The following is a 230,686-nucleotide window of genomic DNA, read 5'->3' as shown; positions in this document are numbered from 1 at the left end:
TGTTGGATTGCAGCCAGGTCTGCACCGCCAGCCCGTCGCTGCCGAGCCCCCATGTTGAGGGATCGCTGCCATCGCCTGGGTTATTGAGGAAGGACCCTGTCAGGCCCAGAGCCGGCACCGGATACATGCCCTCGCCATGAATACAGGTGGCTGCCGGCGGAGCGCCATAACTGCCGACCACGCCGAAGCCCAGCGCCCCCAGGTGCCACGCAACGCCCTGGGCAAGCAGATGCCACGCGCCATCGATCAGGCCGTTGCCGCAGTTGGATTGGCCGGTGACCAGCACCTGAATGCCTTTACGTGGCCCCCGGGTCCACCGCGATTGATAGGATAGAACATCAGCGATCTCGGCACTGCTGAGCGCGCGATCCCAGATTGCGGCTTCATGGAACCAGCACTCCGCCCCGCCCGCCACTGCCCCGTTGTGCAGGAAAAGCAAGGGCGCGCTCAGCGACGGCGCCATTGGATTAGGCGCGGCGGTAACGACCTGATTGTCGTCAAGCCAGACATCGACCCCGCTGCCTGGCGTATTGCGCAACACTACGGCGTGGCTGTGCCGGCGCGTCAAAACGCTGCTCAGCACGCTTTGCTGGGCGCCTGGGAACAGCACCAGTCTCTGTCCGCCGTCGTTGTCCGCGGCCACCACCTCGATGCCGGCGGTGCTCAGCAAGGTGCTAGCGGCGGCGGAACTCTGCCGCCAGTTTGGCCGCGACCAGACCAGGAAAACCGTCCAGGCTGCGGCAGACCCAAGGTTCATCGACGCGCTGATCAGGCCCTGGTCCGGGTCCATCAGCGGAAGCTGCTGGCCGGCGCTGGGAACATTCGGCGGCACGATCGTATTCAGGCCGAGCCCGCCCAGAAGGCCATTCAGCCGCGGCGTCGCAATTGGCAAGCTGGACCCGCTGGCCGCCGCGTGCCAGACCGCCAGCGGTGCGCCGGCGCCGGATTTGTCGGCGACCGCGGCGGACGAGGCACCGAATGCACTCAGCGGCTTTGCCGCGCCGTCGAGCATGCCCGCCGGAACCCCGGCATCCCACCAGCCGGTCAACCCGGCCCATGGCATCGTAACGGGCAGCGGTGCTTGCAGCATGGGCCTTCCAGGTGCGGCCATCAGAATCTGCTGCCCCGAGCCAGTTAGAACGACGCTCATGGCGCGGCCTCGGCAGCGGAGTGGGTGTCTGCAACGATGATAAAGCAGCGGTCGAGCATCCGGTGGCTCTCCTTCGAATTTGGCGCGATCAACCCTATCGCCAGTTATGTTCTGTGAATGTTCTAACAATACCTAACGTGAAATGCAAGCAAATCTAACGTGTGTCTGACATCCAGCGTCGAGAACCATCCGGCGGCTGCCCCTGGCTTCCGCCCTTGCGGTGCCCCATTACTGCGTGGGTCGAACCGAGATTCGTCTCAGTCTGACTCCGACAAACCCCGCCCGGGACACCCGACGCGCCGCACGCAGACCGGCCTTGACCGTCGACAAATCCAGCCTGAAAACCAACGCAATGAAGCAGGGAGCAACGCACGATGACAACCGCCCCGTCCTATGCGGAAGCCCGCGGCGACTGGATGCGCGACCCCGAGGTGTATTGGGCGACTGAAGCTCAGGGCATCGCCTGGACCAAGCCCTGGGATAAGGTCTTCGATCCCCACCAAGGTGCATTTGGCCAGTGGTTTGCCGGCGGCATGCTCAATACCTGCTACAACTGCCTTGATCGCCACGTCGAATCCGGCCGCGGCGACCAGCCCGCACTGATCCACGACAGCCCCATGGCCGGCACGATCAATACCTTCACTTACAGCGATCTGCTCGGCCGCACCGAGAAGCTCGCCGGCGCCCTGGCAAACCTGGGCGTCGGCAAGGGCGACCGCGTCGTCATCTACATGCCAATGGTCCCCGAGGCCGCGGTTGCCATGCTCGCCACTGCTCGCCTCGGCGCGATCCACTCCGTCGTATTCGGCGGCTTCGCCGCGGCGGAACTGGCGACACGCATCGCCGACGCCAAACCTAAGGTTATCATCTCGGCCTCCTGCGGGCTGGAGCCGGGCAGGGTGGTCGAGTACAAACCGCTGCTCGACGCCGCCATCGCGCTCTCGCCGCATAAGCCGGCCGCCAGCCTCATCCTGCAGCGCCCGCAGGCCGAAGCGACTTTGACGCCAGGCCGCGACCACGACTTCGCAACCACGGTCGAAGCCGCTCCACCGCATGCCTGCGTCCCGGTTCTGGCCACTGATCCGCTCTACGTGCTGTACACCTCTGGCACCACCGGCCGCCCGAAGGGCGTGGTCCGCGACAACGGCGGCCATGCGGTGGTGCTGTGGAACTCCATGCGCATGATCTACGGGCTGGACGCCGGCGATGTGTTCTGGACCGCGTCGGACGTCGGCTGGGTCGTCGGTCACAGCTACATTGTCTATGCCCCGCTGCTGCGCGGCTGCACCTCGGTGATGTACGAAGGCAAGCCTGTCGGCACGCCCGACGCCGGCGCGTTCTGGCGGGTGATCGCCCAGCACCAGGTCAAGGTTCTGTTCACCGCCCCCACGGCCTTGCGCGCCATCAAGCAACGCGACCCCGAGGGCAAACTGTCGCGCGACCACGACATCTCCTGCCTCGATGCGCTCTATCTCGCCGGCGAGCGATGCGACCCCCCGACCGGCGTTTGGGCGTACGAACTACTCGGCAAGCCGGTCGTCGACCACTGGTGGCAGACCGAGACCGGCTGGCCGATCACCGCGGGCTTCCGCCAGTTCGGGCTGTTCCCGTTCAAACCCGGCTCCGGCGGCCGTCCGTGCCCCGGCTACGACCTGCATGCGCTGGACGATGATGGACGTGCGCTGCCGCAAGGCTCGACCGGCAACCTGTCGCTGCGCCTGCCTCTGCCACCCGGCTGCGGCCCGACACTCTGGCAGAACGACGGCGGCTATCGCGCATCCTACCTCACCGACTTCCCTGGCTGGTATCGCACCGGCGATGCTGGCGTGATCGATACCGATGGCGACGTCTGGGTCATGGGTCGCACCGACGACATCATCAACATCGCCGGCCATCGTCTATCCACCGGAGCTCTGGAGGAGGTCCTGGCCTCGCACAGGGACGTCGCCGAATGCGCCGTCATTGGCGCCAAGGACGAGCTCAAGGGCCAGACCCCGATCGGATTCGTGGTGTTGAAATCCGGCGTCGACCGATCCGAGGCCGATGTCGCCGCCGAACTGGTCGCCCTGGTGCGTGACCGCATCGGTCCCGTCGCCGCGTTCAAGGATGCCCGGGTCGTCGCCAGACTGCCGAAGACGCGATCCGGCAAAATCCTGCGCGCCAGTATCCGCAAGATCGTCGATGGTGAGGACGCACCGGCGCCGCCGACGATCGAGGACCCGGCGGCATTGGACGAGTTACGCGCGCTTTTAGCGAACTAGGAAAACCCCTGTCAGCTGGCACAAAACTTGCCCCGCAACAGGACGCGGTTCCGATGCTGATCGATCTGAAGCATCCGTGCCGAACCATCGTGCAGGAGTTGGCGAATGTCCGGTCTCTCTGACCGTGTGTTGACCAATCAGGAGCTTCGTGCGCTGCAAGGCCGATCAAACCTGCGCGGCGGCGTTCGGCTGGCGATCCATATCTCGCTACTGGCTGCGGCGGGCTGGATAGTGACCATCGCGTCCGGCTGGCTCGTCTTGCCCGCGGTGTTCGCCCTCGGCTGTGTACAGGTCGCACTGTTCGCGCCGGCGCACGAGACAATGCACCAGACCGCCTTTGCGTCGCGCCGCACCAATGCGATCGTCGGGTGGCTGACGTCCTGTCCGTCGCTGCTGAACTGGCACTTCTATACCGCCTATCACCTGGCACACCATCGACACACCCAGGTGCCTGGGCTCGATCCGGAGCTCGCGGCGGTTTCTCCAGACTCGATCGGTGGTTACGTTTCGCGCATCCTGGGTGTGCCATTCTGGACGTTGCGGCTTCGCGTTCTGGTCGATTGCTGGCGTGGAGATCTCGGCGCATATCCGTACGTTTCGGCCGCCGCGGCCAGGAAGATCATCCGTAGTGGACGGGCAATGACCTTGCTGATGGTCGGCGCGTCTTTAGGTGCGATGCTGGTGTTCGGCTGGCTCACGCCATTTCTGTACTGGATCGGCCCGCAATTGCTTGGGCAGCCGCCGCTGAGAGCCTATCTGCTGGCCGAACATACCGGCTGCACCCAGGATCGCAATGGGCTGACCAACACCCGGACCACGCTCACCAGCGCGCCGGTTCGGCTGCTGATGTGGGACATGCCGTATCACGCGGAACATCACCTGTTTCCGTCGATACCGTTTCATCGGCTGGCGGATGCCCATGGTTTGATCCGCGGTAAGCTGGGGCATGTCCAGCCAGGCTATCTGCGTTGGAATTTCGCTTTCGCGCGGTCGCTGGTGCGGCGCTAACCGATGGCAGTCCCCTAACCGAAGAACCGGTCAAACCAGACCAACGTCTCGTCAGGCGCCTCCTCGGCGATGTAATGACCGGACGGGATCGGACCGCCGGTTACCGTCGCGGCGCAGTATTCCCGCCAGATCGTCAGCGCATCGTACCACGTGGCGATCTTTCCCTTCTCTCCCCACAGCGCCAACATCGGGCAACGAACCTTGATCCCCGCCGCTCGCGTGGCACGGTCGTGCTTCAGGTCGATGCTGACCGCGGCGCGATAATCCTCGCACATGCCGCGTACCATTTCCGGCTGATCGACGGCAGCGAAATAATCCTTCAACGCATCGGGATGGAACAGCTCCGGCAACGACGGATCACGACTGGTGTGCTGACGCCACCACTTTTGCGGTGCTTGGTTGATCAGCCATTCCGGGAATGGGTGCGGCTGGGCGAACCAGAACCAATGGTAGTAGCCAAGCGCGAACGCCATGTCCGCCCGCTCGAAGTGCTCGATCGTCGGAATGACATCCAGGACGGCCAGTTTCAGCACCCGGTCCGGATTGTCCAGGGCGATGCGGTGCGACAGCCGGGCGCCCCGGTCATGGCCGGCGAGAAAGAACTGCGCGAAGCCGAAATGATCCATCACGGCGGTCATGTCCTTCGCCATCTCGATCTTGGCATAGGGCGCATGATCCGAAGTAGCAGGCGGTTTCAGCGAGAAGCCGTAGCCGCGCAGGTCCGGACAGATCACCGTGAAGCGCCGCGCCAGGGCCGGCGCCACCAGGTGCCACATCGCATGTGTCTGCGGGTTGCCGTGCAGCAACAGCAGCGGCGGCCCGGATCCGCCATGGCGTAGCCGGATCGTGCCCCCAGGCACGGCCACATGCGCCAGGGTAAAACCCTCGAAAAACATCGCCTACTCCCCCACGTCGGCTCTTTCGTACACCTCCAGATTGGACCGGTCCGCGACAAGACGCCAACCTGCCCGGGCGAGTGCGACACGCGCACCCGCAATTGCGGCTATGCTGTCGCTGTCCTGCGCAAGCGCGGCGAGGGCGACGCGATGGTATGGCGCGATGCGAGCGGTGATCGGATCGCCGGGTCGAATCAGCAGCAGCGGAAGGGCAGGGGGCGCCTCGATGCCGAAGCCACCGACGATGCCGACGCCATCGTTCCCACGCGGCAACAACACGACCTCGACGTGGCCTGCTTCGGCTGCTTCCGCCGCGGCGCGGGCGGGCTGCATCGTGCGTGGCGAAAACAACAGCCCTATGATCGCCGCAAGTTCGGTCACCAGGACAAGTGCAAGTAAAACTCTGTTCCGTGTCCGGCGGCCAGGCCAAGCGGAAGCCCAGGTGATCATAAGCGCGATGAACGGCAAGCCAAACGATAGATATCGCAACTCGATCGGCGTGTTGTCGAACACCGCGCCCAGCAGCAACAGCCCGATCGGCGGTGCCACCGCAGCCGCGAGCACCATTCGCACGCCCCGTTCGGCGCGTAGCGGCCTCGCTCCGGCCACATGGAGAACAATGCTGCCCGCCAGCAGGCCCAGGATCGTCGTGACCGCGGCCCGGCCCGGCCCGCTGGCATATAGCGGCAATCCGCCGAACAACGCGGCGGTCTGGTATTCGGCCAACCGCACGATACTTGGCCAGATCGCGAACGGCGGGAACTGGCCTTGCCGCGACGCGTGCTGGGCGGCAAAAAACCAGCCGTCCAGGGCAAGAAACGGGGCAGCGGTCAGCACCGCCGGCCAGGCGCCGGCGGCCATGATCACCGCCGCCGCGACGAATACCGCCAGGTAGTTGCAGCAGCACGCTGCACCCAGGCTGAGACCCGCCAACAGCGGTCGTCGCCCCAGCAGCAGCGCCAGCCCACCAAGCGTCAGCATCTGCGCCGGCGCAAAACCCCTTGCCACAACATTCGTATAGACGAATCCGTAGCTTCCCAGCGTCATCAGCATCGGCAGGACCAGCGCGATCGAGCAGCGCCGAGCGATCAGCCCCACCAGGCCCAGGGAAACCACGCCGCACACCACCGACAGCATGCGGGCGGCGAACAGGCCCGAACCGAATACCTCCCTCCACCACGATACCGCCCAGAAGTAGAGCGGCGGATGCACGTCGGTCGCGCGCAGATCGCGCGCGATTCCCGCCATCGTGGCGTGGCCGGATTGCACCGCCGCGACGACGCCGGCCGAGAACACCGTATCGGGCCAAATCGGCCGCGGGACACCGGCGGTCAGCAACAATGTGTATTGCTCATCGTATTCCGCACCGCGCAGCCAGGCGCCCGCGGTCAGCACAGCCGCGCCCAGCAGCAGCACCGCATACCGAGTACGAAGCTGCGCAGCGTTAACCAATTCTCAGTACTTTCGCGCCATTTTGGCCTCGCTTGTACCAGCCAATGGTTAACGGAGTGCTTATGCAGGAAGTGTTTCCGCGCGCGGTGCAGCGATCGTGGCAGCCGACGATTTCGGTGGTGGTTCCCGTGTACAACGAGGCGGCCGGCCTGGATCATTTTCACCGCCGCCTGGTGACCGCTTTGGCCAGCCTGGAAAGCTGGGAGGTGGTGTACGTCAATGACGGCAGCACCGATCAGACGCTGACGGTCATGGAGGCTGTGCATCGCGGCGACGACCGCGTCGCGGTCGTCAGTCTGTCGCGTAACTTCGGTAAGGAGACGGCGATCACGGCGGGTCTCGACCACGCCGCCGGCGACGCCGTGGTGGTGATCGACGCCGACCTGCAGGACCCGCCCGAACTCATCCCGGAACTGGTCGCGAACTGGCGGGCCGGATTCGACATGGTCTACGCCAGGCGCCGCAGCCGAGCCGGCGACAGTTGGCTGAAACGCGGCACCGCGCGGGGGTTCTATCGGCTGATGCAGCGAATGGGCGATCTCAAGTTGCCCGAGGACACCGGCGACTTCCGCCTCATGAGCCGCCGGGTTGTCGACGCCGTGCGACAGTTGCGCGAGCAGCACAGGTTCATGAAGGGGCTGTTCGCCTGGGTCGGTTATCCGACGACCTACGTGCTCTACGACCGTCAGGCCAGGAGCAACGGGGTCAGCAAATGGTCGTATTGGCGGCTTTGGAACCTGGCCCTGGAGGGGATCACCAGTTTTACCGTCATGCCGCTGAAGTGCGCGACCTATGTCGGTTTGGTGGTGGCGCTGCTGTCGGTGATCTACGCCCTACAGGTCATCGTGAAGACGTTGATCATCGGCAACCCGGTCGCCGGCTATCCAAGCCTGATGACCGTGGTGCTGTTCCTCGGCGGCGTGCAACTGATGTTTCTAGGGGTGATCGGGGAATATCTCGGCCGCGTCTTCAACGAGACCAAGCAGCGGCCACTTTATCTGGTCGAGCGTTTCGTGCCGAGCGCGGTGAAGGTTTCGGTGTGAGGCGTTTATGGGTCGGTTTGCTGCTGCTAGCCTGGCTCTGTCCGGCACCTGGTCGGGCCGGCCCGCCCGCGCCGGCATCTCCTCCCACCCTCACCCGGGGCATCAACATCACCGCCTGGTTCCGCTTTCCGGCCAGTCGTGACCCGGCGGCGCTGGGCGCCTACCTCAGCGACCAGGCGCTGGCCGACCTCCGCGCCACCGGTTTTGATTTTGTCCGGCTGGCGGTCGATCCCGAGGTCATCGATGGCGTGGCGCAGCGCCAGGTACTCATCGCGGCGATCCGGCGCATCCAGCGGCGCGGGTTGGCCGTGGTGGTATCGCCCCATCCGCACAACTGGCGGCTGGAAACCGATCCGGCCGATCGTGAACGGCTGTTGGCGTTTTGGAACACCCTGGCGGCGGCGCTGCGTCCGTTGGACCCGGCCCGGACGGTTCCCGAGGTGCTCAACGAGCCGGTATTCGCAAACGATCCCGCCGGCTGGGCGACGTTGCAGCATCTTCTCCTGGCCGAAATCCGCCACCTGTTGCCCCACGCAACCGTGGTTCTGACCGGCCAGGATTGGGGCAGCATTGGTGGACTGCTGGCGCTGCCACCAGAGGACGACCCCAACGTCATCTACAGCTTCCACTTCTATGATCCTACCGAACTGACGTCGCTGGCCGCCTACCGACCCGGCCTCGATCGAAATGCTGTGGCCAGACTGCCATTCCCGGTGGACGATCGCGTGCGCTGCGACCTGACGGCTGAGCGGTCGGCCGACGCCGCGACGCGAGACCTGATGCGCTACTATTGCGACTTTGGCTGGGATGCATCCCGCATTGCCGCCCCAATAGATCGTGCCGCCGCTTGGGCCAGGGCTCACCACGCGCGCCTGCTGGCCGGCGAATTCGGTGCAAGCGCCGCACTCAACCCCGCCGCGCGGCTGGCCTGGCTGAACGCCGTCAGTGAAACGTTGGCGAAACGTGATATCGGCTGGGCACTTTGGGGTTACGACGACGTCATGGGCCTCGGTGTTAGCCGCCCGCCCGCCCGGCGGCCGAGGTTGGATTCGGCGGTACTGACCGCACTTGGTATGACGCCACCGATGTGACTGCGCGCCAGGAGGGCGTGATTCGATATGCGCGACAACGAAAGCCTGGATCCCGCGGACTGGTCCGACCTGCGTGCCCTTGGGCACCGCATGATGGATGACATGTTCGACCACCTCGCCAACCTGCGCGAGGGTCCGGTCTGGCGCCCGATGCCCGACGCATCGCGTCAGCAACTGCGCCGTGCCCTGCCGCGAGAACCCACCCCGGCGGGCTCGGTTTACCAGCAGTTCCAACGTCTGGTGCAGCCGTATGCCACCGGCAACCTGCATCCCCGCTTCATGGGCTGGGTGCATGGCGGCGGCAATCCGGTGGGAATGCTGGCCGAACTCCTGGCCGGCGGACTGAATGCCAACCTCGGTGGCCGCGACCACGCACCGATCGAGATCGAGCGTCAGGTTATCGCCTGGTCCGCCGAGATGCTCGGTTTTCCCGCCAGCGCCTCCGGCGTCCTGGTCACCGGAACGTCGATCGCCAACCTGATCGGTGTCTTGGTGGCACGATCCGCCAGCCTGGGGCCGTCCGTGCGGCACCGGGGCGTCGCAGACGCTGGGCTGGTGGCCTACACCTCCGCCGCGGCACATGGCTGCCTGCCACGGGCGATGGAGATGGCCGGACTCGGGCGCGAGGCGCTACGAATGATCCCCTGCGACGACCAAGGCCGGATGCGCCGTGATGCGCTGGCACGTCGCGTCGCGGAGGATCGCGCCAAGGGCATGTCGCCGTTCCTGCTGGTCGGCACCGCCGGCACCGTCGATATCGGTGCCATCGATGACCTGGACGCGCTTGCCGATTTCGCAGCTGAACAGAGCTTGTGGTTTCACGTCGATGGCGCATTCGGTGCGATCGCCGCGTTGGCGCCGAAGCTGCGTCCGTTGCTGGCTGGCATCGAACGGGCGGATTCCGTAGCGTTCGACTTTCATAAGTGGGCGCAGGTGCCCTACGACGCTGGCTGCATCCTGGTGCGTGATGGGTCGCGTCAATTGGAAACCTTCGGCGCCGAGGCTGCCTACCTTCGCCGCGAACAACGTGGATTGGCGGGCGGTGGCGTCTGGCCGTGCGACCTCGGCCCCGACCTCTCGCGCGGATTCCGAGCGCTCAAGGTCTGGATGACGCTGTCGGTCTACGGCGCCGACCGGATCGGGTCGATCGCGCAGCAAACCTGCGACCTCGCCGCCGCGATGGCCGCCATGATCGACCGCGAACCCGCCCTGCGGCGCCTGGCGCCGGTGGCGCTGAATATCGTCTGCTTCCGCTATATCGCCGCCGAGGGTGATCTCGACCGGTTGAACGCCGATATCGTGGCCGATTTGCAGGAATCCGGAATTGCCGCCCCGTCCACCACCATCGTCGATGGCGCGCTGGCGATACGCGCGGCGATCGTCAATCACCGGACCAACCATGCCGACCTGACGATCACCATCGATGCGATCCTGCGGGCAGGGCATGCGCGCGCCACGGCGGCAAAGAAAATGCCCCCGGCTATTCACCGGGGGCAAGGATACAGGGAGGCTTCACGTCTGGGAGACGCAGGGACCAAAGGCCCCTTTCCAGCGACTAGCGCTGAAACTCTGGCAGCAGTGCTGCCGTAACTGACAACACATGCTTATACCGCACCCGCGAACACAACCACTGCCGAGAACCGGCAGCCGCCATGCGGAATAGACATAGCCTTTAGCCTGATCTCGCGCTGCCGGAATGGCCGCTTCTCAGCCTCGGGGGCCAAATGTCGCCCACCCAGTGCAGACATGTAATCGGACGGTCAGTGCATTTCCGCAAGCCGGGCTAGCAGAAAGTCGCGAAACACCGCGACCCGCTTCGAGTTCCGCAACTCCTCCGGATACACGAAGAACACGTCCACCTTTGGCCCGTTCAGCGACGACAGCACGTGAACCAGGTCTGGATTCTCGCTCACCACGTAGTCGGGCAGCGCACCGATCCCCATGCCGGAACGGATCGCCAGCAGCACCGCAAGTACTGAGTTGACCTCCAGCAGTGCCCGTCGCGGATTGCCCGGTCGCCGCCCGGCATCGGCCAGCCAGTTGACCTCCTGCACCGGAGGATGGTGCTGGCCGAACAGGATCAGACGATGCGCATCCAGGTCCTCGGCGCGCTGCGGCACTCCGTGCCGCTTAAGATATTCCGGTGACGCAACGACGTGCCATTGCATCGTCATCAGATGACGCTGCACCAGGTCGGGCTGCTTGGGCGGGTGCATGCGGATCGCCACATCGGCCTCCCGCATCGCTAGGTCGAGTTCGGCGTCGTCCAGCAGCAGCGAGACCGACACGTCAGGATATGCCTCAAGGAAGCCGTGCAGCCGAGGCGCCAGCCAGGATGACCCGAACCCCATGGTGGTGGTCACTTTCAGCCGGCCCGCAGGCTTTTCCTTGCTCTCCGTCAGCAGCGCCTCGGTGATCGCCAGCTTGGCAAAGACCTCCCGGACCGTGCGGTTTAGCGACTCGCCCTGCTCAGTCAGGATCAGCCCGCGTGCGTGACGATGGAACAGCGGAACCTGCAGCGCCTCTTCCAGCGCCGAAATTTGCCGTGACACCGCCGACTGGCTCAGGCTCAACGTGTCTCCGGCGTGCGTGAAGCTGCCGGCTTCCGCCACGGCGTGAAAGACGCGCAGCTTATCCCAATCCATTTCGAAGCCTCTCCCGGCGGCCGGTCGGATCGGAGCCGCACTGATTCAGCCACCCACAGCGCTTGCGTGCGGTGCATCAAGCCTAAACATAGTTACACGAGTCATGTGACGATATTTGGCGACGCCGGGCAAATTTTGCCTATTCCGCCGCGACCGAGGGCTCGATTTCGTGTTCGGCGATGAATTTCTCCGCCTCCAACGCAGCCATGCACCCGGTTCCGGCCGCGGTAACCGCCTGACGGAAGATTTTGTCCTGCACATCACCCGCTCCGAATACCCCAGGAACCGACGTGCGGGTGAATCCCGGCGTGGTGCGGATATACCCGTCCGCGTCCATGTCGAGATGGCCGGCGAAAATCGCCGTCGTCGGAGTATGGCCGATGGCGATGAAGACTCCATCGGCGGCCACAACCGCCTCCGTGCCGGTGGCTTGATTGTGCAGCCGGATGCCGGTGACCACCTCAGGCATGCCGCCTCCCAGTATCTCCTGGACGGTGCTGTTCCAGACGACGTCGATCTTGGGATGGGCAAACAGCCGCGTCTGCAGGATCTTCTCGGCACGCAGGCTACCACGGCGATGGATCAAGGTAACTTTGTCGGCGTGGTGCGTCAGATACAGCGCCTCCTCGACCGCGGTGTTTCCGCCACCGACGACTGCCACGTTCTTGCCGCGATAGAAGAAGCCGTCACAGGTGGCGCAGGCCGAAACCCCGCGGCCTTGCAGGGTCTGTTCGGATTCCAGACCCAGCCACCGGGCCTGCGCGCCGGTTGCGATGATGACGGCATCGGCGATGTAGTCATCGCCCGAGTCGCCATGGCAGCGGAACGGCCTCGACGAGAAATCCACGCCGGTGATCAGGTCGTGAACGATCCGGGTCCCGACATGGGCGGCCTGACCCTCCATTTGCTCCATCAGCCAGGGCCCCTGGATGACGTCAGCGAAGCCCGGATAGTTCTCGACGTCGGTGGTGATCATGAGCTGACCGCCGGGTTGCATGCCGGCCACCAGAATGGGCGACAGGTTGGCGCGCGCGGCATAGATCGCCGCGGTATAGCCGGCCGGCCCGGCGCCGATGATCAGGACCTTGGTGCGATGCATGGTGCTCATGTCCAAACATATCGGTGCCTCGGCGCCCGGAGCAAGCAAGCGCCACGGCCCACGCCTGTCGGGCCAGAGCGCCGTCCCTCGCTCACTATTCATGCGTGCGCCCGCCAGCAAGCGGTTCGCCATGATCGCGGGTGCTTGCGCCCCGCCCGGCGCTTGCGCATTGTCGGATCATACGACGCAAGGGTCCGCCATCGCGGTCCACCTCTGCAACTGGGGGACACATCCACACATGGCGGAAGATCCGGCGCCGCTGCTTTCGGTCCGAGGCATTACCCTTCGCTTCGGCGGCGTCGTTGCGCTCGACGATGTCAGCTTCGACGTCATGGCGGGACAGATCGCTGGATTGATCGGCCCCAATGGAGCCGGCAAGACCACGCTGTTCAACTGCCTCAGCCGGCTGTACCGGCCCAGTGCCGGCGAGATCACGTTCGAGGGCCAATCGGTCCTTGCGGTTCCCCGGCACAAGATCCCGATGATCGGCATCGGCCGAACTTTCCAGAACGTTGCGCTATTCGACAGGCTGACCGTGCTGGAGAACGTGATGGTCGGGCGCCACAGCCGGACCAGCGCCGGTTTCGTCGAAAGCGCCCTCCGCCTGCCCTCGGTCGGGCGCGAGGAGCCAGCCGTTCGTGGAAAGGCGATGGACCTGATCGAGTTCATGAACCTCGGCGCTTTTACCCACCGTGTCGCCGCCGGCCTGCCGTTCCCGATCCGAAAGCGAGTCGAACTCGCCCGCGCTTTGGCCGCGGAACCCAAATTGCTGTTGCTGGACGAACCTGCCGCGGGCCTGAACCACGATGAGGTGCATACGCTGGAAAGTCAGATCCGTCGTGTGCGCGACGTGCAAGGTGTCACCGTGCTTCTGGTCGAACATCACATGAGCTTGGTGATGTCGGTCTCCGACAAGGTCGTGGTGGTGAATTTCGGTCGCAAGATCGCCGATGGCAGGCCCGACGAGGTGCGGCAAAATCCAGACGTCATTAGCGCCTATTTAGGCACTCCCGCCTCGGCCTGATTTTCTCCCTGCCACCGGTCGTCCCTGGGACCGAGGTTCGTCCGAGTTCAGGACAAACCCCGGGCTTACGAAATCAGACCGGCTGGTCGCCGCAAACCGTGATGCGGTGCATGATCCGGGTCTCGGCTGGATAGTCGTTGACGGCGAAGTGCTGGGTGCAGCGATTATCCCAGAATGTCAGCGTTCCGGTCTGCCAGCGGACGCGGCAGGTATGTTCCGGGCGAATCGATTGCTGCATGAAGAAGTCGATCAGCGGCTGGCTCTCCTCGTCCGTCATGCCGTCGAAGTGCTGAACGTGGCCGCCGATATAGATCAATTTGCGACCGGTTTCGGGATGTGTGCGCACCAGCGGGTGGACGCTGGTGGTCTGCACGTTGCCCGGATCCTTGACCTTCATCTCGCCCATTTGCCTGCTGTAGCGTTCCTTGCGCGACAGTCCGTTGGCCGACTTGAAGTTGTCTCCGACGCACACAGTGTGGAGTTGTCCGGCGATCACCTTCATCGCGTCCGACAGGCTGTCATAGGCCAAATATTGATTGGTGAATAATGTGTCGCCGCCAGCCGACGGCACCTCCTTGGCGTAGAGCATCGTGCCCATGGCCGGGCTAGGCGAGAACATCTGGTCGGTATGCCAGGACCCGCCGAAATTCTTCTTGTCGGTCGGGCGCTTGATGATCGCCAGGATTTCCGGGTAGTCGGCCATGCCCTCCATGAACGGGTGCAGGTGAATCTCCCCCCAGCGCCGCGCGAACGCCAGTTGCTGAGCCGGCGTGATGTCCTGATCGCGGATCGCGATTACCAGATTATCCAGCAGTGCGGCGCGGATTTCCGCCAGCACCTCATCCGATACGTCGCGCGATAGATCGACGCCATGGACCTCGGCCCCCAGCGATCCGGCGATCTTTTGCACCTCCAGATGACGATATTGGGTGTTGCGTGGTGCGTTCATGCTCGGAGTTCTCCTTCGTTGTGGGAATGATGCCTCCTGCGCCGCGCGGCTGGCAAGTTCGCCATACTGCCCAACATCCGCCAGCAGGCTTAGTACATGTGCATGCCGCCGTTGATCGAGATCGTCGACCCAGTAACGAAATCCGCGTCATCGGCGGTCAGGAAGGCCACGCCGCGGGCAATATCCTCGGCATGGCCAAGGCGTCCGACCGGGATCTTGGCAACGATCTTGCGCAGCACTTCCCCTGGAACCGCGCGCACCATTTCCGTATCGACGTAGCCCGGCGCAATCGCATTCACGGTGATGCCATACCGAGCACCTTCCTGCGCCAGCGCCTTGGTAAAGCCGTGAATCCCCGATTTGGCAGCGGCGTAGTTGACTTGTCCGTACTGGCCCGCCTGCCCATTGACGCTACCCACATTGACCACTCGACCGAACTTGCGCTCGCGCATGGCATCGAACGTCAACTTGCACAGGTTGAAACAGGACCCGAGGTTGGTGTGGAGCACCGCGTCCCACATGTCCCGGCGCATCCGCGGCAACGTGCCGTCACGGGTGATGCCGGCGTTGTTTACCAGAACCTCGACCGGTCCATGTTCGGCGGCGATCTTGGCCACGCCGGCTTCGCAGGCCTCGAAGCTGCAGACGTCGAACTTTATGACCGCGATGCCGGTTTCCGCCTGAAACGACTCAGCCGCCGCATCGTTCGTTGCGTAGTTGGCGACCACGGTGCGGCCCTGGGATTTGAGCGCCAGGCTGATCGCCGCACCGATCCCCCTGGTGCCGCCCGTGACCAATGCGATTCGTGCCATAGCTGCCTCCCTTTATTGTTTTGCTCCGGATTTACGCATTCTGACTTAGGCGATACCCAAACAAGCCGGATCAGCGCTCCAGCGCCATCGCAACGCCCATGCCGCCTCCGATGCACAGCGTCGCGAGGCCCTTCTTGGCGTCGCGCTTCTGCATCTCGTGCAGCAGCGTCGTCAGAATGCGGGCGCCCGACGCACCGATCGGGTGGCCGATCGCTATCGCGCCGCCATTGACGTTCACCTTGCCGGTGTCCCAGCCAAGATCCTTGTTCACGGCCAGCGCTTGCGCCGCGAACGCCTCGTTGGCTTCGATCAGGTCCAGATCGTCCGGCTTCCAGCCCACACGGGTCAGCACCTTGCGGGTGGACGGGATCGGCCCGGTCCCCATGATCGCGGGATCGACCCCGGCAGTAGCGAACCCGGCGATGCGAGCCAGCGGCTGCAGACCGCGCTTGCTGGCTTCGCTCGCGGTCATCACGATCAGCGCCGCGGCGCCGTCGTTGATCCCCGAGGCATTGCCGGCGGTGACCGAACCGTCCTTGCTGAACGCCGGACGCAACCGCGCCATTCCCTCGGCGGTGGAGTCATGACGGATATATTCGTCGTCCGTCACCTCGACGTCGCCCTTGCGGCCTTTCACCATGACCGGCGCGATCTCGTCCTTGAATCGACCGGATTTCTGCGCGGCCGACGCCTTCTGCTGCGAGGCCAGCGCGAACGCATCCTGCTGCTCCCGCGAGATCTGATACTTGCTGGCGACGTTCTCGGCGGTGTTGCCCATATGGTAGCCGTGGAACGCGTCCCACAAGCCATCCTTCAGCATGGTGTCGACAAATTCCAACCCGCCCATCTTGGTGCCGTTGCGCAGATGCGCGGCATGCGCGGACAAGCTCATGCTTTCCATCCCGCCGGCGGCGACGATGCTGCTTTCGCCAGTACGGATCTGTTGAGCCGCCAGTGCGACAGCGCGCAGGCCAGAGCCGCATACCTGGTTGATGCCAAAAGCGGTCGCCGAGTCGGGGATGCCGGAATAGCGCGCCGCTTGCCGGGTTGGATTCTGTCCTTCACCGGCGGCAAGCACCTGGCCAAAGATCACCTCATCCACGTCCACCGCTTCGAGACCGGCGCGGGACATCGCGGCCTTGAGCGCGGTTGCCCCAAGGTTCTGAGCGTGCACCGCGCTTAGCGAACCATTGAAGCTGCCCACCGGTGTCCGCGCCGCCGAGACGATGACGATGTCATCCATGTCCTGCTCCTCCTGTCCGCGGTTCATCCCGCGAGTTGCCGCATAAAATCGACATCAACCAAGTGCGTGCCGTCACGGCGAAATGCAAGTTGCGGATTCACACCCCAAGACGCCCGGCCATGTCTTCGATGTCGGTCGCGACGATGTCCCAATCCTGATCCGCAGCATAGTCTCTTTGCTGGTGTGGCCCATATTCGGCGGGGCGCGGGAAGAACGCGGTCAGCAATCCGCAGGCCCGAGCTTTGGCCAGGTCACCGTTGTGCGCCGCCGCCATCATCACCTGGTCCGGCCGCAAATCCAGCATCCTGGCGACGCCGAGATAGGTCTCCGGATCAGGCTTGAAATGCCTGAACAAATCCGACCCGAAGATCATGTCCCAGGGGATGCCGGCGAATTTCGCCATGTTGAGCAACAGCGAAACATTCCCGTTCGACAGCGGTCCGATGATGAAGCGTGATTTCAGCCGCGTCAGGCCAGGTACAGCATCAGGCCAGGGATGCAGACGGTGCCAGCCCAAGTTTAGGTGTGCCAGGTCGTCCTCGGACAAGTTCTTGATTCCGAACTCGGCTACAAGTCGGTCGAGCGAGGCGCGATGCAGCTTATCCAGCGTCATCCATGGCAACTCGCCGCTGCGCACTCGCTGCATCGAGGGGTGATAGGCGGCGCGCCAGGCATCGATCAGAGCCGGCCAATCGGCGGTCACGCCGCGTCTGGAGCCATAGGCGGCGAGGTCGGCGATCAGGCTGGATCGCCAATCGACAACCGAACCGAATGTATCGAACACGATGGCCACGGGTTGCTTAACGGCCATGTTGGGACCTCCCTGGTGACGAACCAGGAAAAACCCGGGACCGTCTCGGGTCAAGCGAGCCCGGGCAGATCACGCAGCCAGTCGCGCAACGGACGCCACAATGAGATTTCCGCCCGGGCACCAGCAGTCATGCCGATGTGGCCGGCCGTCGGCTGATGCAGGACGGCACCCCGGATCAGTTCGGCCAGTGGACGAGCCGATTCTGGCGGCACGATACGATCACGTCCGGGAATCGCGACGAAAGTCGGCTTTCTGATCGCGCTCGGATCGACCGCCAGTCCGGCGATCCGCCACTTGTTCCGAGCGGGCGCGTTCTCGCCGTACCACTCGCCGAGGCAGGCGCGGGCGACCTCGGCCACTAGCGGCACGCCGTCGTTCAGCCAGTCCTCCAGCGCCACGAAAAGCATCGCGCGCGCACTGCTTTGCGGCAGCCGGGCAAAACCTCGGTATTTCTCGGCAACCGCCCAAGGGTCCAACAGCGCGAACAGCGATTGCAGCAAGTCGACAGGAAGCGCGTCGCCGAACGCCAAGGCCGGTTCCAGCAGAGGCAGCGTCCGCGCCGCCTGGATCGCTCGTTCGGGGTCTGGCGCATGGAAATCCCATGGCGCCGCCAGCAGCGCCAGCCCGCTGATCAGGTCCGGCCGCCGTTGCGCCGCCGCTACCGCCAAGGTGCCCCCCATGCAGTAGCCGGCCAGCACCGGCGGTTGACCGGCGGCCTCCGCGGCGGCCGTCATCGCCCGTTCCATCCGGCCAGCCACATAGTCCGTCAGAGTGAATCGCCGCTCGGTTGCGTCCGGCCAGCCCCAATCCAGCAGCAAGGGCCGCACACCCTGGCTCGCCAGCCAGCGCAGCATCGAGTGGTTCTCGTCCAGATCGAGCACGTAGGATCGATTGATCAGGCTCGGTACGAACAGAACCGGCGCGTTCGCGGTCGAGCCGTAGTCCAGCAGCCGCGTGCCACCCTCCGACCAGATCGCCGGCGGGTCGATCAGCGTCCGCCGCCAGTCGTGCCGTCGATAAGCCGCGATGCCCTCGATCAGTGCGGCGTCCTGTCGCAGGGTCTCAGCCACCAAAGCGGCAGGGAAATCAACGCCTTGGCTTGCGTCCTGCACCGCGTTTTGGATGGATCGCAGGATCGCCGCCACGTTCGAGTTCCCCCAGTCTGCGCTCCAGAGCGGCAACGTGACGCGCGAGACGTTCGATCTCAGCATCGCGAGCGTCAGGTGCAGCAGCAGAGGGCGTGGTCCGCGCCGCATCAGCGGCCCCGGAGCGTCGATGCGCTGGGTCATGCCGAGAGGCAACTGGGTCGCGCGGCAGCCCGCGCATCACTCGAGACATGCTGCCCGCCCAGAGCCCCATGATCGTCTGCCAGGCTTCGCGGATTTCGGGATCGGCTGCGATGGCCGAGAGTTCGCTCTGCCATAAAGTGATCCAATCCTGCGCCAGCTTGCGGGCGTCCGGTGCGTCGCCACCGCGGGGATCGGTGTCGTTCAACCCGGCTTCGTCCCGCCCAGAATCGCGGCTCCCAGAATCGCGGCTCCCAGAATCGCGGCTCCCAGAATCGCGGCTCCCAGGATCGCGGCCTTTGATCCCCCGTCCTTCGTAAGCGTGTCCGGTATCGTCCCAACCGGCGTCCCTTGCCATGCCGCATCCGTCCTCCTCGCGAGCCGGACCCTGGGCGAGGCAGGTCGGCCGCGAAACGTCATAACCGCCCACCATGCAGGGATCAGGAACGGATTCACTCTATCGCAACTGCGAAATACGCGGTAGGGAAAGGTATAGGCGCGAGGTATGCATGGCTGTGCCCGTTGAGACCCTGCCGGAGACGGATGCCGGCGAAAAGCCTCCGGTCGTGGTGAAGAAGTATGCGAACCGGCGACTCTACAACACCGAAAGCTCCAGCTACATCACGCTGGACAACTTGGCCGACATGGTTCGGCAAGGGCGAAACTTTGTCGTCTATGACGCCAAAAGCGGCGACGACATTACCCGCGGCGTGCTGACGCAGATCATCGTCGAGGAAGAGGGCAAGGGTCAAAACCTGTTGCCGATTAACTTCCTGCGCCAACTCATCGGCTTATATGGCGGGTCCATGCAGGGGTTGGTGCCCAAATATCTCGAGCATGCCATGACATCGTTCGCCCAACAGCAAGAGCAGATGCGCGCGGCGATGCAGAAGACCATGGGCACACTGTTTCCGTTCGGCAATATCGAGGAGGTCGGGCGGCAGAATATGGCCATGATGGAGCGGGCATTCAGCCTGTTCACGCCATTCTATCGCGGCACCGAAACCGCTAACCCGTCCGGCTCCAATGACACCGAGATCGAGTCGCTTCGCTCGGAGATCGAGCGGCTGCGGCGTGAGCTGGAAGCAGCCAGGAAGCAGTAAGTAGGCCTCTACGCCGCCCTGGCAGCGGCGATAAACGCCCTGATCAGAGCCGCATCCTTCACGCCTTTGCTGCTTTCAACCCCTGACGAGACATCGACCGCTTCGGCGCCGGTCTGGTCGATGGCGGCTGCGACGTTGCCCACCCTCAGGCCCCCCGCCAGTACCCAGCGCACCGGCGCCGGCCAACCCCGCAAAACCGACCAATCGAACGTAGTCGCGTTGCCGCCCGGCCGGTTCGCGCCCGCCGGTGTCCTGGCCTCAAGCACAAGACGCTCGGCGCCCATCGAATCGGCCGGAAGATCGGCCTTGCCGCCAACGCCAATCGCGCGCCAGACCGGCAGGCCAAACCCCTCCTTGATCGCGGCCGGTGCCTCCGGGGCGCCGTAGACCTGCAGCACGTCGAGCGTCACCACATCCAGCGCGCGAGCGATGATCTCCAGTGTCGGATCCACGAACAGGCCAACGCGAAGCGGCCCGGCGGCGCTCCGGCGTGACAGTGCGCGGGCGGTCTCCGGAGTGACATATCGAGGGGAGGAGGGGAAGAACACAAATCCGACCCAATCGGCCCCGGCCTCGACCGCCGCGTCGAATGCGATCGGATCGTTGACACCGCAGATCTTGACCTTGGTCATCGAATGCCGGCGGCGATGTTGGCCGCGGCTAGGCCCGGATCGCTCGCACCCGTGATTGGGCGTCCGACCACGATCCAGTCCGCGCCGGCCGAAATCGCGCCGGCCGGGGTCATGGTGCGCCCCTGATCGTCGGCGCTCGATCCAGCAGGGCGGATGCCCGGCACGATCAACTTGACCGAGGGACCAAGCGCCTGGCGTAATGGGGCAACCTCCAGCGGACTGCAGACGAGCCCGTCGGCACCGCAGTCAACGGCAAGGCGACCGAGGCGGAGCACCTGTTCGACCACGGGGCCGGCAACACCCACGGCGACGAGATCGTCCTGGTCCAGGCTGGTCAGCACCGTGACCGCCAGGATCATCGGGCGGTCGTCACCCGCACTTGCCGCGGCCTGATGTGCGGCCCGGATCATCGCCGGTCCGCCGCCGGCATGAATGGTCAGCATCCGGGGCTTCAGCGGCAGCACCGCGAGCACCGCGCCAGCCACCGTGTTCGGTATGTCGTGCAGCTTCAGGTCCAGGAAGACCGGAGCGCCGCTGATAGTCCCGAAGCCTGGGGCGCCGTTTGCCAGGAAAAACTCCAGACCGATCTTCAGCAACCCGGCATGCGGACTGATGACGTCGGCCCATGCCCGCGCCCGGCCGACATCGACCGTGTCCAGCGCAACGATCAGCCTGCTCGCGGCTTCCATTACCTGACGGCCGAGACCACCAGGCTACCATGCGGTCCTGGCTGTTTCATGCGAACCAAACCGACTGGCACAAGTAGTACTTTGAGCCCCGGGGTCGACATCCGGGTGGTGTTCTGCCCGGCGTCCATCAAGCCGTGGGGGGCAATGACATCCGCGGAGCACTCGCTGGGCGCATCGCCTCGATCTGCGCCTCCAGCAGTCGTACTTTTTGCTCCGCCCGGCGTGCCCGCCGCCGCTGCGACAGTGCGGAAAACCAGACCACCAAAGCCCCAAGCAGGAAGGCGATCGCCATGGCCACCAGGATGGCGATCGACAGGTGCACCTCGAGGCCGTAATCGGTCGGCCACACGCCCAGCCTGACCATCTCGGTGTTTGACAGCAAGAACAACACCAGCGGCAGGCACAGCAGGAAGGTGACAATCAAGAAAACCATGGCCAACCCGGACCCCTCAGGCCTTTTTGCGTTCCGCCGCACTGGCGCGGGGTATCTTGCCGGCATTCACCCGCAACCTCAGTTCCTTGCCGGCCTTGAAGAATGGCACGGATTTCTCATCCACCGAAACAGAGGCACCGGTTCTCGGGTTGCGTCCGGTCCGGGCGTCTCGGTGCTTGACGGTGAAAGCACCGAACCCGCGCAGTTCCACACGCTCGCCGCGAGCGAGGGCAAAGGTTATCTCCTCGAATATTGTCGCGACTATTGTTTCCACGTCCTGGCCGCGCAAATGCGGATTGGCGGTCGCCAACTCCGCGATCAGTTCGGATTTGGTCAAGGTATCCCCCGGGGCCGTCAGTTCCCGGAACGTTGCCAGACGGCCAAAGCCCCGTCAAGACTAACGCTTTGTGAAATCAGACTTTTCCAAACGTCCAGCACGACCATCCCAAGCTCACCCGACAGCGCATGGCTGGCGATGCCGCCATCGGAAAGATCTTGCACCGGCAGCCCAGCCGGCACCCCCTTGGCCGAGGTTAGCCAATCCTTGGCTTCCCGCTCGCCGCCGATCGCGTCCACCAACCCCAGACCCAGCGCCTGATGGCCGGTGTAAGCCCTGCCATCCGCCAGCGATCGAACCTTAGCCGGGTCGAGGTGACGGCCAGCGGCGACCATATTGACAAACTGATCATACATGTCGGTCACCAGCCCTTGCAGCACCACTTTGCCCTCAGGCGAAAGCGGGCGCACAAGGCTCGGCTCGTCCTTCAGCGGGCCGGACCGAATAACCTCGGCGTTGATTCCCAGCTTACCGAGCAGACCAGAGATGTCCCCGGTTTGCAGCAGAACGCCGATCGAACCGGTCAGCGTCGACTCGCGGGCGAAAATCCGACTTGCCGGAACCGCGATCATGTAGCCGGCAGACGCCGCCAGCCCACCCATGGTCACCACCACCGGTTTTTTCGCGGCAACGCGAGCGATCGCATCGTGCAAGGTTTCGCCGCCGGCCACGCTGCCACCGGGACTGTCGATCGACACAATCACCGCCTTGACGTGGTCGTCATCGGCCAGCCCACTGACCGCCTGGGTCAGTTTTCTATCGTCGGTTATCAGGCCGTTGACCGTGACCCGTTCAATATGGGCGCCTTCGGGTATCAGCCCGGCGCCGCGCAGACCAGCCAGCGCGGCAACAACCAATGCCACGACGGCGAACACCCGCCAAAACACCAGGCGGCGCTTGAGGCGCCGCCTGTCCAGTAACAGATCAGTCTCCAGCGACACCGGCTAACCCGCCGCCGTCAACTGTCCTGAGACAGTTGGTTGCGGCGACGGATCGCCGCCCCGAGGATGTCGCCCAGCGAGGCGCCGGAGTCGGAGGACCCGAACTCGGCCATCGCCTGTTTCTCTTCCTCGACTTCCTTGCCCTTGATGGTCAACGTCAGCTTGCGCGACTGACGATCGACGGCGGTAATCTTGGCATCGACTTTTTCGCCGACGGCGAAACGGTCGGGCCGCTGATCACCCTTGTCCCGGGCCAGTTCGGCACGCCGGATGAAGCCGGTCAGGACGTCGTTGACCTTGACCTCGATGCCGTTGGCCTGAACCGCGCTGACGATGCAAGTCACCACGTCGCCCTTGTGCACAGTGTCGAGAATGGTCGCCGCCGGGTCGTCGCGCAATTGCTTGATCCCCAAGCTGATGCGCTCTTTCTCGACATCGACGTCCAGCACCTTGGCCTTGACCGTCTGGCCTTTCTCGTACCCAGCCATGGCGGCCTCTCCGGCCTCGTCCCATGACAGGTCCGACATGTGGATCATGCCATCGATATCGGCCGACAGCCCGATGAAAAGGCCGAACTCGGTGATGTTACGGATTTCGCCCTCGACCTCCGACCCTATCGTATGCTGCTCGACGAACTCTTCCCACGGGTTGCGCTGCACTTGCTTGAGGCCAAGCGAAATACGCCGCTTCGAGCTGTCCACGTCCAGCACCATGACGTCGACTTCCTGGCTGGTGGACACGATCTTGCCGGGATGGACGTTTTTCTTGGTCCAGGACATTTCCGACACGTGCACCAAGCCCTCGACCCCCGGCTCCAGCTCCACGAAGGCGCCGTAGTCGGTGATGTTGGTAACGCGGCCGGAGTATTTCGCGCCCGGCGGATACTTCGCCGCGACCCCCTCCCAGGGGTCCGCCTCCAGCTGCTTCATACCCAGGCTGATCCGCTGGGTGTCCGAGTTGAAGCGAATCACCTGCACCTTGACCTGCTGGCCGATGGTCAGCGCCTCGGACGGGTGGTTGATCCGCCGCCAGGCGATGTCGGTGACATGCAAAAGGCCATCGACGCCGCCCAGATCGACGAACGCTCCGTAGTCGGTGATGTTTTTCACCACGCCGTCCAGGATCATGCCCTCTTTCAGGCCCTGGATCAGCTCGCTGCGCTGTTCGGCTCGGGTTTCTTCCAGCACCGCCCGGCGGGATACCACGATGTTGCCGCGCGCCCGGTCCATCTTCAGGATCTGGAATGGCTGCGGAGACCCCATCAGTGGGCCGACGTCGCGCACCGGTCGGATGTCGACCTGACTGCCGGGAAGGAACGCGACCGCGCCCCCGAGATCGACAGTGAAGCCGCCCTTGACCCGACCGTAGATCGTGCCGTCGACACGCTTTTGCGCCTCGAACGCCTTTTCAAGGTTGGTCCAGGCTTCCTCGCGGCGGGCCTTTTCCCGCGACAGGATGATCGCGCCGTCGCGGTCTTCATAGCGCTCGACGTAGAGTTCGATCATGTCGCCGGGCTTGACCTCCGGCTTGGCGCCCGGCGGGCCGAACTCTTTGAGCGCAACCCGACCCTCGGATTTCAGGCCGACGTCGACGACGGCGAATTCGTCGGTCAAGCGAATGACCCGCCCGGTGACGACGGAGCCGTCGAAGCCGGTGTCACTGCCCAGGGTCTCGTCAAGCAGGGAGGCGAAATCCTCGCCTTTGAAATGGTCTTGCGCAGGCTCGTGTGCGCGCACGGAGGCGGATGCTGCCATGAGGTCGGTTGATTCCGTTACGGATGTCCGGGCCGCGCCCGGTGAATGCCGTGGTTTGCGCGTTTCGTGGAAACACGGCTTGCCCGCGTCCAAGGCGCGGGCCAGTTGAAACGATCAAGTGGCTGTAGAGCCTTGTTGCCACGACGGTGAAATAGAGATTTCGTGATAGGAGTCAAGGGTTGTGACGTTACGGCGGTCGCCGCCAATCCCCTGCCTCAGGGTATCCGGATGTCGAGCAGCGGCGCATGTTGTTGCGCCCCAAAGGTATCCCGCTCCCCGACACTGCCCTGCGCCCATCGGCGCCGCAGCGTCAGCTTAAAGGCGCGCGCGGGGTCGAAAAACATGCAGGCGACCACATCCTCGGGTGACACATCATACAGCCGCACCAGCTTCATCTCGTCCAGAGCGCCGCTGTCTTTTACTCGGCGATAGACATCGTCGTCGTCGAACACCACGTCGAAGGTGATCTCGAACGGGCCGGCATTTTTACTGCGGACCACTTTGGCCAAATCCTTCAGGGTCGCGTTGGACATGTCAGATCTCCTGATACGCGATACGGAACAACTCGTCGGGCGAGTCCAGCTCCATCAAATGATAGATGCTGAATTTGCAGACCGGCCCGATCGGGTTCTCGGGCGGATTGAGCGGAATGGCGAAATTGCCGGCGGTGGCCAACTGGCCCGGGTAAGGCATGTGCAGCACGGTGATGCGCGCGGCGCTGCTGATGGCGTTGGCAAGATCCTGCGTGGCGGCTGTGATTTCCCCCATCAGTCCCACTTCGTGTGGGACCACGTGCCGCATCGGTTCCTGCGGCCCCATGACAGCGTCGCGGCCGTACACATGGAACACCATGGTCGCCTCGCCGGCTGCCAGTTCCGGGAACAACCCGCCGGTGCGCCTGCGCACCTCGTCCAGAAAGCTGTCCAACTGGCCGATCAGGATCGGGTCGCGGATGCCGCCGATGAAAATCGTGCGATAGCCGATCACCGAAGCGCCTTCCAGCTTGATGCTGTAACGTTCGGACGGCCGAAACACACTGCCCCGGACCCGCACGCGCCGTGAATCCAGCGCCTCGTAACGAGACTCCCGAAGGTCGAGCAGACCGCCCGGGCCGGCCAGCAGGTCGGGACGGCTTTTCTCATAAAGCGTATGAGCGGCGACCGACGCCGGTGTGCATCGTTCATCGGGGTTCATCGGCTCCAGGTCGAAGCTGCCGGGACGGACAGTCGCCAGGATGACGCGTCCTTTCGGTTCAGCGCATACCGCGCCGCACTCGACGATCTTGCCCATGTGCCAATAGACGCCGGGATCAATGCCGTGCTGCATGCCCAGCGCCGCATACGGGGCCGGATCGTAGCAACGCCCGGCGATGATGATATCAATGTCCGGCCGATCCTGAAGCACGCGGGCAATGGGTTCGGCTCCCATTTGCGCCACGATCTCCGTCGCGCTCCGCACATCAGGCTCCGTCAGTCCCCCCGATGATGCACACTCCGTGATCCGGCCCTCCGCAAGGCGACCGCACACCAGGCTGGGATCGACGGAGGCATAGATCGCCGCGATTTTGAGGTGATAGTTTTTGCCGGCGGCGATCTCGCGGACCATTTCGACCATGTCATCGACATGCCGGTCGATGCCGGGGCCGCCCGCCGAAGTGATGATCGACAGGATCTTCCGCTCCGCGCAGGCCTGCACGATCAGCGCCAGATCACGCATGTAGGCCCGGCGAGTAACCAGCATGGAACCCAAACCGAGCTGATAGGGACCCGGATCGGTCGATCCTGAATCAACAACGATCGCGTCGGGGCCGCGATCCACACCGCGCCAAAAATGTGCCTCTGGAATGCCATAACCCAGTATGCCCGCGGGGGTGAGTATCTTCAGCTCATCTTTCGTTGCGTTCATGGCGTCCGCGATCCATCCCTTGTTGACCTGTCGCATGCAATGTTGCCCCGCAACGAGGGGAGATGAAATGGATACACGCTAGGGCGCCATAGCCTTCGCCGATAAGTCAGACCGCGCGGCCATTCGCGACGCCAACAGGTCGATAGTTGGAATCGAATTGCCACCGCCCGGGCGCTGGGGTGTCCCTATCACTTGCGCCGCCGGATTTTCTGGCCGCGCAGCACTACCAGCGGATCGCCCGCACGCTGGAAGAAAGCAAGTTTCATCTGGCATTTTTCGACGACCGCCTGGCGATGCCGGACAGTCTCGGTGACAGCTACGACGAAACCGTCCGTCACGGCATCAGGGCGGTAAAGATGGACCTGATACCGATCCTGACGGCCATGGGAATGGCGACCAGCCGGCTCGGTTTGGGCGGCACGTGTTCAACGACCTATTTCGAGCCGTTTCATGTCGCCCGCGCGTTCGCGACCCTGGATCTTATGATCGGCGGCCGGGCCGCTTGGAATGTCGTTACTTCCCTAAACGATTCCGAGGCGGCGAATTTCGGCCACAGCCAGCACCTGGAGCACGATCTGCGCTACGAGCGCGCCGACGAGTTCATCGAGGTTGTGCTGGGTCACTGGTCGAGTTGGGCGGATGACGCCCTGATCGTGGATCAGGCAAATCGCATGTTTGCCGATCCCGCCAAGGTCCGGCGATTGAACCATGAAGGGAAGTGGTTCCGGTCCCGAGGGCCATTTACCGTCCCCCGCTCGCCACAAGGCCACCCGGTCATCATGCAGGCCGGTCAAAGCGGCCGCGGGATGGCATTCGCGGCACGTTGGGGGGAGTTGATTTTCGGGTCCGTGAAGTCGCCCGATGCGGGCCGGGCGACATACCGCGCGCTCAAGGACGCTGTCTCGGACGCCGGCCGCGACCCAGGGCAGGTCAAGCTGGCGCCGCCGATCTATGCGATCGTCGGCGAGACCCGATCCATCGCCCAGGAAAAGCGGGCCTTCATCGAGTCGCTGGCGGAGCCAGAGGACAGCCTGACGCTGATCGCCGAGGTGACGAACTTCGACTTCAGCAAGGTGAGGCTGGACGAACCATTGCACGACGAGCAGATGGCCCAGGTCGGCATCAACCTCGGACTGAAGGCCCGGGTGGTCGAACGCAGCGGCAAGTCAAACCCGACGCCTCGGGATTTCATCGAATTCAGCAAGCGGGGCACGATCAACGAGGCGCCAGTGTTCTGTGGCGCGGCGTCCGATATCGCCGATCAGCTGGAGGATTGGTTCACCTCGGAGGTGTGCGACGGATTCGTGCTATCCGCGACGCACCGGCCTGGCGCCTATGAGGATTTCGGCCGGCTGGTGGTGCCCGAACTGCAGCGCCGGGGCTTGTTCCACACCGACTATGCGGGCACGACGTTGCGGGAGAATTTAGGTCTGGACCGGCCGGTCGTTCGCTGATCCGCCAGTTGGTTGCCTGCCGCCGCGGGCGGCGCGATAGTGCGCCGGTCCGGGGGGGCAGGGAGAAAAATGATGAACGACGGGATCCGGACCCGGCCGGTGGCGATGCCGAAGGCTCGGATCAGTATCGGCACGGCGGAACTTGAAACATTCGTGGCAATCGCTGAACTGGGTAGTTTCAGCAAGGCTGCGGAACGTCTCTCCCTAGCGCAGCCATCGGTCAGCAACCGAGTTCAGCGGCTGGAACGGGCAGTAAAGGCAAGGCTGTTCGAACGGACCACGCGGGCCGTTATCCTGACGCAAGCCGGCGAGAAGCTGCGCGCCCGGGTTCAGCCAATCATCCGCGATCTTCATGCGGTGCTAGATGAATTCACCAATGAGGCGGACATTCGCGGGCAGCTAGTCGTTGTCGCGACCACACCCACGCTGGCGGCCGTGTTGCTGCCCCCGATCCTGAAGCGGTTCTCAAAATCTCATCCGTCCTTACAGGTCGAGGTCCTTGACCAGCTTCCGTCCAAGCTGGCCTCCGAAATCAGCGCGGCGCAGCTCGATTTCGCGGTGTTTTCGCACCAGATGCCGATCGAGGGCGTGGCGTTCGACCGAATCGCGGCGAGCAGCTTCATGGCGGTCGGCCCGGTTGGGCTTGCGGCAATGGCCGGCCCAGCCACGCGGGTGGAGGATTTGGCTGGTCACCCATTCCTGCTGCTCGATTCCTACCGATTGGCGATTGCCGGGATCTTCGCTGATATGAAAACCGCATTCGCGCCGTTGCGCACAGCCAAGAACGTTTCCACCCTGCTTGGATACGTCGCGGCGGGGCTCGGTTTCACCGTGTTGCCCAGCCTGGTGATACGCCTGTCGGGAGCCGCATCGGACCCTCGCTACCGAGTGCTACCGATAAGCGGGGTCGGCTTGGTGCGCGACTATGGCATCGGACATTTGCCAGGTCAGACCTTCAGTCCCGCTGCAAAGGCACTCGCCGCGGCGGTTCGCGCGGAACTGATCGCGGCCTGCGCCCCAATCGAATGATACCAGGCGGCGCTCGCGCTGACTGGTAGGCGCGCCGGGTTGGCGGGCGGCGGCGCGCGAAACCAAGACTCATACCAGGCGGCGTTTGCGCTAACTTATGCGACGCACAGACGCATCAGTTCGTCCAGCGACGGGGCGGTTTGCAGATTCAATACGATGTCGGCGATCCGTTCGGCTGCTTTGGTCGGTATCGCTCGGGTGGCGTTCGCCATGAACTTGTTCACGATCACCTTGCGTGACAGGGGAAGATCAGGCGTACCGAGACTCGCGGGTTGGCGATGTCGCTCGGTTCGGCCGTCACGCAGATGGACGATGACCTCGCCAGGGAAATGAGCCGGGTAATCGCTTTCCGGGTCGTCGATGCAAACCGTCCGCTCCGTCAACTCCATCAATTCGGGCGCGTCAAGCGGTTCGTCGTAGAAGGCGGTAAGGTCCACGCGGCCACGCGCCAGGGCGGTGGCGACGACAAAGGGAACGCTGAACAGTGCCTGGTAGGGCGTGGCCGGCCGAATGCGAATGGATCTTGGCAGAGCGACAATCTTGTGCAGCGGGGCGGTCAGCTTGCATTCGATTTTTTCGATCTCCGCCACGTCGAAGCGATCACGCAACTCCAAAGCCGCGTCTGCGAATGCGTGGATAAAATGGCAGCAAGGATAGGGTTTGATCGCGAGGCCCAGCGTCTGCCAAGTCTCGCCAAGGCCGCGACTGGGCAGGTCGTCGGCCTCAGGAATGCGTTGCAAATGGCTTGAATAAAAGCCACGGCGGCCTTCCAATACTGTGGCTGGCCCCGAGAATCCACCTTGGCCAAGGGCCACGGCGGACAGGCCGCAATGCGCGGCCCAACCCGGGTGAAGTCGCTTCAGCCAGGAGTTGTCCTGTTCAAGAATGCCGCCCGCCATGCTGCCGCATAGGCCGAGCGCCCAGACCATCGCCTGGCGGTCCGCCCCTGCCAGACGGGCCGCCGCGACGGCGGAAGCGAACGTGCCGCACATCGAAGTGGGATGCAGGCCGCGGTCATGAAAAACGCCGGCGCCGACCAAGGCGAGCCGGCAGCCGACTTCGAGTGAGGCGATAAACGCAGTCAGGACCGAGCGTCCATCGGAGCGGTTGGCGTTTCCCGCGGCCAGGCACGACGCCATAGCCTGCGCGCTTGCGTGATAGATCGCACCGATGTGCGTATCGTCGAAATCGAGCCCGTGCGCGAGGACGCCGTTGACCAGGGCAGTCGAGGCCGGGGGCAACATCGCGCCGCTGCCGATCGCCACCGCTTCTCCGCTACCTCCCATCGACCGGGCAGCCTTTAGAACAGCGCGACCGAAGTCGAACGTCGAGGAAGCGAGCGCTATCCCGACCACGTCAAGAAAGTGCTCCTGGGCCAGCGACACGACCGCGGCCGGGATGGCGTCGAGGTCGAGGCCAAGTGTGAAGTCTGCGATGATCTCGGCTTCCGTTTTCGGCCTCGATAGGGCTTGCGCTGGTGCTGGCATCACAATTCGTTCCCTACGCCATCAAAGCTTCAGGTTGAAGCGATCATGGTCTGATTTGTTGCAGAGGGCGATTGCCGGCGGAGGTTGATCCAGCCTCAGACCATCGCGCTCTACGGTGTTGCCACGATAAGCGCGGCACTGCGGTGACGGAAACGATTTGTCTCTATCGCGGCATAGGCGACCGCTATGGGTGGGTGGACTCTCAGACCGTCGCGAGCATCGCGGTGCAGATCCGGTCCACGTCGTGGTCGGTCAGGTCGGGATGGATCGGCAGCGCCAGGATGCGCGTGGCAAGATCCTCGGATACCGGCAGCGCCGAACCGTCGTGCTGGGCGCTATATGCCGGCTGGCGATGCAACGGGCGAGGATAGTAGATCGCCGTTGGCACGCCTCCGGCGCGTAACACCATCTGCGCCCGGTCGCGGGCGGCCTCGTCGTGCAGCAGGATAGCGTAGATCGCCCAGGCGCTGGTGCTGTCGGCCACCCGCTTCGGCGTGGTCACAGCGTTGCCCAGCCGCTGGTCATAGATCTGGGCGATCCGCTCCCGCGCCCGCAGTTCCTCGGGAAACACCGCCAGTTTGGCCAGCAGCACCGCGGCCTGGATCGAGTCCAGCCGGCCGTTCATCCCGGTGCGCAGAACCTCATACCGCGTCTTGCCCTCACCGTGGGTTCGCAGGCTGCGATACAACTCGGCCCGCTGCTCGCTTTCGGTGAATAGCGCGCCGCCATCGCCGTAGGCACCCAGCGGCTTGGACGGAAAGAAGCTGGTCGCCGTCGCGTCGGCCTGCGAGCCGAGCATTTTGCCGTGCAGGCTGGCGCCGAAGCTCTGCGCCAGATCGTCAAGCAGGAACAACTCGTTCTGCCGGGCTATGTCGCGCAATGCCGGCCATTCGGCCGACTGACCGAACAGGTCCACGCCGATGATCGCCCGCGGCTTCAGTTTGCCGTCGGCGCGCACCTGCTCGATGCGTTGCGCGAGGTGAACCGGGTCGATCTGAAAGGTCCGTGGATCGACGTCCACGAACACCGGCGTCGCGCCCAGCAGCAGCGGCACCTCCGCCGTCGCGGTGTAGGTGAAAGCGGGCAGGAACACGGCGTCGCCGCGCCCGATGCCCTCGGCCATCAACGCGATCTGCAACGCATCGGTGCCGGAACTGACGCTGACGCAGTGCGCCGCACCGCAGAACTTCGCCAGCGCGGTCTCGAGCTCGCGAACCTCGGGGCCGAGCACGAACTGGCAGTGCTCCAGCACCGCATCCAGTCGGTGCCGCAGATCGATGGCGATGCGGCGCTGCTGGGCTTTCAGGTCAAGAAATGGGATCGGCTGTTTATCGGTCATGGAACCCTTGAGTGCGAAAATGGATGAAGCAACACGGCCGGCGCACGGTCAGGCACGAATTTCCCCGGCGGACCCGTCGATGTTGTGCTCGAATTCCGGAACCAGCCTTCCCAGCAGGGTCAACGCCAGCTTCACCTGCCCGCCCCGGCAGGCGCTGCCGATCTCCTCCATCGCGCGCCCGACGATAGCGGGGTCGGCGGTGCGGGGCGTCGCCATCAACAGGCCCGCATAACCGGTCGGCACCGGCGGCTCCTTGCCGTGAAACAGTTCCTCATACAGCTTCTCGCCAGGGCGCAGGCCGGTGAAACGGATTTCGATGTCCTGCTCCGGCTGCAATCCCGCAAGCCGGATCATCTGGCGTGCAAGATCGACGATCTTCACCGGCTCCCCCATGTCCAACACGAAGATGCCGCCGTTCTCGCCCGCCGGCAGCGACGCCCCGCTGACACTCAGTACGCTGGCCTGCAGCACCAGCCCCACCGCCTCGCGCACCGTCATGAAATAACGCTGCATGTCGGGATGGGTGACGGTCAGCGGGCCGCCGCGGCCAAGCTGGCGCTGAAACAGCGGCACCACCGACCCGGTGGACCCCAGCACGTTGCCGAACCGAACGGTAACGCAGCGCATGCCCTGATGCGAAGACCGCGCCGAGATATCCAGCGCCTGGCAATACATCTCGGCCAGCCGCTTGGACGCGCCCATCACGCTCGTCGGGTTGACCGCCTTGTCGGTCGAAATCAGCACCATCGCAGACGCCCCGCTGGCCCGCGCCGCATCGGCGACATGACGCGTGCCGGCCGCATTTGTCGCCATGCCCTCCAGCGGATTGGCCTCCACCATCGGCACGTGTTTCAGCGCCGCCGCATGGAACACAAGGTCCGGTCGATGTTCCTCGAACACGGTGCGGATCCGGGCCTCGTCGCGGATGTCGGCAATCAGCGTGCGGCGGTTCACCTGAGCATGGGTTTCCGCCAACTCCAAATCGATCTGCCACAGCGCGTATTCGCCATTGTCCAACAGGATCAACGTTGCGGGACCGAACGCGGCGACTTGGCGCGCCAGTTCGCTGCCGATCGTCCCCCCCGCGCCGGTCACAATGACCCGCCGCCCCTGGATCAGTCGCGCCATGCCATCGCGATCCAGTGGTACCTGCGGCCGATTGAGCAGGTCCTCGATCGCGACCGGGCGGAGCTCGACCGGGCGCGGCTGGTCAGGATCGGCCAGCGCGGTGGGCCGGGGTGCCTGGCGCACTTGCAACCCGAACCGGTCGGCTTGCGCCACGACCTGAGCCAGACGGGCGCCGGACAATTCCGGGGTGACGAACACCAGAGTGCCGGGCAGCCGGTCCTCGGCCTGCAATTGCGCCAGCACCGTAGCGGCATCGTTGAGCGAACCCAGGATACGGTGACCCTGGATGCGCCGCCCGGTCTGACGATCCGACGACGCGAGCAGCCCCTCGACCCGGAACGCCTGACGGCGATCCTGCGACAGTGCCCGGATGAACAGGTCGGCGTCCTCGATGCTACCGACCAGCAGGATCGAGGCAGCGTCGAGTTGCGGCGGCTTGGTCGCCGGGCGGCCGCGGCGCCAACGGTAGCCGACTCGCGGAGCGCCCAGAAAAAGCAGTAAGGTCAGTCCGTAAATGAACGGAAACCCGACGCTGCTCGGTGCCGCTGATGTCGCCAGCGTCGCCGCCGTGAACAGTGCCGCGCCGGTGGCGGCGCTGGCGGCAACCGTCAGCAGATCGCCGATCGCGGCGAACCGCCAGTATTGCAGCGAAAGCCGGAACGGGATCCCGGCAAGCAACAGGCACAGCGCGCCCAGCGGGATGGTCCAAAGCGGATAAAGCGCGGGCGCCCCCGGTTCGGCGAGCCAACGCGCCACCGGCACCGATAAGGCCGCAAAGCCGCCATCGATGGCAACATTGACGGCAATGCGAATCAGGGAGCGCGCCGCAGCCATGGCCGGGATATAGCGCGGGCAGGGCAGGGAGGATAGCGCGGCCACGAGTCGGAGGTTTCCGGGCTCGCTCCGCCGTCCCTTGATGCCCGCCAAACGGCTAAGCGCCGCCCGCTCTGGCCGGGCGGACGCCCCCAGTCGGTCGCTTCGTTTACGGCCCGTAAATCGGCGCCGGCGCCAGGATTCGGTCCCCCTGATTGCGCACGCAATCGAAGCTTGCCGCATCGCTCGGATCGCCAGAGCCACGATAGGCCGCGTGCCGAGGGTATTGGCAAATCGGCCGCTGCAACGCGATGCCCTGCGCCGGCACATCATTGACATACTTGGTAGCGATGATCTGGGTCGGCGCCACGCCTTTCTCCACCCAGTCGGTCAGCGCCGCCAAGGCGTCGTCGGTCGGATCGCCCGGCTTCGGCGAAGCCACCTGATCTTGCCCACCAAACGCATTCGGTCCAGGACCGCCACTGCAGTGCCACATCCCGGGAGCCATGAACAAGCGTGCATAGTCGGCGAGCCTCGACGCTTCGCCGCGGCGCAACGCCCGCCAGTAATCCACTGCCGCATAGCCCGGAATCAGCGGATCGGCCCAACCCTGGTAGAGGATAAGCTTGCTGCCGTTATCGCGAAACGCGCCAAGGTCGGTGCTGGTCGCGTTCAGTGCCTGGGCAAAGCTCATGTCGCCCACCCGAGAGTTGTCGATGGCGCTGATTTCCGACGACAGCATCGCGACCGGATCGGTGGGGTCGGCGAAAAAATCTTGCCACTTCCAATCCGGCCCAAGGGCCCAGAAGATTAGTCCATCAAATGGCGGCTCATTTTCTGATTCAGCCCAGACCAGGCCTAGATTCCCGACCGGATTTGCCGCCGTCAACGGCACCGGAGTCTCACTGCTGCGGAGGAAACCGGGCTGCAGCCGGCGATCACGATCGTCCACCGGGCCATGCCAGATCGCCTCCATCGCCGAGGCCTGCTCAGGCGCCAGGCAAGTGCAAGAGCTCGCGTTCGCATCGGTACAAGGCACGTCGGTTTCGGCCCCAGTGCATTGCAAGGTGCGGGCATCGAAGCGGCAGGCCGCCGGCTGTGTCAGGAACCCATCCCCAGCAAGCCCGCCGTCGTGACCGCCGCATTTCGCCAGCACGGCGTTGTTGATCAGCGACAATGCCGGCACGGTCAACAGGCTGGACGTCGAGGCATGCGTCCAGGCATAGGGCCATGATCCGGACATATGCAGATGCGTCCGATCAAACGCCGGCGCCCCGGCCAGGATGCCGTTATAGTCCTCGGGGAAGCGCTGCGCCTCCATCAGCGATTGCTGCCCTCCCGTGGAGCAGCCAGCAAAATAGCTGTGCTGCGCGGCATTGCCATAAAACGCGCTCACTACCTGCTTGGCCACCACGGTCATCAGATGGGTGGCGCGGTAGCCGAAGTCCTTTATCGAGTCGGGATGCCCATTTAGGCCCGCCGGCGGGCCGCCGAGTCCGGTGCGTCCACCGCAATACAGCGAGTTGCAGTGGTAAAGCACGCCGGTGCCCAGGTCCGTGTTGGCGACCGCGTAACCTTCCAGCAATCCACCGGCGAGCGCCGCCGTGCTGATCACACCGGCAAAGCCACCATTCCCAGTACCCAGGTACCGGCCGTTCCAACCCAAGTCGGGCATCCAGACCTCCACCAGGATCTGCGACTGGCTGGAATTCCCGGTCGAGGAGATGTCCAGCGCCACACGGCAGAACGGTGGCAGGCCGGTTATCGGCGTGGTGCTTCCCGTCGGCGTATAGCTGCCCGAAGTGATGTCTTGAACCGTGACCGGACCAACGACCGTGGCGCCGCCTTCCAGTTGCAGTGACAAGCCGCTGGCGAGCTGCGAACATTGGCTGGCGAGCGCCGACACACTGGCGCCAAGTGATGCAACGACGACAAGTGCCACTGTTATCAATACAGAACGGGTCCGCGCTCGGATCAGCATAGTCAAGTCAATCCCGTGAGCTTTTTTGCTCATTCTTCCGCCCTCCCCAACCTTACGCGGAAGTTACGCACGATCAATTTCCCACTGTCGAGGTTGCGTGTGATCACACCACCGTGCAACCGCTTAGGAGATCCGATATCGAAACAACATTGACGGGCAATCCAGCAAGCGCGGCGCCCGGCCTGAGGTCCGGTCAACCGTTCCTCCGACTACTGCGCGGCGAGCCCCGTCGCCTCTTCCGCGATCAACCGATCCACCGTGCGGCGCATGTGCAGCCGAGCCGCATCGGTCGCGATATCAACCAGCGCGGCTTCGCCCAGCTCGGTCAAACGGGCCTGCTGGGCTTCCACCACTGTACGATCCTCATTGAACGCGGCGGCGATCTCGTTGAACAAGCTCTCGGTCGCGGCTGCCTCGTTAGGCCGGAAACCGTTTGCTGTCGACCAGAAGTAGAAGCAAGTCGTGTCGGTCTCCGGCGTCAGTCCGTGGAACAGCCGGAACCGCAACTTGCTGTCTTCGATCTTCCCGTCGCCGTAGGCCCCGGCCTCGTCGGCGCCGCTGAACTGCAGGATCGCCCCCGGAGCAATGAATTCGAACATCTGCACCCGATCGATGCGGCCCTGAAATCCCACCGCCCGCATATAGGTCGGCGGGGGCACCGAGTTCAGCATCCAACGGCTGAACTTCAGTCCAAACGCCGTGCGAACCGTGTCCATCTTTGCCTCGACATGGATCAGCGGATTGCCGCCGATGGTTGAGGTATGAACGTAGCCGAGATGCGTCAGGTCCATCAGGTTGTCCACCATCAGCATGGCGGCGCTCTTGATCGAATACATCGTGTGCTTGTGCGGCCAGCGTGCGGTGTCGTTATGCCACGGATACGACACGATCGTTGCCGGATCGGCCTTCGCCGGATCGCCCATCCAGATCCACAGCAAGGCGTCCTGCTCCACCACCGGGAAGGCGCGCACCCGAGCCCGTTCAGGGATGCGGTCCTGGCCGGGGATATGAACGCAGCGGCCGGACCGGTCGAACGTCAGACCGTGGTAACCGCAGGCCAGCCCGCGCTCTGTTACCTGTCCAAGGTGCAGCGGAGCGCCGCGGTGACAGCACATATCCAGCAACCCGGCGGCGTTGCCTGCAACGTCGCGAAACAACACCACCGGCTCGTTGCAGATCCGCCGAGGCAACGGCGTTTCACCGACCTCATCGGCCCATGCGGCGACATACCAGGCGTTGCGGATGAACATAACGTGCTCCCTATTGCGGTCCGGCTTGTCGCCGGTTGAAGCCGCATAATCCGCTGTCGGGAGGCTGTCCTGTCAAGCTTGCCGAAGCCAACAACTCCGTCGACCCAACCTCCGAGCAGCGTGGCTATTCGACGCCGTAATCGCGTTTCGCCGCCTCTGCCGAAAGATACCCCAGCCGCACGTCCCGCCGCACCGCCGCGGGATCTCGCTCCGCTGCTGGACCCATTCCGCCACCGCCCGGCATTTCGATGATCAGCCTTTCTCCCGATGGCACGACCTGCAGACCTTTCGGCTGCAACCCGACCCCCGACTTCAGCGACACCGCCCCGCGCTGACCGGGACCGCCGCCGTTGCGCCCGCGCGCTGGAAATTTGACCCGTTCAAACCCAGCAAACAGGCCAAACGCGGCATCCTCGCGGGAGCTGATTTCCATCACCTGACCCAAACCACCGCGATACCGCCCGGCCCCACCAGAATCCTGCCGCAACTCCTTACGCCAGATCACCAGCGGCGTGATCGCCTCGGTCGCCTCGACCGGAACGTTGCGAACGCCGGACGGGAACGGTGTCGCCGACAGCCCGTCCTGCCGGGGCCGCGCGCCAGCGCCGCCGGAATGGAAACTCATGACCATGAACGGCGTGCCGGACCCCGCGCCGACCCCGGTCAGGCCATGGCCAGCAACCATCTTCAGACTCCACAGGTTGGACGTGCCCTCAGCCGGCACCCGCCCCGGGATCGCCTGCTCCAGCGCGCCATAAACGACATCGGGCATCATGTGGCCGATCGAGGATCGCGCATACACCGCCGCCGGATACGTCGCACTGACGATGGTTCCTGCCGGCGCCGTCACCTTCACCGCATCCAGCGTCCCGGCATTGTTCGGGACGCTCGGCGCCACCACGCAGTTGATCCCGAACGTTGTATAGGCTTCCGTATAGCATAGCGGGCAGTTGATGGCGTATGTCGACATCCCGGACGTGCCGGTATAATCGACATGGATGGTGTCCTCGGCAATGGTTACCGAGGCAACCAGATCGAGCGGCGCCTCGTAGCCATCGATCCGCATGCTGTTCATCCATGTCCCTTTCGGTAGCTTCCCGATGGCTTCGGTCATCGCCCGCCGGCTGCGGCTGATGATCTCCTGGCCCAGTACATCAAGGTCGTCCAGCCGGAATTCACGCATCATCGAGACCAGTCTGCGGCTGCCGATCTCGTTGCAGGCGATCAGCGCGTAGACGTCGCCGATCACCTGCACCGGCTCGCGCACGTTGGCGCGGATCATGGCCAGCAGGTCCTCGTTCATTTCGCCGCCGCGAACCAGCCGCAGCAGTGGGATGAACAGCCCTTCGTGCCAGATTTGCCGGCCCTCCGGCGTCTGCCCGACGCCGCCCATGTCAACCAGGTGCGACGTGCAGGCGAACAGCGCGACGATCCGACCGTCAATAAAGGTCGGCGAGACCACGACCAGGTCGTACAGGTGCCCGGTTCCCTTCCACGGGTCGTTGGTAATGTAGACATCACCTTCCTTCATCGAGGCCACCGGGAAGACTTGCAGAAAATGCCCCACCGAGGCCGCCATCGTGTTGATGTGCCCCGGCGTCCCGGTCACCGCCTGTGCCAGCATCCGCCCGCTGAGGTCGAACACGCCGGCCGAGATATCGCCGGCCTCCCGCGCGGACGTGCTGAACGCGGTGCGCACCAACGTCTGCCCCTGCTCCTCGACGACCGACAGCAGCCGGTTCCACATGACCTGCACATCGAGTTCCCGGATGGTCCGGTGGTCGTTCATGCGGTAACTCCTTCGATGATGATTTCACCGCTATAGCCGATACGCGCCTCGAACCCGGTAGGAACGATAGTCGTGGTGCCATCCTCGACAATCGCCGCAGGCCCGCGAAGCCTTGCTCCCGGCAAAAGCGAAGCACGCCCGTACACCGGCGCATCGATCGCGCGGCCACTTGCGGCCTCGACCATCCTGCGCGTCCCTTGCGCCACCGCTGGTGCGCCTTCGTCAACCCGCGGATCAGCCGGCGGCAACGCGTAACGCTGCGATAACGCCAGGGTCCAGGTCACCGCCTCGACTTCCAAACCAGGAATGATCCGGCCAAACAACAGTGTGTATGCCTTCTCGAACGCCCCCCGCAGCGCGGCCTGATCGAGCTCGGAATCATCCAACGGCACCGCGATCTCATGCCCCTGGCCGCGATATCGCATGGACCCCGTCCGCTGCTCGGAAAGCAATCCGGCCGGAACCCCAAGTCGAACCACTGCCTCGGCCTCCGCCCGCATATCGGAAAACAGCTGTCCAACCCGCTCAGGATCGAGCCCATCCAGCGGCAGCAGAAACGTCCGCGCGACCTCATAGGCGATCGGCGCGTCCAGGAACCCGTGCGCGGACCCAACGCCGGCGTCCACCGGGATAACAACCCGCTCGATGCCCAACTTCTGTGCCATCCGAGCGGCATGGAGCGGAGCCGCACCGCCGAACGCGATCAGCGTGCGGCCGACGGTGTCCTTGCCGTTTTCCACCGCATGCACCCGGGCCGCGCTGGCCATCGTCTCATCGACAATCTCGACAATCCCGCGCGCCGCCTCCTCTGCCGCCATTTCCAATCGCAATCCGATGTCGGTCAGCACCGCCCGGTGCGCCAGCGAAGGGTCGAGGCCGATCTTGCCGCCGGCAAAGCGCGCCGGGTCGATCCGCCCCAGCACCACGTCCGCGTCGGTAACCGTCGGCGCCGAACCGCCCCGCCCGTAGCAGGCCGGCCCCGGATCGGACCCCGAACTGTCCGGCCCCACGACGATCCGTCGCAAGTCATCCACCCGCCCGATCGACCCGCCGCCGGCGCCGATTTCCACCATGTCGATCACCGGGATCCGCACCGGGATTCCGCTGCCCTTGGCAAACCGATAAGCCCGAGCAACCTCGAAATGGCGCGACTGTTGCGGCGCATAATCATCGATCAGGGTGATCTTCGCGGTCGTCCCACCCATATCGAATGACAGCGCTCGGTTGTAGCCTCCCAGTGCTGCGATCCGCCGCGCCAGGATCACTCCCCCGGCCGGACCGCTCTCCACCAGCCGCACCGGGAACCGTGTCGCGGTCTCCACCGTGCAAACCCCGCCCGAGGACATCATCAGCAGCAACGGACACGCAACACCGATGCCGGCGAACCCGTCCCGCATGCGCCCCAGGTAGCTGGCCATCAGCGGCAGCACGTAGGCATTCGCGACCGTGGTCGATGTCCGTTCATATTCGCGGATTTCCCGGCACACCTCCGAAGACAGCGTGATCGCCAGACCCGGCATCGCGGCGGCCAAGATATCCCGCGCGCGCTCCTCATGCGCCGGATTGATGTAGGAGTGTAGGAAGCTGATCGCCAAAGCCTGGATCTGTTGCGCCCTCAGCACGTCAACCAGCCGAGGTAGCGCGGCTTCATCCAAATCCAGCAGCACCGACCCATCGGCCGCCAACCGCTCGGCAACCTCCAGCCGCAGGTCGCGCTCCACCAGCGGCCGCGGACGCTCCATGTAAAGATCGTACTGTTCGAAACGATGTTCATAGGCGATTTCCAGCGAATCCCGGAACCCCGCCGTCGTGATCAGCGCGGTGCGCGCGCCCTTGCGCTCGATCAGCGCGTTGGTGGCCAGCGTCGTGCCGTGTACCACCAGATCGACCGCCGATCCGCCGATCCCGACCTCCGCCAATATGTCCCGCGTCCCGGCGATCACGGCGTCGTCGGGAGCATCATGCGTGGTCAGCAATTTGCGCGAAACAGTCCGATCGGGCAGCGACAGCACAAGGTCGGTGAAGGTGCCCCCGATATCGACGGCAAGACGGGTCCGGGCGGTCATGAAGCAGTGTGCCTTGTCTGTTTGCGGGCACGGTAGAGCATGACCGCGCTGGGCGGAACCATGCAACGCCGTCGATACGCCCGTCTACCGGCTGACTGCCGACAGCGGCGGCGCCACGTCCTCCAGCGAACGGCGCTCGGCATTGGCTGCCAGAAAGCCGGCGACCACAGCCGCCACCACCATCAGCACGCCGCCCAGCAAATACCCCCAGAAGATCGACAGCCTCGACCCGGTATCGATCAGCTCGCCGAACAGCGCCGGTCCCGCGACGCCGCCGACCCCGGTGCCGAACGCGTAGAACAGCGCGATCGCAATCGCCCGCACCTCCAGCGGGAAGCTCTCGCCGACTGTCAGATAGGCGGAACTCGCCGCCGCCGAGGCAACGAAGAAGATCCCGGTCCAAGCCAGCGTCTGCTGCATCGCATCGAGCCAGCCCATGACGAACATCCAGCCGGTCATCACCATCAGCACGCCGGACAGGCCATAGGTCGCGGTGATCATGATCCGTCGCCCGATCGTGTCGAACAGCCGCCCCAGCACCAGTGGCCCGAGAAAATTGCCGATCGCGAACGGCAGCAGGAACAGCCCGACGCTGCCGGAGGCGACATTATAGAACCGCGTCAAAATCAGCGCATAGGTGAAGAACACCGCGTTGTAACAGAACGCCTGAGCCGCCATCAGCGTCACCCCGAGCCAAGTCTGTCGCCGATAGGTCGTGACCAACGCCTTCGCCCCGACCTTGAACCAGGACCGCACGTCTGTGCGCAATGTCAGCGTCCCGGGTGGTACCGGCGGCAGTGGCTTCCCAGTCTCCCGCTCGATGCGCGCCTCGATCTCGCCGACGATCTTTTCAGCCTCCTCCGGCTGGCCATGGGTCATCAGCCAGCGCGGACTCTCCGGCAGGAAGCGGCGCAACAGCACCACGATAAAGCCCAGCACGCCCCCGATAATGAACGCCGCCCGCCAGCCGATCTCGGGCGGCATGATCGCCGGATCCAGTACCACGGTTGCGCCCAGCGCACCGATCGCCGCACCAAGCCAGAAGCTGCCGTTGATCACCAGATCTGTGAATCCGCGACGCCGGGCGGGGATCAACTCCTGGATCGTGGCATTGACCGCGGCATACTCGCCGCCGATGCCGGCACCGGTCAGCATCCGGAACAAGGCGAACGACCAGAAGTTCCAGGACAGTCCGCAGGCGATGGTGGCGACCAGATAGACCAGCACAGTCACGGTGAACAGCTTCTTCCGCCCCAACCGATCGGTCAGCCAGCCGAAGAACAGCGCCCCACCGACCGCGCCAATCAAGTAGGCGCTGGCCGCGGCGCCGATCTGGCTGCCGGTCAGATGCAGCGTCGGACTGTCCGACAGCGCCCCGGACAACGACCCGACAACGGTGACCTCCAACCCATCCAGGATCCACGCGATCCCCAGCGCGAAGACCACCAGCCAGTGGAAGCCACTCCACGGCAGCCGGTCGAGCCGGTTTGGCACGTTGGTTTCGTATAGTTTCGACCGATCCAGCATGCCCCGCCCTCTTTGCCCACGTCGGATTGCTCAGTCTGGCGTTTTATTGCCTACTCACGGGCGACGAACCCGGAGACGCCGACAGATGGATGCTTTCGAGACCTCAGTTGAAGCAACGATCGCGCGATGGCACGGCGTCGCGCCGCCCAACGATCCGGCGAAACGCCTGGCGGCGGAACTGGCCGATACCATCCGCGCTTTCGAAGCGCTTCGCGGCACGCTGGTCTTCGAAGACGAGCCATCCAGCTTCGAGGCCGCCCTGCAGGCGACCAAGGAGCGTCTGTAATGGCCGGCCTCGCCGACCTCAGCCTGACCGAGGCCGCCGACATGGTCGGCTCCGGCAAGGCCACGTCGCTTGACCTGCTGCACGCCTGCTGGGCCAATCTCGACGCGGTCAATCCGCGCATCAACGCGATGATCTGGCAAGACCGCGACCAAGCCGAGGCCGCCGCGCGCTCGGCCGACGCCGCCTTCGGCCAGGGCCAGGCGCGCGGTCTGCTGCACGGCGTGCCAATGGCCCACAAGGACATGTACTATCAGGCCGGCAAACTCAGCACCTGCGGATCGGCACTCCGCCGCGACTTCCGTCCCAGCGTCACCGCCACGGTGATCCAGCGCCTCGCCGCGGCCGGGGCCTACACCTTCGGCGGCCTGAACATGGCCGAGTTCGCGCAGAACCCGACCGGTCACAACAAGACCTTCGGAGACTGCCACAATCCCTGGAATCTGCCCTACATTACCGGTGGCTCCTCGTCGGGGTCGGGTGCCTCGGTGGCGGCCCGCTGCAACTATATGGCGCTGGGCTCGGATACCGGCGGCTCCGTCCGTTTGCCGGCCTCGGCCTGCGGCGTAACCGGGCTGAAGCCCACGCAGACCCGCGTCTCGCGCTACGGCGTAATGCCGCTGTCGTTCTCGCTCGACAACGTGGGCCCGTTGGCGCGAACCGCCCGCGACTGCGCCCGGATCCTGACGGTGATCGCCGGGCATGATCCGCTCGACCCGACCAGCTCGCATGAACCGGTCCCGCGCTACGAGGATTTCATTGACGGCAACCTGCGCGGCCTGCGCATCGGTGTGCCGACCAACGTCTTTCTCGACGACGCCGACGCCCCGGTCGTCGCCGCCATGGAAGTCGCGCTGAAAGTTCTGACCGCTCGCGGCGCCAGCGTCAGTCGCATCGAACTGCCATTAATGGAAGCGGTCGCGGCCTACGGCGGCATCATTTCCCGCGTCGAGGCCGCGCCGATCCACGCCGAATGGATGCGATCCGACCCACAGGCCTACGGTGCCCATATCAGCGCCCGGATGTATCCCGGATACGCCATCCCGGCCGCCTATTATGTCGAGGCGCTCAGCCGCCGCGGCCCGGTGTTGCAGGCCTTCGCCGCCGAGGTCTTCTCCAAGTTTGACGTGCTGGCGACGCCGACCATCCGCACCTGCCTGCCGACGCTGAGCGAAACCGACATCGACCACGGGCCGCCGGGCACCGAGCACAAATTTATGGCGGTGTCGGCCAACACAAGGCCGTTCAACTATCTCGGCCTGCCGGCAATCAGCGTGCCGTGCGGGCTGGATCCGAACGGCTGTCCAATCGGGCTGCAGATTGCCGGCCGCCCGTTCGCCGAGGCACGCATCCTCAACGTCGCCGACGCCTACCAGCGGGACACCGACTGGCATCGAACCCGGCCGCCGATCCTGGCCGAGGCGGCATGACCAAACCCAAAGTCGCCTTTATCGGCACCGGTGGCACGATCGCCTCGTTGGGCCGAGGACCGTTGGACGTGCAGGACTACAGCGCCGTCGGCCATGTCATGCACGCCGAGGAAATCCTTGACCGCTGGCCCGAGACCGCCCTGGTAGCTGACGTCATCGCAGTGCGCTATCGCAACATCGTCAGCCCCGCCATCGGCTTTCCCGAATGGAAGGATCTCACCGCACTCTGCCGCCAGGTGGTGATCGATCATCCCGATCTTGCCGGGATCGTTATAGGTCATGGCACCGCCACCCTGGAAGAGACCGCATACTTCCTCAACCTGACGGTCAAGGTCGCGATACCCGTGGTGCTAGTGGGCGCGCAACGCCCTTCCAGCGCGCTGTCGAGCGACGCTGGCATGAACCTGGTCAGTGCCATTCGCGTCGCCGCCAGCCCGGACGCCCGCGGCATGGGCGTGCTTGCAGTCCTGAACGACGAGATCCACGCCGCGCGCGAGGTCACAAAGACCTCGACGCTGCGACTGCAGACATTTCGCACGCCGGATTTCGGCGTGCTCGGCCACGTCGACGGCGACGCGGTGGCCTTCTATCGCCGCCCGATCCGACGCCACGCACCGGATGCAGAATTCGATATCGGCGAAATCCAGGCGCTGCCTCGGGTCGATATTTCATACTCCTACGCTGGCGGCGATGGTGCCGCGGTGCGCGCGTTCGTCGCCGCCGGTGCTCGCGGCATCATCGCCGCCGGGTTCGCTCCAGGATTCTGCCCACCGGGCGAAATTGATGCGCTGACCGAGGCCGCGCGCCAGGGCATCGTCGTCGTGCAGTCGACCCGCGCCGGATCTGGGCGCACGTTTCGCGGCACCAGGCTGCGGCAGGCAGGATTTCTGATCGCCGATAATCTCAATCCACAAAAGGCACGCATTCTGCTGTCCCTCGCCCTGACCGCCAGCAGCGACCCTGATGTCATCATGCGCATGTTTCGGACCTATTGAACCAACTGCGGCTGCCTGCAAACCCGGTCGCGCGTGTTCTCACAGGCACGGCAGCAGCGCGAATTGAGGCAGCCCGGCCAGCATCGCCCCGCTCATGGACACCCGACTTTATTCTTTGATGTCGGAATTATCTTGACTTCCGACATAATTTGTGATTATATTCTTAACGCCGTGTTACCGCAGCTTCACGGCCTGCAAAGCCTGAAAACTGTTCGAGCCAGCTTCATTTCAGCGCCTGTTTGGAACCCGCTATGTTCGCAGCTTGGGCCGCATTCGCGGCGCTTTGGCCGAAGTTGTCGGCCAATCACACCGTCGCCGCGGCGACAACCGAGCTTGGCCTGTCGATCGGCGCCGGTAAGCGGACGCACATCCAGCTTGATAAGGACTACGACCGCTGGGATGTGATGTATCGGCTCGCCGATCAGGTTCACGACCATCTCGATACACTGCGTATTTCCACCGCGACAGACGGGTCTGATGCGTCGCCGATTTCGTGCAGAGAAACAATCGAACTATATTCAAAATACAAAGGCGGGATCGATGCTGCTTACGCGGATGTGTGCAAGCAGACCTCCGTCCCGCTGAAAGCGGGTATTCCAGCATCCACCTCGATCGCGCACGAGCATGGCGTTGCCGTTCAAAGTGGCATTGATCCTTTTGATCATTCGATGCGGCATCCGGCTGACCGCCCGCCGATGGACGCCGTCTGCGGTCTGATCTTCGGCATGATAGCTGGCTGGAATCGTTCCTTTGGCGTCGTACACAAGATCGAAATGTTCCAAGCGGCAGCCAAGCCTACCATCTATACGGAACTTGCGGTGGTTCCTGCGGAGTTTGCGGCGTGACCGATACCGCACTCCCCATTGCCGTTGACTTCATCGCTGAGCGCGAGGGTTTTCGGTCGGCGCCCTACCTCGACTCCGCGGGCAATGCTTCGATCGGATACGGCTTCACCTATCTCGCTGACGGCTCCAGAGTCACGATACACACGCCGCACATGTCGCAGCCGGTTGCCGAGATGCAGCTCGCAACGATGGTTGCTGGCGCTCTGAAGCATGTTCGTCTTCTGGTGACTGCCCCAATAACGGATCATGCCGCTGCCGCGTTGTGCAGCTTCTGTTACAATATCGGCGCGAACGCCCTGAAAACATCAACGCTGCTGCGTCTTCTGAACGCGGCGACATGAATGCAGCCTCCGCGCAATTCGCCGATTGGTGCTTTGCGGGCGGCCATAAAGACGCGGGCCTGGTCAACCGACGCGCCCTCGAGCGCGAACTCTTTCTCACCCCAGACGCGGCGCCCGTTGGGGACAACAGTCCAGCGGACCACGCCGTTTCCGTGCCGGTTGGCCGCTCAACCATTCACCCAGCGCCACGCGTCGAGGACGAAGCTGACCTGCTTGATGACCAGTTTAATACGGAAACAACACCATGAACTCGTCTTCGCCTGTCGCCACCGGCGCGGCTGCCGTAACCGGAGCCATGCTGGGCGGTGTCATTTCTTGGCTGTGCGCCGCGCTGCACGTCGCTCCGCCGCCACCGGACGTGGCCGCCACCATTGGCGCGGTGGTCCTGGTCAGCGGTCACAGCCTCATCAACTGGGCAAACCGGCGCTGGCCGGCTGCGCCCGTGCAAACCGTTTCTGTGCCAGTTGTTGCCGCACCGGCAACCGTTACCACCGGAGTCTCACGATGAACCGCCGCACTCTGCTTGCCACTGCCGTCGCGCTGATCCCTCTCGCCGCCTGCGCCACGAAGCTGACCATTTCGCAGGTCGCAGCCGACATTAACCTTGAGGCGCAGGGTCTGGCGCCGTTCGTCGCCGCGTTGGCCGCTGTGCCGAACATTCCGGCTGCCACGGTTGCCAAGGCGCAATCCCTGTTCGCCGTGATCCAGGCTGACGCCAAGGCGTTTGCTGCGAGCGTCGCCAACCCGCCCGCTGGGACCGTCCAAGAGGTGCAGCAGGCCGTTCAGGGTCTGGCGGCTATTGCTGCCACCATCCCGGCCCTGGCGCCTTATGCGCTGGTCATTCAGGCCGCCGTTGCTCTGTTGCCGGTCATGCTCACCGCAGTTGGCGTGCCGGTTGTGGGCGGCGCTCCGAAGATGAGCGCGGCGCAGGCGCGCGCGGTCCTGGCGGCGCAGTGATCCGCTGCGGCGCAATCCTGGCTGCCGTGCTTGTCGCGGGTTGCGCTGCGCAGGTCTACCGGTCGCGCGAGGCGCTGATCGGCATGTCGGCAACGGATCTGATCGCCTGTGCCGGCGTGCCGAACCAGTCCATGCGCAACGGGCCGAATGAGGTGCTGTTGCAGTGGGATGAAAAACCGACGGCAGGGAGCGCCTGGTTGGTGCTGCCGACACCGTTTGGGACCGCCAGGATAGGCGCTCCGAGTGAGTGCCATTTCCATGCTCGTGTGCTGCGTGACGGCACGGTTGCCGGGGTGTCGTTCTCCGGGCCTTCGATCGCGGACGATGCCGGTTCGTGCTCCGGTCTGATCGCTGAATGCTACGTGCATCCGGACAGGACGCAGATTCCGGCAGGGTATGACGCTTTCGAGATGTTGAAGAAATGAGACTTGGACGACTCCCCCACGATCCCGCCCGTGTCGGCGCCGTAACGCAGCACCGAATGGCACTCGCCCCCGCGCCCGCATCGTTGCCGCGGTCTGATATTGCCTGGACGCCTTCGCTGGTCCGCAACGATGTTCTGCCGACATGCAGTATCGCCGGGCTGATGAACTCGGCGCGGATATGGGCGCTTGTGCATGGATTCGATCTGGTGAACGTGGAGGGCGCGCTGCTGGCCTTCTATGCGTCGCTGGCGGGCTGCGCGGCAACCGAGGCAGCGATGGAGGCGACGGACGGCTTGGTGCTCCTGGACGTGCTGGAGCGCGCGCGCAACGCAGGTTTCGGCTGCGGAGAACAAACCCCGCTGGTTCCGCGGTTTGCCTCGATCCAGCTTTCGGACGCGGCGTTGAAAGACGCAATCTGGGCGCATGGCGCAGCCTACATTGGCGTCATGCTGTATGAGGCGGACGTGGAGCCTGACGCCAAGTGGGTTGGCGGAACAGAGAAGGCGGGAGCCAAAGTCGGCGGCCATTGCGTAGCACCGTGGCGTTATACGTCAGACGGTTACGGAATCGCGACATGGGGCGGCACGACAGAGGCCGACCCGGAGTGGTTGGCGTCACGGATCGAGGAAGCTTACAGCCTTCTTTGGACGTTCGCGTGATCCCGTCCGACGCCGAACTCTGCGCCGCTGCCGCCGCTGCCTACGTGTCTCCCGCAACGTTCGTGGTGAGCGACATCCACGCGGTCGTTACTTCGATCGGCGGGCTGATCGTGGTCGCATTCCGCGGCACGGTTCCGACCAGTTGGCGAGACTGGTTCCGTGACATTGATGCGGTTCCAACGCCCGTCATGGACCATCCGCGTTTGGGCTACTGCCATCGCGGCTTCATGTCGGGAGCGGAGGCGATCGTGCCGATGTTGTTGCCGATCTTGACGGGATCGTTCTACCTGACAGGTCATTCCCTCGGTGGTGCGCTGGCGGTGTCAGCGGCGGCCTTGATGACCGATCTGGGGCGGCCTCCTGTGGTGCTGACAACGTTCGGGGCGTCGCGCGTCGGCGTCGGCGCGCGGTTGGCCGAGGTGCTGGCTGGCGTGCCTGGGCGGTCTTATCGTTACGGCAACGATCCCGTCGTGGAAGTGCCGATCTGGCCGTTCCGTCACCACCGGGCACTGACGGATATCGGCGTCGCGGAGATCGACGCAATCGCGGATCATGCGATCTCGGCATATGCAGCGGCCCTGACGCCGGTTCTGGACATTGTCAAAGCTTAGCGCCGTATCGCCTTTACATCGACACGGCTTATGGCCCCAGATCGCTGACTTGACCGAAATGGCTATGCTTCAAGCAAGCCTGATTATCGGGCGGTGTCGCATCCCTCCGTGGAACTGCATGACCCGCATTCAGAGCTCGGGTGGGCGCGGCATCGGCAACTCGGGTCGCCAATTAATGGCTCGGTTCCAGCCAACGCAGCAGCGCCAAGAATGTTCTGCGGGCGAACGTGCAGAACAGCCTTGCGACCAGCATACCCGGCCATCTGATGAAAGCCCCTCGGAAAGAACTGACAAGCCGACCCCGCGGTCGTCCCGCACTGGTTGAACCCGCCGCCCACCGATGCGAAGCTGCCGCCGCCAACAGCAGGACCGCACCGATGGACCCGACCTTCCTCTCCGCGACCCAACTCGCGGATCTTGTCCACACCCGCAAAATCGGCGCCCTGGAACTGCTGGACCACTTCATCACCCGCACCGAAAACCACGATCCGCGCATCAACGCCGTCGTGGTCCGCGATTTCGACCGGGCTCGCACCTGCGCGCGCCAGCTCGACTCCCAATCCGACAAGTCGGCGCCCTTCTTCGGCGTGCCGATGACCGCGAAAGAGAGTTTCGACATCGAGGGACTGCCCACCACTCGCGGCCATGTGACGGCCAAGGAAACCCCGGTGCGAAAGTCCTCGATCGCGATACGCCGGCTGCAGGCCGCCGGCGCGGTGGTGTTCGGCAAGACCAATGTGCCGGTCGACTTGGCCGACTGGCAGAGCTACAACCCGGTCTACGGCGCCACCGCCAACCCGTGGAACACCGACCACACCCCCGGCGGGTCATCCGGCGGATCAGCGGCGGCGGTGGCCGCGGGACTGACCGGGATGGACATCGGCAGCGACATCGGCGGTTCGATCCGCGTGCCGGCGCACTACTGCGGCATATACGGCCACAAACCGACCCACGCGCTGCTGCCCAACTACGGCGACCCGGCCACCAGCTCAGCAGCCGGAACCGACATTTCGGTCATCGGCCCGATCGCCCGGTCTTCTTCGGACCTCGCCGTCGCCCTCGACATCCTGGCCGGCCCCGACCCTGACGAGACTGCAATGACAATGCTGTTGCCGGCGCCCCGCTTCACCAGCCTGAAGGAACTCAGGGTCGCGGTATGGGCCGAACAGTCCGGCCAGGCAACGGACCAGGAAACCACCGCCAGGCTGCTCGAACTCGCCGACGCGCTGCGGCGCGAGGGGGCTATCGTCAGCTCCACCGCGCGCCCGGCTTTCGACGCCACCGAGGCCTATCACCTCTACCTGCGTCTGCTTGACGCAGGCTGGAGCGGACGCAACTCCGAGCAGGCCACCGCCAACAAGCGCAAGCGCGCCGCCGCCCTCCCGGCTGACGACAACAGCGCCGACGCCATCATGGTTCGCATGGTCGACGTTACCCACCGCGCATGGCTGGGCCTGAACGAAAAGCGCCTCCAGTGGCGGCGCGCTTGGTCCGCCTTCTTCCGTGAATGGGACGTGCTGCTGTGTCCGGTGATCGCCACCGCCGCGCTGCCGCACCGCCAGGATGGCAACACCTGGGACCGCAAGATCACCATCGACGGCAAGCAGATCGCCTACAACGACATGTTGTTCTGGCCCGGCCTGACCGGCGGCTACCACCTGCCCGCAACGGCGGCGCCAATGGGATCCACCAAGGCCGGCCTGCCGCTTGGCGTGCAGATCGTCGGCCCAATCTACGGCGATCGCTCGACGATCGAGGCGGCGGCATTGCTGGAACGGGCTTGGATGGGATTCAAGCCACCACCGGGCTGGTGAGCCGCTCACGCAGCGACCCGCGCGGCGATCCGACCCATGCCTGCTAGCGGAATCGCGCTCGCCAGCACAGCGGCAACGGACCCGGCAAGCAGGCCGAAAACGCGCGCCGATCGCCGAATCGACTATATTCCGTCCACAACTCCATGGACCGGCGACCTCAACCGACCGACAGCATGATCTTGCCGATATGCTGGCTCGATTCCATCAGCCGGTGCGCCTCGGCCGCCTTGGCCAGTGGAAATGTTGCGTGGATCACCGGAGGGCAGCGCCCGGAATCCAGCGCCGGCCACACAAGCGACCGCAGTTCGGCGGCGATCGCTCCCTTCTGCGCCGTGCTGCGCGGCCGCATGGTCGACCCGGTGATGGTCAGCCGCCGCACCATGACCTGCACGAAGTCGAAATCCTGCACCTTCGATCCCTGCAGGAAGGCGATCAGCACCAGTCGCCCGTCCATCCCAAGGCTGCGCACATTGCGCGCAATATACGGGCCGCCGACCATGTCGAGAATCACGTCAACCCCGCGTCCCTCGGTCAGGGCTTTCACTTCGGCGGCGAAATCCTGGCTGCGGTAGTTGATCGCCGCATCGGCGCCCACCTTTAGGCAAGCGGCGCATTTTTCGTCCGAACCCGCGGTGACGAAGATACGAGCGCCGAATTCCTGCGCGAACCGGATCGCGGTGATACCGATGCCACTGCTGCCACCATGCACCAAGGCAGTTTCGCCCTTCGACAGGTGGCCCAACTGAAACAGGTTAGCCCAAACCGTGAATGACGTCTCCGGCAGTGCCGCCGCTCGAATCGCATCGAATCCGCTCGGCCAGGGCAGACACTGCGCTTCCGGCGCAACGCAGTATTCGGCATAGCCGCCGCCATTGGTCAGCGCGCAGACCCGGTCGCCAACGGATAAGCCCGAAACCTGATCGCCGATCGCCGCCACCTCGCCGGCGACCTCCAGACCCAGGATCGGGCTGGCCCCCGGTGGCGGCGGATACGACCCCTGCCGTTGTGCAACATCTGGTCGATTGACCCCGGCCGCCTGCACCCGGATCAGCACTTCGTCCGGCTTCGGCGCGGGCACCGACGTAGTCGCCAGCTTCAGCACCTCCGGCTCCCCCGCACTGTCGGCTTGGACATAGGTCATGCTTTGCGGAACCGTCACGAGCAATACTCCGGTCAGAATTGATGGGCGAACCTGAAGCTGCCCCTGCCACATGCAAAGCCGGCCATCAGGTGTTTCGATGATCACCGTACTAGGCGTAGGATCGACACGCCAGCAAGGCAGAAAAAAACGGAGGAAACACCATGCACCCGCATGTTGGCGGCGCCTCGCGCCGCGCCATCATCGCAGGCGCCGCCGCCACCGGCGCAGCCAGCCTCGCCGCTGTCAGGGCCCACGCCGAAACCAAGTCCGACAACGTCGCCACCCCACCCAGCGTAATCACCAACCCGCCCCGCCAGTGGGGCCGCTTCGCTCAACCCGACATCTTCCCCGATCCCGACATCATCGTCGTCGACCCCGCGTTCAAGCAATCCCTGCTGGGCATCACCGCGATCCGCCGTGTCTGGACCGGCTTCAAATGGGCCGAGGGTCCAGCCTGGTCCAGCGAAGGCCAATATCTGGTTTTCAGCGATGTCCAGGCCAACACGCAATACCGCTACATCTGGGAAACCGGACGGGTCAGCAAGTACCGCGATCCATCGTACAACAGCAATGGCAACTCGTTCGACTTCCAGGGCCGCCAACTCTCCACCCAGGACTTCAACCGCCGTGTCATCCGCTGGGAAAACAACGGCATGATGACCGTCATCGCCGACCAGTTCGAAGGCAAGGGCTTGAATTCGCCCAACGACGTAGTGCCGCATCCCGACGGCAGCATCTGGTTCACCGATCCGCCCTATGGTGACAGTCTCTCCGAGGGACACCCCGATGACTCCGGCGGTTCGGCCAACGCCGCCGGCTTGCTCAATCCCGGCGTCGGCGCCCCCGACGCTGGCGTCATCGGCGGCCGCAAGCGTCAACTGCCCAACAGCGTCTATCGCTGGGACCCTAGCGGCCACCTCGACGTCGTTGTCACCGAGGACCAGCTTCCCGATCCTAACGGCATCTGCTTCTCGCCCGACTACAAGACGCTCTACATCATCAGCACCGGCAAGGGACCCGGAGATAAGGGCCCGGGCGGCGGCGGCAACGTCTTCGCGTTCGACGTGCAGGGCTCAAAGCTCGGCGGCATGCGCCGCTTCACCGACATGATGGTCGACGGCGTCAAATGTGGCCCCGACGGCATGCGGGCAGACGTTTCCGGCAATCTCTGGATCAGTTCCAACACCGTCCTCGGCTATGCCGGCGTCGTCGTGTTCACGCCGCAGGGGAAGCTCCTGGGCCGCATCCGTCTGCCCGAGGTATGCGCCAACCTGGCCTTCGGCGGGCCCAAGCGGAACATGCTGTTCATGTGCGCCAGCCAATCGCTGTATCTGCTGCAGGTGCAAACGCAAGGCGCTGCACCGGGATAGTATTTTGTAAACGCAACGGTCTGAGTTGACGCTCCGTCAACCTTTCGATGGTTGATTGTCAACGGCGGAGCTAGGCGGACCGTGACACTTCATCGTCATGGTCCGCCGACCATCCAGCGCAGTCCGTTGGTGCGAGGCGTGTAGCGGCGGGTGCGCTGGTGCTTGATGCCGCGTTCCGCCAGCAGGTGGCGAAATGCCAAGCTGTTATCGGCCGAACATCGTCGCTAGCTAGTTCCCCTCCTTGGCGATGTCCGGCTCGCGAGTTTCTGAGCGGCGCACCAGGATCGACAGGCCCACGGCGATGATCAATGCGCCGCCGTAGAACAGGTTTTGAACAAAAACCTGAATGCCCATCAGCGACAGACCGTAGATTCCGGTCACCAGGAAGTAGACCGCCGCGAAGGAGCCCCAGGCATTGAAGCGGCCCGGGACGATCGAGGTGGACCCCAGGAACGCGGCCGCGAATGCCGGCAGCATGAAGCTGTCGCCGGAGTTCGGGTCGGCGGAGGCGCTGGTTCCGGCGTAGAGTACGCCAGCGACCGCCGCGAGGAAGGAGCCCCCGACCATGGCGCCGAAGCGAAGCCGCCCGACCGGAAGTCCGGAAAGCCGAGCCACGCGGCGGCCACGTCCGACAAACAGCAGTTGTCGTCCGAACGGGGTGTAGGTCAGGAAGTACCACAGCGCGGCCGCGATCGCCACGGCATAGACGAAGCCCAGGGAAATGCCGAACAGCCGCGGCACGATCACCAGGGTCACAAGGGTGTTCGAAATGCCGGAGATCATATTGCTGCCGCTGATCCACAGGGTGATTCCGCTGATCAGCGACCCCATCCCCAGCGTCGCGATAATCGATTCGATTCCGATCACGACGATCAGAACGCTGTTGACCGTTCCGACCAGGAGACCCGCGGCGAGCGCGACCAGGATCGCCCAGCCAACCGGCACTTGATGTTGCGCGTTCAGCACCGCGACCACCATCGCCGACAACGACAGCACCGATGCGGCGGAGAGGTCATATTCGCTGGACGTGAGCGTCAGGACGAGCGAGCAGGTCAAAACCACCAACACGGCCTGCGAATTGAACATCGAGGTGAAGTTCTGAAGCTGCAGGAAGCTGCCAGGCTCCAAGAAGCCGAACAGGACAATGGTCGCCGCCCAGGCAAAGATCAGGGCGTAGCGATGGCAAAACCGCCCCAGCGCGCCTTCGCGCGCCGACTTCGCCGCCGCCTCGTTCGGGCGCGTCGAGAGCGTCGGATCAGGCGGTGGCTTGGACGTCAGATCCGAGACACTCATGTGCGATTTGCTCCTTGGTAACCTCGGGCCCAACAAGTTCCCGCGCGATCCGGCCGCGGCGAAAGATCAGCACTCGGCTGCACAGCATCGCCAACTGCTCATGATCGCCGCTCAGGCAGAGCACACTGCCGCCGCGCGCGGCGAAGGCGCGGATGATGGTGAAGATTTGCTCCCGCGCACCGACATCGACGCCCTGTGTCGGCTCCTGCAGGATCAGCAGGCGCGGTTCGAGCTGCAACCATTTGGCCAGAAGCACCTTTTGCTGGTTGCCGCCGCTGAGGGCCTCGAGATTCAGCGTTGGATCCGCCGGCCGCACGTCCAGGCGGGTGAGTTGGGTGCGCGCATGCGCCGCGAGCGGCCGCCGGCGTAGCCATCCGCCGCGAAAGAACCGACCGAGCACCGGCAGACCGACGTTTTCGGCGACCGAGAGTTCCCCGACACAGCCGTCTCTCAGGCGCTCGCCCGGCACGTAGCTGACGCCGGCGGCGATCGCGCTGGCTGGCGTGACGGCGGCGAGGTCGATGCTGTGGGCGCCAACCCGCAGCCGTCCCGCCCGGGCCGGAGCCGCGCCGATCAGCATTGGTCCGATCTCGGCGAATCCCGAACCGATCAAGCCGGAAGCACCGACGATCTCGCCAGGCAACAGGGAAAAATCGACCGCCCGGAGGCTCGGACCAGACAGGCCATGAACGTCCGCCAGACGATCAGACCGTCGCGTCCGCACCAGCGGCGCTCCGGATGGCGGCGGGAGATCATGTCCGACGATGAGCCGTACAAGATCGTCGCGGCTAAAGCTCGACGTCGCACCGCTGCCGACCACGCGGCCATCGCGCAGCACGGTCAGGTGGCCAGTGACGGCGAGGATTTCATCCAGATCGTGCGACACGAACAGCACGCCGAAGCCGGCCGCCTGGACCCGGCGGACCGCTTCGAACAACTGTCCGACGTTGGAATCGGCCAGCGTGGCCGTCGGTTCATCCAGCACCAGAAGTCCGCGGCGCTGCCCGGTCTGACGCAGCAAGGCGCGGGTCTCGTCAACGGCGCGGATGATTGCCAGCATCGGCCGCTGCCATGGCCGCAGTGTCTCGACCGCCGCTCTCGGGTCGCAGGAAAGTCCGAATTCCGCTAGTAGCGCTTCGCAGTGCCGCACTTCATCGCGCCACGCTATGGGCGACAGCCGCCGTTGCGCGATGCTGCCGATACGCAGATTTTCAATCACCGAAAGCGAGGCGACCAGACCGGGATCCTGATGCACGAACGCCATGCCCAGCGCGCGGAATCGGCCGGGCGCCAGCGGCAGCCGAACCGCACCGCCATCGATGGTGAGTTCGGCCCCCGCCTCCGGTGCGTGGTAGCCGGCAAGAATCTTGATCAGCGTGGACTTACCGGAACCATTATGGCCGACCAGACCATGTATTGTGCCGCCCTCGATCGTCAGCCCGACATCATCGAGCGCCAACGTGCCGCCGAAGCGTTTGCTGAAGTGCCGCGCCTCGAGAACCGATTGGGCGGCATGGCCCTGGGACATCAGACCGATCGCCGGCGCGGCTTCAGTGCAGGCCCCATAGTGCCTCATAGCCTTTTTGCGCGCTGTCGCCGTAACCCACGCCAAGCTTGGCGGGAACGCCTGCCGCCGCGACATCGGCCTTGGTGAAGGCGCGGATGCCGACGGCGTAATCCTTGATCGTCGGCTGCTTCAGCAGGACGCGCATGTCCTGATCGAGGATCGCGCCGGCAAGCCATGTCGTGTCCTCCCCGGAGTTGAAGGTGACGACATCGCCGGAGCGGATCATGTCGAGCACCGCCGGCGTGGCGTTGAACGAGGCGATCTTCACCCGTCCGGAGGCGCCTGTCGTGATGATCGCGGGCATGATGAATTGCACCATGCCGTCATAGATCGGGATCACGTAGTCCAGTTGCCGGTCCGACAGGATGGCGCTCTGCACCGTCGGTCCGATCTTGCTGGCCCAGTCAGCGGCGTTGACGCCGGAGACGCGCACTTTGCAGCGCGGGCAATACTTGGCGAACATGTCGGTGATCGCCTTCTCGATCAGCGGGCTGTTGGCGGTGCTGGGCGCGGTGATGACGAGGACGTTTCCCTTGCCCTCGGTCTTGAGGATGACCCAGGCGGTCTCGAGCTCGGCTGCGTGAATGTAGGCGCCGTAAACGATGCTCGAGAGGCCGGCCAGAGCGGGCTGTCCCAGGGCATAGGTGTGAGCGGCGACAACCGGAATACCCGCGCTGAGTGCCTCGCGTATCTGCGGCGCCACGGTAGCGGGATCGAGGCCACACGCGACGTTGATCAGATCGGCCTTGTGCGAGATTGCGGTGGTGAAGCCTTGCACCCATTGGCCAAGCTGGGCGTTGTTTTGCCAGACCTCGTGGCGGAGGCCTAGACGTTTCGCGAAATCATCCATTTGCCGGTCAACGACGTCGCAGAACGGGATGGCGGTGGAACTTGGAATGGTGAAGATCAGCTTGCCCTTGAGCGAACTTGGGTCGATCGCCGGACCGGGTGGCGCGAAGCGCGTCTCGCCGGTTCCGGTCGCGAGTACAGCTTGCAGCTCGGTGCGTGCGGCCACGGTAAGGGCGGTGTCGTCCGCCCAGGTGGCTCGGCTTGAACCGAGCACGCCCGCCAGCAGCGCCCCAGAGAGAACGGCAACCGCAACCACGGCACTGGCCCATCGCCGATTGAGCATCCGAACTCTCCCGATGCGGGTGGAATGACGCCCCGGCCCGCAGTGTCCCAAACAACATCCTCGGGTTTTCTCAGCCACCCTAGGCGCGATCGTTGAACATCGGAAGGCCGTTACTTTGATTACGGCCGCATCATTGCCGCCAGCCTCCGCCTTGGCAACATCGCCGCGCCGGCCTGTGTTCGTCATCGCGGGGCGCGTCAGTGATCTGTTCGGGCTCTCACGCCACTTCCTTCTGCACCACCCCCAGCAGCCGAGCCTGCAACGCGGGATCATCCTCCAGAGCCTTCGCCGTTCCCTCGAACGCCACCCGCCCGTTGACCAGCACGTAGGCTCGGTCCACCAGCGGCAGCACGGTTTCGGCATGGTGCTCCACGATCACCATCGCGACCCGGCCGCGCAACTGCGCCAACGCGTCCATCACTTCCTTGACGATCGTCGGCGCTAGGCCCTCGAACGGTTCGTCCAGCAGAATAAGCTTGGCTGGAACCGTCAGGGCACGGCCAATCGCCAGCATCTGGCGTTCCCCACCCGACAGGCTTTCGGCTTTCGACCGCTGCAGCAGCTTCAGTTTCGGGAACAGCGAATAGACATCGTCCAGCGAGGCCCCGCCCGGCCGCATCGCCAGCCGCAAATTGTCCAGCACCGTCAGGTTCGGGAACAGCCGCCGTCCCTCGGGCACCAGCGAGACGCCTTGCTGGTTGATCTGGTACGGCCGGATGTTGGTGATCTCACCGCCGTCCAGCGTGATCCGCCCAGCCGCCGAGCGCACTGTCCCGGTGATGGCACGCAACGTGGTGGTCTTGCCGACGCCGTTGCGACCAAGCAGGGCAACGGCCTCGCCTTCGTGGATCACCAGCGAAAGATCCTCCAGCACCACGCTGCCGCCATAACCGGCCCGCAACCCGTCAACCACCAGGACCGGCTTGCCAGCGGTATGCACGCCACGCTCCGCCTCGGTCGACGGCAGCGGCGGAACGATCCGATCGGCACCCAGATAGGCGCTGACGACATCGGCATTGGCGGCGACCGATGCCGGGTCGCCATCGGCGATCAGCCGGCCCTGGTGCAGCACCGTGATGCGATCGGACAGTGCCAGCACGCGGTCGATATCGTGCTCGATCAGCAGCACCGCGTGGCTGTCCGCCAGACCGCGGATCAGCCTGCTCACCACCTGCCGGTCGGCCTCCGCCAGCCCTGCCAACGGCTCGTCCAGCAGCAGCAGTTTCGCCTCGGTGGCCAGCGAGATGGCAATCTCCAGAAGTCGCCGCTCGCCATGTCCAATATTGCCGCATGGTTCGGCAGCGCGATCTTCCAACCCCACCGCGGCCAGCAACGACCAGGTGCGGGCATTGAGGTCGTCATAGCCGTAGGCGTCCCGCCAAAGTCCCCAGCTCCGCCTGTCCTGCGCCTGCACCGCAACCCGAACGTTCTCGAACGTCGTCAGGTTGGCGAACACGCTAAGAATCTGGAACGAGCGCGACAGCCCCAGGCGAATGCGTCTGTGTAGCGCCAGGTCGGTGATATCGTGCCCGTCGAACATTATGCGACCGGCGTTCGGCTTCAGGATGCCGGTCAGCATGTTGAAGAAGGTGGTTTTTCCCGCCCCGTTCGGGCCAATGAAGCTGTGCAGCCGATACGGATAAACCTGCAGATTCAGATCGCTCGCCACCACCAGCGACCCGAACCGCTTGTTCAATCCCGTTACCGTCAGGATCGGCTTGGCGGGATCCAGCTTGGCCCCGTCGGCTCGGTAAGGCTCGATCGACGTCGGCCGAGGCGGAATAGCGTTCCGTGTCAGCGTCCAGTCGTTGCGCCGCATCAGGCGAAACACCAGTCCCTGCATGCCCTCGGGCGAGGCCAACGCGAACAGGATGACGATCGGCGCAAAGATCAGCCACCAGCTCTCCGTCAGCGCCGACAGCCGGTCTTCCAGCAGGATGAACGCAATGGCCCCCCACAACGGGCCTAGGAAGTGGTGCACGCCGCCCAGCACCGCCATCAGCAGGGCATCCCCGGCATGCTGCCAACTCAGGTTATCGGCGTAGGCGCCATTCAGCATGAACGCCAGCAGCCCGCCGGCATAACCAACCACGCCACCCATGATTACAAACGCAACGAACTTCAGGAGGAACGTATTATAGCCCAGGCTCTGCGCCCGCTGTTCGTTGTCGCGCAGCGCCTGCAGCGATCGCCCGAACGGGGAATGCGCGATCCGCCACAACAATCCGATGCCCAGACAGACCGTGACGACGGCGAACGCATGAAACGACCACGCGCTGGTGAACAGCGGACGCGGCACGTCCTGCAGACCGTTCTCGCCCCCGGTCACCGCGGTCCATTTATACGCGATCTCGAACGCGATCTGAGAGAACGCCAAGGTCAGCAGGGAAAAATACAACCCTCGGCGGCGCAGGATGATCAGCGCGATCACCGCCGCCAGAATCAGCGAGAATCCGACGCAGAATATCAACCCGACGATCTCGTTCGGCGCGCCCCGCAGCATGACGAACGCCACCGCGTAACTGGCGCAACCGAAGAACACCGACGCGCCGAACGGCACCAGCCCGGTGTAGCTGACCAGCATGCAGACACCGGCGCCATACAGCGTGTAGATCGCGATCTGCGTGATCAACCCGATTGGTGCGCCGATCAACTGCCACAGCCCGGTCAGCGCAAGCAGCACCACGAACACCAGCACAACCGGGTGGCGCAGCGTGGCGTTCATTCGAACCGCTCCCACCGTTCGCCCAGCAGCCCGCGCGGCCGCAGCAGCAGCATCAACGCCATGAACAGATACATCACCGCGCCCGACGCCGCCGGATAGAACTGGATGGTCAAGGCAATCACCACACCGACCAGCAGGCCAGCGATCACCGCGCCGGCGAACGACCCCAGCCCGCCGATCGCCACGACAACGAACGCCGGCATGATGGCGTTGGTCGCCATCGATGGCGTGATCGTCCACAACGGCGCCGCCAGCACCCCCGCGATGCCCGAGATCGCGCAGCCCAGACCGAACACCCAGGTCAGCACGCGTGGCAGATTGATCCCTAAAAGGCCGACCATCTCCGGATCACGCGATCCGGCGCGAAGGATCCGCCCGAACCGCGTCTTCTCCAGGAACAGCCACAGCAAGAGCAACACCGCGGCGGTCGCAAGCAGCACGCTGAACCGGTATTTGGTGATCAGGATCGGCCCCCAGATCAGGAAACCGCTCAGCGCTGCAGGCGGGTTGAACGGCTGCCCGATGCCGCCCCAGATCAACCGCACCGAGGCCTCAATCAGCAGCGCCAGGGCAAACGTGACGATCAGGCTGATCAGCGGTTCCTTGTCATACAACCGCTGGATCAACAGCCGTTCCGCGACCATGCCAATCGTGCCGACGGCGACCGGTGCCAAGATCACCGCCGGCCAGCCGAAATACTGATAAAGCGTCAGCGCCAGATAGGCCCCCAGTGTAAAGAACGCGCCATGGGCGAAGTTGACGATGCCAAGCAGCCCGAAAATGATCGACAGGCCAATGGCGATAAGCACATAGAGGCCGCCAAGTACCAGTCCGCTCACCACCTGAGACAGGACTATTTCCAGCATGACGCTATGGCCTCGCCCGATGTCGAAAAACCAGGGCCGGCCCGCCGATCCAGCGCTTCGTCGGGCTCAAGAACAGCCCGCCGCGACCCCCCGTCGCGGACTCATAATGGTACACCGACCGCACCCCCCTTCCGGCGGCTCTCACCCCATTTTACAGCCGATTTCCGCCTCGGTGCCGAACACCTTTTCCAGGTCGGCGGGATTTGCCGGCAGCGTCGCCTTGACGTCGAAATAATCCCATTTGTCGGTGATCTTGTCCTTCACAGTCACCGCCAGATTCTGCATCAGCATCTGATGGTCGAACTTGCGATAGCTGTAGGACGACTTGCCGACCTGCACCTTCCAGCTTTCCAGCGCCTCGATGATCGCCATCGGCTCGGTCGATTTCGCCGCGTCGATCGAATCGAACACGGAACGCGCGGTGATCCAGCCCATCCACGCCTTGTCGGCCGCCGGCTTGCGGTATTTTTTCTCGTAGGCTTCGGCAAAGGCCTTTTCTTCGGGCGGATTGGCCGGGTTCTTGTAGTACCACAGCGAGGTGTATGTCCCCGTCGCCGCTTCCGGCCCCACCGCCCAGATGTCGGTGTCGCCGATCGCGATCTCCACGAACGGGATCTTGCCCTTCATGCCAAGCTCGTTCCATTGCTTCAGGAAGGTGGACAGATCGCCCCCCGACAGGCCGCCCACCACCACATCGGGCTTGGCCTGCCGGATCTTCAGGATGAACGAACTGAAGTCGGCGGTGTTCAGCGGCGCCTCATCCGATCCCACCTCGGTGCCTCCGGCCGCCTTCAGCAACGCCCGCGACTGGCGCAGGATGTCCTGGCCGAACGCATAGGATGCGGTGATGTGATACCAGCGCTTGCCGTACGACAGCGCATAGGGGGTGATCATCCGCTGTTGCACCGCCACCGGCGTGTTCAGCCGAAACGTATAGCGGTTGCAGTTCTTGCCGCTGATCTCGGTCGCCGCCGCGTTGTCGCACACGAACGGAACCTTCAACTGCGCCGCGGTCGCTTCCTCGGCCAGCGCGTTGGATGACAGCGACCCGCCAAGGATCGCCACAACCTTGTTCTCCTGCACCAGCTTCTGCATGTTCTGAGTCGCCGCCTGTGGCGTCGGTTCATCCAGCCAGATCAGTTCGGCGGGCTGTCCCATCAGGCTGTTGTTGCGCTCGTGCATCGCCAGGAACGTGCCGTTGGCCAGATATTCGGTCTGCGCCGCGATCTGCCCGGTCTTCGCCAACAGCACCCCGATCCGGATCGGCTCCGCCGCGCGAGCCACGAACGGCGCCCCCAACGGCGCCCCCAACGGCGCAACGACCAAAGGCGTGGCAGCCAGACCGGCCGCGCCAAGCAGGGCCCTCCGACGCGGCAGCATCAGGCCAGTCTTTGCAGGCGTCATCCTTCGTTCCCCCTGTGCTTTTTTCTGTTCAGCAGGCTGCCGGAATCGAATAGCCCGCCTCCGTTACCCAGGCAACTCGGTGCCTGGCGCTCCATTCCGCCGCTGCGCCTGCGCCGCCATGCGCACCGCCGCGTTCGCCGCCCCATATTGCCGATAGCCACCGATCCGCTGCACGATCTCGAAGAAGAACCGGTCGTCGAACGCGTGGGTGTAGGCGTGCAGAAATTCCCCTCCATCGTCGCGGTCATACAGCACATTGTTTTCTCGGAACAATTCCAACCGCTCTTCGTCCAATCCCCAGCGCGCCGCGATATCCTCGTAGTAATTGTTGGGAATCGGCAGAAAACGAACCCCCCGCGCGCTCAACCCCCGCATCGTTCGCACGATGTCGGTGCTGGCAATCGCAATGTGCTGCACGCCGGCTCCCGAGAACGTCGTCAGAAACCGTCCCGTCGTGGTGTCCCGGCTTTCCGAGACATTCAACGGCAGCCTGATATCTCCCCCAGGACTCGCCATCGCTCGGCTTCGGATCAATCCCATCGCGTCGGGGATTTCCCACAATTGCTCCGGCGCCAATCCAAGCAGCGCGCGATAGAACAACACGAAATGGTCCATCCGTCCCATCGGCAGCGCCTGGGCGATGTGATCGACCGAGGTCAGCAGAGGCTCCGCGGCGGCATCGTAGAACAGCTCGAAGTCGGTATCATAAATCGTCGACCCGTCCGCCACCGGCTCCACCAGATACAGCAGCGTGCCGTCCGGCGCGCGAAGCGCCGGAATCCGGCGTTCGCCCGGCCCGATTGGCTCTTGCCAGGGCGGACACAGCAACGCCTCGGCGCGCCGCGCCGCGCGCGGGGCATCATCCACACGGAACGCCATGGCGCAGACCGATGGCCCGTGGAACTGGAAATGTTCCGCCGCCGCGCTGTCTTGCTCGGTGTTGAGGATCATGTTGATCCGCCCCTGGCGAAACAGATCGACCGATTTCGAGCGGTGCCGGCCGGCATAGTGAAAGCCCAGGCCGCGCAGCACCTCCGCCAGCCGCCGACCGGATTGCTCATCCACCGCGAACTCCAGGAACTCGACCCCATCGAGCGCGGCAACCGGGGGCAGGGCGGTCGCACCCGCCTCGGCCTCGACCAGCAGCAAGGACCGCAATCCGTCGCGCGCCATCAGCCTTGCCGGAGCGGACCGGAACTCATCGTTGAAGATTTCCAGCGACAGCGCGCCGCGATAGCCGGCACCGATCAGATCGCGCACGAAGGCGGCGACCGGCAACTGTCCCTGACCGGGGAAATTGCGGAAATGCCGGCTCCACGACAGCACATCCATCGACAGCTTCGGTGCGTCGGCCAGTTGCGCCAGAAAGATCTTGTCCGCCGGAACCGCCGCCAATCCGGCAAGGTCGTCGCCTACCGCCAGGATGTGGAAGCTGTCGAGGATCAGCCCAAGCGCGGGATGCCCGGCGGCCTCGACGATGCGCCAGGCGTGGCGCCATGCGTTCACGTTCCGACCCCACGCCAACGCCTCGTAGCCCACGCGCAGACCGCGCCTGCGCGCGCGTTCCGCCAACTCGGCGAGGTCCGCGCTAGCTCCCTCGTCATCGTCAACCGACGCCGCCGAAACGTTGCTGCACACCAGCAGCAACTCGGCGCCAAGCTGGGCCATCACGTCGAACTTGCGTTCCGCGCGGTCCATGTTGCGCTCGCGCTGCGGTTGCGGCATCGCCTCGAAATCGCGGAACGGCTGGAAGCAGGTGATCGTCAGCCCCAGACTCTCCGCAAGGTAACGCACATCGGCTGGTGACCCCTCAAACGTCAGCAGGTCATTTTCAAAGATCTCGACACCATCGAAGCCGATCGCCGCGGCCGCTTCCATCTTCTCGGCCAGCGTGCCGCTGAGCGAGACCGTGGCGATGGATTTCGGCAGCGACATGGGATCAACCATCAGATTTCCATGAACACCGTCTCGCCGTCGCCCTGCAGCCTGATGTCCAAACGCCAGGTATCGGGCGATATCTTCCGAGCGATCAGACTGCGCCGGCCCGCCTCGTCCTCGATCAGCGACAACACCGGGTCGGTCTCGTTCAACCGCTCATCCTGAAAATACAGCCGCGTCGTCAGCGCCTTCAGCAACCCACGGGCAAAGATCGAGATCGCCACGTGCGGCGCCTGCAAGGCATTCCCGAAGCCGGCGACCGGGCCCGGCTTCAATGTCGTGAATCGAAATGACCCGCTGCCGTCAGTGCGGCAGCGGCCAAACCCGGGGAACCGGTCCGATACCTCCGGGCTGGTCTGCCAGATCTCGATCGCCGCGTCGGTGACTATGGCGCCCGTCCCATCGAACAGCGTCCCGGTCAGCACGATCCTCTCACCCTCGGCGCCGAACCGTGTCAGGTCGGCCCACGTGGCATCCTCAATCAGGTGCCAGAACGGACCGATCGTCTGATTGGCGGTCGCCGCCGCCATCTCAACCCCGCTCGATCGGAGTCGCCTCGCGCCCACGCAGCACGAAATCGAAGCGATAGCCCAGCGCCCATTCCGGCGCCGTGATGTCGATGTCGAACGCCGCCACCAGCCGTTCTCGCGCCGCGGGGTCGGGCACCGACAGATACACCGGGTCCAGCGCCAGCAGCGGATCACCCGGAAAATACATCTGAGTGATCAGGCGCTGCGCGAACCCGCTGCCAAACAGCGAGTAATGGATATGGTTCGGTCGCCAGGCGTTGTGGTGGTTGCGCCAGGGATACGCCCCCGGCTTGATCGAGGTGAACTGATACCATCCGTCCGCATCCGAAAACACCCGGCCCCCGCCCCGGAAGTTCGGATCCAACGGCGCATCGTGCTGATCGCCGGGATGGTCGTAACGACCCCCGGCATTCGCCTGCCAGATTTCGATCATGGTATGCGGCACCGGCCGGTCATTTTCGTCCACCACCCGCCCGCGGACGATGATCCGCTCGCCTTGCGCCGGCTTGCCGTTCACCACCGACAGATCGGACATCGATCCAAACCGGGCCGGATCGAACCGCGGGCCGGTGGTCTCGGTCACGGTCTGCGGAATCCTCAGCGCGGGCCGCTCCGGATGGCGTAGATGCGTGCTGGCGTAAGACCGGGTGTCGTTCGCCGGCTGGGTGTCCGCCGCGATCGAGCGAAATGGCGCTGTCTCCGTCGTCACGCTTGCCTCCTGCTTCGGTGTCATCCCGAGGATGGGCCAACAGCTGACTTCGGCCCGGCTCCAAGGGCCGAATGACCACCGTCGCCCACCTGGGCCCCGCGGCGGCAATGGCCTTTTATCTGCTCCTGAACCTGGGCACTATCGACCCCTTTCCGGGCCTGAGGCAATCGGGGGCAAGCCATGCAGCCATGCTATCTGATCGGCCTCATCGGATCCGGCATCCAGGCCTCCCTGACTCCGGCGATGCACATGCAGGAAGCCGACGCGCTGGGTTTCCGCTACCTCTACCGGCTGATCGATCTGACCGCGCTGGGATTGCCGGCCGACGCCCTGCCGGACTTGCTGACCGCAGCCGAACGGATGGGCTTCAACGGGCTGAACATCACCCATCCCTGCAAGCAACTGGTCCTGCCGCTGCTGGACCAGCTATCGGACGACGCGCGGGCGATCGGCGCGGTGAACACCGTCGTGCTGACGCACGGCAAGCGGATCGGGCACAACACCGACGCCTCGGGCTTTGCCGCCGCCTTCCGTCGCGGTTTACCGGATGCGGCCCTCGACCGAGTGGTCCAGTTCGGCGCCGGCGGGGCAGGGTGCGCGGTCGCCCATGCCGCCCTCGGCCTCGGCGTCGGCCAACTCACCCTGGTCGATACCGATCCGTTGCGCGCCGCCGCCCTGGCACACAGCCTGTGTGCCCGCTTCGGTGCCAACCGGGCCGTCGCGGCCGCCGACTCGACCGCCGCCGTCGCCGCTGCCGACGGGTTGATCAACGCCACCCCGATGGGGATGGCGAAATACCCCGGCCAGGCGGTGCCGGACGCGATGCTCCAGTCCAACCACTGGGTCGCCGACATCGTCTATTTCCCGCTCGAAACAGCGCTGCTCGCCACCGCTCGAGCGAAGCGCTGCCGGGTGTTGCACGGCGGCGGCATGGCGGTATTCCAGGCGGTGGAGGCGTTCCGCTTGTTCACCGGAACCGCGCCGCGAGCCGACCGGATGCTGGCCCATTTCGACCAGCTGACCGCCAGCCCATAGATACCGCCAGCCCATAGATCCGGCCACCGACCTAGGCCTCGATCCTTCACCGCAAGACCCGTTGACAGGCTCGTCCCTCGGCCTAACTTGCATCATGCAACTAAGTAGGCCGGCAACTATCCGATGACCAGAATCGCCTCCGCCCCGCAACCGCCGCCGCTCAGTCCTCGCACCCGCAAGCTACTGCACGGCGCCATCGTGCCGACCCTGCTCGGCATGGCCTGGCCCAATATCCTGGTCATGTCGGCACAGGCCTCGACCGGGCTGATCGAGACCTGGTGGCTCTCCCATCTCGGCGCCGACGCGCTGACCGGGATGGCCCTGGTGTTCCCCGGCTTCATGATGATGCAGATGATATCCGGCGGCGCCATGGGTGGCGGGATCTCCTCGGCCATCGCCCGCGCACTCGGCGGCGGCCGGCGTCAGGATGCCGATGCATTGGTGTGGCACGCCATCCTGATCAACGGCGCGCTGGGGGTGTTCTTCTCGGTTCTGGTGCTGACCTTCGGACGCCCGCTCTACGCCGCCATGGGCGGCCAAGCCGGGTCCTTGCAGGCGGCCATGCTGTATTCCAACGTGGTATTCGGCGGCAACGTGCTGGTCTGGCTGATGAATGCCTTGGCCAGCGTGATCCGCGGCACCGGCAACATGTTCGTGCCGGCGATGGCGGTCTGCCTCGGCGTCGTTCTGCTGGTGCCGCTTTCCCCGGCATTGATCTTCGGCTTCGGCCCGATCCCGCCGATGGGCATCCAGGGCGGCGCTACCGCTGTACTACTGACCAACGCCATGGCCGCGATGATCCTGGGCTGGTACATCCTCGCCGGACGCAGCGTCGTGCGGCCACGCTGGTCCGGCCTGCAGCGTCGCATGCTGGCCGACATCCTGCGGGTCGGAGCCGTCGGGTCGATCAGCACCCTGCAGACCAGCCTGACAATCCTGCTGACCACCGCCCTGGTCGGCGCCGCGGCAGGACCCGACGGCGTGGCCGGCTACGGCACCGGCGGCCGATTGGAGTATCTGCTGATCCCTGTTGTATTCGGCTTCGGCGGCCCGTTGGTGGCTCTGGTCGGGACCAATATCGGCGCCGGCCAGCCCGACCGTGCACTGCGCATCGCCTTGACCGGAGGCGTGTTGGCGTTCCTGCTCACCGAGGCCATCGGCATCGCCGCCTCGATCTGGCCGTACGCCTGGCTTGGCCTGTTCGGTGCCGATCCCAAGATGATGCGGATCGGCGCCGATTACCTGCGCACGGTCGGCCCGGCTTACGGCTTCTTCGGCCTCGGCCTGTCGCTGTATTTTGCTTCGCAAGGCGCCGGCCGCTTACTCTGGCCGCTGCTCGCCGGACTCTGCCGGATGTTGGTCGCGGTTGGTGGCGGCGCGCTGGCGCTGCACTTTACCGGCTCACTGCAATGGCTGTTCGGCTGCCTGGCGCTGGCGCTCGTGCTCTATGGTGTGATCCTCGCCGCCGCGGTGCATTCCGGCGTCTGGTTCCGCGCCACCCGACAACAGCCCGAGCCCCAGCAAGCCGAACGCCCGACGGCCGCGGCGCCGTGCCTGACCGCCGTTGTCCCCACCTGACCGCAAAACACCCGCGCTGGGATCACCTTAACGTCGTCCAACCCCGCCGCCATGTCCTGCTGCCAGCCCGAGGAGCATGCCATGGCCAAGCCGACGCACGAAACCACCGCCGAATTCCAACGCGGCTGGGACGCCGCGCTGTTGGCGGTCCGCGATTGGCACGTGGCGAAAGCCAAGCAGGCACTGGTGCAGTCCAGGCGAACCCGCTTTCCGAAAACCTTGGAACGCGAGTCCGAGGTTCACAAGCTTTCCGCCGAACTGATCATGACGCTCAGCCCAACCGACGTCTGACCGCCAGGCCCCAACTGACCGCCGGCCGCGACGTCGTTCCTCTGCTATCCAGGCTGCGGCCCGTCATACCCCTCGATGATCAGCACGTCCGCTTCCGACCGCCCGTCCCGCAACGCCTTGGCCGCCACGTATTCGGCCGAGTGATAGCACGCCACCGCGGTCTCATAATCCTTGAATTCCAGCACCACGTTGCGCGACCGAGCCGTCCCCTCCGGCGCCTCGAACCGCCCGCCACGCACCAGGAAACGCGCGCCATGGCGTCGGAACGCCGCCGCGTTCGCCGTAACGTATTCCTGATAACCGGCCGGATCACTCACATCGACCCGCGCCACCCAGTATCCCTTGGCCATGCCCGCCTCCTGCAAAACCACGACCCCGCCGAACCTCCCGGCACGCGAATCGTGTCCCAAGCCAAACTACGAACGCGGCTGATCCCCCAGCATCTTGGCCAGCACCGGTTCCATCGCCTTCGCCATCAGCACCTGACCCTCGGCGGTCGGATGCAGCGGCGGGTCGGGCGGCTTCAGCCGCGGATCGAGAAAAAGATCACGGTTCAGCACACCGTTACGCATAAACAATGCCGTCAGATCGAGATACGAAACCGATGGGTCGTCCCCATACCTGGCCGCCAACATCCGGTTGATCCGCGCCGTCGTCTCGCTGATCCACGCCGACCGCTCGGACGGCAGCACGCCCAGCAACAGGATCTTGGTTCGCGGCAGGCGCTTATGTAACTGATCCAGAATCGCGCCGATGCCCGCGACCGTGTCCGCGGCCGACCAATGCACCCGGCCCAGGTTGTTCGCCCCGATCAGCACGACCGCAGCTTTGGGGGCAATGCCGGCAACCTCTCCATTTTCAATGCGCCAAAGCAGGCTCGCGGTCGTGTCACCCTTGAAGCCAAGGTTGATGGCGTGCCGGTCCCCGTAGAACCGACGCCATTGCGGGGCAAAATCCCGCCACGCCGGAGGACCCGACAACTCCCAGTCTTGGGTGATCGAATCACCCAGGAAAATCAGCTCGGGTTTATCCCGTGCCACCTCGCGCAGCTTCGCCTCATGGCGGTGCCGCCACCAAGCTAGATCGGTCCGGCCGATCGGGGTAGCCGCCAGCACCGTGCGTTCGCGAGCGAAAGACGGACACGCCACGACAATCGCCAAGCCGAACAAGATCCAGCGCCACAACGCCAGACCCGGCAATCTCCCGATTAGGCCCCGAGGATGCATCGACGCAACCGGATCCGCCCTTCAGCCTTCAGGTCGCCCAACCGGCAAGTCGCCCAACCGGCAAGTCGCCCAACCGGCAAGTCGCCCAACCGTCAAGTCGCCCAACCGTCAAGTCGCCCAACCGTCAAGTCGCCCAACCGTCAAGTCGCCCAACCGTCAAGTCGCCCAACCGTCAAGTCGCCCAACCGTCAAGTCGCCCAACCGTCAAGTCGCCCAACCGTCAAGTCGCCCAACCGTCAAGTCGCCCAACCGTCAAGTCGCAAGGTGGCGGCGATTCCAGGCATGCCGCCGAAGCCGCCAGCCGCGCAACTGGCGCGGACGCAGCAGCGGCAGTATCAGCGTGACGCCGACACCCCACATGAAACAGGCGGTAGCCGACCGAAGCATCGCCGCCGACTGCCAGCCGAACGCCGCCGGATGCCCCGCCAGCGGACGCACCACGAACCAGCCCATCACCCCCGCGAATATCCCCGCAAGCAACGCCTTGGCAGCCGTCGGCCATGGCAGCCGAGGCGCCAGCAAAGCGAACAGCCCGCCATAAACCGCGCCCCAGAACGTGATGCTGACCACCATTGGTGCGTTGAACGGCGGCACGACGGCAAACCGAAACGCCGCCTGCGGCGCCAGACCGGCCCAGAAAAATAGCTGCAAGGTCGTCTGGTGAAAAACCAGCACGGCAACCGCGCCGGCGATGCAGCCTAGAAAAATCCGCATCGGCAAATGCGTCATCGTTAGCCACTCCACAACGAGTGTTCTCAGATCTAGCAACATGTTCCCCCCGGCGGCGATCCGTCAATCCTGCGATGCAGCAAGTGCATAGGTGATTGAATACTCGGCTCAGCCCGGATCTGCTCAGGGCACCGCCCCCGCAAGTTTCCCTGGACAGCCGGATAACCGGCGCCTATACGCGCTCCTCTTTTGGAACGCGGGAGACTGCTGGGCGCCGCTTGTGCCCTTGGTCGCTGGCACCGCGGTCCCTCGGATAAGGACCAGGGATTCCATGGCGAAAAAAATCGTTGGCTACATCAAATTGCAGATTCCGGCCGGCAAGGCCAATCCGTCTCCGCCGGTGGGACCGGCGCTCGGCCAACGCGGTCTGAACATCATGGCCTTCGTGAAGGAGTTCAACGCCTTTACCCAGCAGATGGAGCCCGGGATGCCGATTCCCGTGGTCATCACCGCCTACGCCGACCGCAGCTTCACCTTCATCACCAAGACCCCGCCCAACACCTACTTCCTGAAGAAGGCCGCCGGCATCACCAAGGGCAGCCCGACCGTGGGCAAAGGCGTCTCCGCCGGCCGGGTGACCACCACCCAACTGCGCGAGATCGCCGCCACCAAGATGAAGGACATGAACGCCAACGATATCGATGGCGCGGTTCGCATGCTGACCGGCTCAGCCCGCTCGATGGGCCTGACCGTGGTGGAGGGTTGACCGATGGCCAAGAATAAACGCCTAGCCGCCGCCACCAAGGCCGTGGACAGCAGCAAAGCCTATCCGCTGGCCGATGCGATCGCCTTGGTGAAGTCGATTTCCAAGGCCAAGTTCGACGAAACGGTGGAAATGTCGATGAACCTCGGCATCGACCCCCGCCACGCCGACCAAATGGTCCGCGGCCTGACCAACCTGCCCAACGGCACTGGCAAGACCGTGCGCGTCGGCGTCTTCGCTCGCGGCCCCAAGGCCGAGGAAGCACTCGCCGCCGGGGCCGACGTGGTCGGCGCCGATGATCTGATGGAGAAGGTGCAGGCCGGCGAAATCAACTTCGACCGCTGCATCGCCACACCCGACATGATGGGCATCGTCGGCCGCCTGGGCAAAATCCTCGGCCCTCGCGGACTGATGCCGAACCCGCGTCTCGGCACCGTCACCATGGACGTCAAGGGCGCGGTCACCGCGGCAAAAGGCGGCCAGGTCGAGTTCCGCGCCGAAAAGGCCGGCATCATTCACGCCGGCATCGGCAAGGTGTCGTTCGACGCCGACAAACTGCTGGAGAACGCCAAGGCGCTGGCCGACGCCATCGTCAAGGCCAAGCCGACCGGCGCCAAGGGCACCTATCTGCAGAAAGTATCGGTCAGCTCGACCATGGGACCCGGCGTGCGGGTCGATTTGGCCTCGCTGACCGTTTGAATACGTCCGGCTTTCCGGGGACATCTTGGAAGACCGGGCGGGCAGGGGGGGCGTCCTCGGTTCAATCCGAGGATCCACCTTCCCGATCCTGTCCAAGACCGCACGTCTCGTAGTCCCGGTTCGCCGGGCCAGATTTAATGGACCCTCGGGTCCGCGCGCGGGAGATGGGGATGCCAGGGTTCGCGGGAGATCCCCGTGGTCTTTGGTGGTTCCAGGACAGGCGAACCAGGGCGTTCGACACTGTCGGACGCCCTTTGGGCAACCTGATCCGCTGTCCGCCACCCGCGGAACAGCAGGTCGAACGGAGACGAAACGTGGACCGTACGGAGAAGCGCGAATTCGTCACTGGGCTCAATCAGGCACTGGTCGCCACTTCGATGATCGTCGTCACCCGCAACGCGGGTCTCACGGTCGCCGAAGTGACCGATCTCAGGCGCAAGATGGGGGCCGCGGGGGCAACTTATAAAGTCGCGAAGAACCGGCTCACCACACGCGCTCTGGATGGGACCCCGTTCGACGGTATCAGAGCCATGCTGAAGGGACCGATCGCGCTCGCGTGGGCGACCGACCCGGTGGCAGTGGCAAAGACCGCCGTCGAGTTCGCCAAGACCAACGAGAAGTTCGTGCTCGTCGGCGGCGCGCTAGGATCGCAGATGCTGAACGCAGATGCGATCAAGGCGCTCGCCGAACTGCCAAGCCTGGATGAACTGCGAGCGAGGCTGGTCGGCATGATCGCCACCCCGGCCACCCGCATCGCCGCCATCCTGCAGGCTCCGGCCGGACAGCTCGCCAGGGTCTTCGGGGCCTTCGCCCAGAGCGCTGAGGTGACCGGTGAGGTCAAGGCGGAGGCTGCCTGACGCCCCAATTCAATCCGGGCGGGGCAGCCCAGGACGCATACCTGACCGCCGGAAGAATCATCCGGCTTGCATGGAACCAACCGAAGTCTAGATAATAGGAACATAAATTATGGCTGATCTGAAAAACCTGGTTGAAGAACTGTCCAAACTGACGGTTCTTGAAGCCGCCGAACTGTCCAAACTTCTTGAAGAGAAGTGGGGCGTCTCCGCGGCTGCCCCGGTCGCCGTTGCCGCCGCGCCGGCCGCCGCCGCCGCCGCCCCGGCCGAGGAACAGACCGAATTTACCGTTATCCTGGCCAAGGCCGGAGACAAGAAGATCAATGTCATCAAGGAAGTCCGCACCATAACCGGCCTGGGATTGAAGGAAGCCAAGGATCTGGTGGAGGCTGCGCCGAAGCCGGTCAAGGAGTCCGTCGGCAAGGATGAGGTGGCGAAGATCAAGAAAATGTTGGAAGATGCCGGTGCGAGCGTGGAGGTGAAATAACGCCTCGTAACGCGATACTGGCCTCGGCCTGGCGTCTCCGCCGAGACGTCCGGGCCTTCGAACCAAAGGCGGGTGGAGATCAGCCGATTTCCGCCCGCATTCCTGTTGCGGCGTGGGATACTTCCCATGCCCCAGGTCCGAAGACCGGCGGGCAGGAAGCTCAGGCTAAAAAAGATCGGACTAAACGGTAAGGTGGGTCATCGATGAACGCGATCACACGGTCCTTCACTGGACGTAAGCGCATCCGCAAGAGCTTCGGTCGGATCCCCGAGGTGGCTCCGATGCCGAACCTGATAGATGTGCAGCGCGCCAGCTACGAGGCGTTCCTGCAGATGAACGTCCGCCCGGACAGCCGTACACAATCCGGGCTGCAAGAGGTCTTCAAATCTGTGTTCCCGATCGACGACTTCGCCGGCCGCGGCCGGCTCGAATTCGTCTATTACGAGCTCGAGGAGCCAAAATACGACGTCGAGGAGTGCATTCAGCGCGGCATGACCTTCGCCGCCCCGTTAAAAGTGATCCTGCGCCTCATCGTCTGGGACGTCGATGAGGACACCGGCGCCCGCTCGATCCGCGATATCAAGGAACAGCCCGTCTATATGGGCGACATGCCGCTGATGACCGACAACGGCACCTTCATCATCAATGGCACCGAACGGGTCATCGTCTCCCAGATGCACCGCTCGCCCGGCGTGTTCTTCGACCACGACAAGGGCAAGACCCACTCGTCCGGCAAATACCTGTTCGCCGCCCGCGTCATCCCCTACCGCGGCTCCTGGCTCGATTTCGAATTCGACAGCAAGGACCTGGTCTACGTCCGCATCGACCGCAAGCGGAAGCTTCCGGTCACGACGCTGCTATACGCGCTGGAGTCCGCCGCGACCGAACAGTTGCGCGCCGCGCGGGACGCCAAGGCCGAGCCGCTGGATCCGACCGAGATCCGCGGCATGGACCAGGAGGAAATCCTCTCCCAGTTCTACGGCAAGGTGGTGTTCGACCACACGCCGAAAGGCTGGGCCCGCCCGTTCGACCCCGACGCTTTCCGCGGCCTCAAGCTGCTGGAACCGCTGGTCGATGCTGCCACCGGTGAGGTCGTCGCCGAAGCCGACGCCAAGCTGACCGCCCGCCAGGCCCGCCGCATCGCCGAAAAGACCAAGGAAGTGCTGGTCGGGCGCGCCGATCTGCTCGGCCGCTACATGGCGGAAGACCTGGTCAACCAGGAAACCGGCGAGATTTTCGCCGAGGCCGGCGAGGAACTCGCCGAAGCCCGCCTCGCCGCGCTGGAGGAAGCGGGAATCACCTCGCTGCCGACCCTCGCGGTCGATCAGTCCAACGGCCCGTGGATCCGCAACACTCTGGCTGTCGACAAGAACACCAACCGGGACGACGCGCTGATCGACATCTACCGCGTCATGCGCCCTGGCGAGCCGCCCACGCCGGAAACCGCCGAAGGGCTGTTCCGCGGCCTGTTCTTCGACGGCGACCGCTACGACCTGTCCGCCGTCGGCCGGGTCAAGATGAACATGCGCCTGTCCATCGAGGACGCCCCCGACACCCAGCGCGTGCTGCGCAAGGACGATCTGCTCAAGACCGTCAAGACGCTGTGCGACCTGAAGGACGGCCGCGGCCAGATCGACGACATCGACAACCTCGGCAACCGCCGCGTCCGCTCAGTTGGTGAGCTGATGGAGAACCAGTACCGCATCGGCCTGCTGCGCATGGAGCGCGCGATCCGCGAGCGCATGGGTTCGGTCGATATCGACACCGTCATGCCGCACGATCTGATCAACGCCAAGCCGGCCGCGGCCGCGGTGCGGGAATTCTTCGGCTCCTCCCAGCTCAGCCAGTTCATGGACCAGACCAACCCGCTGTCCGAGGTGACCCACAAGCGCCGCCTCTCCGCGCTCGGCCCGGGCGGTCTGACCCGCGAGCGCGCCGGTTTCGAGGTGCGCGACGTACACCCCACCCATTACGGCCGCATCTGCCCGATCGAGACCCCGGAAGGCCCCAATATCGGTCTGATCAACTCACTGGCGACCTACGCCAAGGTCAACAAGTACGGCTTCATCGAGACGCCGTACATGCTGGTCAAGGACGGCACCGTGCAGCCCGGTCCACGCTACCTGTCGGCGATGGAGGAAGAACGCCTCGTCGTCGCCCAGGCCGACGCACCGATGGATACCGGGGGCAAGTTCACCCAGGACCTGGTGTCGGTGCGCAAGCAAGGCGATTTCCGCCTGGTGAAGCCCGAAGACGTCACCGCGATCGACGTCTCGCCGAAGCAGTTGGTCTCCGTCGCCGCGGCGCTGATCCCGTTCCTTGAGAACGACGACGCCAACCGTGCGCTGATGGGCTCCAACATGCAGCGCCAGGCGGTGCCGTTGATCCGCGCCGACGCGCCGCTGGTCGGCACCGGCATGGAAGCCGCCGTCGCCCGCGACTCGGGTGCCACCATCGTCGCCCGCCGGCCCGGCATCGTCGATCAGATCGACGGCGCGCGCATCGTGGTGCGCGCCACCAACGAGGATGCGACGACGAAGGGCGTCGACATCTACCGCCTGCGCAAGTTCATGCGCTCCAACCAGTCCACCTGCATCAACCAGCGCCCGTTGGTGAAGGTCGGCGATCGCGTCTACGAAGGCGACATCATCGCCGACGGCCCCTCCACCGAGCTCGGTGAACTGGCGCTGGGCCGCAACGTGCTGGTCGCCTTCATGCCGTGGAACGGCTACAACTTCGAAGACAGTATCCTGATCAGCGAACGCATCGCCCGCGACGACGTGTTCACCTCGATCCACATCGAGGAATTCGAGGTGATGGCGCGCGACACCAAGCTGGGCCAGGAGGAAATCACTCGCGACATCCCGAACGTTGGCGAAGAAGCGCTGAAGAACCTCGACGAAGCCGGCATCGTCTACATCGGCGCCGAGGTCAACCCCGGCGACATCCTGGTCGGCAAGGTCACGCCGAAGGGCGAAAGCCCGATGACGCCGGAGGAAAAGCTGCTCCGCGCCATCTTCGGCGAAAAAGCCTCCGACGTGCGCGACACCTCCTTGAAGCTGCCGCCCGGCGTCACAGGCACGATCGTCGATGTCCGCGTTTTCAGCCGCCGCGGCGTCGACAAGGACGAACGCGCGATGGCGATCGAACGCGCCGAAATCGAGCGCCTGGCCAAGGACCGTGACGACGAAAAGGCGATCCAGGAACGCTCCTTCCTGAATCGGCTGCGTGAGAAACTGCTCGGCCGCAAGGCCTCCGGCGGCTTCAAGGGCATCAAGTCCGGCACCGAGATCGACGAGGCCGTGCTGGCGGAACACCCGCGCGGCGCCTGGCGCCATATCGGCGTGCAGGACGATGCGGTGATGGCCGACATCGAAACCCTGAAGCGCGAATACGATGCCGCCGTCGGCCGACTTCAGGCACGCTTCGACAGCAAGGTGGAAAAGCTCCAGCGCGGCGACGAATTGCCGCCCGGCGTGATGAAGATGGTGAAAGTCTTCATCGCGGTGAAGCGCAAGCTGCAGCCCGGCGACAAGATGGCGGGCCGGCACGGCAACAAGGGCGTCGTCTCACGCGTCGTCCCGGTCGAGGACATGCCGTTCCTGGAAGACGGAACCTCGGTCGATCTGGTGCTCAACCCGCTCGGCGTGCCGTCGCGCATGAATGTCGGCCAGATCCTGGAGACCCATCTGGGCTGGGCCTGCGCCAACCTCGGCAAGCAAATCGGCGACCTGGTCGAGGAATACCGCCGCACCGGCGCCCAACGCGACGCCCTGCTGGAAATGCTGAAGGAAATCTATGGCGACGCGGTCTACGGCCAGCAGATCGCCACCCTGGACACCGCTCAGCTGATCGAGATGTGCGAAAACCTGAAGAAAGGCATTCCGATCGCCACCCCGGTATTCGACGGCGCTCGGATGGGCGATATCGAGGGCATGTTGACCCGCGCCGGTCTGCAAACCTCGGGTCAGGTGCTGCTGACCGACGGCCGCACCGGCGAAAACTTCGAACGTAAGGTAACGGTGGGATTCATCTACATGCTGAAGCTGCACCACCTGGTCGACGACAAGATCCATGCCCGCTCGATCGGACCCTACTCGCTGGTGACCCAGCAACCGCTGGGCGGCAAGGCGCAGTTCGGCGGCCAGCGCTTCGGCGAAATGGAGGTCTGGGCGCTGGAAGCCTACGGTGCCGCCTACACATTGCAGGAGATGCTGACGGTGAAGTCGGACGACGTGTCTGGACGGACAAAAGTCTACGAGGCCATCGTCCGCGAACAGGACAATTTCGAGGCCGGCATCCCCGAAAGCTTCAACGTTCTGGTGAAGGAACTGAAGTCTCTCGGCCTGAACGTCGATCTGGATAACCGCGCCGCTTGATGACCTCCCGGCAGACACCCAAGCGGTTGATCCGTCAGGGATTTACCACGGAGAACGCAATTTACCACGCAGAACGCAAAGGCCACGGAGATGCACGGAGACGAAAACGGCAAACTCGTCTCCGTGACCTCCGTGGTTGTCCAAAACCTCCGTGTTGCATCTCTTCCTTCGGACCGCACCACCGCTCGATAAGACGTATTCGCGCCTGGATCCTAATTTTGAGACCCGTACGACCGCAAGACAAGACGCACTCGCACTTTGAGGTATCAGTCGCATGAATGAGCTGATGAAAATCCTCGGCCAGACCGGCCAGGCTATGACCTTCGACCAGATCAAGATCCAGATCGCCAGCCCCGAACAGATCCGTTCCTGGTCGTACGGCGAAATCAAGAAGCCGGAAACCATCAACTACCGCACCTTCAAGCCGGAGCGCGATGGCCTGTTCTGCGCCCGTATCTTTGGTCCGATCAAGGACTACGAGTGCCTCTGCGGCAAGTACAAGCGGATGAAGTTCCGCGGCATCATCTGCGAAAAGTGCGGCGTCGAGGTCACCCTGGCGAAAGTGCGCCGCGAGCGCATGGGCCACATCGAACTGGCTTCCCCGGTCGCCCACATCTGGTTCCTGAAGTCGCTGCCCAGCCGGATCGGCTTGATGGTCGATCTGACCCTCAAAGAGCTGGAAAAGATCCTCTACTTCGAAAGCTACGTCGTGCTGGAACCCGGCACCACCGATCTGAAGATGCTGCAACTGCTGACCGAAGATCAGTTGCTCTCCAAACAGGACGAATTCGGCGACGACCAGTTCGAGGTCGGCATCGGCGCCGAAGCCATCAAGAAGGTGCTAAACCGCATCGACACCGATGCCGAGAAGGTCAAGCTGCGCGCCGATCTGAAGGAAACCTCGTCGGAGGCCAAGCGCAAGAAGCTGGTCAAGCGCCTCAAGCTGATCGAGGCGTTCGGGGAATCCGGATGCCGCCCCGATTGGATGATTCTCGACGTCGTCCCGGTCATCCCGCCCGAACTGCGCCCGTTGGTGCCGCTCGACGGCGGCCGGTTCGCAACATCGGACCTGAACGACCTGTATCGCCGCGTGATCAACCGCAACAACCGCCTGAAGCGGCTGATCGAGCTCCGCGCCCCCGACATCATCGTGCGCAACGAAAAGCGCATGCTGCAGGAATCCGTCGATGCGCTGTTCGACAACGGCCGTCGTGGCCGCGCCATCACCGGTGCCAACAAGCGCCCGTTGAAGTCGCTGTCCGACATGCTGAAAGGCAAGCAGGGCCGCTTCCGCCAGAACCTGCTGGGCAAGCGGGTCGACTACTCCGGCCGTTCGGTGATCGTCGTCGGCCCCGAACTCAAGCTGCACCAGTGCGGCCTGCCGAAGAAGATGGCGCTCGAGCTGTTCAAGCCGTTCATCTACTCCAAGCTGGAAAAATACGGCCACGCCACCACCATCAAGGCCGCCAAGCGCATGGTGGAAAAGGAACGCCCCGAAGTCTGGGACATCCTGGAAGAGGTGATTCGCGAACATCCGGTGATGCTGAACCGCGCGCCGACCCTGCACCGCCTCGGCATCCAGGCCTTCGAGCCGGTGCTGATTGAAGGAAAAGCGATCCAGCTCCACCCGCTGGTCTGCACTGCCTTCAACGCCGACTTCGACGGCGACCAGATGGCGGTGCACGTGCCGCTGTCGCTGGAAGCGCAGCTCGAAGGCCGCGTGCTGATGATGTCCACCAACAACATCCTCAGCCCCGCCAACGGCAAGCCGATCATCGTGCCCAGCCAGGACATCGTGCTGGGCATCTACTACCTGTCGCTGGAAACTCAGCTGTTCAAGGAAACCAAGGACAACGACGCGCCGGCGTTCGGCAAGATCGGCGAGATCGAGCACGCCCTGTTCGCCAAGCGGGTCACGCTGCACGACAAGATCCGCGCCCGCTTCGAAACCGTCGATGCCGGCGGCAACCCGATCCGTCCGGTGGTCGTCACCACGCCCGGCCGCATGATGATCGCACAGATCCTGCCCAAGCATCCCGACGTGCCGTTCGACCTGATCAACCGCCAGTTGACCAAGAAGACCGTCTCCGACGTGATCGACATGGTCTATCGCCATTGCGGTCAGAAGGAATGCGTGATTTTCGCCGACCGTCTGATGGGTCTCGGCTTCGCCCAGGCGGCGAAGGCCGGCATCTCGTTCGGCAAGGACGACCTGATCATCCCCGCAACCAAGGGCGCGCTGATCACCACCACCCAGGCGGAAGTGAAGGAGTTCGAGCAACAATACCAGGACGGCCTGATCACCGCCGGCGAGCGCTACAACAAGGTGGTCGATGCCTGGTCGCGTTGCACCGACGAAGTCGCCACCGCGATGATGAAGGAGATCAGCAAGCAGGAGAAAGGCGTTCCCACCAATTCGGTGTGGATGATGTCGCACTCCGGCGCGCGTGGGTCGCCGGCGCAGATGCGCCAGTTGGCCGGCATGCGTGGGCTGATGGCCAAGCCGTCGGGTGAGATCATCGAGCAGCCGATCATCGCCAACTTCAAGGAAGGCCTCTCGGTTCTCGAATACTTCAACTCCACCCACGGCGCTCGCAAGGGTCTCGCCGACACCGCGCTGAAGACGGCGAACTCCGGCTACCTGACCCGCCGCCTGGTCGACGTGGCGCAGGACTGCATCATCGTCGAGGAGGACTGCGGCACCGAACGCGGCCTCACCGTCCGCGCGGTGATGGATGGCGGCGAGGTGGTGTCGTCGCTGTCGGAACGAACCCTCGGCCGCACCACCGCCGAGGACGTGCTCGACCCGATCTCGGGCAAGATCCTGCTGCCCAACAATACCCTGATCGAGGAACCCGAAGCCGAAATGATCGAAACGGCCGGCGTCGAGGCGGTGAAGATCCGCTCCGTGCTGACCTGCGAGTCCCATATCGGCGTCTGCGGTCACTGCTATGGCCGCGACCTGGCACGCGGCACGCCGGTCAACATCGGTGAGGCGGTCGGCGTCATCGCGGCTCAATCGATCGGCGAACCCGGCACCCAGCTCACCATGCGCACCTTCCACATCGGCGGTGCCGCCCAGCGCGGGGCGGAAACCTCCAGTGTCGAGGCCAGTCACGAGGGCAGCGTCACCGTGCGCAACCGCAACGTCATCCCCAACAGCACCGGCGCCATGGTGGTGATGTCGCGCAACTGCGAGATCGTCCTCGTCGACGACAAGCAGCGCGAGCGTGCCCGCTTCCGCGTACCCTACGGCGCCCGCCTGCTGGCCGAGGAAAACCAGCCGGTGATCCGCGGCCAGAAGCTCGCCGAATGGGACCCGTTCACCCTGCCGATCATCACCGAACGCGCCGGCAAGGTCGAATACATCGACCTGATCGACAGCATCACATTGGTGGAGCGGATGGATGAGGTCACCGGCCTCACCTCCAGGGTCGTCGTCGACTACAAGCAGGGCTCCAAGAGCATCGATCTGCGCCCCCGCCTGCAGTTGAAGGACGACAAGGGCGAGGTCATCCGACTGGAAAACGGCACCGACGCGCGTTACTTCCTGGCCCCTGACTCGATCCTCTCGGTCGACAACGGTGCCGTCGTGCAGGCCGGCGACGTGATCGCCCGTATCCCGCGCGAGGGCAGCAAGACGCGCGACATCACCGGCGGTCTGCCGCGCGTGGCCGAACTGTTCGAGGCCCGGCGTCCGAAGGACCACGCGGTCATCGCCGAGTGCGACGGAAGGGTGGAATTCGGCAAGGACTACAAGGCCAAGCGCCGCGTCATCGTTAAAAACGACGAAACCGGCGAGGAGACCGAATACCTGATCCAGAAGGGCAAGCACGTGTCGGTCCAAGAGGGCGACTTCGTCCGCCGCGGCGACCCGCTGGTCGATGGTCCGCGCGTGCCGCACGACATCCTGAAAGTGATGGGGGTCGAGGCGCTATCGGACTACCTGGTGAACGAGATCCAGGACGTTTACCGGCTGCAAGGCGTGAAGATCAACGACAAGCATATCGAAGTGATCGTCCGCCAAATGCTGCAGAAGGTGGAAATCCTCGACCCGGGCGATACCACTTTCCTGACCGGCGAACAGGTCGATCGCAGTGAGTTCGACGCGATCAACAACAAGCTGATGAAGGACGAGAGTCCGGCCCACGCCATGCCGGTGCTGCAGGGCATCACCAAGGCCTCGCTGCAGACCAACAGCTTCATCAGCGCCGCCTCGTTCCAGGAGACCACCCGGGTGCTCACCGAGGCTGCCACCGCCGGCAAGACCGACAGCCTGATGGGGCTGAAGGAGAACGTCATCGTCGGCCGCCTGATCCCGGCCGGCACCGGCGCGGTGATGAACCGCCTCCGCTCGGTCGCCGCCGGCCGCGATCAGCGGACGCTGGTCAACGAGAACGCCCGTCTGACCGAAGACACCGCGGCGGAGTAGCTATCCCGTCAGGATCTCAAGACTGGGCCAGCGGTGCGATCGCGCCGCTGGCCTTTGTTTATCCCGTAACTGGCCCCTGTTTATCCCGTAGATCGCAGCGGAGCGGGGGCGCCACCACTTCTACACCGTCGCCAGCGCGCGGCGCAGCCCTTCCGGATCCGCCTTGATCGCCCGAAGCAGCGTCCGAGCTGGGCCACTTGGCCGTTTCGAACCTCGCTCCCACTCCTGCACAGTCCGCACGCTGAATTCATACGCAGCAGCAAATTGCGCCTACGTCATTCCCGCTGCTCGGCGAATGGCGGCGACGTCGATTTCCGGCGCCATATCCGGCGCTGCGTCAGGGTTTGATGCAACCTGTCGAGCAATCGCTTCGTCCGTCATCAAGTCCAGCTTGGTCCAGTCTGTCGCCGCCAGCGCGTCGCGCGCGGCCTTACTTATGGTCTTGGACATAACACCCGCCGCACCGTCTGCCGATCCACCTATACGCACACAAAAATCCGACCACTGATCTGACCGATCGCGATCCGCCACACCTCCCCGTAATCGAAGCGATCATCGGTTGTCGCCACATACGGTTCGGCAAAAGGAATTTCGGCCAGCGCTAGGGATACGCCATGTTTCGACCGATTGATCGCATCCTTCGTCGTATGAAACACATACTTCACTGATGAGACTAATACGCCTCTGGCGTAGTTATTTCAAGATTAGGAGCCAGCCAGCGTCGCTGAACCCGGTCCAGGTTCCCATCCTTTCGGGTGCCTGCTCACCCGCAATCCGCGACAGTTCCAGCCCCTCGGCGTCCCGGTCCCCACCTCCAAGGGCTGCCCTCATAAATGCAGACCCAAACCGCCATTCCCATCCTCCACCCCAACCGGTAGTCTGACCGAATGGCCGCAGCGTCCTACCGCAACGACCCCGCTACCGACCCGCCGATCCGCGACCTGATCGCCGCGCGCCCATGGCTGCGTTACCACGCCATGGACGGACTGCTGCTCGACGGCGTCCCCCTTGCCGCCATCGCCGATGAAGTCGCCACACCCACCTGGGTCTATTCCGCCGCTACGATCCGCGCCCGCTGTCGCGCCCTGACCGTGGCGATGACCGAGAACGGTCTCGACATCCACACCCACTACGCCGTCAAGGCCAACGACAGCCTGGCGGTCCTGGCGCTGTTCGCCGCCGAGGCCGTGGGCGCCGACGTCGTCAGCGGCGGTGAACTGCTGAAAGCCCGCCAAGCCGGCATCCCCCCCGGCCGCATCGTCTACTCCGGCATCGGCAAGTCGGCCGCCGAACTGCGCCTCGCGCTGGCCCACGACGTCGGTCAGATCAACGTCGAAAGCGCCGAGGAACTGGCCACGCTGTCCGCCCTCGCCGCCGCCGAGGGCGTCACTGCGCGCGTCGCTTTGCGCGTCAACCCCGACGTCGGCGCCGCCACCCACGACAAGATCGCCACCGGCCGCGCCGCCGACAAGTTCGGCATCGCCCACCACGAAGCCGCCGCGCTCTACGCCCATGCAGCCAGCCTCCCCGGTATCCGGCCCATCGGCCTGGCCACCCATATCGGCAGCCAGATCCTCGACCTCGCACCATACCGCGACGCCTTCGCCCGCATCGCCGGCCTGGTGCAGACCCTGCGCCGCAACGGCCTCGCGGTCGAGACCGTCGACTGCGGCGGCGGCCTCGGCATCGCCTATCGCAACGAGCCCGCCCCGTCGCCGGCCGCCCTCGCTTCGGCGATGAAAGCCGCGTTCCACAATCTGGACCTCCGTTTGGCGATCGAGCCCGGTCGCTGGCTGGTCGGTCCGGCCGGCGTGCTGCTGGCCTCGGTCGTGCTGGTCAAGCGCACCGCGCAGCAGCCCTTCGTCGTGCTCGACGCCGCGATGAACGATCTGGTCCGCCCGGCGATGTATGATGCCTGGCACGGCATCGTCCCGCTGTCGGCCAGTGACGCCCTGGCCCCGACCAGCCAGGTCACCGTCGTTGGCCCGGTCTGCGAAAGCGGCGACACGTTCGCTCGAAGCCGCGCCCTGCCACCGCTGGCCAGCAACGCGCGTGTGGCGATCCTCGACGCCGGGGCCTATGGTGCGGTCATGAGTTCGACCTACAACGCGCGCCCGCTGGCCGCCGAGGCATGGGTTGACGCCGAACGGTGGTCGGTGATCCGCGACCGCCAGCCGATCGAAGCGCTTTGGCAGCGCGATCGCCTGCCGCCATGACCGACCCGGCGCCCCCCAAGCTTCCAGGCCGGCTGTCGGGCCGCCGTTTGCTCGCCCGCGGCGTCATTCTTTTCGAGGCTGTATGGCCCGCCCTCTGGCCGCCGCTCGCGATCATCGGCCTCTTCCTCTGCGCCGCCCTGCTGAACCTGCCGGCGCTGTTGCCGGCCTCGACGCAGGTGGCGCTGCTCGCCCTGGTCGGGCTGGCGGTGGTCGGTTCGCTGTTGTGGGGCCTTCGATCGATCCGGCTACCCGACGATCGCGCCGCCGACCGGCGATTGGAGACCAACTCCGGTCTGATCCATCGCCCGTTGGCTGTGCTCTCCGACAAACCGGCCAACGCCGACCCGGTCGGACTGGCGCTGTGGAAGGCACACGAAGCGCGCGCGATCAGCCAGATCAGCCGTCTTCAAGTCGGCCTCCCGCGTCCGGGATTGGCTCGCCGCGATCCCCGCGCGCTGCGCCATGGGCTGCTGTTGGCTGTGCTCGCCTGCCTGGGCATCGCCAACACCGACGCCCCCAGCCGGCTGTATGCCGCGGTGACGCCAGCCCTGCCAGCCGAACCGGGAGCACCGGCAACCGAACTCCAGGCCTGGATCACCCCACCCGCATATACCCGCATCGCACCGATCTTCCTGAAGGCGGACACTGCCAGCGTCTCGGTGCCGGCCGGTTCGCACCTGGTGGTCAACGTTTCCGGCGGCAGCACCCCGCCGACCCTGGTATTGAACGATCGCACCGGCCCGTTCACCGAGCTCGATCACAACAGCTTCCAGGCCGAGTGGGACCTGACACGCGGCGGACTGCTGACCGTAAAGCGCGATGGCAGCAGCCTCGCATCCTGGAAGTTGACCGTGGTGGTCGACCAGCCACCCACCGTTGCCTGGGGCGACAAACCGGGCCGCCCGCCATCCGGCCAGCAGACCCGGCTGCCCTGGCAGGTCGCCGACGACTACGGCGTGACCGCGCTGCAGGCCGAGCTCCACCTCAAGGACCGTCCGGAAGCACCGCCCCTGATCGTGCCGATCCCGCTACCGGGCGGCTCGCCAAGGTCGGCGCACGGGGTCAATCTGGCTGACCTGACCGCCAACCCCTGGGCCGGATTGCCGGTCGTCGGCCGACTGCTGGCCCATGACGCGACCGGACAGACCGGAACCAGTGCCGAGGCCAGTTTCGACCTCGCCGAACGCCCGTTCCACAATCCCATCGCCCAGGCGCTGATCGCCGCGCGCAAGAGCCTTAGCGTGCAGCCCGACGACCGCGGTGACGCGCTCGAAACACTCGACGGGCTGATGCAGCGACCGGAAATGTTCGCCGGCGATATCGGCGCGTTCCTCAACCTCTCCAGCATCTACTATGACCTGGTTCGCAACCGCGCCGACAGCGCGGTCCCCGAGTCGCAGGACGCGATGTGGCAACTCGCGGTGCACATGGAAGACGGCCAGACCGAACAGAGCGCCCGCGCCCTGGAACAAGCCCGCCAGGCCGCTCGCGACGCCATGGACAAGGCGCAACAGCAGCCGGATGAAAAAACCAGGCAGGAGCTTGCGAAAAAACTCGAGGAACTGCGCCAGGCGATCGATCGCCACATCCGCGCGCTGATGGACCAGGCGCGGCGCGACAACAGCATCATGCCGTTCGACCCCAAGGCGATGCAGTTGTCCGACCGCGACATGCAGCGGATGGCCCAACAGGCGGAGCAGGCGGCGAAGCAAGGCCGCATGGCCGACGCCCAACAGCGGATGGCGCAACTCGAAAAGATGCTCGACCAGTTGCGCAACGCCCGCGCCCAGGGCAACGACAGCAAGCAGGCCAACAGCAAGCGCCAGCGCGGCAAGACCCAGCAGAGCGTCGTGCAGGACCTGATCGAACGCCAGGGCGGCCTGCTGGATCATGCCCAACGACGCGCCGATTCCGGACCGTCAACGACCGATCCGAACGCCGATCGCGCCGCCGACAGCCGCGTCCAGCAGGCACTGCGCCGCGCCCTGGGCGAGTTGATGCAGCAGTTCACCGACCTCAGCGGCGAAGCTTCCCCAGGGCTCGGCCAGGCCGATCAGGCGATGCGCGACTCCGCCACCCAGTTGAACCAGGGACAGGACCAACAGGCCAGGGAGTCCCAGCAGCAAGCCATCGCCGCGCTGCAGAAAGGCAACCGCGAGATGGGCCAGGCGATGGCGAAAATGGGCCAGCAACCGGGTCAAGGCGACGAAGGCCAGGACGGACAGGACGGCTCCGAGGGCATGATGGGCATGATGATGCCCGATGGTCAGCGTGGCGGCGGTCGCGGCAACGGGCCGCTGCCGGGCTCGCCGGACCAGACCGATCCGAACGGCCGCGACCCGCTGGGCCGCTACAACCAGGGCAACTCCACCGACAACGCCGACGTGGCGGTACCGGAACAGCGTGAGCGTCAGCGCACCCAGGCGATCCAGGAAGAATTGCGCCGCCGCGGTGCCGATCAGGAACGCCCACAGCAGGAACTTGACTACATCAATCGGCTCCTGAAGCAGTTCTGATCCCGGCCACCGTGCCGATCTTGGCACGAAACGGAATTCTTATGAAACAACGCAACGTTTTCTGGATCATGTGCGACCAACTGCGGTTCGATTACCTCAGTTCCTACGGCCATCCGCACCTGCACACACCCAACATCGACGCCCTGGCCGCACGCGGCGTTCGTTTCACCCGAACCTATGTTCAGTCACCGGTCTGCGGGCCGTCGCGCATGAGCTTCTACACTGGTCGCTACATGCGTAGCCACGGTTCGAACTGGAACGGTTTCCCGCTTCGGGTCGGCGAACCAACGCTGGGCGACCATCTCGCCGACCTCGGCGTGCGCAACGTGCTGGTCGGCAAGACCCACATGCAGGCCGATCTCGAAGGCATGCGCCGGCTTGGGATCGAACCGGCATCCAGCCTCGGTGTGTCGGTCGCGGAGTGTGGTTTCGAACCATTCGAACGTGACGATGGCCTCAACCCCGACCAAAGACCGCGCGTGCCATATGACGACTATCTGCGTGCCCAAGGCTTCGCTGCGACCAATCCGTGGCAGCAATGGGCGAACTCGGCCCAGGCAGCCGATGGCACGCTACTAAGCGGCTGGCTGCTGCAACACGCCGACAAGCCCGCTCGAATCCCCGAGGAACACTCCGAAACCCCCTACATGACACGGCGTGCGATGCGCTTCATCGACCAGGCCGCTGTCGATGGGCGCCCCTGGTGTCTGCATCTTTCCTATATCAAGCCGCACTGGCCGTATATCGTCCCGGCTCCGTATCATGCGATGTTCAGGCAGGCGGATATCGTCGCCCCGGTCCGGTCGGAGCATGAGCGGCATGATCCCCATCCGGTGTACGGCGCATTCATGGCCGCGCGCGTATCACGGGCCTTCTCCCGCGACGATGTCCGCAACCGGGTGATACCGGCCTATATGGGACTGATCAAACAGATCGACGACCAGATCGGCGTACTGATGCGCTTCCTGGCCGAACGGGGTTTGCTCGACGCCACAATGATCGCCTTCACCTCCGATCACGGCGACTACCTCGGCGATCATTGGCTCGGAGAAAAGGACCTGTTTCACGACTGCTCCGCCAAGGTGCCCCTGATCGTGGTCGACCCATCTCCCGAGGCCGACGCGACCCGTGGCACCACAAGCGACATGTTGGTGGAGGCGATCGACCTGGCACCTAGTTTCATCAGATACTTTGGCGGCGAACCAAAATCGCACGTCTTGGAAGGCCGACCCTTGCAGCCTCTGCTGCACGCGGTACCGGTGCCTGATTGGCGGCGCTACGTATTCTCGGAGTACGACTACGGCACCATGCCGGCCAGATGGACGCTGGGCACGCCGGTCGATGCGTCCCGGCTGTTCATGGTGTTCGACGGGCGCTGGAAATACATCCATGCGGTCGGCTACCGCCCGATGCTCTACGACCTGCGCAGCGACCCAAACGAACTGCACGACCTCGGCACCGACCCCTCCTGTGCGGCCGAATCCCCCCGGCTGAAGGACGCGCTGCTGGCGTGGTCGCTGCGTGATCACACTCGGATCACCACGCCGAACACCAGGATCGCCGCATACTCCGAGGCATCCCAACTGAAGTCCGGCGTCGTGATTGGGTTCTGGGACCAGGCGGAACTGGACGCGGCAACGCGGCCATAGGTCACGCTATCCCATCACCACCTGGATCGGCCCCGGCGCATCGCCGACCCACAGCGGCGCCCATCCGGCGCGATCTCCGTCGGTCTGCGCCGGCACCACCGTGTTCTGCAGGAAGTCGATCCGCCGCGCACGGACGTGGCGCACCCCGGGGGCACGGCCCAACAGGTTCAGCGGCAGCGCCGCTCCATACATCATCGCCGCCATCGCCCCGGTGCGGTCGAACAGCACCACGGAAAAACCCGGATCACTCGGCACCGCGTCCGCCGCCAACCGGAAGCGGCCGCCATAAAGCCGTCCCTTGCTGATGATCACGCTGGCCGCCTCGGTCTCGGCGTCATCGATCCGCAGCCGGATCGAGGGAAATTTGTAGCGCATCAACTCCCGCATCGATTGCATGACGTAGGCGCCCTTGCCGAATATCCTCTTCAGCGGAAACGGCAGGTTGTGCACGACGTGCGCGTCGAACCCGACACCCAACATTTGCACGAACAGCCGCGCACCGTCCGGACCGTTTGCCTGCCCAGGCCACAGCGTGCGGGTGCGGCCGAACGCCAGCGCAGCGGCGACTGATTTGGGGGCGAACGGCAAACCAAGCTCGTGCGCTAGCACGTTGGCGGTGCCCAGCGGGATCACCCCAAGCCGGGCCGGCGTGCCCATCAGGCCGTTGGCCACTTCGGCGATGGTGCCGTCGCCGCCGGCGGCGACCACCATCTGCGCGCCGCGCCGCGCCGCCTCGCGCGCCAACGCCTCGGCATGCCCGGCGCGGTGAGTCTCCGCAAGGTCAAGCCTGATGCCGTTGGCAACCAGTACATCGAGCACCCGCCATAGCAGGTGCGCGTGCCGGCGTCCGGCAACAGGATTGAACACGATGATCATGGGCGAATCGCGTAACGCTCTCGAGCAAAACACCTGCCTGCCACCGTCCGATGTCATTCCTATGACAGTTCAATGACCTTATGAATATCTTCAATACTGACGGCGGAATTCACTTACGTCATCGAATCTTAACTTCCCGGCCGCGGCAAGCACAGTATCTGCTGACTGCGAAACAGAAGCCTGGATCAACCTTCCGATGACCAGCAATGAACGCCCCGAAATGAACGCCCCACGATGAACGCCCAAAGATGAACGCCCCAAGATGAACGCCCCAAGATGAACGCAATGTCCCCGCTCGGCGTGCCGCCGACCTACCGCACCATCTTCATTTCGGATACCCACCTAGGCACCCGTGGTTGCCGCAGCGACTACCTGGCGGATTTTCTGAACAAGTCAAGTTGTCATCAGCTTTTTCTGGTCGGCGACATCATCGACGGCTGGCGTCTTCGGAAATCCTGGTACTGGGATGCCAACCACGACGACGTACTGAGGCAGATCGTCCGCCATGCCCGCGCCGGAACCGAGGTCACCTACATCCCCGGCAACCACGACGAGATGTTCCGCAACTGGCTGCCGATCGGGCTGGAGATCTGTGGCATCAAGATGCGCCGCGAATCCGAACACACCACCGCCGACGGCAAGCGATTGCTGGTGATGCACGGCGATGAGTTCGACAGTGTGGTGCGCTATGCCAAGTTCCTCGCCCTGCTGGGCGACTGGGCCTACACCGCGGCATTGGTGATCAACCGCTGGTTCAACGCGATCCGCCGCCGGCTGGGCTACCCATACTGGTCGCTGTCGGCCTGGCTGAAGCGACAGGTGAAAGAGGCGGTCAAGGCGATCGACCGGTTCGAATCAGCACTCGCCGCGGAAGCCCGCAGGCGGGGCTTCGACGGCGTCGTCTGCGGCCACATCCATCACGCCGAGATGCGCGAGGTGCAAGGCATCCTCTACCTCAACGACGGCGATTGGGTGGAAAGCTGCACCGCCTTGGTGGAACATCACGACGGCCGCCTGGAACTGATCGATTGGGCGGCGCTGAACCGGTTGCCGATGTTGCCGCCGCAACCGGCACACGCAACTGCCTGATCTGATCCCCCGCGCGGACACGGGCGGCCTCGCGACCATGCTCTCGCCAGCACCGAACCATCGTATTCTGATAGTAACGGATGCCTGGCAGCCGCAGGTCAACGGGGTGGTCCGCACCTTGACGACCGTCATGCTCGAACTGCGAGCCATGGGCCATGTGGTGGAGGTGATCGGCCCCGACCGGTTCCGCACCGTCCCCTGTCCAACCTATCCCGATATCGCACTGTCGCTGCTGCCCAGACGGCGGTTGATCCGCATGATCCGGGCGTTCGGACCCGATGCTCTGCACATCGCCACCGAAGGACCCTTGGGCCTGGCGGCGCGAAGCTGGGCGAGACGCAACGGATGGGCCTTCACCACCGCCTTCCATACCCGGTTCGCCGAATACGTGAAGGCGCGGACCGGCCTTCCGGTAGGCCCGATCTACGCCTGGATGCGGCGCTTCCATGGCGCCGGCCAGGGCACCATGGTCGCCACCCAGTCACTGCGCGACGAACTCGCGGCCCGCGGCTTCGCCAACATCAGGTCGTGGTCGCGCGGGGTCGATCTGGATCTGTTCAAACCCTATCCGCGCGACGAATTCGCCTACCTGCCGGGCCCGATCTTCATCTATGTCGGGCGCGTCGCGGTCGAGAAGAACATCGGCGATTTCCTCAATCTGCAACTGCCCGGATCGAAAGTGGTGGTTGGCGGCGGCCCGCAACTGGCCGCGCTGCGCCGCGACTATCCCGCCGTCACCTTCACCGGTCCACGCCATGGCGAGGCCCTGGCGCGCGCCTACAGCGGCGCGGATGTGTTCGTGTTCCCCAGCCGGACCGATACCTTCGGGCTGGTGATCCTCGAGGCGCTGGCCTGCGGCACCCCAGTCGCGGCGTTCCCGGTCACCGGACCGAAAGACGTGCTAACCGATGCCGAGGGCAAGATCGGATCGGTCAACCCGGACCTGCGGGTCGCGGCATGCGACGCGCTCAGCGCCGACCGCTCCGCCTGCCGCGGGCACGCCGAGCGGTTCTCCTGGCGAACCTGCGCCGAGATTTTCCTGTCGCACCTGGTGCCGCTCAACGGCCGCTCCGCCGCTCGTCCCGGATCGAATGGGCACGCGCACCGACCGCAGACCCGCGTCCACTAACTCGCTTAAAGTTGATCCATCATCAGCGGGTTCAGGACTCCGCTTTTTGTGCCAGGCAGACCAAATCGACGGTGAGCAAACGAAGTCGGCCCTGCATGTCCCGCCTGCTTCACGGGACATGTCCTCGCTCCGACAGACTATCGGGTGAAGTCATGGGAACCGCGTTGAAGTATCAAGGGACGCTTCGTGCCACACTTTGTGAGATCGAGCGTGGCGTGTTCTATGCCAGCTACCCCGATTGCCGATCCGCCTCCGTCACCGACGAATTGACAAATTATCAAACCGGCCCAGCGGCCGAGGCGGTTAAACGCCGGATCGAACAACTCGCGCTCGCGCTTGGTTACGACTCCGTGGTGTGGAGCGAAACCATCATCGCACCGCTTTTTGCCAACGTCCTCCGCACCGCCCGCCACGACCCAGCGCCGGCTCCGATCGCCCGCTTCGGCAACTTGAACATGGCAGGATGGTGAACCCGCCGGGCTCCGCATGATCGCGCCGCCGCCGTCAGCCTGATCGTCCAACCGAACCGCACCACACTTCCGTAACATCGCCGTCACGTGCTACCCGACACGGCAATGAAGTCCCTGCTGCGCACCCCAAGGGCTCAGGCCATCCTGGCGGCCTCGTTGGGCGGTTATCTCAGGTTCGCGCTGCGCACCACGCGCTGGACGCTGGACGGGCAGGAGCATTTTCGCCCGTTCGCCGCCGGAGCCTCCGCGGTGTTCGCCTTCTGGCACGAATTCCTGCCCCTGATGCCGGCCCTGTCGCTGATCGCCCGTACATTGCCATTTTACCGCCCGACGCCGATCCACACCCTGGTCAGCCAGCACCGTGACGGCCAGTTCATCGCCGCGGTGATGCAGCGATTCGGCATCATGCCGATCCATGGTTCGTCCACCCGAGGCGGCGCCGCCGGCCTGCGCAATCTTCTGCTGGTACTCGGGCAGGGCGCCTTGATCGGCATAACCCCGGACGGCCCCCGCGGCCCGTTGCGCAAGGCCGCTCCCGGAGTGGCCCAGCTCGCCGCGCTGTCAGGCGTGCCGGTGGTGCCGCTCGCGGCGCGCACCAGCCGCCGCATTCAACTCAATACCTGGGATCGCATGCCGGTGCCGCTGCCGTTCGGTCGCGGCGTGGTGGTTTGCGGCGCCGCGATCCCGGTGCCGCGCGACGGCTGGCGCGAAGCCGTTCCGGCAATCACCGAAGCGCTCAATCAGACCGCCGACCGAGCCGCGGCCCTGTGTCCCGCATGATCGACCAGAACGCCACCCTCAACACCCCCGATCGCGTCACCGGCGCGACCGCCAGTGCACTGGCCACCGGCTGGACCGTCGCGGCCACGCTTTTGGCCCCGGCGCTCAGGCTCAATCTTTACCGCCGCGCCGCGATCGGCAAGGAGGTCCCGATCCGGTTGGCGGAACGCCGCGGCATCGACGCCACGCCTCGCCCGGCCGGTCGCTTGCTGTGGATCCACGCCGCCAGCGTGGGCGAGGTTGTGTCGATCCTGCCGGTTTTGCAGGCCCTGCGCCATCGTGTCATCGTGCTGCTGACGACCGGAACCGTGACCTCGCAGGCTTTGCTGGACCAGCGCCTGCCCCAGCAGAGCTTGTCGGCCGATGTTCTGCATCGCTTTGCCCCGCTCGACGTACCGTCCTGGGTGGCACGGTTCCTCTCGCACTGGCGTCCCGACGCCGCCTGCTTCGTGGAAAGCGAACTGTGGCCCAACCAGCTTGCCGCCTGCCGGGCGAGTGGCATTCCCTTGATGCTGGTCAACGCCCGGATGTCGGATCGCAGCTTCCGCCTTTGGCAATACGCCCCACGCCTCGCCCGCCGCCTGCTCCAAGCCTTCACCCGAATCCAGGCGCGCGGCGACCAGGACGCCGAACGCCTGAAAGCGCTCGGCGCCCGACACATCGAAAGCCCCGGAGATCTGAAATTCGCCGCCTCGCCACTTCCGGTGGACCAGGCAGAACTCGACCGCCTGGGTGAAACTCTCGCCGGCCGCCCGGTCTGGCTCGCCGCCAGCACCCATTCCGGCGAGGAAGCCCTGATCGCCGAGGTGCATCGCCAACTCGCGCTGGTCCATGGCAATCTGCTGACCATCATCGCGCCGCGCCATCCCGATCGCGGGCCGGCCTTGGCCGCAAGCCTCGGCGCATCACGCCGCGCGGCGGGGCAGGGGCCGCCACCCGGCGCCGGCATCTGGGTCGTCGATACCATGGGCGAACTCGGCCTCTGGTATCGCCTCGCACCGATCACTTTCGTCGGCCGCAGTCTGCTCGCCCCCGGCGGCGGACAGAATCCGCTGGAGCCGGCACGGCTGGGCTGCGCCATCGCGGTCGGGCCGCACACCGGCAACTTCACGGACCATGTCGCCCTGCTGCGAGAGGCTGCCGGCTTGGTCGAGGTCGCAGACGCCCCGGCACTCGCTCAATTCGTCTCCGCCATGCTCCAAGACCCAGCGCAACGCCGCGATCTGGCCCAGCACGCGGCAGCCTCTATTCGTCGCCATCAGGATCTGCCCGCGATCACCGCCGACGCAATGCTGTCGCTGCTGCCAGCGCGCCCAAGCAACGCGGCATCCGACCATCCGTCCCCACCGCTCGGGCCAGGCTGACCGTGGGTTCATGGCGTTCCCGCCATCGCCCGGCGCACTGACCCCCTGGCATGCCCACCGCCCCGTCATTCTGGTTACGCAACGGAATACTCGCCAGCGCCCTCTCGCCGCTTTCGGCCATCGGCGCCGCGCTTACCGCAGCTCGGGTCGCACGTCCGGGCTGGCAGGCCTCGGTCCCGGTGATCTGCTGCGGCAACGTCACCGTCGGAGGAGCCGGCAAGACCACTTTGGTGCTGGATCTGGCCCGTCGCCTGTCGCACCGAAACGTCCATGTCCTGCTACGCGGCTATCGCGGCACCTCGCGCGGCGTGCATCGCGTGGCCCCCGGCGATGGCGTCGCCCTGGTCGGCGACGAAGCGTTGTTGCTGGCTCAGGTCGCCCCCACCTGGATCGGCGCCGACCGCGCCGCCAGCGCCCGCGCGGCCATCGCGGCACGAGCCGAAATCCTGCTGCTCGATGACGGCCTGCAGAATCCGACCCTGCGGAAAACCTTCTCCATCCTGGTGATCGACGGAAGCAGCGGCTTCGGCAACGGCCGCGTGCTGCCGGCTGGCCCTTTGCGTGAGCCGGTGGCCGCCGCCGCCGCCCGCTGCCAGGCGTCGGTGATGATCGGCGCCGACCTCACCGACGCCCGCGCCTCTCTGCCGCCCACACTGCCGCTTCTGCAGGCCCGCCTGGTGCAGGACAACTCCGTCACCGCGCTGTCCGGTCAGCGCGTGCTCGCCTTCGCAGGTATCGCGATACCGGAGAAATTCTTCGATCCGTTACGCGCCGCCGGCGCCACGCTGGTGGCCGTTCGGCGATTTCCCGACCACCACGCCTACACCGCAAGCGAGCTTGATGAATTGCTGCGGGAGGCAACGGACCGGCTCGCGGTGGCGGTCACCACGCCGAAAGACGCCGTCCGCCTGCCGCCGGCGATCCGTGAACAGGTGATCGTCGTCGGCGTCGGCCTGGAATGGTCGGAACCGGCCGAAATCGATCAACTTCTCGAAAGGATGGTCGCCGCCGTCCCCCCCGCCGTGCGTTAATGCCGCCATGAACGACGTGGTCTTCCTGTTCGATGTGGATAACACGCTGCTGGACAACGACCATGTTCAGGGCGACCTCAGCGAACACCTCAGCACCAATTATGGCCAGGCCGCTCGCGATCGATATTTTGCGCTGTTCGAAGGTTTGCGCGGTCGCCTCGGCTACGCCGACTACCTCGGCGCATTGCAGCTTTATCGGCTGGAGGATTTGCACAATCCGAAAATCCTGCGCATCGCCAACTGGCTGGCGGATTATCCATTCGCCGACCGTTTGTATCCCCGCGCCCTCGATGTCGTCAGTCACGTCTCCGCCTGGGGGCCGTGCGTCATCCTGTCCGATGGTGACGCCGCCTTCCAGCCACGCAAGGTCGAACGCTCCGGGCTGTGGCGGGCGTTCGCCGACAACGTACTGATCTATGTCCACAAGGAACAGGCGCTGGACGATGTCGAGCGACTGTATCCAGCACGCCACTACGTCATGATCGACGACAAGCTGCGCATCCTCGAGGCACTGAAGACCCAATGGGGCGACCGGGTGACCACCGTTTTCCCGCGCCAGGGCCATTATGCCATCGATCCCGAGGAACTGCGAAAGCGCCGCCCCGCCGACATAGCGATCGACGCCGTTGGCGATTTGCTGTCGTTCGATCGCCAACGGTTCATCAACTGAACCCGGCAACGCCGGCGCTCATTGCCGGTCCCGCGAGGCGGCCGTCGCAGAGGCATGACAGCGCGATCGCCGGTCACCACAATCCTGCTCTCACTCGGTTAAACCTGTCATTCAGGAAAAAGGAACCCCGTTGATGTTCATCGCCATGAATCGCTTCAAGGTCCTGCCCGGCGCCGAGGCCTCGTTCGAGGAGGTCTGGACCTCCCGCGATACCCATCTGCGCGACGTGCCCGGCTTCGGGTCCTTCCACCTGCTGCGCGGACCCACACGCGATGATCACGTGCTATACTCCTCCCACACCACTTGGCACGACAAGGCGGCGTTCGAGGCCTGGACCACATCCGATGCGTTCCGCAAGGCGCACAGCAGCGCCGGCGCCAACAAGCCGCTCTACTTGGGCCACCCCGAGTTCGAGGGCTTCGAAGTCATCCAGACGGTTGAATAGACCGGCCTGCCCGTCGCGGCGCTGCTGCCGGGCCGCGGCTGCGCACGAACCCGTCGGGTCCATCAGATGCTGGTGCTGGCAGATGCTGGTGCTGGCAGTGATGCTGTTCCCGGTCCTGACGATCGGCGTGGTCATGCGCGCGATCGTCCTGCGCTCCTGTCTCGACTGACTTCGACTGCCATTCGCCACCAGACGGTCACACCCCCCTTGGCCGCCGCCATGATCCCGTGTTCAATCAGTAGCAAGGTCCGCAAGTCAGCGAGCCGACCAGGGAGACGACGTCCGTGTCCGGAGACGGAGACGGAATGCAAACAACGGTCTTCTCTGACTGCCTCCGTCGCCGCCGCGGCGTCGCCCCTTACGCCCGCCGGCTGACCACCCGGCGTCCCGGCAACGCCCGCGTCCCGACGGCGAGAGCCTTGGACCTCGGTCGGCGCGCCGAAATCCGTGGCGCGAACATGAACAGAAAGCACTATGGCGTTTCGCGGCACACTCATGCACGCTGCGCAGGTGTGGTCTGCGATTGCGCATGACGCGGATCAAAGACACAGCGACGGGGTCGAACATGGACAATGCGACCGCTACCGGGATCGCCAATTCGGCCGCTGTTGGGATCAATCGCCGGGGCCTGCTGCGGACCGCCGCCGTCGCCGCGACCGGCGCCCTCGGCGCGCCTCGCTTGTCGTTGGCCGCTGACACCAAGACGCTGCGGTTCATCCCACAGGCCAATCTGGCAAACCTCGATCCGATCTGGACCACGCAATACGTCGTGCGCAACGGCGGACTGCTGATCTGGGACACGCTGATGGGTGTCGACGACAAATTGATGCCAAAGCCGCAGATGGTCGAAGGCTGGGAGAACACGCCCGATTTCAAAACTTGGACCTTCAAGTTGCGCCCCGGGCTGAAATTCCACGACGGCGAGCCGGTGCTGGCTAAGGACGTGGTCGCCAGCATCAACCGTTGGATGGCGCGCGACTCAACCATGGGACGCATCATCAAGGCCCAACTCGACGCTCTTGAGGCGGTGGATGACAAAACCTTCCGCTTCCGCCTGAACAAGCCCTACTCGAAGATGCTGTTCGCCCTGGGCAAGAGCAGTACGCCGGTCTTGTTCATCATGCCGCAGCGGATTGCGGCCACCGATCCGTTTACGCAGATCTCCGAATATGTCGGCTCCGGCCCGATGCGGCTGAAACGCGACGAATGGATCCCCGGTGCCAAGGCGGTGTTCCAGCGCTACGACGGATATCAGCCACGCACCGAACCGGCGAGTTGGATGTCGGGTGGAAAGCGCATCAACTTTGACCGGATCGAGTGGCAGATCATCCCCGATGGCGCTACCGCGGCGGGGGCGTTGCAGAACGACGAGGTCGATTGGTGGGAGACACCGCTATCCGACCTGGTGCCACTGCTGCGGCGGAACTCCGACATCGCGGTTGATATCGCGGACCCCTTGGGCAACGTCGGCGTGTTTCGGATGAACCACCTGTTTCCGCCATTCAGCGATGTCCGGACGCGCCAGGCGATCCAGGTGGCGCTCAGTCAGTCGGACTACATGCAGGCGGTGGTCGGCGACGACCCCGCGCTGTGGCGCACCATGCCGAGTTTCTTCACTCCTGGGACACCGCTTTATACCGAGAACGGCAGCGACCGGCTGAAGGGCAAGCGCGATCTCGACCTGGCAAAAAAGATGCTGGCTGACTCGGGCTATAAGAATGAGCCCATCATTCTGCTTGTCGCCACCGACGTGGCGATCACCAAGGCCCAGGGTGACGTGACCGCCGACCTGCTGAAGCAAATCGGCATGAACGTTCGGTATGAGGCGCTGGATTGGGGCACGGTGGGACAACGCCGTGCCAGCAAGCAACCGCCGGACAAGGGTGGCTGGCACATCTTTCACACCTGGACCGCCGGTGCCGACTGCATCAACCCGGCGCCCTATACCGGGCTCGATGCCAGCGGATCGACCGCTTGGTACGGCTGGCCGAAATCCGCGCTCGTGGAGGCGAAGATTGCGGCCTGGTACGCCGCTCCCGACCTGGACGCCGAAAAGAAGGTCATCGCGGAACTGAACAAGGCAGCGATGGACGATGTCGTGTACATCCCGACCGGTTTCTTCAAGGGCTATCAGGCATGGCGGAAGAACATTTCGGGCGTGGTCAAAGCGCCGTTCCCCGTGTTCTGGGATGTGAAGAAGGCGTGAGCAGGTTGGCACGCCAAGGCGCCCCAAAGGCTCGGCTGCCCGTCCGCCCAATATCAGGATTCCGCCTGATATCAGGGTCAAACCGGCCGCCGGCGACGTCCGAAGTCCGCGGCAGCGCCCGGCCGTTGCCCAATGCGGTCGTCTCCTGATGCTGTCCTACATCGTCCGTCGCATCCTCGCCACCATCCCGGTCATGCTGCTGGTGGCGCTGTTCGTGTTCAGCCTGCTCTACATCGCCCCCGGCGACCCGGCGGCGATCATCGCCGGCGACCAGGCCACCCCCGCCGACGTCGCCCACATCAGAGCCTCTCTCGGCCTCGACCGGCCGTTCCTGGTACGGTTCTTCGATTGGTTCTGGCACGTCCTGCACGGCGACCTCGGTACCTCGATTTTCACCAACTTGCCGGTCAGCCACATGATCGCCCAGCGCATCGAGCCAACCGTGTCGCTGATGATCCTGACCCTGATCGTGTCGTTGGTTCTCGCCATCCCGATGGGCGTGCTCGCGGCCTGGAAACACGGCTCCTGGATCGACCGGGCGGTGATGATGACGGCGGTGCTGGGGTTTTCCACTCCGGTCTTCGTCGTCGGCTACGTGCTGGCCTACGTCTTCGCGCTGCGCCTGAATTGGCTGCCGGTACAGGGCTTCACCCCGATCGACCGCGGCCTGATCCCGTTCCTGCGCAACCTGATTCTGCCGTCCATCGCCCTGGGCCTGATCTACATGGCGCTTATCGCCAGGATCACCCGGGCGACGATGCTGGATGTGCTGTCGCAGGATTACGTGCGCACGGCAAAGGCGAAAGGCGTCGGACAGCGCGGCGTGCTGTTCGTCCATGCGCTGAAGAACGCCGCGGTGCCGATCGTCACCGTCGTCGGTATCGGCTTCGCCGCCCTGATCGGCGGCGCCGTGGTGACCGAGAGCGTGTTCGCCATCCCCGGCCTCGGCCGGTTGACCATCGATGCCATCCTGCGGCGCGACTACCCTGTGATCCAGGGCGTCGTGCTGATGTTCAGCTTCGTCTACGTGCTGATCAACCTGGGGGTGGATCTTCTTTATACCCTTTTCGACCCAAGGATCCGCTATTGAGCGCAACAACCCCAGGGCACACCAATCACACCGGCTCCCGCTTCGCCGATGCGCCTTATGAAGCGCGCGACATCGCCGAGCGGGATCACGCCGCCGCACCGGACCTGCCTGCCATCCTGCCGGTACCGAAGCAACGTGGCCGCATCACCGGCTTCATCTATCGAAACCCGACCATATTCGTCGGCGGACTGCTGCTCGGCGTAATGATCTTCATCGCCATCTTCGCACCCTATCTCGGCACCAAGGACCCCACCGCGCTCGCTCCGGCCAAGCGCCTTCGCGACCCATCGGCGCTCTACTGGTTTGGCACCGACATGCTGGGGCGGGACGTCTATTCGCGGGTGCTCTACGGTTCCCGCGTCTCGCTGATCGTCGGCTTCTCGGTGGCGTTCTGCGCTTCGGTCCTCGGCACCTTCATCGGCCTGGTCGCCGGCTTCGTCCGCCCGCTCGACTCCGTGGTGATGCGGGTGATGGACGGGCTGATGTCGATCCCCCCGCTGCTGCTGGCGATCGCGCTGATGGCGCTGACCCGAGCCTCGGTACAGAACGTCGTCATCGCCATCACCGTCGCCGAGTTCCCCCGCGTCTCGCGCCTGGTTCGCGGCGTGGTGCTGTCGCTGCGCGAGCAGCCCTATGTCGAGGCGGCGATCGCCTCCGGCACCCGCGTGCCGGTGATCATCTGGAAGCACATCCTGCCCAACACCCTGGCCGCGCTGATGGTGCAGGCGACCTTCATCTGCGCCGCGGCAATGATCACCGAGGCCATCCTGTCGTTCATCGGCGCCGGAACCCCGCCGATCATCCCAAGCTGGGGCAACATCATGGCCGAGGGACGCGCGCTGTGGCAGGTAAAGCCCTATATCGTGTTCTTCCCCGCCATCTTCCTCTCGATCACCGTGCTGGCGGTGAACCTACTGGGTGACGGGCTGCGCGACGCGCTCGATCCGCGTCTGGCGAAACGGTTGTAACGCCCATGGCCCTGCCCAATCCGCGGAGCGGACAACACCTTCCCGGTCCGCGGAGCGGACAACACCTTCCCGGTCCGCGAAGCGGACAGCACCTACTCGAAGTGCAGAACCTGCAAACCCATTTCGGCACCCAAGACGGGGTGGTGCGCGCCGTCGAGGGCCTGTCTTTCCATATCGGCGCCGGCGAGACCCTGGGCCTGGTCGGCGAATCCGGCTGCGGCAAGTCGGTGACCTCGATGTCGATCCTGCGGCTGATCCAGGAACCGCCGGGCAAGATCGCCGGCAGTATCCGCTTCGAGGGCCGCGATCTGCTGACTGCATCCGAATCCGAAATGCGCGCCATCCGCGGCAACGCCATCTCGATGATCTTCCAGGAGCCGATGACCAGCCTGAACCCGGTGCTCAATGTCGGCCAGCAGATCGGCGAGACCGTCCGCCTGCACCAGGGCATGAACGCCCGCGACGCCGAGGCCAAGGCAGTCGAGATGCTGACCCTGGTCGGCATCCCGGCTCCCGAACGCCGGGTGCGCGAGTACCCGCATCAGCTATCGGGCGGCATGCGCCAGCGGGTGATGATCGCCATGGCGCTGGCCTGCAATCCCAAGCTGCTGATCGCCGACGAGCCGACCACCGCGCTGGATGTCACCATCCAGGCGCAGATCCTGGATCTGATGCGCGACCTGAAGACCCGGATGGGGTCGGCCATCCTGCTGATCACGCACGATCTCGGCGTCGTCGCGGAAATGGCGCAGCGGGTCGTGGTGATGTACGCCGGCCGCAAGGTCGAGGAAGCCTCGGTCGACCAGATCTTCGCCCACCCGATGCACCCCTACACCAAAGGGCTGCTCGGCGCGGTCCCCAGGCTGGGATCCTCGCTGGACCAGGGCGGCCGCGGCAGGCTGGCCGAGATCGCCGGGCTGGTGCCCAGCCTGCGCAAGCCGATCATAGGCTGCGCCTTCGCCGGGCGCTGCCACATGGTGACCGATTTTTGCCGCCGCGTGGCGCCCGCGATCGTGCCCAAGGCGGACGATCATAGCGTCGCCTGCCACTACGCCGGCCAAACCGCCCCAAGTCAGCAGGTGCCGGCGTGATGGCGGAGCGTGCGCTGCTGGAGGTGAACGCCCTCAAGAAACACTTCCCGATCCATGGCGGTCTACTGGGCCAGGTCACCGCCAACGTCTACGCCGTCGATGGCGTCACCTTCGACATTCGCCGCGGCGAAACGCTGTCGCTGGTCGGCGAGTCGGGGTGTGGCAAATCGACCGTCGGCAAGGCCATCCTGCGGCTGTTCAAGCTGACTGATGGCGAGGTCTATCTCGACGGCGAACGTATCGACAACATGCTGGCCGGCAGGCTGCGGATGATGCGTAAACGAGTGCAGGTGGTGTTCCAGGATCCGTTCAGCAGCCTCAATCCGCGCATGAAGGTGCGCGATATCGTGGCCGAACCGCTGATCAATTTCGGCATGGCGCATGGCCGCAGGGACCTGAACGAGAAAGTCGCCGCGCTGATGGACAAGGTCCGCCTGCCGCGCGACGCGATCAACCGCTTCCCGCACGAGTTCTCCGGCGGCCAGCGCCAGCGCATCGGCATCGCCCGCGCCCTGGCGCCGGGCGCCGACCTGATCATCTGCGACGAGGCGGTCTCCGCGCTGGATGTCTCGGTCAAGGCGCAGATCATCAACCTGCTGGCCGACCTGCAGGACGAACTGGGATTGGCGCTGCTGTTCATCAGCCACGACCTGGCCACGGTCGAGCACCTGACGCACCGGGTCGCGGTGATGTATCTGGGCAAGATCGTAGAACTGGCCGATCGGCGCACGCTGTTTGCCAACAGCCATCATCCCTACACCAGGGCACTGCTGTCGGCGGTGCCGGTGCCCGATCCGACCGCCCGACGGCAACGGGTCATGCTGAAAGGTGACGTCCCCAGCCCGATCAATCCGCCGTCGGGTTGCCGGTTCCATACCAGGTGTCCGTTCGCCTACGACCGCTGCCGGGTAGAGGAGCCAATACTGCGGCCGGTGAACGAGGGTCATCTGTCGGCATGTCACCTCGATAAAGTTCCTGGTGGCGAGGTCCTTCCGACTGCGGCATAAACGCCCAGGTTCCGCCCGACCAAAAGCGTCAAGGGCAGGGGCCGTGAGCTTTCGTGCCCGACGTCAGGAGCCTGAATATGCTGTCCGCCCCCAACTCGGGCACGCTGTTTCCCGCGATCGAACCGATCCGCCCGCCGGCCGGCCCGCCGATCCTCTGCATCATCGTCGACGCCGAGGAGGAGTTTCACTGGGGCCGTCCAGTCTCCGCGCGGAACAACCAAACCTCCTCGATCCGGTATCAGAACCGCGCGCACGAGGTCTTTTCATGCTACGATGCCCGCCCGACCTACCTGGTCACCTACCCGATCGCCTCCGATCCGTCGGCCGCTTCGGTGCTGCGGGACTATCTGGCCGACGGCCGGTGCGACATCGGCGCCCAATTGCACCCCTGGGTGACACCCCCGTTCAACGCCGAAACCCATGAGCGGCAGTCGTTCCCGGGCAACCTGCCCACCGCGTTGGAGCGGGAAAAGCTGCACCGGCTGACCGGGACCGTGCGCGAAACCTTCAATCTGCAGCCAAAGGTATACAAAGCCGGCCGCTATGGCTTCGGACCGTCCAGCGCGTCGCTGCTAGAGGACGAAGGCTTCGAGGTGGATACCAGCCTGATGCCGCGCACCCGCTACTCCCATATGGGCGGCCCGGATTTCTCCGCCTTCGGCTACACCCCGTTCTGGTTCGGCGCCGACCGGCGGCTGCTGGAATTGCCGGTCACCCGCGACTTGACCGGATTGCTTGCCCGACAACTGCCCGCGGCCTACGCCATCGCCGAGCGCAAGCCGTTCCGGGCGATCCGCGCCGCTGGGCTGTTGGCCCGCGCCCGGGTGCTGGAGCGGGTCACGCTGTCGCCCGAAGGCTCCGACCTTGCGGCGATGTTGCGACTGACACGGTCGCTGCTGCGGCGCGGCGAGCGGATTTTCACCCTCAGCTATCACAGCCCGTCGTTGCAGCCTGGGAATACCCCATACGTGCGCAACCCGCGTGACCTCGCCGAATTCCTCGACCGGATTTCTGGGTTTTTGAGCTTCTTTCGCGACGAACTGGGCGGCGTATTCCTGTCCCCCCAGGAACTACGTGACCAGCTTGTCGCCGGCACACTGGCGACCCAGGCCTTAGGTCGGCGGCCGTCACCGCCTCAGACCGGGACCGGCCGCTGCCTGGTCGTCGCCAACACCTTCCCGCCGGTGCATGGGGGGTCCGCTATCGTTTACGACAGCCTCGCCCGCTTCGGAGGCGGTCGGGTCTCGGTGCTGGCGCCGCAACACGACTACCGCAATGGTTGGCCGATCCCGGGCTGGCGCGAGTTCGATCGCCGGGCGCCGTTCAAGGTGCATCGCATCCGCCTGCTCCGTACCCAGTTTCTGCCGGAAGATGCCGGCATTCTGGAACGCATTGGCGGCGTGGCCGCCGATCTCGCGATCCGCCTGGCCGTACTCGGCAGCATCTGGCGCATCGTTCGCGCCGAAAACATCGCTGTGCTCTGTATCGGTGAACTCGTCGCCGGCGGCTGGCTCGCCACGACGTGCCGGCGGTTGTTCGGGCTGAAAACCGTGATCTACATCCACGGTGAGGAAATCAGCACCCGAGCCCGCTACGATCAGAGCGGGCAGCGACGGCGGCGGGCTTTTTCCGCCGCGAGTGGCATCGTCGCGGTCAGCCGGTTCACCCAGGACACCCTGACGCGGATGTTCGGTGTTCCCCCCGGCAAGATCGAACTGGTATCGAATGGCGTCGATCGCGATCGCTTCGTGCCACGGCCGCGGTCGGCGTATCTGGTGGCGCGATACGCGCTCGCGCGCGATCGCTCTCGGTGGAAACACCAAGAGCATGAATCACCCGCTACAAACGACGACTCGCAGAGCATGATCGGTTTGACCAGAAGCGATCATTCCCTGCAACAGCGGCCTGTGCTGCTGACGGTCAGCCGGCTCTATGCACGAAAGGGCATCGATCGGGTCATCGAGAGCCTACCGGTCGTGCTGCACCGGTTTCCCGACCTGGTCTACCTGATCGTCGGTGAGGGCAGCTATCGCCCGGAGCTTGAACGCCTGGTCCTGGCGCATGGCCTCGGACGCAACGTGGTCTTCGCCGGGGCCGTCCCCGACCACGAGTTGACCGACCATTACAGCCTGGGCGATGCGTTCATCATGGCAAACCGCGAGATGCCGGACGGCGAGACCGAAGGATTCGGTCTGGTATTCCTGGAGGCGAACGCCTGTGGCCTGCCGGTCATTGCCGGGCGTGCCGGCGGCAGCGTCGACGCGGTCACCGACCAGGTCAACGGGCTGGTGGTGGACGGTGACAATGTGGCCGCGATCGCCGCGGCGATCATCCGGATGTTCGATGACGACGCATTGCGCAACAATCTGCGCGCTGGCGGAACCGCGGTCGCCGCTGAATCCGGCTGGGACCGCCGCGTTGCCCAGTTTCTGGGGTTCTGCGATCGGCTGCGGGAAACGCCGCAAGCGGACCACAGGGCTCAGCAGCCGCCGGACGGCGCCGCCAGCAACGTATCGAAATAGGCGATCGTGCGCCGCAGCCCTTCGTCCAGCTTCACGCTCGGCTCCCACCCCAGCACCCGCCTTGCCAGCGTTATGTCCGGACAGCGTTGCACCGGATCATCCTGTGGCAGCGCCCGATGCACGATCTTCGAACTCGAATTAGTCAGCGCGATAACCCGTTCGGCCAGCTCACGCACGGCGAGTTCATGCGGATTGCCGATATTGATCGGTCCGGTGAAATCGGGTTCGGTTGCCATCAGCCGGATCAGCCCATCGACCAGATCCTCCACGTAGCAGAACGCCCGGGTCTGGCTGCCGTCGCCATACAGCGTAATATCCTCGCCCTGCAGCGCCTGAATAATGAAATTGGACACCACACGGCCGTCATTCGGGTGCATCCGCGGGCCATAGGTGTTGAAGATGCGGGCCACCTTGATCGGCACCTTGTGCTGGCGGTTGTAGTCGAAGAACAGCGTCTCGGCGCAACGCTTGCCTTCGTCGTAGCAGGCGCGCGGGCCCAGCGGGTTGACGTTGCCGCGGTAATCCTCGGTCTGCGGGTGGACAGTGGGGTCGCCATAGACCTCGCTGGTCGAGGATTGCAGGATCCTCGCCCCCACCCGCTTGGCCAGGCCTAGCATGTTGATGGCGCCGATGACGCTGGTCTTGGTGGTCTGCACCGGATCGAACTGGTAGTGGATCGGCGAGGCCGGGCAGGCCAGGTTGTAGATCTCGTCGACCTCGACATACAGCGGAAATGTTACGTCGTGGCGATGAGCCTCGAAATTTTTGTTGCCTAATAGGTGCGAAATGTTGTCTTTACGTCCGGTAAAATAATTATCCACGCACAGGATGTCGTTGCCTTCATGTAGCAGGCGCTCGCCGAGGTGGGAGCCTAGGAATCCGGCGCCGCCGGTAATCAGGATGCGTTTGCGGGTGAGGGGCATGGACAATCCCTGGTATGAAGTGATTGAGGCGACCCTTGATTCGGCCCTCGCGCGGAAAGCCCTAGTGTAACAACCTAAGTGTGTATCTGCTAACCCATTGCCAACGAAACCGTATTTAAAGGACTGTAGTGTTTACAGTAAGACCGATGCGTGGGTTTAGCGGCGGTGCCCGATTGTCCACACTGAAATCTGCTACCGAACTGCCCGTGGCGGTTGACGGTAACCATTCCGCCAAGTCCATTCTGTCGAGGACAGCCAAAGGCGCCGGATGGACGATAGGCTGGCGCATTGCCACGCGCGCGATTGGCTTTTGTAGTACTTTGATACTAGTACGATTACTAACCCCAGGTGATTTCGGAATCGTCTCGTTGGCCATCGGATTTTTTCAAGCTTTGGATGGGGTCGCGGGGTTTAGCGTCGAGGGGGCCATTATTCGGACCGATACTCCGGATCGCTCAATCTACGATGCCGGATTTACCATCAACGTGGTGCGCGGGGTATTCACAAGTGCGATGATGGCGGCATTTGCGATCCCAGTTGCACGATTTTTTGGCAACCAACATCTGGTTGAGATCATTTACGTGCTCGCGGCGACTTGGGCTGTCTCCGCCCTCCAGAATGTCGGCATTATTGAATTTCGTCGCAATCTTGCCTTCAACATGGAATTCAAAATCCAGATAATACCGCGCTTGCTCGCGCTTGCGGTCACCATTCCGGCCGCCTTCCTTTGGCATAGTTACTGGGCGTTGGTGGCTGGCATCATTGCCAGCCGCCTTCTGACCGTCAGCCTCAGCTACATCATGCACCCTTACCGGCCTCGCCTGGGGATCGCCGGAATACCAAGAATCTTTAGCTTCTCATTCTGGGAATGGCTCATTGGCCTACTCAATCTTTTCAGCACGCGCGCGGACAGCTTCATCATTGGCCGCATTATCAGTACGGCAGCCGTTGGTGTCTATGGAGTAGGGGCTGAAATCGCCTCTCTGCCAAGTTCCGAAATCGTTGCACCTTTATGCCGGGCGTTATTTTCGGGATTTGCAGCCGAGCGACGGGAAGGCAGCGACGGATCGGTCATGCTTCTTCGCGTCTTGTCCTTTCTTGCCTTGTTTACCCTCCCTTTGAGCGTTGGGCTCTCGCTCGTCGCGTACCCACTCGTCAAACTGGGTTTTGGTGCCGAATGGCTGCAAGCGGTGCCTTTAGTTCAGTTGCTTGCCTTGGCAGGAGCGATTGGCCTGTTCAGTGCGGTGGCGGAGGCGTTGTTCTCGGCTCACGCATGGCTTCGGTCCATATTGTGGATGACAGCGGTCGTGTCAACACTTCGCTTCTCGCTGTCGCTATTGCTCATCCCGGAGTACGGATTGGTTGGTGGGGCTGTTTCGGCCATCGTAGCCGGCATCATCCAAGAAGTCGTATTTGTGGCAACCATCATGCATCGCCTGAAACTACGGATCGGTCTGATAATGGCTAGCGTGATGCGGCCCGCGATCGCTGCCGGCGTCATGGCGGGGACGCTGACCAAGGCGGGCCTTGGATGGAACGATTGGATTGGAACTAACGCAGACCTAGGTGCCGACCTCGCCATCGCCATCGGTTTAGGGATCGTTATATACGTAACATGTTTGATCGCCCTCTGGTTTTCTGCCGGCCGTCCGGCTGGGCCGGAGGCCGATGCTGTATCTATCGTCAATCGCTTCACTTCCCGCACCTGAGCAGCAATGGCCCAAACCCTTGTTATTATTATTCTACACTATCGAGGGCTAGACGACACCCTCGAATGCCTGGCCAGTTTAGAGCGCCAATTGCACAGTGATGTGAGAATCGTCGTCGTTGACAATGGGTCGGACGACCGGTTGACGGACCGTTTCGCAATAGACTTTCCTTGGGTCGAGGTAATTGAACTCGAGAGTAACCTCGGATGGTCAGGTGGAAACAACGCCGGAATAAAGCTGGCGATCGCCGGCGCCCAGGATCTTGTTTGCCTGCTCAATAACGACACGGTTTTGCCGGAAGGTGCGATAAAACGGTTGATGGAAACCGCGAGTTTCTTTTATCCCTGCCTATTGCACCCAGCCATCGACTCCTACGGTGCCGTTGGCGAGGCGCAATTAGATCCTACGATCCCGCGACCCCCGGACCTCAGCGCTATATCCACGCCCGGACCGGCAGGCGTTTTCCAAATCGACAGGGTCGATGGCGCCTGTGTTTTGGCCCATGTATCCATCTTCAAGGATATCGGCCTAATCGATGACAGATTCTTCCTGCTTTATGAGGACGCCGATCTTGGCCGACGGGCCGCTAAGGCCGGATACAAAATATTCTGTGACTCGACCGTTCGCATACAGCATAAGGAATCGAAATCATTTGGCGGCCGTCGTAGGCCAATAAAAACCTATTATGGTCTTCGCAACACCCTATTGTATACGGAGCTGCATCATCAATTTGACCGCGGTTTCATCAGGATTGGGCGCACGTTCGGCTGGACCGTATGGCATACCGCCGAGGCAGCCGGAGCTAAACCCCGGTCATGGTGGTCACTTTTGCTGTGGACTTTTTCCGGCGATATATTTGCACGTGCCGTGCGAATGGCCATCAGGGACTACCTGTTACGGCGTTTTGGTCGCCTAAAGAAATCTGATGAAGCGATACTTGATGCGCGAATCGAGCCGCTTCTACCGGATTCGCCCAGATGTCCGGTTATGTAAAGTGAAGACGCAATCGAGGCAGACTCATCTCAGTTTAAATTTTTTCTTTCGAGATTTGGCGGGAATGCGCTATCCGTTCTTGAGCCGTATGAAGACCGAAGGCCGACTATCGGGAGTGAGATTGATGTGCGCCCATAAGCAGGATCGATGGCCCAGATAATACTCCGGTTGCCGGACGGTATTCTTCCAAGTCCGCAGGGCTCCGTCGATAGCTGCTGTTATGAGCACAAAGACTGTCGTAGGGGTGATTTATACCACCAGTCGATCTCTAACTCATGACACCGCTCGATAGTGACTTTCGGGTCACAGTGATAATTCCCTTCTTCCAGTATCGAGAAGGCTCGCTCGTTTCCGCGGTGCGCTCTTGTTTGGGCCAGCGGAAGGTTGAGGCGCTCTCGGTCATCGTTGTCGACGACGGCTCGCCCCTCCCAGCCCGCCAGGAGTTGGCGGAACTCTCTGACCGGGAGAACTCGAGGGTGTCAATCATCGAGCAGCCAAATGGCGGCCCAGGGTCCGCCCGCAATCGTGGCCTCTCGGCGTTGCCGGATGATACAAATGTTGTGGCCTTCCTGGATTCGGACGATCAGTGGGATCCCGACCACATCTCCAACGCGCTCGGGGCGTTGGCGGCCGGCGCAGACTTCTATTTTTCGGACTATCTACCTTTAGGATCGACTGTATCCACGTTCAAACAATGTAACCTGACGCCGGTCACCGGTCAGGAACTTGGATCCCGCCAAGAGATTTACACCTACACAATGGATCTTTTTGACGCCTTGCTCGTGAAGTCGCCTGTCGGAACATCTACCGTGGTTTACCGGCGTTCCGTCAGCCCGGACATCAGATTTCGAACCGATTTTTCCTACGGCGAGGATGTCTTCTTTTGGATGGAACTTGCCGGACGCGCAAGAGTGATCGCATTTTCGACCCGATTTGAGGCGCTGTATGGAGAGGGAGTCAATATCGCCGCGGGAGCAACCTGGGGTAGCTCAGCACATTTGAATCGAACCTATTATGACTTCGCCTTCCATCGGGCGATTGCGCAGAGCTTTCGGCTGACCAATGAGCAAATCCGATGGAACGATTCCTGGATGGAGGAAGTTGCCCAATCTTTCGTGCAAAGCTTTCTGCATCTGCTTCGGAGAAGCAAACCAATAGACTGGTGGATCATGCGTTGTTTTGTGAATGCCCGGCCTAAAATCATTTTGGAGATAATGATGGCTCTCTTTACCATCGGATGGCGCGGTAGTCGGAAGCACAACTAAAATGGCGGATCGAACCCGATTGGCTGCGGATGTTGGCGCGCATCCTGGCGTAACCGTTTTGTGCTTTCCCAGGTCGAATACTGGAACGGCCTTGGGAATAATCATCGAGCTCACCCCAAATGTGAACATGCGCCATGCCGCTATCCAGGCCCCTCGGATTGCCGGTCGAGTCTTCGTTGCGCACTCCCTTCAGAACTAGTTTTATGCCAGAACATACTGTAATCAGAATAGAAATGCAAGCAGACCGATACGACATGTTATACTCGTTCCAACTAAAGCAGGGGCCCGAGAGTTGCGTATCAATGGCATGCTTCGATGTCTCTGGGAGGGCGAGCCGGCATCCATTCCTGGGATTACCGGCGGTATCTCGCTGGGCATGACAGGTGCCGCCCCCATCCCCGTGCTATTTACTCACTACGGGGATGATTGGTTCCGCGGCAGCGAGCAGGTCCTTCTCGATCTTCTCAGGAACCTTGACCGCAGCCGGTTCGAACCGATTGTGTGGTGCAATGGTCGAGAGATGGCGGAGGCGGCCATTTCTGCCGGGATCGTCACCTACCAGAGCGGCTTTGAATATTATTTCGACTACCACTCCCCCCGGGTTAATATTTTCCGATATCGGTCTCTTGTAAAAAAGGGGATTGAGCTTGTCCGCCGCCATAATGTTCGTATCATGCACGCCAACAGCGCGGCACCTAATCAATGGTTGGTCCCCGTCGCCCGAATGACCCGACGGCCGTTATTGGCACATCTGCATATCGATTACCGTCGTCGAAGCCGCTTCGCGTGCTTGCTTCATCAAGCTTCGATGGTTGTTGGCGTCTCCGGGCAGGTCATCACCGATTTTCTTCAGGACGGCATGGCGCCGGCGCGGACGCAGGTCATCTACAACGGCATCGACTTTGCGCGACTGCAGACAAGCAGCGGCCGAAACCCGCGGCAAGACCTTGGTATCAGTCGAGAAGCCGTGGTGATCGCAGCCAACGGTTCGTTAATTCAGCGAAAGGGCCAGGATGTTTTGATCCGCGCAATCAACAGGCTTGTCGCCGGGCGAGACCTGCACCTGTTAATATCAAGCGAGGGACCAGAACGGCATAATTACGAGGCTCTGACAACTGAACTCGGCCTGACCGATAGGGTCCATTTCCTCGGCTACTGTGACGACATGCCAGCCCTATATCGTGCCACCGATATCGTTGCGCTTGCCTCACGTGCCGATGCTTTCGGACTGGTTCTCGCCGAGGCGGCTTATTTTGGTCTGCCGGCCGTCGCAACTCAGGTTGGCGGTATTCCCGAGGTTGTGGATCACGGGGTGACCGGGTTGCTGGTCCCGCCCGATGACCCAGAGGCAATGGCAGTTGCTCTCGCCAAGCTCATTGATGATCCATTACAACGCCGCACGTTAGGCGCGCAGGCCCGAGAAAGGGCGCTCCGCCTGTTCAGCGCTGAACAGATGGTGGCCAACTTCGAATCTACATATGAAACTTTATCCTTGCTGCCTCCTGACCAGCTAGGTTGGTTGGGAAATCATCTCGCGATTCGGCCGTATCTGCGACTACTACGTGCATAATCGCTCCGGATGTTCGTCCACTTGCCTATTGCTTTCTTCGGGGCCATTTTGTTCTTGCATTTGACTGAAACGACAATGAGTCTAGCCCTACAGATGGTGCTGGCCGTCGTCCCTCGATCAGCAGACTGCAGAAAAAGCGTTAACGGCATCCAACTTTCGATAACTCCCTATTAACCCTTTGTGTGCCAAATTAACATCTATGAGTTCTACTCCGCTGAAACCGCAACACGTCAGCGCTACCAACGCGCAGACGGCGGGCTGTAAGGGGCAGGTAAGGCAGACTCTAACCTGCGGCAAAGCAGAAACGCTCACGCTATCGCCGGTCCCGCCTCGGTCGCTTGATGCCTCAGTTATCATTTGCACACGCGACCGATCAGCGGTCCTGCGTCAGACCTTGGACGCAGTCGCGGCTATGCGTGTATCCGAGGCGGTGCGCTACGAGGTGCTTGTCGTCGACAACGCCTCGACCGATGGAACTAAAGCTGTTGTTGAAGCCGCTATGACAAGGCTACCAATTCGCTATCTGCATGAGAGCAGGCTCGGCTTGGGGCGAGCGCGCAATTTGGGGGTGAGCAATGCGCTAGGAAGACTGATCTTTATAACCGATGATGATTGCATCGTCAGTCCAAACTGGCTTGAGACGGGATTGCGCCTTCTGGCTAACGATCCCCGACAACTGATCGGTGGCCGTGTCACCTTGCATGATCCGCGCGATCTGCCGCTCACGATCAAGACCGACGCCGAACCCGCCAGATTGACGTCTGTCTCAGAGTTGTTTGGGTTCATCAACGGCTGCAACATGATTTTCGGTCGATGCGTTTTCGACGACATCGGCTTGTTCGATCCGATGCTAGGAGCGGGAACGCGCTGCAAGGGAGCCGAAGACACCGATCTGGTCTATCGCGCGTTTCGGGCCGGCATTCCAGTTCGATACTGCCCGGAACTTGACGTCGCCCACAATCACGGCCGAAGGAGCCAGGCCGTCGGCGATCACCTCGTCCGCGGATACGCATTTTCCAATGGGTCAATGACCTTTAAGCACATGCTCCACCCAAGGTTGGACCTTATACGGGCAATATACTGGTCATTGCGTTCAGATGCGCGCGATGGTCGACCAAATCGCCTGCCTTGTTACCTGCACGGAGCTATTGCCTACCTCCATTCCATGCTCTCGTAGGACCCACCAGCGCGCCGTTCTGGTCGGAGCCGCGATTTGCGGTGACCCCCCACCTCAAACCCCCGCCCGCAACCACCCCACCAACGAACAAACATCAAACACCGGCACCCCCACCACCTCCCGCAAAGCCGCCGCATACGGCCCCATATTCGTGCACTCCAACACCACCGCCCCCACCTCCGGATGCGCCGCCATCAACCGCCGCCCCGCCGCCAAAACATCCCGCTCGGCCAGCCCCACATCCAGATCCAGCTTCTCCCCCAGGATCAACACCCGAAACAACTCCGCCCCATCCTCCACCCCCACAACCGGCGTATCCGCCGCCACCCCCACCGCCGCCAGGTGCTCCGGCGTCAGCGACCCAGCCGAAACCGTCACCACCCCAACCCGCTTGCCCGGTGGCAGCAAAGCCTGCACCCAAGGCACCTGCATCAGCGAACTGCTCGCCACCGGCACCCCCACATGCGCCGCCAGCTCCCTCTGAAACACCGACAAAAACCCGCAGTTCGTGGTAATCGCCTCCGCCCCCCAAGACACCAACTCCGCCGCCGCCTCCAGGAACGCAGGCAGCAGCCCCTCAGCCCCCCGCAGCACCACCCGCTCCGGACTGGCCCCCTTCACCACCCGATACAGCACCGGAAACGGCCACGTTGTCGCGTTCCCCATGTCCCCCGGAATCCGCGCAAACCGCGCCTCCAGCATCAGAATCCCCAGCGGCGCGCCATAAATCGCCTTGCCGCCCTTCGCCACCCCAGAACCCACCATCATCACCCCACCTTGCCCCCACCCCGTCCCCCAGGCGAGTATCCCCTACCGCCCGCCACCGGAGGAACCAACCATGGCCGAACGACCCTTCAACCAGTCCGACCTCGACGTTCTGGCCCAATGGGACACCCCCACCATCTGCAACGGGCTCGAAATCGTGGTCCCGGACCGCCGCGCCATCGGTTTCACCACTGAACCCATGGTCTGCCTCGACCCAAAAGCCAAGCCGATCGTCGGCCTCGCCCGCGTCGGCATGATCCGCGCCACCGAACCGCCCCGCTCCAAGGTCACCGACCGCGCCGACTGGTATGACTACGTCGCCAGGGTCGACCTGCCCACCATCGCCGTGCTGCAGGACATCGACGGCCGCATCGGTTACGGCGCCTATTGGGGAGAAGTCCAGTCGACCATCCACAAAGCCCTCGGCTCGATCGGTTGCGTCACCAACGGCTCGTTCCGCGACCTCGAAATGTGGGCGCCCGGCTTCCAGATGATCGGCGGCCGCGTCGGCCCCAGCCATGCCCACGTCCACATGGTCGATTTCGCCAAGCCGGTGAACGTGTTTGGGATGCACGCCGCGCATGACGACGTCATCCATGCCGACTACCACGGCGCGGTGGTCATCCCCGCTGACGCGGTGCGCAAGCTGCCAGCAGCGATCGACCTGGTCTCGCGCCGCGAAGCGGTGATCCTCGACGTCTGCAAGGCACCCGGCTTCACCCCCGCCAAACTGCGCGAAGCACTCCGCAAATCGGGCGAAATCCACTAATCGCACCGTCTCGCCAAACCCCGTGTAACGCACTGCAACAAATGCAATAAATGCAACAACTTGGCGCGTAACACCGGGCAACAATCATTGACTCGGCGGGGACGCCGGAACCGGCTATCGGACATCATGACCCGTGCGAATCCGCCGGCGCCACCTAGGATGCTCGCGATGGACGGCCTGACCAGACTGCCAAACCCAAACCCCCCCGCCGCCTCTGGATGGCGGCAGCGCACCCTGAAGACCGCGATCGACTGCGTCGGCGTCGGCGTCCACTCCGGCCGCCGCGTCAACTTGGCCATCCACCCCGCCGCCGCCGGCCACGGCATCGTCTTCCGTCGCACCGATCTCGGACGTGACATCCCCGCCCACTTCGATAACGTCACCGACACCAGGCTTTGCACCGTGCTGGCCGACCCCGCCATGCCGTCCGCCCGCATCGGCACCGTCGAACATCTCATGGCCGCGCTGTCCGCGCTCGCCATCGATAACGCCCTGATTGAGCTCGACGGCCCCGAAATCCCCATCCTCGACGGTTCCGCCGCCCCCTTCGTCTTTCTGCTCGACTGCGCCGGGTCGGTGGCACTCGACACCCCGCGCCAGGTCATCGAAATCCGCCGCACCGTCCGCGTCTCCGCCGGTGAGGCCTGGGCTGAACTGCGCCCGCTGGTTCCGGCCGCGCGCGGCGCCGACCCGGTGCTGCAGATCGACCTGTCCATCGACTTCACCGCCCCGGCCATCGGTCGCCAGTCCGCCTCGCTGCGCCTGACTCCGGACAGCTTCCGCCACGACGTCGCCGCCGCCCGCACCTTTGCTCAAGCCCAAGAGGTCGATCAGCTCCACGCCGCCGGCCTCGCCCGCGGTGGTAGCCTCGACAACGCCATCGTTGTCGACGGTTCGGCCATCCTCAATCCGGGCGGCCTGCGCATGAACAACGAATTCGCTAGCCACAAGCTGGTCGACGCGGTCGGTGACCTCGCCCTGGCCGGGGGCACCCTGCACGGACGCTTCGTCGCCCATCGTCCCGGCCACGGGCTGAATAACCGCCTGCTGCGCGCCCTGTTCGCCGACCCCACCGCCTGGAACCCGGTTGAAACCGACCCGCTCGTCGCCGCCGCCTGACCGTCAGCGAACACCAAGCGGTCAAACTCGGTATTCTCGGATCGCGATCGCATGATATAACCCCCGCGATGCACTCGAGTCGCAAAATCCAGCCCAATCTCGCCCGCCCGTCGCCGCGTGCGCTTTTTCTCGCGATGACGGCGCTCGCCCCGCTGTTGTCCGGTTGCGGCTCGTCCAGCAAAGACACCGCCGACAAGCCGGCGCCGGTCCCCTCGGTCGAAACGCTCTACAACAACGGCGTGGACGCGCTAAACGCGCGCCGCTTCACCACCGCGGACGACCAGTTCGGCGCCGTGGAGCAGAACTACCCCTATTCCTCCTGGGCGGTGAACGCCCAGTTGATGTCAGGCTACTCGCTCTATCTGCAGAACCAGTATACCGGCGCCATTGGCACGCTCGACCGCTTTATCCAACTGCACCCCGCCCATCGCGACATCGCCTACGCCTACTATCTGCGGGCACTCTGCTATTACGAGCAGATCGCCGACATCGAACGCGACCAGAAGGGCACCGAACAGGCGATGGCCGCGCTGCGAGAGGTGGTCAACCGCTTCCCCGACACCAGCTACGCCACCGACGCCAAGCTGAAGATCGATCTCTGCGTCGACCACCTCGCCGGTAAGGAAATGGAAATCGGCCGCTTCTACCAGAAGCAGCATCTCTACGAAGCCGCCATCGGCCGCTTCCAGCGCGTGGTTGACGACTTCCAGACCACCAATCACGTCCCCGAGGCGCTCGCCCGGCTCACCGAGGTCTATCTCGCCCTCGGCCTCAAGGATCAGGCCCGCAAGACCGCCGCTGTGCTCGGCTACAACTACCCGGGAAGTGGGTGGTACAGCGACAGCTACGCCCAACTCGTCGATGATGGCGTCGCCCACCCCACCGGCCAGGCCGCGAACGAGAAGCCCGAACCACGCGGCTTCTTCTCCCGTGCTTGGCATGCGGTGTTCTGACCGCCGCTCGTCCCGTAATCGGAGCGGCGCACCATGCTGACCGCGTTGTCAATTCGCGACGTCGTCCTGATCGAACGGCTGGATCTGGCGTTCGGCCATGGACTGACCGTGCTGACCGGCGAGACCGGCGCCGGTAAGTCCATCCTGCTCGACAGTCTCGGCCTGGCACTCGGCGCGCGGGCCGAAGCCGGCCTGGTGCGCGCCAACGCCGAACAGGCCAGCGTCACCGCCTGCTTCGCCCCGCCCGACACCCATCCAGTTTCAACCGTGCTCGACGAACACGGCCTCGCCGGTGAGGATGAAATCGTGCTGCGCCGGATCGTGTCCCGCGACGGGCGCTCCCGCGCCTTCGTCAACGACCACCCAGTGGGCGTCGGCCTGCTGCGCCGGATCGGCACGATGCTGGTCGAAGTGCAAGGCCAGCACGAGCAGATGACCCTCGCCGACCCCGCCGGGCACGCCGCCCTGCTGGACGCGTTCGGCGTCCCACCCCCGCTGCGCGCCGCCGTGACCCGCTCATGGCTCGTCTGGCGCGATGCCATCGCCCGTCTCGAGCAAGCCCGCTCGGCGATCGCAGCCGCGGAACGCGATCAGGAATGGCTGCGCCACGCCGTCGATGAACTCGCCACCCTGGCGCCGCGCATCGACGAGGAAGAAACCCTGGCGCACGAACGCCAGCGGCTGCAACAAAGCGAACGCCGCGCCGAAGCGATCGCCGCGGCACTGGGCGAACTCACCCCGCGTGACCGCCGCACAGCCGGCCCGGCCGCCTCGCTGCGCGCGGCGTCGCGCGCGTTGCAGCGCCTGGCACCCGCCACCCAGCCCGAACCAGTCGAAAATCCCGCCGACCCCGCCATAGCCGCCCTCGAACGCGCCGAGGAAGCGCTGGCCGAAGCGGAAACCCTGCTCACCCGCCTGATCGCCGACGCCGATATCGATCCGCGTCGGTTGGAACAATCGGAAGAGCGCCTGTTCGCACTGCGCGCCGCCGCCCGCAAGCATGGCGTCGCGGTCGCCGATCTGCCCGCCCTGCTCGATACCCTCACCGCACGGCTCGCCGCGCTGGAAACCGGCGCGGCTGAAATCGCCGCGCTGCAGCAGGCGGCCGGGCAGGGCAGGGAGCACTACGCCGCCGCGGCCGCCGCCCTTTCGGCCGCCCGCAACGGCGCCTCGGGCAAGCTGCGCCAGGCTGTCGCCAGGGAACTGCCACCGCTGCGCCTCGACAAGGCCCGCTTCCTCGCCGAGGTTTCCGACTTGCCCGAAACCGGCTGGGGCGCCGGGGGCATCGATCAGGTCCGCTTCCTGATCGCCACCAACCCCGGCCAGTCGCCTGGACCGCTCGCCCGCGTCGCCTCGGGCGGCGAACTGTCGCGCCTGATGCTGGCAATGAAGGTCGTGCTGTCGGCCGGCTCGACCGTCCCCACCCTGGTATTCGACGAGGTGGACGCCGGAATCGGCGGCGCCACCGCCGCAGCGGTGGGTGACCGCCTGGCCCGGGTCGCCGAAGCGGTGCAGGTCCTGGTGGTGACCCACAGTCCTCAGGTGGCCGCGCGCGGAACCGCGCATCTGCGCGTCGCCAAGGCCGCCTCGCGCGACCGCACCGCTACCACGGTGGATGATCTGCCGCCCGCCGCCCGCCGCGAGGAAATCGCCCGCATGCTGGCCGGAGAAACCATCTCCGACGCCGCCCGCGCCGCCGCCGACGACCTGCTGCGCGGCCAAAAGCCCCTGCTGGTGTGAAGCGGACAGCAGCCCCCATCATGCCCGCGCGGCGCGGACCGACCTTGTTGCCAGGATCTCCAAGCCGTGGAAGATGAACGAGCTGATCGGCCTCAAGGAAGGGTACAAGACATGACCGCCGCCAGCCCGCAGCCCGTCATCCATTTCGTCGGCAGCATTCCGCTGCCCGATGCCGAGACGGTATTCCGTACCTTGTCCGCCACGGCCGGCCCGCGCCTGAAGCGGCTGCCCGATGGCGAGACCGGCATTCGCAAGACCTGGATCAAGTTTCTCCAGGACGAACTGGCGTCGAACCCGGCGATCGAGGTGGCGACCGATGTGCCGCCCTTCAAATTCGTCCAATGGGACGGCAAGGTCATACGCGAGATCCCACGCCTGCGCCTCAAGCCAAACGCCCGACTCGATCCACTCAGCTTTGCCACCCGCTACGCCGACATGGCGATCGAGTCGTGGCACATCTTCGATCGGTTGCAGCAGGAAGGTGTGATCCCAGCCGGCGTGAAGTTCCAGGTCTCGTTGCCCACGCCGATTGCGCCGACTTATAACAACATGCTGCCCTCGGACCGACCCGGCCTGTTACCCGCACTGACCCAGCATTTTATCGCCGAGGTCGGAAAAATCGCCACCGCGCTTCCACATGACCGGATCGCCCTGCAATGGGACGTCTGCCAAGAGGTCCTGGCCTGGGAAGGATATTACGAAAGCGGTCCGGTTGACGTCCGGGCCGAGACCATCGGGGTGTTGACGACCATCGGCGACGCCGTGCCAGCCACGATCGATCTAGGCTATCACCTCTGCTATGGCAGCCCGGCGGATGAGCACATGGTGCAGCCGAAAGATACCGCGATCATGGCCGAGATCATCGGCAACACGACTGCCGGCGTCAGCCGGCCGATCCAGTTCTTTCATTTGCCGGTGCCAAAACCGCGTACCGACGATGCCTACTACGTTCCACTTGAAACCCTGCGCCTTGACCCGCGGACAGACCTGTATCTGGGCCTCGTCCATTACGATGACGTCACCGGCAATGCCAGCCGCCTGGCAGCGGCTCGGCGACATGTTCGCGTTGACGGCATCGCAACCGAATGCGGCATGGCCCGCGGCGACCCAACCCGTCTGCCCGCGCTGCTCGCAGCGCACGCCACAACCGCGGGTTTGGCCGTCTAGACGGCGCCGGCTGCGAACACAAACCAAGCAGAGCCGCGCTTCATCCATAATGAAAGACCGTCAATCCCCGCCGCCAGCCGAAACGCTCACCGAACCCGAGGCCGCCGCGCAGCTCGAACTGCTGGCGCAACAGATCGCCCACCACGACGCCGCCTACCACACCCGCGACGCACCGGAAATCTCCGATGCCGACTACGACGCCCTGCGCCGCCGCAACGCCGCGATCGAAGCTCGCTTCCCAGCCCTGATCCGCCCCGATTCCCCATCTACTCGCATCGGCGGCGCACCCGAATCCGGTTTCGCCAAGCTCCGCCACCGCGTGCCCATGCTCTCGCTCGACAACGCCTTCGGCAACACCGAGTTCGCCGAATTCTGCGCCCGAGCCAAGCGCTTCCTCGGCCGCACCGAACCACTGACCTTCGTCGCCGAACCGAAGATCGATGGCCTGTCGATCAACCTCACCTTCCACGATGGAAATTTCGTCCGCGGCGCAACCCGCGGCGACGGCACCGAAGGCGAGGACGTCACCGCCAATCTCCGTACCATGAAATCCGTCCCCGAAACGCTGCACGGCGACGCCCCCGAACTGATCGAAATCCGCGGCGAGGTGTTCATGACCAAAGCAGACTTCCTCGCCCTCAACCAGGCGCAGGCCGAGACCGGCGCCAAGGTCTTCGCCAACCCACGCAACGCCGCCGCCGGCAGCCTCCGCCAACTCGATGTCAAGATCACCGCCGGCCGGCCGTTGTCGCTGTTCGCCTACGCCCAGGGTGAAAGCAGCGAACCGGTCGCCGCGACCCACTGGGAATACCTTCAGCGACTCGAAACCTGGGGCTTCGACGTCAACCCGCTGTCCCGCCGCCTCGGCAGCGAAACCGATGCTGAACAGTTCCAAAATGACATCGCACTGCGCCGATCCGGCCTCGGCTACGACATCGACGGCGTCGTCTACAAGATCGACGACTTGGCCTTGCAGCGCCGGCTTGGCTTCGTCGGCCGCGCCCCGCGCTGGGCGATCGCCTGGAAGTTCCCCGCCGAACAGGCGATGACCGTGCTGCGGGACATCCGCATCCAGGTCGGCCGCACCGGCGCCCTGACCCCGGTCGCCGAACTCGAACCCATCAACGTCGGCGGAGTCCTCGTCGCTCGGGCAACGCTACATAACGAAGACGAAATTGTCCGCAAGGATATCCGCATCGGCGACACCGTGGTGCTGCAGCGCGCCGGCGACGTTATCCCGCAGATCGTCTCGGTGCTGACTGATCGCCGCCCCGATAAAACCAGGCCCTACGCCTTCCCCGAACTCTGCCCCGCCTGCGGCAGCAACGCCGCCCGCCCCCCCGGTGAGGTCATCCGCCGCTGCACCGCTGGCCTGATCTGCCCGGCCCAGCGCGTCGAACGCCTGATCCACTTCGTCTCCCGCCCCGCCTTCGACATTGATGGTCTCGGCGACAAAACCATCCAGGAATTCTACAACGAGGGCTGGCTGCACGGCCCGGCCGATCTGTTTCGCTTGCCTGACCGCGAGGCCGAAATCGCCAGCCGCGAGGGCTGGGGCAAACTGTCGGCCCGCAAACTGTCCCGCGCCATCCGTGCCCGCCGGACCATCCCGCTGGAGCGTTTCATCTACGCCCTCGGCATCCGCCGCATCGGTTCCACCAACGCCCGATTGCTGGCCCGCCACTACGCCAGTTTCGCCAATTGGCGCACCCAGATGCTGGCAGCGACCACAATCGGGTCCGACGAACGGCTGCAACTCGGCAGCATCACCGGCATCGGCCCCTCGATCGCCGAGGAACTCACCGACTTCTTCGCCGAAGCCCGCAATATCGCCGCCCTCGATGAACTCGCCGCCGAACTCACCATCGAGGACGCCGCTCAGGCGGCCGGAACCGACAGTCCGATCGCCGGAAAAACCGTGGTCTTCACCGGGACCTTGCAAACCATGACGCGCCCCGAGGCGAAGGCCACGGCGGAATCCCTCGGCGCCAAGGTAACCGATTCGGTATCAAAAAAAACCGACATCGTCGTCGTCGGTGCCGACGCCGGATCGAAGGCGCGCAAGGCAAACGAACTCGGTGTCCGCACGATCACCGAGGCCGACTGGCGCGAACTGGTCGGGTAGAGCGTGATCGCGCTGAGCGGAACGTTCACAGCGCGTGAATTTTCGGCATGCTCAGTCGGGCCGAAAATCTTAACAGCCGCGCCTAGCCCGCTCTACCCTACGCCGCACGCACCCGGCACGGGATCGCGCCGGTATCCACCGAACCGCTTGCCGGATCCATGACGCCCTCATACGACAGCGCGGCGTTGACGTTGATATCCAGCACGCCGAACTCCGGACCGGGCGCCTCCGGCCGCCACCAGCCAATCCCGGTCGTAATGACCCCAGGCTGGGTTCGCTCGCTCACATGAACCTTCAGCCGGCACGTGCCGTTGCCGCCGGCCGCCTCCAGCAAGGCCCACTCGCCATCCCGCAGCCCATGATCGGCGGCCGTCAAGGGATGTATGTGCATCAGCGGATCGGGCGACACCTTCCGCGCCCACGCCTGGTCGCGGAACCGCGAGTGATGATAGGTCTTCTCACGCTGCCCGGTCTGCAGCAACAGTTCCGCATCCGCCCCCGCGGCCGGAGCAACGTAGTCCGGCAGCGGATCCAACCCGACCGCAGCCAGCGTCTGCGAATACAGCTCAACGCGACCACTCGGCGTACGAAACGGTTCCTTGACGAAATCGCCCATCGTGTATGGAAACATCGCATACCCATCGCGCCGCAGCGCCTCCAACGACAAACCGGAATCACCGACAAGGAAAGCGTTGAAATCCTGTTTGGTGCGCCAAGGCAACAACTCCGCCGTCACCGCGCCGCGCGCCCGCATCCGGTCCAGCAACCCGACTGCGATCGTCAAATCGCACCGCGCTTCACCCTGTGGTGCGACCGCAGCGGCGGTGTAGGTGATGCCCGGACCACCCTGGTTGAGCGCGACCTCTTCCTCTTCCAACGTCGTGGTCTTCGGCAGCACGATATCGGCCAGCGCCGCCGTCGGCGTCATCGAATGCGCGGCCACACAGAGGAAGTCCAAGGACCGCAGAGCCGCCAGCGTCCGCCGCGTATCGGGATACATCACCGCGATGTTCACCCCGCTCACATAGGCGCCACGCACGGGATACGGATCGCCGGTCAGCATCGCCTGCAGCGCGCTGCTGTTATGGCAGGCGGTCTGCCAACCCCTCGGCCCGGCCCACAGCGGAAACCGCTCTGCACCGATGGTCTGCCGCTCGACCGTCTCCGGCAGCCGAAACCTGGCATCGTGCAGCAGATCCAGATAGGTCAGGAACCCACGAGGTCGTTTCGATCGGCGGTTGCCGCCGACGCGATCCACATTGCCGCCGATCGCCACCAGGCAGTGGAAGGCGCGAAACGTCTGCACCCCGTTGCTGGCCGCGTCGATCCCGTGCCCGCTGACAAAACACGCAGGCCCATCAGCGTAAAACCGCGCCGCCTGGATGATCTGCTGGGCCGGCACACCGCTCAGCGACGCGGCACGCTCCGGAGGATAAGCGGCCGTGCGTTCCGCCAGCGCATCGAAGCCGTGACACCACCTCTCGACGAACCCGCTGTCGTACAGTCGCTCAGCGATCATCACCTGGATCATCGCCAGCGCGATCGCCGCGTCCGTCCCGGGCCGCGGCGCCAGCCACAGATCCGCCAACTCCGCCGCCGGCGTGCGGAACGGATCGATCACCACGAGCTTCGCCCCGCGCTGCCTGGCCCGCTTGATCGCCTGCCACTGCACCGGATCGGCCGCCACCGGATTGCGCCCCACCAACAGCATCGTCGCGGCATGCGCGATGTCATCGCCATTGGTGATGCCAAGCCCGGTCGCCCTGTCGCTGACCGCCCGACATCCGCCGCACAGATCCTGGTTGATCATCCAGTTGGGCGACCCCAGCGATCTCAGCAGCAGCGCAACGATCGCGCCGCGGCTGAACGCGGCCCCGCTGACCGCCCCGATCAGCGACCGCGCACCATGCCGTGCGCGGATCGCCGCCATGCGGTCCGCCATCTCGTCCAACGCGGCGTCCCAGGAGATCCGTTGCCACTGCCCCGATCCCCGCTCGCCGACCCGCCGCATCGGATGCAGCAGACGATCGGCATGGTAGGTCCATTCCGGCAGGCCGCGCATTCCCTTCACGCAGAACGCGCCCTTCGAAATCGGATGCTCCGGATTTGGCGTGATCTTGCCGACCCGCCCCGCGTCATTCACCGTAATCAATGACCCGCAGTAGGCTGAACACTCCCAGCAGGTGCTGGCGACCACGCGGTCCATTTCCGTCTCCAGGCAGAACAAGTTAACACCCGATCAGGTCGACGCCACCGGCAAACCGGGCAAGCAATCTAGCGCCGACCCTTGGCTGGTGCGCTGCCATCAGCCGGCTTGATCACACTCGATATCGTCTCCCGCAGCACCGTAACCCGAAGGTTGGAGGCGATCTCCACCTCGATCTCGTTGGACGGGATCTGCTTGCCGTCCTTGTCCTGCACCATTGGCACCCGCTGCACCGTGCCAAGTATGCCGCCCCCGGTGACAACCTTGTCGCCATGCTTCAGCGCCGCCACCATGCCTCGCATTTCCTTCTGCTTCTGCTGTTGCGGACGGATCAGCAGAAAATAGAACACCGCGAAAATCAGGACCAAAGGAGCGAACTGGGTCACTCCCGACAACACTCCGGAGGCGTCCTGGGCATACGCCGGAGAGATGATCGTAAACGGGTTCACTGGTGGGAAGATCCCTGCGATGCAAGAGCCCGGACCATAGTTGCCGGCTTGATCGCGTCAAGCGGCCAGCCGAGTGCCAATTCGACCGCCGCTCCGATAGGCGCGCGGCGTCATCCCGATGACCCGGCGAAACCGTCGGTTGAACGTCGAAAGATCGGCAAACCCAGCATCCAGCGCAACCTCGAGCACCGGCCGCCTCGACCGGCGCAACGCCACCGCTGCGTTCTGCAGACGGGTCCGCAGAACGAACTGGTGCGGCGTCATGCCGACGACGCGGCGGAACGTGCGCAGGAAGTGATACGGCGTCATCGCCACGTCGTGGCGCTTCAGCCACTCGGCTACACCTGCCTGGCGCACGGCCCGGGCTCGCTTGGTTATGGCCGTTCGGATATAGCCCTGTGGATCAGCGAGGCAGACCGCCCAGTGCCGCCCGACGAAGGAAACGGGCTGCATCTCTGTTTCGCCGCCCCGACGCGCGACAGCGTCGACGCCTTCCACGCCGCCGCGCTCCGCTCCGGCGGCAAGGATAACGGACCGCCAGGACCGCGCCTCGATTACGCACCCGGCTACTACGCCGCCTTCGTCATCGATCCGAACGGCTACCGCATCGAGGCCCATCACGACGGCTGATTGCCGCCCAACTACCGTGGCGCGCCCACCCAAGCGCCCTCCGAGGCGCGCCGCGGCTCAGCCCCAGGCAGCGCAAGCTCAAGTTGCGCAATCACCGACCGCGCCTCTGCCGCGCACTCATCGCATACCACATCGCTCGGCGGCCACGACCGAGTGATCGTCCGCCCGCAAGCGCAAACACTCTGATAAGGCGCTGTCATGCAGCCAATATGTTCTTATTATGTTCTCATAGCAAGCCTCGTAAAGTGCGCAAGCCTCATACACAAGCCTCATCCACACGAGGCCATATCCGGCAAACCATCCGAAACGCCGATCCGCCCAACTTCACACCGCACCGCCGATCTGCGACACCTACCTGACAGCATCACGCAACCGCCGCGATCAAGCTGCCCGCGTCCCGTCGGCGAAGCCTCCGTCGCGGATCGCGGATCAAGACCTACCACAGGAGTTCAAACCCCATGCTGCTGCAGCACCAGACCTGGCAGGAAGTGGAAACCTACCTCACCCAGTCCAAGGGCATCATCCTGCCGATCGGGTCGACAGAGCAGCACGGCCCGAACGGCCTGATCGGCACCGATGCGATCTGCGCCGAGGTCATCGCCCGCGCCGTCGGCGACGCCGCCCACGCCATGGTCGGCCCGACCATCGGCGTCGGCATCGCCGTGCACCACATGGGCTTCGCCGGCTCGATGACGGTGAAGCCCTCCACCCTCATCGCCATCATCCACGACTACGTATTGTCGCTCGCCCGGCACGGCTTCCGCCGCTTCCTGTTCATCAACGGCCACGGCGGCAACATCGCCACCGTCCAGGCCGCGTTCTCCGAAATCTACGCCGAGTTTGAAGGCGCCTTCGGCCACGCCGCAACCGACGAACTGCGCTGCCGCCTGACCAACTGGTGGGACGGCAAGGCCATGCACGAACTGGCAAAGGAGATCTTCGGCGATGACGAAGGCAGTCACGCCACCGCCAGCGAGGTCGCGCTCACCCAATACGCCCTGCCCGAGACCATCAAGCAGGCGATGCTCGACCCCGCCCGCGCCCCCTCCGGCCGGTTCCACGGCCCGGCCGATTACCGCCGCCGCTTCCCCGACGGCCGGATCGGCTCCAACCCCGGCCTCGCCACGCCGGAGAAAGGCCAGCGTTTCTTCGAGACATCGGTTCCCGAACTGGTGAAAACCTACACCGGCTTCATCGGCGAGAACGCCTGATACTCACTCCACCGCCGCGCGCAGGGCGGCACCGGCCGCCAGCGGGCACAGCGGCAGCGCGGCCGACAGCATCGCCCCCAGCAGCAGCAGATGCGGCCGCGGTGAAAGCCCGTTAGCCGCTGCATCGGCGGCCGCGGCGCCGAAGATCAGCACCGGCGTAATCAGCGGCAGCACCAGCAACGGCAGCAAAACCCCGCCCCGGCGAGCCCCCAGCACGATCGACGCGCCGGTGGTGCCGAATAGCGACATCAGCACGCTGCCCAGCAGCAGCCCCTCCAGCAGCGCCGGAATGCCGTCCGGCGGCATCCGCAGCATCACCGCCACCGGACCCGCCGCCAGCAACAGCGGCAGCCCGGTGACCAGCCAGTGCGACGCTGCCTTGGCCGCCGCGACCGCCGCCGCCGGCAGCCCCGACAGCAGCAACAGATCCAGCGAACCGTCTTCCAGGTCGGCGCCAAACAGCCGATCCAGCGGCAGCAGCGCGGCCAACAGGGCGCAGACCCAGACGATGCCCGGGGCAATGCGGCCCAGCGTGTCCGGCGACGGCCCGATCGCCAGCGGAAATAGCGAGGCGGTGACCAGGAAGAACAACAGCGACGCCAGGGTGTCGGCACCATGGCGCAGCGAAAGCCGCAGGTCGCGTGACAGCACCGCCCAAAACATGCGCATCAGCCCAGCCGCAACTCAGCCGCGCCAGGCAGCGGCAGCGGCACATGGGTCGCCGCCACGACGACGCCGCCACCCGCTCGATGGGCCGCCAACAGGCCGCCCAAACGCTCGATCGCGGCGCGGTCCAGGCCCAGCGACGGCTCGTCCAGCAGCCACAGCGGGGCCCCCGACAACAGCAGCCGCGACAGCGCCAGCCGGCGCTTCTGCCCGGCCGACAGCATGCGCGCCGGCAGCTCGGCCAGCGTCTGCAGCCCGAGGGCGGACAACGCCGCGCCGATCGAACGACCGGACACCGACGCGCTGAAACGCAAGTTCTCGGCAACCGTCAAACCCGGCTTCACGGCATCCTGATGGCCGACATAGACGACCCGGCGGCCATGTTCGGCAAGATCGGCGAAGGCATCGGCCCCGTCCCACACCAGCCTTCCCGCCGCCGGCCGGATCAGGCCAGCCAACAGCCGCAACAGCGTGGACTTGCCCGACCCGTTCGGCCCGGTCAGCACCAGCGCACCCCCGGCCGGCACGCTGAAGGAAAAATTGCTGAACACCAGCCGCTCCCCGCGGAACACCGCGACGTCTTTTGCGCTCAGCACATCGATCCCCCGCACCCCGGCCCAGTGGATGATCAGATGGATGATCAGATGGACGATCACCGGCCAGTGTGGTTAAAGCCCGGCCACCGGCCGGTGTGGTTAAAGCCCGGCGTCGTGAATATTTCATCCGCGGCGTGTTCTCCACCCCCCAAGGGGCCGTCCCCACGGGGCCGTCACGCCGCCTCAACGGAAGGCACCCCGCGAACCGGGGCGACACGGGCGATGACCGCAATTGGGCACGATACCCTGAAAACCCGCCGCACGCTGACCGTCGAGGGCAAGGCGTACGAGTATTTCTCGCTGCCCGAGGCGGCCAAGACGCTGGGCGACATCTCGCGTTTGCCGGTCAGCCTGAAGGTGCTGCTGGAAAACGTGCTGCGGTTCGAGGATGGGCGTAGCTACAAAGTGGATGACGCCCGCGCCGTGGCGGGCTGGCTCGAAAAAGCCTCGTCGTCGCGCGAAGTGCCGTTCAAGCCGGCGCGCATCCTGATGCAGGACTTCACCGGCGTGCCGGCGGTGGTCGATCTGGCGGCGATGCGCGACGGCATCACCCGCCTCGGCGGCAACCCGGCCAAGGTCAACCCGCTGGTCCCGGTCGACCTGGTGATCGACCACTCGGTGATGGTGGATGTGTTCGCCCGCCCCGACGCGCTGCAAAAGAACGTCGATATCGAATTCGATCGCAACGGCGAGCGCTACAAATTCCTGCGCTGGGGCCAGGACGCGTTCGACAATTTCCGCGTCGTGCCGCCCGGCACCGGCATCTGCCACCAGGTCAACCTGGAATACCTCGGCCAATGCGTATGGACCTCGACCAACGCCGGCACCACCTTCGCCTACCCCGACACGCTGTACGGCACCGACAGCCACACCACCATGGTCAACGGGCTCGGCATCCTGGGCTGGGGGGTCGGCGGCATCGAGGCCGAGGCCGCCATGCTCGGTCAGCCGATCGCCATGCTGATTCCCGACGTGATCGGCTTCCGCCTCACCGGCAAGCTGCCCGAGGGCGCTACCGCCACCGATCTGGTATTGACCGTAACGCAAACCCTGCGGCGCAAGGGCGTGGTCGCCAAGTTCGTCGAGTTCTTCGGCCCCGGGCTGAACGACCTGGGACTGCCCGACCGCGCCACCATCGGCAACATGGCACCCGAATACGGCGCCACCTGCGGCTTCTTCCCGGTCGACAAGGTGGCGCTCGACTATCTGCGCCTATCTGGCCGCGACACCCACCGCATCGCCCTGGTCGAGGCCTATCTGAAGGCCCAGGGCATGTTCCGTGAACCAAACAGCCCCGACCCGGTGTTCACCGACACCCTGGAACTCGACCTCTCCACCGTGCAGCCGTCGATGGCCGGCCCGAAGCGGCCGCAGGACCGAGTGCTGCTAAACGATGTGTCCACCTCGTTCAAGGCCGACCTGACCAAGGGTCTCGGGGTGCCGGCGAACGAGGCCGCAACCGCGGTCAAGGTCGAGGGCAAGAACTATGACCTGACCCACGGCGACGTGGTGATCGCGGCGATCACCTCCTGCACCAACACCTCCAACCCCTCGGTGCTGGTCGCGGCCGGGCTGGTCGCGCGCAAGGCGCACGCCAAGGGACTGAAGCCGAAGCCCTGGGTGAAGACCTCGCTGGCGCCGGGCTCCCAGGTGGTGACCGAGTACCTCGACAAGTCGGGCCTCACCGCCGACCTCGATGCGATCGGGTTCGAGACCGTCGGCTACGGCTGCACCACCTGCATCGGTAACTCGGGACCGCTGGATGACGCGATCGTCGATGCGATCGAGGACAACCGCCTGGTCGGCGCCGCAGTGATCTCCGGCAACCGCAATTTCGAGGGCCGGGTGCACGCCAACGTGCGCGCCAACTACCTGGCCTCGCCGCCGCTGGTGGTGGCCTACGCGCTGCTCGGAAAGGTGACCGTGGACATCACCACCGACCCGCTAGGCACCGGCAGCGACGGACAACCGGTGTATCTGAAGGATGTCTGGCCGACCAACAAGGAGATCGCCGACGTGATCGCCGCCAGCCTGTCGCGCGACCAATTCCTGAAGCGCTACGGGGAGGTATTCAAGGGCCCCAAGCAGTGGCAGGCGATCCAGGTCGAGGGCGACAGCGCCACCTACCGCTGGTCGGACGGATCGACCTACGTGAAGAACCCGCCCTATTTCGAAGGCATCACCATGGAACCGGCACCGGTCGGCGACATCACCGGCGCCCGCGTCCTGGCCGAACTCGGCGACAGCATCACCACCGACCACATCAGCCCGGCCGGATCAATTCGGAAAACCTCACCAGCGGGAGACTACCTGCTGGAGCGCCAGGTCACCCAGGCCAACTTCAACAGCTACGGCGCCCGCCGCGGCAACCACGAGATCATGATGCGCGGCACCTTCGCCAACATCCGTATCCGCAACGAAATGCTGAAGGACGTGGAAGGCGGCATGACCCGCCACCTCCCGTCGGGCGACGAAATGCCGATCTACGATGCCGCGATGCGCTACAAGAAGGAAGGCGTGCCGCTGGTGATCTTCGGCGGCAAGGAGTACGGCACGGGCTCGTCACGCGACTGGGCGGCGAAGGGCACCATGCTGCTGGGCGTGAAGGCGGTGGTGGTCGAAAGCTTCGAGCGCATCCACCGCTCCAACCTGGTCGGCATGGGGGTCCTGCCGCTGGTGTTCAAGGACGGCACCGACCGCAAGTCATTGCGGATCGAGGGCGACGAACTGATCGACATCACCGGCCTCGAAACGATCACTCCACGGATGGAGTTGTCATTGGTAATCCACCGCGCCAATGGCAAAGTCGATACGGTACCGGTCATCTGCCGGATCGATACGGTGGACGAGGTCGCCTACTTCCAGCACGGCGGCATCTTGCAGTACGTGCTGCGCGGCATGGCCAAGGCGGCCTGATCCCGGCGCTTTCTGGGGATGGAAAATCCCCGGGCGGCTTGATATCCCTGGCACTCCGGTCCGTCAAACGGCCCGCTGCCGCGAAGCTTCAGGGCATTGGTCGACGGCACCCGCAGGACACCGCTGGCATCAACGCAGCGATCCGCCGTTGCGGATGAAATCCACAAACGCGCGCAGCGGCGCGGGAAGATGGCGGCGACCCGGATAGTACAAAAACGGACCCGGGAATTCCTGCCACCAAGGTCGCAGAACCGGCTCCAGGCTGCCGTTGTCGAAATACGGGCGCAGCCAGTCCTCGAACAACTGGATGATGCCGGTGCCATCCACCGCCGCCTGCACCGCAAGGTCGGTTGCCGCGCCAACCCGCACGATCAGCGGACCGCTCGGGTCCACCCGGACGATCTCGCCATCGCGCTCGAACTCCCAAACCGTCATCGCCCCGCTGGCGAACCGGCCGCGCAGGCAGGCGTGATCCAGCAACTCACGCGGATGCCTTGGGCGTCCGCGCCGGTCCAGGTAGGCCGACGACGCCGCGGTCGCGAAGCGCTGCACGCGGGGGCCGATCGGCACCGCGATCATGTCCTGCTCTAGCCGCTCGTCATAGCGGATGCCGGCATCGCAGCCCGCCGCCAGCACATCGACAAAGCCCTCCTCGGCGACGATATCGAGCGTTATGTCGGGATACGCGCTCAGAAAACCCGGCACGATCGCCGGCAAGACCAGCCGCGTCGCCGCCACCGGCACGTTCAGTCGCAGCGTGCCGGCCGGCCGGTCACGAAAGCTGTTCACCACGTCCAGCGCCGCTTCGACCTCGTCCAATGCCGGCCCGAGCCGCTCCAGCAGGCGTAAGCCCACCTCGGTCGGCGCAACGCTGCGCGTGGTGCGGTTCAGCAGCCTGACGCCGAACCCGGCTTCGAGCCGGCGTATCGCCTCACTCAGGCTGGAGGCGCTGCGGCCACTGCTGCGCGCGCCGTTGCGAAAACCGCCATTGCGGGCAACCGCGAGGAACGCGTTCAGGTCGCCAAGATCCGCCGCCATTGTCCGCCGCTCCGAACAGCCTGTGCCGATTGACCTCTGTTATCGCGCAGGCGCGGCCTGTCTACATCTGCGATGCAATCGAAGGAGAACACCGATGACCGATATCAGCAAAGCCGGAACCTTCAAGCTCGGCGACCACGTCGTAAAACGCGTGGGCTACGGCGCGATGCAGTTGGCCGGCCCCGGCGTGTTCGGACCGCCGAAGGATCGCGACGGCGCGCTCGCGGTGCTGCGCGAGGCCGTCGCCAGCGGCGTCGATCACATCGATACCAGCGACTTCTACGGCCCGCACGTCACCAATCAACTCATCCGCGAGGCGCTGCACCCCTACCCGGACGGCCTGGTCCTGGTGACCAAGATCGGCGCCCGGCGCGGCGAGGACGCGTCGTGGAATCCAGCCTTTTCGCCCGAGGACCTGAAGCAGGCGGTGCAGGACAACCTCCGCAATCTGGGCCTCGACGCGCTTGATGTCGTCAATCTGCGCATCATGTTCGACCGCCGCGGTCCGGCCGAAGGCTCGATCGAGGCGCCGCTGACCAAGCTCGCCGAGCTTCAGCGCCAGGGCCTGGTGCGCCGCATCGGCCTAAGCAACGTAACCGCCCGACAGATCGCCGAAGCCCGCGCCATCGCCGATATCGTCTGCGTGCAAAACGAGTACAACCTGGCCCATCGCCACGACGACGCGCTGATCGACCAACTCGCCGCCGCCGGCATCGCTTACGTGCCGTTCTTCCCGCTCGGTGGCTTCACCCCGCTGCAGTCCGACGCTCTGTCTGGCGTCGCCGCCAAACTTGGCGTCACCCCGATGCAGGTGGCCCTGGCCTGGCTGTTGCGCCGCTCGCCGAACATCCTGCTGATCCCAGGTACCTCCTCGGTTGCCCACCTGCGCGAGAACCTGGCGGCGGCCGACCTTGAACTGCCGCCGTACGCCATGGCCGAGCTCGAAACAATCGCGGCCGCTCGTTCATCCGGTGCCGAAAAATAGTTATACCCCGCTGCCCTTCACGGCCCGCCTCACCCTGGCGGCTTCTCCGCCAGCTGGCTCCAGGTGGAGGCGGGCGGCGGCGGTCCAGCGGCCGGATTCCACCGGCCTGACTTCTTCAGCGCGTCCGCCACGCTCTTGGGCATGTAATTCTCGTCATGCTTGGCCAAAACCTCCGAAGCACGAAACACGCCACTCGGCTGTTCGACCCCGAGCACCACCACCCCCTGACCTTCGCGGAACAGGTCCGGAAGAATACCCTTGAAGACAACCGGAACACTGCTGCTGCCGTCGGTAACCCTGAACCGCACCAGCGTCCCGCCGTCCGCCGACTTCCGCACAGTCCCCTGCTCGACAAGGCCACCCAGCCGCAGCGAATGCCCAACTTTCTCGGACTTCGCCAGATCGGATGGAGAAACAAAGAACACCAAATTGTCGCTGAAAGCCGACAATATCAACGCCGATGTGCCCGCCAGCCCTACGCCGCAGACCAGGAACGTCAGCAGCCGACGCTTCTTGCGAGTCACGGATAACTCCGATCCCGGGTTGCACCGATCGCTTCAAGCCGCCGGCGATCCGACCGGACACGGAACGCGACTTGGACCAGAAAGAACACCACGACGCCGATCGCGATGGCGTAGGCGGCGGCAATATAGTCAAAATGCGTCAGGACAGACTCTCCTCGCCCATCGATGAAACCTGGGCGTTCAGCAGCGACCGGATACGCCGTTCCATGATCGCCGCCCGTGTCCGGGCAACGACAATCCCCGAAAACAACAGCGTGAAACCAAGCGCCGAAAAGAACAGCGGCCACAACATGCTGGAAGCGATCGTCGGAGCCCCGAACAAACCGATCGAGGCAGGCTGGTGCAGCGTATTCCACCAATCGACGCTGAACTTGATGATTGGGAGATTTATCACACCGATCAGGGCCAAAATCGATCCGGCACGATAGCCGCGCGCTGGATCGTCAAACGCCCGTACCAGCGCGATATGACCGAGATAGAGCAAGAACAGGATGAATACCGAGGTCAGGCGCGCATCCCATACCCACCACGCGCCCCATTCCGGCTTGCCCCAGAGACTGCCGGTTGCCAGGCACACCGCCGTGAATCCGGCCCCCACGGGACCGATTTCCACCGCCGCAAGGTCGGCCAACGGATGGCGCCAAACGAGCGAGGCGAGACTGCACATCGCCAGACAAAAGTAACCCGCGGAAGCCAACCAGGCGAATGGCACGTGCACGTACATGATGCGGACCATGTCGCCCTGCTGCCAGTCATCCGGCGCGAAAAACGCGCCCCAGACGATTCCCACAACCGTCAGTAAACCGCCGGACCACAGCAGCCACGGCAGAATCTTGCCCGACAAGCGCAGGAACTGCGTGGGATTCGCGAAATGACGCCGAGTCCTCTTTGATCGCGTCGATACGGCGGCTGTTCGAGCGTCCACAAAAATCCCTTACCGGATTGATCCTTATAGGGAAACACTGTGCGCAAAAGCTGCGGTGTGTTAAAAGCTCCAGACGCTGACGTCAACTGGCGTTCCAGCTTTTGAGGCTGACAGACAACACACGGCGGTTAAGTGATGTCGGCTGCAAGATCGGCAATCCCGACGTGCCGCATTCTTGGGCGGCGACCCAACATGAACAGGCGCTGAAAGGCGGCTGCGCAACCCCGGCTTATGCCAACCCGGGCAGCCTGCCCTGGCCCAAACCTACCCAAGCATGGCGCGCCAAACGCGCTCCTGGGTGAGCGGCAGCGCCGGCAAATCGCCGCCGCCCAGGGCGTCCGCTACCGCGCTGGCGACCGCGCACAACGCTCCGGTGGTTCCGGCTTCGCCGATGCCCTTCACCCCAATCGGGTTGAACGGCGACGGCGTGTCGCATTCGATCACCCGATGGTCCGGGAAGTCATTGGCCCGAGGCAACATGTAGTCCATCAGGCTGGCGGCACAGGGCTGGCCGGAAGCCCGGTCGATCACCGCTTCCTCGCCCAGCGCCTCGCCGACGCCTTGGGCGATCCCGCCGTGGATCTGCGCCTCGACGGCCCGCGGATCGATGGTGACGCCGGCATCGTCCACCGCCACATAGCGGGTCAGCACTACGGCACCGGTGGCCGCATCGATTGCCACCTCGGCGACATGGCAGCCAGAGGCAAACGCGTTGGCCGGGGCGAAGCGGCCGGTTTCGCGAAGCGGTTCTCCCAGCAGATCGACGATCCGGCACACCGGACTGGCATCGGCCCGCCGGACGCACTCATCGGCCAGATGCAGCTCGTCGGCGGCACAATTGGCGCGCAACGCCGCCGCCGTGCGCAGCCGCAGCGACAGCGCCTCGGCCGCCGCGGCAACGGCGCTGCCCGCCGCGATAGTGCTGCGCGATGCATACGACCCGGCCCCAGACAGCGTGGTGCGAGGGTCGGAGGCAACCAGGCTCACCGCCGCCTCCGCCAGCCCAAGCCGGGGCGCGGCAACCAGGGCGAAGGTGCGAGCATGCGACTGCCCGGTGCTGGCGGTCACCGTCTCGATGCGCAAGGCCGCGGCGCCATCAACGGCGGCCAGCGTGAGTGTCGCCTCATCGGGCGCGCCGCCGCCGCCGGACACCTCGATGAACAGACCCATGCCGCGACCCAGCCGAACCCCCGAACCCGCTGCGGCCTGCCTCACCGGGAAGCCATCCCAGTCAGCGGCTTGCCGAGCGGTCCGCATCAGCCGGAGAAAATCCCCGCTGTCGTACCGCGCCCCGCTCGGCAGCGACCACGGGAACGCCTCGGCCGGTATCGCATTGCGCCCGCGCAACGCGAACGGATCGATCCCCAGGCGCCCAGCGGCGATATCGACCAGGCGCTCCACCAGCAGCGCCATCTCGGGCCGCCCGGCGCCGCGGTACGGGCCGGTCGGGACGGCATGGGTGTGGATCACGCGGAACTCGGCATGCGCCGCCGCAATGGCATAGCAGCCGGTCAGCGACTGCAGCGGATTGTTGATATTGGCAAACACCGCCACCGGCGAGATGTAGGCGCCAAGATCGGCGTCATAGCTCATCCACAAGGCGGTGAACCGGGCCGCCGCGTCGAGCGCCAGCCGCCCCCGCATCCGCACGCCACGCCCCTGGATATCGGTCAGGAACGACTCGCTTCTGGTGCCCGACCAGGAAACCGGACGCCCGGTCAGCCTGGCCGCCAGCATCACCGCGACGTATTCCGGATAGGCGATGTTGCGCGGACCGAAGCCGCCGCCGACGTCGCCGGACAGCACATGGAAGCGATCCGTCGGCAGGCCGAACACGGCGGCGAAATCACGCCGCATCTCGTTCACCCCCTGATGCGGGGCGCGCACCGTATAGATGCCGGTTTCGGCGTCCCAGCGCGCCCAGGCGGCGCGTGGTTCCAGCGTCACCGGCGACAGCCGAGGCAGTTCGATCTCGGTTTCCACCACCAGCGCAGCCTCCGCCATCGCCGCGCGCACCGCTCGGGCATCGCCGGCCTGATGGTGCAGCGCCACGTTGCCTGCCGCGTTCGGGTGAACCAGCACGGTGCCATCGTCCAGCCCGATCGTCGCCGGCAAGGCATCATACTCAACCAGGACCGCCTCGGCCGCGTCCAGCGCCTCGTCCTGGGTTTCAGCGATGACGCACGCCACCGCTTCACCCGGATGCCGCACGAGATCGCCGGCCAGCACAGGGCGGAAGGGAATGGTCAGCCCGTTGCCTATCCGGTCCATGACCGGGAAGTTATGCAGCCCGGCGCAGTCGCTCGCCGTCAGTACGCGCAGCACGCCCGGCAACCTCGCGGACTCGGTGACATCCAGCGAAACGATCCGGGCATGGGCATGCGGACTGCGGACGAAGATTGCCGAGGCCGCCCGGGCGAACCGCTCGTCCGCCGTGTAGCGCCCCAATCCGCGCAACTTATTGACCCGCTCGGCCTCTGCCTGCGGAACGCCAGCTCTTCCCATGATCCGAACCCCTATCGCGCTTTCGGCGGCGTCTGAACGGCCCCATTCCGATCCGTGATGCTGCTCAAATCCTCCAGGCTGCGACCCCGAGGTTCTATGCCAAATAGTGCCACGGTCAGGATCAGCACGAACAACAACCCGACCATCAGGGCCAGGACCCCGATAACGCCATGAGCGGCAAACAGTTTGACCACCAGGAACGGCGTCACAATCGTCGCTCCGCGGCCAAACGTATTGCAGATGCCGGCCGCCCGCAGTCGAACCTCGGTCGGGAACAATTCGGGGATGTAGATACCGAACAACAGGGCAACCAGCACATATATCGGCACTGTCAGTCCTATGCCCACCGCCATCAGCAGCGTCGGATCAGTCACGAACGGATAGATCGCGCCAAACACGATGGCGACCGCCGCTGCCCCGATCAGCATCGGCTTCCGCCCCCAGCTATCAGCCGTCAGCGCCGCGATCGCTGCCCCGACCGGCGCACCCAAGGACATGATCAGGGTGAAGTTGAAAGATGTCGCGATCGTCAGCCCCTGCTTGACGAAGAACGCGGGCAGCCAGACGATAAATCCATAGATCAATGTATTGATCACGATCAGCGCAATGCATCCAAGCACCATTCGCGACGCCAGGGGCGGTGCGAACAGGGTTGCCAGGGCCGGCGACGGCGGCGGCGCGGACGCGACGATCGGCGCCAGCGGTTTTGGCGCACCGGCCTCGATGCTTTGCAGCAAAGCCTCGGCTTCGGCGTTTCGGCCAACCGATTCCAGCCAACGCGGACTCTCCGGCATCGCCTTGCGGAGGTACCACACAACCAGCGCGCCGATGCCGCCCAAGACAAACATGCTGCGCCAACCGAAGGCTGGGATCATGAAGATGCTGATCAGTACCGCGATCGGCAGGCCCATGATCACGACCATCGCCAGAAAGCCGAGCCATCGGCCGCGGCTGGCAACCGGTGCGAATTCGGTCAGGGTCGCGTAGCCGACGACATTTTCCGCCCCTAACCCGACGCCCATCAGAAAGCGCAGCGCTATCAGCACGCTCATGCTGGGTGCGAATGCGGCGGCCAGCGATGCCAGGCCGAACAGCGCCAAATTCGCCTGATAGGTAAATCGCCGTCCGAACCGATCGCCGAGGAACCCGGTGAAGAAACTCCCAAGCATCATTCCAACAAACGTCACCGACACGAAAGCGGCGTTCTGTCCCATCGTCGAGAACCCGGACTTCAGCGTTGTCCCCAACACGGTGCCGGCGATGTAGATGTCGAACCCGTCGAAGAACATGCCGATCGCCACAAGGACGAAAATCCGGCGGTGAAACCCCAGGATCGGCAAGCGATCCAACCGCGCGCCCGCGTTCACCATTGCCGTGTCGCACCAGATTTTTGCTGGTGAAAGCCAGCATCACTCGTCGGCTCGATCTCGACGATGTGCCTCGGCCGCAATCTTTGGCGCGGTCGCTGCACGCGGTTGTCCAGCGTCCACTGCCCCCGATCACGCCTCTCGCATCAGCCGGTTGCTCGGCAGCGTCTTGTCGAGCACCTTGCGCGCCTGCTCGACGCCGCTCACCGGCAGGCCGGCGGCATCCAGCAGGCCGACCTGCACCAGCACGGATGCCTGATCCCAGTAGATGTGCTCATGCACCAGCTTCTCGCCCTGGAACTGCACCACGGCGATCATCGGGATTTCGACCGGTTTTCCGGTCGGAGCGACACCGGGCAGCATCCAGTCGATCTCGGTGGTGTGGGTGAACCGCAGCACGAACTCGTCGACCACGCTGCTGGCTCCAACCGTTCGGCTGACCGGCTGCATGGCGAAATCCGGCGGGTTGGCCCCGATGAAATGGTTGGCGTAGAACCGCTTGAGGGCATCGTACCCGACCCCGCCGGTCATCGTCGGGACGTGGTTGACGTAAGGCTGCGCGACCATCGTCGCCATCGTGGCATCGACATCGCGGGTTTCGAACTCATGGCGACAATGCGCCTCCCACAGCGTCACCAGATCATGATCGGCCATTTAGCGGTCTCCGAAATTCGCCGCGGGCAAATGATTGCGCCATGCGGAAAGGTCAGCGTCTGGATCGTGCCTGGACACTCGACCAATGCCCCGATCCGGGTGCCCGGGCTACGGCACACCCGCCTCCGACAGAGCATCATCATCCAGACCCCGCTGTCCAGACCGCGAACCGCGCTTCCAGGTCCGCGCCGCCGAAGTCGGCGACCGAAGTCAGCCGCCGGGGTCAAGTGGCCGAAGTCAGCCGCCGGGGTCAAGTGGCCGAAGTCAGCAGCCGGGGTCAGGCGGCCAAGGTCAGGCGGACCGAGTGCCCCCAAATCCGCCCATCAGGCGCCCCAACAGCCCGGACAGATCGGCGGTCTGGGTCTGTGCCGGAACATCCCCACCGGGGGTCAGGTGATCGACCATGTGCGGCACCGCCTGGGCTAGCACATCGCGCATCGCATCCGGTGTGGTGCCGGCCTGGCTAGCCCAGGATTGGATCTGGTCCGGAGAGAACACCTGTCCGACCTGATCGCCGGACACCGGCGCGTTGCTGCCGGTTCCCACCCAGGACTGAGCGGCCTGTCCAAGCCCGGCGTTCTGGAACTTGGAAATCACCGCCGCGACACCCTGGTTGTCGCCGTCCTTCATCGACAAAACCTGTTGCAGGATGCCGCTTATCGGCGAGGCCCCGCCCTGCTGGCCGCCGCCCATCACGCCCTGCAGCATCTGGCCGAGAATTCCGCTCATGTTGATCTCCTTTGAATGCCGCCGTCGTCAGGTGGCCGTTGTCAGGTAATCGACGGTCCACCGGGTCCACCCAATCCGCCTGGACCCCCTCCGTAGTTCGCACGGTTGCGGACGAACATTCGGTAGATCGCCAGGATGATCACCGCGCCGACGATTGACCCGATGAACCGCGCCCCTTGATTGCCGTGATACCAGCCCAGCGTGCGACCCAGCCAAGTCGCTACGACGGACCCGGCGATGCCCAGCAGGATGGTCACGATGATGCCGCCCGGATCGCGTCCAGGCATGATGAATTTTGCCACCGTGCCAGCAACGAACCCAACAATGATCGCCCAGACAAATCCCAGCAAAGCGCTATCTCCCCGGCGATGAAACAAACACAGATGAAACGACAACACTGCAGTTTGTAGAACAATAGCAGGCGCCGCTTGGCCTGGCGATCCTGGATGACCCGGAATTACCTGAATGTCACGACTATTTTACAAGACCAAAACCGCTGTTCTACGCGATTTTACTGCGTACTACCCATCATTCTTGCCGGCATTCCTGCCGCGCCAGCCTTCATCTTGCGCCATCATCCTTGGTGCGCCAGCCGCAACCCAGGACCGTCCCACGGCATCGCCACCAGTTGGCCGGTCCCCGACAGCGTCATGTAGGCGGTGCGCAAATCGGCCCCGCCGAAGCAGATATTGGTGCAGAACATGTCGGGCATCGGGATTTGCCGCAGCAGGCCCCCGCCCGACGCCACCACGCTGACCGATCCGTTCACCAGCGTCGCTACGCAGACATTGCCCGCGGCATCGACCGCCAGGCTGTCGAACCGTTGAAAACCGCCCAGCCCGACCAGCAGCCGGCCGCCATGCGGCGACGGAAACGGAGCCTTCCCAAGCACGCCAGGTGCCAGCACGTCGAACGCCCACAGCCGAGCGGTCTCGGTTTCGGCGACGTAGAGCGTGGTGCCGTCAGGCGACAGCCCGATCCCGTTCGGAGTCAGTATCGGATGCACCACCTCGGCGATGCGAGATCCGTCCGCGCGCGCATAATAAACCCCGCCCCAGTCGCGCTCGCGCGCCCGGGCCTTGCCGAGGTCGGTGAAATAGAACCCGCCGACATCGTCGAACACGATGTCGTTCGGCCCCAGCAGCCGGTGCGACCCGCAATGGTCGTACAGCACGCTGACCGCGCCGGAGCGCGGGTCTATGCGCTCGATGCGGCCGCCGGTGTAGTCCGACGCCGGGCCGCCCGGGCGCAGCATGTTCATCTCGGTGCGCCATTGGAAGCCGCCGTTGTTGCAGACGTAGAACGCGCCGTCGGGTCCGATCGCCAGGCCGTTCGGACCGCCGCCGACATGGGCCACAACCTCGGTGCGGCCGTCGGGGCGCACCCTGGTCACGGTCTGGCGCTCGATCTCCACCAGCACGATCGACCCGTCGGCCATCGCCACCGGCGCTTCCGGGAAGCGCAGGCCGGTGGCAATCACCCGTATCTCGGTCATCGCGGTTTCCTCGATGTTGTTGGCGCCAGCATAGATCGGTTGCCTGCGGACCGGAACCGTCGCCCGGCGGGGCGCGAAGCAAAGCTCCCGGCGGGGCGCGAAGCAAAGCTCCCGGCGGGGCGCGAAGCAAAGCTCCCGGCGGGGCGCGAAGCAAAGCTCCCGGCGGGGCGCGCAGCAAAGGTCCCGGCCCAGCGTCCATCCACGGTCGCCCACCCGCGGGCGTCAACCATTTGTTCATGTTTGGCGTGCATACAGGCGTAGCATGCGCGCGATTGTCGACCATCCCGACGTGTCGATCCTGACCGCCGCCGCCGCAATGCTGGCGGCGGCGCTGGCCTGCGGATTGCTCGCTCCGGCGCTGTTCGGAATGCTGCTGACCGCCACCGTGCTCGCCTGCCTCGGGTTCCTGGCGTTTCGCTTCCCCACCCAGTCCTGCGTGCTCTGGCTGCTGGTTACCGGCATGAGCCTGGAGATGGCGTTCGCCGACTGGGTCGGCGACGTCGCCTACCAACCGGTCATCGCGGTGATCAAGGCGATCGGCATCGGCCTCGGCGGCCTGTGCGTGCTCCGTTTCGGCCCCAAGCTCGACCTGCTCTGCCCAGCCTGGGGCTTCGTGGCAATGCTCATGACCGGCCTGGCGCACGGCCTCTATCCAGGCCTGACCGCGGCCGAGAGCCTGCGTTCGGCGATCGGCTCGATCGCCCCGTTCGTGTTCTGCTTCTCGCGCCTGCCGCGATACTGGGCCGAGACGATCATCCGCGCCCGCAAATGGTGCCCGGTGGTCGCAGTGGTGGCCTGCCTGCCGCTGGCCGCCATCGGGCTGCGCCCCTTGTTCGTCGATAGCGGAGGCGCTCGTCTCGCCGGCCTCGGCCATCCCGCCTTTCTCGCCAACGTCTGCCTGCCGGCAATCTACGCCTGCCTGATCCAGCTATACCGCGAAGGCCGCCGCGGCGATCTGGGCCTGCTGATCGCCAATGGCCTGATCCTGGTGCTGACCGGGGCCCGCGCCCCGCTGTTCTACGCCGTCGCGGTCTGCGCGTTCAGCCTGCTGTCGATCCAATCCCGCCAGTTCGCCGCGCGCGACCGCATCCTGCTGGTGCTCTCGGTGCTGGCCTTGCTGCCGATCCTGGTGCTGTGCGCCGGCGCCTTCTCCGAGGTGCGCCTGTTCAACGTGATGGCCAACGAGGCCGGCAACCTCAGCGGACGCGACCTGCTGTGGCCGGAATTCGAGGCCGCCGCCGCGCGATCGCCATGGTTCGGCTGGGGCGTCGGCGCCGGCAATGTGGTGATCCCGCCCGACAGCGCGATCGTCCAGCAGATGCACACCTGGGCAGCCCACAACGAATACCTGCGGATCGGCGTCGAGGGCGGTCTGCTCGGACGCGCCCTGCTGGTCGGCCTGTTCGCCGCCTGGATATTCGTCCGCAGCCGCGACCTGCCGGCCGCGGACCGGCGCATCATGCGGCTGGCGTTCCTGGCCTATGCCGGCCACGCCGGCACCGACAACGTGCTGATCTCGACCCCGGCGTGCGTGATGTTCGCCTTCACCGCGGCGGTGTTCGCCCGTCCCGAACTCCGATCGGCGCCGACGGCGCGCCACGCGGCCTGATCTCGCGGGCGTTTACTCCGCGCCCCCTACGTAACATCCGAAGCCACATGAGCCGCGACAGCCCATTGTCCAGAGTGCTGCCGCGCAACACCATCTGCTCGCTCGCCGCTCCCTCGCAATCGCGGTAGCGGATGCACACGGCGATCTAGGCCAGCACCCGCTCCGCCGCCTTGACGAGCGTCGGGTCGCCCGCGGCGCGCCACGCGGTCACGATCGTCGACCCGATCTGGTCGCTTGCCGCCGAGCCTGCCCGGTGTCGGAACCGACCGGTTGTAACACCGACCATAGCTCCGCTTGCAACAGTCCCGACCCCGATTACCCTTGCCCGATTCCAACCTGGTGGCGTAGGGAACGCCGCCAGTCAGCCGGAGCATCGGTGGCCATGCGGCGCGTCTTGCTTTTGTTATCCTTGGTGTTTGCCACCCTGGTGTTGGCAACCCTTTCCGGCGCGTCGGCGGCGTCCGCCGGCGGCATCGCCTTCGTGCTGAATTCGGCCGGCGCTTCGATCAGCGTGATCGACATGGCAACCCAGAAAGAGGTCCGCCGCATCCCGGCGTTGCGCGAACCTCACCATCTGGCGCTCAGCCCCGACGGCGCCAGCCTGCTGGTCGGCGACACCGCGGGCAACCAGATCATGTTCCTCGATCCCAACACCGGCGCGGTGCAGAAGCGAATGCCGATAGCCGATCCCTACCAGTTGGGATTCAGCCCCGACGGCAAATTCCTCACCGTGAACGGCCTGGCCCGCAACCAGGTCGATATCTACGACGCCGCCAGCATGAAGCTGCTCAAGCGCTTCCCGGTGGTGGCGACGCCAAGCCATCTGGCCTATTCGCCGGACTCCGCGACCGTGTTCGTCAGTCTGCAGGACAGTGACAAGCTGGCGGCGTTCGATCTGCGCACCATGACCCGGCGCTGGGTCAAGCCCGTCGGCCGCACCCCGGCCGGCGTGCTGTGGCTGAACGGCAAGGTGCTGGTGGCCGACATGGGCACCGACTACATCGCCGTGGTCGATCCGGCGACCGGCCGGGTGGAACGCCATGTGCGGACCGGCCGCGGCGCCCACCAGCTCTTTCTATCCCCCGACCACACCATTCTCTGGGTCAATAACCGAGCCGGCGGAACCACCGTATCGCTGGATGCGGCAACGCTGACGCCGATCCGCAGCTACGCCATCCCCGGCGGCCCCGATGACATGGATTTCGCGCCCGGCGGCAAAATCTGGATCACCCGGCGCTGGGCCGAGAAGGTCGCGGTGCTCGACCCCCAGACCGGATCATACAGCACCATCGATGTCGGCCGCTCGCCGCATGGCATTTTCCTCAATCCGCGGGCGCCGTCCCCCACGGCGCTGTCCAGCCGCTGATGGGTGATCCGTTCGACCTCGGCGCCGGCTGGCTGGAGGAGCACGTGCTGGTCCCGCTGCTCTACCAGTTCGGGCTGATGAACTGGGAGGACGTCTCCTACGGGTGGGCATTGTTTGCCCTCTACGGCATCGCCCAGGTGACGGTGACGTTCGCCGTCTGCCTGCCGCTGGAGCGCTGGCGTCCGGTCGAGCGCTGGCCCGACAGCCGCGCCGTCTGGGTCGATGCCGCCTACACCGTGCTGTCTCGCGTCGGCGTGCTGCCGCTGGTGACCTACGTGCTGTTCTACCGCGTTCAGGTATCCGTCAGCGGCTGGATGACCGATCGCGGCCTGGTGCCACCGACGCTGGAAGGGGCATTCCCCTTCCTGCTCGGACAACAAGCACTGACCTTCGTGTTCTACGCGATCATCCTGGATTTCGCCGACTACTGGCGTCACCGGCTGTCGCACCAGGTGCGCTGGTGGTGGGCGCTGCACTCGCTGCACCATGCGCAACGCCAGATGACGTTCTGGTCGGATGATCGCAACCATCTGCTCGACGACCTGATCGCCTTCGTCTGGTTCGGCGCGATCGCGCTGCTGATCGGCGTGCCGCCACTGCAGTTTCCCCTGCTGGTGCTGCTGCTGCGGTTCCTGGAGTCGCTTTCCCACGCCAATGCAAGGGTCTCGTTCGGCTGGCTGGGCGACCGCATCCTGGTTTCGCCGCGCTTCCACCGCGCCCATCATGGCGTGCTCGCCGCCGGCCAACGCAGCTGCAACTACGGCGCCGTGCTGCCGTGGTGGGACATGCTGTTCGGCACCGCCGATTTCTCCCGCGACTACGTCCGCACCGGTGATCCGTCCGCCGAGGAGGCGCTCGCCACCGGCAGTTACCTGCAACAGCAACTGGCCGGCCTGCGGCGTTTTGTCAGGGTGTTCGCGCGGTCGCGGGTCCGGCACGGGACGTAATCTTACGCGCTCCCGTTTGATTTGTTATCAGTAGTTTCGCGCGCTAAAAAGAACTGTTAAGCAGCGGAACCTGCCATGACCGACGAACCAGATAATCTTGTCCTGGTGTATCTACGCCGCATCGACGAAAAGATCGATCGTCTGGCCGCTGGCCAGGCGGACCTGGCTCGGCGCGTTACCTCGCTCGAGGCCAAGGTGGCGTTGCTGCATGGCGATTTTGCCGCCCAGTCCGAACGGATCGACCGCATCGAGATCCGGCTCGATATCGTGCTGGCCTGACGCGCTGGCCTGCCCCGCCCTGGGTTTGCCTTCGGCCCACGCCGTGCCAGCATGGCCCCAGTAAGGATCCTCCCAAGGAGGATGTGCCGGAGGAGGACCCACCCCATGAACGACATGCCCCCCACCCAGGACGCGCCGCCGCGCGACGGCCCAAGCCTCGACGGCAAGGCGATCGCCGACCTGGCCGAGCAGCTAAATCAACTGCTGCGGCTGCGCACCTTCCCCATCGGCATGAAACTGTTCGGCGATGTCGCCGAGATGGAAGCGGTGCCCGGACTGCGCCGCCCCACCAAAGGCAAGACCTACTCCACCTGCCAGTTGGTAACCCAGTCGCGCATGGCCGGCTTCACCCTCGGCATCACCACCGAAAACGTCCCGGCGTTCTCCAGTTGCAGCAGCGTCATCGGGCTCGACGCGCCGGGCGAAATCTACACCTCCGGCCGCAAGATGAACGGCGTGTGGTTCCAGAACCAGGACGCCGCCGCCGCGCACCAGGCGGGGATGCCCCGGGTGCCCCCCGGAACCTATCACGGCCTGGCGGTCTCACCGCTGCGCACCGCCAGGCTCAGCCCGCCCGACATCTGCCTGTTCTACGCCAACCCGGCGCAGATGATCCTGTTCATCAACGGCCTGCAATGGCGCAACTACCAGCGCTACGACTTCAGCATCACCGGCGAAAGCGCCTGTGCCGATAGCTGGGGCAACGCGCTGAAGAACAACACCGTCAGCCTGTCGATCCCGTGCTACGCCGAGCGCCGCTACGGCGGGGTGGCCGACGACGAGATGCTGATGGCCTGCCCGCCCAACGACTTGGCGCGAGCGGTCACCGGCCTGCACGGATTGTCCAAGGCCGGCCTGCGCTACCCCATCATGCCGTTCGGCCCGCAGGCCGAACCAGGGGAGGGCATGGCGAAAAGCTACGCCGGCAAAAACTGATCGGACGGCGCGACAGCCTCGGCGCCCGCCGCAACAAATGAGCCGTTCGTAACTTGCTGCCCAGCATCCAGCGATCCTAATTGCATCGATGTCGACGTCGCTCCAGGCCTCCGAGTCCGCCCCCGTCGATGCATGGTCAGCCCCCGGTTCAGGGCTGCTCGGCATCGCCGGCGTCGTGGCGCTGGGCGTCGTGCTGAGTTGGCTCAGCGGCCGATTTCCGACCGAAATGCCGGCCTGGGCGCCATACGATTTCTCCTGGGTCTCGTTCCTCGGCATAGCGCTGCCGACCGTCTGGTACGCGCGCGGTCTGTATATCAGCAGTGCGCCCCAGCGGCCGAACCTGTTCCGGACCATCGCCTTCGCCATCGGCATGGCGCTGATCTACACCACACTGCTGTCGCGATTTGTCTATTTCTCACAGCACATGTTCTTCCTGAACCGGCTGCAGCACCTCGGGATGCACCATCTCGGCCCGTTCCTGCTGGCGCTGGCCTGGCCCGGTGCCACGATCCGTCGCGGCATGCCCGATTGGGCCGCCCGCCGCCTCCAGGCGCGCTGGCTGCACCGGCTGCTGCGGATCACCCAGCAGCCGGTGGTCGCCGGCGCCGTGTTCGCCGGCCTGGTGGCGCTCTGGCTGCAGCCGACGGTGCACTTCCACGCCATGCTGTCGCCCTGGCTCTACGACCTGATGAACTGGAGCATGGTGATCGACGGCCTGCTGTTCTGGTTCCTGATTCTGGATCCCCGCCCACCGGCGGAGGCCGGCTGTTCCTACCCGGCCCGCCTGGCGGTCGTGCTGCTGGTGGAATTCCCCCAGATCCTGATCGGCTCGCATCTCACCTTCACCAACACCGTGCTGTACTCGTACTACGATCTTTGCGGCCGGCTATTCCCCTCCATCAGCGCGATTCTCGACCAGCACATCGGCGGCGTTGTGGTCTGGATCCCGCAAGGCATGATGGGGGCCATCGCCTTCCTGCTGATCATGAACAATATCCGCAAGCAGGAAGATCGCGCCGGCGGTCCCGGCCGGAACGATATCAAGGTCGGAGGAACGCGTGTCTCATCAGCCAGTTGGACCGGCCGCTAGCTTGGTGCTCGGCATCGCGGCGCTGGCACTGTTGGGGGCCGCACCGGCCCCGGATGCCGAGGTTCACGACGCCAGAATCCGGGTGCTCCTGGCATCGCGCCCGGCCGGTGGCTATTTCCAGCTCGACAACCACGCCGCCGAACCGCTGACCCTGACCGGCGCCGCCTCGCCGGGATGCGGTTCGCTGATGTTGCACCGCTCGATGAACAGCGGCGGCACCGACAGCATGGTCGCCGTCGATCATGTATCGGTGCCCGCGCACGGCTCGATACGTTTCGCCCCAGGCGGCTATCATCTGATGTGCATGCAACCGGCCCCGACCCTGCGTCCCGGTGCCACCATACCGGTCACCCTGACATTCGCCGGCGGCGGCAGCCTGACCACGAAATTCTCGGTCGAGGGCGCGCATGGCCGCTGACCACCCGATCCAGCGGCGCGGCGTGCTGGGATTGTTCGCGGCCGGCGCCGCCGGGCTGCCGCTGTCGCACTGCGACGACACCGCCGCGTGGCACGACGTGGACGTCGCCGGCACCTCGCCGTCGCTGCGCTTCACCATGCGTCGCGCGCCGGACGGCAAGCAGGTGACCGCCGCCGATTACCGCGGCGACATCGTCATGCTGTATTTCGGCTATACGTTCTGTCCTGACGTGTGTCCGCTCACGCTGCAGAACACCGGCGATGTGTTCTCGCGAATGGGGTCCGACGCGAAGTCGGTGCGCTTCCTGTTCGTCACCGTCGATCCCGGACGCGACAGCCTCCCCGTGCTGGCGCAATACGTCAGTCAGTTCGGTCCCAACTTCATCGGCCTGCGCGGCACGCCCGACCACCTCGCCAACCTGGCGCGCCGCTTCCGCATTGCCTACTCCGTCACCCCGGCCTCGGGCGGCAACCCAATCGAGGTAACCCATAGCTCCGCCATCTACGTGTTCGGCCGTCACGGCGCCGCCCGACTGCTGGTACCCTCGCTGGCCTCCGCCAACCCCGACACCAACGGTGTCGCCGCCGACCTGACCCGCCTGGTGCATGAACGCCCCTCGACCCTCGGCTGGCTCGAACGACTGGTCAGCTGAACTTGACACTCCGCAAAACTTGACAGTCCGCTAAACTTGACAGTCCGCGCCGACCCGGGTTGCATCATGCTACCATGAACCCGCGGGAGAACGCCCAATGCCAAAAGCCAAGGTCGCGCTGGTGATCGGCGCCGGCGATGCCACCGGAGGCGCCGTCGCACGCCGCTTCGCGCAAGAGGGCTTCGTCGCCTGCGTCACCCGCCGCCACGCCGACAAGCTGGCACCCCTGGTGCAACGCATCGAGCAGGACGGCGGCAAGGCTCATGCCTTCGGCAGCGACGCCCGCCGCGAGGAAGCCGTGACCGCACTGTTCCAGACCATCGAGCAAGAGATCGGTCAAATCGAAGTCGTATCCTTCAACGTCGGCGGCAATGTGCGCTTTCCGATCCGCGAGACCACCGCCCGGGTCTACACCAAGGTCTGGGAAATGTGCGCGCTGTCCGGCTTTCTGGCCGGACGAGAGGCGGCCGGCGTCATGGTGCCCCGCGGCCGCGGCACCATCCTGTTCACAGGTGCCACCGCCAGCGTCCGTGGCGGGGTAGGGTATGCCGCCTTCGCCGGCGGCAAGCACGCGCTGCGGGCACTGGCGCAAAGCATGGCACGCGAGTTGGGTCCGGCCGGCATCCACGTCGCCCACGTCGTCGTCGATGGCGCCATCGACACCGATTTTACCCGCCAGCGCGCGCCCGATCGTTACGAATCACGCAAGGCCGCCGAAGGCATCCTCAACCCGGACTCGATCGCCGAGAATTACTGGCTGCTGCACCGCCAGCCCCGCGATGCCTGGACCCACGAATTGGACCTCCGTCCCTGGTCGGAAACCTGGTGATGGAGACCCGGTGATGGAAATCCAAGGCGTGAACGGGCCGTTGGTCGGCATCCGGGTGATCGACCTCACCACCGTCGTTTCCGGGCCTGTATGCACCATGATCCTGGCCGACCAAGGCGCCGACGTTATCAAGGTCGAACCCCCGGCCGGCGACATCGCTCGGCGCACTTCGGGCGATGGCGAGTTCACCGCGATGTTCGTCTCCTCCAACCGCGGCAAGCGCTCGATCGCGCTCGACCTGAAGCAGCCGTCCGGGTTGGCCGCGCTGCGTCGGTTGATCGCCGGTGCCGATGTCCTGGTACAAAATTTCAGACCCGGAACGATGGCCCGGCTCGGCCTGGCCGAACCGGCGATGCGGGCGGCCAACCCAGGCCTGATCTACGTCTCGATCTCCGGCGTCGGTGAAACCGGCCCGTATGTGAAAAAGCGTGTCTACGACCCGGTGATCCAGTCGCTGTCCGGCTTCGCCGACGTCCAGGCCGACCAGGCGACCGGGCGCCCAAACATGATCCGCACCATCGTCGCCGACAAGACCACGGCGGTGTACGCGGCCCAGGCGGTATGCGCGGCGCTGGTGGCGCGCGCGCGGGACGGGCAGGGGCAGCATATCCAATTGTCGATGCTCGATGCCATGGTCGGCTTCCTGTGGCCCGAGGCGATGGCCCAATACACCGTGGTGGGCCGGGAGAACGCCCCGCAACCAGCGCCGCGCCCCGATCTGATCTTCCAGACACGCGATGGCTACATCACCGTCGGCTCGCTGTCCGATGCCGAATGGCGCGGCCTTTGCGGCGTCATCGCACGCCCGCAATGGATCGACGATCCGCGCTTTCGCACGCCCTCGGCGCGATCGCTGAATGCCGCCGAACGCATCCACCTGGTTGGCGAAGTCCTCGCCCAAGGCCACAGCCAGGACTGGCTGGATCGACTCGACGCCGCCGAGGTGCCGTGCGCCCCAGTACTCCGCCGAGCCGACGTGATGGACGACCCGCAGGTGATCAACAACCAACTGATCGAAACGATGCAGCAACCCACGCTCGGGGTCGTCCGCCAGGCCCGTCCGGCCGCGCGATTCGACCGCACGCCGGCCCGCATCGCCGGCGCCGCCCCGCGTATCGGCGAACACACCGACGCCATCCTCGCCGAGGCCGGCTACAGCGCCATCGAGATCGCCACACTGAAGACCGAGCGCGCCGCCAAGTCGGTGGAGTAGAAACGCCGAAGTAACGGGGAGACAAAAAATGTCCACCGGACTCACTCTCTGGGGTGTCGGCACCAGCCGCACAATCCGAGCGCACTGGGCGCTGCACGAATTGGATCTGAGCTTCGAATTGCGGCCGATCCTGCCACGCACCGGCGAGACCAAGACCGCCGAGTTCACCGCCCTGAACGCCCGCCAGAAAATACCATTACTTGAAGACAACGGACCGATCCTGACCGAGAGTGCCGCGATCATCAGCTATCTGTCGGACACCTATGCCAAGCCGGAAAACCGGCTGATGCCGACCGATCCGCACCCCCGGGCGCGCTGCATGGAATGGTGCTTCTTCGTGATCAGCGAACTGGATGCGACCTCGCTCTACGTGATGCGGCGCCACGGCGACCTCGGCCACATCTACGGCGACGCACCGATCGCCAATACCTCGGCGGCCAACTATTTCCAGCAGCAGATGCGCAGCGTGGAACGCGCGCTGGATCACGACCCACGCTATATCCTGGGCGAGCGGTTCAGTGCCGCCGACATCCTGCTGTCAACCTGCCTCACCTGGGCCGTTCGCTATGGCGTCCCCATCGCCGACCCGGTGATCGCCTACAACCAGCGAGTCACCGCCCGCCCGGCCTACGCCCGCGCGCTCGACACCAACCGCCCTCCCGCCGAGGCGGGTGGCGCCGGCTGCCGGTCGCTAGCGCATGATCGCGATGGACGGAACGTTCAAGGCGCGTGAATCATGCGACAAAACAAAGAGCTAGACCATTTTTCGGCATGAATAGTCATGCTGGAAACGGTCTAGCGGCGCCAGACCGAGCCCCGGTCAGGCGATCAGGATCGCCCTGACATCGTTGACGTTGGTCAGCGTCGGACCGGTGACGATCAGGTCGCCGATCGCGGCGAAAAACCCGTGGCTGTCATGTCCGGCCAGCGCGGCGCGGGCCTCACACCCGGCGGCGGCGGCGCGGCCCAGCGTATCAGGGCCAAGCAGCGCCCCGGCGATCTCGTCCATCCCATCGATCCCGTCGGTGTCCCCAGCCATCGCCCAGATGCCCGCCGCGCCGCCCAGCGCGATCGCCAGGCCCAGCAGGAACGTCGTGTTGCGCCCCCCCTTGCCGGCCGGCCGCGGCGACAGCGTGACCGTGGTCTCACCCCCCGACAGCAGCACCGCCGGCGGCGCCAAAGGCTGCCCATGCGCGCGCACCGACAGCGCGATCCCGGCCATCACGCTGCCCATCTGAGCCGCCTCGCCCTGCAGCGCGTCGCCCAGGATCAGCGGCGTCAGCCCCAGCGTGCGAGCCTTGGCCGCCATCGCCCGCAGCGCCATCATCGGCGTCGCGATCATGCGGAAATCGGCCTCCGGCAGGCTGCCAGGCTTCGGTGTCTCGTCGTCGTCGCGGTCCAGCCGTTTACCGACCGCCGCCGGAGCATCGATGCCGTAGCGCGCCAGCAGCCCGCGCGCCTCGGCGAACGTGCTGGCATCGGCAACCGTCGGCCCCGACCCGATCACCGCCGGATCGTCCCCCGGCACGTCGCTGATCGCCAGCGTCACCACCTTGGCCGGAGCCGCCGCCGCGGCCAGCCGCCCGCCCTTGATCGCCGACAAGTGCTTCCGCACCGCGTTCATCTCGCCGATATTCGCCCCGCACGCCAGCAGCGCTCGGTTGATCACCTGCTTGTCCGCCAGCGTCAGACCAGCCACCGGCGCCGCCAGCAGCGCCGACGCGCCGCCCGAGATCAGCGCGATCACCAGATCGTCCCCGGTCAGGTCCTCGACCTGGCGCAGCAACCGCCGCGCCCCGCGTTCGCTGTTCTGGTCGGGAACCGGATGAGATGCCTCGATCACCTCGATCCGCCGCGTCGGCACGCCATGGCCGTATCGCGTCACCACGGTTCCCCGCAGGTCCACGTCCGGCCACGCGTCTTCAAGCGCCGCCGCCATCACGGCTGCCGACTTGCCGCCTCCAACGACGACGCAGCGCCCCGACCGTGGCTTCTCCGGCAAATGACCCGCCAGCACGGATCGCGGATCGGCGGCGGCGACCGCGGTATCGAATAGCTCGCGCAGCGCCGCGCGCGCCGCCACGTCCGTCCAACCTGCAACAGGCACCCTCGCGCCCGGCCCATGCGCGTTGGGCAATCTCCCCTCGGGCGCCCCGGAGGTTTCCTCGGTCATCAGCCGTTTCCCGTGTTTTTCACCCGCCGCAGTATGGCGAAGCAGGGCCGGGCGCGCCATCTCTGGTGTCGGCAATCAAGGAGCCATCCATGTCCGCACCCGAATCCGACGCCAAGACCCGCACCGAACTCGAGGCCGCCGCGTTCCGCCGCCTGGTCGGGCACCTGCGCGAACGGACCGATGTTCAGAACATCGACCTGATGAACCTCGCCGGCTTCTGCCGCAACTGCCTCAGCCGCTGGTACCGCGAGGAAGCCGCCACCCAGGGCATCACCATCGCCGATCCCGACGCCCGCGAGATCGTCTACGGCATGCCCTACAAGGAATGGCAGGCGAAGTACCAGAAAGACGCCTCGGCGGACCAGAAGGCCGGCTTCGACAAGGCCAACGCGGCGCATTAAGGGCTGTTCGGTCGAGGTTTCGCGCTTTCCTCCGTGTGGCGCGGCCTCCCCCCCCCCGGTTGGCGCCGGTGGTGGTGGCTCGGGCATTGACCCCGCTGGCTGCCGAAGCTATCCCCGCCGCCCCTGTGGCAGCGGAGATGAACCAGACGATGGCGAAGCCGGTCAGCGAGGAAGATATCAAGTCCGGCGGAGTGGCGGCCGATCGCCTGCGCAGCCTGGTTGAACGCATCGAGCGGCTGGAGGAAGAGCGCAAGGCGCTGGCCAGCGACATCAAGGACATCTACGCCGAGGCGAAGTCCGCCGGCTTCGACGTCAAGGTGCTGCGCCAACTGATCCGCATCCGCAAGCAGGAGGCGGCCGAGGTGGAAGAACAGGAGACCATGCTGGACATCTACCGCCGGGCGCTGGGAATGTAGCCCTACGGACGCCGCGGCGCAGGATGATGGAAAGCGGCGATCCTTCTCGGTAGAAGGAGGCCATGCCCGACGATCTTTCTGACCGCGACGTGCTGGCCTGATCGGAACATCAAGCGACGCTGCTCCGGCGCGCTTCCCCCCGAAGCCTGCCCGGCCAGCCTCGATGTTCTGTTGCACGGATCGCCCGAGGATATCGAAGCGGCATTGGCCGATCACTGAACGCGGTCCGCGATCGCGCCAAGATGCAACAGCGGACAAGTTCATTCGCCAAACGGGAAACTGCCCGCTTCCTGCCACGGACCATTCCGGTACCGCCACAACGCCAACCCGGTCGCGGTGACCGCAAACGGCTTGAACGCCGCCGCAAGACCGTCGCGCAATGCCCGCGCATCCGCGGGATCCACCTTGTTCTGGATGGTGATGTGCGGCTGCCACGGCTGCCGGTCCTGGGCTGTCAAACGGTCCAGCCAGACCTCACGCAAACGCGCACGCACCTGTCTCAGCGGCTGCGATTCCAGCCTGAATGCCACCCCGCGGCCGAGCAGGCGAACCCCCGTCACCAGCAGCGCCAGCGTCCGGCCCGCGCTCGCTTCCCGCGCCACCGCATCCAAACCCAGATCGGCCGGCAGCGCATGAAACAACGTCAAATGCGCGCCAATGACCAACCGGTGCGCTGGAAAATGTGCCGAACGCAGCGCATCAAACCTCGCCTGCGCCGCGTGGTCCAACGTCGCGGTCAGGATCCGTGGTGCGAGGTCTTCCACCTGTGTCTTTCAAAGTTGATCCGCCTTGCTCCAATTCATCGCGGAAGCCGCTGCGACCTGACGCTCGCGTCACAGCGAAATCCGCAACCAGGCCCCCAACTCGCCAATAATCCCCCGCCGGAACGCCAGCACGCAGATCATGAAGATCGCTCCCTGCGTCACCGTCACCCAGGCCCCGAACTGCGCCAGGTAGTTCTCCATCGTCGTCACCACCCCAGCCCCCACCACCGGCCCGAACACCGTCCCCAAGCCCCCCAGCAACGTCGTCAGCACCACCTCACCCGACGTCGGATAATTCACATCGGTCAGCGTCGCGATGCCGAACACCAGCGCCTTGGTGCCCCCCGCCACACCAGCAATGGTGCAAGACAGCACAAAGGCGATCAGCTTGTAATCGTTGGTCCGATACCCCAACGACGTCGCCCGGGGCTCGTTCTCCCGGATCCCCTTCAGCACCTGGCCGAACGGCGAGTGGATGATCCGGTGCACCAGCAGAAAACCGCCGATGAACACCGAAGCGGTCACCCAGTACATCGTCATATCGTTGTTAAGATTAATAAAACCGAACAGATGACCACGCGGCACCTGCTGGATGCCGTCCTCGCCGCCGGTGAACGGCGCCTCCAGGCAGAAGAAATACACCATCTGCGCCAGCGCCAACGTGATCATCGCGAAGTAGATGCCCGACCGACGGATCGCCAGATGCCCCAGCACCAGCCCCAGCGCCGCCCCGGTCAGGCCGCCAAAGATGATCGCGATCGAGGCATCCACATGCCAGTGCTTCATCGTCCAGGCCGCGACATAGCTGCCCATGCCGAAAAACGCCGCGTGACCGAACGACAGCAGCCCGACATAGCCGATCATCAGGTTGAAAGCGCAGGCGAACAGCGCCGCGCACAGCACCCGCATCAGGAACACCGGATACAGCACGTACGGGCAGACCGCGATCAGCACGACCATCGCCACGAAGGCGATCCCCTGCGCACGCGAGAAGCCGAATATCCCATGCGTCCGCGGGCGCGAGAAACCCGCCATCTCAGGCCGCCTTTCCGAACAGCCCGCGCGGCCTGACCAGCAGCACGATCACCATCACCAGGAACACCACCGTGGCCGAGGCCTGCGGATAGAACACCTTGGTCAGCCCCTCGACCACGCCAAGTCCGAACCCGGTCAGGATCGACCCCATGATCGACCCCATGCCGCCGATCACCACCACGGCGAACACTGTGTTGATGAAGTTGCTCCCCATGTTCGGATTGACCGAGTAGATCGGCGCCGCCAGCACCCCGGCGAATGCCGCCAGCGCCACCCCCGCGCCATAGGTCAGCGTGATCAGCCGAGGCACGTTGACCCCGAACGCCTGCACCAGCGGGGCATTCTCCGTCGCCGCCCGCAGCGTGGCGCCAAGCGATGTCTTCTCGATGATCGCCCAGGTGGAAAGGCAAACCACCAGCGCCGCCACCACCACCCAGCCACGGTAGATTGGCAGGTACATGAAGCCCAGGTTGACCGCGCCCTGCAGGATGTCAGGGATGCGATACGGCAGGCCGGAACTGCCATAGGCGTTGCGGAACAATCCCTCGATCACCAACGCCATGCCGAAAGTCAACAAAAGGCCGTACAGATGGTCCAGCTTGTACAGCCGGCTGATGATGGTCTTTTCCAGCACCACCCCGATGCTGCCGACCAGCAGCGGGGCCAGAATCAGCGACGGAAAATAGCCGATCCCCAGGTAGTTCAGCAGCATCCACGATGCGAACGCACCCATCATGAACAACGCCCCATGGGCGAAGTTGATAATGTTCAGCAGGCCGAAGATCACCGCCAGTCCAAGCGACAGCATGGCGTAGAACGCGCCGTTGATCAGCCCCAGCAGCAACTGCCCGAAAAGCAGCGGGCCGGGAATGCCGAAGATCATGATCATGACAGTTGCCCGGCCATGCGGTTCCCTCGGTTTCAGGCCTTGATGAAAGCGCAGTGACCGTCGGCCAGCGGACGGAACGCCTCATCGCCCGGCGTGGTCGCCACCAGTCTATAGTAATCCCACAGCGCCTTGCTCTCGGACGGCTGCTTCACTTCGAACAGATACGACGTGACCAGATTGCGGCCGTCCTGGCGAATTTTCGACTTGCCGAAGCAGTCGTCGTCCACAGGCATCGCTTTCATCCGGTTCACCGTGGCGACGCCATCCTTCTTGGCCTCCGCTGCGCCCATGTCGGCCACAGTCTTCAGGTAGTGCAGCGTCGCCGAGTAGCAGCCGGCATGGGCCATGTTCGGATAATTCCTCGGCGTCTTCGGCAGCACCCGCTTGGTGAACGCTCGGGTGCGGTCGTTCAGGTCCCAGTAGAAGCTCTCGGTCAGATTCAGCCCATGCGCGACATCCAGCCCAAGCGCGTGGACGTCGGTGATGAACATCAGCAGCGCCGCCATCTTCATCGACTTGTTCAAGCCAAATTCGTTCGCCTGCTTGATCGAGTTCACCGTGTCGCCGCCGGCATTCGCCAGACCCAGCACCTTGGACCCGCTGGCCTGCGCCTGCACCAGGAACGATGAAAAGTCGGTGGTGCCGGGAAACGGATACCGCGCCGCCCCGAGCACCTTGCCGCCGGACGCCGTGATGAAGCCCGTGGTGTCGGCCTGCAACTGCTTGCCGAAAGCATAGTCGGCGGTCAGGAAATACCAGGAATCGCCACCCGCCTTCACCACCGCCCCGCCGGTCGACTTGCCCAGCATGTAGGTGTCATACGTCCAATGCACGAAATTCGGCGAGCACGCGGACCCGGTCAGCGCCGACGTCGCGGCCCCCGAATTCAGGAATACCTTGTTCTTCTCCCGCACCACCGATTGCAGCGCCAACGCCACCGAAGACGTCGGCACGTCAAGCAGCATATCGACGCCGTCACGGTCGAACCATTGCCTGGCGATCGACACCGCGAGGTCAGGCTTGTTCTGGTGATCGGCGGTAATCACCTCGACCTTCAGCCCCTTGGCCGCGACGCCGAAATCCTCCAACGCCTGCTTGGCGCAGATCACAGACGTGATGCCGCCGGTGTTGGCATAAGGCCCCGATTGATCGTTCAGCACGCCGATCTTGATCACCGGCGATTGCGCGCGGGCCGTACGCAGCAGCGGCGCCGCAACCGGCAGGGTGGCGGCCAGGGCGGCGGTGCGAAGCGCGGAACGGCGTGTCACGGTCATCGATAAACCTCTATGCTTTGCGTAAGACTTCAATGATCATCCGGAGGCCGCCCCACCGCATCGTGGCGGCCTCAAGTGCACGTTCGCTCTGGTGGCATCACCAAAAGCGTGAATCGCCCGCTGAAACAATGACTGGCGGGGCATTATTGGGTCAACCAGACACGATAATGCCCTAGACCCCCAGATATTCGTGCAGCTTGTCCATGCTGGACCCGAGCAGATGGTTCGGGATCATATCGACGATCTTGCCGTGCTCCATCACATAATGCCGATCCGCCACGGTCGCGGCGAAGCGAAAATTCTGCTCCACCAGCAGCACGGTGAAGCCGCGATTCTTGATCTCGCGGATGGTGCGCCCGATCTGCTGCACGATCACCGGAGCCAGCCCCTCGGTCGGCTCGTCCAGCAGCAGCATCTTGGCTCCGGTGCGCAGGATCCGCCCGATCGCCAGCATCTGCTGCTCGCCGCCCGACAGCTTGGTGCCGTGCGCGGTGCGGGCGCGTTCCGCCAAATTGGGGAACAGCGCATAGACCTCGGCCACCGACAAACCGCCAGGGGCGATGACCGGGGGCAGCATCAGGTTCTCGGTCACCGACAGCGACCCGAAGATGCCGCGCTCCTCGGGACACAGCGCGATACCGGCCCGGGCGATCTGGTTCGGCATCAGCCCGACCATCTCGGCGCCGCGGAATTTCACCTGGCCTTCGCGGCGCGGCACCAGCCCCATGATCGACTTCATCGTCGTGGTCTTGCCGGCCCCGTTGCGCCCCAGCAGTGTGACAACCTCGCCCTCGCGCACCTCGAAGTCCACGCCGTGCAGGACATGGCTTTCGCCATACCAGGCATTCAGGCCCCTGATCTCAAGCATGGTGCTCAAGCATGGTGCTCAAGCATGGTGCTCAAGCATCGCGTCGCCCCGCCAAGATCATGCGTCCACGGTCATGCGTCGAAGGTCATGCGTCGACGGTGCCGAGATAGGCCGCGATCACCTCTTGGTTGGCCGACACCGTCTCATAGCTGCCCTCGGCCAGCACCTTGCCGCGGGTCAAGACCGTGATCGTGTCGCACAACCCCTCGACCACCGACAGGTTGTGCTCCACCATCAGGATGGTGCGGCCCTGGCGGATCCGCCGGATCAGCGCGACGATGCGGTCCACGTCACCATGCGCCATGCCGGCGGTCGGCTCGTCCAGCAGCATCATTTCGGGATCGAGTGCCAGCGTAGTGGCGATCTCCAGCGCTCGTTTCAAACCATACGAAAGGTCCGCTACCGGCGTCGCGGTGTATCCCGACAGCCCGACATCGAACAGCAATTGATGCGCCCGGTCGTCGAACACCTTCAGCGCGGATTCCGAACGCCAGAAGTCGAAGCTCGCACCGCGCGCCCGCTGCAACGCCAGCCGGACGTTCTCCAGCGCCGTCAGATGCGGGAACACCGCCGAGATCTGGAAACTGCGCACCAGCCCAAGCCGCGCCACCATGGCCGGTTTCATCCCGGTGATGTCGCGGCCCTTGAACCTGATGCTGCCCCGGGTCGGCGCCAGGAAACTGGTCAGCAGGTTGAAGCAAGTCGTCTTGCCGGCGCCGTTCGGACCGATCAGGGCGTGGATGGTGCCGGTCCGCACGCGCAAGGAAACATTGTCCACCGCAACGAAGCCGGCGAACTCACGCGTCAAGCCATCGGTTTCCAGGATGGTGTCGCTCACCCCCGGACGTCTCCCCGTTTGCAATTGATTCCAGTGTCAGGGCGTTTTGCATATACCGTGCCGCGGTGCAAGGCTGCGTGCCCCGGCCAATGCGGTGATTTGATCAGTCCTCGGTCACGCCGCGCGGCGTGAGATTTTCTGCCGCCACGACGGTTGCGATCATCGGCCGTCCGGCAACCGCCAACCCGTCACAACGAACGCCAAACGCCACCGGCAACCAAAACGCGCGCCCCCGCCCCGCCGGGTGAAAAAGCCGCAACCTCCCGCCGCCGGTCAACGAAAGCCTTTCCGGGGCGAACCGCCGCGTTATACCACGCAGCCGTTGGTGCATCGTCGTCCCCCGCCCCTGTGCTGGCGCCTGCTTGGCGCGATCTCGCTGCTGTCCGGTTGCGACATCGGCCATGACTACCGGCGCCCGCTGCTCGACGTCCCGGCCGCCTATCGCGCAACCAGCCAAACCGCGGTCGCCGCCTGGCCATCGGCCGACTGGTGGCGCGGCTTCCGCTCCGCCGAGTTGAACGACCTGATCGGCCAGGCCCGCGCGCAAAACCTCGACATCGCCGCCGCCATCGCCAGGGTGCGCCAGGCCGATGCCCAGGTGCGCATCGCCGGCGCGCCGTTGCTGCCCGACTTCAACGCCACCGCCAACGCCAGTTGGCAGCATCAGGGCCTGGGCACTGGCGGCAGCTTCAACGGCGGCGGGTTCGGGGCCTCGAATGCCAGCGTCGACTTCCACAGCTACGGCATCGGCCTCAGCGCCGCCTATGAACTCGACTTCTGGGGCCGCAACCGAGCCGCCCGTCGTTCTGCCGTGGCCTCGGCGGTGTTCAGCCGCTTCGACCAGCAGACCGTCGCCCTGACCATCGTCACCGAGGTCGCCAATACCTGGTTCGTCGCCCTGTCGCTTTCCGACCGCCTGGCGGTGGCGCGGCGCAACCTGGCTGACGCCGAACAGACCCAGCGAGTGATCCGAGGCCGCTTCGAGGCCGGCACCGCCAGCCGCCTGGATATCGCCCAGCAGGACGCCCTGGTGGCCGGCGAGCGCGCCCTGATCCCGGGCTTCGTCAGCCAGTTGCAACAGCAGGTCATCGGCCTCGGCATCCTCACCGGCCAACCCCCCGAACGCATCGCGGTCCGCCCCGGCACGCTGACCGATCTGGCGCTGCCCACGGTCGCGCCCGGGCTGCCCTCGGCGCTGCTGGCCCGCCGTCCCGACGTGGCCGAGGCCGAGGCTTTGCTGGTGGCGCAGAATTTCAACATCACCGTGGCAAGGGCGGCATTTTTCCCCACCATCCAGTTGACCGCCAGTGCCGGCTACCAGGCCGCGGCGCTGAACCAGTTGATTACCCCGGGCGGCGCCCTGGCCTCGCTGGCCGAGGGCCTGACGCTGCCGATCTTCGACGGCGGCACCTTGCGCGGCCAGCTCGATCTGGCCAAAGGCCGCTACGACGAGTTGCTGGCCGACTACCGAAAGGCGGTGATCCAGGCGTTCACCGATGTCGATAACGCGCTGACCGGCTGGCGCTACACCACCGAACAGGAACGGCTGCAGCGAGTCGCCGTCGACACCGCCCGCACCGCGGCAACAATCGCCCGCGCGCAGATGGCAGCCGGCACCGTCGATATCACCACCGTGCTGACCGCGGAGACCACCTTGTTCAGCGACGAGGACACATTGGTGCAGGTGCGTCTTGCGCGTGCGCAGGCGCTGCTAAGTCTATACAAGGCCCTGGGCGGCGGCTGGGCGGAACCGCCGGGGCCGATCAACGCCGGTTTCCCTGGCCTGGACCCTGGCCTGGTCACCGGCGGCGTGGCGCTTCCGATCGGAGAAAACATCAGATGACCGGCGGCTTGACGGCAGGGCAGGGCAGCGGCGCCAGACGACGAACCACGCGGCGACAACTCGACCGACAAGCCAGGTCCCACGGCCGCCTTGGTCGCCGCACCGCAGGGAAAGTCCCCGCATGGACGCACTGACACGCGAACCGGCCGACATCCGCGCGCGGCCCCGGCTGCGTCGATGGGGCATGGTCGCGCTGTGCCTGCTCCTCGCCGCCGCCATCGTCTACGCCATCTGGTTCTTCCCCGCCGCCGCCCCGCCCGCCGCCAAGCACAACGCCAATGCCGGCCAGCCGGTCCCGGTGCTCACCGCCCAGGCAAGCGCCAGGAACGTGCCGATCTACCTCGACGGCCTCGGCACCGTGCAGGCGTTCTACACCGTCACCATGAAGCCGATGGTCGATGGCCCGCTGATCGCGGTGAACTTCAAGGAAGGCCAGGATGTCCACAAGGGCGACGTGCTGGCCCAGATCGACCCGCGCACCTATCAGGCCGCGCTCGACAGCGCGGTGGCGAAGAAGGCCCAGGACCAGGCCCAGCTCAGCAACGCCCGCCTCGACCTCGCCCGCCAACAGAAGCTGGTCGCCAAAAACTACACCTCGGCCCAGCAGGCCGATACCGCCAAGGCCCAGGTGGCCCAGTTCGAGGCTCTGGTGCAGCAGGACCAGGCGCAGATCGACACCGCGCGGACCCAGCTCAGCTACACCACGATCACCGCCCCGGTCGATGGCCGCACCGGCATCCGCCTGGTCGATCCCGGCAACATCGTGCACGCCACCGACACCACCGGAATCGTGGTAATCACTCAGTTGCAACCGATCGCGGTGCTGTTCACCCTGCCGCAACAGGCGCTGCCGGCGGTGGCCCACGCGATGGCCGCCGCCAGCGCACCCAATGCCAGCGTACCCAATGGCAACGTACCGGTGCTGGCCTTCGCCCAAGACGCCGCGGGCGGCGCGGCCACGCTGCTCGATACCGGACGCCTGACCGTGCTGGACAACCAGGTCGATCCGACCACCGGCACGATCAAGCTGAAGGCGGTGTTCCCGAACCCCCACCGGCTGCTCTGGCCGGGCGGCTTCGTCCGCGTCCGGCTGCGCACCGAAACCGCCCACGACGCAATCGTGGTGCCGCCCTCGGCGATCCAGCGCGGCCCGCGCGGTCCCTATGTCTTCGTTATCGGCCATGATTTGAAGTCAGAACGAAAACTCGTCACCGTCGGCTACGAGGACGAGCAGCAATCGATCATCAAGGCCGGGCTGCGGGCCGGCGAGACCGTGGTCACCGATGGCGCCTCCCGGCTGGCGGACGGCACCAAGGTCAGCATCGCCAAACCGGACGCCGACGCCGCGCGCAGGCCCCAGCAACCGGCAGCTCCAGGGGTGGGTCGGGATGCGCCGCAATAGCCACCGGGCAGCTAAGCCGAGCGCCGGCGCCCCTCGGCTCCGCCCCCGTGGAACTTGCCAAACGCCGCCGGCCCCCCGAACCCATCGGTCTCTCCGATGAGCATCTCCGAACCGTTCATCGCCCGCCCGATCGCCACTTGGCTGCTGGCACTGGCGATCCTGCTGGCCGGCGCGCTGGGCTACCGGGCGCTGCCGGTCTCGGCGCTGCCGGAGGTCGACTTTCCCACCATCCAGGTCGTCACCCAGCTTCCCGGCGCCAGCCCCGAGACGACTGAAACCCTGATCACCGCCTCACTCGAACGCCAGTTCGGCCAGATCCCCGGGCTCGTGCTGATGACGTCGCAAAGCGCCGAGGGCACCAGCCAGATCACCCTGCAATTCGGCCTCAACCGGTCGATGGATTCCGCCGCCCAGGACGTCCAGGCGGCGATCAACGCCGCCGCCGCAACGCTGCCCACCAACCTGCCATACCCGCCGACCTACTCGAAGGTGAACCCGGCCGACGCGCCGATCCTCACCCTGGCGCTGACCTCGAACCGCGTCCCGATCGACGTCGTCAGCGACTCCGCCGATACCCTGCTGCAACCGAAACTGTCCGAAATCGCCGGCGTCGGGCGCGTCACGGTCCAAGGCGGGATGCGCCCCGCGGTCCGGGTGCGGGTCGATCCGGCCAGGCTGGCGGCCTACGGCCTGGCAATGGAGGATGTCCGCAACGCCGTCGCCGCCGCCAACGTCAACGGCGCCAAGGGCGGCTTCGACGGCTCCAGGCTGGCGTTCTCGCTCGGCGCCAACGATCAGTTGGTCGATGCCGCCGCCTACCGGAACCTGGTGATCGCCTGGCGCAACGGCGCCCCGGTGCGGCTCTCCGCGGTCGGCAGCGTCATCGGCGGCGTCGAGAACGACCGCGTCGCCGCAACCTACGATGGCACTTCGGCCGTGGTGCTCGACATCCAGCGCCAGCCCGGCGCCAACATCGTGCAGACCGTGCAGGCGATCCAGGAAGCACTGCCCCGGCTGCGCAAGGCAATGCCAACGGGCATCGACATCGCCGTCGTCACCGACCGCACCGAGACCATCCGCGCCTCGGTCGCCGACGTGCAATACACCCTGATAACCTCGGTGGTCCTGGTCGTGCTGGTGATCTTCGCCTTCCTGCGCAGCCCGCGCGCCACCTGCATCCCCGCTGTCGCGCTGCCGCTGTCGCTGATCGGCACCTTCGGCGTCATGCAGATGCTGGGCTATGGCCTCGACAACCTGTCGCTGATGGCGCTGACCGTCGCCACCGGCTTCGTCGTCGACGACGCCATCGTCATGATCGAAAACGTGGTCCGCTACATCGAACGCGGCGTGCCGCCACTCGAGGCCGCGTTCCGCGGCGCCGCCCAGATCGGCTTCACCATCGTCTCGCTCACCGTGTCGCTGATCGCGGTGTTCATCCCGCTGCTGTTCATGACCGGCGTGGTCGGCCGCCTGTTCAAGGAATTCTCCGTCACCCTGGCGGTTTCGGTCGTCGTCTCGGCGGTTATCTCGCTGACCCTCACCCCAATGATGTGCGGCCGCCTGCTGCGCCCTACCCACGACCACAAGCCCGGCCTGCTCGCCCGCATCAGCGAGCGCGGCTTCGATAAGCTGCTCGCCGGCTACCGCCGAACGCTGGACTGGAGCTTCACCCGCCAGCCCCTCGTCCTGGCGGTCGGCGCGCTAACCCTGGCCGGCACGCTCGGTCTCTACGCGGTGGTGCCAAAAGGCTTCCTGCCGCGCCAGGACACCGGCGTCATCCTGGCGGTCACCGAGGCCGCGCAAAGCGCCTCGATCCCCAAGCTGCTGGCACTCCAGACCCGCATGGCCGAGATCGTCCGCCGAGACCCCGCCGTCACCGGCGTGGTCTCCTTCGTCGGCGCCGGCACCATCAACACCACACCCAATACCGGGCGGCTGACCATCGCGCTGAAACCGGTCGGCCAGCGCGCCCCGCTCGACACCGTGCTGGCTCGGCTGAAGGCGGCAATCGCCCCGATCCCCGGAATCACCGCGTTCTTCCAGCCGGTGCAGGACATCCAGATCGGCACCAGGGTCAGCCGCACCCAATACCAATACACCCTGATGGATACCGACGCCGCCGAACTGGCCGTCTGGGCACCCCGGCTGCGCGCCAAACTCGCCACCCTGCCGCAACTGCGCGATGTCGCCAGCGATCAGCAGGACGACGGCTTGCGCACCCAGATCGTAGTCGACCGCGATGCCGCGATGCGCCTCGGCGTGTCGATGCAAGCGGTCGAGGACACCCTCTACGACAGCTTCGGCCAGCGCCAGATCTCCACCATCTTCGGCCAGGCCAACCAATACCGCGTGGTGCTGGAGGCCGATCCGCTATGGCAGGCCGATCCCGACAGCCTGCGGCTGCTGCGCATACCCGCCACCGCCCAGCCGCCCGGCACAACCGGCGCCCAAGGGTCCGCCACCACCCAAGGGTCCGCCACCGCCCAAGGGTCCGCCACCACCCAAGGGTCCGCCACTACTCAAGGGTCCGGCACAACCCCCGCCCAGATGCCCGCCACACCCACCGCCCAGGTGCCGCTCTCGGCGATCGCGCGCATCGAAAAAGTCACCGCCCCGCTGGTGATCACCCACCAGGAGCAATTTCCCGCCGTCACTCTCAGCTTCGACCTCGCGCCGGGTTACGCGCTGGGCAACGCCGTCAACGCCATCGCCCGCGCCGCCACCGACATCGGCATGCCGCAAACCATCACCGGCAACTACTCGGGCGACGCCGCCGAGTTCCAGTCCTCGCTGGCCGCCGAACCCTGGCTGATCCTCGCCGCGGTGGTGGTGATCTACATCGTGCTCGGCGTGCTCTACGAAAGCTGGATCCACCCGATCACCATTCTGTCCACTCTGCCGTCGGCCGGTATCGGCGCATTGCTCGCGCTGATGGTCTGCGGCATCGATCTGTCGCTGGTGGCACTTGTCGGCATCGTGCTGCTGATGGGCATCGTCAAGAAGAACGCCATCATGATGGTGGATTTCGCGATCGAGGCCGAACGCACCCGCGGCCTGTCTTCGCAAGAAGCGATGCGCGAGGCCTGCCTGCTGCGCTTCCGCCCGATCATGATGACCACCATGGCCGCCCTGCTCGGCGCGCTGCCGCTGGTGCTGGAACGCGGCGCCGGGTCGGAACTGCGCTACCCGCTGGGTGTCACCATCATCGGCGGCCTGCTGCTGTCGCAGTTCCTCACGCTCTACACCACCCCGGCAGTCTACATGGCGTTCGAAACCCTGCGTCTGCGTCTGATCGGTCCCCGTCCAGCCGAACCGGCGGCGGCGGAGTGAGTCCCAAAGATCAGGCGGACCGATCTCGCCCCTCACCCTAAACCTATCAAAGCAATGATCCGAGATTTCGCGTGCTATTATCCTGATCGTTTCCGCCGGGGCTCACAACGGGAGCGCGTCGCCAACATGCCGAGCCCGCGCTTTTCATCCGGTTGCGGGATACTAATTCCCCAGCGCCCGATCCACCTTGCGCCCGGTCGCCTGCGCCGGCCCCTGCGGCGGATTCAGCGTGTCCTGCACCTTCTGTCCGGCGTTATCGAGGCTTTGCCCGGCCTTCTCCGCCGGTCCTTCCTGGTGGCAGGCGGCCAGGCCCGCCATCATCAGGGTGCAGCCAGCGATCAGCAGCATTCGACGCATCGACATCTCGCAAAAAGTGGGGACTCCCTCAACGACAGCGCTGCCTCCCGGTTGCATCCCCGCTCGCGCGCGGGAAAGAGCTGACCGATGCGCTTCTCCGATCTGTTCATCCCCCGCCCGGTCGCCACCATCCTGCTCTCGATCGGGCTGATGCTGTCGGGCCTCGTCGCCTACCGCTTTCTCCCCGTCGCCGCACTGCCCAGCGTCGATATCCCCACCATCATCGTGTTCGCCGCCCGCCCCGGCGCGGACCCCGAAACCATGGCCAACTCGATCGCCGCCCCACTGGAGCGCCGCCTCGGGGTGATCGCCGGCGTCACCGAGATCACCTCGGTCTCCGCGGTCGGCAACACCTCGATCATCATCCAGTTCGACATCGACCGAGACATCAACGGCGCCGCCCACGACGTGCAGGCCGCGCTCAACGCCGCCACCGTGGACCTGCCCGCGGACCTGCCGACCCGGCCCTATTACCGCAAGTTCAACCCCGCCGACGCGCCGGTGCTGCAGATCGCGCTGTCCTCGTCCACGCTGTCCACCGCCCAGATCTACGACGCCGCCGACACTATGCTGGCGCAGCGCCTGTCGCAGTCGCCAGGCGTGGCACAGGTCACCGTCAACGGGTCGGAGAAACCGGCGGTTCGGATCCAGCTCGATCCCGCCCGCCTCGCCGCCGCCGGGCTGTCCGCAGAGGACGTCTATACCGTCGTCCGGGGCGCCAACGTGCTGCAACCGCTGGGCGGCTTCGAGGGCCCGGCCCAGGCGTCCTCGATCGGCATCAACGGCCAGATCTGGCAGGCCGCGCAATACCGCCCGCTGATCATCAAGACCGTCAAGGGCGCCATCCTGCGGCTGTCCGACGTCGCCCGCGTGATCAACAGCACCACCAACACCAGGCTGGCCGCCTGGGACGGAAAGCAGCCGGCGATCCTGCTCACCATCCACAAGGCAGCCGGTGCCAACGTCATCGCCACCGCCGACCGCGTGCGCGCGCTGTTGCCGCAACTGCTGCGCTGGCTGCCGCCGGGCATCCAGGTCTCGGTGATGTCCGATCGCACCACCACGATCCGAGCCAGCGTGGCCGATGTGCAGTACACCCTGCTGATCACCGTCGCTTTGGTGCTGATGGTGGTGCTGATCTTCATGCGCCGGCTGATCCCCACTTTGGCCGCCGCCGTCACCGTGCCGCTCTCGATCAGCGGAACCCTCGCCGGCATGTGGTTCATGGGCTACGCGATCGACAACTTCTCGCTCATGGCGCTCACGGTTTCCGTCGGCTTCGTGGTCGACGACGCCATCGTGATGATCGAGAACATCGTGCGCCACGCCGAACGCGGCATGCCCCCGATGCAGGCCGCCCGGGTCGGCGCCCGCCAGATCGGCTTCACTGTGATGTCGATCAGCATCTCGCTGGTCGCGGTATTCATCCCGCTGCTGTTCATGGGCGGCATCCTGGGCCGGCTGTTACACGAATTCGCCATGACCCTGACCATGGCGATCGCGGTCTCCGCCGTGGTCTCGCTGTCGGTGACGCCGATGATCTGCGGCCGCTACATGACCGTCGCCGAACCCCAAGGCGGGCACGGAAGACTATGGCGGATCATCGACGCCGCGCTGCGGCGCACCCAGCAATTCTATGCCCGCACTCTGGACTGGGCGTTGGCGCACCGGGTGTTCATGCTGCTGCTGACGCTGCTCACCGTCGTGCTGACGATAAGGATGTACGGCGTGGTGCCGAAGGGCTTCATGCCGCAGCAGGATACCGGCATCATCCAGGGCTCGACCCAGGCCGACCCCGACGTCTCATTCCAGACCATGGAACACCTGCAGCGCCAGGCGGTCGATGTGCTGCTGGCCGACCCGGCCATCGCCACGGTGTCTTCCACCGTCGGCGTGTCGTCCGGCTGGTCCTCGCTGAACCGAGGCTGGATGACCATCGGCCTGAAGCCGCGCAGCCAGCGATCGCTCTCGGCCGAGGCGGTCATCGACCGCCTGCGCGGCGAGCTGGGTCGGGTGAAGGGCATCCAGACTTTCCTGTTCTCGGCCCAGGACCTGCGCGGCGGCGGCCGCCAGGGCGGCTCGCAATACCAATACGCGCTGACCGCGCAAAACCTCGGCCAGATGCGGCACTGGGCGCAGGCGCTGGAGGACAAGCTGAAGCACACGCCAGGCCTGGTCGACGTCGCCTCCGACCAGGACAAGGCGGGCCCGCAGATCAACGTGATCATCGACCGCGACGCCGCGGCAAGGCTGGGCGTGCGCACCAGCGACATCGACGACGCGCTGAACAACGCCTACGCCCAGCGCCAGGTCTCCACCATCTACGCCCAAAGCAACCAGTACAAGGTGGTGCTGGAGATCGACCCAAGGCTGCAGACCGATCCCTCGCTGCTCAGCCGCCTTTACGTCGGAGCCGCAGACGGCGCACAGGTGCCGCTGTCGGCGGTGGCGCACTTCGAGCGCGGTACAACCCCGCTCGCGGTGCGCCACCAGGGCCAGTTCCCCACCGCCACGCTCAGCTTCAACCTGGCCCCCGGCGTCGCGCTGCAAACCGGCGAAACCGCGGTCGAGAACGCCGCCCGCGAACTGCGCATGCCCGACAACGTCCATACCGGCTTCGCCGGCAACGCCGAGTATTTGAAAAAGTCGCTCGCTTCCCAGCCGCTGCTGATCGCGGCGGCATTTATCTCGATCTACATCGTGCTGGGCGTGCTCTACGAAAGCTTACTGCACCCGCTGACCATCATTTCCACCCTGCCATCGGCCGGCCTCGGCGCCCTGCTGGCGCTGTGGCTGACCGGAACCGAGCTCTCGGTCATGGGGCTGATCGGGATCATCCTGCTGATGGGGATCGTCAAGAAGAACGCCATCATGATGGTCGATTTCGCTCTGGAACAAGAACGCCAGCGCGGCCTGTCACCGTTCGAGGCGATCCATTCCGCCTGCCTGGAACGCTTCCGCCCGATCATCATGACCACCCTGGCCGCATTGCTCGGAGCGCTGCCGCTGGCGTTCGCCTTCGGCACCGGGTCCGAGCTACGCCGCCCCTTAGGCATCGCCATCGTCGGCGGCCTGATCGTGTCGCAGATGCTCACGCTCTACACCACGCCGGTGGTGTATCTGGCGCTGGAACGCCTGGCCGGTCGCCGTGGCGCTATCTGGCACCCGATGTCACCCGAACCCGGCCCGCTCAGCGCGGAATGAGGCCCCCCAGGGGAGGCGGCTGGGCGGCCAGTCGGAAGCGGCCAGTCGGAAGCGGCCAGTCGGAAGCGGCCAGTCGGAAGCGGCCAGTCGGAAGCGGCCAGTCGGAAGCGGCCAGTCGGAAGCGGCCAGTCGGAAGCGGCCAGTCGGAAGCGGCCAGTCGGAAGCGGCCAGTCGGAAACGGCCAGTCGGAAACGGCCAGTCGGAAACGGCCAGTCTGGCAACGGGGGCGATCGCGGAACCGATTTTGGTGCGGCCGCTCAGCGCAGCACAAAAGTGACATATCCGGCAGCCACCCAGACCACGAGCGACAGGATCACGCCATGCACCAGGCCACGCATCATGCGTTCCTGATCGCAGGTCGCGAGCTTCACCTGAACTCCCGTTGGGGGCCTGGACCGGTTGATTGCCGGAGTTTGCCGCATCGAACGCTCCTTTGTCGGCGTCTTCGATAACAGGCTGGTGATAGGCCGCCAATTGGAATCAAATGGTCGCGAGCGAATCGAATCCCCCGAGCTCCAGATTTCGTGAATTAGGAGTAACAATATACCGTAATAAATATGGTATCATATATTATGCTATTACGAATCAAAAATTTCGACTTATTCAAACCATATCAGAACGTTGTCGGCGGCACATAAGACATAGCCTCATTCCCGATCCAAAAAACGTTATGGCACTATTTCTTTCATCAGAAAGTAGTTGCAAGCTCACGGGAATGTGAGGTCATCTATCACTTATCTGTGAACAGGCCGGCGTCGCCCGGCCGCCGTTGAGGAGGATCAAAATGCAAATACCGCGTAGCTCCGCCAGGCTGCCCACCGGCACTGCATTCGATATTCCCGACTTGCTCCTGCTCCAGGCCTGGACCGAGTTCCACGGCCTGCGCATGGCAATCGAACTCGACGTCTGCGCCGAAGGCGAGGAATACGAGGAACTCCTGGCGCTGTACGAGAAAAATTGCGCGTTCCGCCGCTGGATGCTGTGGCGCTCGTGCGACGGTATCTTCGTGCAGCCGGCAAACGGACGCACCATGCTGTTCGACGCCATGTCCGAAGTGCTTGAAATCCTGATCCCGTTTCGCGAGTGACAGCCGCGCCGCACACCGCGCTCGTCCCCACCCCGCGAGCCGCCGGCGCCGCGACCCCTGGGCTCCAGCCCGACCCAGGCCACTGACAACAAAAAGCCAGGGCCCCAGGCTGATGTTCACTCGCTATGGCAAACTTCAGGCGCGGAACACTGGCGCTTTCGCCGCTTGACCGATACCGGCCGCGCCAACAGGCTGCCCGCCGCGCAACTACCAAAGGCAACCCGCTTGATCAGCCGGCCAATCATCGAACACCACGACCAGGTCCGCCCGGAGTGGATCGACTCCAACAACCACATGAACCTTGCCTACTACGTCGTGGTGTTCGATTACGCCACCGACGCGCTCTACCGCACGCTGGAGATCGGCGACGCCTACCGCCAGGCCTCCGGCAATTCCTGCTTCACCGCTGAAACCCACACGCTCTATGAACGCGAGGTCCACCTCGACGACCGCCTCCTGGTGCGCACTTGGCTGCTCGGCGCCGACACCAAACGCATCCATTACTTACACGAAATGTTCCACGCGGAAAGCGGCGACCGCTCGGCGGTGCAGGAATTGATGGCGCTGCACATCGACATGGCGGTCCGTCGGGTGCGGCCATTCCCATCCGACCAGTACGCCGCCCTGCGGCGCGCGGTCAGCGAATACGCCCCCGCCACGCCGCCGAACGGCGCCGGCCGCAGAATCGCGCTGCCCAATAGGTGAATGGGCGCGCCTGGCCGGAACACCCATATAGCCAGCCGATGACCCTGCGTCCCGCCGTTCCCGACCCACCCGAGGCGCCGCTGAAGCTGCGCGCTTTCCTGCGCGCGATCCGCACCAATACCCTGACCATCTGGCCGCGCAGTGCCTATCACCAGGACAGCACGGTGCGCCGCTTCATGGGGCGCACCAACGTGCTGCTGAACGCACCCGAGGCGATCCACCACGTCCTGGTCGGCAATCCGGCAAACTATCGCCGTTCCCCCGCCTCGATCCGCATCCTGCGACCGATCACCGGCGCCGGCCTGCTGCTGGCCGACGGCGAGGACTGGAAGTTCCAGCGCCGCACGGTCGCCCCGGCGCTGACCCCGCGGGTAATGCCAATGCTGGGCCGCCACGTCGCAACCGTGACCCACACAGCCCTCGCCCGGCTGGAAGCGCAGGCCGATCAACCGATCGACCTGCTGGCCACCATGCAGACCCTGGCGCTGGACATCGCCGGGCGGTCCATGTTCTCGCTGGAGATGGATCAGTACGGTCCGCCGATGCGGCGAATGCTGACCGAATTCGGCGCCAGCCATGCCCAGCCGCGTATGCTCGACATGCTGCTGCCGCCGGCGATCCCGACACCCGCTGATATCGGCCGCGCCCGCTTCAGACAACGCTGGATGGCATTGATCGAGACCATGCTGCGCGCCCGCCTGGCAACCCCGCAACCGGACCAGCCGCGCGATCTCTTCGATCTGCTGCGGGCCGCCCGCGACCCCGAAACCGGCGCCGGTTTCTCCCCTGCGCAACTGCGCGACCAGATCGCCACGCTGATCGTCGCCGGACACGAAACCACTGCCGTCACCCTGTTCTGGGCACTGACCATGCTGGCCGATGCGCCAACCGAGCAGGACTGGCTGGCAAGCGAGACCGCCGCCGTCACCATCGAACCCGAGGCTGCCTGCGAAACCGTGGCCACGCTGGACCGCACCCGCGCGGTGGTGAACGAGACACTGCGGCTGTTTCCCGCCGCATTCACCATCGTGCGCGAGGCCATCGGCGGCGACCGCATCGGCGACCTCGAGCTACCGCCGCGAACCCTGGTGATGATCGCGCCCTGGGTGCTGCACCGCCATCACGGCCTGTGGCGCGACCCCGAGACTTTCCGCCCGGCCCGGTTCATGCCCGATCAGCCGCCGCCGCCGCGCTTCGCTTTCCTGCCGTTCGGCGCCGGGCCAAGGGTGTGTGTCGGCGCCCAGTTCGCGATGACCGAGGCTGTCCTGGTGCTCGCCGCGCTCACCGGCCGGTTCCGCTTCACCCGAACCGATACCCGCCCCGTCCTGCCAGTCGGCATCGTGACCACGCAACCCGATCACCTAGCCATGGTCCGCCTGACGCCGCGCCACTGAACAAGCCCAAACTCAAAGCCCAAACGCATCGCGGATCTGCTCCGCGTTCTCCAGCGGCGTGGTCCGGCCCGCATCGATCCTCAGATCGTAAACCATCTCCCGATGCACACGATCATATTGCCAGCGCGCCAAACCCAACTGCCGATCGCCGCGCCCGCGCTCCCTCGCTTCCAACACCTCCAGCGGCGCGAACAGACCGACAAGGCGAACTTCGAACCCAGCCATCAGCGAACGGTAGTCCCGCGCCTTCTCCGCGCCGATCATCACCTCATCGACGATCAGGTTGTTCCCGGCCGCGGCCATCGCCGCCACCGCGCCACGCATGCCCCGCATCGCCCGCTCGACCACCGGCCCCGACCGGACCCTGACCAAGGGCTGTTCCCGCCCCTCGATCGTCTCCAGCATCAAGCCGTCCGGGTGGCCCAGCATGGAAGCCGGCAGCATGTCGATGAACGCGTCCATCGCAACATGCAGGAACGGTCTCACCACGATCATCTGCAGCGCCCGCGCGGTCGAACTTTTGCCCACGCTGCCAACGCCATTAAGAATGATTACCTGGATTTGTGCCATCACGGTTTACCAATTCGCCGTGTATTTGGGAAGAAAGTCTTGCAATCTGCCTGACGTTCACATATTGTTCAAGCAACGAACGTCGAACCCCAACCCCAACCCAAACCGAGGCCCATGTCGCAGCCACCTGCCACCAACCCCGCCATCCTCGACACCGTCCTCGGCCACCTGGCCCGCCATTTTCTCGTCGCCACCAACGGCGACCTGCCCGCAGCCCGCGACGCCGCCGGCTGCCTGCTCGCCGCCTACCACACGACAACCGACGCCGAACTCGAACTCGCTGCCGACATCGTCAGCTTCAGCTTCCACGCGCTTGAGGCGCTCAGCGATTCCGCCGCGCCCGACCTGTCGCTGAACCAGAAGCTGCGGCTGCGCGCCGGCGCGGTCAATCTCAGCCGCGAGGGCCACAAGGCCCGCCGCAAGCTCGATCAACTGATGTCCGCCCGCGCCGACGCCTCACAAGCGCCCGCCGACCTCGCCCCGAAAGCCGCCGCGGCGCCACCGCCGCTCGGCCCCGAACCTCTCGCCGGCTGCGAAATCCCCGCCGCCAGCGAAACCGCCGCGCCAACCCTGGCCGCCAACCCACCGCCGTCAATCCAACCGCCGCTCCAGACTCCGCAAGACAGCGGCAGAGGCCTGCCCTGGACACGCTCCGCCCGGCAGCGCCACGCGGCGCGCATCATCACCGAGAACCTCCGCCGCAATGCCGCAAACGCCGCCCAGGCGGCGGCAGCCGTCGTGCCATCGACCCAGCCCGGTCCCCCGCCAGCCTGACCCCGCCAACCCGATCCCGCCAGCCTTATCCCCATGGTCTCTGGCCCACCTGACCCAGACCGCGTCACCCCGCCGCCACCGCAACCGCCCTGCCGCCCCGGGCGATCCGCAGCACCAGCAGCGCCGCCATCAGGCAGGCGATGCCGCTCGCCAGGAACGCCGGAACGTAACTGCCGGTCAGATACCGAGTCTCGCCCGTCCCCAGCGCCGCCAGCGCCCCGCCGATCTGATGCCCGGCCACGATCCACGACACGATCACCGGCGCGTCGTCCTTGCCAAACACCTCGTTAGTCAGCGCCACCGTCGGGGGCACCGTCGCCACCCAGTCCAGCCCGTAGAAAGCGGCAAAGATCGTCAGGCTGACCACGTCGAAATTAGTGAACGGCAGCACCACCAGCGAAAGCCCTCGCAACCCATAATACCAGAACAACAGGATCCGAGGGTCGAAGCGGTCGGTCAGGTAGCCCGAAATCGTGGTGCCGAACAGGTCGAACACCCCCATCGCCGCCAGCAGCCCCGCGGCGCTGACCTCGGCGATGCCGTGATCCACGCAGAACGGGATCAGATGCGTCGCCACCAACCCGCTGGTGGAAAACCCGCACACCGAGAAACTGATGAACAGCAGCCAGAAATCGACCGACCGCGCCCCCCGCAGCAACCCCGCGATCGCGATGCCGAACGCCCCCAATCGCGCCGGCGGTCCTGCCACCCCCGACAACGCCGGCGGTCCCACAACTCCAGATCGCGTCGGCGGTCCCGCCGCCGCCCGCGTTGGCGGTGCTACCACCTCCTCCGATCCGAACGGTCCCAGCCCGATCGAGGCCGGACTCTCCGGCAGCACCAACAGCACCACCGGGATCAACACCAGGATCACGCCGGCGACCACCAGCGGCACGATATGCCAGCTATGCGACACCACCAGCCGAGCCAACAGCGGCAAGAACACCAATTGCCCGGACGCATTGCTCGCCGTCAGCAGCCCCACCACCAGGCCACGCCGGCGCGCGAACCAGCGGTTGGCGATCGCCGTCGCCAGCCCGACCATGCCGGCCCCCGATCCCAGCCCGACCAGCACACCCCAGGTCAGATACAACTGCCAGATGTCGGACACGAACGCACTCAGCCCGGACCCCAGGACCAGCAGGGCCATCGAGCACAGCACCGTCCGCTTCAGCCCGATCACCTGGATCAGCGCGGCGGCGAACGGCCCGACCAGCCCGAACAGCAGCAGGTTCAGCGACACCGCCCCCGAGACTACCGCCGCGTTCCACCCAAACGCCCGCTCCAGCGGCACGATCAGCACGCTCGGCGTCGCCCGAACCCCCACCGAGGCAAGGATCACGACAAACATCAGCGCCACCACCACCCAAGCGTAGTGCAGCCGCCCGGCAAACAGCCGCGCCATCACCCCAGGTCCCACGCCGAATTCCAACCAATGTCGGTCAACTCATGACGGTCGTCATATCGATGTCAACCACCACTCCACCGCCACCCCGCGGCATGCCGCCCGTCACCCACCCACGTCTCGTCACCCACCCACGTCTCGTCACCCATCCACGTCTCGCCGCCCACCCCATGTCACGGCCCGCCCCGCTCACCCACGTCACGCCGTGCCGAAACCATTCGTGCCGCGCCAATCGTCGCCCCCGATCCCACGCCGAAGTGCCACGCTGATGTGGCACGCGCTGATGTGCTATGCTGAATTCCATCCGCGGGGAGACCGCTCAATGACCGAACCAAGGCCGTTTTATCACGACGGCATGCGCGCGTTGCAGGACCGGTTCGATGGCCGCCGCGTCGCCGACAGACTGGCCCAGCACCGCCGCCGATACGATTTCTGGGACGAAGACCGCGCCTTGATCGAGGCCGCGCCGTTCTTCTTCATCGCCACATCGTTCGGCGACTACAGCGATTGCAGCATGCGCTCCGGCATGCCCGGCTTCGTCAAGATCGTCGCCCTCGGCACCCTCGAGTTCCCCGAATACGACGGCAACTCGATGTATCGCACGCTGGGCAACATCAGCCGAAACCCCAATGTCGGGCTGCTATTCGTTAAATTCGACGGCACCACCGCCCGCATCCGCATCAACGGCCGAGCCGCCATCGTGGACGATGCCGACACCCTGGCGCGCCACCACGGGGCAAAACTTGTGGTGCGCGTCGAATGTGAGATGTTCTCCAATTGCCCGCGCGCGGTGCATGATCTTCAGGGCGGACGATTGTCCGGCTACCTGCCGCGCCCCGGCTACGACCCGCCCGCGCCGGAATGGAAAAGCCGGGACTATATCAAGGACATCCTGCCCCGGAATGACCCTCACCGCGGTGAATGATCACCCAAGGCGCCCCGACACCCGCCTGGCGCATCGTTCGATCGCAAGATTGTTACGGTGGTGGACATTCCGCCCAGCTCCATCGTGCTGTAGTGTTCCATCCTGCCGAGTCGTCGCCCGCGAATGCCAAAACGACAATCGCAGGCCAACGATCGAAGCCAGCCGCCATCCGCCAAAGTCGAACCCCAGGATACCCACAGACGGAGAACTAGCCGATGTCACTAATTCTGATCGTTATCATCCTGGTGCTGCTGTTCGGCGGCGGAGGCTTCTACGGCCATCGCCGAGGCTATTACGGCGGAGGCGGCCTAGGCGGCATCCTCGGCCTGCTGGTCATCATCCTCGTCGTCATGTTCCTGTTCGGTGGACTCGGGGGCGGAACCTATCGCTGATCCCCGCCGCGCGGGCTGGGACTAGAGCACGATCGCCCCGAGCGGAACGTCCCCGGGGCGTGAATCGTGCGACAATACAAAGAGCTAGACCATTTTCAGCATGCACAGTCAGGCTGAAAATGGTCTAGCCCTCGCCGGCGAACCCGGTCCTCGCGCCCCACCGGTCATGCGAAAGCCCCACGGCCTCAGCCTGCGTCGCACCCCACGATCGTCCCCCCGGCGTCCCCACGCCAAATAGCAAAAAGGCCGGGATAACCCGGCCCCTGCTTCGGCAACGCTGGTCCTGGCGATTACAGTTGGCCAAGCCGCTGCATCTCAGTGGCCTGCGCCGTGCCCGGCACCGTGCTGGCGGCATAGGCCGGCACAACCGCCGCACCAAGGCTCAGCGCAGCGAAGGCAGCAAGGATAAGGTTCTTCATCGGATTTCTCCATTCATCGTCGGGCGATATGTCCGGCCTCGATGAAAATGAACATAGCCTCTCTTCCCCGCGGAGATAATGCTGAGCTTAATGATTGAATTTATGCTCCAGGCGATGAAATGCAGCTACCATCGCCCGCAGCTGCTCCGACCCCCGCCCAGACTCAGACCGCCAACCACAGACCGCCAACCACCCTCGTTCAGCGAAACCGCGCCGCCGCATAGGGCGCCAGGTCGAACGGAGGCGAACGCCCGGCTACCAGATCGGCCACCAGCTTGCCGGTCATCGCCGCTGCGGTCAGCCCGACATGGCCGTGTCCGAAGGCGTGCACCACGTCCTTGCAGCCTGACGCCCGGCCCAGCACCGGCAGCCCGTCGGGCGTCGACGGCCGATGCCCCATCCACAGCTTCACCCGTTCCGCCGGCAGGTCCGCCGGCAGAGCAGGATAGACCTTGCGAGCAAACGCCAGCAGCACCTCGGCCCGCCGCCAGTCGGGCGCCGCCCGCAGCCCGGCCAGCTCCACCTGTCCCGCCAGCCGCAGCCCGCCCGGCGTCATCACGCACGCCATCTTGCCGTCGCTCGGCATCACCGGGTAGCGCGGTTCCACCCCCGGATCGCTAATCACCACGTGATAACCGCGCTCGGTTTCCAGCACCACACGATCGCCCGCCGCCAGCGCCAGGGGCTTGGAGAACGCTCCGGCTGCGATCACCGCCTGGTCACAGCCGATCTCGCCCTCGCCGGTGCGCACCGCGCGCAGCCGCCCGGCCTCGATCCGCAGCCCGCTCGCGCCGCCGGGGACAATCCGCCCGCCCAGCGCGGTGACGTGTTCGGCCAACGCTGCGACATAGGCACCCGGATCGCGACATTGGCCGTTATCCTCGACCAGCACCCCGAAACGATAGTGTCGGTCCAATGAAGGCTCGCGCTGGCGCAGTTCGTCCTGGTCCAGTTCCAGCCATTTCACGCCGTTGTCGCGGCGCACCGACCAGGCCAGTGCCTCGGCCTCGAACGCGGCGCGATCGGGGAACACGAACAGCACGCCGCCTCGCCCGATCAGCTCGCCGACCCCGGCCTGTTCGGCAAGCCTTCGGTGCAGCGCCGGTGCGTCGGCCAGCAACGGCCGCAGCGCCCGCGCGGTGGCCGCGACCTTGGCGGCGGTCGAGCCGGCAGCCAGGAAGCGGCGCAGCCAGGGCAGCATGCGCGGCAGATACGACCAGCGGATGGTCAGCGGCCCCAGCGGGTCGGTCAGGTAGCCGGGCAGCTTCTTCCACAGCCCCGGCGCCGACATCGGGATCACCGAACTGGGATTGAGCAGCGTGCCGTTGCCGTAGCTGGCCGCCTGTTCGCCACCCGGAACGCCCGGTTCCAGCACGCTTACCACGTGGCCGTCAGCCAGCAACTCGATGGCGCAGGCGAGCCCGACCACCCCGCCGCCGATCACCACCACCTGGGTCATCCGGCTGCGGAGACGACGTGTGCCCGCATGGTGCTTTCGATCGCGCCGTCGCCGAACCGTCGGCGCACCGCCTCACCCGCGAACTCGATCGCCGCCGCAATGTCGCCGCGGGCCTCCAGTTCGCCGCGCAGCCCTGTGGCCAGGCAATAGCCTAACGCCGCGTCGCGGGCGGAGGCGACGACGAAGGGCAGTTCCACTGAGGTATAGATGGCATCGGTGAAGCCGGCTTCGGTCAGGTCGTCATCGACCCTGTCGTTGTCGGCGTAGCCGTGCAGCACGCGGCCCAGGAAGGCCGGCGGGTCGGTCGGGAAGCGTTCGGTCATCGCGTCGTTCAGGCAATCGGCCACCGGGTTGTGGCGGATATGCGCCGGCAGGCTGAACACGAACCGCGCCCCAGGCTTCATCACCCGCCTGGTCTCCAGGAACGCACCCGGCCGGTCCGGCATGGTAACGACGCCGAAATGGCAGGCGACGATGCCGAACGTCGCATCGGCGAACGGCAGCGCGGCGGGATCGGCCTGCTGCCAGGTGACGCGGGCGACCCCTGGGCGGGTCGAGGCGTGTGCAACCATCAGCGGGTCGGGATCGGTGGCGATGATGATCATGCCGGCCGACAGGGTGGACGCCACCGCGCGCGTCAGCACCCCGGTATCGGCGGCGAGCTCCAGCAGCGGACCCATGCTGATGCGCGACAATCGCCGCGCCATGTCGTCGGCGAACGGCACAAGCACCGTCGGCGCCAGATAGCGGTCGAGAGCATCGAGCCTGGTGGCGGCTACGGTCATGTCGGATAGTTTCATCCGCGACTAGATGGCTTTCTTCAAGCTATAGAACTGCGGCCAGCCTTCCGGCACATCCTGCATGTATTTATGGAACGCGGTCGGCTGGTCATACATTCCAAGCGGCGCATAGGTCGGATTTTGCCAGAACGCGGCCTGCATCGCCGCGCAGATCTTCTGTTGCGCGGCCGGATCGGGCGCTTCGAACCATTGAGTGTACAGGGCCTCGATCTTGTCGTTCTTCGGCCAGCCGAACCAGGCCGCCGCGCCGTTGCCGCGGATCGCGATGTTCGGCGCCGGTGAGATGTTGCCGAAGCCGCCCAGCCAGGTGAAGAAGATGTTCCAGCCGCCCTTGGCGGGTGGCTCGCGGCTGGCCCGCCGCTGCACCACCGATCCCCAGTCCATCGACTGCAGATCGACGTTGAAGCCGACCTTTGTCAGGGTGTCGGCGGCGACCGACGCCTCGGCCCAGATCGTCGGGATGGTGGTGGCGGCGAGCACCACGATCTTCTCACCGTGGTAGCCGGCGGCGGCCAGGTCCTGCTTCAGCTTGGCGTAGTCCTTGGGGCCGCGGGTGACCTGCACGCCGTTGCTGCTGGCCATCGGCGTGCCGGGCACGAACAGGCCAATATCGGTCTTGTAGAGCGAGGGTGCGGCGCCGGCGACCGCCTCCATCACCTCTTTCTGGTCCATGGCCTCGACCACGACGCGGCGGATCGCCGGGTTGTCGAACGGGGGAAACAACTGGTTGAAGCGCAGGCACCCCATCTCGCCGGTGCGATCCTTCACCACCAGGGTGACGTCCTTGTAGGTCTTGATCTGCGGCAGCAGGTCGAGGCTGGGGTTTTCCCACCAATCCACCTCGCGCTGCTGCAAGGCGGCCGACGCGGTGGCGGGGTCGGGGATGAAGTTCCACACCACGCGATCGACGTAGACGATCTTAGGGCCGGCGTTGAAGCTGGGGGTGCCCGACTTGCGCGGCACGTAGGCCTGGTTCTTGGCGAAGGCGACGCGCGAGCCGGGGATGCGCTCGTCGGCCAGGAACTTGAACGGGCCGCTGCCGATCGCCTCGGGGATCTGCTTCATCGGGTCGGTCTCGGCCAGGCGCTGCGGCATGATCGCGCAATAGACCTGCGCCAGCGCGTTCGGCAGCAGCGGAAACGGCTGCTTCATGCGGAAGCGGATCACCGTGTCGGATGGCGCAGTGATCTCACCGACGCGCTGCATCAGCGCCTGGCCGAACGGATCGCGGACGCAGAACCGCTTGATGGTGGCGACGCAATCGCGTGCCAACACCTTCTGGCCGTCGTGGAAGGCCAGGTCCTCGCGCAGGGTCAGTTCCCAGGTCTTGCCGTCGTCCTCGGTTTTCTGGCCCTCGACCATCTGCGGCTGGACCTGGAATTGCGCGTCGTAGCCGTACAGCGTGTCGAACACCGCCAGCGAGTAGTTGCGGGTGATGTCGGCGGTGGTCCACACCGGGTCGATCGACGCCAGGTCGGCGTGGGGGACGAACATCACCGGCTTGGCCGCGTCGGCGCGGCCGACCCGTGGCGCAGCGAGGCTTGCGGAGATGGCCGCCGCTGTCTTCAGCACGCTGCGTCGCTTCATTCGCCGGCCCCCGATGATTTTTTAAGATTACAGGTTAGGCCGCAAACCGCTCGCAGTCCAAGGGGGCGTTGACAAGGAGGTGTTGACTGAACTCAGCACTCCGCGTTCCGGCGCAGTGCATCGGCGATCAGCGGCGCCGCGGCGTCGGACATCTTACGTCCGTCGTGGCCGACATTGGGCACGTCGATCAGCCTCCAGGCCAGCGTCACGCCCAGGCCGGCGGCGGCCTGCCGGCCGCGGCGCAGATAGGTGTGGGCGCGGGCGTGGCGAGTCGGCCCTTGCCGCATCGATTTCGGACCGCCGGGGAAGAAGCGCCCGGTGGTCTTGGTGTCCTCGGTGCCGGCCATGATGGTGAGCGGGAAGGTCAGCAGCGCGCGCAGGTCGTCGGCGGCGACCTCGGTGGCGCCGAGGCCCCACGGCCATGCCGTGGCCAGGTCGGGCATGGCGTAGGTGCCGGCGTTGGCGCTGACCGCGACCGCGACCCGGTCGCGATAGCCGAAAGACAGCATGCGGTGAACGAATTGGCCGCCGGCCGAGTGGCCGAACAGGCCGTACCGATCGGTGGTGGTGATGCCCTGGTCGCGCAGTTGGTCGAACAGCCTGCCGCCGATGCCGAAGGTCCATTGCCGGCGCGGGTTGGCCATGCCCTCGGCTGTGTGCAGGTTGCCGAAATTGTAGCAGAGGTATTGCGGGAAGCTGGCCTCCGGGAACTCGATCGCGATCGCCAGCAGGTTGGCGGGATCGACGTGGCGCAGCCAGTAGTCGCGATAGTCGCGGCCGTTGCGTCCCACACCGTGATGGACCAACAGCACCGGCGTGCCGGGGTGCCATCGGCGCGGTCGCGCGGCGTGCAGCACCAGCGCCCGTTCGGCGAACGCCGGGTCGAAATAGGGCAGGGACGACGCGCCCGGCGCGGCCACCAGGGGTGACAGATCGATCATCGCCGCAGCCGAGAGTAGCCGATGGCGGTCGGTGCGCGCGGCGGTTGAGGCCGGTCGCGGTGCGGTCTCGGTCGGGGCTTGATCACGCGGTATCGTAGGCCGGATCGCGCGGGTCACAAGATGCCTGTCGCACGATGTCGTGGGAAAGCCTCTTGGTGGCCCGGCGTTAATGGCTTAGCAACGTCGTCAGATGGATCCGGGGAGGCGGGCATTTTCGATTCGGGTCGGACATTCGTGGCGTTGCGCAAGGATGGACCAACCCCAGCGGCGGGCCGCCGGGCCGCCTACCACGCGGTGACACCGCATTGCCGGATGGCGCTTTGTGCGACCGAACCGGGGTCGGCATCCGGCTGGGCGGAACCGCCCGCAGAGCACGTCACCTGCCGGGCTTGCCTGGAGCGGCTGCGCAGGCTGAGCACTCACTCGACACGGCGACGATCCTGAGCGAGTTGGCTGAGCCAAGCTCTGCTGCGCCGAATTCGGCTAAACCGAACTTTTCTGCGTCGAACTCTGCTAAGCCGAACTCTGCTGCGTCGGGGCCTGCTGCGTCGTTGCCTGCTGCGTTGGGGCCTGTTGCGGCTGGGCCGCGACGTCGCCGTTCAGCCGCTTATCCTGGATGATCCAGGCCTCGGCCTCTTGCTTTGAGGTGAACCCCAGCATGGTCTGCCGAGCGCCATTGCTGCCCGCCACACCGATATGGAATCCGGTGCCATCAGTCGTCGGAACGATCGTGTAGGTTGTCATGAACCCTATATGGAGCAGGCGGGGCAGCTTTGCATCAGACGCGGAGCGTGCTCATGAAGAGTTCAGCCACGACCCTTCGATCGGCGGCATCGAAGCGGAACGGCAGCGTTGCCGCATGACCACGATGGGCGAAACAAGGCGCGCGTAGCCCGCGCCAAACTCTACGCTCGGATTTCCACCCGCACGTCCATGCCGATGAAGTCCGACGGCTTCCCCATGAAGCTGCCGTTCAGCGGCACCGCCTGCGACGGGTCGCGGGTGACGGCGACGCGGATCAGGTTGCGGTCGCTGATCAGGCCGTTGGTGGGATCGAAGCTCACCCAGCCCGCGCCGGGCAGGTAGACCTGCAGCCAGGCGTGGGTGGCGCCGCCGCCGACCAGGCTGCCGACGCCGCCGCCAAGCAGGGAGTCGTCGTACAGGTATCCGGACACGAAGCGCGCGGCGAAGCCCAGGCTGCGCGCCGCCTCCATCATCAGCAGCGCGTAATCGCGGCAGGTGCCGGCCCTGGTGTTGAGCGTGGTGAGAGGGTCCTGGGTGCCGGTCTCATGGCGCGGGTTGTAGGTGAACTCGGCCTGGATCGCTCGGGTCATCGCGGCGAGGATGCGCATCGTCGCGCGATCCCCTGGCTGGTCGGCGAAGCGGCGCGCCCAGGCATCGACCAGGTGGTTCGGGTCGGGGTAGTGGCGTTCGATGGTGCGGCCGATATCGGGGACTTCCTCGGCGTCGTAGCTGAACGGGTGTTGGCGCGCTTGGGCCGCGAGTTCGATGCCGCCTTCGGCCAGGGGATAGTGTTCGGCGCGGAACCGCGATTCGACGTGCAGCTCGGCGGCGGGTTCGCTGAAGCGGACAATGGCGACGGAGTTGCTGAAGACGTCGTGGATCCACCGCGTGGTTGCGATGGGGCGCACGATCAGCGCGGTTTCCAGCAGACGAAGGTCGTGGCTGTCGCGCGGGCGCATCATCATCCGGTGCTCGCCGAAGCGCACCGGAACGGCATAGCGGTAGGTGGTGGTGTGGGTGACGGTCAGGGTCGGCATCAGCGATGGGTCGGGTGACAGATTTGGGCGCGACAGATTTGGGCGCGACGGGTTTGGGCGCGACGGGTTTGGGCGCGATGGGTTTGGGGCGGCGCGCCGGTCATCTCGGGGTCCGGTCTTCGGCCGGTTCGAGATCGACGGCGACCCGCACGACATGGTCGCCGCCGCCCAGGATCACGCCGCGCACCGGGCTGACGTCGCTGAAGTCGCGGCCCCAGCCCAGCAGCACGTGCTCGTCCTTGACGACGATGCCGTTGGTGGGATCGAGGTCGACCCAGCCGTGCCGGGGCCCCAGCCAGCAGCCGACCCAGGCGTGCGACTGGTCGGCGCCCTGGCGCTTGGCCTGCCCCTGGGGCGGTCTGGTGCGGATATAGCCCGAGGTATAGCGCGCCGGGATGCCGATGCCGCGCAGGCCGCTGATCATAGCGTGCGAGAAGTCCTGGCAGACGCCTTCGCGGCGGGCGATCACCTGCGACACCGGGGTCGAGACGGTGGTGACGCCTGAGCGAAAGCGGAATTCGTTGTAGAACCGGCTGTTCAGGTCGAGCAGGGCGTCCAGCACCGGACGATGCTGGGTGAACGACTGGCTGACATAGTCCCGGCAGCCGGGATCGAGCGGGGTCATCGCGGTGGGGAACTGAAACTCCACTTCCTGCCAGCCATCGTGGGCGCGGGTGGCTTGGACGACGTCCTCCCACGGCGAGGTGGCGTCGGCGGCGGGGGGGGCTGGGCAGTTGACCTCGACCACCGATTCCGCGGTCACCTTGAAATCGGCGTGCGGCAGATCGAGGAACAGCCAGGTGACATGGTTGCCGAAATGGTCCAGCCCATCGCGGCGGCGCGCCGGTGTCGGTTCGGTAATGATACGATCGGAAATGACCGTCTGCCAAGGGCGCGGGCGTGGCCGCAGATGGACCATGTGGGCGGCCAGCTCGACCGGGGTGCCGTAGGCGTATCGTGTGATGTGCTGGACGCGGTAGCGCATGGGCGGTGTTTAGCGGGTGCGGGCGAAATTGTCTCGTGGTGTGACGGCTCGGTGGACGGCGCGGCAGGGTCGGAGGGCAGGCTGATGCGTTGGGGCGGTCCCACGGCATTATCGCTTCCGGTTGAACCGATAATGCCCTGCAAATCATTGTTTACAGGAGGCAATTCACGCTTTTGGTGGTTCCCCAAAAGCGATCGCGCGCTAGCGGCCCGGGACGTTGGCGAATAGCGGGCCGAGCCCTTCGGCCATCGTGGGGTGGGCGATGATGGCGTCGCGCAGGCCGGTGTAGGGCATGCCCGCCAGCATCGCGGTCTGCACCACGGCCATGACCTCACCCGCTTCGGCGCCGAACATGGTGAAGCCGAGGATGCGGTCGCTGGCGGCGTCGACGACCGCCTTCATGAAGCCGCGGGTTTCCGAGATGGTGCGCGAGCGCAGCACCGCGACGATCGGCAGCCGCGCTATGCGGACGGCGATGCCTTGGCGGCCGGCTTCGGCTTCGCTGAGGCCGACGCGCGCCAGCGGCGGTTCGGTGTACATGCAATACGGCACCAGGCGGTCGCGTGTGCTGAGATTGCCACCCGCCAGGTTGCCCCGGATGGTGCGGAAATCGTCGAACGAGACGTGAGTGAACTGCGGGCTGCCGGCACAGTCGCCGATCGCCCAGACATCCCGGGCGCTGGTCTCCAGCCGGTCGTTGACCGCGACGTAGCCGCGGGGGTCGAGCGCCACGCCGGCGACGTCGAGACCGATGCCCGTTGTGTTGGGGGTGCGGCCGGTGGCCACCAGGATATCACTGCCCTGGATCACCTCATCGCCCAGCGACCCGCGCACCTGCAATGTGACGGCGTCGCCGGAGCGGCCTCGCACCGAGCGCACTGCGGCGCCCAGATGGATGTCGATGCCTTCCTCGCGCAGCATTTCGAGCAGCGCGGACCCGACGTCGGGGTCTTCGCGCGCGGCGAGTTCAGAGGCCGGTTCGACGATGGTCACCGCGGCTCCGAAGCGGCGGAACGCCTGGGCCATTTCCAGGCCGACGTATCCGCCGCCGATGACGATCAACCGGTCGGGCACACGGTCGAGTTCGAGCGCCTCGACGTTGGTCAGCGGCGCGGCCGCGGCGAGACCGGGGATATCTGGAATGGCGGCGCGCGAGCCGAGGTTGAGCACCACCCGGTCGGCGGTCAATACCCGGGTGCCGCCGTCGTTGAGACTGACCTCGATGGTCCTGGCGGCAAGCAGCCGACCCGAACCCATGATCAGTTCGGCGCCGCTGGCCTGGAACAGACCGAGATGCATGTCGATCAGGCCGTTGACCATATCGCGCTTGCGCGCCAATACCTTGGCCATGTCCACGCTGACCGGCCCGGTGCGAAGGCCGAAGCGATCGGCGTGGTGCACCAGGTCGGCGACCTTGGCGCTCCAGATCTCGTTCTTGCTGGGCAGACAATTGGTGTTCGGGCATGAACCGCCGATCAGCTTGCGCTCGATGACGGCGGCGCGGCTACCCGAACGGGCGATGTGCCAGGCGAGGTATTTGCCGCCCTCGCCGGAGCCGAGCACGAGAAGTTGGTAGTGGTCCGGGGCTGACATGGTGATCTCCGTGGTGTTGAACGCGGTTGATCGAGAGCCGGTGGTTCAGCTGGAACCGGGATGTCGCGGACGGGTCGGATATTGGTGAGTTCAAGGCTGGACCGCGGTCAGGCGGGAGACGGACTGGCCTTTGACTTGCGGTTGTCCTGTTTAGCTCAGGCCGCCGATCGCGCAATCGAACGAGGGTTCGCGGATCGCGGTGACGACCCAGCCGTCGCCGCGGGCGTTGCGCGTTGTGATGAAAGTATAGACGCAGCGGGTGACGTTCTGGCTGCCGCCGATGAACTGGGTCTGGGTGGTCTTGCGGCCCTTGCGGTCCTTGTCGGTGGTGCTGACCGCCGATGCCGGCGTGGTGTCGATAGAGACCTTGGTCCACTGATAGGCCCGCGTTCCATCGCCCAAATCGATCTGGTTGCCCGGCGGTCCATGATCCAGCTCCACCGCTCGGATGTCCTTACCTATGTAGCTACGCATGGTGTCGGCGGCGCAGCCGACGAGCCATGCGGTTGCGCACAGCAGCAGAATGAACTTCATGATCGCCGATCCATGCATTGCCGATCCATGCATTGCCGATCCGTGCATTGCCGGTCCGTGCCAGGGGTTCATGCCGCACCGCGCAGCATGTCGCTGTCCACACCCACGTTGCGCGCGATCGGCAGCAGCGTGAAGTAGCGGCGCGAGACCCGGTCGGCGACGGCGCCGATCGCCTGATCCAGCTTGCGCAGCCGCGGCGGCAGGGCGGCGCTGCTGGCGGTCTGATCGGCGGAGCGCAGAACGTCCTGCACGATATCGCGGGTCTCCTGCAGCAGCGGGTCAATTACCGTCAGCAGGGAATCGCCGTCCTCGACGATCTCGCGCAGCAGATTGCTGGCCGCGACCAGTTGGAAGGCGAGGCCGCGCGGATTGGCCTCGTCGGCCAGGATCAGGTCGAGCGCGGGCGCCGGCTGCAGCACCGCCAGATAGCGGGCGCGGTAGGTGATCACCGAATCGCGCAACTCCAGCGCCAGGCGCAGACTGGTTTCGATGCGGCCCGGCTGGGTGGCCGCGCTGGGCTGGTCCAGCACCTGGGCGAGTTCGCCGGCGATCGAATGGGCGCGTTCCAACCGCTTGCCGAAGTCGAGGAACAGGCGGCCGCCGCCGCGGACCATGTTCTCGGCCGCCAGCCCGGCGACGGTGGCGGCGAATTCCAGAATTTCGGTGGTCAGCCCGGCGGCGAATTCCAGAGCGCTGGGGTCGTGGTCGGCCGGCAGGCGGCGCATGTTCTGTCCCAGGATGCGCAGCGAGCGGGTCAGCACGGCGTGCATTTCCCCGGTCAGGCGGTCGCGCAACTGGTCCACCTGGCGCGCGACGTGGCCCAGCACGCGGCGCATGCCGCCGTTATGACGGAAGCCGCGCAGCACCGCGATGCCCAAGGGTCCGACGCCCAGCATGCCGGCCCCGAGCACACTGACGTCCTCGGCGTCGATCATTTTTATTTTGCTCAGGCTGGCGGCGAGGATGCGGATCTCGGCGACCTCGCGGGCGGTGGCGGACGGGCGCAGCATGCGGACGATGATCGCGCGTTGCAGCCGGGCGGCCTCTTCCAGGCGTTCCAGATAACGGCCTAGCCAGTAGAAGTTATCGGCGACGCGCGACGGCAGGTCCCCGGCGGTGCGCCTTATCGCCAAAGTGGGGGTCAATAGCGCCAGCGCGCCCTGCACCGGGCTCGCCTCGTCCTGCATCACCCAGACGTCCTTCGACAGCGCGGTGCGGGGCAGCCGCCCGGCCAAGGCGTCTTCCTCGGACAGCGCTCGGGCCAGGCCGCCGGGAAACGCGCGCCATCGGGTGCCGTCGAAAGTCATGAACATGCGCAAGGCGATCGGCTTGGGTTCCAGCCCGTGTTCGCCGGCGCAAGGGGCGACCGAGGGGGTGGGCGCGACCGAGGCGGCATACAACGCCGGGTCGGCCTCGATGCGGGCGGCGAGATCGGCGCGGTCGGCCTGGGACAGCATCATCGGCACCACCGGGGGCGCCTCGCCGTCGGTGGACTTGCGGATGATCCAGCCTTCCAGGTCGCGCAGCACGGTGCGCACCACGGCGCCCTCACCCAGCCAGAGCGTGGCCTGGCTGGCGAGGCGGAGGTCCTGGTTCAGCAGGCGGCGGGCCAGGGCGGGAAGGAAAGCGGCCAGGCTGGGTGCCTCGGTCAGCGCCGATCCGGGATCGTTGATCATACGGATCGAGCCGCCTCGGATGGCATCGAGCAGGCCGGGCACGCCGGCGCCGGCGGCGAGTTCCAGGCTGTCGACGCGATGGCCTTGCTGGCGGCGCAGCAGCACACCGATGCGTTGCAGGCCGCGCAGCGTCTTGAGGTAGAGCTTGCCGTTGCGCAACGTGAGGTCGCCGGATTCGACTAGTGCGATGGAGTATTCGCGCGCCAGCAGCACGTGCTCGAACCACAGCGGGTCGGAGTGGCCGGCGCTGAGCAGGGCGACGCCGGCGTCGTCGTCGGGGGCGAGCGCCTGCAGCGCGTCGCTGGTGATTTCCTGGTGCTGGCGCAGCGGCCGGATCGGCTGCGAGGCGAACAGTTCCGGCACCACGCGGGACAGAATGCGGCGGTTTTCCAGTGCGTAGGCGAGGCCCTGGGCCTGGCCGGTGCGATCGGCCAGGACCCGCCAGGCGCCGTCCGGCCCACGCAGCAGGTCGGCGGCGTAGAACGACAGATAGCGGTCGCGGCGGCGGTGATCGACGGTGCAGGGGCGCAGGAAGGCGGGATTGCCGTACACCAGATCGGGCGGCAGCAGGCCGTCGGCCAGCAAGGTGCGCGGGCCGTAGAGGTCGGCCAGGATCAGTTCCATCAGCTGCGCGCGCTGCGCCAGGCCGGCCTGCAGCGCAGCGAACTCGGCGGCGGAGATCACCAGCGGGATCGGATCGCAGCGCCAGTTGACCGCGCGCTCGCCGGGCAGGATGGCGGTGATGCCTTCCTCGGCGAAGGCCTGGTCGAGCAGGCGGACGCGGCTTGCCAGGGTTTCGTGACCGAGCGCGAACATGGTCGACAGCAGCGAGCGCCAGTGCGGCTTGGCGTGGCCTGTTCCGTCGGCCATTTCATCGAGGGGGCTGTCGCCGTTCACACCGAGCCGCCAATCATTCCGCGTCGCCAATCATTCCGCATCGATGCGCTGGACGGACTGGGTCAGGGGTGCCGCCAAGCCTTTGCGGGCACGCACACTTTATTCCTTTTGACGGGTCCAAGCGGACACCCTGGCACGCGGGTTACACGGTGTCCAGGATGTTGCGACCGGTGTTGCCGCTTGCGTGCGTGCGCGGTGGGGTCAGGTTCAGGCGGCCGGTTCCAGCGCATCGCTGAGCGGCGCGGCCGGGCGTCGCCGGCAGGGCAGGTGCGGCCGGGTGGTGAGGGTCGGGGGCACGATGAGGCGTCGGTACAGCGCTTCATACTGCGCCGCGGCGCCGTCCCAACTGAAGCATCGCGCCATGGCGGCGCGGCGCATGTCGTCGAATTGGCCTTGGTTGTCGTAGGCATCGAAGGCGCGGCGGCAGGCCGCCATCAGCGCGTCCGAGGATGGCGTGGAGAACAGGAAGCCGGTGGTGCCGTCATCGATGGTGTCGGCCAGGCCGCCGGTGGCGTGGGCGATCGGCAGCGCGCCGTAGCGCTGGGCCTGCATCTGGGTCAGGCCGCAGGGTTCGAAGCGCGACGGCATCAGGGTGAAATCGCTGGCCGCGACGATGCGGCGCGCCATCGGTTCGTTGAAGCCGATCAGCACGCCGATATCGTCGCGGTGGCGGCGCGAGGTGCGGTTGAGCATGTGCTCGATCTCGGGGTCGCCGAGGCCGAGGACGACGATCTGGCCGCCGTTGTCGACGATGTCGTTGGCGGCCTCGGCGACCAGGTCGAGACCCTTCTGGTGCACCAGGCGGGAGACGATGCCGAACAGCGGGCCATCCGACGGGCGCAGGCAGAGGCCGGTGCGCACGGCGTCGGCGTTGGCGTGCTTGCCGTTCAGGTCGTCGGGGTCGAAATGATGCGGCAAATGGGGGTCGCTGCCGGGGTCCCAGCTTGCGTCGATGCCGTTGACGATGCCGGACAACTGGCCGCGCGCGGCGCGGGTCTGCATCAGGCCATGCAAGCCGGCGCCCTGGGTTTCGGTTGTGATTTCGCTGGCGTAGGTCGGGCTGACGGTGGTGACGTGGCTGGCATAGAAGCCGCCGGCTTTGAGGAACGAGACGCGGCCGTGGAATTCGACGCCGTTGATGTCGAACGCGGCGTCCGGGATTGCCAGCGTGTGGCGCTGGCTGGCGTCGAAATTGCCTTGATAGGCGATGTTGTGGATGGTGAGGATGGTGGGAACCTTGGTGCCGTCCCAGCGCATGTAGGCCGGTGCCAGGCCGCCCGGCCAGTCGTTGGCGTGGACGATATCGGGCGTCCAACCGAGGCCGCCGCGGCCGGCGGCGATGTCGGCCGCGGCCAACGACAGGCGGGCAAAGCGCAGGTGGTTGTCGGCCCAGTCGGCGCCCTTGGGGGTGCAGTATGGGGTGCCGCGGCGGTCGAACAGGGCCGGCGCGGCGAGCAGATAGAGCGTCATGCCGTCGGGTAGAAGGACCTGGCCGATGCGGGCCGGCGGGATGCCGCCGCGCGCAGGAAGGCCGCCCAGCCAGTCGATCGAGCCGACCTTTGCGATGACGTCCTGGTAGGCCGGCATCAGCAGTCGGATATCGATGCCACGCCGGCGCAACGCCAGCGGCAGGCCGGCGGATACATCGCCCAGTCCGCCTGCCTTTGCGAGACCGGCGAGCTCGCTGGTGACGAAGAGAGCTTTGATAGCAGGCACCAGACCCCCGACCCTCAGACGATCCATGCGCGCGAACCGATCGTGGCTTACGGGGTCAGCGCGGCGTGCCCGATGTAACCGAAGCCGCGGGGTGAGAGATCGGTTTTGCTCGCGATTACGCCAACGCACAGTTCCGTTATCGGTTTGTCATCAATGGGCCGAATTCGGAACGCCCGCGAGCGCTCGGCGCGATGTGGATCGAGGCGGGGCGGGCTATCGGTGGGGGACGTAGATACGGCCGTCGAACAGGCGTCGCGCGGTGCGGTACAAGGTGCCGCTATGGGCGGTCCAGGCACCGTTTGCATCGCGCGTCACGTTGGCCCCGACGGTCAGGATGCCGGACGGCATGCCGATGCGGATGGTTTCCCCGGGGTCGGTTTGCAACGCCTCGGCCACCACGGTTCCGCTGATCCGGGCGGCGACGGCGGTGCAGAGCGACGAGGTCACTGGCAGGGCGCGATGCGGCTGTCCGTTGGAGATGAAGCGGGCGGTGAGATCGACCAAGTCGGGTTGGATGGTGTCGCCTGCCAGCGTCGGTGCCGGGGTCGGCGGGGCGATGAAACCGATGCCTGGGGCGGCGCGGCTAGCGGCGGCCTGTTCGGGGGTGGCGGCCAGGCCGATGGCGAGCGCGGCAGCGCGGCGGATGCTTTCAAGTCGGGCGAGCACGGCGGGGTTGGCATCGAGCCAGTCCGGCAACTCGGTGCCGGTCAGGCCGAGGTCGCGGGCGCGCACGAGGACACAGGGTTTTGCGGCGTCGACGATGGACACCTCGATCGAGCCCAGGCCGGGCAGTTCCAGCCAGTCGCGGGCGTTGCCGGTCGGCAGCAGGCGTTCGGTCAGCGAACCGGCCGGGGAGAGGAAGTCGAGGCGAATCGGCGCGCCGGTGCCGGCGACGCCGGGGATCGCCAGGTCGCCGTCGGTGGCGGCGCGTCCGTTATTCAGAGGAAACGTCGAGCGGATGATCTTGCCGGTGTTGGTGTTGAAGATCCGCACGATTGCTGTATCGCCGCTGGTCGGCAGCAGGCCCTCATCGACAGCGAACGGTCCGACCGCGGAGCTCATGTTGCCGCAGTTGGCGCGGTAATCGACCGCCGCGTCGCGGATCTGGACCTGGGCGAAGGTGTAGTCGATGTCGGCGTCGGCGCGACCGGACGGGGCCAGGATGCAGATCTTCGACAGCGAGGAGATGCCGCCGCCCATGCCGTCCAACTGCCGCCCGTTCGGGTCGGGGCTGCCCATGGCGGCGAGGAAGATCGGGTCCCAGGCGGCGCGGTCGGGCAGGTCCCTGGCATGGAACATAACCGCTCGGCTGGTGCCACCACGCATGAACACGGCGGGAAAGGCGAGCAGCGGCATGGCGGGGCTCCTGGTCGAGGCGGTGGCAACAGCTATTGTATCTGGCGCGGCGCGGCGGATCCGTCCAGTCTTGGGGACAGGAGACGTCGATGAAGAACCGCCTGAAGGTGTCTGCCGGTGCGATTGTGCCGGCGGGCGCCGATACCGCGTCGCCGGCGCGGGAACGACCGGTGCAGCGGTTGCTGCTGGCCGGATGTGCCGATTTCTGGCGGCTGTGGTCGGTCGGGCTGGTGGTGTTCACCGTGCGCTGGGTGGAAACCGTCGCCGTCGGCGTGTTCGTCTACCAGCATAGCCGATCCGCCTTCCTGGTTGCCATGATGACCATGCTGCGGCTGCTGCCGATGGGGCTGTTCGGCGCGTTCATCGGTGCCTGGGCGGAGAAGGTCGAGCGGCGCGTGGTGTTGATCGTGGTTGTCGTGCTGATGCTGGCGACCTCGGCCTCGCTGGCGTTGCTGGACTACAGCGGCCACCTGGCGATCTGGCATCTGGCGGCGGCGAGCTTCCTGAACGGGCTGGGCTGGGCGACCGACAACCCGGTGCGGCGGGTGATGATCGGCGAGGTGGTCGGCGGCGGGCAGATGAGCACCGCCATGTCGCTCGATGTCGGGGCCAACAACGCCAGCCGCATGGTGGGGCCGACCGTCGGCGGGCTGCTGCTTGCCAGCGTCGGCATCGGCGGTGCCTTCATGCTGAGCGTGGCGCTGTACTCCTTCGCCTTGTATGCCGCTTTCCGTGTGCGCTATCGCAATACGGCCTTGATCGGGTCAGCCCCTGTGCTGGCGCGGATCGCCGAGGGGCTACGGCTGGTGCGCGGCGAGCGTCGGCTGATCGGCACACTGGCGGTGACGATCATCTACAACGTATTCGGCTGGCCGTTCACCAGCATGGTCCCGGTGATCGGGCAGAGCCGGCTTGGGCTTGGCGCGGAGGGGATCGGCATTCTGGCCAGCATGGATGGCGTCGGCGCGTTCTTTGGTGCGCTGCTGCTGACGGTTTTGCTGCGGCCGGCCTGGTATGGGCGCGCCTATCTCGGCGGGGTGGCGATCTACCTGGCGATGTTGATCGTGTTCGCGCTGGCGCCCTGGGCGGGGATCGCCGGTGGCGCGTTGTTGCTGACCGGGTTTGGCGGCGCCGGGTTCAGCACGATGCAGGCGACGCTGGTCTATCTCGCCGCGCCGCCGGAGATGCGCTCGCGCATCCTGGGTGTGTTGTCGATGTGCATCGGCGCGGGTCCGATCGGTTTTGTCGCGCTGGGGTTGCTGGCGGACGCCATTGGCGCGCCGTGGGCCACCGCGCTGTCGGGATCGGCTGGTCTGCTATGCCTGGCGCTGACGCGGCCGCTGTGGCGGCATATTTAGAGCATTGCCAGCTTGGGGTATGTGGTAACAACGCGCTAATATTACGCCACCGCAAATTTCTCGACCTTTCATCTGGGGTTCAGGCATATCACGCATTTGCTGTCACCGATCACTCTTACCAGCCCGATATAGGAACGTTATCATTGGAACCGAGCAGCAGCCCCGGGAGCCAAATTCTCGGCGATGTGGTCAGCGATAAAAGCTACGGCTAGCTCAGGCGATTTCCCGCGCGGTCGAGGCAGGTTGTCTTTTGCGTCGCCACATCGGCGATCGCCATGGTGTCGAAAAAGCTGATTCGCGGCGCGCCGCCGTAGCGGCTGATGATGCCCTCGCGCCAGGGTCCGGAATAAAACCTCTCGGCCGCCGCGCGGGTTTCCCACAGATAGCAACCCCCGGCGTAGCCACCTTCGGATGCATGGATGAACTGCTTTCGGATCAGACCCGGGACTTCGAGGAAGCCCGGGGCGATAGCGTGAAAATGCGCTCTGCAGTTGGCCTCATTGATGTGCGGCGGAAGGTCGTAGAGGACGATCGCGGTTATCATGACAGCGGCTCCATCGGGCAGGCAGGCCGGTGAAATACGGCGCGGTGGACAAGTGAGGTGGGTCTGCGCAGGGACGGTTTTCCGACAAGAAGGCCTCTTTGGCCGGGTGTCACGTCGGCCGCAGCAAGAAGTAACTGTGTACCGTGGCAAGTTCATCGAGCGAATATCGCGAGAAACGTTCGTCGATATGCGGCAGGTTTTTGATGTCCTGGAGGGATTCGTCAGTGATTCGGCCCCAGTATTCAACGACTTTCAGTGCCGCCCTGGCGAACACCGGCATCCATTCGGACTTAACCATTCGATTTTGATATTCGAATTTGGTATCGAATAGCTTACTGTACAATTTGTCGGGGTAGCGGTAGTAGTTGAACTGGTTGACTGAATGATCGTGAAACGACCAATGGTCATCGTGACCGATCATCATATACATCAGGCCTTCAGGTTTCAGCATCAAGCGAAGTGCTGCCAATTCCGGCTGCAGGATCGCGGGCGGGATATGGGTCAGGACGCAGTTCGAAACCATGAAATCGACGCTGCCGAGCGGCAGGAATGGCTGGCTAGTCTGATCGGTGATGCATAGCCTGAAGTTGCACGCGTGATAGACCTCGGCGCGGGATCGAAGAGCGAGCAGTGGCTGCAGCTTTCGCCGGACGTGGTCGGCATCGAGATCGAGCTCGCGGACGATCTCTTCCACGTTGTCCAGCAGGTGTTGAAGGTAGATTTTTATGTAGTTGATGGACGCTTTGTCTTCGATGTCGAACAAATGGATTTGGTAGTCACCGCACAGATACAGCATGAACGCGTCGTGGTGGTGCCACCCGGTTCCGATATCCAGAATGGTGCCCCCGGGTGGCGTTAATTCGCGTGCCTTGCGCACCAGCCGATACGATGTCGCTGTGCCGGCCAGGCGTCGCTTCGACCGTTCACCGGAATTTACGACTTTGGATACGCCCCGGTAGATGTATTTCCCGCCGGGAAGGTACGACAGTGCTTTCTCACTCGCTGCCCAGGTGTAGTAAACCAACATTAGGCCCGATGCTCCCGGATCCCCGCGCTAGACCATTTTCAGCATGACCGTGCATGTTGAAGATGGTCTAGCTCTTTGTTTGTCGAGCGATTCACGCGCCTTAAACGTTTCGTCCAGCGCGATCGCGCTCTGGGCGCAACGTTGTGCGGTCGATGTTGCGGTGTCAATGCGTGTGTCCTCCATGTTGGCAAGTTTTGCCCACCGCGGGTCGACCTGGCGGGCGGCGATGGTCGGCGCGTGGCAGCCGGTACAGAATGTGCCGGCGCAGGGGGCTGTCCTGGGGCAGCTTCGGGTGATCGAACTCGATCGTTCGTGTCATCCCCAGCCGCTGCATCACCCGGATCGATGCAGTGTTGGCCAAGGCGGTCAGTGCGACGACATCGGTCAGACCGACCCGGTTGAAGCCGTCATCGAGGCTGGCCGCGGCCGCCTCGGTCGCATAGCCGAAGCCCCAGTAGTGGCGATGCAGACGCCATGCGACTTCGACGGCTGGGGCGAATGGCGCCTCGAAGGTGAGCCAGCTCAGTCCGACCGCGCCGATGAACGGCGCCACGCCGGGCGCTTCGACGGCCCATTTGCAGAATCCGGTTCGGGCCAGATGTTGCATCGCGCGCGCCACGTAGGCGTCGCTTTCCGCCGGTGTCAGCACGCCGGCCAGAAATCGCATGACGATCGGGTCGGCGTTCTGTTCGGCGAACACGCGAAGATCGCTGTCGCGCCATGGACGCAGGATGAGCCGCGGCGTTTTGATCATTTTGTGCTCCGCATTCGGTTTGGCGGCGGCCGATTGGCCGCGCTCGGGATCGCGCTGGATGCGAAAACCGTTATACTAGAGCCAAGCAACGGGAGAAGACCATCATGGCAACCATTCAGGCCAAATCCGTCCGGCGGCGTGAGGATTTGCGGCTGTTGACCGGCCAGGGCAACTATGCCGCGGATGCTGCCCCGGCCGGGATGGCGGTCGCGATCTTCCTGCGCTCGCCCCATGCCCATGCCAGGATTGAGCGTATCGACACCGCGGCTGCGCGCGACGTCCCCGGGGTCATCGCGGTCTATACGGATGCCGATCTGACCGATGTCGCGCCGATCGCCGGCGGCATCGGGTTTCCGCGTCCCGATGGCGGCCCGGCGCCGAAGACGGACCGGTTACTGTTGGCGCGCGACCGGGTGCGCTTTGTTGGGGAACCGGTCGCGCTCGTCGTTGCCTGCTCGCGGGCGGCGGGGCTGGAAGCGGCGGAGGCGATCCTCGTCGAATACGCCGGGTTGGCGGTGGCGACCGAACCGATGGCGGCGATGCAGCGAGACGCGCCGGCGGTGTGGGACGATGTGCCGGACAATATCGGCTTCCTGTGGAAGCGCGGCGATGCCGACGGCACCGATGCGGCGTTGGCCGCAGCGGCGCATGTAACGACGTTGCGGTTCGCGGTTTCGAGGGTCACCGCGAACTCGCTCGAGCCGCGCGGCGCCTGGGCGTGCGTCGCGGCCGACGGACGCATCGAAGTGCATGCCTCGCACCAGTCCCCGTTCGCGCTACGAAACGGTATGGCGAGCGGCAATTTCCAGCTTGCACCCACGGATATCCGGGTGGTTGCGGGCGATGTCGGCGGGTCGTTCGGGATGAAATCCGGGGTGCATCAGGAGTCGGTTCTGGTCGCGTGGGCGGCCAGGCGGCTGAACCGGCCGGTGCGCTGGATCGCGGACCGGACCGAGGGCTTCCTGACCGACGAGCAGGCCCGCGAGATGCGGATCAGCGCCTCGCTGGGGCTGGACGCGGATGGCCGTTTCACCGCGCTGAAGTTGCGCTGGGACGTCAACCTGGGGGCCTATGTGTCGGGGCGATCGGGCTGGGGCGTCGGCAACATCGGCGGCATCGCCGGGGTCTATCTGATTCCGCTGATTGCCGCCGAGGTCTGCGGGGTGCTGACCCACACGGTACCGACCGCGGCCTATCGCGGAGCCGGCCGGCCGGAGGCGACCTACGCGATCGAGCGGCTGATCGACGTGGCGGCGAGCGAACTGAAAATCAGCCCTTACGAACTGCGCCGCCGCAACCTGATCCCTCCGTCGGCGATGCCGTACAAGACGGCGTTGACCTTCACCTATGACTGCGGAGAGTTCGAGGCCAACATGGCCGAAGCAGCGGGGCTGTCGGACCTGGCCTCCTTCGAACAGCGGCGAACCGAGGCGGCGGCACGTGGCAAGCTGCGCGGCATCGGTCTGTGCAACTGCATCGAGGTCGCCGGCGGTCCGTTCCTGCGCCCGGCCAAGGACCTTGCGACGCTACGGCTGGCCGCGGACGGCTCGCTGGTGCTGCGGTCCGGGTCGATGTCGGTAGGGCAGGGGCTGGAGACGACGATGACCCAGCTTGTCGCCGACCGGTTTGGGGTGGCCCCCGAACAGGTGCGCTGGGAAGGCGGCGACACCGACCTGCTGCCCAGCGGCAAGGGCAACGGCGGATCGGGTGCACTGTGCATCGGCGGATCGGCGGTCGCCCTGGCGGTGGACAAGGTGATCGACAAGGCGCGCCGGATTGCCGCCGAACTGCTTGAGGCGGCGGTGGTGGATGTCGAGCTGACCGCCGGGCGCTTCACCATCGCCGGCACCGACCGATCCGTGGCCCTGGCCGATGTCGCCGCCGCGGCGCACGGCCCGGCGCATATTTCGCCGGGCGAGGAAGCCGGGCTGGTGGAATCGGGGGAGTTCACTCCGACCGCGGTCACCTTCCCGAACGGCACCCATGTTTGTGAGGTCGAGATCGATCGTGAAACCGGGGTGACCGAGATCGTTCGATATAGCGCCGTGGAGGAATTGGGGCGGGTATTGAACCCGATGGTTGTCGCCGGCCAGATCCATGGCGGTGTGGTTCAGGGCGTCGGCCAGGCGCTGGGGGAGGTGATCCTGCACGATCCGGATTCGGGGCAGATGCTGACCGCGTCTTTCATGGACTATCAGATGCCGCGCGCGTCGGAATATCCGGATTTCCGGCTGGCGACGCGGGAGGTGCCGACAGCGGTCAATCCGCTGGGCGCGAAAGGGGTTGGCGAGGCCGGCACAGTGGGCGCGCTGGGGGCGGCGATGAACGCGATCAATGACGCGCTCGCGCCGCTGGGCATCCGGCATTTCGACATGCCGGCGACTCCGGCGCGAGTGTGGGCGGCGATGCAGGGGGCGACAGGAAAGGGCTGAGGTCGATCCAACTCAAACCCCGTAATGATGTCGCATTACAGACCCAGGGACAAGGAAGCAGCCGCGCCGTGGTCGGGACAGCCCAGGCGGCGCGGCCCGATGCCGAGCGAACGCGCCGCGAGTAATTTTGATGGTTCGCTATTATTGCGGTTGAACCGTTCTAAGCTGAATGACATGGCTTTTCACGACTGCTAGAGTGAGCGGATGCAACATGCCCGTACCGCCAGGCGGTTCGTTCTGCTCGCGCTGACGCTGTTGTCGGCCTGCGCGGCGTCCCATCCATCGTCCGAGACTGCAACGTCCGACACTGCAACGTCCAAGACCGCGACGCCCAAGACTGCGACCGAGGCGATGCCGAATGGCGTCATCGGCGACTACCTGGCGGGGCGTTACGCGCTGTCGGAGGGGGATTCGCAGACCGCGGCGACCGATCTGCTGAAGGCGTCGGCGCTTAATCCCGGCGATCCGGAGCTGACGTTGCAGGCGTTCATCGCCGCGCTGCAGGCGGATCGGCCAGAAGCGGTGAAGCTGGCGCGGCGGTTGCCGGATAGCCAGGTGGCCGAGCTTGTGCTGGCCGACGCGGACATCAAGGCGGGGCGCTGGCAGGCGGCGGAAAGCCGCTTTCACGGGCTGCCGCGTCAGGGGCTGACCCAGTTGCTGCAGCCGCTTCTGGTGGCATGGGCGCAGCAGGGTGACGGTCGGACCGATACGGCGCTGTCGACGTTGCGGCCGTATGTTGAGAATCCTCGGTTCCGCGGGATTTTCGCGCTGCACGCGGCGATGATCGCCGACCTGGGCGGGCGCAACGCGGAGGCTGCCAAGCTGTATCGGGCGACCCAGACCGAACTGGCGCAGCCCAATCTGCGGATGGCGCAGATCCTGGCGAGCTGGGAGGCCAGGTCGGGCCAGCCGGCCGAGGCGCAGCGCATCCTGGCGTCGCTTCCCGGGGTTTCGCCTGAGCTGGCGATCGCTCTGCCGGGGCTGATGGCCAACCTCACCAAGCGTCCGGTGCCGAGCGCGAGCGATGGCATCGCCGAGGCATATTTCACCTTCGCCGCGCTGCTGCAGTCGCAGGATGCCAACGATTTCGCGCTGGTGATGTTGCGCCTGGCGCTGGACCTGCGGCCGGACTTTGCGGCCGCCAGGCTGTTGGCGGCCGACATCGAGCAGAGCGAGCATCACCCGGAGCTCGCGTTGCGCCGGCTGAACGAGGTGCCGTCGACCGACCCGATCATTGCCATCGTGCAGTTGCGCCGGGCCGCTCTGGTCGATCGGCTGGGGCGTTCGGATGACGCGATGCGTGATTTGGAACGGCTGGCGCGGCAATATCCTGACAGCCCGTTGCCGGACGAGCAGCGGGGCGACATCCTGCGCAGCAAGCAACGGTTCCCCGACGCGGCGGCGGCGTACGACCGGGCGATCGCCAGGCTGGATCGCCCAGGGCCGCAGGACTGGGTGCTGTTCTACGATCGCGGCGTGGCCGAGGAGCGCTCGCACGCCTGGCCGAAGGCGAAGGCGGATTTCGAGCACGCGCTGGAGCTGTCGCCGGATCAGCCTTACGTGCTGAATTATCTAGGCTATTCCTGGGCCGACATGGGGCGTCACCTGAAAGAGGCGCGCCAGATGATCGAGCGTGCGGCGGAGAAGCTGCCGAACGATGGGGCGATCACCGACAGCCTGGGCTGGGTGATGTATCGCCAGGGTGACGCCAAGGAGGCGGTCAGCACCTTGGAGCGGGCGGTCGAGCTGGAACCGGAGGATTCGGCGATCAATGCGCATCTGGGCGATGCCTATTGGGCTGTGGGACGCAAGATCGAGGCGCAATATCAGTGGCGGCGAGCGCTGACCTTGAACCCGACCAAGGACGATGCCGTCAAACTGGAAGCCAAGCTGAACACCGGGCATCCTGGCGCGGTTGCCAGCGGGAAATAGGCCGGGTGATCAGGTCTGACCGGGAATTCGCGCCGGCGAAGGTAAATCTGCATCTGCATGTGCTTGGGCGCCGGCAGGATGGTTATCATCTGCTGGACAGCCTGGTGGTGTTCGCGGGCGTCGGCGACCGGCTGAGCGTTTCGGCGACGGATCGACTGTCGCTATCGGTGACTGGGCCGTTTGCCGCCGGGCTGGCCGGGGAGCATGACAACCTGGTGCTGCGGGCGGCGCGCGGGCTGGCCGAACAAGCCGGGGTGCGGCCGGCCGCCAGCCTGGTGCTGGAGAAGAACCTGCCGGTGTCGTCGGGCATCGGCGGCGGATCGGCCGATGCCGCGGCGGCGCTGCGGCTGCTGTGCCGGTTCTGGGGGATGGACCGCGGGCTGGCGGATCGGGTGGCCTTGGGTTTGGGGGCCGATGTTCCGGCTTGCCTGGCGGGCGCTCCGGCGATGATGTCGGGGATCGGCGAGGTGCTGGCGGCGGTGCCGGAGGTGCCTGATGTCGGGATCGTGCTGGCCAATCCGGGCGTCGCGGTGGCGACCCAGGCGGTGTTCCGGGCGCGGGAGGGGGCGTTCTCGGGGGCGGCGCGGTTCCCCGCGCGCGGCTGGGGGGATGTCGGCGGGCTGATCGGGTCGCTTTTGGGGTGTCGCAACGATCTTGAGGAGCCGGCCAGGCGGCTTGCGCCAGGGATCGGCGAGGCGCTGCGGGCGGTGGGGCAGGCTCCGGGCTGCCTGTTGGCACGGATGAGCGGGTCGGGGGCGACCTGTTTCGGTCTGTTCGCGTCCCCCGCGGCGGCGCGAGCGGCGGTTGGGACGATCGGGCGCGACGGCTGGTGGGTGTGGGGCGGGGGACTTATGGCGGGATAGCGGTTGCGGCTTTACGTGGGTCAGCGGCCGACCTATCACGTCGGCGCGCGGTTGGTGTCGCGCGTTTCGGCGCGCGGTTGCGGTTAATGTCGAGTTTTGGGGCGTCGCCAAGCGGTAAGGCAACGGATTTTGATTCCGTCATGCGGAGGTTCGATCCCTCCCGCCCCAGCCATCGCATTCGGGCCGTTGGACCCGAGCCTGAGCCTTGGGCGTGTCAGCCTTGGGCGCGTCAGCCTTGGGTGTGTTGCTCTTTTGCATATTTTCGGGGCGAGGTGCGGCGCAGGTCGCTGATCGCGGCTTCGACGTTCTGCCAGCGCTGCACGCCAGCGGGGTCGCCTTGCTGACGGGCCTCGGCGGCGCGTTCCTGGACCACGGCCTGAGCGCGCAGGCCATGCACGGCCATCAGGTTCTGGGCGGTGTATTTGCTGTCGGATTGCGACATTCCTGGTTTCCTTCCTGTGCCGGTTCGTCCCGACCCCGTCAGATAGGTCGGTTCGGCGCGAAGAGGAAGACAGAGGCAGGATTGAAACTTCGTGAAGGCTGGGTATGCAGGTATCCGGGCCTTGCGCCTTAATCGACAGGACTGTGACTTGTGCGAAACTAACCGCCGCCTTGACGAAGTTTAACCGCCGGCTGCTGTGCATCGTCACGCCCTTGGGGTAAGCCGACATTCATGGCAAAGGCGGATACTCCCAAGGCCGCGGCGCGGTCCTGGCTGCGGCGGGAACAACGGGCCGGGGGGCGCGCCGCGCGACCGGTACTGGTGCTGCATGTCGCGGGGCTGGTGCTGGCGATCGGGCAGGCGTTCGCCGCGGCCTCGGTGCTGGCGGCCGGGTTCGCCGGAGCGGCGCTCAACGGGTGGGCGCTGGCGGCGTTCGGCATGCTGGCGGTGGCGCGCGCGGGGTTGGCGTACCTGAATGAGAAATTTGCCTTCGCGGCGGGTGCGGCTGCGCGGCGGCGGGTGCGCAGCGATGCGCTGATTCGGCTGCTACATGCCGGGCCGGCGCTGCTGCGGGCGCGCCATTCCGGCGATTTGGCAACCATCGTGGTGGACAAGGTGGAGGCGCTGGACGGTCTGTTCTCGCGCTATCTGCCGGCGGCGAGCTTTGCCGTGGTGGGACCGGCGGTCGTGCTGCTGGCGGTGCTGTATGCCGATCCGTGGGCAGCGTTGGTGCTTTTGGGGTGTGGTCTGCTGGTGCCGGTCGGCATGGCGATCGCCGGGATCGGTGCCGCGGCCGCCTCGCGCAACCAGTTTCTGGCGATGGCCAGGCTGCAGGCGCGGTTCCTGGATCGGGTACGCGGCATTGCCACCATCGTGATGTATGGCCGAACCGAGGACGAGGCGGGGTCGCTGTCGCGGGCGGCGGCGGAGTTGCGGGTGCGCACCATGCGGGTGCTGCGGGTGGCGTTTCTGTCGTCGGTGGTGCTGGACCTGGCGGCGGCGTTGGCGCTGGTGGTGCTGGCGATCCATTATTTTGGCCTGCTGCGGGCCGGCGGCACGCGTGGTGTGCTGTGGCCGGCGTTGGCGGTGCTGCTGCTGACGCCGGAGTTCTTCGCTCCGCTGCGGACGTTTTCCGCCGCCTATCAGGACCGGCTGCATGCCACCGGCGCGGCGGAGTCGCTGATCGATCTGCCACCGCTGCCTGAGCCGGCGCCGGCGCGCGAGATTCGCACGGTCTCGGCGCAGGGGGTGACGGTGGCGTTCGATCGTGTCGGGCTGACCTGGGACGCCTCGCGCGGGGCGGCGCTGGACGGGCTGTCGTTCCGGGTCGCGGCGGGGGAGACGCTGGTGCTGGCCGGGCCGTCGGGGTCGGGCAAATCCTCGGTGATCGAGATCCTGCTGGGATTCGTGCGCCCCGATGCCGGACGGGTGACGATCAACGGCGCCGACATTACCGACCTGGTGCCGCAGGCGCTGTCTCGGTTGACGGCGTGGATCGGGCAGCGACCGGTGCTGTTCTCGGGCTCGATTCGCGACAACATCGTGTTCGCCCGGCCGGAGGCCTCGGTTGATGAGGTCGCGGCGGCGGCCAGTTCGGCGCGGCTCGATCGGTTCATCGCGGAGCTGCCGGAGGGGTTGGACAGCCGGATCGGCGAGGGCGGCTATGGTTTGTCGGGCGGGCAGGCGCAGCGGGTGGCGATCGCGCGGGCGTACCTGAAGAATGCGCCGCTGCTGTTGCTGGATGAGCCGACGGCGCATCTGGACCCGGCGACCGAGGGCGAGGTGCTGGACAGCCTGCGCCGGCTGGCGCTGGGTCGGACGGTGATCCTGGCCAGCCATTCGTCCGCCGCGCACGGATTTGGCGGCCGGCGGATCGACCTGCGTGACGGTCATGCCGAGGCGGTTCGGGGGGTGGCATGACCGAGCCGCTGCTGCGGATCATGGGGCTGTGGGGGCGGCAAAGCGGATGGCTGCTGGCCGGCCTGGCGGTCTCGCTGGCGGCGCTGGTCGCCGGGGTGGGGCTGCTGGCTACGTCGGGATTCAGCATTGGGGCGGCGATCCTGGCGGGCGGCATCGCCGTGCCGGCGGTGCTGCGGGCGCTGGGTGGGGCGCGAGTGGTGCTGCGCTACAGCGAGCGGCTGGTCACTCATGGCGCGACGTTTCGGGCGCTGGCCGACACCCGGGTGTGGTTCTTTCGTCGTCTGGCGCGGAGTTCGGCTGGTGGGCTGGGATTTCGCCAGGCGGGTGACGTGCTGGCCCGGTTGGTGGGCGATGTCGAGGCGCTGGACGGGTTGTATCTGCGCATCCTGCTGCCGCTGGCCGCTGCGGTGCTGTTGCTGCCGGTGCTGGTGCTGCTGATCGGCCATCGTGCGCCGGGGGTTGCCGCCGAGGTTGGGGTGCTGTTCGCCGCCGCGGCGTTCGTGTTGCCGTGGCTGGCCGCTAGGGCGTCGGGCCGGGCCGGGGCCGGGTTGGCGGTGGAGGCCGGGGCGTTGCGGATCGCGGCGCTGGATGCGCTGACCGGGCTGCGCGAGGTCCGTGCGTTCGCAGCCGAGGGCCGCATGCTGGCCTCGGTGCAGGCCAGGGAGGCGGCGCTGCTGTCGGCGCAGCGCGGCATGGCGGGGCGGACCGCGCTGGCTGGGGCGGCGTCGTTTCTGTGTGCTCAGCTTGCCGTTCTGGCGGTGCTGATCGAGGCCGGGGCCAATCCGGCGGCGGCGATCGTGGGTGCGTTTCTGGTGCTGGCGGCGTTCGAGGCGGTCGGTGGGCTGACCCGAGCGGGTGCGCTGGCGGGGCACGCCTCGGCGGCGGCGGGACGGGTGCTGGAGGCGGCGGATGCGCCGGTGGTAGTGCCCGATCCGGCCGATCCGGCGGCGGTGCCGGCGGGGACGGCGTTGCGGTTCGAGGCGGTGGAGTTCCGCTGGCAGTCCGACCGGCCGGCGGTGTTCGAGGCGCTGACGCTGGAGGTGCCGCAGGGCGCGCGGGTGGCGCTGCTGGGGCCGTCGGGGGCGGGCAAGTCTACGTTGGCGGCACTGGCGCTGAAGGTGGTGGCGCCTCGGTCGGGCCAGATCCGGCTGGGCGGGGTGGATATCGCGACGCTGCCGGCTGGGCTGGTGCGGGCCAGGATCGGCTGGCTGGGGCAGGCGACTCATCTGTTCGACGACAGTATCCGGGCGAATTTGTTGCTGGCGCGGCCGGATGCCGATGATGCGGCGTTGTGGGCGGCGCTGGATGCGGCGCGGATCGGCGATGTGGTGCGGGCGTTGCCGGATCGGCTGGATGCCTGGGCGGGCGAGGGCGGCACGCGGTTCTCGGGCGGGCAGGGGCGGCGGTTGGCGCTGGCGCGTGCGCTGCTTTCGCCGGCGCCGATCTTGATCCTGGACGAGCCGTGTGCGGGTCTGGATGCGGAGACCGAGCGGGCGTTCCTGCAGACGCTGAACGAGACGGCGGCGGGGCGGACGGTGGTGCTGATTACGCACCGGCTGACTGGGGTGGAGCGGTTGGACCGGATCTTTCGGCTGTCGGGGGGGAAGGTGGTGGCGGCGGCGGCGTAGGGTCGGAGATGGAGATAGAGCTGGCTTGAGTCGGTTGCCGGGCTGGTTTTGGTTGTCGAGTCGGATCGGTGTAGAATCGGGTGGGCCGTTACTTGAACCGACGAGTATGGATCGGCTGAGAGTAAACCCGTTGCAAAACCGTCGAGCAGAACCGCAGACAATGGCGTCGCAACTCGGAGCGATCCGCGCATAAGCGATGTTCCCGCCAGCTATCCGGAAAGGCTGAACCTGACCGATCAGGTTGCCCGCATCGAGCGCAACCAGGCAGAAATCACCAAGTTGTTCGCCGAAGCCGCGAAGCTAAGCGCCGAAGCGCGAAAATTCCGCCGGGACCCGGTTTTTCTGGTCCTCGGCGCGGTCGTCGACGGCATGTTCGGTTGCCCGAGATCCTGAACGCATTTGGTGTGCGGTGACAGGGCAAACCGTTGCCATCGCGGGCCGTCCGGGCCACATTCCCGGCGTCGCCCTGGGCTGACTTCGGACGGAGACATTTGGCGAGCCAGGCGTTCGAGCGCGGGGATGAGGCGAGCAGTGGCGAAGCTGGATCGGGCGGCGTGTAGCCCGGGTCGATCGATGGCGATGGTATGATCCGCCGCGAAGAGATCGCCGGGCGCGTGGCGTTAACCGGCCATTAGGCTTTACCGACGATAGTAAGCGCCGCATGAGGGCGCGATCGACCTTGTTGTCGGGTTTTGCGGGCCTCGCCCTGGTGGTGTGCATCGCCGGGCGGGCGGTGGCCGAGTTGATGACCACGCTGCTGCCGGACGGGGTGCCGGGCTACGACGCCGATGACGGGGTCACGGTGGAGACCCGGCTGCACCCCGAGCAGATGCCGCTGGGGCTGCGTGAGGCCGATGTGCGGTTCTCGCCGCGGCTCGAGCAGAGTGTGGGCTACACCAGCAACGCGCTGCCCGGACCGTATCGGCGCGGTAGTTGGGAGGTTGTGTCGTCGCCCTCGGTTTCGGTCGATACCGACTGGTCGCGGGATGCCTTCGGGGCGGTGGCGTCGGTGCGGGATACCCGTTTTCTATCGCTGCCGAGCCAGGATCACACCGACGGCACGGTGTCGGCTGGCGGGCGGATCGACATCGGCGACGACAGGCTGAGCATCGGCTTCGCCCACGTGTCCCAGCACGAGGATCGCGGCGCGCTGGACAGCCTGGCGAGCGATCGGCCGATCGCCTTCCAACTGGATGATATCCGGGCGTCGTTTGCGATCTCCGATGGGCGCTGGACCATCACGCCCAGCGTGCAGGCGACGAACTGGAGCTATGCCGGCACGACCTTGCTGGGGATTCCCGCCAGCCAGGCGTATCGTGACCGGGTGGTGGTGCAGGGTGGGGTGACGGTGCGTTACGAGCTGGCTCCGCTGCGCAGCCTGGTGCTGGTGGGACGGGCGGTGGGGCAGGATTACACGCATACGCCGCCCGGGCAGCCGAGTCCGGACTCGACGGCCTACCAGGTGCTGGCGGGGATCGATTTCAACGATGATCCGGTATGGCGCTGGCGGGCGCTGGTGGGCGGCGAGACGCGCCGATCAGCAGCAGGCTGTATCCGCGGCAGAACACGCTGATCGCCGAGGCCGGGGTTGGCTGGTCGCCGAGCCGGATGACCACGCTGAGCGCGGTGGTCAGCCGCGACACCGAGCCGGCGGAACAGGAAGGTGTGTCGGGACTGGTGTATTCGTCGGCGCGGCTGACGATCGACCACGAATACTTGCGCGATCTGCTGTTCAAGGCGTCGATCGGGTTGCAGCGGGCGGACTTCTTTCAGGGCGGCCATCAGACCGGAACCACCGCCGGGGTGGGGATGACCTGGGTGCTGAATCGCAACGCACGATTGTTGTTCACCTACGACCAGACCGATCTGCACGGGTCGAGCATCGCGACCGAGGCCCTGGTGACCGGCTACAGCCGGGGCGTCGGGCTGGTGACGCTGCAACTGGGGCTATGATCGGCACGGTCCGGGTGCTGGGACTGGAGATCGCCGACCTGACGGTGGCGCAGGCGGCGGCGTGGCTGGCGGCTCGGCCGGCCGATGCGGCGTTCGGCTATGTGGTGACGCCGAACGCGGACCATCTGGTACGGATGAGCCGCGATGCGCGGTTTCGCGAGGCCTGTCGGCAGCCCCTGCTGTGCGTGCTGGATTCCCGGGTGGTGCGTGGCCTGGGGAAGCTGATCGGGCTGGCGATGCCGGCGGTGGTGCCGGGCAGCGACCTGACGGCCGAATTGCTGGCGCATCACCTGCGGCCGGGCGAGCGGATTACCATCGTCGGGCTGTCGCCTGCGTGGCTGCCGGGGCTGATGGCGCGGTGTGGGTTGGCGCCGCCGGCGCATCATGACCCGGCAAAAGGGTTCGAGCGCGATCCCGAGGCCTTCGCCGCGGCGGTGGCGTTCGTTAACGCCAATCCGGCGCGGTTCGTGTTCCTGGCGGTGGGGTCGCCGCGGCAGGAGTATCTGGCTGCCGCGATCAGTGCCTCGGGCAGGGCGAGCGGGACCGGGCTTTGCGTCGGCGCCAGCCTGGAATTCCTCGCCGGGGCTCGGAGGCGAGCGCCCCGGTTGATGCGCTGGGTCGGGATGGAGTGGCTGTTTCGCCTGGCCGGCGATCCCCGGCGGCTGTTCCGGCGTTACCTGATCGACAGCCCGGCGGTTGTTGGATTGCTGCTGCGGCAGCGGTTGGGGCGGCGGGGTGAGGGCGGCGCGGCGCGGGCGGCGCGGGGACCGTTATCGCGGTGGTTTGGGTGAAGTGATGGCTGACTGGGTGAGTTCGGTCAGGTTCACCTGTGGCGGACGTGCGCGCTGCGGGTTTCAGGCCTCTCTGCGATCCGATATCAGGCGGCCGAGCGCTTCGCGGCTGAGGCGGTGAAGTAACGATCCACGGTGAACGCGGTCGTTGCGAGTCAAGTAGGATGCGGCGGCCGCCGGCATCGAGCGGGTGGGCGAGCGGGGCGCCATGTCGACGGCGGCGAGGATCGCGCGCAACGTTTGCAGCGGCAGCCGATTGCGCGATCCCTTCAGCAGGTAGCCGGCGGCGCGGGGTGCCAGGGCGGCCCAGCCGCGGCCCAGCTTGCGTTCGATGTAGAGGCGGTTGCGGACGAAGTAGAACCAGCGCGAGGCGGTCCAGCCGACCCGCTGTTCAGCGGCGACCTTGTGGCGGACGACGATGTCGCCGCGATAGCGAACGCGCCAGCCGAGCGCGATGGCGCGCAGGCAGAAGTCGAATTCCTCCCAGCAGAAGAACAGCTTGGAGTCGTAACCGCCGGCCTGTTCCCAGGCGGCTCGGCGGATCGCGTGGCCGGCGCCGACATAGGTGACGGTGTCGAAGCATTCCCCGGCGCAGGGCAGCAAGTTGGCGGGATAGCCCCACGATGACAGGTCGTCGGTGCCGTCGGCGTGGCTGACGATGCGGCAGCCGATGGCGCCCAGGCGTGGTTCGGCGTCGAGTGCGGCGAGCATGCGGGCCACGGTGTCGGCGGTGGCGAATTCGGCGTCGTTGTCGAGAGCGACGATGGCGCGGCCGCGGCCAAGCGCGGAGACCAGGTTGCGGCCGCCGGCCACGCCGAGGTTTTGCGGGGTTGCCAGCAGGGTGACATTGGCGGCCTCGCCGACGGCGTCGGCGAGCGCCCGCATCGCCTCGGGTTGCGATCCCTGGTCGAGCACGAAGACATGCGCCGCGACCTCGATCTGGTCGCGGGCGGAGCGGATCGCGGCGATGGTTTCGGCGGTGCGGTCCAACGCCAGGATGATGATGTCGGCGTCGTAGGGGCCCTCCGCCGGGGCGGGGGCGCCGGCGATCAGGCTGGTGTTCATCGCGGGGTTTCGCGCGTGGGTCGTCATCGCGGTGGGACCGTGTGGGTTTTCATCGTGGCGGGTCCACCGCGGGGATCGCCAGGTAGGCCAGGCGCCTGGTCTCCTTGCGGCTGCGCGCCACGGCATCGAGGATCAGGCCGCAGCAGACCGAGAGCGAGGACAGCAGCACCAGTCCGGTGGACAGCAGCGCGGTCGGCAGTCGCGGCACCAGGCCGCTCTGCAGGAACTCGATCACCACCGGGATGCCGAGGCCGACGCCGAGCGTCAGGTTTGCAAGCGCGAACAGCGAGAACACCTGCAGCGGGCGCTCTTGCTGGATCAGGGTGACGATGGCGCGCAGGATGCGCATGCCGTCGATCCAGGTGTTCAGCTTGGAGTGGCTTCCGGCCGGGCGGCTGCGGTAGGTGGCGGCGAGCTCGCGCACCGGCATGTTGAGCGCCAGGGCGTGCACGGTGAACTCGGTTTCGGTCTCGAAGCCCGACGACAGCGCCGGGAACGATTTGACGAAGCGGCGGCTGAAGGCGCGGTATCCGGACAGCAGGTCCCGGATGCCGCCGCCGAACGCCCAGGCGACCAGGGTAGACAGGACCACGTTGCCAAGGCGGTGGCCGGCCCGGTAGGCATCGCGCAGCGCGCTGTGGCGGGCGGCGCTGACCATGTCGAGTTGATGGTCGAGCAGCATGGCCAGCATCTGCGGCGCGGCGGCGGCATCGTAAGTGTCGTCGCCGTCCACCAGGATGTAGGCGTCGGCGTCGATATCGGCGAACATGCGGCGCACCACGTGTCCCTTGCCCTGCAGCCGCTCGTGCCGGACGACGGCGCCGGCGGCGCGAGCCTCCAGCGTGGTGTGATCGGTTGAGTTGTTGTCATAGACGTAGATCACGGCGTTCGGCAGGGCATCCTGGAAGTCGGCGACGACCTTGCCAATCGCGGTTTCTTCGTTATGGCAAGGGATCAGTACAGCGACGCGCGGCTGGTTGGTGAGCAGGCCGAATTGTTCGGCGATGGATTCGTCCGAGTAATGGGTGCGCTGCCGGGCGCCGGCGGCCGGGCGATCGAGCAGCGGGGACGGCGGTGCATCGAGGGTCACCGTGGCGGCTGGCTGATCCAGGGTTATCGACTTCACGAGGCCGTCCCTCCAGTAGGCGTTCGGCGAGGGCATTATCTTGTCTGGTCGACCCGATAATGCCCCGCTAGTCATTTGTTTAAGCGAGCGATTCACGCCGTTGGCGATGCCGCCAAAAGCGATCGCGCGCTAGTAAGCGTTCGGCGTGTGGAACAGGGTCAGGATGGTGCGCCACAGAATCATCAGGTCGCGCCCGATGCTCCAGGTGGCGATGTATTCGAGATCGCTGTCGACGCGGCGAAGGAGTTTTTCTTCGGTATCGGTTTCGCCGCGCCAGCCGCGCACCTGGGCGAGACCGGTCATGCCCGGTTTGACGCAATGGCGGGCGGCGTAGCGGTCGGTGACGAGTTCGAACGGGCGGCCGGCGGCGCGGGTGTTGGGGGCGTGCGGGCGCGGTCCGACCATCGACATCGAGCCGCCCAGCACGTTGAGAAACTGCGGCAGTTCATCCAGTGAGGTGCGACGAAGCCAGGCGCCGATGCGGGTGACGCGCGGATCGTGCCGGGTTGCCTGATGCCAGGCGCCGGGGTTTTCGGCGCTGTGATGCATGGTGCGAAACTTCAGCATCACGAAGGGCCGCCCGTGCAGTCCGATGCGCCGTTGGCGGAACAGCACGGGGCCGGCGCTGGTGAGCCGGATGGCGGCGGCGATCATCAGCATGACACCGCCGAGGATCGCCAGGCCGGCGAGGGACAGCAGGACGTCGGAGAGCCGCTTGGCGGCGGATTGGATCGGGTCCGGCGCATTTCCGGCAAAACTGGAATAGGCAAACGATATCGGCGCCGGCGCGGCGTGGCCGGTATCGTAAGCGAGGGCATTGAAATCGAGGCGGCGGAATACGGACATGGGCTGCTGCGGCTGCGGGTTGCGACAGCGGGCAACATGGACGGTGGAGGGTTGTCGATCGGTTAAGCCGGCACACGGCTGTAAGCGGGGGTGATATTATTTGCCAAACCGCAGTTTGGCGGTGGAACACACAACGAACCGTGTGTTTCCGCATCCCGGGTGAGCGCAGGCGAACCGAGTGCAACGGAGGGTCGGACGCCGCCGCTTGAAGTTTATTGTCTCATATGACAACGAAATGTCAGCCTGCCAGACGCTTATCGATTGGCGTGGTAAATCGAACCAGGTAGCCGTCCGGATCCTGCACCAGAAACTGCTCCACTCCGGTCTCGAACGAACCCGTGCGATACCATTTCCGCTCGAGCGGCATGAACAGTGGCCAGCCAGCGGCGTGCAGAGCGGCCAGAATCGGCTGGATCGAAGGAACGTCGATCTGGAAATTGATCCCCCGTCCAAGCGGTGGTTGCAGCGGCGCGGTGACCCAGTTTCGGCCCAGGCCGCGCTGCTCGAGCATTATCTGCGCGCCATCCAGATCGAGATAGGCGAAGCGGTCCTCGGGCCGATCGAAGGCGACCTGAAAGCCGCACAGGTCGCGCCAGAAGCGCAGGCTGTGATCCAGGTCGGCGACGAGCAGTTCGGGGACCAGGCGGGCCCAGGTGAAATTGGCCGGGAACGGGGCTGACGGCGTTTTCATCTCGGTTCCTCAAGGTTCTGGTCATGCCAGGCGCGAGGGTCATCGTCCCGGAGCCCAGCCGGTCATCACCGCCATGCGCAAGGTGATGGCGACGCGGCCGCCCTGTTGCGGCAAGCGAGCCAGGGCGGTGGGGAACAGGGCGCGGGGTGGGGTGGCGCGGTCGCGCTGGCGAACGGCGTTGGTCTCTCCGGCGGCGCGCAGATCGGCCAGCAGGGCGGCGGGGTCGGCGTAGAGCAGGCGGATGTCCTCGACATCGGCGACCGGTAAGACGAAGCCGGCGCGTTGCAGCAGTTGGGCGCAGTCGCGCAGTTCGGGAAACGGCGAGATCCTGGGGGACACGCCGCCGGTGGTTTCGGCCTCGGCTTCGGTCAGTGCGGTGCGCAGTTCGGCCAGTGTGCCGAAGACTGGCAGGCTGGCGAGCAGCAGGCCGTCGGGGCGCAGCGCGTGGCGCAGTTGCAGCAATGCGCCCGGCAGATCGTTGATCCAGTGCAGCGCCATGCTGGCGACGATGAGGTCGAAGCTGGCGGCGGCGAAGGGCAGGCATTCCTCGTCGGCGGCGACGCAGGCGGTGGGGTTGAGCGCGGCCATGCGGGGCGACAGGTCGGCGCTGATGACGTTCAGGCCGCGCTGTCGCAATAGCGGGGCCATGGCGCCGCGGCCGCCGAGATCGAGCGCGTCGGTGAAGCGCCGGTTGGTATCGTCCAGGCGGTCGAGCAGGCGTTCGCCGGCGTCGCGCAGCACGTCCGTCACCAGGTGGACGGTGCGCGCCGCTCGATCGCGATGGCGGCGGACGGCGTGGCGATCGAAGACCAGCATGGAGTCCATGCAGCGGCATGTGCGCCCGCCACTGAACGTTGCCAAGCGGGCCGGGTCGGCCCTACCGTCGGCGCGGACTGGTTGCTTGGTCGCGGGATTGCTCGAGGTTTGGATGTTTCCGCGCGGCATCGGCATGCTTTGGTGTTGCGGGTCGGAAACTTCGCTATCCCGGGTGAATCGTTGTCTCGCGGCCGGGTGGTGGGCTTTCGTGATCCGCCAGTCGCTGCGTTCGGCGCAGGAGGCGATGGACTTGGGGGGCGTGGCACGCGACTATCTTCAGCCTGACTGTTCGTGACGGAAATGGTCTCGCCCGTTGTTTGATCGCACGATTCGCGCGTTTGGATGTTTCGTTCAGCGCTATCGTGCTGTAAGGATACCGACAATGAAACGTATCAGCGCCGAGACGCTGCATGGCTGGGTCACTGATGGGCAGGAACTCGCGCTGCTGGACGCGCGGGAGGACGGCGAATTCGGCGCGTCGCATCTGTTCTGGGCGGTTCCCTGCGGACTGGCGCGCAAAGAGATTCGGGCGCGGGCGCTGCTGCCGAGGCTGTCGGGGCGGATCTGCTGCGTGGATGACGGACGGGGCATCGCCGAGACCCTTGCGGGGTGGCTGGAATCGGTCGGGGCTGTGGATGTGGCGGTGCTGGACGGTGGGACGGCGGCATGGGCGGCGGCCGGATACGTGCTGTTCAGCGGGGTCAACGTGCCGTCGAAGGCGTTCGGCGAGTGGGTGGAGCACCATTACGGCACCGAGAGCGTCGATCCGCCCGAGCTGAAGGGCTGGATCGAGTCTGGGCGCGACATGGTGGTGCTGGACAGCCGCACGCTGGAGGAATTTAGCCGCATGTCGATCCCCACTGGGATCAGCGTGCCCGGGGGCGAGCTGGCGTATCGCATCGGCGACCTGGTGCCCGATCCGAAGACCCTGGTGGTGGTCAATTGCGCCGGCCGCACGCGCAGCATCCTGGGTGCCGAGAGCCTGCGCCGGGCTGGTATTCCGAACAAGGTGGTGGCGTTGCGCAACGGCACCATGGGGTGGGAGCTGGCTGGGCTGCGCTGCGATCGCGGCCGCACCGAGAAGTTCCAGCCGGGCACTCCGAAGACCGTGGCGCTGGCGTTGCAGCGGGCGAAGGCGTTCGCCGAGACGTCGGGGGTCGGGGTGATCGGGGCGCTGGACCTGACCCGGTTCGAGGACGATCCCGATCGCACGCTGTATGTGCTGGATGTGCGTGATCCAGCGGAGTTCCGAGCGGGGCATCGCCCTGGCAGCCGCAATGCGCCGGGCGGGCAGTTGGTGCAGGCGACCGATGGCTGGATCGGCGTGCTGAGCGCCAGGATCGTGCTGGTGGACGATACCGGGGTGCGGGCCCGGATGGCGGCCGGGTGGTTGCGCCAGATGGGGCACCGCGACGTGTTCGTGGTCGAAGGCGGGCTGGAGGCGGTGAGCGCGCCCGGCAGTGCTCCCGTGGCGGTGCCTGAATTGGGCGGGGCGGTGAAGCTGATCGACGTGACCGGGCTGGTGCAGCTGCTGGACAGCGGCGCTGGCACGCTGGTGCTGGACCTGGGCCGGAGCGTGGATTTCCGCGACGGACATATCCCTGGCGCAGTGTGGGGTTTGCGCAGCCGCCTGGCGGCGCTGAAGCCGCAGCTTGCGGCGGCGCGGCACGTGGTGATCACCTCACCGGACGGCATGCTGGCCAGGCTGGCGGTGGCCGAGGTCGAGGGCCTGACCGGGGCGGCGGTGCATGTGCTGGACGGCGGCACCGACGCCTGGCACGCGTTCGGCCGGCCGCTGGTGAAGGACCGCACCGCGCCGGCGGATGAAGCCTGCGTGGACTTTTATCTGCGTCCGTATGATCGCAACTCCGGCGTGGAGGAGGCGATGAACGCTTATCTGTCGTGGGAGATCGATCTGGTGCGCGAGATCGAGCGCGACGCGACGGTGCGGTTCGGGATTCCCGGTGAAACGCACGCTGCCGCCTAGCTGGGCGCGCGCGGCCTGGCTGCGGCGGGCTTGGCTGCAGCGGGGCGGGCGTGTTGCGTTGGACCTGCTGTTGCCGCCGCGCTGCGTGGCTTGCGACGATGCGGTGGGTGTGCACGGTCAGCTTTGCGCGGGGTGTTTCGGGCGGACCAATTTCATCAGCGCGCCGTTCTGTGTCGGCTGCGGGGTGCCGTTCGCGGCCGCCGAGCAGGGCGGGGCCGAGGGGCTGTGCGCGGGGTGCCGGGGGCAGCCTCCGTTGTTTCGCCAGGCCCGGGCGGCGCTGCGTTATGACGAGCAGGCCAGGCGACTGATCCTGCCGTTGAAGCACGCCGACCGGACCGATCTGGCGCAGGTGCTGGCGCCGATGATGCAGCGCGCGGGGGCGGCGCTGCTGGCGCGAGCAGATGCGCTGGTGCCGGTGCCGCTGCATCGGCGCCGGCTGTTTGAGCGGAAGTATAACCAGGCGGCTGTACTGGCGCTGGCGATCGGACGACTGGCGGGTCGTCCGGTGCTGCCCGATGGGTTGGTGCGCACGCGGCGCACCGAACCGTTGGAGGAGAAGTCGCCGGACGAGCGCGCGCGCGAGGTCGGTGGGTCGATCGCGGCGCGACGGTCTCGGCTGGGGCGGATCAGCGGGCGGACGATCCTGCTGGTGGATGACGTGATGACGTCGGGGGCGACGGCGAATGCCTGTACGGCGGCGCTGCTGGCGGCGGGGGCGACGGCGGTGGATGTCCTGGTGGCGGCTCGGGTGCCGGATCCGCGGCTGGGATAGCGGCCGGCGGATGATCGTGCGGGCTATGGCCAGGATGTCGCGAAGGATTCCGGGCCGGCGTTTGGCACCGGCAGGGTGCTGCCTCGGGTCAGGGTCTGACCGTTCCAATCGAACACCTCGATCTGGCGGTTCCGCATGCCCTGCAACAGGACGGTCTTGCCGTCGCGGGAGAAGGCGATGGCCTCGATCCACGGGCCGGTGGAGGTTTCGGCGAGCTTGCGCAGTGTCTGGCCCTGAACGGCGTAGAGGCCGAGCAGTCCGTTATCGTGGTGGAATGGGTTGGTTGCGGGCTTGGTGGAGCCATGCTCGGCGCCGATCGCCAGATAGCGGCCGTCGGGGGAGAACTTCATCGGTTCCGGTCCGCTGGGCACGCCGAAGGTGCCGACGCAGCGATAGGGCTTCGATTGCAGATCGATCAGGCTGATGGAGTCCTCGTCGCCGTCACCGCGGCCCATGTTGGACACCGCGGCCAGGGTGTGCGCGGCGTTGATGTCCATGCTGTAGGGCGCGAGCCCGGTGGTGATCGGGCGCGGATCGATGGTGATATGGGTACCGTCGACGTGCAGCACGCTGACCATGTTGTCGCCGCCCCGGGTCAGCAGAGCGGTCTGGTCATCGACGAAGACCACCGCGCTGGGCATCGATTTCGGGTTGCCGGTGTCGACCTTGCCGACCGCGGTCAGCCGCTTGTCGCTGACGGCAAAGACTGAGACGGTGCCCTCGGCGCGGTTGGCGACCAAGGCGAGGCGGCCGTCGGGGGAGACCCGGACCTGGCTGGCGCCGAGGCCGGCGGTGACGGTTTGCACCACTTTCGGCGGGTTGGCGGTGAGGTCGAACACCGCGACGCGGTCGTCGGGGGAGATGCCGCCGGACTTGGCATCGGACTTGGCCCCGGACTTGGCTCCGGACATGGCATCGGCGTCGGCCTTGGTGGCCGCGGTGACGATGCCCCAGGATTGGTCGGGGCTGAGCCAGATCGCGCCGGGCGGTCCGACGACGCTGCCGGGTGCATCGAATGTGGCCTTGATGCGGGGCGGGGCGGACGTGACATCGATCACGCTGATCGTGTCGGGGGCGGGTTGGGCCGGCGCGACCAGCTTGCCTTGCGGGTTCATGATGGTGTGGCCGTCATTCGAGGACACAATTACGTCGGCCATCGCGGCGGCGGGCAGCGACATGGCGAAGACCGCCGCGAGCAGCGGTGTGGGGTGGCGTGTCATGGATGTTTCCTTTTGCGTCCCTGTTTCCCGGACCATCGAAGCTTGTCAGTCCAGTGCCGGTTCGGCAAACCCGGGGTGGATCGCGCCGAACGCGCCGTTGTGTTGACGCTTGTAGGGCTTTGAATTGAGGGTCTGTCGGACAGCGATCGAGCCGGGCGGGTCGGGGCGCCGGCATTTCGCCGCCAGCCGCATAAGTATGATGCGACCAGTTAAGGCTTTCGCGGCAATTCGGCGGTGTTGGCGGGGCCAACGCCGTCGTTTGCGGGAACGGCGACGAGCCGAGCGATCACCTTGGCGTGATGGGAGCCTGACTTTTTTCAATTCCTGACGTTGTTGCATCGCGGCGAAATGCGAAGGATCGGGGTTGAGCCAGGAAGGATCGGGGTTGAGCCAGACAGTGGACGATGCAGGCAGGCGCGACGATGCAGGCGGGCGCGACGATGCCGACAGGGGTGAGAAATCGGCGGGCGCGAAACCGAATCAGGTGAAGCTGGAACGGGGCGACCAGCTTGAGCGGTCACCCGACAAGGCCAGGGACGACAATGCCAGGGGTGACAAGTCCCGGGACGACGACCGGCAGTCGCGCGTGGCCGGATCGGATAAGGAAGGGCAGAAACCGCGCAGCCGCTGGCCGCTGATCATCCTGGCGGTGGTTGTCGTGGCGGCGATCATCGCCGGTGCGGTGTATTGGTTCATGACGCGCAACCTGGAAAGCACCGATGATGCCTATACGGAAGGCAATGCTGTCGCCGATGCCGCCAAGGTTGCCGGCTATGTCACCCAGCTGAACGTCGATGACAATACATTTGTCCATAAGGGCGATCTGCTGCTGAAGATCGACCCACGCGACTATATCACGGCACGCGATCAGTCCCGGGCCAGCCTGTCGCTGGCGCGGGCGCAACTGTCCAGCGCGCAGGTGGCGCTGGATATTGCCCGAGTGCAGGCACCGGCGTCGCTGCAGCAGGCCCAGGCTCAACTGCAACAGGCGCAAGCCAACAAGACGCAGGCCGAGCAGGCCTATCGGCGCCAGCACGCGGTCGATCCGCGGGCGACGACGCAGACGGATATCGATCAGGCGAACGCCCAGATGCGGTCCACCACGGCGTCGGTCGCGAACGCCGAGGCGCAGGTGAAAGTCGCCCAACTGGTGCAGCAGAACATACAATCGGCCGAGGACACGGTGCGTCAGCGGCAGGCCCAGGTTGCGCAAGCGGAGGCAAGCCTGGCTCAGGCCGAGGTCAACCTGTCGTACACTGATCTGGTGGCGCCGCAGGATGGTTATATCACCCGGCGCAACGTTGACCTCGGCACCTTCGTGCAGGCCGGACAGCAGGTGTTTTACATCGTTACGCCGGACGTCTGGGTGACGGCGAACTTCAAGGAGAACCAGCTCGCCGACATGCATCCCGGGCAGCATGTCTCGATGGACGTCGATGCCTATCCGAACCTGCATTTGCAAGGCCACATCGACAGCATCCAGCAGGGCAGCGGCGCCCGGTTCTCCACCTTCCCGGCCGAGAACGCGACCGGCAATTTTGTCAAGATCGTGCGCCGCGTGCCGGTCAAGATCATCATCGACAGCGGCCTCCACAGCAATGAGGTGCTGCCGCTGGGGATTTCCGTCGAACCGACGGTCACCGTTCGATGAGCGAAAGCCAGGACTGGAAGCCGCGCTCCAATCCATGGTTGGTCGCCGTGGTGGTGACCCTAGGCGCGTTCATGGAGGTGCTGGACACCACCATCGTGAATGTGTCGCTGCCGCACATCGCCGGATCGCTGTCGGTCAGCAGTGATGACGCCACCTGGACGCTGACAACTTATCTGGTGGCTAATGGCGTGGTGCTGACGATATCCGGTGCGCTCAGCCGTCGAATTGGCCGCAAGCGATATTTTCTGATTTGCATCGGCGCCTTCACCGCGGCCTCGTTCGCCTGCGGGACCTCGACCAACTTCGAGGAGATCCTGCTGTTCCGCGCCGTGCAAGGGTTCTTCGGCGGCGGCCTGCAGCCGACTCAGCAGTCGATCATCCTGGATTATTTTCCGCCCGAAAAACGGCAGCAGGCGTTCTCGCTCACCGCCATCGCCATCATTATCGCCCCGGTGCTTGGCCCGGTGGTTGGCGGCTATCTGACCGACCAGTATTCGTGGCACTGGATCTTCCTGATCAACGTGCCGATCGGGATCGCGACGTTCTTCGGCGTGCTCGCACTGGTCGAGGATTCGCCGGCGATGCAGCAGGAGAAAAAGACCGCGCCCCGGTTCGATTATTGGGGAACATTTTTTATCGCGCTCGCGCTCGGCTGCATGGAAATCGGCGTCGATCGCGGCGAGGATTACGATTGGCTGGGATCGACCTTCGTTCGCGTGATGTTCATCCTGTCGGCGTGCGGCTTCCTGTTCGGCATCACCTACCTGCTCTACGTGCGCGACCCGGTCGTCAACCTGCGGGTGTTCAAGGATCGCAATTTCGCGCTGGGTACGTTCGAGATCGGGATGATGGGGTTCGTGCTGTACGCCAGCGCCGTGCTGATCCCGCAGTTCGCGCAACAGCAGCTCAACTACACCGCCACCTGGGCCGGCCTGGTGCTGGCGCCGGGGGCGGTGGTCCTGGTCATGCTGATCCCGATCGTGGGCAAAATCCTCAATGTGGTGCCGACGAAATATGTCATCGCGGTGGGTGGGTTGAGCCTGGCGGGCGCGGCGGTTTACTCGATGAACCTGGTGCCGCAGTTGGACTTTTTCCATCTGGTGCTGTTCCGCGCCTCGCAGACCGCGGCGCTGGCGTTGTTGTTCGTGCCGATCAGCACGATCGCCTATGCCACCGTGCCAGCGCAGCTGAACGGCGATGCCTCGGCGCTGTTCAGCATGGCGCGCAACTTCATGGGCGGCATCGGCATTTCGGTGTCCACCGCGCTGGTCACCGAACATGAGCAGATTCGCCAGTCGTATCTTGTCGAGCATCTGACGCCGGTCAATCAGCCCTACAATGCGCTGCTGGCGCAGGTGCAGCAGGCGCTGATCGGTGTTGGGCAGGCCGCCGGGCAGGCGCAGTCGGAGATCAGCCAGATGCTGGCGACTCAGGTCGCCGTGCTGGCCTACAACGACGTGTTCCTGATCACCGCTGGCCTGGCTCTGGTGATGATTCCACCGGCGCTATTTATGTCTGGTATCAAAACGAAGTCGAGCGGCGGGGCGCACTGACCGATGCGCTTTTTGCCCTGCGCGCTGTTGGCTTGCCTGGCCGCCTGTTCGGTCGGGCCGAACTATACGCCACCGAAACCACCTGACGTCGCCAGCTTCCACGACAAATCGGTTCGCACCAGCAAGACGGTCAGCCAGCAGAGCAATCCCGATCCGCGCTGGTGGAACGGCTTCGGCGATCCGGTGCTAACGCAATTGATGCAGCGGGCGATCGCCGGCAACCTGGACCTGCAGCAGGCGGTGCTTCGCGTCGTCGAAGCGCAGCAGAACGAGGTGTCGGCCCGCGCCGCCGGCCTTCCCACCATCAGCGGCAATGGCAGCTACACACGCGAGCAACTTGGCGCGCGTGGCATATTGCTCTCGAAGGGCGCCGTTGGGCAGTTGAATGCCTTGGCCGACAGTTCAGCGGTCAATCAGTTCAGTCCCGGATTGGGCAGCCGGTTAAGCAGTGCCGGTCGCGGCGCACTGAACCAGATCAGCCAGCCGGTCGATCTGTTTTCCTATGGTCTGAGCTCGTCATGGGAGCTGGATCTGTTCGGCCGGGTGCGGCGGTCCGAGGAGCAGGCCGGGGCGCAGACCCAGGAACAGATCGAGGCCACCAACGACGCGCTGGTGATGCTGGAGGGGCAGGTTGCACAGGCCTACGTGCAGCTTCGCGGCGGCCAGATGCTGACCCGCACGCAGCAGGAGAACGTCCGCACCGCGCAGGCCGCGCTGACCCTGACGCAGCAGCAGCAGGTCCGCGGCCTGGCGACCGATCTGGACGTCGAGCAGGCGCGCACTCAGTTGGCCGATACCGAATCGCAGTTGCCGGGCTACGAGAAACAATCCGAACAGGCGATGAACCGGCTGAGCGTGCTGACCGGGCAACCTCCGGGTGCGCTGGATGCGCTGCTGGGTTCGTCGGCGCCGTTGCCGGTGGTGCCGGCGGTGATCGGGATCGGTGTGCCGTCGACGCTGGCGCGGCGGCGTCCCGACGTGCGCGAGGCGGAGGCCAACCTGCACGCCGCGACGGCCAATGTCGGGATTGCGGTGGCGAGCTTCTATCCCGACATTTCCTTGACCGGGAATTTCGGGCTGCGGGCGCTGGATGCCAGCTATCTGACGAACTGGGCCAGCGCGTTCTACTCGTTCGGTCCCAGCGTTTCGTTGCCGATCTTCCAGGGCGGACGGCTGACCTCGGCGTTGCGGCTGGCCAGGGCACAGCAGGCGGGGGCGGTGCTGAATTATCGCGGCACGGTGCTGAACGCGCTGCGCGAGGTGGAGGATGCGCTGGTCGGCTATCGCACCGACCGGGCGCAGCGGGACAAGCTGGCGATGGCGGTTCGTTCCGGAGAAACGGCGCTGTATCTGGCGCGCGATGCTTACACTCATGGATTGCAGAATTTCCTCCAGGTGCTGGACGCCGAACGCACGCTGATCGGATCACGGCAGCAACTGGTGCAGGCCGATGTCACTCTGACCAACGATGTGGTGTCGCTGTATGACGCGCTTGGCGGTGGCTGGACCGAGGACGCGGGGGGTCTGCAGGCCTCGGGATTCGATCACGCGCCACCGGTGGTGCCGGCGGCGCTGGACAGTGTGGCGGCGGTGCCGCCGCGTTGAGGGCCTGGTGGGTGCTGCGATGGGGGATCGTGGCGCACGGTGTTGGCTTGAGCATGGTATCTGCAAGGGCCGGAGTGGCTGGGCGGCGGCATGACGGCGGCGGCTTACAAACTCATCCGATTGCCGCGGCTGCTGTCGACGCGATGAGTCTGCCCGGAATCCGCCCAGAGCCGCATCAATGCGCCGCATCAACGCCTTGTGGCGGCGCGGGAACGACGCCCGCTAGGCGGACTAACCTCGGCGTGACGCGCTCTCGCGGACTCGTCAAGTTTGGACGCCCCGTTTGCCCGGGACGCTGACCGCCCTGGTCGCCGCATCAGGCTTAAGTGCTTGCAAATCCGCCGCCGATCGCTTAGATGGAACCTTCACCGTCATTGCATCCCGGAGGCTGAGCGCATGGCGCGCGTCACCGTTGAAGACTGCGTACAGAGAGTGCCGAATCGCTTCGAGCTTGTTTTGCTGGCGGCGCAGCGGGCTCGCAACATCAGCCGCGGCGAGGAACTCACTGTCGGGCGTGACAACGACAAGAATCCTGTCGTCGCGCTCCGCGAGATCGCCGATGAGACGATCGAGCTGCCGCGCATCGAGCAGGACTTGATCAAGTCGCTGTCTCGCTCGCCCGAACCGGAGCCGGCGGACGAGGAAGTGCTGGACCTGATCCCGACGGACCAGAACATCTTCGGGTTGCAGGACGTGGCGGCCGACGAGGAATCCTCCACGCTGCCGGCCGCCGCTGGCGAGGACCTGTCATCGGAAGATCTGGAAGCGGCCATCGAGGCGGAACTCGGCGGCCGAGCCGCGCGGTAAACCTGGAATGAAGGACGGGGGCTTCGGCGGTGACATGAATAGGTCCGCGCCGGCCCCCGCTGGCCTGGATTTGCCACGCCGTGCCGGCCCGAAGGTGGCAACCGCAGATTTTGTCGAACTGGCGACGCTGCCCGGACCGGCGGCTCTGGCGCAATGCGCGCTGACCGGCAAGATCCTGGAGTATGATCCCAAGGCTGACACCAGCCTGATCGACGCGGCCTATGTTCTGGCCGAGCAGGCCCACATCTCGCAGCGTCGCGAGAACGGCGATCCGTATTTCTCCCATCCGGTGGCGGTCGCCGATATCCTTGCCGGCTACCGGCTGGATGTGGCGTCGATCGCGACGGCGCTGCTGCATGACGTGGTCGAGGACACCTCGGTCAGCCTGACCGAGATCGAGCGGCGGTTCGGCAAGGAGATCGCCGGGCTGGTCGATGGGGTGACCAAGCTGACCCGGCTGGAGCTGCAGTCGGACCGGACGAAGCAAGCGGAAAACTTCCGCAAGCTGGTGCTGGCGATGAGCCGCGACATCAGGGTGTTGCTGGTCAAGCTGGCGGACCGGCTGCACAACATGCGGACATTGCATTTCGTGCGTGATCCGGAACGGCGCAAGCGGATCGCGCGGGAGACGATGGAGATCTATGCCCCGCTGGCCGAGCGCATCGGCATGGACACGGTGAAGACCGAGTTGCAGACGCAGGCGTTCACTCAGTTGGAGCCGGAAGCCTACGGCACCATTCAGGCCCGGCTGAACTTCCTGCGCGGGCAGGGGGCGGACGTGATCGACGATGTGCGGCGCGAACTGATCCAGGTCTGTCGGGACGCCGGGGTGGAGCCGATCGAGATCATGGGGCGCGAGAAGTCGCCGTTCTCGATCTGGGAGAAGATGCATCGCCGGAACGTGGCGTTCGAGCAGCTTTCCGACATCATGGCGTTCCGTATCGTGGTGCGGACCAAGGGCGATTGTTACGGCGCGCTGGGAGCGGTGCACTCGGCCTATCCGGTGATCGCCGGGCGGTTCAAGGATTACATATCGACGCCGAAATCGAACGGCTATCAGTCGCTGCACACCGGAGTGACGCTGCGCGAGCCGCGCAACCAGAAGATCGAGGTGCAGATCCGCACCGCCGAGATGAATGACGTGGCGGAAAACGGCGTCGCCTCGCACTGGGTTTACAAGGCACCGGACAAGCAGGTTGACGGCACTGACCTGCAGCGCTTCCGCTGGGTGCAGGACCTGCTGGAAATCCTGGATGATTCGATGGCGCCGGATGAGTTCCTGGAGAACACCAAGCTGGAACTGTATGCCGACCAGGTGTTCTGCTTCACGCCGAAAGGGCAGTTGATCCAGTTGCCGCGCGGGGCGACTCCGGTCGATTTTGCCTATTCCGTGCACAGTCAGGTCGGCGACACCTGCGTCGGCGCCAAGGTCAACGGCCGGCTGATGCCGTTGCGGCACCATCTGGAGAACGGCGACCAGGTGGAGATCATGACCGCCCGAGGCGGAACGCCGTCGCCGCAGTGGGACCGCTTTGTGGTTACCGGCAAGGCGCGGGCTCGGATTCGGCGCTTCATCCATCAGGAGCAGCGCCAGCTAAGCCGTGATTCGGGGCGGGTGGAGCTGACCAAGGCGTTTCGGCAAGCCGGCGTGGATGGATCGGAGAAGGCGCTGGAGCCGGCGCTGAAGACGCTGAAGCTGGCGACGTTCGACGATCTGTATATCGCGGTGGGCAACGGCAACCTGGTCGCCAAGGACGTCGTGCACAGCGCCTATCCGGATCTGCGCCAGGCGACGCGTGGGCCGAGGATGATGCCGCCGATGCTGCCGCGGGGCAAGCTGCCGGCGCGCCATGACGTCGATATGCCGGTGACCGGACTGGTTCCGGGAATGGCCTACAGCTTCGCCGGTTGCTGCCATCCGGTGCCGGGCGACGACATCGTCGGCATCGTCACCACAGGCAAAGGCGTCACAATCCATGGGAGGGAATGCCAGACATTGACAGCGTTCGCCGCGACTCCCGAACGGTTCATCGATATCGAGTGGAACTATGAGGCGGTGGGAAAGGAGGCAATGGGCAAGTCGGGCGTGGCGAAGGGGTGTGGCCACACTGCCCGGATCAGCGCGATTGCGGCCAATGAGCATGGCGCGCTGGCCGACATCTCGAATGCGGTCGCCAAGCAGGAAGGCGCGATCGCCAACCTGAAGATCGTCAACCGTCAGCAGGACTTCATGGAGGTCCTGGTTGACGTCGATGTGCGCGATATCGCGCATTTGTCAAAGGTGATCGTCGGGCTGCGCGGGCTGAAGACGATCAAGGGCGTGGAACGGGCGACCGGGGGCTGATGATGGCCCGGCTTGGGAAGCTGGGGCTCGGGAGACCGGGGCTTGGGAAGCTGGGGCTCGGGAGACTGGGGCTTGGGACACTGGGGCTTGGGAGACCGGGGCTTGGGACACTGGGTTTGCCTGGAGCCCGGCGTGGGCGCGGAGCGCGGCGGGCTGGTGGCGGCACGGTCTGATCCAATTCCGAAATTCGGCGACCGGCGGCGGATGCGCGTCGGACTGCTGGGCGGGTCGTTCAATCCCGCGCACGAGGGCCATCGCCTGGTGGCGGAACTGGCGATGCGCCGGCTGCGGCTGGATCAGGTCTGGCTACTGGTATCGCCCGGCAATCCGTTAAAATCGGCGAACGGGATGGCTCCGCTGGTGGATCGCCTGGCCGGTGCGGCGCGGATCGCGGACGGTCGGCGGGTGGTGGCGAGCGGGATCGAGGCGGCGTTGCGGACGCGCTATACCGTCGATACCATGCGGTCGTTGCTTCGGCGCTTTCCCGCGGTGAAGTTTGTCTGGATCATGGGGGCGGACATTCTGGAGCAGTTGCCGCGCTGGCGCCGATGGGGCGATATCGTGCAGCGGCTGGGATTCGTGGTGCTGCCCCGGCCCAATCATTCACGCCGAGCGCTTGCGGGACAGGCGGCGCATCGGCTACGGGCGGATCGCCGGCCTGCGAGGCAAGCCGCGCTGCTGCCGGGTATGGCGCCTGGGTGGGTGTTCCTGCCTGGTCGACAGACCGCCGTTTCGGCTACCGCGATCAGACAAGCCGCTGAAGGACATGTGCTATAACCAAGACGCCGAAGATTTCTTTCTCTCCGGCTCGGCATAAGCCGGCGCCGCGCAAGATCGCGGTCAAGCCGAAGCTGCCGGAGGCCGGGGTGGTGCCGGGCGGCCCGCGCAAGAAGACGATCGCGGCCGGCCCGAAGCAGTCCGGCGCCCGGGCCGCCAAGGTCGCGGCGGAGCCTTCGGTGCTGGACCGGCTGCAGGCGGTGATCGTCGGCAGCCTGGACGACGACAAGGCGGAAAACGTGGTCACCATGGACCTGACGGGAAAGGCGATGTTCTGCGACCGGATGGTGATCGCCTCGGGCCTGGCGGACCGCCAGATCAGCGCGATGGCGCAGCATCTGAGCGAAAAGCTGAAGGACGCCGGGCTGGCCCGGGTGCAGGTCGAGGGCGCCGGCGGATCGGACTGGGTGCTGATCGATGCTGGCGACATCGTGATACATTTGTTTAAGCCCGAGTCGCGGACGATGTATGCGCTGGAGAAGATGTGGGGCGAGGACCTGGACGAAGCGGTTTGAATCAGACGGAGCGACGCCCCAGCGCGATCTTGCTCAGGCCGCATCCAAAACCAACCGGGAGGAACGCATGGTGACATGGACGCGGATCACCGACCCCGAAACAGTGTCGGGCATGCTGCCGGCCTGGCTCGGACGCCGCATGGTCGGACTTCGCGGCGCGTTCGGACTGCTGTTGACGACCGGGGACGTGCTGCGGTTGAGCTCGATCGCCGCAGCGCATCAATCCTCGGAGGGGCTGGTGTTGCTGGATGTGCTGCTCGATGACGCCGGGGTGCCGGAGGGCGTCGATCTGGCCTGGCGATCGAAGCATTTTCTGGGCTCGCCGATTCAGGGCGCGTCGGTGGCAACGGTGAACCTGGCGCATATCGTCGCGGCGGTGGAATTCACTGTCGCGGAAATGGCGCAAAACCCCGGCGACAAGTCGGTGCCGTTCAACGACGAAGTGGATGTGGCCCGCAGCGAGGCGCGGCCCGACGCGGTTAGCGGGGGTGGTCAACTGCTACCGTCCTGACCGACGCCGAACCGGCCGAGACCGGGAAGTTTGACCGCCGGGCGACGGATATCGAGACCGGCGACCGCGCCCAGGATGTTGACCTCGAACCCCTCCACCCAGCCCAGTGTGACCCCGGCATAGCCGCCCAGGGTCAGCCGCAGCCCGGGACCGGATCGCGTCCGGCGCAGCCACTGTCCGTCGTAGGGGTAGTCCTTGCCGATCGCGGTTGGCGGCAGGCTGATGCGCATCTCGGGCACCGCATCCAGGATCGCGGCGACGAAGGTGTTTGAATTCGGCCCCGGCCAGGCGCGGTAGTCGCCGGGGTTGCGCCAGGCATAGCCGGCGATCGCCGCCTCGATTTTCGCCAGCAGCGCGGTGGCGGCGTCGCCGGCGGCGGCCAAGACCACCTGAGGCACCTGGCCGAACCATCGCCCATCGGGCTCGAAACCGTTGACCCGGATCGGTCGTTCACCCCAGGCGGTGTAGTCGTAGCGGCGATAGGACGACGCACCGTGGGCCTTGAAAACGATCCAGCTGTGCGATGCCATGATACCGCGCCAACGCACCGTGCGGGCCGAGAAGACACGCACCAACGCCGCCGTGTGCCGCCCCGGCGGCGGCAGCGCACCGATGCTGGACCGGTCCGCCGAACGCCAGAGGCGGCCGGTTCCGCGGGCCCGGTAGCGCAGCGCCGCGATGCCGAGCGGCAGGAGGTAAATCAGGGCAAACAGTGCAAGGCCGGCTTTGAGCAGCGATACCATCCGGCAGAGATTGCGATCGCGCGGCGTGACGGCAACTGGCCGCCGCGGACAGTCATCCTCAGTCCCGCCGCGCCGCCATCCAGGAGACCGCGGTATCCAGGACGGCGTGCAGGAGCTCGGTGTCCGTCCGCCCTGATCGTTTGGGGACGTGAAACGAGTGATCGGCGTGGTCGAACAGCCTCAGCGTCGCGGCTGGTGCCAGCGGTTCGAGCGTTCGCGCAAGCAACGCCGGGTTGGCCAGCGCGTCCCGGGTGCCCTGCAGGAACAGCATAGGGACTGCTACCTGGGCCAGATGCTTGGCTCGATCGTCCGCCGGTTTGCCGGCCGGATGCAGCGGAAAGCCGAGGAAGATGAGCCCGCGCACCTGGCCGCGCACCTGGGCCAAAGGGGCTTCGGCGTCGGCCTGCGAGGTCATGCGGGCGCCGAACGACTTGCCGCCGGCGAACAGTGCGAGACCGGGGGCGAGCCGGATCGCCGCGGCCACCGCCGCGCGAACCGTCGCATGGGCCAGTGCCGGGCGGTCGGGTCGCTTCGAGCCGTTCTCCATGTAGGGAACTGAAACCGCAGGGTGGCGATGGCGCGCGCCTGCAGCCCATCGGCCACCGCAGCCATGAAGGGGTGGGTCATTCCGGCGCCGGCACCATGCGCCAGCACCAGGCAGGCGGTTGGCTGGTTGGGGGTCTGCCAGAGTCCCGAGACGGTCTGGCCAGCGGTGACCGGGATGGTTATCGGATCGACGGTCATCGTGGTCCATGGCTCTCGTTCGGGCCCGGTGCGCGGGTCGCGGCGGGGACGATCATGCGATATCCTGACCGACAGGCAACCAGGGGGAACGCCGATGCAGGGACTGACGGGGCGCACGGTATTGCTGACCGGGGGCGCCAGCGGCATCGGCCGGGCGACGGCGATCCGGCTTGCCCGGCAGGGCTGCCGCGTCGGCATCCTGGATATCGACCAAGTCGGCGCCCGCGCGACGGTGGATGCCTGCCCGAACGGGGCGTGGTTCGCGGCCACCGACATCACCGATCGTGGCGCCGTCGAGAACACCGTTGCCCGCTTCGAGACCGAGGTCGGGCCGATCGATTTGCTGGCCAACGTCGCCGGATGGGAACGGTTCAGTAACTTCCTGGATACCGATACGGCGCTGTGGGACCGCATCATCGGGATCAATCTGTATGGACCGCTGCATCTGCACCATGTCGTGCTGGCGGGCATGGTGCAGCGCGGTTTTGGACGCGTGGTCAATGTCGCCTCCGACGCCGGGCGGGTCGGGTCGTCGGGGGAGGCGGTGTATTCCGCCTGCAAGGGCGGCATCATCGCTTTCACCAAGACGATGGCGCGCGAGATGGCCAGGCACGGTATCACGCTGAACGTGGTCTGCCCCGGCCCGACCGACACGCCGTTGTTCGAGGAGTTCAAGTCCGCCACCCCGGACGGTGCCAAGGTCGGCGCGGCGATGGCCCGAGCGGTGCCGCTGAAGCGGATCGGGCAGCCGGACGACTATCCGGGAACCATCGCCTTCCTGCTATCCGACGATGCCGCCTTCATCACCGGGCAGACGCTGAGTGTCTCGGGCGGCCTGACGATGTCCTGACAACAGAACGGAGGACCCCTGATGGCGGAAACCGACGAATACCAATTGCTGGGCCTTGGCCTGTGCTTCGAGGACCTGCCGCTGGGGCGCAAATTCCGCACCATCGGGCGCACCCTGACCGAGGCCGACCTGGTCAATTTCATCGGCGTGACCGGGATGACCGAGGTGCTGTTTTCCAACACCGAATTCCTGCGCGAGGAAAGCGACATCGCCCGCCGCGTGGTGCCGGGCGCGATGGTATATGCGTTCGCCGAGGGATTGCTGGTCCATGCCACGATGCAGCACACCGGCTTCGCCTTCCTGAACATGGAACTGAATGTCGCCGGGCCGACCTTTGCCGGCGATACCATTCACGTCGAGTGCGAGGTCGTCGAAAGCCGCCGCAGCGCCAGCCGAGCGAACCGCGGGCTGGTGCGCACCTTCAACACTGTCAAGAAACAAGATGGTGCCGTGGCGATCACCTATAACCCGCTGCGCATGGTCAAGGCGCGCAGCGCGGCGGATTGATTTTCAGACCATCGAGTCGGGTGGGAATGCCGGTTTGCGCTTGGCTTGATGCGATCCCAGGCCTTCGTTCACCTCGGGGCCGGTGAATGACAGGAACTCCAGTGCCAGTGAGGCGTCGAAGGTCGGCCCGGCCTGGCGCAGCCAGTTGTTCAGTGCGTGCTTGGTGAACCGGATGGCGGTCTGCGCGCCCTCGGCCAGGCGGGTGGCGATCTCGATGGCCTTGGCATCCAGTTCGTCGTCTTCGACCGCCAGGCTGATCAGGCCGATCCGTTCGGCTTCGGCGCCCAGCACCTGCTCGCACAGCAGCAGGTAGTATTTGGCTTTCGCCAGGCCACACAGCAGCGGCCAGATGATCGCCGCGTGATCGCCGGCGGCGACGCCCAGCCTGGTGTGGCCGTCAATGATTCGGCAATCCTTGGTGGCAATCGAAACGTCCGCCAGGATGCCGCAGACCAGTCCGGCGCCGACCGCCACGCCGCGCATCGCGCTGACCACGGGCTTGTTGCAGTTGATCACGTTGTAGACGATCTCGCGCGCTTCCTTCCACTGCCGGGTGCGGGCGTCGAAGCCGTCGATCGCCTGCTGCACCATGGCGAAGTCGCCGCCGGCGGAGAACACCTTGCCGGCGCCGGTGATCACCACCGCGTTGACCGTCGGATCGCGATCGACATCGCGCCAGATATCGGCCAGTTCGGCGTGCATGACGTCATCGGCGGTGTTCATCCGGCCGTTGTCCATGGTGATGCGCAACACCTTCGGGTGCGGCCGGTCGAACCGCAGCCGGGTGTAGCGGGCGTAGGCATCGGTCATCGTCTCGTTCTCCTGCCGGGCACTGGGTAGTGGCCACCGCGGGCCGATACCGGTCAAGCCCCGCGGGTTGACTTCGCCGCGGCGGCGGGTGCTGGTATCGTGGTTTTACCAGCAATCCGGGGATGGTTTTGCGCGTGGCACCGATCGCCGCGGTTGTCGCGGCGCTACTGATCGCTGGCGGTTGCGCGGCAGTTTGGCATCCGGCCATCGCGCCGGTTCAGCGCCATGCGCGGTTTACGCCCGCGCAGGTCGCGCGTGGCGCTGAGCTGGCCGCGATCGGGGACTGCGCGGTGTGTCACACTACTCCCGACGGTCAGCCGTATGCCGGCGGGCGGGCGATACCAACGCCATTCGGGTCCATTCATTCCACCAACATCACCCCCGATCCGGCGACCGGCATTGGGCGCTGGTCGCTGGCGGCGTTCCAGCGCGCCATGCGTGATGGCATCGGCCGTGATGGGCGCCACCTTTATCCGGTGCTGCCTTATCCGCATTTTACCCGAGCCAGCGACGAAGACATCGGGGCGATGTATGCCTTCCTGATGACGCGCGCGCCGATCCACGCCGCGGCGCCGCCGAACGACCTGCCGTTCCCGATCGATCAGCGCGTGGTGCTAACGGCGTGGAATCTGCTGTATTTGAAGCTCGGGCCGTGGCATCCCGATCCGGGTCACGATGCGGTCTGGAACCGGGGCAACTATCTGGTCGAGGCGATCGGCCATTGCGGTGCCTGCCACACGCCGCACAACGCGCTTGGCGCCGAGGAAGTGGGGCGAACCCTGGCCGGTGGAGATGCCGAGGACTGGTATGCACCGCCGCTGCGGGGCGCGTCCGCCGCACGCCAGAAATGGACCGTGGCGGCGCTGGCCGGCTACCTGCGCACCGGCTTCGACGCCGATCATGGTGCCGCAGGCGGGCCGATGACGGCGGTGACCGACCAACTCGGCAAGGTTCCCGAGGCTGACGTGCGCGCCATGGCGATCTACCTGGCGTCGCTGATGCCGCGAACCGCCGAACCGCGGTCGGCGCCCGCGCAAGCCGCGGGAAGCGCCGATCCGGGGGCGCGGGCGATGTTTGAAGGCGCTTGCGGCGGCTGCCACGGAGCCGACGCGCCGATGACCCGCGACGGCGCGCCATCACTGGCGTTGAGCAGCGCGGTCAATGCGCCGACACCGCGCGGCGCGATCCAGATCATCCTGCGCGGCATCCCCTGGCGCGAAACCAGACCAGCTCCCTATATGCCGTCATTCGGTGCCGCGCTGACCGACGCTCAGGTGGCGCAACTGGCGAGCTATCTGCGAGCAACGTTCAGCGGCAAGCCGGCGTGGAGCGACGTGGCGGCCGAGGTAGCCAAGGCGCGAGGGGCATCATGATCCGGCTGAGCATCAACGGACGCGACCACGATGTCGATGCGGAACCGGATACACCGTTGCTCTATGTGCTGCGTGACGAACTTGGCCTGAACGGTGCCAAGTTCGGCTGTGGCCTGGGGCAGTGCGGTGCCTGCACGGTGATGCTGGACGGACAGGCGGTGTTTTCCTGCCTGACGCCGGTGGCCATATTGCCTGGCCGGAATGTTCGCACCGTTGAAGGGCTTGGCATGAACGCGGTGCAGCACGCCTTCCTCGACGAGCAGGCGGCGCAGTGCGGCTATTGCATCGCCGGGATGGTAATGCGGGCGGAGGCCTTGCTGGAGCGCAACCCGCATCCGTCCGAGCAGGAGATCCGGCAGCACATGGCGGTCAATCTGTGCCGCTGCGGCACCCATATGCGCATCCTGGCGGCGGTGCGCCGAGCCGCCGTGGCGA

Annotated in this window: 199 protein-coding genes, 1 tRNA gene and 2 pseudogenes (2 of these 202 running past the window's edge); 109 read left to right on the top strand and 93 right to left on the bottom strand. The window is 65.5% G+C overall.

The annotated features are described in order from the left end of the window. Positions 1–1,090: the 5' portion of a hypothetical protein gene (locus ACQY4Y_RS24275; RefSeq protein WP_428493144.1), read on the bottom strand. 938 nt of this gene lie to the left of the window's left edge; 1,090 of the gene's 2,028 nt are visible here — the first part of the coding sequence; its start codon is at positions 1,088–1,090; its stop codon lies beyond the left edge, outside the window. Positions 1,091–1,524: 434 nt separating this feature from the next. On the opposite strand from ACQY4Y_RS24275, the gene ACQY4Y_RS24270 reads away from it, so the two are divergent. Next, the gene (locus ACQY4Y_RS24270; RefSeq protein WP_428493143.1) at positions 1,525–3,411 is read left to right on the top strand and encodes an AMP-binding protein; all 1,887 of its coding nucleotides are present in this window, start codon (positions 1,525–1,527) and stop codon (positions 3,409–3,411) included. A 105-nt stretch (positions 3,412–3,516) separates the two neighbouring features. After that, positions 3,517–4,419 (top strand): fatty acid desaturase, encoded by a 903-nt coding sequence (locus tag ACQY4Y_RS24265; RefSeq protein WP_428493142.1) that lies wholly within the window; start codon positions 3,517–3,519, stop codon positions 4,417–4,419. 14 nt (positions 4,420–4,433) lie between these two features. Here the strand turns inward: ACQY4Y_RS24265 and ACQY4Y_RS24260 are convergent, their stop codons facing one another. Together ACQY4Y_RS24260 and ACQY4Y_RS24255 are read right to left on the bottom strand one after the other, a co-directional pair. After that, positions 4,434–5,315 carry an alpha/beta fold hydrolase gene (locus ACQY4Y_RS24260; RefSeq protein ID WP_428493141.1) on the bottom strand — a complete coding sequence of 294 codons (882 nt, stop codon included), beginning with the start codon at positions 5,313–5,315 and terminating at the stop codon, positions 4,434–4,436. Between the two features lie 3 nt (positions 5,316–5,318). Then, the gene (locus ACQY4Y_RS24255) at positions 5,319–6,767 is read right to left on the bottom strand and encodes a hypothetical protein (RefSeq protein ID WP_428493140.1); all 1,449 of its coding nucleotides are present in this window, start codon (positions 6,765–6,767) and stop codon (positions 5,319–5,321) included. A gap of 62 nt (positions 6,768–6,829) precedes the next feature. On the opposite strand from ACQY4Y_RS24255, the gene ACQY4Y_RS24250 reads away from it, so the two are divergent. Genes ACQY4Y_RS24250 through ACQY4Y_RS24240 form a run of 3 tightly spaced genes read left to right on the top strand, consistent with a single transcriptional unit; the run spans position 6,830 to position 10,491 of the window. Continuing rightward, the gene (locus tag ACQY4Y_RS24250) at positions 6,830–7,810 is read left to right on the top strand and encodes a glycosyltransferase family 2 protein (protein WP_428493139.1); all 981 of its coding nucleotides are present in this window, start codon (positions 6,830–6,832) and stop codon (positions 7,808–7,810) included. Continuing rightward, positions 7,807–8,901: a glycoside hydrolase family 5 protein gene (locus ACQY4Y_RS24245; protein WP_428493138.1), complete on the top strand. Its 1,095-nt coding sequence runs from the start codon at positions 7,807–7,809 to the stop codon at positions 8,899–8,901. Before ACQY4Y_RS24250 ends, ACQY4Y_RS24245 begins: the two co-directional genes overlap by 4 nt. Before the next feature lie 27 nt (positions 8,902–8,928). Next, on the top strand, positions 8,929–10,491 hold the full coding sequence (locus tag ACQY4Y_RS24240; RefSeq protein ID WP_428493137.1) for a pyridoxal phosphate-dependent decarboxylase family protein: 1,563 nt from the start codon (positions 8,929–8,931) through the stop codon (positions 10,489–10,491). Positions 10,492–10,661: 170 nt separating this feature from the next. On the opposite strand, the gene ACQY4Y_RS24235 is transcribed toward ACQY4Y_RS24240, so the two are convergent. Both ACQY4Y_RS24235 and trxB read right to left on the bottom strand, forming a co-directional pair. Next, positions 10,662–11,546 carry a LysR family transcriptional regulator gene (locus ACQY4Y_RS24235; protein WP_428493136.1) on the bottom strand — a complete coding sequence of 295 codons (885 nt, stop codon included), beginning with the start codon at positions 11,544–11,546 and terminating at the stop codon, positions 10,662–10,664. 139 nt (positions 11,547–11,685) lie between these two features. Continuing rightward, positions 11,686–12,654: a thioredoxin-disulfide reductase gene (gene trxB / locus ACQY4Y_RS24230; RefSeq protein WP_428493135.1), complete on the bottom strand. Its 969-nt coding sequence runs from the start codon at positions 12,652–12,654 to the stop codon at positions 11,686–11,688. A gap of 229 nt (positions 12,655–12,883) precedes the next feature. On the opposite strand from trxB, the gene ACQY4Y_RS24225 reads away from it, so the two are divergent. Then, the gene (locus ACQY4Y_RS24225) at positions 12,884–13,669 is read left to right on the top strand and encodes an ABC transporter ATP-binding protein (RefSeq protein WP_428493134.1); all 786 of its coding nucleotides are present in this window, start codon (positions 12,884–12,886) and stop codon (positions 13,667–13,669) included. A 73-nt stretch (positions 13,670–13,742) separates the two neighbouring features. Here ACQY4Y_RS24225 and ACQY4Y_RS24220 read toward each other — a convergent pair whose 3' ends face one another. From ACQY4Y_RS24220 to ACQY4Y_RS24200, 5 genes are all read right to left on the bottom strand, one after another. Beyond that, positions 13,743–14,618 (bottom strand): TauD/TfdA dioxygenase family protein, encoded by an 876-nt coding sequence (locus ACQY4Y_RS24220; protein WP_428493133.1) that lies wholly within the window; start codon positions 14,616–14,618, stop codon positions 13,743–13,745. Positions 14,619–14,707: 89 nt separating this feature from the next. Next, a complete protein-coding gene (gene phbB / locus ACQY4Y_RS24215; RefSeq protein ID WP_428493132.1) occupies positions 14,708–15,430 on the bottom strand; it encodes an acetoacetyl-CoA reductase in 723 nt (240 codons plus the stop codon). Between the two features lie 70 nt (positions 15,431–15,500). Next, the gene (locus ACQY4Y_RS24210; RefSeq protein WP_428493131.1) at positions 15,501–16,673 is read right to left on the bottom strand and encodes an acetyl-CoA C-acetyltransferase; all 1,173 of its coding nucleotides are present in this window, start codon (positions 16,671–16,673) and stop codon (positions 15,501–15,503) included. Positions 16,674–16,770: 97 nt separating this feature from the next. Continuing rightward, positions 16,771–17,484, bottom strand: coding sequence for a haloacid dehalogenase type II (locus ACQY4Y_RS24205; RefSeq protein ID WP_428493130.1), 714 nt, complete (start codon positions 17,482–17,484; stop codon positions 16,771–16,773). A 50-nt stretch (positions 17,485–17,534) separates the two neighbouring features. Beyond that, positions 17,535–18,773 (bottom strand): alpha/beta fold hydrolase, encoded by a 1,239-nt coding sequence (locus ACQY4Y_RS24200; RefSeq protein WP_428493129.1) that lies wholly within the window; start codon positions 18,771–18,773, stop codon positions 17,535–17,537. Positions 18,774–19,279: 506 nt separating this feature from the next. Here ACQY4Y_RS24200 and phaR point away from each other — a divergent pair. After that, positions 19,280–19,873, top strand: coding sequence for a polyhydroxyalkanoate synthesis repressor PhaR (gene phaR / locus ACQY4Y_RS24195; protein WP_428493128.1), 594 nt, complete (start codon positions 19,280–19,282; stop codon positions 19,871–19,873). Between the two features lie 8 nt (positions 19,874–19,881). On the opposite strand, the gene ACQY4Y_RS24190 is transcribed toward phaR, so the two are convergent. The 8 genes from ACQY4Y_RS24190 to ACQY4Y_RS24155 form a co-directional block, all read right to left on the bottom strand. Next, positions 19,882–20,505, bottom strand: a complete 624-nt coding sequence (locus ACQY4Y_RS24190) for a phosphoribosylanthranilate isomerase (RefSeq protein ID WP_428493127.1) — start codon at positions 20,503–20,505, stop codon at positions 19,882–19,884. Next, positions 20,502–21,194, bottom strand: a complete 693-nt coding sequence (gene pyrF, locus ACQY4Y_RS24185) for an orotidine-5'-phosphate decarboxylase (protein ID WP_428493126.1) — start codon at positions 21,192–21,194, stop codon at positions 20,502–20,504. Before pyrF ends, ACQY4Y_RS24190 begins: the two co-directional genes overlap by 4 nt. Positions 21,195–21,321: 127 nt before the next feature. After that, positions 21,322–21,627 carry a LapA family protein gene (locus ACQY4Y_RS24180; protein WP_428493125.1) on the bottom strand — a complete coding sequence of 102 codons (306 nt, stop codon included), beginning with the start codon at positions 21,625–21,627 and terminating at the stop codon, positions 21,322–21,324. A 16-nt stretch (positions 21,628–21,643) separates the two neighbouring features. Then, a complete protein-coding gene (gene ihfB, locus ACQY4Y_RS24175) occupies positions 21,644–21,964 on the bottom strand; it encodes an integration host factor subunit beta (protein WP_428493124.1) in 321 nt (106 codons plus the stop codon). 17 nt (positions 21,965–21,981) lie between these two features. After that, positions 21,982–22,905 (bottom strand): signal peptide peptidase SppA, encoded by a 924-nt coding sequence (sppA, locus tag ACQY4Y_RS24170; protein WP_428493123.1) that lies wholly within the window; start codon positions 22,903–22,905, stop codon positions 21,982–21,984. Between the two features lie 17 nt (positions 22,906–22,922). Continuing rightward, on the bottom strand, positions 22,923–24,641 hold the full coding sequence (gene rpsA / locus ACQY4Y_RS24165; protein ID WP_428493122.1) for a 30S ribosomal protein S1: 1,719 nt from the start codon (positions 24,639–24,641) through the stop codon (positions 22,923–22,925). Positions 24,642–24,874: 233 nt separating this feature from the next. Then, complete coding sequence (locus ACQY4Y_RS24160; protein WP_428493121.1) at positions 24,875–25,192, bottom strand: DUF4387 domain-containing protein; 318 nt, start codon at positions 25,190–25,192, stop codon at positions 24,875–24,877. A 1-nt stretch (position 25,193) separates the two neighbouring features. Further along, positions 25,194–26,564 carry an acyclic terpene utilization AtuA family protein gene (locus ACQY4Y_RS24155; RefSeq protein WP_428493120.1) on the bottom strand — a complete coding sequence of 457 codons (1,371 nt, stop codon included), beginning with the start codon at positions 26,562–26,564 and terminating at the stop codon, positions 25,194–25,196. Between the two features lie 179 nt (positions 26,565–26,743). Between ACQY4Y_RS24155 and ACQY4Y_RS24150 the strand changes: the two genes are divergently transcribed. Together ACQY4Y_RS24150 and ACQY4Y_RS24145 are read left to right on the top strand one after the other, a co-directional pair. Then, positions 26,744–28,018 carry an LLM class flavin-dependent oxidoreductase gene (locus ACQY4Y_RS24150; protein WP_428493119.1) on the top strand — a complete coding sequence of 425 codons (1,275 nt, stop codon included), beginning with the start codon at positions 26,744–26,746 and terminating at the stop codon, positions 28,016–28,018. A gap of 72 nt (positions 28,019–28,090) precedes the next feature. Further along, positions 28,091–29,047 carry a LysR family transcriptional regulator gene (locus ACQY4Y_RS24145; RefSeq protein ID WP_428493118.1) on the top strand — a complete coding sequence of 319 codons (957 nt, stop codon included), beginning with the start codon at positions 28,091–28,093 and terminating at the stop codon, positions 29,045–29,047. A 95-nt stretch (positions 29,048–29,142) separates the two neighbouring features. On the opposite strand, the gene ACQY4Y_RS24140 is transcribed toward ACQY4Y_RS24145, so the two are convergent. The 8 genes from ACQY4Y_RS24140 to ACQY4Y_RS24105 form a co-directional block, all read right to left on the bottom strand. Further along, positions 29,143–30,534: an MmgE/PrpD family protein gene (locus ACQY4Y_RS24140; protein ID WP_428493117.1), complete on the bottom strand. Its 1,392-nt coding sequence runs from the start codon at positions 30,532–30,534 to the stop codon at positions 29,143–29,145. Positions 30,535–30,736: 202 nt separating this feature from the next. Then, complete coding sequence (locus ACQY4Y_RS24135; protein WP_428493116.1) at positions 30,737–31,873, bottom strand: DegT/DnrJ/EryC1/StrS family aminotransferase; 1,137 nt, start codon at positions 31,871–31,873, stop codon at positions 30,737–30,739. A 48-nt stretch (positions 31,874–31,921) separates the two neighbouring features. Continuing rightward, the gene (locus ACQY4Y_RS24130; protein WP_428493115.1) at positions 31,922–33,880 is read right to left on the bottom strand and encodes a polysaccharide biosynthesis protein; all 1,959 of its coding nucleotides are present in this window, start codon (positions 33,878–33,880) and stop codon (positions 31,922–31,924) included. A gap of 103 nt (positions 33,881–33,983) precedes the next feature. Next, positions 33,984–35,828 (bottom strand): tannase/feruloyl esterase family alpha/beta hydrolase, encoded by a 1,845-nt coding sequence (locus tag ACQY4Y_RS24125; protein WP_428493114.1) that lies wholly within the window; start codon positions 35,826–35,828, stop codon positions 33,984–33,986. 176 nt (positions 35,829–36,004) lie between these two features. Next, positions 36,005–37,045 (bottom strand): Rieske 2Fe-2S domain-containing protein, encoded by a 1,041-nt coding sequence (locus tag ACQY4Y_RS24120; protein ID WP_428493113.1) that lies wholly within the window; start codon positions 37,043–37,045, stop codon positions 36,005–36,007. A 124-nt stretch (positions 37,046–37,169) separates the two neighbouring features. Then, the gene (locus ACQY4Y_RS24115) at positions 37,170–38,834 is read right to left on the bottom strand and encodes a hydantoinase B/oxoprolinase family protein (RefSeq protein ID WP_428493112.1); all 1,665 of its coding nucleotides are present in this window, start codon (positions 38,832–38,834) and stop codon (positions 37,170–37,172) included. Next, positions 38,831–40,900, bottom strand: a complete 2,070-nt coding sequence (locus ACQY4Y_RS24110) for a hydantoinase/oxoprolinase family protein (protein ID WP_428493111.1) — start codon at positions 40,898–40,900, stop codon at positions 38,831–38,833. Before ACQY4Y_RS24110 ends, ACQY4Y_RS24115 begins: the two co-directional genes overlap by 4 nt. Before the next feature lie 84 nt (positions 40,901–40,984). Continuing rightward, positions 40,985–42,427 carry an MFS transporter gene (locus ACQY4Y_RS24105; protein ID WP_428493110.1) on the bottom strand — a complete coding sequence of 481 codons (1,443 nt, stop codon included), beginning with the start codon at positions 42,425–42,427 and terminating at the stop codon, positions 40,985–40,987. 85 nt (positions 42,428–42,512) lie between these two features. Here ACQY4Y_RS24105 and ACQY4Y_RS24100 point away from each other — a divergent pair, with 85 nt between their 5' ends. The 11 genes from ACQY4Y_RS24100 (at position 42,513) to ACQY4Y_RS24050 (ending at position 50,787) form a co-directional block, all read left to right on the top strand. Then, positions 42,513–42,713, top strand: coding sequence for a hypothetical protein (locus ACQY4Y_RS24100; protein ID WP_428493109.1), 201 nt, complete (start codon positions 42,513–42,515; stop codon positions 42,711–42,713). Further along, positions 42,713–44,140 carry an amidase gene (locus tag ACQY4Y_RS24095; protein WP_428493108.1) on the top strand — a complete coding sequence of 476 codons (1,428 nt, stop codon included), beginning with the start codon at positions 42,713–42,715 and terminating at the stop codon, positions 44,138–44,140. The genes ACQY4Y_RS24100 and ACQY4Y_RS24095 overlap by 1 nt, the downstream gene beginning before the upstream one ends. Next, positions 44,137–45,135, top strand: a complete 999-nt coding sequence (locus ACQY4Y_RS24090) for an asparaginase (RefSeq protein ID WP_428493107.1) — start codon at positions 44,137–44,139, stop codon at positions 45,133–45,135. Before ACQY4Y_RS24095 ends, ACQY4Y_RS24090 begins: the two co-directional genes overlap by 4 nt. A gap of 251 nt (positions 45,136–45,386) precedes the next feature. Further along, positions 45,387–45,980, top strand: coding sequence for a DUF1937 family protein (locus tag ACQY4Y_RS24085; RefSeq protein ID WP_428493106.1), 594 nt, complete (start codon positions 45,387–45,389; stop codon positions 45,978–45,980). Further along, the gene (locus tag ACQY4Y_RS24080; protein ID WP_428493105.1) at positions 45,977–46,321 is read left to right on the top strand and encodes a lysozyme; all 345 of its coding nucleotides are present in this window, start codon (positions 45,977–45,979) and stop codon (positions 46,319–46,321) included. The genes ACQY4Y_RS24085 and ACQY4Y_RS24080 overlap by 4 nt, the downstream gene beginning before the upstream one ends. Further along, on the top strand, positions 46,318–46,569 hold the full coding sequence (locus ACQY4Y_RS24075; RefSeq protein ID WP_428493104.1) for a hypothetical protein: 252 nt from the start codon (positions 46,318–46,320) through the stop codon (positions 46,567–46,569). Before ACQY4Y_RS24080 ends, ACQY4Y_RS24075 begins: the two co-directional genes overlap by 4 nt. Before the next feature lie 256 nt (positions 46,570–46,825). Next, positions 46,826–47,278 (top strand): hypothetical protein, encoded by a 453-nt coding sequence (locus tag ACQY4Y_RS24070; RefSeq protein WP_428493103.1) that lies wholly within the window; start codon positions 46,826–46,828, stop codon positions 47,276–47,278. A gap of 83 nt (positions 47,279–47,361) precedes the next feature. Then, complete coding sequence (locus tag ACQY4Y_RS24065; protein ID WP_428493102.1) at positions 47,362–47,703, top strand: hypothetical protein; 342 nt, start codon at positions 47,362–47,364, stop codon at positions 47,701–47,703. A gap of 56 nt (positions 47,704–47,759) precedes the next feature. Continuing rightward, positions 47,760–48,362 carry a hypothetical protein gene (locus tag ACQY4Y_RS24060; protein WP_428493101.1) on the top strand — a complete coding sequence of 201 codons (603 nt, stop codon included), beginning with the start codon at positions 47,760–47,762 and terminating at the stop codon, positions 48,360–48,362. After that, complete coding sequence (locus ACQY4Y_RS24055; protein ID WP_428493100.1) at positions 48,359–48,973, top strand: lipase family protein; 615 nt, start codon at positions 48,359–48,361, stop codon at positions 48,971–48,973. Before ACQY4Y_RS24060 ends, ACQY4Y_RS24055 begins: the two co-directional genes overlap by 4 nt. 377 nt (positions 48,974–49,350) lie before the next feature. Continuing rightward, complete coding sequence (locus ACQY4Y_RS24050; RefSeq protein ID WP_428493099.1) at positions 49,351–50,787, top strand: amidase; 1,437 nt, start codon at positions 49,351–49,353, stop codon at positions 50,785–50,787. Between the two features lie 157 nt (positions 50,788–50,944). Here the strand turns inward: ACQY4Y_RS24050 and ACQY4Y_RS24045 are convergent, their stop codons facing one another. Beyond that, positions 50,945–51,946 (bottom strand): NAD(P)H-quinone oxidoreductase, encoded by a 1,002-nt coding sequence (locus ACQY4Y_RS24045; RefSeq protein ID WP_428493098.1) that lies wholly within the window; start codon positions 51,944–51,946, stop codon positions 50,945–50,947. Between the two features lie 143 nt (positions 51,947–52,089). On the opposite strand from ACQY4Y_RS24045, the gene ACQY4Y_RS24040 reads away from it, so the two are divergent. Beyond that, positions 52,090–53,298, top strand: coding sequence for an SMP-30/gluconolactonase/LRE family protein (locus ACQY4Y_RS24040; RefSeq protein WP_428493097.1), 1,209 nt, complete (start codon positions 52,090–52,092; stop codon positions 53,296–53,298). Between the two features lie 228 nt (positions 53,299–53,526). On the opposite strand, the gene ACQY4Y_RS24035 is transcribed toward ACQY4Y_RS24040, so the two are convergent. From ACQY4Y_RS24035 to pcaH, 9 genes are all read right to left on the bottom strand, one after another. After that, complete coding sequence (locus ACQY4Y_RS24035) at positions 53,527–54,591, bottom strand: ABC transporter permease (RefSeq protein ID WP_428493096.1); 1,065 nt, start codon at positions 54,589–54,591, stop codon at positions 53,527–53,529. Beyond that, positions 54,554–56,167 (bottom strand): sugar ABC transporter ATP-binding protein, encoded by a 1,614-nt coding sequence (locus tag ACQY4Y_RS24030; RefSeq protein WP_428493095.1) that lies wholly within the window; start codon positions 56,165–56,167, stop codon positions 54,554–54,556. Before ACQY4Y_RS24030 ends, ACQY4Y_RS24035 begins: the two co-directional genes overlap by 38 nt. Continuing rightward, the gene (locus ACQY4Y_RS24025) at positions 56,142–57,290 is read right to left on the bottom strand and encodes a sugar ABC transporter substrate-binding protein (protein ID WP_428493094.1); all 1,149 of its coding nucleotides are present in this window, start codon (positions 57,288–57,290) and stop codon (positions 56,142–56,144) included. Before ACQY4Y_RS24025 ends, ACQY4Y_RS24030 begins: the two co-directional genes overlap by 26 nt. A gap of 217 nt (positions 57,291–57,507) precedes the next feature. Further along, positions 57,508–60,015 (bottom strand): ATP-binding cassette domain-containing protein, encoded by a 2,508-nt coding sequence (locus tag ACQY4Y_RS24020; protein ID WP_428493093.1) that lies wholly within the window; start codon positions 60,013–60,015, stop codon positions 57,508–57,510. Further along, on the bottom strand, positions 60,012–60,881 hold the full coding sequence (locus ACQY4Y_RS24015; protein WP_428493092.1) for a branched-chain amino acid ABC transporter permease: 870 nt from the start codon (positions 60,879–60,881) through the stop codon (positions 60,012–60,014). The genes ACQY4Y_RS24020 and ACQY4Y_RS24015 overlap by 4 nt, the downstream gene beginning before the upstream one ends. A gap of 141 nt (positions 60,882–61,022) precedes the next feature. After that, complete coding sequence (locus ACQY4Y_RS24010) at positions 61,023–62,285, bottom strand: ABC transporter substrate-binding protein (RefSeq protein WP_428493091.1); 1,263 nt, start codon at positions 62,283–62,285, stop codon at positions 61,023–61,025. Between the two features lie 63 nt (positions 62,286–62,348). Further along, positions 62,349–64,232 (bottom strand): bifunctional sugar phosphate isomerase/epimerase/4-hydroxyphenylpyruvate dioxygenase family protein, encoded by a 1,884-nt coding sequence (locus ACQY4Y_RS24005; protein WP_428493090.1) that lies wholly within the window; start codon positions 64,230–64,232, stop codon positions 62,349–62,351. Continuing rightward, positions 64,232–64,753, bottom strand: coding sequence for a protocatechuate 3,4-dioxygenase subunit alpha (gene pcaG / locus ACQY4Y_RS24000; RefSeq protein WP_428493089.1), 522 nt, complete (start codon positions 64,751–64,753; stop codon positions 64,232–64,234). Before pcaG ends, ACQY4Y_RS24005 begins: the two co-directional genes overlap by 1 nt. 1 nt (position 64,754) lies before the next feature. Continuing rightward, a complete protein-coding gene (gene pcaH, locus ACQY4Y_RS23995) occupies positions 64,755–65,462 on the bottom strand; it encodes a protocatechuate 3,4-dioxygenase subunit beta (RefSeq protein WP_428493088.1) in 708 nt (235 codons plus the stop codon). Positions 65,463–65,642: 180 nt separating this feature from the next. Here pcaH and ACQY4Y_RS23990 point away from each other — a divergent pair, with 180 nt between their 5' ends. The 3 genes from ACQY4Y_RS23990 (at position 65,643) to ACQY4Y_RS23980 (ending at position 68,366) form a co-directional block, all read left to right on the top strand. Beyond that, positions 65,643–66,497 carry a shikimate dehydrogenase gene (locus tag ACQY4Y_RS23990; protein ID WP_428493087.1) on the top strand — a complete coding sequence of 285 codons (855 nt, stop codon included), beginning with the start codon at positions 65,643–65,645 and terminating at the stop codon, positions 66,495–66,497. Positions 66,498–66,620: 123 nt separating this feature from the next. Continuing rightward, positions 66,621–68,075, top strand: a complete 1,455-nt coding sequence (locus ACQY4Y_RS23985) for an MATE family efflux transporter (protein ID WP_428493086.1) — start codon at positions 66,621–66,623, stop codon at positions 68,073–68,075. A gap of 81 nt (positions 68,076–68,156) precedes the next feature. After that, positions 68,157–68,366, top strand: a complete 210-nt coding sequence (locus ACQY4Y_RS23980) for a hypothetical protein (RefSeq protein ID WP_428493085.1) — start codon at positions 68,157–68,159, stop codon at positions 68,364–68,366. 44 nt (positions 68,367–68,410) lie between these two features. Here the strand turns inward: ACQY4Y_RS23980 and ACQY4Y_RS23975 are convergent, their stop codons facing one another. From ACQY4Y_RS23975 to ACQY4Y_RS23965, 3 genes are all read right to left on the bottom strand, one after another. Next, complete coding sequence (locus ACQY4Y_RS23975; protein ID WP_428493084.1) at positions 68,411–68,716, bottom strand: DUF1330 domain-containing protein; 306 nt, start codon at positions 68,714–68,716, stop codon at positions 68,411–68,413. A 66-nt stretch (positions 68,717–68,782) separates the two neighbouring features. After that, positions 68,783–69,526, bottom strand: coding sequence for a GDSL-type esterase/lipase family protein (locus ACQY4Y_RS23970; RefSeq protein WP_428493083.1), 744 nt, complete (start codon positions 69,524–69,526; stop codon positions 68,783–68,785). Between the two features lie 318 nt (positions 69,527–69,844). Further along, positions 69,845–70,321: a hypothetical protein gene (locus ACQY4Y_RS23965; protein ID WP_428493082.1), complete on the bottom strand. Its 477-nt coding sequence runs from the start codon at positions 70,319–70,321 to the stop codon at positions 69,845–69,847. A gap of 271 nt (positions 70,322–70,592) precedes the next feature. Here ACQY4Y_RS23965 and rplK point away from each other — a divergent pair, with 271 nt between their 5' ends. The 6 genes from rplK to rpoC all read left to right on the top strand — a co-directional run bounded on the left by rplK (position 70,593) and on the right by rpoC (position 81,875). Beyond that, entirely contained in the window at positions 70,593–71,027 is a 435-nt protein-coding gene (gene rplK / locus ACQY4Y_RS23960) for a 50S ribosomal protein L11 (protein WP_428493081.1), read from the top strand. Positions 71,028–71,030: 3 nt separating this feature from the next. Further along, positions 71,031–71,723, top strand: coding sequence for a 50S ribosomal protein L1 (gene rplA / locus ACQY4Y_RS23955; protein WP_428493080.1), 693 nt, complete (start codon positions 71,031–71,033; stop codon positions 71,721–71,723). A 314-nt stretch (positions 71,724–72,037) separates the two neighbouring features. Next, entirely contained in the window at positions 72,038–72,580 is a 543-nt protein-coding gene (gene rplJ, locus ACQY4Y_RS23950; RefSeq protein ID WP_428493706.1) for a 50S ribosomal protein L10, read from the top strand. A 109-nt stretch (positions 72,581–72,689) separates the two neighbouring features. Then, on the top strand, positions 72,690–73,064 hold the full coding sequence (gene rplL / locus ACQY4Y_RS23945) for a 50S ribosomal protein L7/L12 (RefSeq protein ID WP_428493079.1): 375 nt from the start codon (positions 72,690–72,692) through the stop codon (positions 73,062–73,064). A gap of 203 nt (positions 73,065–73,267) precedes the next feature. Next, complete coding sequence (gene rpoB / locus ACQY4Y_RS23940; RefSeq protein ID WP_428493078.1) at positions 73,268–77,443, top strand: DNA-directed RNA polymerase subunit beta; 4,176 nt, start codon at positions 73,268–73,270, stop codon at positions 77,441–77,443. A 274-nt stretch (positions 77,444–77,717) separates the two neighbouring features. Continuing rightward, entirely contained in the window at positions 77,718–81,875 is a 4,158-nt protein-coding gene (rpoC, locus tag ACQY4Y_RS23935; protein ID WP_428493077.1) for a DNA-directed RNA polymerase subunit beta', read from the top strand. A 270-nt stretch (positions 81,876–82,145) separates the two neighbouring features. Here the strand turns inward: rpoC and ACQY4Y_RS23930 are convergent, their stop codons facing one another. Beyond that, on the bottom strand, positions 82,146–82,325 hold the full coding sequence (locus ACQY4Y_RS23930; RefSeq protein ID WP_428493076.1) for a hypothetical protein: 180 nt from the start codon (positions 82,323–82,325) through the stop codon (positions 82,146–82,148). A gap of 437 nt (positions 82,326–82,762) precedes the next feature. Between ACQY4Y_RS23930 and lysA the strand changes: the two genes are divergently transcribed. The 3 genes from lysA to ACQY4Y_RS23915 are packed head-to-tail and all read left to right on the top strand — an operon-like array spanning position 82,763 to position 88,256. Beyond that, positions 82,763–84,091, top strand: coding sequence for a diaminopimelate decarboxylase (gene lysA, locus ACQY4Y_RS23925; protein ID WP_428493075.1), 1,329 nt, complete (start codon positions 82,763–82,765; stop codon positions 84,089–84,091). Continuing rightward, positions 84,088–86,607 carry a DUF4175 domain-containing protein gene (locus tag ACQY4Y_RS23920; protein WP_428493074.1) on the top strand — a complete coding sequence of 840 codons (2,520 nt, stop codon included), beginning with the start codon at positions 84,088–84,090 and terminating at the stop codon, positions 86,605–86,607. Before lysA ends, ACQY4Y_RS23920 begins: the two co-directional genes overlap by 4 nt. Before the next feature lie 41 nt (positions 86,608–86,648). Continuing rightward, complete coding sequence (locus ACQY4Y_RS23915; protein ID WP_428493073.1) at positions 86,649–88,256, top strand: sulfatase-like hydrolase/transferase; 1,608 nt, start codon at positions 86,649–86,651, stop codon at positions 88,254–88,256. A 6-nt stretch (positions 88,257–88,262) separates the two neighbouring features. On the opposite strand, the gene ACQY4Y_RS23910 is transcribed toward ACQY4Y_RS23915, so the two are convergent. Continuing rightward, positions 88,263–89,132: a diacylglycerol/lipid kinase family protein gene (locus ACQY4Y_RS23910; protein ID WP_428493072.1), complete on the bottom strand. Its 870-nt coding sequence runs from the start codon at positions 89,130–89,132 to the stop codon at positions 88,263–88,265. Between the two features lie 276 nt (positions 89,133–89,408). Between ACQY4Y_RS23910 and ACQY4Y_RS23905 the strand changes: the two genes are divergently transcribed. The 14 genes from ACQY4Y_RS23905 (at position 89,409) to ACQY4Y_RS23840 (ending at position 104,994) form a co-directional block, all read left to right on the top strand. Beyond that, positions 89,409–90,221, top strand: coding sequence for a UDP-2,3-diacylglucosamine diphosphatase (locus ACQY4Y_RS23905; RefSeq protein WP_428493071.1), 813 nt, complete (start codon positions 89,409–89,411; stop codon positions 90,219–90,221). Between the two features lie 37 nt (positions 90,222–90,258). Then, entirely contained in the window at positions 90,259–91,350 is a 1,092-nt protein-coding gene (locus tag ACQY4Y_RS23900; protein WP_428493070.1) for a glycosyltransferase family 4 protein, read from the top strand. 152 nt (positions 91,351–91,502) lie between these two features. Then, positions 91,503–91,820, top strand: a complete 318-nt coding sequence (locus tag ACQY4Y_RS23895) for a hypothetical protein (protein ID WP_428493069.1) — start codon at positions 91,503–91,505, stop codon at positions 91,818–91,820. Positions 91,821–91,925: 105 nt separating this feature from the next. Then, positions 91,926–92,600, top strand: a complete 675-nt coding sequence (locus tag ACQY4Y_RS23890; protein ID WP_428493068.1) for a lysophospholipid acyltransferase family protein — start codon at positions 91,926–91,928, stop codon at positions 92,598–92,600. Then, positions 92,597–93,964, top strand: coding sequence for a 3-deoxy-D-manno-octulosonic acid transferase (locus ACQY4Y_RS23885; RefSeq protein WP_428493067.1), 1,368 nt, complete (start codon positions 92,597–92,599; stop codon positions 93,962–93,964). Before ACQY4Y_RS23890 ends, ACQY4Y_RS23885 begins: the two co-directional genes overlap by 4 nt. A 50-nt stretch (positions 93,965–94,014) precedes the next feature. Beyond that, the gene (gene lpxK / locus ACQY4Y_RS23880) at positions 94,015–94,995 is read left to right on the top strand and encodes a tetraacyldisaccharide 4'-kinase (RefSeq protein WP_428493066.1); all 981 of its coding nucleotides are present in this window, start codon (positions 94,015–94,017) and stop codon (positions 94,993–94,995) included. Positions 94,996–95,002: 7 nt separating this feature from the next. Then, positions 95,003–95,665 carry an HAD family hydrolase gene (locus tag ACQY4Y_RS23875; RefSeq protein WP_428493065.1) on the top strand — a complete coding sequence of 221 codons (663 nt, stop codon included), beginning with the start codon at positions 95,003–95,005 and terminating at the stop codon, positions 95,663–95,665. Positions 95,666–95,798: 133 nt separating this feature from the next. Beyond that, a complete protein-coding gene (locus tag ACQY4Y_RS23870; protein ID WP_428493064.1) occupies positions 95,799–96,110 on the top strand; it encodes an antibiotic biosynthesis monooxygenase family protein in 312 nt (103 codons plus the stop codon). 565 nt (positions 96,111–96,675) lie between these two features. Then, positions 96,676–98,316, top strand: a complete 1,641-nt coding sequence (locus ACQY4Y_RS23865) for an ABC transporter substrate-binding protein (RefSeq protein ID WP_428493063.1) — start codon at positions 96,676–96,678, stop codon at positions 98,314–98,316. Between the two features lie 148 nt (positions 98,317–98,464). After that, positions 98,465–99,406: an ABC transporter permease gene (locus tag ACQY4Y_RS23860; protein ID WP_428493062.1), complete on the top strand. Its 942-nt coding sequence runs from the start codon at positions 98,465–98,467 to the stop codon at positions 99,404–99,406. Continuing rightward, positions 99,403–100,374, top strand: a complete 972-nt coding sequence (locus ACQY4Y_RS23855) for an ABC transporter permease (RefSeq protein WP_428493061.1) — start codon at positions 99,403–99,405, stop codon at positions 100,372–100,374. Before ACQY4Y_RS23860 ends, ACQY4Y_RS23855 begins: the two co-directional genes overlap by 4 nt. Before the next feature lie 101 nt (positions 100,375–100,475). Further along, a complete protein-coding gene (locus ACQY4Y_RS23850; RefSeq protein WP_428493060.1) occupies positions 100,476–101,465 on the top strand; it encodes an ABC transporter ATP-binding protein in 990 nt (329 codons plus the stop codon). Continuing rightward, positions 101,465–102,472: an ABC transporter ATP-binding protein gene (locus ACQY4Y_RS23845; protein ID WP_428493059.1), complete on the top strand. Its 1,008-nt coding sequence runs from the start codon at positions 101,465–101,467 to the stop codon at positions 102,470–102,472. The genes ACQY4Y_RS23850 and ACQY4Y_RS23845 overlap by 1 nt, the downstream gene beginning before the upstream one ends. 77 nt (positions 102,473–102,549) lie before the next feature. Continuing rightward, complete coding sequence (locus ACQY4Y_RS23840; RefSeq protein WP_428493058.1) at positions 102,550–104,994, top strand: glycosyltransferase; 2,445 nt, start codon at positions 102,550–102,552, stop codon at positions 104,992–104,994. Here ACQY4Y_RS23840 and ACQY4Y_RS23835 read toward each other — a convergent pair. Beyond that, a complete protein-coding gene (locus ACQY4Y_RS23835; RefSeq protein WP_428493057.1) occupies positions 104,952–105,917 on the bottom strand; it encodes a UDP-glucuronic acid decarboxylase family protein in 966 nt (321 codons plus the stop codon). The two genes, ACQY4Y_RS23840 and ACQY4Y_RS23835, sit on opposite strands and share 43 nt — an antisense overlap. Positions 105,918–106,090: 173 nt before the next feature. On the opposite strand from ACQY4Y_RS23835, the gene ACQY4Y_RS23830 reads away from it, so the two are divergent. From ACQY4Y_RS23830 to ACQY4Y_RS23810, 5 genes are all read left to right on the top strand, one after another. Continuing rightward, the gene (locus ACQY4Y_RS23830) at positions 106,091–107,626 is read left to right on the top strand and encodes an oligosaccharide flippase family protein (protein ID WP_428493056.1); all 1,536 of its coding nucleotides are present in this window, start codon (positions 106,091–106,093) and stop codon (positions 107,624–107,626) included. Positions 107,627–107,632: 6 nt separating this feature from the next. Beyond that, on the top strand, positions 107,633–108,619 hold the full coding sequence (locus tag ACQY4Y_RS23825) for a glycosyltransferase family 2 protein (protein ID WP_428493055.1): 987 nt from the start codon (positions 107,633–107,635) through the stop codon (positions 108,617–108,619). Between the two features lie 275 nt (positions 108,620–108,894). Continuing rightward, positions 108,895–109,884 carry a glycosyltransferase family 2 protein gene (locus tag ACQY4Y_RS23820; protein WP_428493054.1) on the top strand — a complete coding sequence of 330 codons (990 nt, stop codon included), beginning with the start codon at positions 108,895–108,897 and terminating at the stop codon, positions 109,882–109,884. 292 nt (positions 109,885–110,176) lie between these two features. Beyond that, positions 110,177–111,454: a glycosyltransferase gene (locus tag ACQY4Y_RS23815; RefSeq protein ID WP_428493053.1), complete on the top strand. Its 1,278-nt coding sequence runs from the start codon at positions 110,177–110,179 to the stop codon at positions 111,452–111,454. A 199-nt stretch (positions 111,455–111,653) separates the two neighbouring features. After that, on the top strand, positions 111,654–112,631 hold the full coding sequence (locus tag ACQY4Y_RS23810; protein WP_428493052.1) for a glycosyltransferase family 2 protein: 978 nt from the start codon (positions 111,654–111,656) through the stop codon (positions 112,629–112,631). Between the two features lie 54 nt (positions 112,632–112,685). On the opposite strand, the gene ACQY4Y_RS23805 is transcribed toward ACQY4Y_RS23810, so the two are convergent. After that, positions 112,686–113,399 (bottom strand): aspartate/glutamate racemase family protein, encoded by a 714-nt coding sequence (locus ACQY4Y_RS23805; RefSeq protein ID WP_428493051.1) that lies wholly within the window; start codon positions 113,397–113,399, stop codon positions 112,686–112,688. Between the two features lie 70 nt (positions 113,400–113,469). On the opposite strand from ACQY4Y_RS23805, the gene ACQY4Y_RS23800 reads away from it, so the two are divergent. The 6 genes from ACQY4Y_RS23800 (at position 113,470) to ligA (ending at position 121,269) form a co-directional block, all read left to right on the top strand. Next, entirely contained in the window at positions 113,470–114,165 is a 696-nt protein-coding gene (locus ACQY4Y_RS23800) for an RraA family protein (RefSeq protein WP_428493050.1), read from the top strand. A gap of 168 nt (positions 114,166–114,333) precedes the next feature. Continuing rightward, on the top strand, positions 114,334–115,284 hold the full coding sequence (gene lpxC / locus ACQY4Y_RS23795; protein ID WP_428493049.1) for a UDP-3-O-acyl-N-acetylglucosamine deacetylase: 951 nt from the start codon (positions 114,334–114,336) through the stop codon (positions 115,282–115,284). A 68-nt stretch (positions 115,285–115,352) separates the two neighbouring features. Beyond that, positions 115,353–116,237, top strand: coding sequence for an outer membrane protein assembly factor BamD (locus tag ACQY4Y_RS23790; RefSeq protein WP_428493048.1), 885 nt, complete (start codon positions 115,353–115,355; stop codon positions 116,235–116,237). 33 nt (positions 116,238–116,270) lie between these two features. Beyond that, complete coding sequence (recN, locus tag ACQY4Y_RS23785; RefSeq protein ID WP_428493047.1) at positions 116,271–117,977, top strand: DNA repair protein RecN; 1,707 nt, start codon at positions 116,271–116,273, stop codon at positions 117,975–117,977. Positions 117,978–118,088: 111 nt separating this feature from the next. Then, complete coding sequence (locus ACQY4Y_RS23780) at positions 118,089–119,144, top strand: hypothetical protein (protein WP_428493046.1); 1,056 nt, start codon at positions 118,089–118,091, stop codon at positions 119,142–119,144. A 49-nt stretch (positions 119,145–119,193) separates the two neighbouring features. Beyond that, positions 119,194–121,269, top strand: a complete 2,076-nt coding sequence (ligA, locus tag ACQY4Y_RS23775; RefSeq protein WP_428493045.1) for an NAD-dependent DNA ligase LigA — start codon at positions 119,194–119,196, stop codon at positions 121,267–121,269. Positions 121,270–121,366: 97 nt separating this feature from the next. Here the strand turns inward: ligA and ACQY4Y_RS23770 are convergent, their stop codons facing one another. The 3 genes from ACQY4Y_RS23770 to ACQY4Y_RS23760 form a co-directional block, all read right to left on the bottom strand. Next, positions 121,367–123,475: a molybdopterin-containing oxidoreductase family protein gene (locus ACQY4Y_RS23770; RefSeq protein WP_428493044.1), complete on the bottom strand. Its 2,109-nt coding sequence runs from the start codon at positions 123,473–123,475 to the stop codon at positions 121,367–121,369. A gap of 68 nt (positions 123,476–123,543) precedes the next feature. Next, entirely contained in the window at positions 123,544–123,924 is a 381-nt protein-coding gene (yajC, locus tag ACQY4Y_RS23765) for a preprotein translocase subunit YajC (protein ID WP_428493043.1), read from the bottom strand. 57 nt (positions 123,925–123,981) lie between these two features. Further along, entirely contained in the window at positions 123,982–124,281 is a 300-nt protein-coding gene (locus ACQY4Y_RS23760) for a helix-turn-helix transcriptional regulator (protein ID WP_428493042.1), read from the bottom strand. A 66-nt stretch (positions 124,282–124,347) separates the two neighbouring features. Here ACQY4Y_RS23760 and ACQY4Y_RS23755 point away from each other — a divergent pair, with 66 nt between their 5' ends. Further along, positions 124,348–124,554 carry a hypothetical protein gene (locus tag ACQY4Y_RS23755; protein ID WP_428493041.1) on the top strand — a complete coding sequence of 69 codons (207 nt, stop codon included), beginning with the start codon at positions 124,348–124,350 and terminating at the stop codon, positions 124,552–124,554. 458 nt (positions 124,555–125,012) lie between these two features. Further along, positions 125,013–125,765 carry a creatininase family protein gene (locus ACQY4Y_RS23750; protein WP_428493040.1) on the top strand — a complete coding sequence of 251 codons (753 nt, stop codon included), beginning with the start codon at positions 125,013–125,015 and terminating at the stop codon, positions 125,763–125,765. Positions 125,766–125,768: 3 nt separating this feature from the next. Here the strand turns inward: ACQY4Y_RS23750 and ccmB are convergent, their stop codons facing one another. Together ccmB and ccmA are read right to left on the bottom strand one after the other, a co-directional pair. Continuing rightward, positions 125,769–126,434, bottom strand: coding sequence for a heme exporter protein CcmB (gene ccmB, locus ACQY4Y_RS23745; protein WP_428493039.1), 666 nt, complete (start codon positions 126,432–126,434; stop codon positions 125,769–125,771). Next, entirely contained in the window at positions 126,434–127,087 is a 654-nt protein-coding gene (ccmA, locus tag ACQY4Y_RS23740) for a heme ABC exporter ATP-binding protein CcmA (RefSeq protein ID WP_428493038.1), read from the bottom strand. Before ccmA ends, ccmB begins: the two co-directional genes overlap by 1 nt. A gap of 162 nt (positions 127,088–127,249) precedes the next feature. On the opposite strand from ccmA, the gene acnA reads away from it, so the two are divergent. Continuing rightward, a complete protein-coding gene (gene acnA / locus ACQY4Y_RS23735; RefSeq protein WP_428493037.1) occupies positions 127,250–129,943 on the top strand; it encodes an aconitate hydratase AcnA in 2,694 nt (897 codons plus the stop codon). Positions 129,944–130,072: 129 nt separating this feature from the next. Here the strand turns inward: acnA and ACQY4Y_RS23730 are convergent, their stop codons facing one another. Continuing rightward, complete coding sequence (locus ACQY4Y_RS23730; RefSeq protein WP_428493036.1) at positions 130,073–130,981, bottom strand: LysR substrate-binding domain-containing protein; 909 nt, start codon at positions 130,979–130,981, stop codon at positions 130,073–130,075. 94 nt (positions 130,982–131,075) lie between these two features. Between ACQY4Y_RS23730 and ACQY4Y_RS23725 the strand changes: the two genes are divergently transcribed. Beyond that, positions 131,076–131,966, top strand: a complete 891-nt coding sequence (locus tag ACQY4Y_RS23725) for an aldo/keto reductase family oxidoreductase (protein ID WP_428493035.1) — start codon at positions 131,076–131,078, stop codon at positions 131,964–131,966. Between the two features lie 29 nt (positions 131,967–131,995). Here ACQY4Y_RS23725 and ccmE read toward each other — a convergent pair whose 3' ends face one another. From ccmE to ACQY4Y_RS23685, 8 genes are all read right to left on the bottom strand, one after another. Beyond that, the gene (ccmE, locus tag ACQY4Y_RS23720) at positions 131,996–132,490 is read right to left on the bottom strand and encodes a cytochrome c maturation protein CcmE (RefSeq protein WP_428493034.1); all 495 of its coding nucleotides are present in this window, start codon (positions 132,488–132,490) and stop codon (positions 131,996–131,998) included. Positions 132,491–132,629: 139 nt separating this feature from the next. After that, positions 132,630–133,415 carry a heme ABC transporter permease gene (locus ACQY4Y_RS23715; RefSeq protein WP_428493033.1) on the bottom strand — a complete coding sequence of 262 codons (786 nt, stop codon included), beginning with the start codon at positions 133,413–133,415 and terminating at the stop codon, positions 132,630–132,632. 264 nt (positions 133,416–133,679) lie between these two features. Then, positions 133,680–135,920, bottom strand: coding sequence for a xanthine dehydrogenase family protein molybdopterin-binding subunit (locus ACQY4Y_RS23710; RefSeq protein ID WP_428493032.1), 2,241 nt, complete (start codon positions 135,918–135,920; stop codon positions 133,680–133,682). Between the two features lie 11 nt (positions 135,921–135,931). After that, positions 135,932–137,290: an MFS transporter gene (locus tag ACQY4Y_RS23705; RefSeq protein WP_428493031.1), complete on the bottom strand. Its 1,359-nt coding sequence runs from the start codon at positions 137,288–137,290 to the stop codon at positions 135,932–135,934. Positions 137,291–137,419: 129 nt separating this feature from the next. Beyond that, positions 137,420–137,941 carry an ester cyclase gene (locus ACQY4Y_RS23700; RefSeq protein WP_428493030.1) on the bottom strand — a complete coding sequence of 174 codons (522 nt, stop codon included), beginning with the start codon at positions 137,939–137,941 and terminating at the stop codon, positions 137,420–137,422. A 291-nt stretch (positions 137,942–138,232) separates the two neighbouring features. Next, on the bottom strand, positions 138,233–138,670 hold the full coding sequence (locus tag ACQY4Y_RS23695) for a YidB family protein (RefSeq protein WP_428493029.1): 438 nt from the start codon (positions 138,668–138,670) through the stop codon (positions 138,233–138,235). Between the two features lie 41 nt (positions 138,671–138,711). After that, positions 138,712–139,020 carry a GlsB/YeaQ/YmgE family stress response membrane protein gene (locus ACQY4Y_RS23690; RefSeq protein WP_428493028.1) on the bottom strand — a complete coding sequence of 103 codons (309 nt, stop codon included), beginning with the start codon at positions 139,018–139,020 and terminating at the stop codon, positions 138,712–138,714. A 224-nt stretch (positions 139,021–139,244) separates the two neighbouring features. Beyond that, entirely contained in the window at positions 139,245–140,165 is a 921-nt protein-coding gene (locus ACQY4Y_RS23685; protein WP_428493027.1) for an SMP-30/gluconolactonase/LRE family protein, read from the bottom strand. Positions 140,166–140,427: 262 nt separating this feature from the next. On the opposite strand from ACQY4Y_RS23685, the gene ACQY4Y_RS23680 reads away from it, so the two are divergent. The 11 genes from ACQY4Y_RS23680 to ACQY4Y_RS23630 all read left to right on the top strand — a co-directional run bounded on the left by ACQY4Y_RS23680 (position 140,428) and on the right by ACQY4Y_RS23630 (position 150,237). Further along, on the top strand, positions 140,428–141,774 hold the full coding sequence (locus tag ACQY4Y_RS23680) for an O-antigen ligase family protein (RefSeq protein WP_428493026.1): 1,347 nt from the start codon (positions 140,428–140,430) through the stop codon (positions 141,772–141,774). Between the two features lie 382 nt (positions 141,775–142,156). Beyond that, positions 142,157–143,140: a YncE family protein gene (locus ACQY4Y_RS23675; RefSeq protein WP_428493025.1), complete on the top strand. Its 984-nt coding sequence runs from the start codon at positions 142,157–142,159 to the stop codon at positions 143,138–143,140. Then, entirely contained in the window at positions 143,140–144,087 is a 948-nt protein-coding gene (locus ACQY4Y_RS23670) for a sterol desaturase family protein (protein WP_428493024.1), read from the top strand. Before ACQY4Y_RS23675 ends, ACQY4Y_RS23670 begins: the two co-directional genes overlap by 1 nt. Before the next feature lie 75 nt (positions 144,088–144,162). Continuing rightward, a complete protein-coding gene (locus ACQY4Y_RS23665) occupies positions 144,163–144,366 on the top strand; it encodes a hypothetical protein (protein ID WP_428493023.1) in 204 nt (67 codons plus the stop codon). 105 nt (positions 144,367–144,471) lie between these two features. Continuing rightward, positions 144,472–145,302, top strand: a complete 831-nt coding sequence (locus ACQY4Y_RS23660; protein WP_428493022.1) for a DUF169 domain-containing protein — start codon at positions 144,472–144,474, stop codon at positions 145,300–145,302. Positions 145,303–145,390: 88 nt separating this feature from the next. Next, entirely contained in the window at positions 145,391–146,392 is a 1,002-nt protein-coding gene (locus ACQY4Y_RS23655; RefSeq protein WP_428493021.1) for a cytochrome c oxidase assembly protein, read from the top strand. A gap of 4 nt (positions 146,393–146,396) precedes the next feature. After that, positions 146,397–146,810, top strand: coding sequence for a copper chaperone PCu(A)C (locus ACQY4Y_RS23650; protein WP_428493705.1), 414 nt, complete (start codon positions 146,397–146,399; stop codon positions 146,808–146,810). Beyond that, positions 146,800–147,462, top strand: a complete 663-nt coding sequence (locus ACQY4Y_RS23645; RefSeq protein ID WP_428493020.1) for an SCO family protein — start codon at positions 146,800–146,802, stop codon at positions 147,460–147,462. The genes ACQY4Y_RS23650 and ACQY4Y_RS23645 overlap by 11 nt, the downstream gene beginning before the upstream one ends. A gap of 97 nt (positions 147,463–147,559) precedes the next feature. Continuing rightward, complete coding sequence (locus ACQY4Y_RS23640; protein ID WP_428493019.1) at positions 147,560–148,291, top strand: SDR family oxidoreductase; 732 nt, start codon at positions 147,560–147,562, stop codon at positions 148,289–148,291. 13 nt (positions 148,292–148,304) lie between these two features. Further along, the gene (locus tag ACQY4Y_RS23635; protein WP_428493018.1) at positions 148,305–149,504 is read left to right on the top strand and encodes a CaiB/BaiF CoA transferase family protein; all 1,200 of its coding nucleotides are present in this window, start codon (positions 148,305–148,307) and stop codon (positions 149,502–149,504) included. A 28-nt stretch (positions 149,505–149,532) separates the two neighbouring features. Then, the gene (locus ACQY4Y_RS23630; protein WP_428493017.1) at positions 149,533–150,237 is read left to right on the top strand and encodes a glutathione S-transferase family protein; all 705 of its coding nucleotides are present in this window, start codon (positions 149,533–149,535) and stop codon (positions 150,235–150,237) included. 87 nt (positions 150,238–150,324) lie between these two features. On the opposite strand, the gene ACQY4Y_RS23625 is transcribed toward ACQY4Y_RS23630, so the two are convergent. Continuing rightward, positions 150,325–151,677, bottom strand: a complete 1,353-nt coding sequence (locus ACQY4Y_RS23625; protein ID WP_428493016.1) for a glycerate kinase type-2 family protein — start codon at positions 151,675–151,677, stop codon at positions 150,325–150,327. Positions 151,678–151,766: 89 nt separating this feature from the next. Between ACQY4Y_RS23625 and ACQY4Y_RS23620 the strand changes: the two genes are divergently transcribed. Both ACQY4Y_RS23620 and ACQY4Y_RS23615 read left to right on the top strand, forming a co-directional pair. After that, positions 151,767–152,078 (top strand): DUF1244 domain-containing protein, encoded by a 312-nt coding sequence (locus tag ACQY4Y_RS23620; protein WP_428493015.1) that lies wholly within the window; start codon positions 151,767–151,769, stop codon positions 152,076–152,078. A gap of 149 nt (positions 152,079–152,227) precedes the next feature. Further along, positions 152,228–152,494, top strand: coding sequence for a DUF2312 domain-containing protein (locus ACQY4Y_RS23615; RefSeq protein WP_428493704.1), 267 nt, complete (start codon positions 152,228–152,230; stop codon positions 152,492–152,494). A gap of 260 nt (positions 152,495–152,754) precedes the next feature. Here the strand turns inward: ACQY4Y_RS23615 and ACQY4Y_RS23610 are convergent, their stop codons facing one another. The 6 genes from ACQY4Y_RS23610 to ACQY4Y_RS23585 all read right to left on the bottom strand — a co-directional run bounded on the left by ACQY4Y_RS23610 (position 152,755) and on the right by ACQY4Y_RS23585 (position 158,162). Further along, positions 152,755–153,258: a 2'-5' RNA ligase family protein gene (locus ACQY4Y_RS23610; protein WP_428493014.1), complete on the bottom strand. Its 504-nt coding sequence runs from the start codon at positions 153,256–153,258 to the stop codon at positions 152,755–152,757. 69 nt (positions 153,259–153,327) lie between these two features. Beyond that, positions 153,328–154,293: a branched-chain amino acid ABC transporter permease gene (locus ACQY4Y_RS23605; RefSeq protein WP_428493013.1), complete on the bottom strand. Its 966-nt coding sequence runs from the start codon at positions 154,291–154,293 to the stop codon at positions 153,328–153,330. A gap of 1 nt (position 154,294) precedes the next feature. Further along, on the bottom strand, positions 154,295–155,182 hold the full coding sequence (locus ACQY4Y_RS23600; RefSeq protein ID WP_428493012.1) for a branched-chain amino acid ABC transporter permease: 888 nt from the start codon (positions 155,180–155,182) through the stop codon (positions 154,295–154,297). 32 nt (positions 155,183–155,214) lie between these two features. Further along, positions 155,215–156,456, bottom strand: coding sequence for an ABC transporter substrate-binding protein (locus ACQY4Y_RS23595; protein WP_428493011.1), 1,242 nt, complete (start codon positions 156,454–156,456; stop codon positions 155,215–155,217). A 172-nt stretch (positions 156,457–156,628) separates the two neighbouring features. After that, positions 156,629–157,324, bottom strand: a complete 696-nt coding sequence (locus ACQY4Y_RS23590) for an ABC transporter ATP-binding protein (protein ID WP_428493703.1) — start codon at positions 157,322–157,324, stop codon at positions 156,629–156,631. Between the two features lie 85 nt (positions 157,325–157,409). Next, positions 157,410–158,162: an ABC transporter ATP-binding protein gene (locus ACQY4Y_RS23585; protein WP_428493010.1), complete on the bottom strand. Its 753-nt coding sequence runs from the start codon at positions 158,160–158,162 to the stop codon at positions 157,410–157,412. 325 nt (positions 158,163–158,487) lie between these two features. Between ACQY4Y_RS23585 and ACQY4Y_RS23580 the strand changes: the two genes are divergently transcribed. The 3 genes from ACQY4Y_RS23580 (at position 158,488) to ACQY4Y_RS23570 (ending at position 164,737) form a co-directional block, all read left to right on the top strand. Further along, positions 158,488–160,005, top strand: a complete 1,518-nt coding sequence (locus ACQY4Y_RS23580; RefSeq protein WP_428493009.1) for an efflux transporter outer membrane subunit — start codon at positions 158,488–158,490, stop codon at positions 160,003–160,005. Positions 160,006–160,126: 121 nt separating this feature from the next. Continuing rightward, complete coding sequence (locus tag ACQY4Y_RS23575; RefSeq protein WP_428493008.1) at positions 160,127–161,407, top strand: efflux RND transporter periplasmic adaptor subunit; 1,281 nt, start codon at positions 160,127–160,129, stop codon at positions 161,405–161,407. 96 nt (positions 161,408–161,503) lie between these two features. Beyond that, positions 161,504–164,737 (top strand): efflux RND transporter permease subunit, encoded by a 3,234-nt coding sequence (locus tag ACQY4Y_RS23570; protein ID WP_428493007.1) that lies wholly within the window; start codon positions 161,504–161,506, stop codon positions 164,735–164,737. A gap of 162 nt (positions 164,738–164,899) precedes the next feature. On the opposite strand, the gene ACQY4Y_RS23565 is transcribed toward ACQY4Y_RS23570, so the two are convergent. Further along, entirely contained in the window at positions 164,900–165,094 is a 195-nt protein-coding gene (locus ACQY4Y_RS23565) for a hypothetical protein (protein WP_428493006.1), read from the bottom strand. An 87-nt stretch (positions 165,095–165,181) separates the two neighbouring features. Here ACQY4Y_RS23565 and ACQY4Y_RS23560 point away from each other — a divergent pair, with 87 nt between their 5' ends. The 4 genes from ACQY4Y_RS23560 to ACQY4Y_RS23545 all read left to right on the top strand — a co-directional run bounded on the left by ACQY4Y_RS23560 (position 165,182) and on the right by ACQY4Y_RS23545 (position 171,484). Further along, positions 165,182–168,298 carry an efflux RND transporter permease subunit gene (locus tag ACQY4Y_RS23560; RefSeq protein ID WP_428493005.1) on the top strand — a complete coding sequence of 1,039 codons (3,117 nt, stop codon included), beginning with the start codon at positions 165,182–165,184 and terminating at the stop codon, positions 168,296–168,298. A 784-nt stretch (positions 168,299–169,082) separates the two neighbouring features. Continuing rightward, positions 169,083–169,385, top strand: coding sequence for a hypothetical protein (locus tag ACQY4Y_RS23555; RefSeq protein ID WP_428493004.1), 303 nt, complete (start codon positions 169,083–169,085; stop codon positions 169,383–169,385). A 225-nt stretch (positions 169,386–169,610) separates the two neighbouring features. Further along, complete coding sequence (locus tag ACQY4Y_RS23550; RefSeq protein WP_428493003.1) at positions 169,611–170,090, top strand: thioesterase family protein; 480 nt, start codon at positions 169,611–169,613, stop codon at positions 170,088–170,090. Positions 170,091–170,128: 38 nt separating this feature from the next. Next, a complete protein-coding gene (locus ACQY4Y_RS23545) occupies positions 170,129–171,484 on the top strand; it encodes a cytochrome P450 (protein ID WP_428493002.1) in 1,356 nt (451 codons plus the stop codon). Between the two features lie 12 nt (positions 171,485–171,496). On the opposite strand, the gene ACQY4Y_RS23540 is transcribed toward ACQY4Y_RS23545, so the two are convergent. Next, the gene (locus ACQY4Y_RS23540; protein WP_428493001.1) at positions 171,497–172,054 is read right to left on the bottom strand and encodes a chloramphenicol phosphotransferase CPT family protein; all 558 of its coding nucleotides are present in this window, start codon (positions 172,052–172,054) and stop codon (positions 171,497–171,499) included. Between the two features lie 114 nt (positions 172,055–172,168). Here ACQY4Y_RS23540 and ACQY4Y_RS23535 point away from each other — a divergent pair, with 114 nt between their 5' ends. After that, a complete protein-coding gene (locus ACQY4Y_RS23535; RefSeq protein ID WP_428493000.1) occupies positions 172,169–172,828 on the top strand; it encodes a hypothetical protein in 660 nt (219 codons plus the stop codon). A gap of 64 nt (positions 172,829–172,892) precedes the next feature. Here ACQY4Y_RS23535 and ACQY4Y_RS23530 read toward each other — a convergent pair whose 3' ends face one another. Continuing rightward, on the bottom strand, positions 172,893–174,233 hold the full coding sequence (locus ACQY4Y_RS23530; RefSeq protein WP_428492999.1) for an MFS transporter: 1,341 nt from the start codon (positions 174,231–174,233) through the stop codon (positions 172,893–172,895). 322 nt (positions 174,234–174,555) lie between these two features. On the opposite strand from ACQY4Y_RS23530, the gene ACQY4Y_RS23525 reads away from it, so the two are divergent. Further along, on the top strand, positions 174,556–175,158 hold the full coding sequence (locus ACQY4Y_RS23525) for a pyridoxamine 5'-phosphate oxidase family protein (protein WP_428492998.1): 603 nt from the start codon (positions 174,556–174,558) through the stop codon (positions 175,156–175,158). Between the two features lie 215 nt (positions 175,159–175,373). Then, positions 175,374–175,550 carry a DUF3309 family protein gene (locus tag ACQY4Y_RS23520; RefSeq protein ID WP_428492997.1) on the top strand — a complete coding sequence of 59 codons (177 nt, stop codon included), beginning with the start codon at positions 175,374–175,376 and terminating at the stop codon, positions 175,548–175,550. Between the two features lie 290 nt (positions 175,551–175,840). On the opposite strand, the gene ACQY4Y_RS23515 is transcribed toward ACQY4Y_RS23520, so the two are convergent. The 13 genes from ACQY4Y_RS23515 to ACQY4Y_RS23455 all read right to left on the bottom strand — a co-directional run bounded on the left by ACQY4Y_RS23515 (position 175,841) and on the right by ACQY4Y_RS23455 (position 191,294). Continuing rightward, entirely contained in the window at positions 175,841–175,969 is a 129-nt protein-coding gene (locus ACQY4Y_RS23515) for a hypothetical protein (RefSeq protein WP_428492996.1), read from the bottom strand. Between the two features lie 199 nt (positions 175,970–176,168). Continuing rightward, complete coding sequence (locus ACQY4Y_RS23510; protein ID WP_428492995.1) at positions 176,169–177,428, bottom strand: NAD(P)/FAD-dependent oxidoreductase; 1,260 nt, start codon at positions 177,426–177,428, stop codon at positions 176,169–176,171. Continuing rightward, positions 177,425–178,213: a class I SAM-dependent methyltransferase gene (locus ACQY4Y_RS23505; protein ID WP_428492994.1), complete on the bottom strand. Its 789-nt coding sequence runs from the start codon at positions 178,211–178,213 to the stop codon at positions 177,425–177,427. The genes ACQY4Y_RS23510 and ACQY4Y_RS23505 overlap by 4 nt, the downstream gene beginning before the upstream one ends. A 21-nt stretch (positions 178,214–178,234) precedes the next feature. Next, positions 178,235–179,815: an ABC transporter substrate-binding protein gene (locus ACQY4Y_RS23500; protein WP_428492993.1), complete on the bottom strand. Its 1,581-nt coding sequence runs from the start codon at positions 179,813–179,815 to the stop codon at positions 178,235–178,237. Between the two features lie 92 nt (positions 179,816–179,907). Beyond that, complete coding sequence (locus ACQY4Y_RS23495) at positions 179,908–180,756, bottom strand: alpha/beta hydrolase (protein ID WP_428492992.1); 849 nt, start codon at positions 180,754–180,756, stop codon at positions 179,908–179,910. A 513-nt stretch (positions 180,757–181,269) separates the two neighbouring features. Continuing rightward, entirely contained in the window at positions 181,270–181,500 is a 231-nt protein-coding gene (locus ACQY4Y_RS23490; RefSeq protein WP_428492991.1) for a hypothetical protein, read from the bottom strand. 161 nt (positions 181,501–181,661) lie between these two features. Beyond that, positions 181,662–182,537, bottom strand: a complete 876-nt coding sequence (locus tag ACQY4Y_RS23485) for a transglutaminase family protein (protein ID WP_428492990.1) — start codon at positions 182,535–182,537, stop codon at positions 181,662–181,664. A 100-nt stretch (positions 182,538–182,637) separates the two neighbouring features. Next, entirely contained in the window at positions 182,638–183,522 is an 885-nt protein-coding gene (locus ACQY4Y_RS23480; protein ID WP_428492989.1) for a transglutaminase family protein, read from the bottom strand. Positions 183,523–183,723: 201 nt separating this feature from the next. After that, a complete protein-coding gene (locus ACQY4Y_RS23475) occupies positions 183,724–185,115 on the bottom strand; it encodes a dihydrolipoyl dehydrogenase family protein (protein WP_428492988.1) in 1,392 nt (463 codons plus the stop codon). Positions 185,116–185,265: 150 nt separating this feature from the next. Continuing rightward, entirely contained in the window at positions 185,266–185,649 is a 384-nt protein-coding gene (locus tag ACQY4Y_RS23470; RefSeq protein ID WP_428492987.1) for a hypothetical protein, read from the bottom strand. 68 nt (positions 185,650–185,717) lie between these two features. Continuing rightward, on the bottom strand, positions 185,718–188,222 hold the full coding sequence (locus tag ACQY4Y_RS23465; protein WP_428492986.1) for a circularly permuted type 2 ATP-grasp protein: 2,505 nt from the start codon (positions 188,220–188,222) through the stop codon (positions 185,718–185,720). Between the two features lie 207 nt (positions 188,223–188,429). Further along, complete coding sequence (gene glgA / locus ACQY4Y_RS23460) at positions 188,430–189,965, bottom strand: glycogen synthase GlgA (RefSeq protein WP_428492985.1); 1,536 nt, start codon at positions 189,963–189,965, stop codon at positions 188,430–188,432. Positions 189,966–190,151: 186 nt separating this feature from the next. Continuing rightward, positions 190,152–191,294, bottom strand: coding sequence for a 2-methylaconitate cis-trans isomerase PrpF family protein (locus ACQY4Y_RS23455; protein ID WP_428492984.1), 1,143 nt, complete (start codon positions 191,292–191,294; stop codon positions 190,152–190,154). A gap of 89 nt (positions 191,295–191,383) precedes the next feature. Between ACQY4Y_RS23455 and ACQY4Y_RS23450 the strand changes: the two genes are divergently transcribed. Continuing rightward, the gene (locus tag ACQY4Y_RS23450) at positions 191,384–192,652 is read left to right on the top strand and encodes an MFS transporter (protein WP_428492983.1); all 1,269 of its coding nucleotides are present in this window, start codon (positions 191,384–191,386) and stop codon (positions 192,650–192,652) included. Positions 192,653–192,860: 208 nt separating this feature from the next. On the opposite strand, the gene ACQY4Y_RS23445 is transcribed toward ACQY4Y_RS23450, so the two are convergent. The 3 genes from ACQY4Y_RS23445 to ACQY4Y_RS23435 form a co-directional block, all read right to left on the bottom strand. Beyond that, the gene (locus ACQY4Y_RS23445; RefSeq protein ID WP_428492982.1) at positions 192,861–193,196 is read right to left on the bottom strand and encodes a YdhR family protein; all 336 of its coding nucleotides are present in this window, start codon (positions 193,194–193,196) and stop codon (positions 192,861–192,863) included. A gap of 109 nt (positions 193,197–193,305) precedes the next feature. After that, the gene (locus tag ACQY4Y_RS23440; RefSeq protein ID WP_428492981.1) at positions 193,306–194,223 is read right to left on the bottom strand and encodes a hypothetical protein; all 918 of its coding nucleotides are present in this window, start codon (positions 194,221–194,223) and stop codon (positions 193,306–193,308) included. A gap of 163 nt (positions 194,224–194,386) precedes the next feature. Further along, positions 194,387–194,977 carry a GNAT family N-acetyltransferase gene (locus tag ACQY4Y_RS23435; protein ID WP_428492980.1) on the bottom strand — a complete coding sequence of 197 codons (591 nt, stop codon included), beginning with the start codon at positions 194,975–194,977 and terminating at the stop codon, positions 194,387–194,389. 104 nt (positions 194,978–195,081) lie between these two features. Here ACQY4Y_RS23435 and ACQY4Y_RS23430 point away from each other — a divergent pair, with 104 nt between their 5' ends. From ACQY4Y_RS23430 to ACQY4Y_RS23415, 4 genes are all read left to right on the top strand, one after another. Then, positions 195,082–197,409, top strand: a complete 2,328-nt coding sequence (locus tag ACQY4Y_RS23430) for a xanthine dehydrogenase family protein molybdopterin-binding subunit (protein WP_428492979.1) — start codon at positions 195,082–195,084, stop codon at positions 197,407–197,409. A 204-nt stretch (positions 197,410–197,613) separates the two neighbouring features. Next, positions 197,614–199,341 carry a tetratricopeptide repeat protein gene (locus ACQY4Y_RS23425; RefSeq protein WP_428492978.1) on the top strand — a complete coding sequence of 576 codons (1,728 nt, stop codon included), beginning with the start codon at positions 197,614–197,616 and terminating at the stop codon, positions 199,339–199,341. A gap of 5 nt (positions 199,342–199,346) precedes the next feature. Continuing rightward, entirely contained in the window at positions 199,347–200,204 is an 858-nt protein-coding gene (locus tag ACQY4Y_RS23420) for a 4-(cytidine 5'-diphospho)-2-C-methyl-D-erythritol kinase (RefSeq protein WP_428492977.1), read from the top strand. Positions 200,205–200,301: 97 nt separating this feature from the next. Next, a tRNA-Gln gene (locus ACQY4Y_RS23415) sits at positions 200,302–200,376 on the top strand. 57 nt (positions 200,377–200,433) lie between these two features. Here the strand turns inward: ACQY4Y_RS23415 and ACQY4Y_RS23410 are convergent. Next, positions 200,434–200,646 carry a hypothetical protein gene (locus ACQY4Y_RS23410; protein ID WP_428492976.1) on the bottom strand — a complete coding sequence of 71 codons (213 nt, stop codon included), beginning with the start codon at positions 200,644–200,646 and terminating at the stop codon, positions 200,434–200,436. 231 nt (positions 200,647–200,877) lie between these two features. Between ACQY4Y_RS23410 and cydD the strand changes: the two genes are divergently transcribed. The 5 genes and pseudogenes from cydD to ACQY4Y_RS23385 all read left to right on the top strand — a co-directional run bounded on the left by cydD (position 200,878) and on the right by ACQY4Y_RS23385 (position 206,938). Next, on the top strand, positions 200,878–202,566 hold the full coding sequence (gene cydD / locus ACQY4Y_RS23405) for a thiol reductant ABC exporter subunit CydD (protein ID WP_428492975.1): 1,689 nt from the start codon (positions 200,878–200,880) through the stop codon (positions 202,564–202,566). After that, positions 202,563–204,194, top strand: a complete 1,632-nt coding sequence (gene cydC, locus ACQY4Y_RS23400; protein WP_428492974.1) for a thiol reductant ABC exporter subunit CydC — start codon at positions 202,563–202,565, stop codon at positions 204,192–204,194. Before cydD ends, cydC begins: the two co-directional genes overlap by 4 nt. A 661-nt stretch (positions 204,195–204,855) precedes the next feature. Beyond that, complete coding sequence (locus ACQY4Y_RS23395; RefSeq protein WP_428492973.1) at positions 204,856–205,767, top strand: outer membrane beta-barrel protein; 912 nt, start codon at positions 204,856–204,858, stop codon at positions 205,765–205,767. Further along, positions 205,692–206,009, top strand: a pseudogene (locus ACQY4Y_RS23390) (outer membrane beta-barrel protein); the annotation flags it as partial. The gene ACQY4Y_RS23395 and the pseudogene ACQY4Y_RS23390, both read left to right, overlap by 76 nt. Positions 206,010–206,143: 134 nt before the next feature. Then, positions 206,144–206,938: a WecB/TagA/CpsF family glycosyltransferase gene (locus ACQY4Y_RS23385; RefSeq protein ID WP_428492972.1), complete on the top strand. Its 795-nt coding sequence runs from the start codon at positions 206,144–206,146 to the stop codon at positions 206,936–206,938. A 63-nt stretch (positions 206,939–207,001) separates the two neighbouring features. Here the strand turns inward: ACQY4Y_RS23385 and ACQY4Y_RS23380 are convergent, their stop codons facing one another. The 5 genes from ACQY4Y_RS23380 to ACQY4Y_RS23360 form a co-directional block, all read right to left on the bottom strand. Continuing rightward, positions 207,002–208,003 carry a glycosyltransferase family 2 protein gene (locus ACQY4Y_RS23380; RefSeq protein WP_428492971.1) on the bottom strand — a complete coding sequence of 334 codons (1,002 nt, stop codon included), beginning with the start codon at positions 208,001–208,003 and terminating at the stop codon, positions 207,002–207,004. A 49-nt stretch (positions 208,004–208,052) separates the two neighbouring features. Further along, a complete protein-coding gene (locus tag ACQY4Y_RS23375) occupies positions 208,053–209,009 on the bottom strand; it encodes a glycosyltransferase (protein ID WP_428493702.1) in 957 nt (318 codons plus the stop codon). A 249-nt stretch (positions 209,010–209,258) separates the two neighbouring features. Beyond that, complete coding sequence (locus tag ACQY4Y_RS23370) at positions 209,259–209,975, bottom strand: sugar transferase (protein WP_428492970.1); 717 nt, start codon at positions 209,973–209,975, stop codon at positions 209,259–209,261. Between the two features lie 238 nt (positions 209,976–210,213). Next, positions 210,214–210,666, bottom strand: coding sequence for a bleomycin resistance protein (locus tag ACQY4Y_RS23365; protein ID WP_428492969.1), 453 nt, complete (start codon positions 210,664–210,666; stop codon positions 210,214–210,216). A gap of 39 nt (positions 210,667–210,705) precedes the next feature. After that, a complete protein-coding gene (locus tag ACQY4Y_RS23360) occupies positions 210,706–211,491 on the bottom strand; it encodes a methyltransferase domain-containing protein (protein WP_428492968.1) in 786 nt (261 codons plus the stop codon). A 373-nt stretch (positions 211,492–211,864) separates the two neighbouring features. Between ACQY4Y_RS23360 and ACQY4Y_RS23355 the strand changes: the two genes are divergently transcribed. Both ACQY4Y_RS23355 and ACQY4Y_RS23350 read left to right on the top strand, forming a co-directional pair. Then, positions 211,865–213,469 carry a rhodanese-like domain-containing protein gene (locus tag ACQY4Y_RS23355; protein ID WP_428492967.1) on the top strand — a complete coding sequence of 535 codons (1,605 nt, stop codon included), beginning with the start codon at positions 211,865–211,867 and terminating at the stop codon, positions 213,467–213,469. Further along, positions 213,447–214,241 (top strand): double zinc ribbon domain-containing protein, encoded by a 795-nt coding sequence (locus ACQY4Y_RS23350; RefSeq protein ID WP_428492966.1) that lies wholly within the window; start codon positions 213,447–213,449, stop codon positions 214,239–214,241. Before ACQY4Y_RS23355 ends, ACQY4Y_RS23350 begins: the two co-directional genes overlap by 23 nt. 23 nt (positions 214,242–214,264) lie before the next feature. Here ACQY4Y_RS23350 and ACQY4Y_RS23345 read toward each other — a convergent pair whose 3' ends face one another. Beyond that, on the bottom strand, positions 214,265–215,461 hold the full coding sequence (locus ACQY4Y_RS23345) for a YncE family protein (RefSeq protein ID WP_428492965.1): 1,197 nt from the start codon (positions 215,459–215,461) through the stop codon (positions 214,265–214,267). Between the two features lie 385 nt (positions 215,462–215,846). On the opposite strand from ACQY4Y_RS23345, the gene ACQY4Y_RS23340 reads away from it, so the two are divergent. From ACQY4Y_RS23340 to ACQY4Y_RS23305, 8 genes are all read left to right on the top strand, one after another. Continuing rightward, positions 215,847–217,112, top strand: coding sequence for an HlyD family secretion protein (locus ACQY4Y_RS23340; protein WP_428492964.1), 1,266 nt, complete (start codon positions 215,847–215,849; stop codon positions 217,110–217,112). After that, positions 217,109–218,665: a DHA2 family efflux MFS transporter permease subunit gene (locus ACQY4Y_RS23335; protein ID WP_428492963.1), complete on the top strand. Its 1,557-nt coding sequence runs from the start codon at positions 217,109–217,111 to the stop codon at positions 218,663–218,665. The genes ACQY4Y_RS23340 and ACQY4Y_RS23335 overlap by 4 nt, the downstream gene beginning before the upstream one ends. A 3-nt stretch (positions 218,666–218,668) precedes the next feature. After that, positions 218,669–220,270: an efflux transporter outer membrane subunit gene (locus ACQY4Y_RS23330; protein WP_428492962.1), complete on the top strand. Its 1,602-nt coding sequence runs from the start codon at positions 218,669–218,671 to the stop codon at positions 220,268–220,270. A 396-nt stretch (positions 220,271–220,666) separates the two neighbouring features. Continuing rightward, positions 220,667–221,077 (top strand): DNA-directed RNA polymerase subunit omega, encoded by a 411-nt coding sequence (rpoZ, locus tag ACQY4Y_RS23325; RefSeq protein ID WP_428492961.1) that lies wholly within the window; start codon positions 220,667–220,669, stop codon positions 221,075–221,077. A gap of 34 nt (positions 221,078–221,111) precedes the next feature. After that, positions 221,112–223,421 carry a RelA/SpoT family protein gene (locus tag ACQY4Y_RS23320; protein ID WP_428492960.1) on the top strand — a complete coding sequence of 770 codons (2,310 nt, stop codon included), beginning with the start codon at positions 221,112–221,114 and terminating at the stop codon, positions 223,419–223,421. A 156-nt stretch (positions 223,422–223,577) separates the two neighbouring features. Continuing rightward, positions 223,578–224,198, top strand: a complete 621-nt coding sequence (locus tag ACQY4Y_RS23315; protein WP_428493701.1) for a nicotinate-nucleotide adenylyltransferase — start codon at positions 223,578–223,580, stop codon at positions 224,196–224,198. Positions 224,199–224,290: 92 nt separating this feature from the next. Beyond that, complete coding sequence (gene rsfS / locus ACQY4Y_RS23310) at positions 224,291–224,713, top strand: ribosome silencing factor (protein WP_428492959.1); 423 nt, start codon at positions 224,291–224,293, stop codon at positions 224,711–224,713. 67 nt (positions 224,714–224,780) lie between these two features. After that, entirely contained in the window at positions 224,781–225,224 is a 444-nt protein-coding gene (locus ACQY4Y_RS23305; RefSeq protein WP_428492958.1) for a hypothetical protein, read from the top strand. On the opposite strand, the gene ACQY4Y_RS23300 is transcribed toward ACQY4Y_RS23305, so the two are convergent. Together ACQY4Y_RS23300 and ACQY4Y_RS23295 are read right to left on the bottom strand one after the other, a co-directional pair. Beyond that, a complete protein-coding gene (locus ACQY4Y_RS23300; RefSeq protein WP_428492957.1) occupies positions 225,206–225,967 on the bottom strand; it encodes a DUF3750 domain-containing protein in 762 nt (253 codons plus the stop codon). The two genes, ACQY4Y_RS23305 and ACQY4Y_RS23300, sit on opposite strands and share 19 nt — an antisense overlap. A 58-nt stretch (positions 225,968–226,025) precedes the next feature. Further along, positions 226,026–226,579: pseudogene (locus ACQY4Y_RS23295) on the bottom strand (alpha/beta family hydrolase). A 226-nt stretch (positions 226,580–226,805) separates the two neighbouring features. Between ACQY4Y_RS23295 and ACQY4Y_RS23290 the strand changes: the two are divergent. Further along, positions 226,806–227,561 carry an SDR family oxidoreductase gene (locus ACQY4Y_RS23290; RefSeq protein ID WP_428492956.1) on the top strand — a complete coding sequence of 252 codons (756 nt, stop codon included), beginning with the start codon at positions 226,806–226,808 and terminating at the stop codon, positions 227,559–227,561. Between the two features lie 21 nt (positions 227,562–227,582). Next, positions 227,583–228,068, top strand: coding sequence for a MaoC family dehydratase (locus tag ACQY4Y_RS23285; protein ID WP_428492955.1), 486 nt, complete (start codon positions 227,583–227,585; stop codon positions 228,066–228,068). A gap of 3 nt (positions 228,069–228,071) precedes the next feature. On the opposite strand, the gene ACQY4Y_RS23280 is transcribed toward ACQY4Y_RS23285, so the two are convergent. Continuing rightward, positions 228,072–228,878 carry an enoyl-CoA hydratase/isomerase family protein gene (locus ACQY4Y_RS23280; protein ID WP_428492954.1) on the bottom strand — a complete coding sequence of 269 codons (807 nt, stop codon included), beginning with the start codon at positions 228,876–228,878 and terminating at the stop codon, positions 228,072–228,074. Positions 228,879–229,012: 134 nt separating this feature from the next. Between ACQY4Y_RS23280 and ACQY4Y_RS23275 the strand changes: the two genes are divergently transcribed. Beyond that, positions 229,013–230,251: a cytochrome c gene (locus ACQY4Y_RS23275; RefSeq protein ID WP_428492953.1), complete on the top strand. Its 1,239-nt coding sequence runs from the start codon at positions 229,013–229,015 to the stop codon at positions 230,249–230,251. Next, on the top strand, positions 230,248–230,686 hold the 5' portion of the coding sequence (locus tag ACQY4Y_RS23270) for a (2Fe-2S)-binding protein (protein ID WP_428492952.1). The gene runs 29 nt beyond the window's last position; 439 of the gene's 468 nt are visible here — the first part of the coding sequence; it begins with the start codon at positions 230,248–230,250; the stop codon falls past the right edge of the window. The genes ACQY4Y_RS23275 and ACQY4Y_RS23270 overlap by 4 nt, the downstream gene beginning before the upstream one ends.

This window comes from Rhodopila sp., from assembly GCF_965277165.1.
Taxonomy (GTDB): domain Bacteria; phylum Pseudomonadota; class Alphaproteobacteria; order Acetobacterales; family Acetobacteraceae; genus Rhodopila.
The sequence above is the reverse complement of the archived record's forward strand: the minus strand, read 5'-3'. Positions and strand labels throughout refer to the sequence as shown.

What these genes read in the sequence shown, in the direction of transcription:
- ACQY4Y_RS24020 (WP_428493093.1), bottom strand. Translation starts at nt 60,015, where the DNA reads ATGAACGCCACGCTGCGCCACCCGGTTGTGCTGGTGTTCGTGGTGCTG.
- ACQY4Y_RS23365 (WP_428492969.1), bottom strand. Translation starts at nt 210,666, where the DNA reads ATGAAAACGCCGTCAGCCCCGTTCCCGGCCAATTTCACCTGGGCCCGC.
- ACQY4Y_RS23985 (WP_428493086.1), top strand. Translation starts at nt 66,621, where the DNA reads ATGACCAGAATCGCCTCCGCCCCGCAACCGCCGCCGCTCAGTCCTCGC.
- ACQY4Y_RS23320 (WP_428492960.1), top strand. Translation starts at nt 221,112, where the DNA reads ATGAATAGGTCCGCGCCGGCCCCCGCTGGCCTGGATTTGCCACGCCGT.
- ACQY4Y_RS23710 (WP_428493032.1), bottom strand. Translation starts at nt 135,920, where the DNA reads ATGGGAAGAGCTGGCGTTCCGCAGGCAGAGGCCGAGCGGGTCAATAAG.
- ACQY4Y_RS23495 (WP_428492992.1), bottom strand. Translation starts at nt 180,756, where the DNA reads ATGATCGATCTGTCACCCCTGGTGGCCGCGCCGGGCGCGTCGTCCCTG.
- ACQY4Y_RS23635 (WP_428493018.1), top strand. Translation starts at nt 148,305, where the DNA reads ATGGAAATCCAAGGCGTGAACGGGCCGTTGGTCGGCATCCGGGTGATC.
- ACQY4Y_RS23505 (WP_428492994.1), bottom strand. Translation starts at nt 178,213, where the DNA reads ATGACCGTAGCCGCCACCAGGCTCGATGCTCTCGACCGCTATCTGGCG.
- ACQY4Y_RS23485 (WP_428492990.1), bottom strand. Translation starts at nt 182,537, where the DNA reads ATGCCGACCCTGACCGTCACCCACACCACCACCTACCGCTATGCCGTT.
- ACQY4Y_RS23510 (WP_428492995.1), bottom strand. Translation starts at nt 177,428, where the DNA reads ATGACCCAGGTGGTGGTGATCGGCGGCGGGGTGGTCGGGCTCGCCTGC.
- ACQY4Y_RS23290 (WP_428492956.1), top strand. Translation starts at nt 226,806, where the DNA reads ATGCAGGGACTGACGGGGCGCACGGTATTGCTGACCGGGGGCGCCAGC.
- lysA (WP_428493075.1), top strand. Translation starts at nt 82,763, where the DNA reads ATGGCCGCAGCGTCCTACCGCAACGACCCCGCTACCGACCCGCCGATC.
- ACQY4Y_RS23345 (WP_428492965.1), bottom strand. Translation starts at nt 215,461, where the DNA reads ATGACACGCCACCCCACACCGCTGCTCGCGGCGGTCTTCGCCATGTCG.
- ACQY4Y_RS23900 (WP_428493070.1), top strand. Translation starts at nt 90,259, where the DNA reads ATGCTCTCGCCAGCACCGAACCATCGTATTCTGATAGTAACGGATGCC.
- ACQY4Y_RS23520 (WP_428492997.1), top strand. Translation starts at nt 175,374, where the DNA reads ATGTCACTAATTCTGATCGTTATCATCCTGGTGCTGCTGTTCGGCGGC.
- ACQY4Y_RS24210 (WP_428493131.1), bottom strand. Translation starts at nt 16,673, where the DNA reads ATGGATGACATCGTCATCGTCTCGGCGGCGCGGACACCGGTGGGCAGC.
- ACQY4Y_RS24205 (WP_428493130.1), bottom strand. Translation starts at nt 17,484, where the DNA reads ATGGCCGTTAAGCAACCCGTGGCCATCGTGTTCGATACATTCGGTTCG.
- ACQY4Y_RS23685 (WP_428493027.1), bottom strand. Translation starts at nt 140,165, where the DNA reads ATGACCGAGATACGGGTGATTGCCACCGGCCTGCGCTTCCCGGAAGCG.
- ACQY4Y_RS23410 (WP_428492976.1), bottom strand. Translation starts at nt 200,646, where the DNA reads ATGTCGCAATCCGACAGCAAATACACCGCCCAGAACCTGATGGCCGTG.
- phbB (WP_428493132.1), bottom strand. Translation starts at nt 15,430, where the DNA reads ATGGCACGAATCGCATTGGTCACGGGCGGCACCAGGGGGATCGGTGCG.
- ACQY4Y_RS24090 (WP_428493107.1), top strand. Translation starts at nt 44,137, where the DNA reads ATGACCAAACCCAAAGTCGCCTTTATCGGCACCGGTGGCACGATCGCC.
- ACQY4Y_RS23910 (WP_428493072.1), bottom strand. Translation starts at nt 89,132, where the DNA reads ATGATCATCGTGTTCAATCCTGTTGCCGGACGCCGGCACGCGCACCTG.
- ACQY4Y_RS23490 (WP_428492991.1), bottom strand. Translation starts at nt 181,500, where the DNA reads ATGACAACCTACACGATCGTTCCGACGACTGATGGCACCGGATTCCAT.
- ACQY4Y_RS23380 (WP_428492971.1), bottom strand. Translation starts at nt 208,003, where the DNA reads ATGAACACCAGCCTGATCGCCGGCGCCCCCGCCCCGGCGGAGGGCCCC.
- ACQY4Y_RS24105 (WP_428493110.1), bottom strand. Translation starts at nt 42,427, where the DNA reads ATGCTGGATCGGTCGAAACTATACGAAACCAACGTGCCAAACCGGCTC.
- ACQY4Y_RS23750 (WP_428493040.1), top strand. Translation starts at nt 125,013, where the DNA reads ATGCTGCTGCAGCACCAGACCTGGCAGGAAGTGGAAACCTACCTCACC.
- rpoB (WP_428493078.1), top strand. Translation starts at nt 73,268, where the DNA reads ATGAACGCGATCACACGGTCCTTCACTGGACGTAAGCGCATCCGCAAG.
- ACQY4Y_RS24060 (WP_428493101.1), top strand. Translation starts at nt 47,760, where the DNA reads ATGGCACTCGCCCCCGCGCCCGCATCGTTGCCGCGGTCTGATATTGCC.
- ACQY4Y_RS23280 (WP_428492954.1), bottom strand. Translation starts at nt 228,878, where the DNA reads ATGACCGATGCCTACGCCCGCTACACCCGGCTGCGGTTCGACCGGCCG.
- ACQY4Y_RS23435 (WP_428492980.1), bottom strand. Translation starts at nt 194,977, where the DNA reads ATGATCAAAACGCCGCGGCTCATCCTGCGTCCATGGCGCGACAGCGAT.
- ACQY4Y_RS23780 (WP_428493046.1), top strand. Translation starts at nt 118,089, where the DNA reads ATGACCGCCGCCAGCCCGCAGCCCGTCATCCATTTCGTCGGCAGCATT.
- ACQY4Y_RS24050 (WP_428493099.1), top strand. Translation starts at nt 49,351, where the DNA reads ATGGACCCGACCTTCCTCTCCGCGACCCAACTCGCGGATCTTGTCCAC.
- ACQY4Y_RS23305 (WP_428492958.1), top strand. Translation starts at nt 224,781, where the DNA reads ATGGTGACATGGACGCGGATCACCGACCCCGAAACAGTGTCGGGCATG.
- ACQY4Y_RS23565 (WP_428493006.1), bottom strand. Translation starts at nt 165,094, where the DNA reads ATGCGTCGAATGCTGCTGATCGCTGGCTGCACCCTGATGATGGCGGGC.
- ACQY4Y_RS23895 (WP_428493069.1), top strand. Translation starts at nt 91,503, where the DNA reads ATGGGAACCGCGTTGAAGTATCAAGGGACGCTTCGTGCCACACTTTGT.
- ACQY4Y_RS23840 (WP_428493058.1), top strand. Translation starts at nt 102,550, where the DNA reads ATGCTGTCCGCCCCCAACTCGGGCACGCTGTTTCCCGCGATCGAACCG.
- lpxC (WP_428493049.1), top strand. Translation starts at nt 114,334, where the DNA reads ATGGACGGCCTGACCAGACTGCCAAACCCAAACCCCCCCGCCGCCTCT.
- ACQY4Y_RS24095 (WP_428493108.1), top strand. Translation starts at nt 42,713, where the DNA reads ATGGCCGGCCTCGCCGACCTCAGCCTGACCGAGGCCGCCGACATGGTC.
- ACQY4Y_RS24115 (WP_428493112.1), bottom strand. Translation starts at nt 38,834, where the DNA reads ATGAACGACCACCGGACCATCCGGGAACTCGATGTGCAGGTCATGTGG.
- ACQY4Y_RS24100 (WP_428493109.1), top strand. Translation starts at nt 42,513, where the DNA reads ATGGATGCTTTCGAGACCTCAGTTGAAGCAACGATCGCGCGATGGCAC.
- ACQY4Y_RS23930 (WP_428493076.1), bottom strand. Translation starts at nt 82,325, where the DNA reads ATGTCCAAGACCATAAGTAAGGCCGCGCGCGACGCGCTGGCGGCGACA.
- ACQY4Y_RS23370 (WP_428492970.1), bottom strand. Translation starts at nt 209,975, where the DNA reads ATGTCCGTATTCCGCCGCCTCGATTTCAATGCCCTCGCTTACGATACC.
- ACQY4Y_RS23695 (WP_428493029.1), bottom strand. Translation starts at nt 138,670, where the DNA reads ATGAGCGGAATTCTCGGCCAGATGCTGCAGGGCGTGATGGGCGGCGGC.
- ACQY4Y_RS24270 (WP_428493143.1), top strand. Translation starts at nt 1,525, where the DNA reads ATGACAACCGCCCCGTCCTATGCGGAAGCCCGCGGCGACTGGATGCGC.
- ACQY4Y_RS23645 (WP_428493020.1), top strand. Translation starts at nt 146,800, where the DNA reads ATGGCCGCTGACCACCCGATCCAGCGGCGCGGCGTGCTGGGATTGTTC.
- ACQY4Y_RS23660 (WP_428493022.1), top strand. Translation starts at nt 144,472, where the DNA reads ATGAACGACATGCCCCCCACCCAGGACGCGCCGCCGCGCGACGGCCCA.
- ACQY4Y_RS23630 (WP_428493017.1), top strand. Translation starts at nt 149,533, where the DNA reads ATGTCCACCGGACTCACTCTCTGGGGTGTCGGCACCAGCCGCACAATC.
- phaR (WP_428493128.1), top strand. Translation starts at nt 19,280, where the DNA reads ATGGCTGTGCCCGTTGAGACCCTGCCGGAGACGGATGCCGGCGAAAAG.
- ACQY4Y_RS23885 (WP_428493067.1), top strand. Translation starts at nt 92,597, where the DNA reads ATGATCGACCAGAACGCCACCCTCAACACCCCCGATCGCGTCACCGGC.
- ACQY4Y_RS23825 (WP_428493055.1), top strand. Translation starts at nt 107,633, where the DNA reads ATGGCCCAAACCCTTGTTATTATTATTCTACACTATCGAGGGCTAGAC.
- ACQY4Y_RS23845 (WP_428493059.1), top strand. Translation starts at nt 101,465, where the DNA reads ATGGCGGAGCGTGCGCTGCTGGAGGTGAACGCCCTCAAGAAACACTTC.
- ACQY4Y_RS24030 (WP_428493095.1), bottom strand. Translation starts at nt 56,167, where the DNA reads ATGAGGCACTATGGGGCCTGCACTGAAGCCGCGCCGGCGATCGGTCTG.
- ACQY4Y_RS23675 (WP_428493025.1), top strand. Translation starts at nt 142,157, where the DNA reads ATGCGGCGCGTCTTGCTTTTGTTATCCTTGGTGTTTGCCACCCTGGTG.
- ACQY4Y_RS23425 (WP_428492978.1), top strand. Translation starts at nt 197,614, where the DNA reads ATGCAACATGCCCGTACCGCCAGGCGGTTCGTTCTGCTCGCGCTGACG.
- rplL (WP_428493079.1), top strand. Translation starts at nt 72,690, where the DNA reads ATGGCTGATCTGAAAAACCTGGTTGAAGAACTGTCCAAACTGACGGTT.
- ACQY4Y_RS23535 (WP_428493000.1), top strand. Translation starts at nt 172,169, where the DNA reads ATGTCGCAGCCACCTGCCACCAACCCCGCCATCCTCGACACCGTCCTC.
- ligA (WP_428493045.1), top strand. Translation starts at nt 119,194, where the DNA reads ATGAAAGACCGTCAATCCCCGCCGCCAGCCGAAACGCTCACCGAACCC.
- ACQY4Y_RS23285 (WP_428492955.1), top strand. Translation starts at nt 227,583, where the DNA reads ATGGCGGAAACCGACGAATACCAATTGCTGGGCCTTGGCCTGTGCTTC.
- ACQY4Y_RS23965 (WP_428493082.1), bottom strand. Translation starts at nt 70,321, where the DNA reads ATGACGCATTTGCCGATGCGGATTTTTCTAGGCTGCATCGCCGGCGCG.
- ACQY4Y_RS23990 (WP_428493087.1), top strand. Translation starts at nt 65,643, where the DNA reads ATGCAGCCATGCTATCTGATCGGCCTCATCGGATCCGGCATCCAGGCC.
- ACQY4Y_RS23670 (WP_428493024.1), top strand. Translation starts at nt 143,140, where the DNA reads ATGGGTGATCCGTTCGACCTCGGCGCCGGCTGGCTGGAGGAGCACGTG.
- ACQY4Y_RS23590 (WP_428493703.1), bottom strand. Translation starts at nt 157,324, where the DNA reads ATGCTTGAGATCAGGGGCCTGAATGCCTGGTATGGCGAAAGCCATGTC.
- ACQY4Y_RS23790 (WP_428493048.1), top strand. Translation starts at nt 115,353, where the DNA reads ATGCACTCGAGTCGCAAAATCCAGCCCAATCTCGCCCGCCCGTCGCCG.
- ACQY4Y_RS24070 (WP_428493103.1), top strand. Translation starts at nt 46,826, where the DNA reads ATGAACCGCCGCACTCTGCTTGCCACTGCCGTCGCGCTGATCCCTCTC.
- ACQY4Y_RS23480 (WP_428492989.1), bottom strand. Translation starts at nt 183,522, where the DNA reads ATGCGCTACCGCGTCCAGCACATCACACGATACGCCTACGGCACCCCG.
- ccmB (WP_428493039.1), bottom strand. Translation starts at nt 126,434, where the DNA reads ATGCGCATGTTTTGGGCGGTGCTGTCACGCGACCTGCGGCTTTCGCTG.
- ACQY4Y_RS23620 (WP_428493015.1), top strand. Translation starts at nt 151,767, where the DNA reads ATGTCCGCACCCGAATCCGACGCCAAGACCCGCACCGAACTCGAGGCC.
- ACQY4Y_RS23770 (WP_428493044.1), bottom strand. Translation starts at nt 123,475, where the DNA reads ATGGACCGCGTGGTCGCCAGCACCTGCTGGGAGTGTTCAGCCTACTGC.
- ACQY4Y_RS24190 (WP_428493127.1), bottom strand. Translation starts at nt 20,505, where the DNA reads ATGACCAAGGTCAAGATCTGCGGTGTCAACGATCCGATCGCATTCGAC.
- ACQY4Y_RS24015 (WP_428493092.1), bottom strand. Translation starts at nt 60,881, where the DNA reads ATGCTGGAAATAGTCCTGTCTCAGGTGGTGAGCGGACTGGTACTTGGC.
- ACQY4Y_RS24110 (WP_428493111.1), bottom strand. Translation starts at nt 40,900, where the DNA reads ATGACCGCCCGGACCCGTCTTGCCGTCGATATCGGGGGCACCTTCACC.
- ACQY4Y_RS24220 (WP_428493133.1), bottom strand. Translation starts at nt 14,618, where the DNA reads ATGAACGCACCACGCAACACCCAATATCGTCATCTGGAGGTGCAAAAG.
- ACQY4Y_RS23875 (WP_428493065.1), top strand. Translation starts at nt 95,003, where the DNA reads ATGAACGACGTGGTCTTCCTGTTCGATGTGGATAACACGCTGCTGGAC.
- ACQY4Y_RS23545 (WP_428493002.1), top strand. Translation starts at nt 170,129, where the DNA reads ATGACCCTGCGTCCCGCCGTTCCCGACCCACCCGAGGCGCCGCTGAAG.
- ACQY4Y_RS23810 (WP_428493052.1), top strand. Translation starts at nt 111,654, where the DNA reads ATGAGTTCTACTCCGCTGAAACCGCAACACGTCAGCGCTACCAACGCG.
- ACQY4Y_RS24265 (WP_428493142.1), top strand. Translation starts at nt 3,517, where the DNA reads ATGTCCGGTCTCTCTGACCGTGTGTTGACCAATCAGGAGCTTCGTGCG.
- ACQY4Y_RS23870 (WP_428493064.1), top strand. Translation starts at nt 95,799, where the DNA reads ATGTTCATCGCCATGAATCGCTTCAAGGTCCTGCCCGGCGCCGAGGCC.
- ACQY4Y_RS23625 (WP_428493016.1), bottom strand. Translation starts at nt 151,677, where the DNA reads ATGACCGAGGAAACCTCCGGGGCGCCCGAGGGGAGATTGCCCAACGCG.
- acnA (WP_428493037.1), top strand. Translation starts at nt 127,250, where the DNA reads ATGACCGCAATTGGGCACGATACCCTGAAAACCCGCCGCACGCTGACC.
- ACQY4Y_RS23605 (WP_428493013.1), bottom strand. Translation starts at nt 154,293, where the DNA reads ATGGCGGGTTTCTCGCGCCCGCGGACGCATGGGATATTCGGCTTCTCG.
- lpxK (WP_428493066.1), top strand. Translation starts at nt 94,015, where the DNA reads ATGCCCACCGCCCCGTCATTCTGGTTACGCAACGGAATACTCGCCAGC.
- ACQY4Y_RS24135 (WP_428493116.1), bottom strand. Translation starts at nt 31,873, where the DNA reads ATGACCGATAAACAGCCGATCCCATTTCTTGACCTGAAAGCCCAGCAG.
- ACQY4Y_RS24065 (WP_428493102.1), top strand. Translation starts at nt 47,362, where the DNA reads ATGTCGGCAACGGATCTGATCGCCTGTGCCGGCGTGCCGAACCAGTCC.
- ACQY4Y_RS24240 (WP_428493137.1), top strand. Translation starts at nt 8,929, where the DNA reads ATGCGCGACAACGAAAGCCTGGATCCCGCGGACTGGTCCGACCTGCGT.
- ACQY4Y_RS23595 (WP_428493011.1), bottom strand. Translation starts at nt 156,456, where the DNA reads ATGACCGTGACACGCCGTTCCGCGCTTCGCACCGCCGCCCTGGCCGCC.
- ACQY4Y_RS23705 (WP_428493031.1), bottom strand. Translation starts at nt 137,290, where the DNA reads ATGGTGAACGCGGGCGCGCGGTTGGATCGCTTGCCGATCCTGGGGTTT.
- ACQY4Y_RS23475 (WP_428492988.1), bottom strand. Translation starts at nt 185,115, where the DNA reads ATGTCAGCCCCGGACCACTACCAACTTCTCGTGCTCGGCTCCGGCGAG.
- ACQY4Y_RS24125 (WP_428493114.1), bottom strand. Translation starts at nt 35,828, where the DNA reads ATGAGCAAAAAAGCTCACGGGATTGACTTGACTATGCTGATCCGAGCG.
- ACQY4Y_RS23385 (WP_428492972.1), top strand. Translation starts at nt 206,144, where the DNA reads ATGATCGGCACGGTCCGGGTGCTGGGACTGGAGATCGCCGACCTGACG.
- ACQY4Y_RS23725 (WP_428493035.1), top strand. Translation starts at nt 131,076, where the DNA reads ATGACCGATATCAGCAAAGCCGGAACCTTCAAGCTCGGCGACCACGTC.
- ACQY4Y_RS23540 (WP_428493001.1), bottom strand. Translation starts at nt 172,054, where the DNA reads ATGGCACAAATCCAGGTAATCATTCTTAATGGCGTTGGCAGCGTGGGC.
- ACQY4Y_RS24075 (WP_428493104.1), top strand. Translation starts at nt 46,318, where the DNA reads ATGAATGCAGCCTCCGCGCAATTCGCCGATTGGTGCTTTGCGGGCGGC.
- ACQY4Y_RS23440 (WP_428492981.1), bottom strand. Translation starts at nt 194,223, where the DNA reads ATGTTGGTTTACTACACCTGGGCAGCGAGTGAGAAAGCACTGTCGTAC.
- ACQY4Y_RS23860 (WP_428493062.1), top strand. Translation starts at nt 98,465, where the DNA reads ATGCTGTCCTACATCGTCCGTCGCATCCTCGCCACCATCCCGGTCATG.
- ACQY4Y_RS24085 (WP_428493106.1), top strand. Translation starts at nt 45,387, where the DNA reads ATGTTCGCAGCTTGGGCCGCATTCGCGGCGCTTTGGCCGAAGTTGTCG.
- recN (WP_428493047.1), top strand. Translation starts at nt 116,271, where the DNA reads ATGCTGACCGCGTTGTCAATTCGCGACGTCGTCCTGATCGAACGGCTG.
- ACQY4Y_RS23800 (WP_428493050.1), top strand. Translation starts at nt 113,470, where the DNA reads ATGGCCGAACGACCCTTCAACCAGTCCGACCTCGACGTTCTGGCCCAA.
- ACQY4Y_RS23300 (WP_428492957.1), bottom strand. Translation starts at nt 225,967, where the DNA reads ATGGTATCGCTGCTCAAAGCCGGCCTTGCACTGTTTGCCCTGATTTAC.
- ACQY4Y_RS24145 (WP_428493118.1), top strand. Translation starts at nt 28,091, where the DNA reads ATGAACGACGGGATCCGGACCCGGCCGGTGGCGATGCCGAAGGCTCGG.
- ACQY4Y_RS23615 (WP_428493704.1), top strand. Translation starts at nt 152,228, where the DNA reads ATGGCGAAGCCGGTCAGCGAGGAAGATATCAAGTCCGGCGGAGTGGCG.
- ACQY4Y_RS23335 (WP_428492963.1), top strand. Translation starts at nt 217,109, where the DNA reads ATGAGCGAAAGCCAGGACTGGAAGCCGCGCTCCAATCCATGGTTGGTC.
- ACQY4Y_RS23445 (WP_428492982.1), bottom strand. Translation starts at nt 193,196, where the DNA reads ATGATAACCGCGATCGTCCTCTACGACCTTCCGCCGCACATCAATGAG.
- ACQY4Y_RS24010 (WP_428493091.1), bottom strand. Translation starts at nt 62,285, where the DNA reads ATGACGCCTGCAAAGACTGGCCTGATGCTGCCGCGTCGGAGGGCCCTG.
- ACQY4Y_RS24155 (WP_428493120.1), bottom strand. Translation starts at nt 26,564, where the DNA reads ATGAACGCAACGAAAGATGAGCTGAAGATACTCACCCCCGCGGGCATA.
- ACQY4Y_RS24140 (WP_428493117.1), bottom strand. Translation starts at nt 30,534, where the DNA reads ATGCCAGCACCAGCGCAAGCCCTATCGAGGCCGAAAACGGAAGCCGAG.
- ACQY4Y_RS23700 (WP_428493030.1), bottom strand. Translation starts at nt 137,941, where the DNA reads ATGGCCGATCATGATCTGGTGACGCTGTGGGAGGCGCATTGTCGCCAT.
- trxB (WP_428493135.1), bottom strand. Translation starts at nt 12,654, where the DNA reads ATGAGCACCATGCATCGCACCAAGGTCCTGATCATCGGCGCCGGGCCG.
- ACQY4Y_RS23640 (WP_428493019.1), top strand. Translation starts at nt 147,560, where the DNA reads ATGCCAAAAGCCAAGGTCGCGCTGGTGATCGGCGCCGGCGATGCCACC.
- ACQY4Y_RS24225 (WP_428493134.1), top strand. Translation starts at nt 12,884, where the DNA reads ATGGCGGAAGATCCGGCGCCGCTGCTTTCGGTCCGAGGCATTACCCTT.
- ACQY4Y_RS23975 (WP_428493084.1), bottom strand. Translation starts at nt 68,716, where the DNA reads ATGGCCAAGGGATACTGGGTGGCGCGGGTCGATGTGAGTGATCCGGCC.
- ACQY4Y_RS24005 (WP_428493090.1), bottom strand. Translation starts at nt 64,232, where the DNA reads ATGGTTGATCCCATGTCGCTGCCGAAATCCATCGCCACGGTCTCGCTC.
- ACQY4Y_RS23515 (WP_428492996.1), bottom strand. Translation starts at nt 175,969, where the DNA reads ATGAAGAACCTTATCCTTGCTGCCTTCGCTGCGCTGAGCCTTGGTGCG.
- ACQY4Y_RS24025 (WP_428493094.1), bottom strand. Translation starts at nt 57,290, where the DNA reads ATGCTCAATCGGCGATGGGCCAGTGCCGTGGTTGCGGTTGCCGTTCTC.
- ACQY4Y_RS23355 (WP_428492967.1), top strand. Translation starts at nt 211,865, where the DNA reads ATGAAACGTATCAGCGCCGAGACGCTGCATGGCTGGGTCACTGATGGG.
- ACQY4Y_RS23730 (WP_428493036.1), bottom strand. Translation starts at nt 130,981, where the DNA reads ATGGCGGCGGATCTTGGCGACCTGAACGCGTTCCTCGCGGTTGCCCGC.
- ACQY4Y_RS24120 (WP_428493113.1), bottom strand. Translation starts at nt 37,045, where the DNA reads ATGTTCATCCGCAACGCCTGGTATGTCGCCGCATGGGCCGATGAGGTC.
- ACQY4Y_RS23530 (WP_428492999.1), bottom strand. Translation starts at nt 174,233, where the DNA reads ATGGCGCGGCTGTTTGCCGGGCGGCTGCACTACGCTTGGGTGGTGGTG.
- ACQY4Y_RS24235 (WP_428493136.1), bottom strand. Translation starts at nt 11,546, where the DNA reads ATGGATTGGGATAAGCTGCGCGTCTTTCACGCCGTGGCGGAAGCCGGC.
- ACQY4Y_RS23330 (WP_428492962.1), top strand. Translation starts at nt 218,669, where the DNA reads ATGCGCTTTTTGCCCTGCGCGCTGTTGGCTTGCCTGGCCGCCTGTTCG.
- rplA (WP_428493080.1), top strand. Translation starts at nt 71,031, where the DNA reads ATGGCCAAGAATAAACGCCTAGCCGCCGCCACCAAGGCCGTGGACAGC.
- ACQY4Y_RS23655 (WP_428493021.1), top strand. Translation starts at nt 145,391, where the DNA reads ATGTCGACGTCGCTCCAGGCCTCCGAGTCCGCCCCCGTCGATGCATGG.
- cydC (WP_428492974.1), top strand. Translation starts at nt 202,563, where the DNA reads ATGACCGAGCCGCTGCTGCGGATCATGGGGCTGTGGGGGCGGCAAAGC.
- ACQY4Y_RS23395 (WP_428492973.1), top strand. Translation starts at nt 204,856, where the DNA reads ATGAGGGCGCGATCGACCTTGTTGTCGGGTTTTGCGGGCCTCGCCCTG.
- ACQY4Y_RS23680 (WP_428493026.1), top strand. Translation starts at nt 140,428, where the DNA reads ATGCGCGCGATTGTCGACCATCCCGACGTGTCGATCCTGACCGCCGCC.
- ACQY4Y_RS23890 (WP_428493068.1), top strand. Translation starts at nt 91,926, where the DNA reads ATGAAGTCCCTGCTGCGCACCCCAAGGGCTCAGGCCATCCTGGCGGCC.
- ACQY4Y_RS24035 (WP_428493096.1), bottom strand. Translation starts at nt 54,591, where the DNA reads ATGAGTGTCTCGGATCTGACGTCCAAGCCACCGCCTGATCCGACGCTC.
- ACQY4Y_RS24250 (WP_428493139.1), top strand. Translation starts at nt 6,830, where the DNA reads ATGCAGGAAGTGTTTCCGCGCGCGGTGCAGCGATCGTGGCAGCCGACG.
- ACQY4Y_RS23500 (WP_428492993.1), bottom strand. Translation starts at nt 179,815, where the DNA reads ATGAAGCGACGCAGCGTGCTGAAGACAGCGGCGGCCATCTCCGCAAGC.
- ACQY4Y_RS23560 (WP_428493005.1), top strand. Translation starts at nt 165,182, where the DNA reads ATGCGCTTCTCCGATCTGTTCATCCCCCGCCCGGTCGCCACCATCCTG.
- pyrF (WP_428493126.1), bottom strand. Translation starts at nt 21,194, where the DNA reads ATGGAAGCCGCGAGCAGGCTGATCGTTGCGCTGGACACGGTCGATGTC.
- ACQY4Y_RS23450 (WP_428492983.1), top strand. Translation starts at nt 191,384, where the DNA reads ATGAAGAACCGCCTGAAGGTGTCTGCCGGTGCGATTGTGCCGGCGGGC.
- ACQY4Y_RS23865 (WP_428493063.1), top strand. Translation starts at nt 96,676, where the DNA reads ATGGACAATGCGACCGCTACCGGGATCGCCAATTCGGCCGCTGTTGGG.
- ACQY4Y_RS23915 (WP_428493073.1), top strand. Translation starts at nt 86,649, where the DNA reads ATGAAACAACGCAACGTTTTCTGGATCATGTGCGACCAACTGCGGTTC.
- ACQY4Y_RS23455 (WP_428492984.1), bottom strand. Translation starts at nt 191,294, where the DNA reads ATGCCGCTGCTCGCCTTTCCCGCCGTGTTCATGCGTGGTGGCACCAGC.
- ACQY4Y_RS23575 (WP_428493008.1), top strand. Translation starts at nt 160,127, where the DNA reads ATGGACGCACTGACACGCGAACCGGCCGACATCCGCGCGCGGCCCCGG.
- ACQY4Y_RS23665 (WP_428493023.1), top strand. Translation starts at nt 144,163, where the DNA reads ATGACCGACGAACCAGATAATCTTGTCCTGGTGTATCTACGCCGCATC.
- ACQY4Y_RS23555 (WP_428493004.1), top strand. Translation starts at nt 169,083, where the DNA reads ATGCAAATACCGCGTAGCTCCGCCAGGCTGCCCACCGGCACTGCATTC.
- ACQY4Y_RS23600 (WP_428493012.1), bottom strand. Translation starts at nt 155,182, where the DNA reads ATGATCATGATCTTCGGCATTCCCGGCCCGCTGCTTTTCGGGCAGTTG.
- ACQY4Y_RS23570 (WP_428493007.1), top strand. Translation starts at nt 161,504, where the DNA reads ATGAGCATCTCCGAACCGTTCATCGCCCGCCCGATCGCCACTTGGCTG.
- ACQY4Y_RS23920 (WP_428493074.1), top strand. Translation starts at nt 84,088, where the DNA reads ATGACCGACCCGGCGCCCCCCAAGCTTCCAGGCCGGCTGTCGGGCCGC.
- ACQY4Y_RS23360 (WP_428492968.1), bottom strand. Translation starts at nt 211,491, where the DNA reads ATGGACTCCATGCTGGTCTTCGATCGCCACGCCGTCCGCCGCCATCGC.
- rpoZ (WP_428492961.1), top strand. Translation starts at nt 220,667, where the DNA reads ATGGCGCGCGTCACCGTTGAAGACTGCGTACAGAGAGTGCCGAATCGC.
- ACQY4Y_RS24160 (WP_428493121.1), bottom strand. Translation starts at nt 25,192, where the DNA reads ATGTCCAACGCGACCCTGAAGGATTTGGCCAAAGTGGTCCGCAGTAAA.
- rplK (WP_428493081.1), top strand. Translation starts at nt 70,593, where the DNA reads ATGGCGAAAAAAATCGTTGGCTACATCAAATTGCAGATTCCGGCCGGC.
- cydD (WP_428492975.1), top strand. Translation starts at nt 200,878, where the DNA reads ATGGCAAAGGCGGATACTCCCAAGGCCGCGGCGCGGTCCTGGCTGCGG.
- ACQY4Y_RS23470 (WP_428492987.1), bottom strand. Translation starts at nt 185,649, where the DNA reads ATGAAGTTCATTCTGCTGCTGTGCGCAACCGCATGGCTCGTCGGCTGC.
- ACQY4Y_RS23905 (WP_428493071.1), top strand. Translation starts at nt 89,409, where the DNA reads ATGAACGCAATGTCCCCGCTCGGCGTGCCGCCGACCTACCGCACCATC.
- ACQY4Y_RS24040 (WP_428493097.1), top strand. Translation starts at nt 52,090, where the DNA reads ATGCACCCGCATGTTGGCGGCGCCTCGCGCCGCGCCATCATCGCAGGC.
- ACQY4Y_RS23805 (WP_428493051.1), bottom strand. Translation starts at nt 113,399, where the DNA reads ATGATGGTGGGTTCTGGGGTGGCGAAGGGCGGCAAGGCGATTTATGGC.
- ACQY4Y_RS23430 (WP_428492979.1), top strand. Translation starts at nt 195,082, where the DNA reads ATGGCAACCATTCAGGCCAAATCCGTCCGGCGGCGTGAGGATTTGCGG.
- ACQY4Y_RS23525 (WP_428492998.1), top strand. Translation starts at nt 174,556, where the DNA reads ATGACCGAACCAAGGCCGTTTTATCACGACGGCATGCGCGCGTTGCAG.
- ACQY4Y_RS23820 (WP_428493054.1), top strand. Translation starts at nt 108,895, where the DNA reads ATGACACCGCTCGATAGTGACTTTCGGGTCACAGTGATAATTCCCTTC.
- rpoC (WP_428493077.1), top strand. Translation starts at nt 77,718, where the DNA reads ATGAATGAGCTGATGAAAATCCTCGGCCAGACCGGCCAGGCTATGACC.
- ACQY4Y_RS24180 (WP_428493125.1), bottom strand. Translation starts at nt 21,627, where the DNA reads ATGGTTTTCTTGATTGTCACCTTCCTGCTGTGCCTGCCGCTGGTGTTG.
- pcaG (WP_428493089.1), bottom strand. Translation starts at nt 64,753, where the DNA reads ATGGCGGCGGCGACCGCCAATCAGACGATCGGTCCGTTCTGGCACCTG.
- ACQY4Y_RS23835 (WP_428493057.1), bottom strand. Translation starts at nt 105,917, where the DNA reads ATGCCCCTCACCCGCAAACGCATCCTGATTACCGGCGGCGCCGGATTC.
- ACQY4Y_RS24260 (WP_428493141.1), bottom strand. Translation starts at nt 5,315, where the DNA reads ATGTTTTTCGAGGGTTTTACCCTGGCGCATGTGGCCGTGCCTGGGGGC.
- ACQY4Y_RS23980 (WP_428493085.1), top strand. Translation starts at nt 68,157, where the DNA reads ATGGCCAAGCCGACGCACGAAACCACCGCCGAATTCCAACGCGGCTGG.
- ACQY4Y_RS24200 (WP_428493129.1), bottom strand. Translation starts at nt 18,773, where the DNA reads ATGACCCAGCGCATCGACGCTCCGGGGCCGCTGATGCGGCGCGGACCA.
- glgA (WP_428492985.1), bottom strand. Translation starts at nt 189,965, where the DNA reads ATGGATCGTCTGAGGGTCGGGGGTCTGGTGCCTGCTATCAAAGCTCTC.